Source organism: Streptomyces sp. NPDC000404, assembly GCF_040300365.1.
Lineage (GTDB): Bacteria > Actinomycetota > Actinomycetes > Streptomycetales > Streptomycetaceae > Streptomyces > Streptomyces ramulosus.
In genome coordinates this window covers 1-224,963 of the sequence record NZ_JBEPDN010000003.1, presented here as the reverse complement: position 1 = coordinate 224,963, position 224,963 = coordinate 1, and the positions used below count along the sequence as shown (strand labels likewise).

Sequence of the window (224,963 nt, the reverse complement as noted above, 5' to 3'; positions counted from 1 at the left end):
GGTGACCTCGGCGTACCCGGCGGGCGGCGCGTCCTTCCCGCCGTCCTCGCCCTTGTCCTTGCCCTTGCCGTCGTCGCCGGCGCCGTCGTCCTTCGTGCCGCCGCCACCGGTGCCGGGCGCCGGCGGGGACTGCTCGGACGGGGTGGACTTCCCGCCGTCGGCCTTGCCGCCGCCCGGCGAGGCGTGCGTCTGCGCCGCCGTCGCCTCGATGTCCCGGCCCGCCGCGGCGCCGTTGCCGCTGTCGCCGCCGGACAGCGCGAACCCGAGGATCGCGGCCACGACGGCGAGCGCCACGACGACCGCGATGATGACCAGCGTGCGGCGCGGCACCACATCGGTGACCGACGCCCGCGGCGGCCGCCCGCCGCCCGAGCCGCCCGAGCCGGAGCGCGCCGCGGACGCCGCGGCCGACGCCGAGGAGGCGGCCGACGCGGCCGCCGCCCGCACCGTCTTCAGGGCGTCGCGCATCCGCTCCTTGGCCGCCTCGCTGTCGAAGCCCGGCCGCGCGGCGCCCGCCGCCTTCGCGGACCCGCCGCCCGCGGCACCGGACGGCTTCGCCGGCGCCGGAGCCGTGGCCGGCGCCGCCTTCGCGGCCGGCGCCCCGGAGGCGGCGGCCGCCGCACCCGCGCCCGCCTTCGGTGCCGTCTTCGGCTTCCGCTGCTTGGGCCTGGCCGCGGGCTTCGGCTTCGCCGCCGGACGCGGTGCGGCCGCCTCCTCGGGCACCACCGGCAGCGCCATCGCGCGCGTCGCGTCGAGCGGCGGCTCCTCCTTCTCGGGCGCGCTCAGCACCTTCTCCAGCAGCACCCGCGCCCCGGCGTCGTCCAACCGCGCGTCCGGGTCCTTGACCAGCAGCCCGCAGATGACGTCGGCCAGCGGCCCGGCGTGCTTCGGCGGCTCCAGCGGCTCGGTCATCACCGCCGTCAGCGTCGCGATCGCCGAGCCCTTGTCGTACGGCGGCACGCCCTCGACGCAGGCGTACAGCAGACCGCCCAGGGACCACAGGTCGGCGGGCGGGCCCGGCTTGTGGCCGCGGGCGCGCTCCGGCGAGATGTACGAGGGGGCGCCGACGAGCATGCCGGTGGACGTCACCGACGGGTCGCCCTCGACCTGGGCGATGCCGAAGTCGGTCAGCACGACCCGGCCGTCGTCCGACATCAGGACGTTCGACGGCTTCACGTCGCGGTGCAGGATGCCCTCGCGGTGCGCGGCGCGCAGCACGTCGAGGACGGCGAGGCCCACCTCGGCGGCCCGGTGCGGGGTCAGCGGACCGTCGTCGCGCACCAGTTCGGCGAGGGATCCGCCCTCGACCAGCTCCATGACGATCCACGGCCGGTCGTCCTCGTCGACCACGTCGTAGACCGTCACCGCGCCGTTGTTGCGGATCCGGGCGATCGCCTTGGCCTCCCGCAGCGTGCGGGTGATCAGGCGGCGCTTCTCGTCCTCCTCCACGCCGCCGGGGAAGCGCAGCTCCTTGACCGCGACCGTACGGCCCAGCACCTCGTCGCGCGCCCGCCAGACGGTGCCCATGCCGCCGCGGCCGAGGACTCCGGCGAGCCGGTACCGGCCGGCGAGCAGCCTGCCCTCCTTGCCGTCCATCTCGACCTCGTCGCCCACTGAATCCCCTCTGCAATCCAGCCGAGTTGGCGGCCCCGATTTCCATCGGCGCCAAACTGGCCCAACTCGGACAACCCACCCTGGCAGAGCCTTCATTCTCTCTCATCCGCGAGGGTGCGGAAGGCCCGGGGCCGTGACGTACAGTGCCGCGCGCACCCGCCGAGACGGCCCGAAGGACGGGATCCCCGATGACGACGCAACGGCCGCACCCCGCGCCCGCGGGCGTGCCCCGGCGCCCGCCCGCGCCTCCCGAGCGCCGCCGCCCGCCCGCCGCGCGCCCCCTCCTGGCGGCGCTGCTCGCGCTCTCCTGCCTGCTGCTGACCGCCTGCACCGGACGCCACTATCACCTGCTGGGGCCGTCCCCGGTGCCCCGGCCGCCCGACACCACGACACCGGCGCTGCGCGGCATGGTCGCCGCGGGCGCCCCGGGTGCCGCCGCCCTGGTCACCCGGGGCGGGCGGTACGCCGCGTCCCGCTACTCCGCCGCCGGCGTCGCCGATCTGCGCACCCGCCGCCCCATGGAGCGCGGCGACCACTTCCGCGCGGGCAGCCTGACCAAGACGCTGGTCGCCACCGTGGTCCTCCAGCTCGCCGCCGAGCGGCGGCTCACCCTGGACGGCTCCGCGGGCCGGCTCCTGACCACCGGCCACCACAGGCCGCCGGTCCTGTCCCGCGAGGACCTGGCCCCGCTCTCCCGGGTGACGGTCCGCCAGCTCCTCGACCACACCAGCGGCCTGTTCAACTACACCGACGACCCGGCCCTCCGCCTGACCGGCGCGGGCTTCGCCGCCCACCGCTACGACACCCACACCCCCGCCGAACTGCTGCGCCGCGCGCTGCGCCATCCGCCGGGCGCCGCCCCCGGCGCGCGCTACGCCTACTCCAACACCAACTACGTCGTCCTCGGCCTGATCGTCGAGGCGGTCACCGGCCGCCGCTACGCCGAGGAGATACGCCGCCGGATACTCGCCCCCGTCGGCCTGAATCAGACCAGCTTCCCCGGAACCCGCACCGCCCTGCCCCGCCCGCACGGCCGCGCGTACCTCCGCACCGGCGACCGGCGGATCGACGTCACCGACCTCAACCCCAGCTGGGCGGGGGCCGCCGGGGAGATGATCACCACCCTCGACGACCTCAACAGCTTCTTCGGCGCCCTCCTGAGCGGCCGTCTGCTGCCCCCGCGCGAGCTGGCCGAACTCCGCGACGAACGGGCCACCAAGGGCGCCTACGGCCTCGGCGTCTACGCCACCCGGCTGCCCTGCGGGGTGACGGTCTGGGGCCACAACGGCGACATCCACGGCTCGTACGCCCGCACCGCCGCCTCCGCGGACGGCATGCACCTCGTCAGCTACCACGTCAACACCGACGCCCCCGAGGCCCGGCCCGACGACGACGCCGTCCTGACCGCGGAGTTCTGCCCGAAGCCGGACCGGAAACCGGATCCGGGCTCGGGCGCCGGGACCGCGAAACCGGCCACGGCGACGGACGCACCGCGGGCCGCGGCGCCCACGCCCTGAGACCGCAGGACGCCTACAGCGGGACGATGTCCGGCGCGCCCAGCCGTGCCGCATCGGCCGTCAGGTCGTCGGGCTGGCGCTGCGATTCGCGCTCCGCCTCGACCCGCTTCTCGTAGTGCGCGACCTCCTTGTCGACCTGCGCCGCGTCCCAGCCCAGCGCCGGGGCCATCAGCTCCGCCGCCTCGCGGGCGCAGCGGGTGCCGCGGTCGAAGGTCTCGATGGAGATGCGGGTGCGCCGGGTCAGCACGTCGTCGAGGTGGCGGGCGCCCTCGTGGGTGGCGGCGTAGACCACCTCGGCGCGCAGATAGTCCTCCGCGCCGGTCAGCGGCGTGCCCAGCGTCGGATCGGCCACCACCAGCTCCAGCAGCTCCTCGGTCAGCGAGCCGTAACGGTTCAGCAGATGCTCGACGCGGGCGACGTGCAGCCCGGAGCGGGCCGCGATCCGGGCCCGCGCGTTCCACATCGCCTTGTACCCCTCGGCGCCGAGCAGCGGCACGTCCTCGGTGACGCACTCCGCGACCCGCTGGTCGAGCCCGTGCACCGCCTCGTCCACCGCGTCCTTCGCCATCACCCGGTACGTCGTGTACTTGCCGCCGGCCACCACGACCAGCCCCGGCACCGGGTGCGCCACGGTGTGCTCGCGCGAGAGCTTGCTCGTCGCATCCGACTCCCCGGCCAGCAGCGGCCGCAGCCCTGCATAGACGCCCTCGACGTCGTCCCTGCTCAGCGGGGTGGCGAGGACGGAGTTCACATGCTCCAGCAGATAGTCGATGTCGGCGCTGGAGGCCGCCGGATGCGCCTTGTCGAGGTCCCAGTCGGTGTCGGTGGTGCCGATGATCCAGTGCCGGCCCCAGGGGATGACGAAGAGCACGCTCTTCTCGGTGCGCAGGATCAGCCCGGTCGTGGAGTGGATGCGGTCCTTGGGGACGACGAGGTGGATGCCCTTGGAGGCGCGGACGTGGAACTGCCCGCGCTCGTTGATCAGTCCCTGGGTGTCGTCCGTCCACACCCCGGTGGCGTTGACGATCTGCCGGGCCCGGATCTCGTACGTGCCGCCGGACTCGACGTCCTCGACCCGGGCGCCGACCACCCGCTCCCCCTCGCGCAGGAAGGCCACCACCCGCGCGCCGTTGGCGACCTGCGCGCCGTACGAGGCGGCGGTGCGGATCAGCGTCTCGGTGAACCGCGCGTCGTCCATCTGCGCGTCGTAGTACTGCAACGCCCCCACCAGCGCGTCCTTGCGCAGACAGGGCGCGACCCGCAGCGCCCTCCTGTGCGAGAGGTGCCGGTGGACGGGCAGCCCGCGGCCGTGGCCGGAGGAGAGGGACATCGCGTCGTAGAGCGCCACGCCGGAGCCGGCGTAGGCGCGCTCCCAGACGTGGTGCTGGAGCGGGTAGAGGAACGGCACCGGCTTGACCAGGTGCGGGGCCAGCCGCTCCAGCAGCAGCCCGCGCTCCTTCAGCGCCTCCCGTACCAGCGCGAAGTCCAGCATCTCCAGATACCGCAGCCCGCCGTGGATGAGCTTGCTGGAGCGGCTGGAGGTGCCCGCCGCCCAGTCGCGCGCCTCGACGAGCCCGGTGGCGAGCCCCCGGGTCGCCGCGTCCAGGACGGTTCCGGCGCCGACGACGCCGCCGCCGACCACCAGAATGTCGAGTTCCCGTTCCGCCATCCGGGCGAGCGCCTCGGCGCGCTGCACCGGTCCCAGGGTCGCTGTCTTCACCACTGCCTCCCACTGTGATCGGGACCACACCCCCGTCGGTCGATTCTGTCCGCCTCGGCTGCCGTCACTCCCCCTCCGCCACCGGCGGCAACACCCCGCCACCTTGATCCACCAATTCCCATTCTGCGCGAAATGTCGGCTTAGTCTACTTATGCGTCAATCGGAATCGCTCGGGAAGGGCGGCAGCAGCATGCCCGCAGACCTCGCCGTCATCGGCCTCGGCCACCTCGGCCTCCCCCTCGCCCAGGCCGCCACCGCGGCCGGCGTCACCACCGTCGGCTACGCACCCGATCCGCAGGCCACCACCGCCGACGGCCCGCTCTCCGCCACCGAACTGCGGCGGCTGACCGCCGCCGGATTCCGCACCACCGCCGACCCCGCCGCCCTCGGCCGGGTCCGCACCGCCGTCATCTGCGTCCCCACCCCGCTCGGCGCCGACCGCGCCCTCGACCTCACCGCCGTCGCCGACGCGGCCCGCACCCTCGCCGCCCATCTGCGCCCGCACACCACCGTCGTCCTCGAATCCGCCGCCTACCCGGGCACCACCGAGGACTTCCTGCGCCCGCTCCTGGAGGAGGGCTCCGGCCTCATCGCCGGCCGCGACTTCCACCTCGCCTGCTCCCCGCCCCGCCACGACCCCGGCAACCGCACCCACCGCTACGCCAACACCCCCAAGGTCATCGGCGGCCTCACCCCCGCCTGCACGGAGGCCGCCGCCGCCTTCTACGGCCGCCTCACCGACAAGGTCGTCCGCGCCCGCGGCCCCCGCGAGGCCGAGACCACCGGCCTGCTGGAGACCAACTACCGCCACCTCAACATCGCCCTGATGAACGAGATGGCGGTCTTCTGCCACGACATCGGCGTCGACCTCTGGGACGTCATCCGCTGCGCCGAGACCAAACCGTTCGGCTTCCAGGCCTTCCGCCCCGGCCCCGGCGTCGGCGGCCACGCCGCCCCCGTCGACCCCAACTACCTCGCCTACCAGGGCCGTTCCCTCGGCTACCCGCTGCGCATGGTGGAGCTGGCGCAGGAGGTCAACGACCGGATGCCCGGCTACGTCGCCCGGCGCTGCGCCACCCTCCTCAACGAGCACGGCAAGTCCGCCCGCGGCGCCCGCGTCCTCCTCATCGGCGTCACCTACAAGCCCGACATCGGCGACCAGGAGGGCGCCCCCGCCCGCGAGATCGCCGCCCGCCTGATGGAGCTGGGCGCCCACGTCGCGTACCACGACCCGTACGTCCCCCGCTGGAGCGTCCTCGGCCGCCCGGTCCCCCGCGCCGACTCCCTCCACGAGTCCGCCGCCGGCGCCGACCTCACGGTCCTGCTCCAGCCGCATCGCACGTACGACCTCCAGGGCCTGTCGGTCAAGGCCCAACTGCTGCTGGACACCCGCGGGGCGACACCGGCCGGCGCGGCCCACCGGCTCTGACCGGGCCCCGCGGCCGCCCCCGGACACACGAAGGGGCCCGGACCACCGTGCTGGTGATCCGGGCCCCTTCGCGCGTGGTGCGTACGGTCAGCGCCTGCCGCGCTGCGACGGGTCGACCGTCACCTCGACCCGCTGGAACTCCTTCAGCTCGGAGTAGCCGGTCGTCGCCATCGCCCGGCGCAGCGCGCCGAAGAAGTTCATCGAACCGTCGGGCGTGGTCGACGGGCCGAGCAGCACCTCCTCGGTGGTGCCGACCGCACCGAGGTCCACCCGCTTGCCGCGCGGCACGTCCTCGTGGACGGCCTCCATGCCCCAGTGGTGGCCGCGGCCGGGCGCGTCGGTCGCGCGGGCCAGCGGGGAGCCCATCATCACGGCGTCCGCACCGCAGGCGATGGCCTTCGGCAGGTCGCCGGAGAAGCCCACGCCGCCGTCGGCGATGACGTGGACGTACCGGCCGCCGGACTCGTCCATGTAGTCCCGCCGCGCCGCCGCGACATCCGCCACCGCCGTCGCCATCGGCACCTGGATGCCCAGCACGTTACGGGTGGTGTGCGCCGCGCCGCCGCCGAAGCCGACCAGCACACCGGCGGCGCCGGTCCGCATCAGGTGCAGCGCCGCGGTGTACGTGGCGCAGCCGCCGACGATCACCGGGACGTCCAGCTCGTAGATGAACTGCTTGAGGTTGAGCGGCTCGGCCGCCGACGAGACGTGCTCGGCGGAGACCGTCGTGCCGCGGATCACGAAGATGTCGACGCCGGCGTCCACCACGGCCTGCGAGAACTGCGCGGTGCGCTGCGGGGAGAGCGCGGCGGCGGTGACGACACCGGAGTCGCGCACCTCCTTGATGCGCCGGCCGATCAGCTCTTCCTTGATCGGCGCGGCGTAGATCTCCTGCATCCGCTTGGTGGCCGCGTCATCGTCCAGCTCGGCGATCTCGGCGAGCAGCGGCTCCGGGTCCTCGTAGCGGGTCCACAGGCCCTCCAGGTTGAGGACGCCGAGGCCGCCCAGCTCACCGATGCGGATGGCGGTCTGCGGGGAGACCACGGAGTCCATCGGGGCCGCCAGGAAGGGCAGCTCGAAGCGGTAGGCGTCGATCTGCCAGGCGATCGAGACCTCCTTCGGGTCGCGGGTGCGGCGACTCGGTACGACGGCGATGTCGTCGAAGGCGTACGCGCGGCGGCCGCGCTTGCCGCGCCCGATCTCGATCTCAGTCACGTTGTGGGGCCTTTCCCTCTTGGTCTGCGTGTCCCAGTATCTCCGACACGCGTGTGAGGGGCGGCTCCGGCGTACCCGGGGCCGCCCCTCACGGGTGCGGTACTACTTGCGGCTGTAGTTCGGCGCCTCGACCGTCATCTGGATGTCGTGCGGGTGGCTCTCCTTGAGGCCCGCCGAGGTGATCCGGACGAAGCGGCCCTTGGACTCCATCTCGTCGATGGAGGCGGCGCCCACGTAGCCCATCGTCTGGCGCAGACCGCCGACGAGCTGGTGCAGCACGTTGGCCAGCGGGCCGCGGTAGGGCACCTGGCCCTCGATGCCCTCGGGCACGAGCTTGTCGTCGGAGGCGACGTCGGCCTGGAAGTAGCGGTCCTTGGAGTACGAACGGCCCTGGCCACGGGACTGCATCGCCCCGAGGGAACCCATGCCGCGGTACGACTTGAACTGCTTGCCGTTGATGAACAGCAGCTCGCCCGGCGACTCCTCACAGCCGGCGAGCAGGCTGCCCAGCATCACCGTGTCGGCACCGGCGGCGAGCGCCTTGCCGATGTCGCCGGAGTACTGCAGGCCGCCGTCGCCGATGACCGGGACACCGGCCGCGCGGGCCGCGAGCGCCGCCTCGTAGATCGCGGTGACCTGCGGGACGCCGATGCCGGCGACGACGCGGGTGGTGCAGATGGAGCCGGGGCCGACGCCGACCTTGACGCCGTCGACGCCGGCGTCGATCAGGGCCTGCGCGCCGTCGCGCGTCGCGACGTTGCCGCCGATGACGTCGACGTTCACGCTGGACTTGATCTTCGCCATCCAGTTCAGCGCATTGCTGTTGTGGCCGTGCGAGGTGTCGACGATCAGGAAGTCCGCACCCGCCTCGGCCAGCGCCTGCGCGCGCTCCAGCGCCTCGGGGCTCGCACCGACGGCGGCGCCGACCAGGAGACGGCCCTCGGCGTCCTTCGCCGCGTTCGGGTACTGCTCGGCCTTGACGAAGTCCTTGACCGTGATCAGGCCCTTGAGGACGCCCGCGTCGTCGACCAGCGGAAGCTTCTCGATCTTGTGGCGGCGCAGCAGCTGCATGGCGTCGACACCGGAGATGCCGACCTTGCCGGTGACCAGCGGCATCGGCGTCATGACCTCGCGCACCTGACGGCTGCGGTCGGGCTCGAAGGCCATGTCGCGGTTGGTGACGATGCCGAGCAGCTTGCCGGCCGCGTCGGTCACCGGGACACCGCTGATGCGGAACTTCGCACACAGCGCGTCGGCCTCACCGAGCGTCGCGTCCGGGTGCACGGTGATCGGGTCGGTCACCATGCCGGACTCGGAACGCTTGACGAGGTCGACCTGGTTGACCTGGTCCTCGACCGACAGGTTGCGGTGCAGCACACCGACGCCGCCCTGCCGCGCCATGGCGATGGCCATCCGGGCCTCGGTGACCTTGTCCATCGCGGCGGAGAGCAGCGGGATGTTCACCCGGACGTTGCGGGAGATGCGGGACGAGATGTCGACCGCGTTGGGCAGCACCTCGGATGCGCCCGGCAGCAGCAGCACGTCGTCGTAGGTCAGCCCGAGTGTCGCGAATTTCTCAGGTACTCCATCGACGTTGTCGCTCATGACACCTTCCCCAATGCTCTTGCCTCGGCGCGGACGTCCATGCTAACGGCCTGAAGTCGTGTCTCATTCCACGAGGAATGAGGGCCTCATCACCCGTGCCTTCGTACGGCCACATCCGGCCATCGACGCATGGTTCACGCCACTGTGTTCATGGCGGGCCTACTGCTCGGCGAGCGCCCGCAAGCGGCTCAGCGCCCGGTGCTGCGCGACCCGCACCGCACCCGGCGACATCCCGAGCATCTGCCCGGTCTCCTCCGCCGTCAGCCCGACGGCGACCCGCAGCAACACCAGCTCCCGCTGGTTCTCCGGCAGGTTGGCCAGCAGCTTCTTCGCCCACGCGGCATCGCTGTTCAGCAGCGCCCGCTCCTCGGGCCCCAGCGAGTCGTCCGGCTGCTCGGGCATCTCGTCGGACGGCACCGCCGTGCTGCCGGGCCCGCGCATCGCGGCGCGCTGGAGATCGGCGACCTTGTGCCCGGCGATGGCGAAGACGAACGCCTCGAACGGCTTCCCGGTGTCGCGGTAGCGCGGCAGCGCGCAGAGCACCGCGACGCAGACCTCCTGCGCCAGATCCTCGACGAAGTGCCGGGCGTCCCCGGGGAGCCGGGAGAGACGGGTCCGGCAGTAGCGCAGCGCCAGCGGGTGCACATGGGCCAGGAGATCGTGCGTGGCCCGCTGATCCCCCTCGACTGCGCGTGCAACGAGATCGCCGATCTCCTGCTTGCCGTCATCGCGCATCGGTCCATGGTGCCTTGGCGCGGCACCGCTCTTGGCACCGCCCTCGTCGTTGTGCACTGAACCGTTACGAGCCGCCGCGTTAGCACGCACGTCCCACGCCTCCCCCGATCGGGTTGTGCCCATGCCGACGTCGAGTCCTCGCCGGTAGCGTGTATCCGTGCCGTGAGGCATCGGGTAAGGCTTGTCCGTCATGAGGTCTCTTCTTGGCCGAGTGAGAAGCCCCGGCCTCCGCCGGGGAGGAGTCACACGTCAAGGATGCGGCATCCCGTGACGTTTCGACGCCTAAGGGTTGCCCACACCGCCCACGGACCACCCCGGGGCGCACCACGGACCGCCGCCCGGCCCCCGGAGCCCGACGCGGCCCGCCGTCCGGAGGGCGGCGCTCCCCCGCGCGATCCGCGCCGCTCCGCCCGTCGCACCACGCGGCAAGGGGCCACAACGCTCGCCCCTCCTGCCGGAGGGAGCCGCCGTGACCCCGTTGACCCGCAGGTCAGCGCACCAGACCCCAGCGGAAGCCCAGGGCGACCGCATGGGCGCGGTCCGAGGCGCCGAGCTTCTTGAACAGCCGCCGGGCGTGGGTCTTGACCGTGTCCTCGGAGAGGAACAGCTCCCGGCCGATCTCGGCGTTGGAACGGCCGTGGCTCATCCCCTCCAGCACCTGGATCTCGCGGGCGGTGAGCGTCGGGGCGGCACCCATCTCGGCGGACCGCAGCCGGCGCGGGGCGAGCCGCCACGTCGGGTCGGCGAGCGCCTGGGTGACCGTGGCCCGCAGCTCGGCGCGCGAGGCGTCCTTGTGCAGATAGCCGCGGGCGCCGGCGGCGACCGCGAGGGCCACGCCGTCCAGATCCTCGGCCACCGTCAGCATGATGATCCGGGCGCCCGGATCGGCGGACAGCAGCCGGCGCACCGTCTCCACACCGCCCAGACCGGGCATCCGCACATCCATCAAAATCAGATCCGAGCGATCGGCACCCCAGCGGCGGAGGACTTCCTCGCCGTTGGCTGCCGTCGTCACACGCTCGACGCCGGGAACGGTCGCAACCGCGCGGCGGAGCGCCTCTCGGGCAAGCGGGGAGTCGTCGCAGACGAGGACGGAAGTCATGACTGTCCCCCGCGGCTCTCACAGCTGCTGCGCGTCACCTTGAGCCTCCAGGCTGGTACGTATCGTCACCTGTGCGCTTGACGGGCTCGGACACCTGCCCGATCACTAACTCCGCCAACCGCTTTCGCACACTCAACGACGGTCACTCGAAAGAGTTACGGGTTCGAGCATCGAATTCGGCACGCTGCGTAAGGGCCCGGATACGCAGGCGAACGGGTCCGCCGCGGGCGGCCACTCGCCCCCGAATGAACCTTATGCCCTATTTGGCTCTCTTCCTTCCATTTTCCGGCGATCTGACGCTAGATTCGCAATGAGTCATATTTACATCTACTTACACAGTAGATGTACCGTCGTCACCACCGAGCCCGATACAGCAATCGCTTCGAGGGGACACGCAATGGCAGATTTCTCCCGCCTCCCGGGCCCGAACGCAGACCTCTGGGACTGGCAGCTGCTGGCAGCCTGCCGCGGTGTGGACAGTTCGCTGTTCTTCCACCCCGAAGGGGAACGCGGCGCCGCCCGCAGCGCGCGTGAGACATCGGCGAAGGAGGTCTGCATGCGCTGCCCCGTACGGGCCGAATGCGCGGCGCATGCGCTGGCCGTCCGCGAGCCCTACGGGGTCTGGGGCGGCCTGACCGAGGACGAACGCGAGGAGCTGATGGGCCGGGCCCGGCACCGGATGGTCCCCGCGACCACGCTGGTCGGCCCCGCGGGCGCGCAGAGCGGCTGACACCGGACAGCCGGTCCGCTCAGCAGAAACGTTCCTCCATGGGCGTGGCCGCACCTCGGCAGGGGTGTGGTCATACCTCGCGACGCCCTGCACCGGCGGCGGACCGGACGCACCGGCCGCCCGCCGCAGGCCGGAGCCCGGCGTGCGCGCAGCGCGCCATCGGGTCAGCGTGCCGCGGCGCTCTCCAGCTGATCGAGCATCGCGCCGACGGCCGGGACCCGGGCGAGGTCCGGCAGGGTCAGGGCGACGATCTCGCGGTGCACCGCGGGCTCCAGCCGTACCGTCCGTGCGCCCTTGGGCCGTACCGACGCGAGGGTCAGCTCGGGGAGGGCGGCGACGCCCAGACCCGCACCGACCAGGCCGATCACGGCCGGGTAGTCGTCGGTGGCGAAGTCGATGCGCGGGGTGAACCCGGCGCGCTCGCACACCTCGACCAGATGCGTACGGCAGCGGGGACACCCGGCGATCCACGGTTCTCCGGCGAGGTCGCCGAAGGCGGCGGAGCCGGCGGTGGCCAGGCGGTGGCCCTCCGGGACCAGGCCCACCAGGCGGTCGGCGAGGACCGGGCGGACGACCAGGTCGTCCCAGTCGGAGCAGGCTTCCGGGGCGGCGGCGCGCACTTCCGGGTAGCGGAAGGCCAGCGCGATCTCGCAGTCGCCGTTGCGCAGCATCTCGATCGAGCGGGGCGGCTCGGCCTCGTCCAGGGAGACGCGGGTGCGCGGATGGGCGGCGCGCATGGCGGCCAGCGCGGCGGGCACCAGCGTCGAGCTGCCGGAGGGGAAGGACACCAGGCGTACGCGACCGGCGCGCAGCCCCGCGATGGCGGCGACCTCCTCCTCCGCGGCGGTGAGCCCGGCAAGGATGCCGACGGCGTGCCGGACCAGCGCCTCACCCGCCTGGGTGAGCCGCATCTCGCGGCCGGTGCGGATCAGCAGCGGGGTGCCCGCCGACTGCTCCAGCGCCTTCATCTGCTGACTGACGGCCGGCTGGGTGCAGCCCAGTTCCCGGGCGGCGGCGGAGAACGAGCCGGTACGGGCGACCTCGCGCAGCACGCGGAGATGGCGAGCCTCGATCATGCCTCCAGCATAAGTCAGGCTTGGGGGTATGAGGGAAATGAGGCTTTCGACTTTGATCATATTGGTGTTCACCTGTGTCCGGTTTCTGCTCGGGGTGCCGTACGGGACGACGGGCGGGTGGGTGCGCCGCGCGTCGGCCGGGTGAGGCCGGACGGGTGCGTTCATGTCATCCGGGCCGGATAGCGTGCCCGCATGACGACTGCATTGATCACGGGAGCGACCTCGGGCATCGGGGCGGCGTTCGCCCGGCGCCTCGCGCACGACGGCCACAACCTCGTCCTGGTGGCGCGCGACGAGAAGCGGCTGCACCGGCAGGCGACCGAACTGCACGACCTGCACGGCATCGAGGCGAGCGTGCTGAGCGCCGACCTGGCCACGGAGGAGGGCATCGCCGCGGTCGAGGAGCGGCTCGGCGACCGGAAGCACCCGGTGGACCTGCTGGTCAACAACGCGGGCTTCGGCAACAAGGGCGAGTACCTGGACGTGCCGATGGCCGATGAGCTGGCGATGCTGAAGGTGCACTGCGAGGCGGTGCTGCGGCTGACCACGGCGGCGGTGCGCGGGATGCGGGAGCGGCGGCGCGGCGGGGTCGTCAACGTCGCCTCCGTCGCGGCGTTCGTGCCGCGCGGCACCTACGGGGCGAGCAAGGCGTGGGTCGTGCAGTTCACGCAGGGCGCGGCGCGGGACCTGTCGGGCAGCGGGGTGCGGCTGATGGCGCTGTGCCCCGGTTTCGTGCGGACGGAGTTCCACCAGCGGGCCGGGATGGGCACGGACAACATCCCCAGCTGGCTGTGGCTGGACGCGGACAAGCTGGTCGACGCGGCGATGAAGGACCTGGCCCGCGGCCGCTCCCTCTCCATCCCCGACCCGCGCTACAAGGCCCTGATGGGCGCCGCGAAGCTGGCTCCGCGCGGGATGCTGGGGGGCTTGACGTCGCGTACGGGGCGGAAGTTCGGGCCGAAGTAACGGGCGACCGGAGCCGCCGGGTCCCGTACGGGCCGCCCGTACGGGACCTGTGAGGGCGAGGCCCGTACCCGTAGGGGCCGGGGCCGGGGCGCGGTGGCTTGCGCTCCGGCTCGGCGGGGCGGGCGCCCCGGTCCGGCCCGGCGGGTGCGTTGGCGGGCGCCCCGGTTCGGCCGGGCGGGCGCGGCGAGATGCGCCCTGGTCGGGGCCGCGCTCAAGGCATCTGCCCCGTCATGGCGTGACGAAGGCCGGTGGTCGGGAAAGTCTCAGGCGGAGAACCCGCCCCGCTTGACGGTGGAGACGAACGACGACCAGCCGTCGGCCGGGAAGACCAACGCGGGACCCTGCGGAGCCTTGGAGTCTCGGACCGGGACCAGCCCGGACACCGCGAAGGTACGAGAGATCTCGACGCACTGGCCTCCGTTGGAGCCGCTGTAGCTGGACTTGAACCAGGTCGCCCCGCTCAGATCCCCGGCTTTCCTCGCTGCCTCACCGTTCACGTGGCTCTCCCCTCGCGTACTGCTTGCCCGATACCGGCCGGGCGCATAAAGGCATCGGCCCCCGCCACGGTAGGACGAGGGCCGGTGATCGGGATCAACTCAGGCCGACAACTCACCGCGCCTGACGATGGAGACGAACGACAGTCAGCCGCCAGCAGGAAGGGCCAGAGCAGGGCCCTGCAGAGCCCCGGGGTCCCGGAGTCCCGGACGGCGACCGCCGCGTACGCGGTGCCGGTCAGGTCGGCGCCCTCCACGCACTACGACTCACCGCCTCCGCTGCAATGGGACTAAGCCCGGCCGCCGCTACGCCTCGATGTCGTATTCGAGGACGTACGCGGACGAGTCCAGGATCATCTCGTTGACCTCGACGGGACGGCCGCCGTCCGCGAAGGCGGTGCGGACGATGACGATCACGGGCGTACCGGCGCCGAGGCGCAGCCGGTCCGCCTCGTCCCGGGAGGGCATCCGGCTGCGGCTCTCCTCTCGGAAGCGCACCGGCTTGTACCCCAGTTCGGCCAGGCGGGCATAGATGCCGCCGGGGCCTGTGTCCTGCTGGACGATCGCCGAGCCAGCCACCAGAGCGGCGGGCAGATAGCTCGTGGCCAGCAGTACCGGCTTGCCATCGAGGCTGAACCGGCGGCTGCGCACGCACACCGCCTCGCGCGGAGCGATCCTGAGCACGTCGGCGACGGCCATGGGCGCGGGCTCCTCGCTGACGACAACCTGGTCGACGACCAGCTCCCGCTCCCCGGCGTCGGCCGACCTGATGGAGCGCCCCTCTCCCCACTGCTCCCGTGCGAGTCGCTGAACACCACGTCGCCGCAACGGCCGGAAGTCGCGGACGAAGACACCCACCCCCTTGCGTGCTTCCGCGACTCCTTCGTTCTGCAGGACGCCCAGTGCCTGACGTGCAGTCATTCGGGCGACTTGATGCGTGGCCATGAGGTCGTTCTCGCCCGGAAGCCGATCACCGGGACCGTACTCGCCGGCTTTGACCGCCTCCTTCAGCTCCTCAGCTATGCGCTGGTACTTCGGCTGACGGCCGTTGCCCTTGGCGGTCATACGCCCCTCCCTGATCTCCGGCCACCCTAGACCGCCTGTTCGCCCACACAGCAGGTACTCACCCTCACGGATGACATCCCTAGAGAAGCATTGTCATCTCTAGAGATCGATCGCTTCACTTGGACGCAGATGGCACCCGGCATCGGACCGACGCACCGAATCAAAACGTTCACCACTACCCAAAAAGCCCCATCGGGCGCTGTCCCGAGCCAAGGGCCTTCCACTGCACGGAGGTTGACGACATGCTTCGCATCATCCGAACGATCTTCGAATCGCTGCTGATCCGGCTGCTGCCCGCCCAGGGCTGCCACCGGGCCGCAGGCCCACGCCCCGTTGAACGCCAGGCCGGGGCGCCGACCGCGCGTCCGGCGTTTGTGTCCGTCCCCGCACCGCAAGGCGAGGACGTCCCCCTCGTACGTCCCTATGTCCTCACGCCCTCGGAACGACGGCCGGAGCACCGCGTACGGCGGCGCCAGCTCTGGTCGGCCGCGTGTGGTGCCGTCGGGGCCGACCTGCTCAGCGGGATGGCGGTGACGGCGCGATGAATGCCATGGATCACGCGCGGCTGCTGCCGTGGGCCAGCCCCGACGGGAAGCCGTGCTACCTGATCGGCGGCACCGGGACCGGGTACGTCTCGCGGCTGGCCGACCGGATGGAGGCGGAGCAGATGGAGTCGGCGGCCGTTCTCATCGGGGAGGCCCGGCGCGTTCTCGCCGCCTGTGCGTGGACGCCCGGCGAGATCCACCTGCTGGCCTACGACTTGAACGCCGCCCTGACCGAAGTGCACCGGGTGTCGGAGAGCCGGGGCGCCCGGTTGCAGCAGAGGACAGAGGGCGAGGACGACGGCGGCGGGGACGGCGCTCCGTCCGCGGCCTGACGCCGGGCACGGGCGGCGCTCCGTCCGCCGCCTGACACCGGGCACGGCCGGACACGGCCCCGGACAGGCCCCCGCACACGCCACGAGGCCCGGCCCCCCATCGGGGACCGGGCCTCGTACAGCGCGCTACCGGCGCGGCCTGCTGAAAGGCCGGGTCAGTGGGCGTGGCCGTGGCCGTGGCCGGCCTCGGCGGGCTCCTCCTCGGCGGGCTTCTCGACGACCAGGGTCTCGGTCGTGAGGAGCAGCGAGGCGATGGAGGCGGCGTTCTCCAGGGCGGAGCGGGTGACCTTCACCGGGTCGATGACGCCGGCCTTGACCAGGTCGCCGTACTCGCCGGTGGCGGCGTTGAAGCCCTGGCCCTTGTCCTGCTCGGCGACCTTCGAGGTGATGACGTAGCCCTCGAGGCCGGCGTTCTCCGCGATCCAGCGCAGCGGCTCGACGGCGGCGCGGCGGACGACGGCGACACCGGTGGCCTCGTCGCCCTCCTTGCCCAGGCCGCCCTCCAGCACCTTGGCGGCGTGGACGAGCGCGGAGCCACCACCGGAGACGATGCCCTCCTCGACCGCGGCGCGGGTCGCGGAGATGGCGTCCTCCAGGCGGTGCTTCTTCTCCTTGAGCTCGACCTCGGTGGCCGCGCCCACGCGGATGACGCAGACGCCGCCGGCGAGCTTGGCGAGGCGCTCCTGGAGCTTCTCGCGGTCCCAGTCCGAGTCGGTGGTCTCGATCTCGGCCTTGATCTGGTTGACGCGGCCGACGACGTCCTCGGAGTTGCCGCCACCGTCGACGATGGTGGTGTCGTCCTTGGTGACGGTCACGCGGCGGGCGGTGCCCAGCACGTCCAGACCGGCCTGGTCGAGCTTGAGGCCGACCTCCTCGGCGATGACGGTGGCACCGGTGAGGGTGGCCATGTCGCCGAGCATCGCCTTGCGGCGGTCGCCGAAGCCGGGCGCCTTGACGGCGACGGCGTTGAAGGTGCCGCGGATCTTGTTCACGACCAGGGTCGACAGGGCCTCGCCCTCGACGTCCTCGGCGATGATCAGCAGCGGCTTGGAGCCACCCGCCTGGATGACCTTCTCCAGCAGCGGGAGCAGGTCCTGGATCGAGGCGATCTTGCCCTGGTGGATGAGGATGTACGGGTCCTCCAGGACCGCTTCCATCCGCTCCTGGTCGGTGACCATGTAGGGCGAGAGGTAGCCCTTGTCGAAGGCCATGCCCTCGGTGAAGTCCAGCTCCAGGCCGAAGGTGTTGGACTCCTCGACGGTGATGACACCGTCCTTGCCGACCTTGTCCATCGCCTCGGCGATCAGCTCGCCGACCTGCTTGTCCTGGGCGGACAGGGCCGCGACGGCGGCGATGTCGGTCTTGTCCTCGATCGGACGCGCGGTCGCGAGCAGGTCGTCGGAGACGGCCTTGACGGCGGCGTCGATGCCCTTCTTCAGGGCGGCGGGGGAGGCGCCGGCGGCGACGTTGCGCAGACCCTCGCGGACCAGCGCCTGGGCCAGCACGGTGGCGGTGGTGGTGCCGTCACCAGCGATGTCGTTGGTCTTGGTCGCCACCTCCTTCACCAGCTGGGCGCCGAGGTTCTCGTAGGGGTCGTCGACCTCGACCTCACGCGCGATGGTGACACCGTCGTTGGTGATGGTCGGCGCGCCGAACTTCTTGTCGATGACGACGTTGCGGCCCTTGGGGCCGATCGTCACCTTGACCGTGTCGGCGAGCTTGTTGACGCCGCGCTCCAGGGCGCGACGGGCGTCCTCGTCGAACTTCAGGATCTTCGCCATGAGTTACGTGTCCTTAACGTCGTGCTCTCAACGAACTGCGCCCCTGCCCCGGTGCTTGGACGCGGGAACCAGGGGCGCAGATCACAGCAGAATGCTGGGTGACTTACTTCTCGACGATCGCGAGAACGTCGCGAGCCGAGAGGACGAGGTACTCCTCGCCGTTGTACTTCACCTCGGTGCCGCCGTACTTGCTGTAGAGCACGACGTCGCCGACGGAAACGTCGAGCGGAAGACGGTTGCCCTCCTCGAAGCGACCCGGACCGACGGCCAGGACGACGCCCTCCTGGGGCTTCTCCTTGGCAGTGTCCGGGATGACCAGGCCAGAGGCCGTGGTCTGCTCGGCGTCGAGCGGCTGGACCACAATGCGGTCCTCAAGCGGCTTGATGGCAACCTTGGTGCTGGCGGTCGTCACGATCCGACCTCCCCCTTCGGAGATCTCACGGGGTTAACTGTCTGAGGTGGCGAGCAGTTGGATCCGTCGTCGCGGGTGCCGGACCAGCCCATCGCCGTGCTTAGCACTCCCCTTCGGAGAGTGCCAACGCCGACACTATGACGCGGTTAGCACTCGGTCAAGTGGAGTGCCAGTCGAGCCGTGAACGGGTCGCCGGACACGGGCGGCCCGCGGGTGGAGACTCCGGCGGAGCCATACCCTGCACCGTCCCGGCCGGATACCGTGCCGAACCGGACACATCAGGGGCCGTCGTCGCAACCCGGCGCCCCGGGCCTCGGTCTTCCCTCAAGGTTGCCGGGCCGGCCACCGGGGCGGGCAGCTTGCGGACGACGGAGGAGACAGGTGCGAGGAGCGAGGAGTGCGGCGCGTGCCGCGCGGGAGGAGAGCGACGTCGAGCGGACGATGACGTTCGCCGCGCTCGCCCAGGCGCCGGACCGACGCCGGACCGAGGCCTGGATGCTCGCCCTCGCCGTCCTGATCACCGTCGGCGGCTACGCCTACACCGGGCTGTCGATGGAGGGGCGGCTGCCCGACGGGATGCCGTGGTTCACCGCCGCGATGGCACTGATCGCGCTCGTGCCGCATCTGGTCGTGCGCCGCGTCGCCGAGCGCGCCGACCCGCTGATCCTCCCGCTGGCCACCCTGCTCACCGGCATCGGCCTCGTCCTGCTCAACCGCCTCGACATCACCTACGAACGGCTGCCGCGGCTGCAGACCGCGCAGGCGGCCACCGGGCAGCTGGTGTGGACGGGGCTGGGGGTGACGGTCTGCGTGGGGATCCTGCTGCTGCTCCGCGACCACCGGGTGCTGCAGCGCTACGTGTATCTGACGATGGCGGTCGGGCTGGTGCTGCTGATGGCGCCGGCGTTCTTCGGCGCGGACCAGTTCGGCGCCAAGCGGTGGATTCTGCTCGGGCCGCTGTCGTTGCAGCCCGGCGAGTTCGTGAAGCTGATGATCGTGGTGTTCTTCGCCGGGTATCTGACGGTGAACCGCAATGCGCTGGCGCTGGCCGGGCGGCGGGTGATGGGCGTGCAGCTGCCGCCCGGACGCCAGCTCGGGCCGATCTTCACGATCTGGATCATCAGCCTGCTGGTGCTGGTCTTCGAACGCGATCTGGGGACGTCGCTGATCTTCTTCGGCGTCTTCGTGATCATGCTGTACATGGCCACCGAGCGGACCGGCTGGGTGGTGTGCGGCCTGCTGATGGCGGCGGTCGGCGCGGCGGTCGTGGGGTCGGCGGAGCCGCACGTCAAGGGCCGGGTGATGGCCTGGCTGCACCCGATGGACATCTTCCTGCCGCTGGAGAAGCGGCCGCCGGGGCTGATCTCGGCGCAGTCGGCGGAGTCGCTGTTCAGCTTCGGCAGCGGCGGCGTCGGCGGCACCGGTCTCGGCCAGGGCCACCCCGAACTGGTCGGGTTCGCGGGCAACAGCGACTTCATCCTCACCACCGTCGGCGAGGAGCTGGGCATGGCCGGGGTGATGGCCGTTCTGCTGCTCTACACGCTGCTCGCCCAGCGCGGATTCCGGGTCGGGGTGAGCGCCCGCGACCCGTTCGGCAAGCTGCTCGCCGTGGGGCTGTCGGGCGCGCTGGTGCTCCAGGTCTTCGTGGTCGCCGGCGGTGTGACGGGGCTGATCCCGCTGACCGGCAAGGCGCTGCCGTTCCTTGCCAAGGGCGGATCGTCGCTGGTGGCGAACTGGATGATGGTCGCCGTGCTGCTGCGGATCAGCGATGCGGCGCAGCGCCGCCGGGAGCCGGTGGGCGCCTTCGCGCGGCGCACCCGGCGGCGCGCGGCGCGGCGCGCACTGCCCGCGCCGCGCGCCGGTTCACCGAGGAGCTGACGGCCGGCGCCGGCGCGCCCCGGCCACGCCGCTGACGGATGCCCGTACGCAGCGGGCGGGCGGCGGCTCAGACGTAGTCCTCCAGACGGGCGACGGCGAAGCCCTGCTCGGTGGCGGTGCGCAGGACGTTGCGGAGCAGGTCGGGCATGGTCGCCCGCCAGTCGTCGCGGCCGCGGAAGTGGCTGAGGATGATGTCGCCGGGGTGCAGCTTCCCGTCGCCGCGGCTGTAGTCGACGCGGTCGGGGAAGAACTCCTCGGCCCACAGCGGGACGACGGAGATGCCGCAGGACGCGGCGATCTTCAGGGTCTCGTGGGTGTAGTCGCCGTAGGGCGGCCGGAAGAGCCGCGGGGTGCGGCCCATCTCGCGGGTGAGGTTCTCCTGTTGCCCGCAGATCTCCTTGCGCTGCTCGGCGTCGCTCAGGCCCGGCAGGTAGGGGTGGTGGAGCGTGTGGTTGTGCACGCCGTTGCCCTGCTGCTGGACGGTGCGGAAGAAGCCGTAGCCCTTGCCCGCCTTGGCGAGGTAGTCGCTGAGGAAGGCGCTGTAGGGGACGTTCAGCTCCTTGGCCATCCGGAGGAACTCGGGGTCCTTGTCGTAGCCGTCGTCCAGCGTCAGGAAGACGATCTTCCGGTCGGTCGGGACGCGGGAGAGGGCGACGGGGAGGTCCGGTCCGTCGCCGCGGGCGAAGACCGGCTCGGTGGCGATGCGGGGTTTGGCGGCGGGCGGCTCGGGGGGCTCCAGCGGTGCCTCGTCGAGGCCCCAGCGGGCGGCCACGGCGTCGCGGCGGGCCTGGGCCCGCTCGATCAGCTTGGCCTGGGTGAGCAGGGCTCGGGCGGCGGGGGCCACGGCGGGGCGGCCGTGGGCGGGGGCGTTGTCCTGGGGCGAGGGCGTCGCGGCGGCGGAGCAGCCGACGGCGAGCAGGCTCAGGGCGCCGAAGGCGGCCAGGGTGCGTGTCCGGCGCGCCGTCGGGCGGCCCGGTCCGGGACACCCGGAGTGCGAGAAAAGTCTGATTAGCTGCATAACGCCGGATAGTGGCAGCGCCTTCCGACGTGCCGCCGCCCGCCACGCGGCAGCGTCAACCGACCGGCCCACGCAGCCCGGCGCGCCGTCCGCCCAACGGTCCCGTCCGCCCTACGCCGAGCGGGTCAGGGCAGGTCAGGGGCTTGTCGCCGGGGCAGTGCGGGCGGCGGGTGAGCGACGTTCGGTCGGCCGCGCGTACGGCCCGGAGCCCGGAGCCCGCGGCGCGGCTCCCCGTGCCGGCTCCCCGTAGGGCCCGTACCTCGCTCCCGGCGGCCGCGAGGAATGATGGGACCGTGACCCATCCCGACTCCTTCGCCGCGCTGCTCTCCCCCGAGGGGCAGGCGCTGCTGGACGCCCTGCACGACCACGACCCGGCCGATGAACTGGCCACCGCGACCCGGCTGCGCCGTGACCATCCGGCGGAGCTGGTCTCCGCCGCGCTGGGGCAGGCGCGGCTGCGCCAGCGCGCCGCGGCGAAGTTCGGGGCGGACGCCCGGCGGATGTACTTCACGCCGAACGGCGTCGAGCAGTCCACCCGTACCGCCGTCGCGGAGCACCGCGCCGCCCGCCTCGCCGCGCTGGGCGTGCGGTCCGTCGCCGATCTGTGCGCGGGCATCGGCGGCGACGCGCTGGCGCTGGCCCGCGCCGGGATCCGGGTGCTCGCCGTCGACCGGGACCCGCTGGCCTGCGCCGCGGCGCGCGCCAACGCCGAGGCGCTCGGGCTCGCCGGGCTGATCGAGGTGCGCTGCGCCGACGTCACCGAGACGGACACCGCCGGCTACGACGCGGTCTTCGTCGACCCGGCGCGGCGCACCAAGGCGCGCGGCGGCCGGATCTTCGACCCCGAGGCGTACTCCCCGCCGCTGTCCTGGGCGATCGGCGCGGCCCGCGACGCCCGGTACGCGGCGCTGAAGATCGCGCCGGGCGTGCCGCACGAGGCGCTGCCCGCGGACGCCGAGACCGAGTGGATCTCCGACGGCGGCGACGTGAAGGAGGCGGTGCTGTGGTTCGGGCCCGCCGGTGACGCCGCGCCCGGGGCCGTCCGGCCGGGCGGCCGCCGGGCGACGCTGCTGCCCGCCGGGGACTCGTTGCTCGGCGCGGACCTGCCCGATCCGGAGCCGGGACCGGTCGGCGGCTGGCTCTACGAGCCGGACGGCGCGGTGATCCGCGCGCACCTCGTCGCGGACGTCGCCCGGCAGGTCGGCGGGCGGCTCATCGACCCGACGATCGCCTACGTCACCGCGGACGCCCTGACCCCGACGCCGTACGCCACCGCCTACGCGATCACCGACGTACTGCCCTTCAACGTCAAGAAGCTGCGGGCGCTGCTGCGGGAGCGGGAGGTGGGCGTCGCCGTGATCAAGAAGCGCGGGTCGGCGGTGGAGCCGGAGGAGCTGCGCAAGAAGCTGAAGCTCAGCGGCGCGAACAGCTGCACGGTCTTCCTCACCCGGGTCGCCGGGGCGCCCGCGATGCTGCTCGGGCACCCGGCGTCCGCGCAGGTCACGCCCGGTCGGTGAGGTCCTCGGCGTAGATCTGGGCGAGCGGCTGCGGGCCGACGTACTGCTGGCAGGCGCAGGGGCCGGCCTCGTAGCGCACCGGCCGGTGGTCGGCGTCCCAGGCGACCGGCCGCTCCACCGGCTCGTGGCACTTCCCGCTCTTGTCGTGCTTGGCGAGATGGTGGGTGCAGCCGCACACCGGCTTGGGCGGCTCCTGGGCCGCGGCCAGCTCGGCGCGCTGGGCGCGGTCGGTCTCCAGGCGCTCCATGCGGCGTTCGTGGCGGGTGCGCAGCGCGCCGCGCGCGGTGTCGGCCACCTTCGCGAACCCGCCCGCCATGAAGAAGATGAAGACCCACCAGAACCAGTCCATGCCCGCCTCCCCGCGCGCCGCCGGCCGTTCCGCCGTTGCCAGGGTAGCGAGCGGGCCGGGCGGGCCGGTCAGCCGTAGAGGTTCTCCTTGCTCAGCTCGTGGACGTGGTCGTGGTCGTGCGCGTGGGCGTGTGCGCCGGGGACGTGGGGTTCGGTCACCGGGAGGGAGGAGTCGGCGGGCAGGTCCCAGTCGGAGGCGGCGCGGCCGCGGGCCACCATCTCCGCGCCGAGCGCCGCGACCATCGCGCCGTTGTCGGTGCACAGCTTGGGGCGCGGCACCCGCAAGGTGATCCCGGCGTCCTCGCAGCGGCGGGCGGCCATCGCCCGCAGCCGGGAGTTGGCCGCGACGCCGCCGCCGATCATCAGGTGGTCGACGCCGTTGTCCTTGCAGGCACGGACGGCCTTACGGGTCAGCACGTCCACCACCGCCTCCTGGAAGGACGCCGCGACGTCCGCCACCGGCACCTCCTCGCCGGCCGCCCGCTTCGCCTCGATCCAGCGGGCCACGGCGGTCTTGAGGCCGGAGAACGAGAAGTCGTACGCGGCATCGCGCGGGCCCGTCAGGCCGCGCGGGAAGCGGATCGCCTCGGGGTCGCCCTCGCGCGCGTAGCGGTCGATGACCGGGCCGCCGGGGAAGCCGAGCTGCAGCACCCGCGCGACCTTGTCGAACGCCTCGCCCGCCGCGTCGTCGATGGTCGCGCCGAGCGGCCGGACGTCGGAGGTGATGTCGGGCGCCAGCAGCAGCGAGGAGTGGCCGCCGGAGACCAGCAGCGCCATCGTCGGCTCCGGCAGCGCGCCGTGCTCCAGCTGGTCGACGCAGATGTGGGAGGCGAGGTGGTTGACGCCGTAGAGCGGCTTGCCGAGCGCGTAGGCGTACGCCTTGGCCGCCGAGACGCCGACGAGCAGGGCGCCGGCGAGGCCGGGCCCCGCGGTGACGGCGATGCCGTCGAGGTCGCTCGCCGCGACGCCGGCGTCCTTCAGGGCGCGCTGGATGGTGGGGACCATCGCCTCCAGATGGGCGCGCGAGGCGACCTCGGGGACGACGCCGCCGAAGCGGGCGTGTTCGTCGACGCTGGAGGCGACGGCGTCGGCGAGCAGGGTGTGGCCCTGGACGATGCCGACACCGGTCTCGTCGCAGGAGGTCTCGATGCCGAGGACCAGCGGTCCACCGCGAGAGTCAGCCATGGTGATCGGATTCCTTGGAACGAGGGGCGTCGGGGGCGGGGACGGACGCAGCCGCGTCCGGATCGGGGTCCGGGGCCTCGGCGTCCGGGTCGGTCGCGGTGCGGCGCATGACCAGGGCGTCGACGTTGCCGGGCTGGTAGTAGCCGCGGCGGAAGCCGAGCGGGACGAAGCCGAAGCGTTCGTACAGGCGCTGGGCGCGGAGGTTGTCGACGCGGACCTCCAGCAGCACCTCGTGGCACTCGAAGTCGGTGGCGGCGCCCAGCAGCGCGGTCAGCAGCCGGGAGCCGAGGCCGCTGCCCCAGCACTCGCGGGCGGTCGCGATGGTCTGGATGTCACCGGTGCCGTCGACGGCGGCGAGACCGCCGTAGCCGACGATCCGCCCGCCGCTCTCGGCGACGAGGTAGCGGCGGTTGGCGGCCGGGCCGCGGGCGTACGCCAGCTCGGACCAGAACATCCCGGCCGACCAGGCGTCCTCCGGGAACAGCTCCCGCTCCAGTTCGAGCACCGCGGCCAGGTCCCACCAGCGCATCTCGCGCAGGACGGGGGCGTCCGCCGTGCCCAAGGCGGTCCGGCTCACCGGGGTGTGACCACCTTGTAGTTGGCCGGGACCTGGGCGTCGGGGCGGCGCAGGTAGAGCGGCCGGGGCTCCGGCAGCTCCTCGCCGGCGGCGAGCCGCGCGGCGGCGGCGGAGGCGAGCGCGGCGCCGGACTGGTGCTCGGGGCCGTCGCGCCGGACGCCGGTGAAGACCGTGTCGTAGAGCAGCGCGCCGGCGCCGACCGCGGGGACGCCGGCGACCTGCTCGGCGATGTCGGCGGGGCGGTCGACGGCCGGTTCGGTCAGGCGGCGGCCGTCGGCGTCGTAGCGGGCCCAGTAGACCTCCTTGCGGCGGGCGTCGGTCGCCACGAGGAAGGGGGTGTCCAGGCCGGCGGCGTGGGCGAGGCCGTCCAGGGAGCACAGGCCGTGCACCGGGATGCCGAGCGCGGCGCCGAAGGAGGCGGCGGTGACCAGGCCGACCCGCAGGCCGGTGTAGGGGCCGGGGCCGATGCCGACCACCAGATCGGTGACCGCGTCGAGCTTCACGCCCGCCTCGGCCAGCACCCGGTCGACGGCGGGCAGCAGCAGCTCGCCGTGGCGGCGCGCGTCCACCTGGCGGGACTCGGCGAGGACCCGCTCACCGTCGTGGAGGGCGACGGTGACGGCGGGCGTGGCGGTGTCTAGGGCTAGGAGCAGCACGCCCTCAAGCGTACGGCGCGCCGGACGGTGCCCTTTCCGGTGCTACGGTCGGCGTCCAGTACGTCTATCGGACCGCGAGAACGGCTCGCCCCCGCGGCGGGCACAACGGAAGCGCGCACAGCGGAAGGTGGCACAGCGATGCCGGCCAGGAGCAGCACGATCGTCACCGCGCTCACCGCGGCGGCCCTGGTCGCGGTCGGTTTCCTGGGCTACCAGGCGTCCGCGTCCGCCCCGGCCGATCTGCATCCGCCCCACAAGGGCGGCGGCGACAGCGCCGGCAAGCACCCCGCGCAGCCCGGCGCCGGCAAGAAGGAGCACCGCCCGGCGGCGCCGAAGGTCCCCGACGCGTCCGGCACCGGCAAGCGGATCGTCTACGCGCTGGGCGCCAAGCGGGTCTGGCTGGTCGGCGAGAACGACACCGCCGTGCGCACCTTCGCCGTCGCACCGAGCACGGTCTCCCCGCCGATGGGCACCTACGCGGTGACCTCGCGGTCGGTGAGCGTGACGGGGTCGGACGGCATCGCCATCGAGCACGTGGTGCGGTTCGCGAGCGTGAACGGCGTCGTCATCGGCTTCAGCGCGGCGGTCGACGGCTCGTCCCCCAACCCCGACGCCTCACAGCGGACCGGCGGCATCCGCGAGTCGCGCGCCGACGGCGCCGCGATGTGGAACTTCGCGATCAACGGCACCAAGGTGGTCGTGGTCGCCTGACGGTTCCGGCCGCCGGAACGGCGGCCGCCCGCAGGTCTTGCCGAGGCGGGCGCAGCGTTTTCCGGGGCCCGTGGATCTTGCCGGGTGTCCGTACGTCCCCGGCTGCCCGCGTCCCTCCGGTCCCCGTACGTCTCCGCGTATCTCCCCCTCCGCACCCGCACGCGACGGCCGGGCCGCGTCCCGCGCCCGGCCGGGTGCCCTTCGCCCGTACGGGCTATGCCGCGTCCCGCTCCGTGGTGGACGGCGCCGGGAGGTCCGGCTCGGCCGGGGGCACGGCGGGGGTGGCCGGGGCCTCGGGGGGTGTGGAGACGGCGGTGGCGGCGGCGCAGGACGCGAGGAGCTGGCGCATGGTGGGCGGCGCGTCGCACTCCTCGGGGTCGTGCGGTGCGGCGGAGGGCTCGTGGGCTGTCATGGTCGCCTCCCGGGCTCCTGGGGCAAGCGGCGGTCGCGAGGGAAGTTAGGCAGACCTAACCTCTTCTCCCCTCCCATGTGACCACGGCGGGTACCACGGACGCAACACGTTACCGACGGCCTGTCGGAAAAGATCGGCGCACGTCGCCCCGGGTACCGCCCGCTCGTGGCGCCGCCGGTCAGCCCGCGGTCAGCTCCGCGACGCCCGCGTCCGCCCAGCGGGCGCCGATGCCGGTGACCGTCACCGTGCGGACGTCCGCGGCGTCGCTCTCCCACCCGGCGTCCGCCGGGGCGTCCGCGCCCACCGCGCGCTCGATCACCACGTGCAGCCGGTCCTCGGACAGCTCCTCGACCTTGCCGTCGCCCCACTCCACGACCACCACCGACTCCGGCAGCGACACGTCCAGGTCCAGGTCCTCCATCTCGTCGAGACCGCCGCCGAGGCGGTAGGCGTCGACGTGGACCAGCGCGGGGCCGCCGGTCAGCGGCGGGTGCACCCGGGCGATCACGAAGGTCGGGGAGGTGACGGCGCCGCGCACGCCCAGGCCCTCGCCCAGGCCGCGGGTGAGCGTCGTCTTGCCGGCGCCCAGCTCACCGGTGAGCAGCACCAGGTCGCCGGGGCGCAGCAGCGCGGCCAGCCGGCGTCCCAACTCCTGCATCCGCTCGGGCGTTTCGACGGTGACACGGGTCTGTGTGGCGGTGGCACTCATGCCGCAAATGGTACGGGCGCGGCGGTCAGGCCCGCGCCGAGCGGCCCCTGCCACGGCCCGCCGCGGCCCGCTCGATCAACGTCACCAGCTCCTCGGTGACCAGCTCGGGCCGCTCCAGCATCACCAGGTGCCCGGAGCCGGCCACCTTCAGCAGGCGGGCGGCGGGCAGCAGTTCGGCGATGGCCTCGCTGTGGTCGGCCGGGGTGATCAGATCGCGTTCCCCGGCGAGCACCAGCGCCGCGACCGTGTCGTACGCCACCAGCGCCGCCGCCTTGTCGTGGGTGGCGAAGGCCGGGTAGAACTCCGCGACGACGTCGATGGGGGTGGCCTCGATGAGGCGCTCGGCGAAGCGGGCGACGCCCGGGTCGACGTCCTGCGGGGTGCCGAAGGAGTACCGCTTGATGATCCCGGCGAAGAGGTCGGCGGTGGCGCGGCGGCCCCGCTCGACGACGTCGCTCTGCGCGCCCAGCACCTTCAGCAGCCCGGGGGCGAGCCGGTGGAACGCCTTGACGCCGAACGACGGCAGGCCGAACGCCACCTCGCTCAGCCGCCCGGCGGACGTCCCGATCAGCGCCACGCCCGCGACCCGCTCGGCCACGAACTCCGGGTACTGGTCGGCGAGCGCCATCACCGTCATCCCGCCCATCGAGTGCCCGACCAGCACCAGCGGCCCCTCGGGCACCGCCGCGTCCAGCACCGCCTTCAGATCGCGGCCCAGCAGATCGATGGTGACCGGCTCGCCGCCGTCGCCGACCGCGCGGGAGCGGCCCGAGCGGCCGTGGCTGCGCTGGTCCCAGTGGACGGTGCGGACCGCGCCGCGCAGCGCGGCGCGCTGGAAGTGCCAGGAGTCCTGGTTGAGGCAGTAGCCGTGGCAGAAGACGACGGTGGGCGCGGGCGAGCGGCGGCGCGGCCCGGCGAGCCGTCTGCGGACCTCCGCGGCCTGCTCGGCCGCGGCCCGCTCGGCGCGGCCGGACCCGGCGGGTGCGCCCTTGGCCGCCCGGTGCCGCGGCGCCGCGGCGCCGGCCTCGTCGATCTCGAAGTACAGCGGGGTGCCGTCCTCGGCGACGGCGGTGCCCGGGGCGCCGCGCAGCGTGCCGTAGGGGCCGACGGCGTCCAGCGCGGTGCGGGCGCGGCGGCGCATCCCGCGGCCGACCGTCATCCGCTCCATCGCCACCCCGGCGGCGGCGCCCGCGGCGACGATGCCGATGGCGGCGCCGGCCAGGCCCGCGTGGCGGCCGGCCTTGGCCCAGCTGCCCGCGGCCCCGGCCGCCGCCTCGACCGCGTCCGGGCCGTCCGTCATCCGGCGCCGCCCCCTTCGCGGCTGCCCGCCGCCGCGGGCACCGTGGGCTCCTCGGGCGCGCTGTCGCGGTGGATCCGCGCCACCCGGCCGCCGACCCGGGTGACGACCTCGTACGCGATGGTGCCGGTGGCCGCGGCCCAGTCCTCGGCGGTCGGCTCGCCGTCGTCGCCGGGGCCGAAGAGCACCGCGCGGTCGCCGGGCAGCGCGGTGTCGCCCTGCAGATCGACGACGAACTGGTCCATCGCGACCCGCCCGGCGACCGTCCGCCGCTTCCCGGCGACGAGCACCGGGCCGCTGCCGGAGGCGGCCCGCGGGATGCCGTCCGCGTAGCCGAGCGGCACCAGCGCGAGCGTGGTGTCGTCCGCCGTCGTGTAGTGGTGGCCGTACGAGATGCCGTGGCCGGCCGGGGCGCTCTTGACCGAGGCGAGCGACGCCTCCAGCGTCATCGCGGGGCGCAGCCCCAGCTCCCGGGCGGTGCCGATCTCGGGGGCAGGCGAGATGCCGTAGATCCCGATGCCCGTGCGGACCAGGTCGAAGTGGGCCTCGGGGAGGGTCAGCAGCGCCGGGGTGTTGGCGATGTGGCGGACCTCGGGCCGCAGCCCCGCGGCGTCGGCGACGGCCAGCGCCGTGCGGTAGGCGGTCAGCTGGGCGGCGATCGAGGGGTGGCCCGGCTCGTCGGCGCAGGCGAAGTGGGACCAGACGCCGGTGACGGTGAGCAGCCCGGCGCGCTCGGCGTCGCGGGCGGCGGCGGTCAGCTCCGGCCAGTCGGCGGGCTGGCAGCCGCTGCGGCCCAGGCCGGTGTCGGCCTTGAGCTGGACGCGGGCGGGGCGGCCGGCGGCGCGGGCCGCATCGGTCACCTCGCGCAGCGCCCACAGTGCGCTGACGGAGACGTCGATGTCCTGCTCGACGGCGGTGCGCCAGGGGCCGCCCGGCGTCCACAGCCAGCACATCAGCCGCCCGGTGTCACCGGCCGCACGGAGCGCGAACGCCTCCTCGGGGAGGGCGGTGCCCAGCCAGCTCGCGCCGGCCGCGCGGGCAGCGCGCCCGCAGGGCACCGCGCCGTGTCCGTAACCGTCGGCCTTGAGGACGGCCATCAGCTCTGCCCCGGGCGCACGATCGCACAGCGCTCGCACATTCGACCGCACGGCGGCGAGGTCGATGACGGCGCGGGCCCGCGTTGCTGTCTCGTTCATGCCCCTCAGTGTCTCAGGCGCCGCCCGGCGGGCCCCGGGTGTGCCCGGACCGACGGGGCGCGCGGGGCCCGGCCGGGCGGCGCGGGGCGGCCCGGGGACAGCGAGGGGTGCGGGGCCCGGCCCGCCGATGCCGCTCAGCGCGCCGCTCCGGCCGGCCGCGGCTCGCGCCGTCCGACGTCCCGCCAGGCCGCCGCGAGCCGCCCGGCGACCTGCATCGCGGTGACCGGCGCCCCGTCCGGACCGGCCGCGAAGCGGGCCGCGAGGCCGTGCAGATAGGCGCCGGCCGACGCCGCGTCACGCGGTGTGAGCCCGGCGGCGAGCAGCGATCCGGTCACGCCCGACAGCACATCGCCGCTGCCCGCGGTCGCCAGCCAGCCGGTCCCGGTGGGGTTGGTCCGTACGGGACCCGTGGCGTCCGCGACCAGCGTCGTCGAGCCCTTGAGCAGCGCCGTCGCGCCGAAGCGGGCGGCCAGCTCACGGACCGCGCGCAGCCGGCCCGCCTCCACCTCGGCGCGGTCGGTGCCGAGCAGCGCGGCGGCCTCGCCCGCGTGCGGGGTCAGCAGGGTGCCCGCGGTCCGGGCCCGTACCCGCTCGGGCGTCAGGAACCGCAGCCCGTCGGCGTCCACCAGCACCGGCACCTCGGCGGCGAGGACGTCGTCCACCGCGTCCGCCTCGTCGCCGATGCCGGGGCCGATCACCCAGGCCTGGACGCGGCCCGCGCGGTGCGGCGGCCCGGCGTGCACCAGCGTCTCCGGGAAGCGGGCGAGGACCTCACCCGCGGCCGGGCCGACGTACCGGACGGCGCCCGCGCCGCCGCGCAGCGCGCCGGCGACCGCCAGCACCGCCGCACCCGGGTAGCGCGCGGAGCCGGCGACCACGCCGACCACCCCGCGCCGGTACTTGTCGCTCTCTGCCGACGGCACCGGCAGCAGCCGGGCCACCTCCGCGTGCTGGAGCGCCTCGGCGGCGGGCTCCGCGGCCGGCGCGAGGCCGATGTCGACGTGGTGCACCACCCCGGCCCGCTCCCGCGCCGGATCGATCAGCAGCCCCGGTTTGTACGCCCCGAACGTCACCGTCACATCGGCCCGGACCGCCTCGCCCGCGACCTCGCCGGTGTCCGCGTCCACGCCGCTCGGCAGGTCGACGGCGACGACGGGGGCCGACTCGGCGGCCAGCGCGGCGAGTTGGGCGGCGCGGGGCCGCAGGCCGCCGCGGCCGCCGATGCCGACGATGCCGTCGACCACCAGATCGGCGCGGGCCACGGCGCGCTCCGCACCGTCGACGACGGTGCCGCCGGCCGCCCGCAGCGCCGCGAGTCCCCGGGCGTGCGCCCGCTCCGGGCTGAGCAGCACCGCGCCGACCGCGGCGCCCCGGCGGGCCAGCCGCGCCCCGGCGTACAGCGCGTCACCGCCGTTGTCCCCGCTGCCGACCAGCAGCACCACCCGGGAGCCGTACACCCCGCGCGCCGCGCTCAGCAGCCGGACGCAGACCGCCGCGAGCCCGGCCGCGGCCCGCTGCATCAGCGCCCCTTCGGGCAGGTGCGCCATCAACTCCCGCTCCGCCGCCCGCACGTCCGCCACGCTGTACGCAGTCCTCATGGGGTCAGTCTCACACCGGGGCGGCGCGGCGGCACGGGCGGCGGAGCGGACGGGGTGGGGCCGGGGCCCGGGGGACGCGCCCCGGGCCCTGGGCCTCAGCCCTCCGCCACCACCACCGCCGACGCCACGCCCGCGTCATGGCTGAGCGAGACGTGCCAGGCGCGGACGCCCAGTTCGGCGGCGCGGGCGGCGACGGTGCCGCGGACCCGCAGCCGGGGCTGGCCGCTCGCCTCCACGTACACCTCGGCGTCCGTCCAGTGCAGCCCGCCGGGCGCACCGAGCGCCTTGGCGACCGCCTCCTTCGCAGCGAAACGGACCGCCAGCGAGGCGGTGCCGCGCCGCTCCCCGCTCGGCAGCACCAGCTCCGCGTCGATGAACAGCCGCCGCGCCAGCTCCGGCGTGCGCTCCAGCGCGGCCCCGAACCGGTCGATCTCGGCGACGTCGATCCCCACCCCGATGATCACCGGCGCACCCCGTCCCGACGGCGCGCCGGACGGCATCGCTGACGGCTGCTCACTCCACCGTCACCGACTTGGCGAGGTTGCGCGGCTGGTCGACCTCGTTGCCGCGGGCGGTCGCCAGCTCGCAGGCGAAGACCTGGAGCGGGACGGCCGAGACCAGCGGCTGGAGCAGCACCGGGGTCCGCGGGATCCGCACGAGGTGGTCGGCGTAGGGCACCACCGCCTCGTCGCCCTCCTCCGCGATGACGATGGTGCGGGCGCCGCGGGCCCGGATCTCCTGGATGTTGGAGACGATCTTGTCGTGCAGCACGGAGCGGCCGCGCGGCGACGGCACGACCACCACGACCGGCACGTCCTGCTCGATCAGCGCGATCGGACCGTGCTTCAGCTCGCCCGCCGCGAAGCCCTCGGCGTGCATGTACGCCAGCTCCTTGAGCTTGAGCGCGCCCTCCAGCGCCACCGGGTAGCCGACGTGCCGCCCCAGGAACAGCACGGTGTTCTTGTCGGCCAGGCTCCGCGCCAGCTCCCGCACCGGCTCCATCGTGCCGAGCACCTGCTCGACCTGCGTCCCGATCGCGGCCAGCTCACGGACCACGCCCTGGATCTCGTCGCCCCACTTCGTGCCGCGGACCTGGCCGAGGTAGAGCGCCACCAGGTAGCAGGCGACCAGCTGGGTCAAGAACGCCTTGGTCGAGGCGACCGCGACCTCGGGACCGGCGTGCGTGTAGAGCACCGCGTCCGACTCGCGCGGGATGGTCGAGCCGTTGGTGTTGCAGATGGCGAGGACCTTGGCGCCCTGCTCACGGGCGTGCCGCAGCGCCATCAGCGTGTCCATCGTCTCGCCGGACTGGCTGATCGCGATGACCAGCGTGCGCGGGTCCATGATCGGGTCGCGGTAGCGGAACTCGCTGGCCAGCTCGGTCTCGCAGGGGATCCGCGTCCAGTGCTCGATCGCGTACTTGGCGATCATGCCCGCGTGGTACGCCGTGCCGCAGGCGACGATGACGACCTTGTCGACCTCGCGCAGCACCTCCGGCGGGATGCGCACCTCGTCCAGCGACAGCACACCGGACGCGTCGACCCGGCCCAGCAGGGTGTCGGCGACCGCCTTGGGCTGCTCGGCGATCTCCTTGAGCATGAAGTAGTCGTAGCCGTCCTTCTCGGCGGCGGAGGCGTCCCAGTCGACGTGGTACGCGCGCACCTGCGCCGCCGCCCCGTCGAAGTCGGTGACGGTCACCCCGTCCCGGCGCACCTCCACGACCTGGTCCTGGCCCAGCTCGATCGCCTCGCGGGTGTGCGCGATGAACGCCGCCACATCGGACGCGAGGAACGCCTCGTCCTCGCCGACGCCGACCACCAGCGGGGAGTTGCGGCGCGCGCCGACGACCACGTCCGGCGCGTCCGCGTGCACCGCGACGAGGGTGAACGCGCCCTCCAGCCGGCGGCACACCTGACGCATCGCCTCGGCCAGGTCGCCGCAGGACGAGTACGCCTCGGCCAGCAGATGGGCGACGGCCTCGGTGTCCGTCTCGGACGTCAGCTCGTGGCCGCGGTCGGTCAGTTCGGCGCGGAGCGCGGCGAAGTTCTCGATGATGCCGTTGTGGACGACCGAGACCCGCCCGGCGTTGTCCAGATGGGGATGGGCGTTGGCGTCCGTGGGCCCGCCGTGGGTGGCCCACCGGGTGTGCCCGATGCCGGTCGTCCCGGCCGGCAGCGGCCGCGCCGCCAGCTCCTTCTCCAGATTGGCGAGCTTGCCGGCCTTCTTCGCCGAGGCCAGCCCGCCGTCGGCCAGCACCGCGACACCCGCCGAGTCGTACCCGCGGTACTCCAGTCGGCGCAGTCCGGCAAGCACGACGTCCAGGGCGCTCTGTCCGCCCACATAACCCACGATTCCGCACATGGGGGCAGCGTACGCGCCGGTCCCGCGCGCCCCCGCGCCCGGCAGCCGCCCGGCCGCACCGGGCGCGCCGACGGGTCCCCGCCGCACGCGCCCCGGCCTCATCCGGCGCTCAGTACCCCCGCTCCGACCGCTCCGCCGCCTGCCGGACCGTGTCCAGGAACTCCTCCTCGGCCTCCGTGTCCGTGCACGCCGGGGACTCGTACCGCTCCAGGAACCCGGCGAGGTCCTCGTCCAGGTCCAGCAGGTCCAGATCCACGTCGGGCAGCTCCTCGGCCAGCTCGGCGTGGACATGGGCGGCGAACCGCTCCCGGTCCGCCACCGCCGTCGCGCCCCGGCGCCGCCGCAGCACTCCCCTGCCCTGCCGTCCACCCATCCCGACCACCCCTCCTCGGCCCGCTCCGGGCCCTGCACCGTTCCGGGCAACCCGGTCCACGCTCGAAGACGGCGAGCGGCGGCCAACCGTTCCCACCGCGCGCGCCCTCTTCCGCGCGCCCCCTGCGGGCGCCCCGGGCGACCCGGAGGTCGCCGCCCCGGCCCGCCCGCGCACAATGAACCCGTGGCCCCGACGACCGATCCGCAGCAACGACGCCGCGCCGAGCGCTCCCCGTACGTCGATCTGACGCGTACGGAGTGGAGCGCGCTGCGGGAGAAGACCCCGTTGCCGCTCACCGCCGAAGAGGTCGAGCGGCTACGCGGTCTGGGGGACGTCATCGACCTCGACGAGGTCCGCGACGTCTACCTCCCGCTCTCCCGGCTGCTCAACCTCTACGTCGGCGCCACCAGCAATCTGCGCGGCGCGCTCAACACCTTCCTCGGCGACGCCGGCGGCGGCCACGGCGCGCAGCCGGGCACCCCGTTCGTCATAGGCGTGGCGGGCAGCGTCGCGGTCGGCAAGTCGACCACCGCGCGGCTGCTCCAGGCGCTGCTGGCGCGCTGGCCCGAGCACCCGCGCGTGGAGCTGGTCACCACCGACGGCTTCCTCCACCCCAACGCCGAGCTGCACCGCCGCGGGCTGATGTCCCGTAAGGGCTTCCCCGAGTCCTTCGACCGGCGGGCGCTGACCCGCTTCGTCGCCGATGTGAAGTCCGGCCGCGCCGAGGTCACCGCGCCCGTCTACTCGCATCTGATCTACGACATCGTCCCGGGCGAGCGGCTCACCGTGCACCGCCCGGACATCCTCATCGTGGAGGGCCTGAACGTCCTCCAGCCCGCGCTGCCCGGCAAGGACGGCCGCACCCGCCTCGGTCTCGCCGACTTCTTCGACTTCTCCGTCTACGTCGACGCGCGGACCGAGGACATCGAGAAGTGGTACCTCGGCCGCTTCCGCAAGCTGCGCCGGACCGCGTTCCAGGACCCGTCCTCGTACTTCCGCAAGTACACCCAGGTCTCCGAGGAGGAGGCGCTGGAGTACGCCCGGAAGATGTGGCGGACCATCAACAGGCCCAACCTGGAGCAGAACGTCGCCCCCACCCGCGGCCGCGCCAACCTCGTGCTGCGCAAGGGCCCCGACCACAAGGTCCAGCGGCTGTCGCTGCGGAAGCTCTGACCGGGCGCCTCCGGACGGCCCCGCCCCGCCGGCGGTCCACCGCGGCGAGCCGCCACCCTGACGGGACGCCCCCGGACGATCCCCGGCACTCCGCACACGGACGCCCCACCAGCCGGAGAGCCCTCGCCCGGCCGCTCAACTCCCGCCCCGCGCCCGTCAATTGACCGCGTCCCACGCCTTGTCGCCGACGCCGTACCCGCCCTACCGTCAGGTAACACGGTCCGTGCACGGATCTTTCCGGGCCGTGGCCCCGCACGACGTGAACCCGACGGCGCCCCGGCTCCGTACCCGCACCGCGGCTACGCCGTCCGGCGGCCGTCGCATGCCCTTGAGCGCTCCCCCTCGTTGACAGTCCGCCGGTCGCTCCGGTCCGCCGGAGCCGGTCAGCCTCTCACCAGGAGCCCCCATGACCCGTGCACCCTCCCGCCACCGGACCGCCCGCCGCCGCCCCGCGCGCCTGGCCGCGGCCGCCGCCGCGCTCGCCCTCGCCGCGGCCGCGCTCACCCTCGCCGCCCCCGCCCGCGCCACGCCCGCCCCGGCGCCGCAGGCCCCCGCGAGGACCGCCGCCCTGCCCATCGGCGACCTCTCCACCGCCGTCCACAACTTCCTCTTCAGCCCGGGCGCCGTCGCCGGCGCCAACGACTGGAACTGCAAACCGACCGCGGCCCACCCCTACCCGGTCGTCCTCGCCCACGGCACCCTCGCCAACGCCGGCGCCAACTGGGTCGCCCTCGCCCCCACCCTCGCCAACCAGGGCTACTGCGTCTACGCGTTCAACTACGGCATGAACCACCTGTCGGCGGGCCGGGTCGGCGGCCTCACCGACATCGGCGACTCCGCGAAGCAGCTCGGCGCCTTCGTCGACAAGGTGCTCGCCGCCACCGGCGCGCGGAAGGCCGACATCGTCGGCCACTCCCAGGGCGGCATGATGCCGAACTTCTACCTCAAGCGGCTGGGCGGCGCCGCGAAGGTCCGCACCCTCGTCGGCATCGCCCCCAGCAACCACGGCACCACGCTGAGCGGCCTGCTCACCCTCGGCAAGCAGATGAACGCCCTCGGCTTCACCAACGACATCCTCGACGCCACCGGGCTCACCGGCCTCAAGCAGCAGGAGGCCGGCTCCGACTTCCAGAAGGAGCTGTGGAAGGACGGCGACACCGTGCCCGGCGTCCGCTACGTCGTCATCGCCACCCGCAAGGACACGGTCATCACGCCGTACACCAACGGCTTCCTGCACGGACCCGGCGTCACCAACATCACGCTCCAGGACCAGTGCCCCGACGACGCCACCGGCCACGCCGGCCTCTTCCTCGACGGCCCCACCCTCCAGAACGTCGTCAACGCCCTCGGCCCGCAGGACCCGCACTTCACCCCGGAGTGCCGCGACTACGGCCCGGCCCTCTGACACCGGCCCGCGAAACGCCCGTGCCCCCGACCGCAGCGAGCGACCGGGGGCACGGCATGCGTGGGGGGCGGGCTCAGCCCAGCGCCGACTTCACCGCATCGGCCAGCCGCTCCGCGACCGCCCGCGCCTGCTCGATGTCGGCCGCCTCGACCATCACCCGGACCAGCGGCTCCGTACCGGACGGCCGCAGCAGCACCCGGCCGGTCCCGCCCAGCTCCTGCTCCGCCTCGGCGACCGCCGCGGTCAGCGCCGGGGAGGTCTTGACCTTCGACTTGTCGACGTCGGGGACGTTGATCAGCACCTGCGGCAGCCGCTCCATCACGGCGGCCAGCTCGTCCAGGCCCCGGCCCGTCGCGGCGACCCGCGCGGCCAGCATCAGACCGGTGAGCGTGCCGTCGCCGGTGGTCGCGTGGTCCAGCACGATGACGTGCCCGGACTGCTCACCGCCGAGCGCGAAGCCCTGGCCCTTCATCTCCTCCAGGACGTACCGGTCGCCGACCGCGGTCGCCACCATGTCGATCCCGGCCCGCTCCATCGCCAGCTTGAAGCCGAGGTTGGACATGACGGTGGCGACGACGGTGTTCTTCCGCAGCGTCCCCGCCTCGCGCATCCCGAGCGCGAGGACGGCGAGGATCTGGTCGCCGTCGATCTCGTTGCCCGCGCGGTCCACGGCCAGGCAGCGGTCCGCGTCGCCGTCGTGCGCCACACCCAGATCGGCGCCGTGCTCGACGACCGCGGCGCGCAGCAGCCCCAGATGCGTCGAGCCGCAGCCGTCGTTGATGTTGAGGCCGTCCGGGTCCGCACCGATGGTGACGACGTCCGCACCGGCGCGCGCGAACGCCTCCGGCGAGACCCGCGCCGCCGCGCCGTGCGCCCCGTCGATGACGATCTTCAGGCCGTCGAGGCGGTTGGGCAGCACGCCGACGAGGTGCGCGACGTAGTTGTCGAAGCCCTCGTCGTAGACGGTGACCCGGCCCACCCCGGCGCCGGTCGGCCGCTCCCACGGCTCACCGGAGGCGTGCGCCCGGTACGTCCGCTCGATGCGGTCCTCCAGCTCGTCGGCGAGCTTGTGGCCGCCGCGGGCGAAGAACTTGATGCCGTTGTCGGGCATCGGGTTGTGGCTCGCGGAGAGCATCACGCCGAGATCCGCGCCGAGCGAACCGGTCAGATACGCCACCGCCGGCGTCGGCAGCACGCCCACCCGCAGCACGTCCACCCCGGCGCTCGCCAGCCCGGCGACGACCGCCGCCTCCAGGAACTCACCCGAGGCCCGCGGGTCCCGCCCGACGACGGCCACCGGCCTGCGCCCCTCCAGTGGGCGACCGCTGCCCGACTCCTCCTCTGCGAGTACGTGCGCCGCAGCGACCGACAGACCGAGCGCCAGCTCCGCCGTCAGATCCGCATTGGCGACACCGCGCACCCCGTCCGTCCCGAAGAGTCGTCCCACTGGTGTCCTCCGCATAGATGAGCTTGAACCAGAGCGTTGCGTCCAGGTATACGCCCCCCGGACGCCCGAATAACGCACCGGTCCCGGATAGCCGAACGCCCCGGCTGCACGGAGAGTGCCACCGGGGCGTACGGGAAAGTGCTGCGAGCGCAGCGCGCGATTAGCGCTTGCTGTACTGCGGCGCCTTGCGGGCCTTCTTGAGACCGGCCTTCTTGCGCTCGACCGCACGGTCGTCACGCTTGAGGAACCCGGCCTTCTTCAGGGTGCCGCGGTTGTTCTCGACGTCCGCCTCGTTCAGCGCACGGGCGACGCCCAGACGCAGCGCACCGGCCTGGCCGGAGATGCCGCCGCCGGAGATGCGGGCGACCACGTCGTAGCGGTTGTCGAGCTCGAGCACCTTGAAGGGCTCGTTGACTTCCTGCTGGTGCACCTTGTTGGGGAAGTAGCCCTCAAGGGTGCGACCGTTGATCTTCCACTGACCGGTGCCCGGAACGATCCGGACGCGGGCGATGGCGTTCTTGCGACGGCCCAGGCCCGCAGCCGGCTGCGGGTCGCCGAAGCGGGAGGCGAGGGACTCGGAGGTGTACTCGCCCTCCAGCGGAACCTCGGTCTCGCTGGTGTACTGCTCGACCTCGACCTCGTCCAGCGGGGTCTCGGGGGTGGTCTCAGCCACGATGCTCCTCAGATTCTCTGTCGTCTTAGGGGGTGGCCGGACTTACTGCGCGACCTGGGTGATCTCGAACGGGACCGGCTGCTGAGCAGCGTGCGGGTGCTCGGCGCCCGCGTAGACCTTCAGCTTCGAGAGCATCTGACGGCCGAGGGTGTTCTTGGGGAGCATGCCCTTGATGGCCTTCTCGACGGCCTTCTCGGGGTTCTTGTCGAGCAGCTCGTCGTACCGGACGGAGCGCAGACCACCGGGGAAACCGGAGTGGCGGTAGGCCAGCTTCTGGCTGCGCTTGTTGCCGGACAGGTGCACCTTGTCGGCGTTGACGATGATGACGAAGTCACCCATGTCAACGTGCGGCGCGTACACCGGCTTGTGCTTGCCCCTCAGAAGGGACGCGGCCTGAGAGGCCAGACGGCCCAGGACAACGTCCTGCGCGTCAATGACGTGCCACTGGCGCTGGACATCGCCGGGCTTGGGGCTGAACGTACGCACGGTCGTAGCCTTCGCTTCTTCAGTGATGGGGTCGCCCGTGCCTCCGGAGAGGCTCAGGAGACGGGGTCCTGTACTGGCACCTCGGTCGATCGGACCGGCAGTGCGGCGCTACGGGTGACGCAACCCGATCGTCCGCCGCCGGTTCATCGGCCCGGTGGCCGGCGTAAGGGCCCCTCACGTGAGATAGAGCAAGCCAATACGCATAACGAACTGGCAGAATACCGGCCCGCCCCCGGCCGGGTCAAAACGCGGCTCGAACCGGTGGACGACTCCGGGAGCCCCGGACCGGCACCCCTACGGGCACGGGCCCGGACCCGCCGGGCGTCCGCCGGCCCCCCCTCACCGCTCCCGCGCCACCCGGCCCTCGTCCCACACCGGCTCCGTCGTCTCCCGGACCACGCCGTCCGCGCCGAAGACCAGGAAGCGGTCGAAGGCGCGGGCGAACCAGCGGTCGTGCGTCACCGCCAGCACCGTCCCGCTGTACGCCTCCAGGCCCTCCTGCAGCGCCTCGGCGCTCTCCAGGTCGAGGTTGTCGGTCGGCTCGTCCAGCAGCAGCGCCGTCGCGCCCGCCAGCTCCAGGAGCAGGATCTGCAGCCGCGCCTGCTGCCCGCCCGACAGCCGCTCGAACCGCTGCTCCGCCTGGCGCTCCAGCTCGTAGCGGCGCAGCGCGCTCATCGCGGCGCCGCGGTCCTTGGCGTGCTCCGTCCAGAGGATGTCGAGCAGCGTGCGGCCGGTCAGCTCCGGGTGGGCGTGGGTCTGCGCGAAGTACCCGGGCTCCACCCGGGCGCCCAGCTTGACCTGCCCGGAGTGTTCGACCGGCCGCTCCGCGTCCTGGGCCAGCAGCCGCAGGAAGTGCGACTTGCCGGAGCCGTTCGAGCCCAGCACCGCGACCCGCTCGCCGTAGAAGACCTCCAGCGAGAACGGCTTCATCAGCCCCGTCAGCTCCAGATCCGTGCAGGTCACGGCCCGCACGCCGGTGCGGCCGCCGCGCAGCCGCATGGTGATCTCCTGCTCCCGCGGCGGCTCCGGCGGCGGCCCGGCCTCCTCGAACTTCCGCAGCCGGGTCTGCGCCGCGTGGTAGCGCGAGGCCATGTCGTGGCTGTTCTCCGCCGCCTGCCGCAGGTTCCGCACCAGCTTCTTCAGCTGCTCGTGCTTCTCGTCCCAGCGCCGCCGCAGCTCCTCGAAGCGCGCGAACCGCTCCTTGCGCGCCGCGTGGTACGTCGCGAAGCCGCCGCCGTGCACCCAGACGTCCGACCCGGCGGGCCCCGGCTCCACGCTGACGATCTTGTCGGCGGCGCGCGCCAGCAGCTCCCGGTCGTGGCTGACGAAGAGCACCGTCTTCTTCGTCTGCCGCAGCTGCTCCTCCAGCCACCGCTTGCCCGGCACGTCCAGATAGTTGTCCGGCTCGTCCAGCAGCAGCACCTCGTCGGTGCCGCGCAGCAGCGACTCCAGCACCAGCCGCTTCTGCTCACCGCCGGAGAGCGTCCGCACCAGCCGCCACTGCGCCTTCTCGTACGGCATCCCCAGCGCGGCGGTGGTGCACATGTCCCAGACCGTCTCGGCCTCGTAGCCGCGCGCCTCCGCCCAGTCGCTGAGCGCCTGCGCGTACGCCATCTGCGCGGCCTCGTCGTCGACCGTCATCACGGCCTCCTCGGCCGCGTCCACCGCCCGCGCGGCCGTCCGCAGCCGCGGCGACGCGACGGAGACCAGCAGGTCACGCACGGTCCGCTCGTCCCGCACCGACCCCACGAACTGCGGCATCACGCCGAGGCCGCCACCGACCGTGACCGATCCGCCGTGCGGCGTCAGCTCCCCGGCGAGCAGCCGCAGCAGCGTCGTCTTGCCCGCGCCGTTGGCCCCCACCAGCGCCACCGACGAGCCCTCACCGACCCGGAACGAGACGTCCCCGAGCAGCACCCTCCCGTCCGGCAGGTAGTACTCCAGATGCCCGGCCTCCACATGTCCCATGGACCGGATTGTCGCCGCCCGGCCCCGCATTCCCCAACCGGATTACGGGCGGCAGCCGTGGCCGCGGGCACGGTCCGGGTCGTTAGGATGCGCGGCATGAGCTTTGGGCATGGGGGGCCGTTCGACGGCCCAGGGGGATCCGGTTCCACCCCGGACTGGGAGGCACTCGCCGAGCGGAGCGAGGCGGGCGCCCGGCGCAAGCGCTGGCTGATGATCGGCGGCGGCGCGCTGGCCGCCCTCGCCGTCGCGGGCATCGTCGCGACCGCCATGGTCCTCAGCGGCGGCTCCGACAACAAGCCGCCCAAGGACATCGCCGCCTCCGGCTCCACCGCCCCCGAACCGCACCCGTCCTTCTCCGACGTCTCGGTCCCCCCGCCGCCCAACCCGCGGGACTACATCACCGACCGCACGAAGGACCGCGCCCCGCTGACCACGGCCACCCTCTTCCCCGACAAGGCCATGGTCATCGGCGAGCACACCTACCCGCGCACCGCGCAGTCCGCGACGAAGGACTGCACCGCCGGTACGCAGGGCGCGCTCGGCTCCCTGCTGAAGCACAACGGCTGCGAGGCGCTGCTGCGCGCCACCTACGCCAAGGGCGGCGTCGCCGTCACCATCGGCATCGCCGCCCTGGACTCCGCCGACGCCGCCGAACGCGTCAAGGCGAAGGCCTCCGGCAACCTCGCCCCGCTCGCCGGCGGCCACGTCGGCGAGGCGTTCTGCCGCGGCACCGCCTGCCGGATGACCGCCAACGCCACCGGCCGCTACGCGTACTTCACCATCGCCGGATACCTCGACGGCAGGCGCGTCACCGAGAAGTCCGCCCCCGCCCTCCAGATCGGCCGCGACGGCGAGTCCTACGCCTTCGCCCGCATCATCCAGCGCGGCAAGGACCAGGCCGCGAAGGCCGCCCAGGCCCAGCAGCAGGGCTGACGGCACAAAGACGGAGGGCCGGGCAGCAGCCGCCCGGCCCGTCCGCCCGATCCGGCCGGGCGCCTCAGCAGCACCCCGCCCCCGGCAGCGTCCGCCGGTTGCGCGCCTCCAGATTCCGCGCCATCAGCCGGTCGTCGGCCGGATAGCCGACCTCCTCCAGCGTCAGGCCGTGCGGCCGCACCACGTGCACCGCGGAGTCCCGCACGCCCGCGGCCAGCACCTTCCCCGGCCAGTCGACCGGCCGGTGCCCGTCCCCGACGAACAGCAGCGCGCCGACCAGCGAGCGCACCATGTTGTGGCAGAACGCGTCCGCCCGCACCGTCGCCGTGACGATCCCGTCCGCGTCCCGCACCCAGCTCAGCTCCTGGAGCGTACGGATCGTCGTCGCCCCCTCGCGCCGCTTGCAGTACGCCGCGAAGTCGTGCTCGCCCAGCAGCGCCCGCGACGCCGCGTTCATCGCGTCCACGTCGAGCGCCCAGTCGTGCCACAGCACATGGCCGCGCAGCAGCGGGTCCACTCCCCCGGGGTGATCGGTGACCCGGTACGCGTACCGCCGCCAGATCGCCGAGAACCGCGCGTTGAAGCCGTACGGCGCCTCGGCCACCCGCCACACCCGGACGTCCTTCGGCAGCCGCCCGGCCAGCCGCCGCAGCAGCCGGTCGCCGTGCTCGGCCCACAGCTCCTCGGGCAGATCCACATGCGCCACCTGCCCGCGCGCGTGCACCCCGGCATCCGTCCGCCCGGCCACCGTCAGCTCGTACGTCTCGCCGGAACGGGTCACCGTCCGCAGCGCCGCCTCCAGCTCGCCCTGGACGGTGCGCCGCTCGCGCTGCTTCGCCCAGCCGGAGAACTCCGCGCCGTCGTACGAAAGATCCAGCCGCACCCGGACGAACCCGGGCTCCACCTCATCGCTCACCCGTCGATCCTCTCAGAGCACGGCAAACGGAACGGGCCCGCTCCCCGAAGGGAACGGGCCCGCCCGCGGGACTCAGCGGCCTCAGGCGTCCTTGGACTCCTCGGCCGGCGCCTCGGTCGCCTCGGCGGCGTCCTTCTTCAGCGCGTCTTCCTTGACCGCACGCTTGGTGGCGGCCTCGGCCTCACCGGTGGCCTGCTGGGCCACGGTCAGCGCCTCCACCAGCTCGATGACGGCCATGGGGGCGTTGTCGCCACGGCGCGCACCGATCTTGGTGATGCGGGTGTAACCACCCGGGCGGTTCTCGAACCGCGGGGCGATCTCGGTGAACAGCGTGTGCACGATGCTCTTGTCCGAGATCAGCTGCATGACCTGACGACGGTTGTGCAGGTCACCCTTCTTCGCCTTGGTCACGAGACGCTCGGCGTACGGGCGCAGACGGCGGGCCTTGGCCTCGGTCGTCGTGATGCGGCCGTGCTCGAAGAGCGCGGTGGCCAGGTTGCGCAGCATGAGACGCTCGTGCGCCGCGCTACCGCCCAGACGGGCACCCTTGGTGGGCTTCGGCATGGTGTTTCTCCTAGGTGTCTGCCCCGGCCGTATCAGGTACCGAGGTCAGTATCCGAGCAGACGGTCGTCTGTCGGAGATCCGGGCGCGCCCCGCGAGGGACGCGCCCGGAAGGGGCGCGGGGAACTACGCGATCAAGCGCAGCGCCCCGTACCCAAGATCCAGCAGCGAGCACCGGGCTCAGTACTGCTCGGTCTCCACGAAGCCCTGGTCCGCGTCGTCGTCCGCGCCGAAGGCGTCGGCGGCGGCGGTCGGGTCGAACCCGGGGGGCGAGTCCTTGAGCGCCAGGCCCATGCCCGCGAGCTTGGCCTTGACCTCGTCGATCGACTTCGCACCGAAGTTGCGGATGTCGAGCAGGTCCGCCTCGGAGCGGGCCACCAGCTCGCCCACCGAGTGGATGCCCTCACGCTTGAGGCAGTTGTACGACCGAACGGTGAGCTCCAGCTCCTCGATCGGCAGCGCCAGGTCGGCGGCGAGGGCGGCGTCCGTCGGGGACGGGCCCATGTCGATGCCCTCGGCGTCGATGTTCAGCTCGCGGGCGAGACCGAACAGCTCGACCAGGGTCTTACCGGCCGACGCCATGGCGTCGCGCGGGCGCATGGCCTGCTTGGTCTCGACGTCGACGATCAGCTTGTCGAAGTCGGTCCGCTGCTCGACACGGGTCGCCTCGACCTTGTAGGTGACCTTGAGGACCGGCGAGTAGATCGAGTCGACCGGAATCCGGCCGATCTCCTGGCCGACCTGCTTGTTCTGCACGGCGGAGACATAGCCGCGACCGCGCTCGACGGTCAGCTCCATCTCCAGCTTGCCCTTGGCGTTCAGGGTCGCCAGGACCAGGTCCGGGTTGTGGACCTCGACACCGGCCGGGGGCGCGATGTCGGCGGCGGTGACCAGGCCCGGGCCCTGCTTGCGCAGGTACATCACGACCGGCTCGTCGTGCTCCGAGGAGACGACCAGCTGCTTGATGTTGAGGATGAGGTCGGTGACGTCCTCCTTGACGCCCGGCACGGTGGTGAACTCGTGCAGGACACCGTCGATGCGGATCGACGTGACCGCCGCACCCGGAATCGAGGAGAGGAGCGTACGGCGGAGGGAGTTGCCGAGGGTGTAACCGAAGCCCGGCTCCAGGGGCTCGATCACGAACCGGGAGCGGTACTCGTCGACGACCTCTTCGGTCAGCGACGGACGCTGAGCGATAAGCATGTGTGTTCCTTCAGTCGTGGGCGCCCGCTATTTGACGCCCTCTGCTGACAAGGGTACGGGCGGCACGCGGTTCCGAAGAACCTGTGCCGCCCGAGCCCTGCGCCCTACTTACTTGGAGTAGAGCTCAACGATCAGCTGCTCCTGCACCTGGGTGTCGATCACCTGGCGCTCGGGCAGGCTGTGCACGAGGATCCGGAGGTTCGACGGGATCGCTTCCAGCCACGCCGGAACGGTCTTCTCGCCGGCCTCGGCCTTGGCCACCTCGAAGGGGGTCAGGTTCCGGGAGCCCTCGCGGACCTCGATGATGTCGTTCACGGAGACGCGCGCCGACGGGATGTCGGTCTTGCGGCCGTTCACGTTGATGTGTCCGTGACGCACCAGCTGACGGGCGTGGTCGCGGGACTTGGCGAAGCCGGCCCGGTAGACCACGTTGTCGAGGCGGGTCTCAAGGATGCGCAGAAGGTTCTCACCGGTCTTGCCGGTCTTCTGGTTCGCTTCCTTGTAGTAGTTCACGAACTGCTTCTCAAGGACACCGTAGATACGGCTGCACTTCTGCTTCTCACGAAGCTGGAGCAGGTACTCGCTGTCCTTGGTGCGCCCGCGACCGTGCTCACCCGGGGGGTAAGGACGGATCTCGATCGGGCACTTCGCGCTCTCGCACTTGCTCCCCTTGAGGAAGAGCTTCTGCTTCTCCCGACGGCAACGCTTGCAGTCGGCCCCGGTGTAACGCGCCATTGTCTAGTTGTCTCCTACTTCAGTGGGTCAGACGCGGCGGCGCTTGGGAGGGCGGCAGCCGTTGTGCGGGGTCGGGGTGACGTCCTGGATCGAACCCACCTCGAGGCCGGTGGCCTGGAGGGAGCGGATCGCGGTCTCACGGCCGGAGCCGGGGCCCTTGACGAACACGTCGACCTTGCGCATGCCGTGCTCCTGCGCGCGACGGGCGGCCGACTCGGCAGCCATCTGCGCGGCGAACGGAGTCGACTTACGCGAACCCTTGAAGCCCACGTGACCGGCCGAGGCCCAGGAAATCACGTTGCCGGTCGGGTCGGTGATCGAAACGATCGTGTTGTTGAACGTGCTCTTGATGTGAGCGTGCCCGTGGGCGACGTTCTTCTTCTCCTTGCGGCGCACCTTCTTGGCGCCGGCCGTACGGCCCTTCGGAGGCATGAAATTCTCCTAATGGAGGTGGTCGGTCCTACAGCGAAGACCGCTGACTTCCGCGGCCCGGGAAAACGGAACCGCAGTGCGTCCTGCTGAGGACTACTTCTTGCCCGGCTTCTTCTTGCCGGCGATCGCGCGACGCGGGCCCTTGCGGGTACGGGCGTTCGTGCTGGTGCGCTGGCCGTGGACCGGAAGGCCGCGGCGGTGACGCAGACCCTGGTAGCAGCCGATCTCGACCTTGCGGCGGATGTCGGCCTGGATCTCGCGACGGAGGTCACCCTCGGTCTTGAGGTTGTTGTCCACGTACTCGCGGATCTTGATCAGGTCTTCCTCGGCCAGGTCGCGAACCCGGGTGTTGGGGTTCACGCCGGTGGCGGCGAGGGTCTGCTGCGACAGCGTGCGCCCAATGCCGAAGACATAGGTGAGGGCGACCTCGACGCGCTTTTCGCGCGGGAGATCAACGCCTGCGAGGCGTGCCATTGATGTGGCTCCTGATGGCTATTCGGAGGTCTTCCGCAGCACCGTTCCCGTAAGACTCAGCTGAATTACGAGCCGGGCCCCGGCCTCCGAGCCGGGGGTTTCGTCCCACGCGAAAGACGCGGGGGTCGGGTGTCTGCGTATGTACGAATTACGTGCGTCGCGCGAACTGCGAAATGCAGGTGGTCGGCGTGCGTCAGCCCTGGCGCTGCTTGTGGCGCAGGTTGTCGCAGATGACCATGACCCGGCCGTGGCGGCGGATCACCTTGCACTTGTCGCAGATCTTCTTGACGCTCGGCTTGACCTTCATGGGTGTGAGGTTCTCCGGGTCAGTGCCGTCACCCCGGCGGAGCGGGGCGTCGACAAGATCTACTTGTAGCGGTAGACGATCCGGCCACGCGTCAGGTCGTACGGAGAGAGCTCCACCACGACCCGGTCATCCGGGAGGATACGGATGTAGTGCATCCGCATCTTGCCGCTGATGTGCGCGAGGACCTTGTGACCGTTCTGGAGCTCCACCTTGAACATCGCGTTCGGCAGAGACTCGATCACGGTGCCCTCGATCTCGATGGCACCTTGCTTCTTGGCCACGCTTCGCCTTTCGAATCGGCTACCTTGATCGGCTCTCCCGCGAGAGCCACCACGCCAAGGGCAGGCGGATGCACGAGAGCCGACGCGTCAGTCTACGTCAGCGCCCCCGAAAAGACGAATCCACGATTATTGCCCACCCGGGGAGATCCTTACGCCACCGGCCCGCGGGCCGTCGCACTTCCTTCGCACGGACCCCACGCGGAGCCCGCCGTCAGGCGCCGGCGAGCGGGTCCGGCGCCGCCGTGACACCCAGCTCGGCCAGCTTGGCCTTGCCGCCGTCGACCGCGGTCAGCACCAGCGGACCTTCCTCGGTCAGCGCCACCGAGTGCTCCCAGTGCGAGGACCAGCCGCCGTCGTTCGTCTTGACCGTCCAGTCGTCGTCCAGGACGTGCGTCTTGTGCGTGCCGAGGTTGACCATCGGCTCGATCGCGATGCAGAAGCCGGGCACCAGCTTCGGGCCGCGGCCGCGCTTGCGGTCGACGTAGTTCAGCAGGTGCGGGTCCATGTGCATCTGCGAGCCGATGCCGTGGCCGCCGTACTCCTCGACGATGCCGTACTTCCCGCACGCCGGGCGCGGCTGCCGCCGGATGTAGCCCTCGATCGCCTTGGAGATGTCGATCAGCCGGTTGCCCTTGGCGACCGCGGCGATCCCGGCCCACATGGACTCCTCGGTCACCCGGCTCAGCTCGACCAGCTCGGCGGAGTGCCCGGAGCCGACGAACGCGGTGTACGCGGCGTCGCCGTGCCAGCCGTCGATGATCGCGCCGCAGTCGATGGAGATGATGTCGCCGTCGGCGAGAACCGTTTCGTCGTCCGGGATGCCGTGGACGACGACGTCGTTCACCGACGTGCAGATCGTCGCGGGGAAGCCGCCGTACCCGAGGAAGTTCGACTTCGCGCCGTGCTCGGCGAGGACCTTGCGGGCCACCTCGTCCAGATCGCGGGTGGTCGCGCCCGGCACCGCCGCCTCACGGGTCGCGGCATGGATGGCGGCGACCACCAGCCCCGCCTCGCGCATCTTCGCGATCTGCTGAGGGGTCTTGATCTCCACCATGGCGGGTAACGCCTTCCTGAACCGACTGTGCCGACAACCGCGTCATTCGCACGGCCGACCGCCGCGCGGGCGCGCCCGCCCCTCCATACGATACGGCCGCGGCGCCCTGGGCAGGGCACCGCGGCCGTATCGAAGCGTACGCGGAGGTTACTCGCCGCGTCCGAGCGCGGACATCGCCCGCTGCGTGACCTCTTCGACCTTGCCGAGGGCGGGAATCGTCACGACGAGTTCCTGCGCCTTGTAGTAGTCGATGATCGGCTCGGTCTCCGAGTGGTAGACCTCCAGGCGCTTACGCACCGTGTCCTCGTGGTCGTCGTCGCGCTGGTAGAGCTCGCCGCCGCAGACGTCGCAGACGCCCTCGGTCTTCGGCTTGCTGTACTCGGCGTGGAAGACGTGCGCGGAGTTCTTCCGGCAGATCCGGCGGCCGGCGATCCGCTTGACGACCTCGTCCTCGGGGACCTCCAGGTCGAGCACCGCGTCCAGCGCGATGCCCTTGCCCTTGAGGTACGCATCGAGCGCCTCGGCCTGGCCGAGGTTGCGCGGGAACCCGTCCAGCAGGAAGCCCCCGGCCGCGTCGGCCTGCTCCATGCGGTCCTCGGCCATCCGGATGGTGACCGAGTCCGGGACGAGGTTGCCGGCGTCCATGTAGGACTTGGCCTCGACGCCGAGGGGCGTGCCCTGGCTGATGTTGGCGCGGAACAGGTCACCCGTGGAGATGTGCGGGATCTCAAGGTTCCGGGCGAGGTACGCGGCCTGCGTACCCTTACCGGCTCCCGGGGGTCCGACGAGGACGATTCGCATCAGCGGAGGAACCCTTCGTAGTTGCGCTGCTGAAGCTGGCTCTCGATCTGCTTCACGGTCTCCAGACCCACACCCACGATGATCAGGATGCTCGTCCCGCCGAACGGGAAGTTCTGGTTCGCGTTGAACAGCACCAACGCCACTGTTGGTACGAGTGCGATCAGCCCCAGGTACAGCGAGCCCGGCCACGTGATCCGGTTGAGCACGTAGCTGAGGTACTCGGCCGTCGGGCGACCAGCCCGGATACCCGGGATGAAGCCACCATACTTCTTCATGTTGTCGGCAACTTCTTCGGGGTTGAAGGAGATCGCCACGTAGAAGAAGGCGAAGAACACGATCAACAAGAAGTACGTAACGATGTAAACCGGGTGGTTTCCCTTGGTGAAGTTCGTGGAAATCCACCGGGCCCACTCCGCGTCCGAGCCGCTGAACTGCGCGATCAGGGCCGGAATGTAGAGCAACGACGACGCGAAGATGACGGGAATCACACCCGCCTGGTTCACCTTGAGCGGGATGTACGTGGACGTACCGCCATAGGAACGGCGCCCGATCATGCGCTTCGCGTACTGCACCGGAATCCGGCGCTGCGCCTGCTCGACGAAGACCACCAGGGCCACCATCGCGAGGCCGACGGCGATCACCGCGAAGAACTCGATCCAGCCGTCGGCGAGCTTGCCCGTGGTCTTGATCTGCCAGAGCGCGCCCGGGAAGCCGGCGGCGATCGAGATGAACATCAGGATCGACATGCCGTTGCCGATGCCACGGTCGGTGACCAGCTCACCGAGCCACATGACCACCGCGGTACCCGCGGTCATCGTGATGACCATGGTGATGGTGGTGAAGATCGAGTCGCTCGGCACGATCTCGCTGGCGACCGGGCAGCCGTTGAAGAGGGCGCCGCTGCGGGCCGTGGCCACCAGGCCGGTGCCCTGCAGGATCGCCAGCGCGACGGTCAGATAGCGGGTGTACTGGGTGATCTTCGCCTGGCCGGTCTGCCCCTCCTTCTTGAGGGCCTCCAGCCGGGGAATGACCACGGTCAGCAGCTGGAGGATGATGCTCGCCGTGATGTACGGCATGATCCCCAGCGCGAAGATCGTGATCTGCAGCAGCGCACCACCGCTGAACATGTTCACCAGGGCGAACAATCCGCTGTTGCCGCCGGCCTGCTTCATGCAGGTCACGACGTTCGCGTAGTTCACCCCGGGGATCGGGACATGGGCACCGATCCGGTAGAGCACCACGATGCCCAACGTGAACAGCAGCTTTTTGCGCAGGTCGGGCGTCTTGAACGCTCGGGCGAACGCGGTGAGCACGGTGCCTCCTGCGCCCCCCGCCGGACGGGCGAGAGGTGACGGTCTTGAGGATCGACGAATAAAAGCGGCCTATAAACGCCGCACGGCGGGCCGTGCGGCGGGGGTCCGGTGCTTCCCCCGTAAAAGTTGCACCGGCAGGCCACCTTACCGGCGACCGTACCCCCGTGGAACGACCAACCGGGGATGCCCCAAACGATGGGCATCCCCGGTCAGTTGAACCAACGAACTCAGAGGAGTTCGGTGACGGTGCCGCCGGCAGCGGCAATCTTCTCCTTGGCGGAGCCGGAGACGGAGTCCACCGTCACCTGCAGCGCCACGGAGATCTCGCCCTGGCCCAGGACCTTGACGAGCTCGTTCTTGCGCACCGCGCCCTTGGCGACCAGGTCGGCCACCGTGACCTCGCCACCCTGCGGGTAGAGCGCGGCCAGCTTCTCCAGGTTCACGACCTGGAACTGCTTGTGGGCGGGGTTCTTGAAGCCCTTCAGCTTCGGGAGGCGCATGTGGAGGGGCATCTGCCCACCCTCGAAGCGCTCCGGAACCTGGTAACGGGCCTTGGTGCCCTTGGTACCACGACCAGCGGTCTTACCCTTGGACGCCTCACCACGACCGACACGGGTCTTGGCGGTCTTGGCACCCGGGGCAGGACGGAGGTTGTGGACCTTCAGCGGGTTCTGCTCCGCCATGTCAGTCGACCTCCTCAACCGTCACGAGGTGACGGACGGTGTGCACCATGCCGACGACCTCGGGACGGGCCTCCCGGACGACGCTGTCGTTCAGCCGCTTGAGGCCGAGCGTACGGAGCGTGTCGCGGTGGTTCTGCTTGCTACCGATGTAGGACTTGGTCTGGGTGATCTTGATGCGCATTACGCAGTCACCCCGGCACGCGCACGCAGCAGGGCTGCGGGAGCAACGTCCTCCAGCGGCAGGCCACGACGGGCCGCGATCTCCTCGGGGCGCTGCAGGCCCTGAAGCGCGGTCACCGTGGCGTGCACGATGTTGATCGGGTTCGACGAACCGAGCGACTTGCTCAGGACGTCGTGGATGCCCGCGCACTCCAGGACGGCGCGCACCGGGCCACCGGCGATCACACCGGTACCGGGGGAAGCCGGCTTGAGCAGGACGACGCCTGCAGCCTTCTCGCCCTGGATGGGGTGCGGGATGGTGCCCTGGATACGGGGGACCTTGAAGAAGTTCTTCTTGGCCTCTTCCACGCCCTTGGCGATGGCAGCCGGAACTTCCTTGGCCTTGCCGTAACCGACACCTACGGTGCCGTCACCGTCGCCCACCACGACCAGCGCGGTGAAGCTGAAACGACGACCACCCTTGACAACCTTGGCGACACGGTTGATCGCGACAACGCGCTCAACGTATGCGGTCTTCTCGGCGGCAGCGCCACCGTCGCGACCCTTCCGGTCCCGCCGCTCGCCGCCACCGGCACCGCTGCCGCGGCGCTGGGGTCCAGCCATTGGATTTACCTCTCTCTGTTACGTCCGCTAGCTCCGGAACCGGGGCTTAGAACTTCAGCCCGGCTTCGCGGGCGGCGTCCGCCAGAGCGGCAATGCGCCCGGCGTACTGGTTGCCACCGCGGTCGAACACGACGGCCTCGACGCCGGCGGCCTTGGCGCGCTCGGCGACCAGGGAACCGACCTGCTTGGCCTGGTCGCCCTTGCTGCCCTCGCCGCCACGGATCGACGCGTCCAGGTGCGACGCCGACGCGAGCGTGTGGCCCGCGATGTCGTCGATGACCTGGGCGGTGATGCCGCGGTTGGAGCGCGTCACGACCAGACGCGGACGCTCCGGCGTACCCGAAATCCGCTTACGGATGCGGATGTGGCGCCGCTTGAGGGCGGCACCCTTGCGGGCGTTGCCCTTCGCGATCTTCACACCGTATGCCATGGCTTACTTACCAGCCTTTCCGACCTTGCGGCGGATGACCTCGCCGGCGTACTTGACGCCCTTGGCCTTGTACGGGTCAGGCTTGCGCAGCTTGCGGATGTTCGCCGCAACCTCGCCGACCTTCTGCTTGTCGATGCCCTCGACGCTGAGCTTCGTCGGGGACTCGACCTTGAAGGAGATACCTTCGGGCGCCTCGACGAGGATCGGGTGGCTGTAGCCCAGGGAGAACTCCAGGTTGGAGCCCTTGGCCTGGACGCGGTAGCCGACACCGCTGATTTCGAGCGCCTTGCTGTAGCCCGCGGTCACGCCGGTGATCATGTTCGCCACCAGCGTGCGGGACAGGCCGTGAAGGGCCTTGTTCTGACGCTCGTCGTTCGGGCGGGAGACGTTGATGACGCCGTCCTCACCCTTGGCGACCTCGATGGGCGCGGCGACGGTGTGCGAAAGGGAGCCCTTGGGACCCTTCACGTTGACCGTGCGGCCATCGATGGTGACGTCCACACCAGCGGGAACCTGGATGGGCAGCTTGCCAATGCGCGACATTAGCTCTTCCTCCGTTCCCTGATTACCAGACGTAGGCGAGGACTTCCCCACCCACGCCCTTCTTGCTGGCCTGCTGGCCGGTCAGGAGACCGTGGGACGTGGAGATGATCGCCACGCCCAGGCCGCCGAGGACCTTCGGCAGGTTGGTGGACTTTGCGTAGACCCGCAGGCCCGGCTTCGAGATGCGCTTGATGCCGGCGATCGAGCGCTCGCGGTTCGGGCCGAACTTCAGCTCGAGGATGAGGTTCTTGCCGACCTCGGCGTCCTCAACCTTCCAGCCGGTGATGTAGCCCTCCTGCTGGAGGATCTCCGCGATGTGAGACTTGATCTTGCTGTGCGGCATCACGACGGTGTCGTGGTACGCCGAGTTCGCGTTCCGCAGACGGGTCAGCATGTCTGCGATGGGATCAGTCATGGTCATGAATTGGCCTTCGGCCTCTCTCGCCGGGGTTTCCTATATGTGCCATCCCTCTCCCCGATCAGAGTCGGGACGGGTGCGGCACGGGGACCTACGGCGTAGTAAGCGACGTTATGCGGGCGAGATGCCCGCGGTCGGTCTCGGGCGGCGGGGCGCCCAACCCTTCTACCCTACGGGACGAAGGGCGGGGCGCCAGCCGACCGGATGCTTACCGAGAGCTTCCGGGTCATCCCAACTAGGGGATTACCAGGAGCTCTTGGTCACGCCCGGCAGCTCGCCGCGGTGAGCCATCTCACGAAGGCACACGCGGCAGAGGCCGAACTTGCGGTACACGGAGTGCGGGCGGCCACAGCGCTGGCAGCGGGTGTAGGCGCGCACACCGAACTTGGGCTTGCGAGCAGCCTTCGCGATCAGAGCCTTCTTCGCCATCTCGCTCACGCCTCCTTGAACGGGAAGCCGAGGTGACGCAGAAGGGCGCGGCCCTCGTCGTCGTTGGTCGCCGTGGTGACCACGGTGATGTCCATACCCCGGGTACGGTCGATCTTGTCCTGGTCGATCTCGTGGAACATGACCTGCTCCGTGAGACCGAAGGTGTAGTTACCGCGGCCGTCGAACTGCTTCGGCGACAGACCACGGAAGTCGCGGATGCGCGGCAGCGCGAGCGACAGCAGGCGGTCCAGGAACTCCCACATGCGGTCACCGCGGAGGGTGACGTGGGCACCGATCGGCTGACCCTCACGCAGCTTGAACTGCGCGATGGACTTCCGGGCCTTGGTGACGGCCGGCTTCTGGCCGGTGATCGTGGTGAGGTCCTTGATGGCACCGTCGATCAGCTTGGAGTCGCGGGCGGCGTCGCCCACACCCATGTTGACCACGATCTTGGTCAGACCGGGGATCTGCATGACGTTCTCGTACGAGAACTCGTCCTTCAGCTTCCCGGCGATCTCTTCGCGGTAGCGCTGCTTGAGACGCGGCGCGTTGGTGGTGGCAGTCATCAGATGTCCTCACCGGTCCGCTTGGCAACGCGGATCTTGTTGCCTTCGTCGTCGAAGCGGTAGCCGACGCGGGTGACGACCTTCTTGCCGTCCTTCTCCACGACGAGCTGCACGTTGCTCACGTGCACCGGGGCCTCGGTGGTGACGATGCCGCCGGTCTGCGAGCCGCGCGCGGTCTGGCCGGCCTTGGTGTGCTTCTTGACCCGGTTGACACCCTCGACCAGGACACGGTCCTCGCGGGGGAAGGCCGCGATGACCTTGCCCTGCTTGCCCTTGTCCTTACCGGTGATGACCTGGACCAGGTCGCCCTTCTTGATCTTCATCGGTTACAGCACCTCCGGCGCGAGCGAGATGATCTTCATGAACTTCTTCTCGCGCAGCTCACGGCCCACGGGGCCGAAGATACGGGTGCCGCGGGGGTCGCCATCGTTCTTGAGGATGACGGCCGCGTTCTCGTCGAAGCGGATGTACGAGCCGTCCGGACGGCGGCGCTCCTTGACGGTGCGAACGATGACGGCCTTGACGACGTCACCCTTCTTCACGTTGCCACCGGGGATCGCGTCCTTCACGGTGGCGACGATGACGTCACCGATGCCCGCGTAGCGCCGGCCCGAGCCACCGAGAACACGGATGGTGAGAATTTCCTTCGCACCCGTGTTGTCGGCGACGCGAAGCCGAGACTCCTGCTGGATCACGTCTATCTCCTGATCGTCTGCCGGTTCCCGGCGGGTCCCCGCGGTGAGGCGGGGACCCGCCGAGCCTGGCGGAACTGACCTGAGGGGGAACCCTCAGGCGGTATTTCGTGGCGTTCCCTTACGGGAACTGCCTACTTGGCCTTCTCGAGGATCTCGACGATGCGCCAGCGCTTCGAGGCGGACAGCGGCCGGGTCTCCATGAGGAGGACGCGGTCGCCGACACCCGCGGCGTTCTGCTCGTCGTGCGCCTTGAGCTTGTTGGTACGGCGGATGACCTTGCCGTACAGCGCGTGCTTGACGCGGTCCTCGACGGCGACGACGACGGTCTTGTCCATCTTGTCGCTGACGACGAGACCCTCACGGGTCTTGCGGAAGCCGCGGTCGTTCGTCTCAGTCACATTCTTCTCGCTCATCAGGCGCTCTCCACCGTCTCGATGCCCAGCTCACGCTCACGCATCAGGGTGTAGATCCGGGCGATGTCCTTACGGACGGACTTGAGCCGACCGTGGTTCTCAAGCTGTCCGGTCGCCGCCTGGAAGCGGAGGTTGAACAGCTCCTCCTTGGCCTCACGAAGCTTGGCAACGAGGTCCTCGTTGTTCAGCTCGCGCAGCTCGGTCGCCTTGGTACCGGCCGCCATCACGACTCACCTGCCTCGCGCCGCACGATGCGGCACTTCATCGGAAGCTTGTGGGCGGCGCGGGTCAGCGCCTCCTTGGCAACCTTTTCGTTCGGGAAGGACAGCTCGAACATCACCCGACCGGGCTTGACGTTCGCGACCCACCACTCGGGAGAACCCTTACCGGAACCCATGCGGGTCTCGGCCGGCTTCTTCGTGAGCGGGCGGTCCGGGTAAATGTTGATCCAGACCTTGCCGCCACGCTTGATGTGACGGGTCATGGCGATACGAGCCGACTCGATCTGACGGTTCGTCACGTACGCCGGGGTGACGGCCTGGATGCCGTACTCACCGAAGGCCAGCTCGGTGCCACCCTTGGCCATGCCGTTGCGCTTCGGGTGGTGCTGCTTACGGTGCTTGACCCTGCGAGGGATCAGCATGTCGGTCAGGCCTCCTGTCCGGTGCTCTCAGCCGGAGCAGCGGCTGCGGCCTCGGCCTTGGGGGCCTCGGCAGCGGCGTTCTGCTGCTGCGGCTTGCGGCCGCGGCCGCCACGCTCGCCACCGCGGCGCGGGCGGTCGTTGCCACCGCGGGCCGGGCGGTTACCCGCACGGGCGGCGGCGTTCTCCGCACGGACCTCGGCGATGTTCTTGACGTCGCCCTTGTAGATCCAGACCTTCACGCCGATGCGGCCGAAGGTGGTCTTGGCCTCGAAGAAGCCGTAGTCGACGTTGGCCCGGAGGGTGTGCAGGGGCACACGGCCCTCGCGGTAGAACTCCGAGCGGGACATCTCGGCACCGCCGAGACGGCCACCGCACTGGATCTTGATGCCCTTGGCGCCGGCCTTCATCGTCGACTGCATGCTCTTGCGCATGGCGCGACGGAAGGAGACGCGGGAGGACAGCTGCTCGGCGACGGCCTGGGCCACGAGCTGAGCATCGGTCTCGGGGTTCTTGACCTCGAGGATGTTCAGCTGGACCTGCTTGCCGGTCAGCTTCTCCAGTTCGCCGCGGATGCGGTCGGCCTCGGCGCCACGGCGGCCGATGACGATGCCCGGACGAGCGGTGTGGATGTCAACGCGGACGCGCTCACGGGTGCGCTCGATCTCCACCTTGGAGATACCGGCGCGCTCCATGCCCTTCGTCATCATGCGACGAATGGCGACGTCTTCCTTGACGTAGTCCTTGTACAGCTTGTCGGCGTACCAGCGGGACTTGAAGTCCGTCGTGACGCCGAGCCGGAACCCGTGCGGGTTTACCTTCTGGCCCATTACCGGGTTCCTTCCTTGCTGCTGACGACCACGGTGATGTGGCTGGTCCGCTTGCGGATCCGGTAGGCGCGGCCCTGGGCACGCGGACGGAACCGCTTCAGGGTCGGGCCTTCGTCGACATATGCCTCGGAGATGTAGAGGCTGTCGGCGTCGGTGTGGTCGTAGTTGTGCGCGGCGTTGGCAATGGCGCTGTCCAGCACCTTGCCCACCGGCACGCTCGCGGCCTGCGGGGCGAAACGCAGGACCGCCTGAGCCTCCGTGGCATCCATGCCACGGATAAGGTCCACCACGCGGCGGGCCTTCATGGGCGTGACGCGGATGTACCGCGCCTGGGCCCTGGCTTCCATGGTTGTCCCTTCGGTGTCAGTCATAGTCTTCGCACTCCGCCGATCAACGACGCCGCGACTTGCGGTCGTCCTTCTCGTGGCCGCGGAAGGTGCGGGTCGGCGCAAACTCGCCGAGCTTGTGGCCAACCATCGACTCGGTGACGAACACCGGGACGTGCTTGCGGCCGTCGTGCACCGCGATCGTGTGGCCGAGCATGGCCGGGACGATCATGGAGCGGCGGGACCAGGTCTTGATGACGTTCTTGGTGCCGGCTTCGTTCTGAACATCCACCTTCTTGGCGAGGTGGTCGTCGACGAAGGGCCCCTTCTTGAGACTGCGCGGCATCTAAACCCGCTCCTAGCGCTTCTTGTTCGTCTTGCGGCGGCGGACGATGTACTTGTTCGAAGCCTTCTTCGGCGAACGCGTACGACCCTCCTTCTGACCCCACGGCGAGACCGGGTGGCGACCACCGGAAGTCTTGCCTTCACCACCACCGTGCGGGTGGTCGACCGGGTTCATCACGACACCACGCACGGTCGGGCGGACGCCCTTCCAGCGCATGCGGCCGGCCTTGCCCCAGTTGATGTTCGACTGCTCGGCGTTGCCGACCTCGCCGACGGTGGCGCGGCAGCGGACGTCGACCAGGCGGATCTCACCGGACGGCATACGCAGGTGGGCCATCGAGCCCTCCCGCGCCAGCAGCTGCACGGAGGCACCGGCCGAGCGGGCGAACTTCGCACCGCCGCCCGGACGCAGCTCGATCGCGTGGATCGTCGTACCCACGGGGATGTGGCGCAGCGGCAGGTTGTTGCCGGGCTTGATGTCGGCGCCGGGGCCGTTCTCAATCCGGTCACCCTGCGACAGGCCACGGGGCGCGATGATGTAGCGCTTCTCGCCGTCTGCGTAGTGCAGCAGCGCGATGCGCGCGGTGCGGTTGGGGTCGTACTCGATGTGCGCGACCTTGGCCGGCACGCCGTCCTTGTCGTGACGACGGAAGTCGATCACGCGGTAGGCGCGCTTGTGGCCACCACCCTGGTGGCGAACGGTCACACGACCGGCGTTGTTACGGCCGCCCTTGCTGTGCAGCGGGCGGACCAGCGACTTCTCCGGCGTGGACCGCGTGATCTCGACAAAGTCGGCGACGCTGGAGCCACGACGGCCCGGGGTCGTCGGCTTGTACTTGCGGATACCCATTTCTCAGTCCTCGTCCGATTCCGGACGACACGACCTCCGTCAGGAGGTCGGGCCGCCGAAGATGTCGATACGGTCGCCCTCGGCGAGGGTCACGATGGCGCGCTTGGTGTCGGCACGCTTGCCGAAACCGGTGCGGGTGCGCTTGCGCTTGCCCTGGCGGTTGATCGTGTTGACCCCGGAGACCTTGACCGAGAAGACCGCCTCGACGGCCTGCTTGATCTGGGTCTTGTTGGCACGCGGGTCGACGATGAACGTGTACTTGTTCTCGTCCAGCAGCGCGTAGCTCTTCTCGGAGACCACCGGCTTGACAAGAATGTCGCGCGGGTCCGAGAAGGTCTTGCTGGTGACGACGGCCTCAGTCATCAGGCGTCGCTCCCTTCGGTCTCAGCGTTCCGGCCGGACACGAAGGACTCCAGAGCGGCCGTGGTGAAGACCACGTCGTCGGAGACGAGCACGTCGTACGTGTTCAGCTGGCCCGGCTCCAGGATGTGCACCTGGGGCAGGTTGCGGGCGGACAGCCACGCGGCCTCGTCGGAGCGCTCGGCGACCAGGAGCAGGTTCTTCCGCTCGCTGACCTTGCCGAGGAGACCCTTGGCGGCCTTGGTGGAGATCGCGCCGTCGACCACGCCGGAGACGACGTGGATACGGCTGTTGCGCGCCCGGTCGGTGAGGGCACCGCGCAGGGCGGCGGCCTTCATCTTCTTGGGCGTCCGCTGCGAGTAGTCACGCGGCACGGGACCGTGCACGACGCCACCGCCGGCGAACTGCGGCGCACGGGTCGAACCCTGGCGCGCGCGGCCGGTGCCCTTCTGGCGGTACGGCTTCTTGCCACCGCCGCGGACCTCGCCACGGGTCTTGGTCTTGTGCGTGCCCTGACGGGCCGCGGCCAGCTGCGCGACAACGACCTGGTGGATCAGCGGAACGCTGACCTTCGCGTCGAAGATCTCCGCGGGGAGCTCGACGGTCCCGGCCTTGTCGCCTGCCGGCGAAAGGATGTCAATGGTGCTCATCGGTTACCTCAGGCCCCCTTGGCCGCGGTACGGACCAGGACGAGGCCGCCGTTCGGACCAGGAACTGCGCCCTTGATGAGCAGCAGACCCTTCTCCGCGTCAACGGCATGGACGGTCAGGTTCTGGGTGGTGACCCGCTCGTTGCCCATACGACCGGCCATCCGCATGCCCTTGAACACGCGGCCCGGGGTGGCGCAGCCACCGATGGAGCCCGGCTTGCGGTGCACGCGGTGGGCACCGTGGGAAGCCTTGCCGCCGTGGAAGCCGTGACGCTTCATGACGCCGGCGAAGCCCTTGCCCTTGCTCTTGCCGGTCACGTCCACCTTGACGCCGGACTCGAAGGTCTCAGCGGTCAGCTCCTGGCCGAGGGTGTACTCACCGGCGTCGGTGGTACGGACCTCGACGAGGTGACGGCGGGGGGTGACGTCGGCCTTCGCGAAGTGGCCCTTGAGGGGCTTGTTCACCTTGCGCGGGTCGATCTCGCCGAAGGCGATCTGGACGGAGTCGTAGCCGTCCTGGTCATTGGTGCGCACCTGGGTAACGACACAGGGGCCGGCCTTCACCACGGTCACCGGAACGACACGGTTGTTGTCGTCCCAGACCTGGGTCATGCCGAGCTTCTCGCCCAGGATGCCCTTGATCTGCTTAGCCATCTCTTCCGCGCCTCTCAGAGCTTGATCTCGATGTCAACGCCGGCCGGAAGGTCCAGGCGCATCAGCGAGTCAACGGTCTTGGGCGTCGGGTCGAGGATGTCGATCAGGCGCTTGTGCGTGCGCATCTCGAAGTGCTCGCGCGAGTCCTTGTACTTGTGCGGCGACTTGATGACGCAGTACACGTTCTTCTCAGTGGGCAGCGGCACCGGGCCCGCGACCGACGCACCAGTGCGGGTCACCGTCTCGACGATCTTCTTCGCCGAGCTGTCGATGACCTCGTGGTCGTAGGCCTTGAGCCGGATGCGGATCTTCTGTCCCGCCATGGCTACTTCGTAGTCCTGTCTCTCGTAACGCTCTGGGACTCGGTGCGTACGCGTCCCGCCTCCGACCCACGCGGTCGGGCGTGTCGCACTCCCACCGGAGAAATTTCCATACGGAAATCCTTCGAGAAGGAGACGTGGGGGCGGAACACCCACCGAGCGCCTGGCTGAGGCACCCCGCTGACGCTTCCCGGAAGATTCCCGTACTTCCGCCCCTGATAAGAGACGACGAATACCTAGGACTCGCTTCCGGTCCCCCCGGCGGGAGGCGCGCAACATCGGCACTCAACCGAGCAACCTGGACAGTGTGCCACACGGCCGAGGGCCGAGGCCAATCGAGCCTTAGAGGCTATCCCACACAGCGATCACTTACACCTGCCGCCGCGCGGTCGGGCGCGTCATCCGCCCGCCGGCCGACCCGATTCCGGGCAGCGGAAAGCGCCCGCACGACCGAAGCCGTACGGGCGCTTCCGTGAGCCGAGGCTCGAATGCTCGCAGGAGCTACCGGGTTACCCCGATCAACGACTTACTTGTTGATCTTGGTGACCTGGCCGGCGCCGACGGTCCGGCCACCCTCACGGATGGCGAACTTCAGGCCCTCCTCCATGGCGACGGGCTGGATGAGCTCGACGCTCATCTCGGTGTTGTCGCCCGGCATGACCATCTCGGTGCCCTCGGGGAGGGTCACGACGCCGGTCACGTCCGTGGTGCGGAAGTAGAACTGCGGGCGGTAGTTGTTGAAGAACGGGGTGTGGCGGCCACCCTCGTCCTTCGACAGGATGTACGCCTGCGCCTCGAAGGAGGTGTGCGGCGTGACCGAGCCCGGCTTGATGATGACCTGGCCGCGCTCGACGTCCTCGCGCTTGATGCCGCGGAGCAGCAGACCGACGTTCTCACCGGCCTGGCCCTCGTCGAGCAGCTTGCGGAACATCTCGATGCCGGTGACCGTGGTGGTGGTCTTCTCCGGCTTGATGCCGATGATGTCGACGGTCTCGTTGACCTTGAGGACACCACGCTCGATACGACCGGTGACAACGGTGCCACGGCCGGTGATGGTGAAGACGTCCTCGATCGGCATCAGGAACGGCTTGTCGACGTCACGGTCCGGGGCGGGGATCGCCTCGTCGACGGCCTTCATCAGGTCCACGACGGACTTGCCCCACTCGGCGTCGCCCTCGAGCGCCTTCAGCGCCGAGACCTTGACGACCGGGACGTCGTCGCCCGGGAACTCGTACTCGGAGAGGAGCTCACGGACCTCGAGCTCGACGAGCTCCAGGATCTCCTCGTCGTCCACCATGTCGGCCTTGTTCAGGGCGACAACGATGTAGGGAACGCCGACCTGGCGGGCCAGGAGCACGTGCTCCTTGGTCTGCGGCATCGGGCCGTCGGTGGCGGCGACCACGAGGATGGCGCCGTCCATCTGCGCCGCACCCGTGATCATGTTCTTGATGTAGTCCGCGTGACCGGGGCAGTCGACGTGGGCGTAGTGACGGTTCTCCGTCTGGTACTCGACGTGCGCGATCGAGATCGTGATACCGCGCTGACGCTCCTCGGGAGCCTTGTCGATCTGGTCGAAGGCCGAGGCCTCGTTCAGGTCGGGGTACTCGTCGTGCAGCACCTTGGTAATGGCGGCCGTGAGGGTCGTCTTACCGTGGTCAATGTGACCGATGGTGCCGATGTTGACGTGCGGCTTAGTCCGCTCGAACTTCGCCTTCGCCACTGGGTCCTCCTGAAGTGGTTCTGTACGCCTTACTCATCGGCGCCAGGTGATCTTTGCTGGGATGCCGACCGCCGGGGCATTCCTCACGGATGCGGGGTTTGCCCCGGCAGACGGTGTCAAGCCTAAAGCGTGTTCCGGCTAACGGAGCTACTCGCCCTTGGCCTTCGCGATGATCTCCTCGGCGACGTTCCGGGGAACCTCGGCGTAGGAGTCGAACTGCATCGAGTAGCTTGCGCGACCCGAGGTCTTGCTGCGGAGGTCTCCGACGTAGCCGAACATCTCCGAAAGCGGAACCAGGCCCGTGACGAGCTTGGCGCCGGCGCGGTCCTCCATGGACTGGATCTGACCACGACGCGAGTTGATGTCGCCGATGACGTCACCCATGTAGTCCTCGGGCGTCGTCACCTCGACCTTCATCATCGGCTCCAGCAGGGCCGGGCTGGCCTTGCGGGCGGCCTCCTTGAAGGCCATCGAACCGGCGATCTTGAAGGCCATCTCGGAGGAGTCGACCTCGTGGAAGGCACCGTCGAGAAGGGTGACCTTGACGCCGGTCAGCGGGTAGCCGGCGAGCACGCCGAACTCCATGGCCTCCTGGCAGCCCGCGTCCACGGACGGGATGTACTCCCGCGGGATGCGGCCACCGGTGACCTTGTTCTCGAACTCGTACCCGTCGCCCTCGAGCGGGGCGATGGCGATCTGGACCTTCGCGAACTGACCGGAACCACCGGTCTGCTTCTTGTGCGTGTAGTCCAGCCGCTCCACCGGCTTGCGCAGCGTCTCGCGGTACGCGACCTGCGGCTTGCCGACGTTGGCCTCGACCCGGAACTCACGCTTCATACGGTCGACCAGCACGTCGAGGTGCAGCTCGCCCATACCCGCGATGATGGTCTGGCCGGTCTCCTCGTCGGTGTGCACCTGGAACGAGGGGTCTTCCTCGGCGAGACGCTGGATGGCGACACCCAGCTTCTCCTGGTCACCCTTGGACTTGGGCTCAATGGCGACCTGGATGACCGGAGCCGGGAACTCCATCGACTCGAGGATCACCGGGTTGGCCGCGTCGCAGAGGGTCTCACCGGTGGTGGTCTGCTTCAGACCCATGACGGCGACGATGTCACCGGCACCCACCGAGTCGATCTCCTCACGCTTGTTCGCGTGCATCCGGTAGATCTTGCCGATGCGTTCCTTCTTGCCCTTCACCGAGTTCTGCACCTGCGAGCCGGCCTCAAGGCGGCCCGAGTACACACGGATGAAGGTGAGCTTGCCCAGGTGCGGGTCGCTGGCGATCTTGAACGCCAGCGCCGCGAGCGGCTCGTCCTCGGAGGGCTTGCGGGCGACGACCGTCTCCGGGTCGTTGACCGCGTGGCCCTCGATGGCCTCGACGTCCAGCGGCGACGGCAGGTAACGGACCACGGCGTCGAGCAGGGGCTGCACGCCCTTGTTCTTGAACGCGGTACCGCAGAACACCGGGGTGACGGTGGTGTTCTCGGCCTTGCCGGCGGCGATGGTGATACGACGGATCGCGGCGTACAGCTGCTCCTCGGTGGGCTCCTGGCCCTCCAGGTACAGCTCCATGACCTCTTCGTCGTTCTCCGCGACGGCCTCGACGAGCTTGCCGCGGTACTCCTCGGCCAGCTCCAGCTTGTCGGCGGGGATGTCGAGGACGTCGTACATCTCGCCCTTGGCAGCCTCGGCGGAGTACACCAGGGCCTTCATGCGGACCAGGTCGATGACGCCCTGGAAGTCCGCCTCGGCACCGATCGGCAGCTGCATGACGATCGGCACCGCGCCCAGGCGGTCCACGATCATGTCGACGCAGCGCAGGAAGTCGGCGCCGGTGCGGTCGAGCTTGTTGACGAAGCAGATACGCGGCACGCCGTAGCGGTCCGCCTGACGCCAAACGGTCTCGGACTGGGGCTCAACGCCGGCCACACCGTCGAACACGGTCACAGCACCGTCGAGGACACGCAGGGAGCGCTCCACCTCGACGGTGAAGTCGACGTGACCCGGGGTGTCGATGATGTTGATCGTGTGGTCGACGTTTTCGAGCGGCCAGTGACAGGTGGTGGCAGCGGAGGTGATGGTGATACCACGCTCCTGCTCCTGCTCCATCCAGTCCATCGTGGCGGCGCCGTCGTGGACCTCACCGATCTTGTACGAGACACCGGTGTAGAACAGGATCCGCTCGGTGGTGGTCGTCTTGCCCGCGTCGATGTGGGCCATGATGCCGATGTTGCGCACCTTGGCCAGGTCAAGCGAAGTGGTAGCCATATCGGCTCAGTCTTCTCTCGGTCTCGATGGGGGTTGCGACTACCAGCGGTAGTGCGCGAAGGCCTTGTTGGACTCGGCCATCTTGTGCGTGTCCTCACGCTTCTTGACCGAAGCGCCGAGGCCGTTGGAGGCGTCGAGCAGTTCGTTCATGAGGCGCTCGGTCATGGTCTTCTCGCGACGGGCGCGGGAGTAGCCCACGAGCCAGCGGAGCGAGAGGGTGGCGGCGCGGCCGGGCTTGACCTCGACCGGGACCTGGTAGGTCGCGCCACCGACGCGGCGGGACTTGACCTCAAGGGTCGGCTTGATGTTCTCGAGCGCGCGCTTGAGCGTGATGACCGGGTCATTACCGGTCTTCTCGCGCAGACCCTCCATGGCGCCGTAAACGATGCGCTCAGCGGTGGAGCGCTTGCCGTTCAGCAGAACCTTGTTGATGAGGGAGGTCACCAGAGGAGAGCCGTAGACCGGGTCGATGATGACCGGGCGCTTCGGGGCGGGGCCCTTACGAGGCATTCTTACTTCTCCTTCTTGGCGCCGTAGCGGCTGCGAGCCTGCTTGCGGTTCTTGACGCCCTGCGTGTCGAGGGAGCCGCGGATGATCTTGTACCGAACACCCGGCAGGTCCTTCACACGGCCGCCACGCACGAGCACGATCGAGTGCTCCTGCAGGTTGTGGCCCTCACCCGGAATGTAAGCGGTGACCTCGATCCCGCTGGTCAGACGCACACGCGCGACCTTACGCAGGGCCGAGTTCGGCTTCTTCGGGGTGGTCGTGAACACACGCGTGCAGACGCCGCGGCGCTGGGGCGAACCCTCCAGTGCGGGCGTCTTGTTCTTCTCGACCTTGTCCTGCCGGCCCTTACGGACCAGCTGCTGGATCGTAGGCACTACTTCTCCGGTTTCTGTGTGCCGATCACGGTAAAGCTAACCTGGAACACGCACCGACCCACGAGGTCGGGTGTGTCGAACACTGCAGCACTTTCCGCGAGGCGGAAGACGGGCGCAGATTGCGGCGCGGCCGGTAGTGGCTTGCCCTACGGTTGAAGACACGCATGGCAGCCAGGGCACACCCCAGGCACAAGGTCTGAGCGTACCTACCTCACCGACTCCGGTCAAAACAAATGCCCCGCGCCCGACACGCCGGGTGCAACCGGACGGAGTGCTCATGCATCGTCACCCGAACGGTCGAATGGACGTCACCCGGACGTCACCCCGGCGGCCCACACGGACCGCCGCGACGGGTCAGCCGCCGTGGGAGACCAGCGCCACCATCATCATCAGGATGAACAGCGCCCAGCCGCCGATGCCCAGCCAGCCCAGGACCACGCCGGTCAGTGCCTGGCCCTCACCGCGCTCGCCGGTGCGGCGGATCTCCGCGCGCGCCTTGTGGCCGAGGATCACCGCGGGGATCGCGGTCACGCCCCACGTCACCGGCGTCAGGATGCCGCAGACCAGCGCGGCGGTGGCGGAGCTGTTGGTCTGCGGGATCACCGGCATCGGTGCGACCGGCATGAACGTCGCCGGCACCGGCCGCGGCTCGAACTGCGACTGCGCCACCGGGCCGGTCGGCAGATCGGCCACCAGCATCTGCAGCTCGGCATGGGTCTGCGCCTGGTAGGCCCGGCCGATCCGCTGCTCGTACTCCCCCTGCGCGAGCCGCCCCTCGGCGAACCCGGCCTTCAGCACGTCGACCGTACGCTCACGGTCGGCGTGCGAGGCGCGCATCGCCGGTGTCTGATGCGGCTGAGCGGGTTGCCCACCCTGCCAGGGCTGGAATGCCATGTGCGATCCTCCCCCGCTCGACAGTTGATCCCCATCTTCTCATCACAGACGCAGCAATGGGAGCGCGAGTTCCCCGGTCGGCGGCGTATCCGCCGGCAACGCCGCAGGGCGGCCACCCCTTACGGGATGACCGCCCTGCCGACGTCGTGCGAACCGGACCCTTACTGGTTGTACGGGCCGTAGTCGTAGTCCTCCAGCGGGACCGCCTGGCCGGAGCCGGTGCCGAAGGGCGAGTAGTCGATGTCGTCGTAACCGACGGCCGAGTACATCGCGGCCTTGGCCTCCTCGGTGGGCTCCACCCGGATGTTGCGGTAGCGGGACAGGCCCGTACCGGCCGGGATGAGCTTACCGATGATGACGTTCTCCTTGAGGCCGATGAGGCTGTCGGACTTGGCGTTGATCGCCGCATCCGTCAGGACTCGGGTCGTCTCCTGGAAGGAGGCGGCCGACAGCCAGGACTCCGTCGCCAGCGAGGCCTTGGTGATACCCATCAGCTGGGGACGGCCGGAGGCCGGGTGGCCGCCTTCCTTCACCACGCGACGGTTCTCGCCCTCGAACTTCGAGCGCTCCACCAGCTCGCCCGGCAGCAGCTCCGCGTCGCCGGACTCGATGATCGTCACGCGGCGCAGCATCTGCCGGATGATGATCTCGATGTGCTTGTCGTGGATCGCCACGCCCTGGCTGTTGTAGACCTTCTGGACCTCGCCGACGAGGTGGACCTGGACGGCACGCTGGCCGAGGATCCGCAGCACGTCATGCGGGTTGATCGCACCCAGGGTCAGCGGCTGGCCGACCTCGACGTGGTCGCCCTCGCCCACCAGCAGACGGGCGCGCTTGGAGACGCCGTACGCCGTCTCGTCGCTGCCGTCGTCCGGGGTGACGACAACCTTCTTGGTCTTCTCGGTCTCCTCGATGCGGACGCGGCCGGCCGCCTCCGAGATCGGGGCGACACCCTTGGGCGTACGGGCCTCGAAGAGCTCGACGACTCGCGGCAGACCCAGGGTGATGTCGTCACCGGCCACACCACCGGTGTGGAAGGTACGCATCGTCAGCTGGGTGCCGGGCTCACCGATGGACTGGGCGGCGATGATGCCGACCGCCTCACCGATGTCGACCAGCTTGCCGGTGGCCAGCGAACGGCCGTAGCAGTAGGCGCAGGTGCCGACCGCCGACTCACAGGTCAGGACCGAGCGGGTCTTGACCTCCTCGACGCCGTGCGCGACCAGCTGGTCGATGAGCACGTCGCCGAGGTCGACGTTGGCGGAGGCGATGACCTTGCCGTCGACGACGACGTCCTCGGCCAGCATCCGGGCGTAGACGCTCGACTCGACGTCGTCCGTCTTGCGCAGGCTGCCGTCGGCGCCGCGGGTCGCGATCTTCAGCTTGAGGCCGCGCTCGGTGCCGCAGTCCTCCTCGCGGATGATCACGTCCTGCGAGACGTCCACCAGACGACGGGTGAGGTAACCCGAGTCGGCGGTACGCAGGGCGGTGTCCGCCAGACCCTTACGGGCACCGTGCGTGGAGATGAAGTACTCCAGCACGGACAGACCCTCGCGGAACGAGGCCTTGATGGGACGCGGGATGGTCTCGTTCTTCGCGTTCGACACCAGACCACGCATACCGGCGATCTGCCGCATCTGCATCATGTTTCCTCGGGCACCCGAGTCAACCATCATGAAGATGGGGTTCGTCTTGGGGAAGTTCTCGTTCATCGCCTCGGCGACCTCGTTGGTCGCCTTAGTCCAGATGTTGATCAGTTCCTGAGTGCGCTCGTCCTTGGTGATCAGACCGCGCTCGTACTGCTTCTGGACCTTCTCGTCCTGGGCCTCGTAGCCCGCGACGATGCCCTTCTTGGCCTCCGGGACGACGATGTCCGAGACGGCGACGGTGACGCCGGAACGGGTCGCCCAGTGGAAGCCGGCCGCCTTCAGGTTGTCGAGCGTCGCCGCCACGATGACCTTGGGGTAGCGCTCGGCGAGGTCGTTGACGATCGCGGAGAGCTGCTTCTTGCCCACCGAGTAGTCGACGAACGGGTAGTCCTCGGGCAGCAGCTCGTTGAAGAGCGCGCGGCCCAGGGTCGTCCGCAGACGGAACGAGTCACCCTGCTGCCACTCCGGCTCGCCCTCCTCGGCGACCGGCGGGACGAAGCCCCGCGGCGGGATGGTGCCGATCGGGAAGCGGATGTCGACCTTCGCCTGGAGCGACAGCTCCTTGGCGTCGAACGCCATGATCGCCTCGGCGACCGAACCGAACGCCCGGCCCTCACCGATGACCTTGCGCTCCTCCTCGTCGGTGGTGAGGAAGAACAGGCCCAGCACCATGTCCTGGGTCGGCATGGTGACCGGACGGCCGTCGGCCGGCTTGAGGATGTTGTTCGAGGACAGCATCAGGATGCGGGCCTCGGCCTGCGCCTCCGCGGAGAGCGGCAGGTGGACGGCCATCTGGTCACCGTCGAAGTCCGCGTTGAACGCGGTGCAGACGAGCGGGTGGATCTGAATGGCCTTGCCCTCGACCAGCTGCGGCTCGAAGGCCTGGATGCCGAGGCGGTGCAGGGTGGGCGCACGGTTCAGCAGCACCGGGTGCTCGGCGATGACCTCTTCGAGGACGTCGTACACGACCGTGCGGCCGCGCTCGACCATCCGCTTCGCCGACTTGATGTTCTGCGCGTGGTTCAGGTCGACCAGGCGCTTCATCACGAACGGCTTGAAGAGCTCCAGCGCCATGGCCTTCGGCAGACCGCACTGGTGCAGCTTGAGCTGCGGGCCGACGACGATGACGGAACGCGCGGAGTAGTCCACGCGCTTACCGAGCAGGTTCTGACGGAAGCGGCCCTGCTTGCCCTTGAGCATGTCGGACAGCGACTTCAGCGGGCGGTTGCCGGGGCCCGTGACCGGGCGACCACGACGGCCGTTGTCGAAGAGCGCGTCGACGGCCTCCTGGAGCATGCGCTTCTCGTTGTTCACGATGATCTCGGGCGCACCGAGGTCGAGAAGCCGCTTCAGGCGGTTGTTGCGGTTGATCACACGGCGGTACAGGTCGTTGAGGTCGGAGGTCGCGAAGCGGCCACCGTCCAGCTGCACCATCGGACGCAGGTCCGGCGGGATGACCGGGATGCAGTCCAGCACCATGCCCTTGGGGCTGTTGCGGGTCTGCAGGAAGGCGGAGACGACCTTGAGGCGCTTGAGCGCACGGGTCTTCTTCTGGCCCTTGCCGGTACGGATGATCTCGCGGAGGCGCTCGGCCTCCTCGTCGAGGTCGAAGGTCTCCAGGCGCTTCTGCAGCGAGGCGGCGCCCATGGAACCGTCGAAGTACGTGCCGAAGCGGTCACGCAGCTCGCGGTAGAGCAGCTCGTCGCCCTCCAGGTCCTGGACCTTGAGGTTCTTGAAGCGGTTCCAGACCTCGTCGAGACGGTCGATCTCGCGCTGCGCACGGTCGCGCAGCTGCTTCATCTCACGCTCGGCGCCCTCGCGCACCTTGCGGCGCACGTCGGCCTTGGCGCCCTCGGCCTCCAGCTCGGCCAGGTCGGTCTCGAGCTTCTTGGCGCGGGCCTCCAGGTCGGAGTCGCGGCGCTGCTCGATCTGCTGACGCTCGACGGAGACGTGCGCCTCCAGCGAGGGCAGGTCGCGCGTACGGCGCTCCTCGTCGACCCAGGTGATCATGTAGGCGGCGAAGTAGATGACCTTTTCGAGGTCCTTCGGCGCGAGGTCCAGCAGGTAGCCCAGCCGGCTCGGCACGCCCTTGAAGTACCAGATGTGGGTCACGGGGGCGGCCAGCTCGATGTGGCCCATCCGCTCACGACGCACCTTGGCGCGAGTGACCTCGACGCCGCAGCGCTCGCAGATGATGCCCTTGAAGCGGACGCGCTTGTACTTACCGCAGTAGCACTCCCAGTCCCGGGTCGGACCGAAGATCTTCTCGCAGAAGAGTCCGTCCTTTTCGGGCTTGAGGGTGCGGTAGTTGATGGTCTCCGGCTTCTTGACCTCACCGTGCGACCACTGACGGATGTCGTCAGCGGTGGCGAGGCCGATCCGCAGCTCGTCGAAGAAGTTGACGTCGAGCACTGTCGTCAATCCCACCTTCGGGGGTTGCCCCGACAATTGTTGCTGTCAGGGACGAGTCTCAATCTTGGTCTGACGGGGTCCGGGGTTGGCCGGGGCCTCGCAGGGAGGCCCCGGCCAGACCCGTCAGACCTCTTCGACGCTGCTCGGCTCGCGCCGGGACAGGTCGATACCGAGCTCTTCCGCCGCGCGGAAGACGTCCTCGTCGGTGTCGCGCATCTCGATGGACATACCGTCCGAGGACAGCACCTCCACGTTCAGGCAGAGCGACTGCATTTCCTTGATGAGCACCTTGAAGGACTCGGGAATGCCGGGCTCGGGGATGTTCTCGCCCTTGACGATGGCCTCGTAGACCTTCACGCGGCCGGTGACGTCGTCGGACTTGATCGTGAGCAGCTCCTGGAGGGCGTATGCGGCGCCGTAAGCCTCCAGCGCCCACACCTCCATCTCACCGAAGCGCTGGCCACCGAACTGGGCCTTACCACCGAGCGGCTGCTGGGTGATCATCGAGTACGGACCGGTCGACCGGGCGTGCAGCTTGTCGTCGACCAGGTGGTGGAGCTTGAGGATGTACATGTACCCGACCGAGATCGGGTCCGGGAACGGCTCGCCGGAGCGGCCGTCGAACAGCTGGGCCTTGCCGGAGGACTTGACCATCCGCTCGCCGTCGCGGTTGGGGAGCGTCGAGTCGAAGAGACCCGCCAGCTCGTCCTCGCGCGCACCGTCGAAGACCGGGGTGGCGACGTTGGTGCGCGGCGCGACGTCGTCGGCGCCGATCGCCTGCAGCCGCTGCTGCCAGTCCTCGGAACCCTCGACCTTCCAGCCCTGGCTGGCGAGCCAGCCGAGGTGGATCTCCAGGACCTGTCCCGGGTTCATTCGGGACGGGACACCCAGCGGGTTGAGGATGATGTCGACCGGGGTGCCGTCCTCCAGGAACGGCATGTCCTCGACCGGCAGGATCTTCGAGATGACGCCCTTGTTGCCGTGACGGCCGGCGAGCTTGTCACCGTCGGTGATCTTGCGCTTCTGCGCGACGTAGACGCGGACCAGCTGGTTCACGCCCGGGGGCAGCTCGTCGCCCTCTTCGCGGTCGAAGACGCGGACGCCGATGACCTTGCCGATCTCACCGTGGGGCACCTTCAGCGAGGTGTCACGGACCTCGCGCGCCTTCTCACCGAAGATCGCGCGGAGCAGACGCTCCTCGGGGGTCAGCTCGGTCTCACCCTTGGGCGTGACCTTGCCGACGAGGATGTCGCCGGCGACGACCTCGGCACCGATGCGGATGATGCCGCGCTCGTCGAGGTCGGAGAGGACCTCTTCGGAGACGTTCGGGATGTCCCGGGTGATCTCCTCCGGGCCGAGCTTGGTGTCACGGGCGTCGACCTCGTGCTCCTCGATGTGGATCGAGGAGAGGACGTCGTCCTGCACGAGGCGCTGCGACAGGATGATCGCGTCCTCGTAGTTGTGACCCTCCCACGGCATGAACGCCACGAGCAGGTTCTTGCCGAGGGCCATCTCGCCCTCTTCGGTGGACGGACCGTCGGCGAGGACCTGGCCCTCGATCACCCGCGCGCCCTCGTCCACGACGACCTTCTGGTTGAAGGAGGTGCCCTGGTTGGAGCGGGTGAACTTGGCGACGCGGTACGTGGTGTACGTGCCGTCGTCGTTGGCGACGGTGATGTAGTCCGCGGAGACCTCCTGGACCACACCGTCCTTCTCCGCCTTGATGACGTCGCCGGCGTCGACCGCGCAGCGGTACTCCATGCCGGTGCCGACCAGCGGCGACTCCGCCTTGATCAGCGGAACGGCCTGGCGCATCATGTTCGATCCCATGAGCGCGCGGTTGGCGTCGTCGTGCTCCAGGAACGGAATCATGGCGGTCGCGGCCGACACCATCTGGCGCGGCGAGACGTCCATGAAGTCCACCTCGTCGGCGGGGACGAGGTCGACCTCGCCGCCACGGCGGCGGACCAGGACACGCTGCTCGGCGAAGCGCATGTCGTCGGTCAGCTTCGCGTTGGCCTGGGCGATCAGGAAGCGGTCCTCCTCATCCGCGGTGAGGTAGTCCACCTCCTCCGTGACCTGGCCGTCGACGACCTTGCGGTACGGCGTCTCGATGAAGCCGAAGACGTTGACCCGGCCGTACGAGGCGAGCGAACCGATCAGACCGATGTTCGGGCCTTCGGGCGTCTCGATCGGGCACATGCGGCCGTAGTGCGAGGGGTGCACGTCACGGACGTCCAGACCGGCCCGCTCACGGGAGAGACCGCCGGGGCCCAGCGCGGACAGACGGCGCTTGTGGGTCAGGCCCGACAGCGGGTTCGTCTGGTCCATGAACTGCGACAGCTGGCTGGTGCCGAAGAACTCCTTGATGGAGGCGACGACCGGCCGGATGTTGATCAGGGTCTGCGGCGTGATCGCCTCGACGTCCTGGGTGGTCATGCGCTCACGCACGACGCGCTCCATACGGGCGAGACCCGTACGGACCTGGTTCTGGATCAGCTCGCCGACGTTGCGCAGACGGCGGTTGCCGAAGTGGTCGATGTCGTCGGTCTCGACGACGATCGTCCGGCCCGACTCGCCCATCGTCTCGGTCTCACCGGCGTGCAGCTTCACCAGGTACTTGATCGTGGCGATGATGTCGTCGGTGGTCAGCACGCCGGCGTCGAGCGGCTCGTCGCCACCGAGCTTCTTGTTGACCTTGTAGCGGCCGACCTTCGCGAGGTCGTAGCGCTTGGGGTTGAAGTAGAGGTTCTCCAGCAGCGTCTGCGCGGCCTCACGGGTCGGCGGCTCGCCCGGACGCAGCTTGCGGTAGATGTCGAGCAGCGCGTCGTCCTGGCCCTGGGTGTGGTCCTTCTCCAGGGTGGCGCGCATGGACTCGTACTCGCCGAACTCCTCAAGGATCTGCTCGGTCGTCCAACCGAGGGCCTTGAGCAGCACGGTCACGGACTGCTTGCGCTTGCGGTCGATGCGCACACCGACCATGTCGCGCTTGTCGATCTCCAGCTCCAGCCAGGCACCACGGGAGGGGATGACCTTGGCGGAGAAGATGTCCTTGTCGGACGTCTTGTCGATGGAGCTGTCGAAGTAGACGCCCGGCGAGCGGACCAGCTGCGAGACGACGACACGCTCGGTGCCGTTGATGCAGAAGGTGCCCTTGTTGGTCATGAGCGGGAAGTCGCCCATGAAGACCGTCTGGGACTTGATCTCGCCGGTCTCGTTGTTGGTGAACTCGGCGGTGACGAAGAGCGGAGCCGCGTACGTGAAGTCGCGCTCCTTGCACTCGTCGATGCTGTTCTTCGGGGGCTCGAAGCGGTGGTCGCGGAACGTCAGCGACATCGACCCGGAGAAGTCCTCGATCGGGGAGATCTCTTCGAAGATCTCTTCCAGACCGGACTTGGTGGGAACTTCCTGCCCACTCTCCAGCGCAGCCTCGACGCGACCCTTCCATGCGGCGTTGCCGAGCAGCCAGTCGAAGCTTTCGGTCTGCAGCGCAAGGAGGTTCGGAACCCCGAGGGGCTCCTTGATCTTCGCAAAGGAGATGCGCAGCGGGGCGGTGCTGTCGCCGTTGTTCGTATTGGCAGTCGAGGCGTTGCGCGAGGCGGCCAAGAGGGGGTCCTTCCGAGGGCTCGGACTCACTACGCGCGTACCGGCCCCGAGAGGAACAGACTGAGGGAAAGCCCAGGTCAGGGCCGCTCAATCAGTGATGTTCGACTTCGGGTATGCCCCTGGTGACGGGCAGGGAGCAGCTAACAGGCAGCGCAAAGGGTCAGTGTAGCCACTTGGCCCACTGATGTCCAGAGCGAGTTTCCGGAAGACCGGTTCAACGCCGTGATACCGCTCTTCTCCCTCCGGGAGGTGGCACCTCCGCACCGGAGGAGCTCCTCGTTGTTCTGCTGTGCGTTCAATGCCCTGCGCCTGCCGAAAGCCCCGCGCCTGTGGCGCACCTCGATGCTTCCCTCTTCGCCTGCGATCCATGCCTCGGAGCCAGGACCGCTTCTGCATCGCGTCCCGAGAATTGCGCGCCGCGTGCGGTTCGTCAAGGCCCCCCGCCCCGGCGGGAACGTCACACGGCCGACGTCCGGACAACGAAGATCACCATACTCGCACGTCGCGCGGGGCGCCGCAGCCGTGGCGAGCACGCCGAAGGGCGACCACCCGCTTGGGTGATCGCCCTTCGCTGGTCCAGCTACGCCGCAGGGGCGCTCAGGACGTGAGTCGGAGACTCAGTGAGGTCACTTGACCTCGACCGAGGCGCCGGCGCCCTTGAGGGCCTCGGCGGCCTTGTCGGCGGCAGCCTTGTCGACCTTCTCCAGGACCGGCTTCGGGGTGCCGTCCACGAGGTCCTTGGCCTCCTTCAGACCCAGGGAGGTCAGCTCACGCACGACCTTGATGACCTGGATCTTCTTGTCGCCGGCACCGGTGAGGATGACGTCGAACTCGTCCTGCTCCTCGGCGGCGGCAGCGTCGCCACCGGCGGCGGCGCCACCGGCAACGACGACCGGCGCGGCAGCGGCGGCGGTGACGTCGAACTTCTCCTCGAACGCCTTCACGAACTCGGAGAGCTCGATGAGGGTCATCTCCTCGAACTGCGCGAGCAGGTCTTCCTGGCTGAGCTTCGCCATGGTGGCGGTCCTTCCACTAATTCGGCTGGTGCCGGATGTACATGTGAGGCGGGCGTACGTCGGGCCCGCTGTGGCCGCTTCGCCTAGGCACGCCTAGACGGAAGCCGCCAATGTGCGAGCCGAATTACTCGGCACCGCCCTGCTCGGCCTGCTGGGCACGGAGCGCGTCCACGGTGCGGACGAGCTTCGACGGCAGCGCCTGGAAGACAGAGGCAGCCTGCGACTGCTTGCCCTTCATGGCACCGGCCAGCTTGCTGAGCAGAACCTCGCGGGACTCGAGGTCCGCAAGCTTCTTGATGTCATCGGCGGACAGTGCCTTCCCTTCGAAGACACCACCCTTGATGACGAGGTTCTGGTTCTCCTTGGCGAAGTCACGAAGACCCTTCGCCGCCTCGACCGGGTCACCGGTGACGAAGGCGACGGCCGTCGAGCCCTGAAGGTGCTCGTCCAGCACGGAGATCCCGGCCTCGTGGGCCGCGATCTTGGTCAGCGTGTTCTTCACCACACGGTACTGAGCGTTGTCACCGAGCGAACGGCGCAGATCCTTGATCTGCGCGACGGTAAGTCCGGTGTACGCGGTGACGACAGCAGCGTTGGAGTTGCGGAACTTGTCCGTGATCTCCTCGACAGCTACGACCTTGTCGGGACTTGCCATGAGCCTCGGCCTCCTTCCGGGTGATGAGGACCGCGCAGAAGGGGCTGGGCAAAACAAACGCCCCGGCGCAGGCGCACGGGGCGTGACTCGACCGGACGACGGAGCGTTCGGGAGTTCATCCACACATACCTGCGCAGGCCGTCCGCAGCTAGCGGATCCTTCGGCCACCACGCGCCCCGGAAAGGACGCGCAGAGACAACCAGCGGTCTTTGGCTTCCTGGGTACGGTACGCGAACGGCCCACGCTCAGGCAAATCCGCCGCGAGGGGCGCCGCAACGCCCCTCGCCTGCGGTTCCGCTCCTCGGTCAGACGCCGGGAGCGGTCATCGTCTGGCTCGCCGGCGGCGGCTCGACGGAGACCTTGGTGCCGTAGTCGGAGTAGAACGCCGTCGCGTCGGTGGGCATCTTGCCGGCGACGTGCTCCTCCTTCTTCACCAGGAGGTTGTCGCCGTCGATCCAGAGGTCGAGCTTCTCGCTCTTCGCGCCGCCCTGCTCCAGCTGCTTCTGGACGGCGTCGCGGATCTCCTTGCCGAGGTTCTTGCTCAGGTCGGCCATGGAGACGGTGCCGGTGTAGTGCGTCGCCTCGACGCCGTTGATCTTCTCCTTGCCGACGACCTTGGCCGTGCCGGAGGCGATCAGGACCTCGATCGGCTGGCTCGGGTTGGCGTTGTCGAGGACGTCCTTGACCGCCGTGCCGGACGCGCCCATCTGCTTCGACAGCGCCTCGTAGGAGTACTTGACCCAGGGCTTGCCGCCGGCGCCGGGCATCGCGGAGCCCATGTTCATGTAGACGGCGTCCTGGGTGTAGAGCGCCTTTACCGGCTTGCCGCCGGCGGGGCTCTTGGCGCCGGTCAGGGTGTTCTCGACGTTCATCTGCATGCCCTGCGACCAGTCGAGACCGCCCTTGGTGGTCTGCTTGAACCGGCCGCTGGCGGTGGTGGTCTCCGTCGAGCCGTCGAACTTCGCGGAGTTCTTGGCCGCGGTGGCCTCCTTGGCCGCCTTCAGGGCGTCCATCGGGCTCTGGGCCGCCTTGTCACCGCCCGCCGCGTCACCGCCTCCGCCGCCGCTGGACGCCTTCGAGCCGTCGTTACAGGCGCTGAGACCGCCCACCAGCAGAACAACCCCCGCCACCGCGGCGGTGATTCGCGTGCTACGCATCTGAGGCTCCCCCTTGGATCGCTGTGCGAGTGCGGTGGTGACTCTAATGCAGCCCACCGACACCCGACGCAACAGGCCCCGTCGTCCGGATTCCGGACGACGGGGCCTGCGTCATGCTGCGCGCGCTAGAGCACGTCGATCACCGAGATCAGACGGCCTCTTCCTCGACGAGGAGGTTGCGGGTGCGGTTGGCGTCCAGCGGGATGCCGGGGCCCATCGTGGTGGTGATGGTCGCCTTCTTGATGTAGCGGCCCTTCGCGGCGGACGGCTTGAGACGGTTGATCTCCTCAAGCGCCGCGGCGTAGTTCTCCACCAGCTTGGTCTCGTCGAAGGAGACCTTGCCGATGATGAAGTGGAGGTTCGCGTGCTTGTCCACGCGGAACTCGATCTTGCCGCCCTTGATGTCGGTGACAGCCTTGGCGACGTCCGGGGTGACGGTGCCGGTCTTCGGGTTCGGCATCAGACCACGGGGACCGAGCACACGGCCGAGGCGGCCGACCTTGCCCATGAGGTCCGGGGTGGCGACGACGGCGTCGAAGTCCAGACGGCCCTTGGAGACCTCGTCGATCAGTTCGTCGGAGCCGACGATGTCGGCGCCCGCGGCTTCCGCGGCCGCAGCACGGTCGCCGGTCGCGAAGACCAGGACCCGGGCGGTCTTACCGGTGCCGTGCGGAAGGTTCACGGTGCCGCGGACCATCTGGTCGGCCTTGCGCGGGTCAACGCCCAGACGCATGGCGACCTCGACGGTCGCGTCGAACTTGGCGGACGAGGTGTCCTTGGCGAGACGGACGGCCTCGAGCGGGGCGTACAGACGCTCCCGGTCGATCTTCGCGTCCGCGTTGCGAAGAGTCTTGCTGCGCTTCACTGCTGCTCCTGAACAGGTGCGACCGTGCGGCTTTCACCGCGCGGAGGATGGAGTCGTGGTGCGGGCCAGCGCCTGGCCCTGCCACGGGTGGCGACTACGCCGGTACGAGCTGGTCAGCCCTCGACGGTGACGCCCATGGACCGGGCGGTGCCCGCGATGATCTTCGCGGCGGCGTCCAGGTCGTTGGCGTTGAGGTCGGGCATCTTGGTCGTGGCGATCTCGCGCACCTGGGCGTCGGTGATCTTCGCGACCTTCTTGGTGTGGGGCTCGCCGGAGCCCTTGTCCACACCGGCGGCCTTGAGGATCAGCTTCGCGGCCGGCGGGGTCTTGGTCACGAAGGTGAAGGAACGGTCTTCGTAGACCGTGATCTCCACCGGCACGACCATGCCGCGCTGCGACTCGGTCGCGGCGTTGTAGGCCTTGCAGAACTCCATGATGTTCACGCCGTGCTGACCCAGCGCGGGGCCGACCGGCGGAGCCGGGTTCGCGGCACCGGCCTGGATCTGGAGCTTGATGAGCCCCGTGACCTTCTTCTTCTTGGGAGGCATGCTCTCTCCGGGTCCTAGTGAGAGGTTTCGCCATGCCATCCGGTCATCCGGATGGAGGCATACCGCACCACGATAACGGGTAGGGTCGTGCGGCCAAAAACCGAGCAGGTCAGACCGGCTGCGACAGCCGGCCTGACCTGTTCGGAAGCGTGTGTCCGGAAGAGTGTCAGTTCTTCTGGATCTGGTCGAAGCTCAGCTCGACCGGGGTCTCGCGACCGAAGATCTCGACGAGGCCCTTGACCTTCTTCGAGTCGGCGTTGATCTCGTTGATCGTCGCCTGGAGCGTCGCGAACGGGCCGTCGGTGACGGTGACGGAGTCGCCCACCTCGAAGTCCAGCACCTGGACCTCGACCTTGCGCTGCGGCGCGGGCTTGCCCTCGGCCGCGGCGGCCTCCTTGGCGGCCTTCTCCTCGGCCTCCGGGGCGAGCATCTTGACGATCTCGTCCAGCGTCAGCGGGTACGGGTCGTAGGCGTTGCCGACGAAGCCGGTGACACCGGGGGTGTTGCGGACGACGCCCCAGGACTCGTTCGTCAGATCCATGCGCACGAGCACGTAGCCCGGGAGCTTGTTCTGGCGGACGTTCTTGCGCTCGCCGTTCTTGATCTGGACGATCTCTTCCTCGGGGACCTCGGCCTGGTAGATGAAGTCCTCGACGTTGAGCGAGACGGCGCGCTGCTCCAGGTTGGCCTTCACGCGCTTCTCGTAGCCCGCGTAGGTGTGGATGACGTACCACTCACCGGGCAGACCGCGCAGCTCGTCGCGGAGGGCGGCGATCGGGTCGACCGGCTCCTCGTCGGCCTCGGCCTCCTCGGCGTCGGACTCCTCGGCCTCGTCCTCGACGTGCACGGCGGCGGCCTCGGCGGGCTCGCCGGCCTCGGTGTCCTCGGCGTCGATCTCGTCGGCGCCGTCGGCGTTCTCGACGATGTCGACGGCGCCCTCGCCATCGGAGACGGCGGCAGCGTCGCCCTCGACCTCGGCCGGGACGGCCGCGTCCACGTCGGCCTCAGCGGCCGTGACGGGCTCGGCGGCGTCGTTCAGGTTCGGGTCAGACACGTGGCTGCTTCTTCCTGGCTTCAAGGGGTTGAACATGCGAAAGGGCACCCCGCTGAGGTGCCCTCCGCGGGATCAGCCGAAGACGTACCCGACGACTCGGTTGATTCCCAAGTCAATCACGGTTACGAGACCGATGATGATGACGACGAAGACGATCACCACGGTGGTGTACGTCGACAGCTGGCTGCGGGTGGGCCAGACGACCTTGCGGAGCTCCGCGACGACCTGGCGGTAGAAGAGCGCCATACGCGCGAGCGGGCCCTTCTTGCCGCGCTTACCGCCGCGACGGGGCTTCTTCTTGGATTCCGCGGTGTCGTCCTCGGAACGACCACGCTCAGGCATGTCGATGGAGCCCAGGGCGTCCGTCACTCGTCCTCACCTGAATCCGGGTCGTGGCCGTACAGCGTCCGGCCCGGCCGCACGGCGGTGCATTTCAGTACGTACGCGTGCACGCACTGCGGTGAAGAAGTGCGTGTAGCAGGGCCGGAGGGACTTGAACCCCCAACCGCTGGTTTTGGAGACCAGTGCTCTACCAATTGAGCTACGACCCTTTGTGCGTCCCCCAACCTACCTCATGTGTCCGGCGCACCAAGTGCGTGGAACGCGCTGCCCGGTTGGGAGCCAACGGTCAGCGAGTGTACGTGTTCCGAGGCCGGGCGTCGAACAGAAACGTCCCGAGCGGCGCCGACGGAGTCCCGCGCCGGGCCGCCGGAGGTCTGCGACGATGCCGTCATGAGCGCGCTCTCCCCCTCAGAACCGACCGGCGCCGCGGGCGGAATCCGCCGCGTGTCCGCCCGTGTCGGGGCCATCTCCGAGTCCGCCACGCTCGCCGTCGACGCCAAGGCCAAGGCCCTGCGGGCCGCCGGCCGCCCGGTGATCGGGTTCGGCGCCGGGGAGCCCGATTTCCCCACGCCCGACTACATCGTGGAGGCGGCCGTCGCCGCCTGCCGCACGCCGAAGTACCACCGCTACAGCCCGGCCGGCGGGCTGCCCGAGCTGAAGTCGGCGATCATCGCGAAGACCCGCCGCGACTCCGGATACGAGGTGGAACCGTCCGAGGTCCTGGTCACCAACGGCGGCAAGCAGGCGATCTATGAGGCGTTCGCCGCGCTGCTGGACCCGGGCGACGAGGTGATCGTCCCGGCGCCGTACTGGACGACGTACCCGGAGTCGATCCGGCTGGCCGGGGGCGTGCCCGTACCGGTGGTCGCCGATGAGACGACCGGGTACCGGGTGGGCGTCGAGCAGTTGGAAGCCGCGGTGACCGGGCGGACCAAGGTGCTGGTGTTCGTCTCGCCGTCGAACCCGACCGGTGCGGTCTACCCGCGCGAGCAGGTCGAGGCGATCGGCCGGTGGGCGGCGCGGCGCGGGCTGTGGGTGCTGACGGACGAGATCTACGAGCATCTGGTCTACGGCGACGCGGAGTTCTGCTCGCTGCCGGTGGCCGTGCCGGAGCTGCGGGACCGGTGCGTCGTGGTCAACGGCGTGGCGAAGACGTACGCCATGACCGGCTGGCGGGTGGGGTGGATGCTCGGGCCGAAGGACGTCGTCAAGGCGGCGACCAACCTCCAGTCGCACGCCACGTCCAACGTCGCGAACGTCTCGCAGGCGGCGGCGGTGGCCGCGCTGAGCGGCGATCTGACGGCCGTCGACGCGATGCGGACCGCCTTCGACCGGCGGCGCCGCACCATCGTGCGGATGCTGAACGAGATCGACGGCGTGGTCTGCCCGGAGCCGGAGGGGGCCTTCTACGCGTATCCGTCGGTGAAGGGGCTGCTGGGCAAAGAGATCCGCGGGCGGCGGCCGGGCAGCAGCACGGAGCTGGCGGAGCTGATCCTGGAGGAGGCAGAGGTCGCCGTCGTCCCTGGTGAGGCGTTCGGTACGCCCGGCTATCTGCGGCTTTCGTACGCGCTCGGCGACGACGAGCTGGCCGAGGGCGTGGCCCGGATCCAGCGGCTGCTGGCCGAGGCCCGGTAGCCGCGCGCGGACCGCCCGTACGGGCCATCGGGGCTTCCCGGTGGCCCGTACGCGTTTTCCCCGGTCAGCTCGTTCGGGGACCGGGCTACCGGCGTGGCGGGTGTGTGCGGCAAGATCGGTGAATGGAGAGCGTTCGTGACGTGCGTCAGCTGCCGAAGGCCCATCTGCACCTGCACTTCACGGGGTCGATGCGGAGCACGACCCTGCTGGAGCTGGCCGACAAGTACGGCGTCCATCTGCCCGAGGCGCTGCGCGGCGGGGAGCCGCCCAGGCTGCGGGCGACGGACGAACGCGGCTGGTTCCGCTTCCAGCGGCTGTACGACATCGCCCGGTCGTGTCTGCGGGCCCCCGAGGACATCCAGCGGCTGGTCCGGGAGGCGGCGCAGGAGGACGTCGCCGACGGCTCGGGCTGGCTGGAGATCCAGGTCGACCCGACGTCGTACGCGCCCCGGCTGGGCGGGCTGATCCCGGCGCTGGAGATCATCCTGGACGCGGTGCGCGCCGCCTCGCAGGAGACCGGTCTGGGAATGCGGGTGGTGATCGCGGCCAACCGCATGAAGCATCCGCTGGACGCCCGCACGCTGGCCCGGCTCGCGGTGCGCTACGCCGATCGGGGCGTCATCGGGTTCGGGCTGTCCAACGACGAACGCCGGGGCTTCGCGCGGGACTTCGACCGGGCCTTCGCCATCGCGCGCGAGGGCGGGCTGCTGGCGGCGCCGCACGGCGGGGAGCTGGCGGGCCCGGCGAGCGTGCGGGACTGCCTGGACGATCTGCACGCCGGGCGGGTCGGCCACGGGGTGCGCGCCGCGGAGGACCCGGCGCTGCTGCGGCGGCTGGCGGAGCGCGGGGTGACGTGCGAGGTGTGCCCGGCGTCCAATGTGGCGCTCGGGGTGTACGAGAAGCAGGAGGACGTGCCGCTGCGGACGCTCTTCGCGGCCGGGGTGCCGGTGGCGCTGGGCGCCGACGACCCGCTGCTGTTCGGCTCGCGGCTGGCGGCGCAGTACGACATCGCGCGGCGCGCGCACGGCTTCTCGGACGCGGAGCTGGCGGAGCTGGCCCGGCAGTCGGTCCGCGGCTCGCGGGCGCCGCAGCCGGAGCGGGAGCGGCTGCTGGCGGGGATCGACGCCTGGCTGGCGGGCCCGGGCGACGGCTCGGCCCCGGGGCGCGGCTGAGTCGGGGCGGGCGCCCGAGGTCCGGCGGCCCCGGGTGCCCGGGGCCGCCGGCGGCCGGCTCAGAGGCTGACGCCGACCGTCACCGGCTCGTTGACGAGGGTGACGCCGAAGGCCGCGTGGACGCCGTCGCGGACCTCGCGGGCGAGGGCGAGCAGGTCCTCGGTGGTGGCCTCGCCGCGGTTGGTGAGGGCGAGGGTGTGCTTGGTGGAGATGCGGGCGGGGCCGGTGCCGTAGCCCTTGGGGAAGCCGGCCTTGTCGATCAGCCAGGCCGCGGAGGTCTTCACCAGGCCGTCGCCGGCGGGGAAGGCGGGCGGGGCGGTGTCCGGGCCGAGGCGGTCGTGGACGCGGGCGACGAACGCGGCGTGCTCGGCCTCGGTCAGGACGGGGTTGGTGAAGAAGGAACCGGCGGACCAGGTGTCGTGGTCGTCCGCGTCCAGGACCATGCCCTTGCCGGCGCGCAGGGCGAGGACGGTGGCCCGGGCGGTGGCCGCGGGCACGCGCTGACCGGCCTCGACGCCGAGGACCCGGGCCGTCTCGGGGTACTTCAGCGGCGCGGAGAGCCCGCCCGCGTCCTCCAGGGCGAAGCGGACGCGCAGGACGACGTAGCGGTCCGGCTCCGCCTTGAAGCGGCTGTGGCGGTAGGAGAAGGCGCACTCGGCGCCGGTGAGGGTGACCGTCTCCTCGGCGCGCCGGTCGTAGGCGACGACCTCGGTGATCGTCGCCGAGACCTCCTGGCCGTACGCGCCGACGTTCTGGATCGGGGTGGCGCCGGCCGAGCCGGGGATGCCGGCGAGGCATTCGATCCCGGCGAGTCCGGCCTCGACGGTGCGGGCGACGGCGTCGGACCAGTTCTCACCGGCGGCCAGCTCCAGGCGGGTGCCGTCGAGGGCGAAGCCGCGGGTGGCGATGCGCAGGGCGGTGCCGTCGAAGCCCTTGTCGCCGATGACGAGGTTGGAGCCGCCGCCGATGATCAGCAGCGGGGTCCCGGTGGCGTCGGCCTCCCGGACGGCGGCGATCACCTCGTCGTCCGTGACGGCCGTGATCAGTCGGTTCGCCGGGCCGCCGAGCCGGAAGGTGGTCAGCGGGGCGAGCGGGGCTTGGTGTTCCTCGTGGCGTTCCTGCACGCGCCCAAGGGTACGGGGGCGGCCCGGCGGCGGCCGCCCCCGGAGGTGTCCGCTCAGGCCAGGCGGACCACGGCGCGGGACATGCCCAGCACCTTCTGGCCGCCGCTGGTGGCGGTGAGGTCGACGCGGACGGTGCGGGCCTCGTCGTCGAGCTTGGCCGCGACCTTGCCGCTGACCTCGATGACCGCGCCGGTGTCGTCGTTGGGGACGACGACGGGCTTGGTGAAGCGGACGCCGTACTCGGCGACGGCCGCCGGGTCACCTGCCCAGTCGGTGACGACGCGGGCGGCCTCGGCCATGGTGAACATGCCGTGCGCGATGACGTCCGGCAGCCCGACCTCCTTGGCGAACTTCTCGTTCCAGTGGATCGGGTTGAAGTCGCCGGAGGCGCCCGCGTAGCGGACGAGGGTGGCGCGGGTCACCGGGAAGGACTGCGCCGGCAGTTCGGTGCCGACCTCGACGTCGTCGTAGGAGATCTTCGCGGTCATGTCAGGCCTCCTCGACGGCGCGGGCGACGAGCTTGGTGGTGGCGGTCACGACGAGCGCGCCGGTCTCGTCGCGGACGTCGCCGCGGATGTCGATGATGTCGTTCCCGGCCATCGACTTGATCGCCTCGATGGTGGAGGTGACGGTGAGGCGGTCGCCGGCGCGCACGGGGCGGGTGTAGGCGAATTTCTGGTCGCCGTGCACCACGCGGCTGTAGTCCAGACCGAGTTGCGGATCCTCGACCACTTGCCCCGCGGCCTGGAAAGTGATCGCGAACACAAAGGTCGGCGGGGCGATCACCTCGGGGTGGCCGAGCGCCTTGGCCGCTTCGGTGTCGGTGTACACGGGATTCGGATCACCGATCGCCTCGGCGAATTCCCGGATCTTTTCCCGGCCGACCTCATACGGGTCGGTGGGCGGGTACGTACGACCGATGAATGACGGATCGAGCGCCATTGGCTCGCAACCTCCCTGACTACTGGGGTGATAACGCCGTAAGGCCGCCCCCATTATCTGGGGACGGCCTCACGTACGAGCCTGAGTTATCGCGTCTCGCGGTGCGCGGTGTGCGAGTTGCAACGGGGGCAGTGCTTCTTCATCTCAAGACGGTCCGGGTCGTTACGCCGGTTCTTCTTGGTGATGTAGTTCCGCTCCTTGCACTCCACGCAGGCCAGCGTGATCTTCGGGCGGACGTCGGTGGCAGCCACGTGAGTGCTCCTTGACGGACGGACGGACGGACGGATGAACGCATAAAAGAGTAGCCGATCGAAGGACCGACCCCACAATCGGCTACTGTCAGTAGCGGTGACCGGACTTGAACCGGTGACACAGCGATTATGAGCCGCTTGCTCTACCGACTGAGCTACACCGCTGCGATGCGAAGGGAACCTCGCCCGAAGGCGAGGAAACCTCACACCAGAGCCCCAATACGGAATCGAACCGTAGACCTTCTCCTTACCATGGAGACGCTCTGCCGACTGAGCTATTGGGGCGAGCGATGAAGACATTACACGGCCCGCCGCCAAACGTGAAATCCGTATCCGGGTGATGCCCGCCGTGGCGGTTCCGCACCACGCCGGTACGACTATTCCGCGCCTGCGCGGGCCGCCCCGGGCCGCGGCCTAGGCTCGGGGCAGGCTGCGTGATCTTGCACGCCCGTGGCTTCGAGGAGCGCGATGTCCGACAGCAGTTCACCGCAGCCGTCCCCGCGGCCGGGCAAGCCGGACGGCGGCTCCGATGCGGGCTCCCTGGCGCTGTGCGGCGCGCGGCTGGCCGACGGCCGCGCGGTGGACGTACGGCTCGGCGGTGGCCGGATCGAGGCGGTCGGGACGGCCGGGGCGCTGGCCCCGCAGGGCGCCCGGGTCGACCTCTCCGGCTATCTGCTGCTCCCGGCGCCCGCCGAACCGCACGCGCACTGCGACACGGCGCTCACCGCGGACGCCGCGGGCCCGGCGTCCGACTCCCCCGACGACGTCCAGCGGCGCACCACGGAGGCGGCGTTGCTCCAGCTCGGGCACGGTGCGACCGCCTCGCGCACCCATGTGCGGGTCGGCGGGGTGCGGGGGCTGCGGGCGCTGGAGGCGGTGCTCAAGGCGCGGCGGTCGCTGCGGGGGCTGGCGGATCTGTCGGCGGTGGCGGTGCCGCGGGTGCTGACCGGGGTGGCGGGCGCGGACGGGCTGGCGATGCTGCGGGACGCGGTGGCGATGGGCGCGTCGGTGGTCGGCGGCTGTCCGGATCTGGACCCGGACCCGGCCGGCCACGTCGAGGCGGTGCTGGCGGTGGCGGCGGAGCACGGCGCTCCGGTGGACCTGCACACGGACGGGGACGATCCGGCGCGGCTGGCCCGGCTGGCGGCGATGGCCGGCGGGCTGCGGCCCGGGGTGGCGATCGGGCCGTGCGCCGGGATGGCCCGGATGCCGCGGAGCGTGGCGGGCCGGGTCGCCGAGCAGCTCGCGGCGGCGGAGGTCACCGTCGTCTGCCTGCCGCAGGGCGACTGCGCGGCGCTGGAGCGGTACGGGTCCCGGGTGGCCCGGCCCGCGCCGGTACGGCTGCTGCGGGCCGCGGGCGTACGGGTGGCGGCGGGCAGCGGCGCGCTGCGGGACGCGGCGAACCCGGTGGGCCGCGGCGATCCCCTGGAGGCGGCGTATCTGCTGGCGTCCCTGGGCGAGGCCACACCGGAGGCCGCGTACGAGGCGGTGAGCGGCGCTGCGCGGGCGGTGCAGGGGCTGCCGGAGGTCCGCGTCGAGGCGGGCTTCCCGGCGGAGCTGCTGGCGGTGCGGGGCGAGCGGATCGCGGGGGTGCTGTCGCTGGCGTACAGCCGGGTGGTGATCCACCGGGGCCGGGTGGTGGCGCGGACCAGCGCGGTGCGCGAGTACTGCGACGCGGCGGTCGCGGTTGCGCTGGAACTGCCGCGGCAGTCGCAGCGGTGAGGGGCTTGGGGGGAAAGCCTTCCTGACGGTTGGGGGAGCCCGTCCTGGCGGTTGGGGGGAGGCCTTCCTGACGGGTGCTCAGCCGAGGCACATGCTCAGGAAGCCTCGCTGATGGCTGCCGGGTCGGGGCGGGCGTTCAGGAAGGCTTCCTGAGGGATGCCTGGCCGGGGCGGGCGTTCAGGAAGGCTCCCTGAAGGTTGCCGGCGGGCTGTACGGCAGCGGTGTCGGCCGTGCGGGCCCGGGATGGGCATGGGGGCGTCGCGGCGGGCGGGTTTCGGGGCGGGGTCGTCTACGGTCGGCGGCATGCGCATTGTCATCGCAGGTGGACATGGTCAGATCGCGCTGCGGCTGGAGCGGTTGCTCGCCGGGCGCGGGGACGAGGTTGCCGGGATCATCCGGCGGCCGGAGCAGGCGGGCGACCTGCTGGCGGCGGGTGCCGAGCCGGTGGTGTGCGATCTGGAGTCGGCGACGGTGGGGGATCTGGCGCGGCATCTGGAGGACGCGGACGCCGCGGTGTTCGCCGCCGGCGCGGGGCCCGGCAGCGGCGCGGCCCGTAAGGACACCGTGGACCGCGGTGCGGCGGCGCTGTTCGCCGATGCGGCGGAGGCGGCGGGCGTCCAGCGGTTCGTGGTGGTGTCGTCGATGGGCGCGGACCGGGAGCCTCCGGAGGGCACCGATCCGGTGTTCGCCGCGTATCTGCGGGCCAAGGGCGCCGCCGACGCGGACGTACGGGCGCGGGCCGGGCTCGACTGGACGATCCTGCGCCCCGGACGGCTGACGGACGACGCGGGGACGGGTCTGGTGACGCTGGCGGAGTCGACGGGCCGGGCGGAGGTGACCCGTGACGATGTCGCGGCGACGCTGCTGGCCCTGCTGGACACGCCGGGCACCGCACACCGCACGCTGGAACTGATCAACGGCGGGACGCCGGTCGTGGAGGCGGTTCGGGCGGTGGCCGGGGACTGATCCGGTCGCCTCCGGCGGGCCCGGCCGACGCCCGGGGCCCCGCCGGGCGCGCCGGACCGCCTCGGGGGCGTTCCACCGGGGCCGGCCCTCGGTCCGGGCGTCTCCGGGGGACCGTCCTGGCCGGTCAGGACGCCTGTCTGTCGCACCGATGGCCTGGGCCGAGCGCCGCCGGGGCCTCGCCGGGACCTGTCCGTCGTACCGGCAGCCTGGCCCGAGCGCCCCTGTGGCCCAGCCGGGCCCTGGCCGTCGTACCGGCAGCCCGGGCCGGAATCCAATCGGCCCCGGCCCCGGCCGAGGCCCCTCCCCCGCCGGGTCAGGCCCCCGGGTGGATCTGTATCTTCCGGCCCGTTCCGGACCGGAAGGTGGCCAGGGCGGTGGCGAAGTCGGCGAGGCCGAAGCGGTGGGTGAGCATCGTGTCGGCGTCGATGACGCCCTTGGCCATGAGGTCGACGGCGCGGCCGAAGCTGTGCAGGACGGCCATCGAGCCGACGATGGTGATCTCGTCGTTGTAGACCTGGAAGGGCGAGAACGACGCCTTGGCCGCCGATGGTGCGACCCCGAACTGCTGGAACGTGCCGCCGCGGCGCACCCGGGTGAGGCCGTCCTCGATGGCGGGGACCGCGCCGGTGCAGTCGATGACCGTCTCCCAGCCACCGGGGCGCTCCAGCGCGGCGGCGTCGGTGGCGGTGGCGTCGGCGCCGAGGCGGGCGGCGACGGCGAGCCGGCCCTCGTTGACGTCGACCACCGAGAGGGAGGCGGCTCCGGCGGCGCGGGCGAGTTGGAGCATCATCAGGCCCATCGTCCCGGCGCCGTAGATGAGGTAGTGATCGCCGAGGCGGCGCGGCAGGACGTCGAAGCCGCGGACCGCGCAGGACAGCGGCTCGATGAGGGTGCCCTGGACGGTGTCGACGTTCTCGGGGAGCCGGTAGCAGTTGGCGGCGGGCACCGTGACGTACTCGGCCATCGCGCCGTCGACGGTGTCGCCGATGGCGCCCCAGCGCTCGCAGAGGTTGCCGCGGCCGATCGCGCAGAAGCGGCAGGCGCCGCAGAACAGCGAGGGGTCGACGGCGACCCGGGTGCCCGGGGGCAGTCCCGTCACCCCCTCCCCCAGGGCGACGACCTCGCCGGTGAACTCGTGGCCGGGGATGATCGGGTACGGCGTGGGTGCGAACTCGCCCTCGACGATGTGCACATCGGTCCCGCAGATGCCGACGGCCGCGGGCGCCACGACGACCTCGCCGGGCCCGGGCGTCGGGTCGTCGACGGTGGCGAGGGTGTGGGTACCGGGCGTTTCGACGACGACGGCGCGCATGGGTCGGCCTCTCTGGTGACGGGTGCGGTGGTGCAGCGGTGGCGGGTGCGGCGCGGCCCTTTCAGCTCGGCGCGGGCCTTTCAGCTCGGCGCGGGCCTTTCAGCTCGGTGCGGGCCTTTCAGCTCGGTGCGGGCCTCTCAGGTCGGTGGGGCGGCGGGGGTGACGGTGCGGACCTCGACGCCGAGGTCGCGGACGGCGCGCAGCTCGTCGGCGGGCGCGCGGTCGTCGGTGACCAGCAGGTCGTACCCGCCGACGTCGCCGTAGCCGTAGGTGGCGGTGCGGCCGAACTTGCGGTGGCCGACGGCGAGTACGGCCCGGTCGGCGGCGTGGAGGTAGGCGCGCTTGTTGTCGGCGTACTCCCGGACCGGGTGGTAGAGCCGTCCGGCGCTGATCGAGGTGGCGGTGACGAAGGCGACGGCGGCGCGCAGACCGCGCAGCTCGCGCCGGCAGCGGGGGCCCGCGCAGGACTCGAAGTCCTCGTGGAACCGGCCGCCCAGCAGGGTGACTTCGGTGGACGAGCCGGTCAAGAGGTGGGCGATGCGCAGGGAGTTGGTGATGACGTGCAGGCCCTCGACGGCGGCCAGGCGACGGGCGAGCGGGAAGAGCGTGGAGCCGCAGTCGACGAGGACCGTGCTGCCCGGGGCGACCTCCTCGACCAGCGCGTCGGCGAGCGCCGTCTTGGTGTCGAGATCGGCGTGCTCACGGAAGCGGACGGCGCTCTCCATGGTGACGACGGGGAAGGCGGTGGCCACCCCGCGGCCCTTGTGGAGGAGTTGGCGTTCGGTGAGGTTGTCGAGATCGCGGTGCATCGTCATCACGCTGACGCCGAGGCGCTCGGCGAGATCGGCTATCCGTATCTCGCCCTCATCGGCGACCTGGCGCAGCACCGTCCGGCGGCGCTCTTCCACCTCTGCCTCTGACCCACGGCTCGGTCGCATGGCCGGCCGCCCCCCTTCGCTGGCTCGACGCGTTCCCCCGGAACGTCGCTCACGGCTGCCTTCGACGATAAGGCGCTGCCCGCGAAAGTCACACACTTTATGTGAAGTTCAGGGAAGTCTCGGGGTTCTCCCCGAAGGGTTGCGGCCTGCTGGTGAGGGGCTCGTCCGGGGCGGGCGGCGGGGCTCGGCCATCGGTGGTGTGATGGAAGGGAAAGACGGCACGAGAGGGGCGGAGGGGAGCCGCTCCGGGAGCGCCGCCGGGGATTGTCGCGGTGCTCCGCCACCCGGAAGGAGACTGTCATGCCCGGCACACGCGACGCGGCCGGTCCGCTGCGCGCCCAGGACATCATGACCGGCGGGGCGCACTGCGTCGGCGCCCACGAGACGCTGCGCGACGCGGCACGGATGATGCGCGACATGAACGTCGGCTGCCTGCCCATCTGCGGCGACAACAACCGCCTCACCGGCATGATCACCGACCGCGACATCGTCATACAGTGCTGCGCCGACGGCATCGACCCGGCGACGGTACAAGCCGGGTCGATGGCGGGTCCGGTCCACTGGATCGACGCGGCGGCGAGCGCCAGGGAAGTCCTCGACAGCATGGAGAAGCACCAGGTCAAGCGCCTCCCGGTGATCGACGTCCGGGCAGGTCACCAGCTGGTCGGCATGATCACCGAGGCGGACCTCGCCAAGAAGCTCAGCAAGACCCAGGTGGGCGAGTTCGCGGAGCAGGTGTACGCGACCGCGTGAGGCGCGGGCGCCGGCCGCGGTGCCCGCGCGGCCGCCCTGATCTGCGCGGCGCGGGCGGGATGCGACCCGGGTCCGGGACGACGCCGGGACGGCTCGGGGCCTTGCGCGCCTGCGCCCGGGTCCCGCAGCCCCCAGGAATGCCCGCCCGGGCACCGCTCCGGACCCCCACCACCCCGCCCCGGAATCGCATGGCGGCGCCCTCCGGCCCGCCGTACCATCCGGCCATGAGCACACCGGACTTCACCCGCCGATGCGCCGAAATCGCCCGGCAGACCACGCAGTTGAGGCAGCTCGTCGAGACCGCCGACGCGCTCACCCCCGTCCCCACCTGCCCCGGCTGGCACCTGGGGCAGCTGGTACGGCACGTCGGGGGCGCGCACCGCTGGGCCGAGGAGATCGTCCGGACCACCCGAGAGGTCCCGGACGACCTGGTGAACGCGGTCGCGCCGCGCCGGGCCGAGGACATGGCCGCCCTGGGCGCCTGGCTGGACGAGGGCGCCGAACGCCTGGTGGAGCAGCTGCACACGGCCGGTCCCCATGCCCGGGTGTGGACGGTGCTGCCCGATGAGACTTCCCCGGAGTTCTGGGCCCGGCGGATGGCGGGCGAGACGCTCGTCCACCGCGCGGACGCGGCGCTCGCCGTCGGCGCGGAGTTCACCGCCACCGACGAGGCGGCCCGCGACGCGATCGACGAGTGGCTGTCCTTCTGCGACCACCCGGAGGCCTACGCTCCGCTCCCGGACGCCCCCGCCGTCCTCGGCCCGGGCCGCCTCCTCGCGTTCGACACGACCGCGGACGCACCGGGCACGCCGGGCGACGGCCCCGCCACCGGCAGCGGGCCCCCGGCCGACGCGCCCACGGCCGGCAGCGCGGCCGCACCGGCCGTCCCCGCCCGCTGGCTGATCGACCTGACCGGCGACACACCCGTCCTCCACCGCACCGCGGCACCGGCCGCCGTCACCGTCCGCGCCGCCCCGGCCGCCCTCCTGCTCTTCCTCTACGGGCGCCCGGTCCCCGACGGCGCCCTGGAGATCACCGGCGACCGGGACCTGCTCGCCCTGTGGCGGGAGCGGGCGGCGTTCTGGCTGACCTGACGGGCCCGCCGGGTGCGGCTCAAGCCGGCCGCGGCAGGTAGGCCATTCCGTGGGCGCCGGCCTCTCCGTGGCGCGGCAGGTCGAGCCGGGCCAGCCGCTCCAGCGACGCCAGATCGACGAGGTCGACGGTGGAGGAGCCGGTGGCCGCCACGTAGCCGATCCGGCCGTCGGGCGAGGAGGTGATGGTCAGCGGCAGCCGCCCCACCTCCAGCCCGCCCAGCCGGCGGTGGTCACCGGCGGCGAAGACGGTGAGGCGGCCCGGTGCCTGCCCTCCCCCGGCCCCGGGCTCCCGGCGGGTCTCCCCGACGAGCAGCGTCCCGTCCGCCGTGGTGTGCACCGGCAGGACGACGTCCTCGGTCGGCAGGGTGCCGGTCACCCGCAGCGTACGGGTGTCGATCACCCGGATCCCGGGCTCCGGCCGCGCCGCCCCGGGCGCAGGGGGCGCGCCGAACGAGCCGTAGGGCGCGGCGACGTAGAGAAGCGCCCCATCGGGCGAGAGCGCCAGCCCCTCGCTCCCCGGCACCTCGATCCGGGCGGTGAGCGCACCGGCGGAGAGGTCGACGACGGAGACGAACGGCGCCTCCTTGTTGGTCGCGTAACCGGTCGTGCCGTCCGGGGAGAGGACGAACCAGTGCGGGCCGGGCGCGCCGGTGTCGATGCGCCCGAGGGGGCGCCGGGTCGCGGTGTCGATCACCACGACGCCGCCCGGCCGGTCCGCGGCGCCCTCGACGCTGACGTAGAGCCGCCCGCGCGCCGCGTCCAGCGCCAGGCCGTGCGGCCCGTGCTCCGGCGCGAGGTCGACGGTCTCGACGACGCGGCGGGTGTCGGCGTCGAGGACGATCACCTCGGTCCGCCGGCCGGTGTGGGCGTGGTAGGCGCCGGAGAGGTACGGGGTGGTGCACCACAGCAGGCGCTGTACGGGGTCGAAGCACAGTTCGTGCGGTTCGGCGGCGAGTTCGGTCGTCCCGAGGTGCCGGTCGGTGGCGGCGTCGTGGAACGAGACGGTGGGGCCGGTCTGGCTGACGACGGCCAGGACGTCGCCTTCACGACCGGCACGGGCGGGCTGCGGCACGGCGCGCTCCTTGGTGGCGGGGTGTCCCCGCGGACGCGGCGACGTCCTCACTCTCGGCGCGGGCCGCCTTGCCCGGCAATGCAAAGATGGGCACACAATCCTTGCCGGAAGCGGCAAAAATGCAGGTCAGTAAGGTTCTGGGGAAGGAAATCCGGGGGGATGGACCTCAATCTGCTGCACACGCTCCACGCGCTGCTCCAGGAGAACAGCGTGACCCGGGCCGCCGAACGGCTCGGCACCTCGCCCGCCGCGGTCAGCCGCACCCTGGCGCGGTTGCGGCGGACCGTCGGCGATCCGCTGCTGGTCCGCGCCGGGCAGACGATGGTGCCGACGCCGCGCGCCCTGGAGCTGCGGGACCAGGTCGGCGGCGTGCTGGCCGACTGCGAGCGGCTGTTCCGTCCGTCGGCGCCGTTCCGCGCCGCCGCCCTGGAGCGCACCTTCACGCTGCAGGCGAGCGACATCCTGCTGGCGGGGCTGGCCGGCCCGCTGACCGACCGGCTGCGCGCGGCCGCCCCGCGCGTCGACCTCGTCTTCCTGCCCGAGGCGGTGGAGGACGGCCCGGCACTCCGCCAGGGCCGGGTCGACGTGGAGCTGGGCGTCCTCGACCATCTGGACCCGGAGACCCGTACGGAGCAGCTCGCCCGGGTGTCGCTGGTCGGCGTCGCCCGCGTCGGCCATCCGCTCTTCGACGGGCCGCTCGACACTCGCCGGTTCGCCGCCGCGGACCACATCGGCATCTCCCGGCGCGGCAGACGCCTCGGCCCCATCGACCGGGCGCTGTCGGAGCTGGGGCTGCGGCGCCGCGTCGCCGCCGTCGTCCCCAGCCACCTGAGCGCGATGCAACTGGCCCGCGGCACCGACCTCGTCGCCCTCACGCTCCCCGGCTGGCTCCCGGACACCACCAAGGCCCTGGGCCTGCGGACGTTCCCCGTCCCGCTCGACCTGCCGCCGCTCGACCTCGGCATGGCCTGGCATCCGCGCCACTCCGCCGACCCGGCGCACCGCTGGTTCCGCGCCCAGGTGAAGGCGGTGGGGCCACAGCCGTCGGCCGGGTGAGGGGACCCCCTTCGGGTGGCACCGCGGGCACGAGCGCGACAGCGGTCCGCTTCAGACAACGAAAACGGCCCGTGATCGCGTTTCCGCTGATCACGGGCCGTTCCCCAACTGTGGCGGCGCCAGGATTCGAACCTGGGAAGGCGAAGCCGGCAGATTTACAGTCTGCTCCCTTTGGCCGCTCGGGCACACCGCCAGGGTTTGCTGCCGGGAGATCCGCTTTCCGCGGCGCTCGGTGGCAACGACGTAAACCATACCTGATGGCAGGGGGTGCTCCGCCACTCGGTTCCCGCGGCCGGGGTCGTGGGCGGCGCGGTCGCCTCCTCTAGGCTGGCGGGGCGGTCCGGGACGGGCCGTTTCCCTGACGGACCTATCCACGAGGAGCCAACTCACCATGGCCGACTCCAGTTTCGACATCGTCTCGAAGGTCGAGCGGGTGGAGGTCGACAACGCCCTCACCCAGACCGCCAAGGAGATCTCGCAGCGCTACGACTTCAAGGGCGTGGGCGCGTCGATCGAGTGGTCGGGCGAGAAGATCGAGATGCGCGCCGACTCCGAAGGCCGGGCGGCGGCCGTCCTCGACATCTTCCAGACCAAGCTGGTCAAGCGCGGGGTCTCGCTGAAGGCGCTGGACGCGGGCGAGCCGCAGCTCTCCGGCAAGATGTACAAGATCTTCGCCTCCATCCAGGAGGGCATCTCGCAGGAGAACGCCAAGAAGGTCGCCAAGATGATCCGCGACGAGGGCCCGAAGGGCGTCAAGGCGCAGGTCCAGGGCGACGAGCTGCGGGTCAGCTCGAAGAGCCGCGACGACCTCCAGGCCGTCCAGGCGCTGCTGAAGGGCAAGGACCTGGACTTCGCGATCCAGTTCGTGAACTACCGGTAGTCACCCGCGTACGACGGCACGGGCCCGCGGGCCGGGGCGTTCCGTCGGCGGAGAGATGCAGCAACCGGGTGGGGCGGCGGGCCGTGGGCGCGCCGCCCCACCGGTGTGATCAGCGGGCGGCGAACGGCTCGTCCGTGGGGACGATCTCGCGGCCGAGGGGCATCAGGGAGATCGGGATCATCTTGAAGTTGGCGATGCCGAACGGGATGCCGATGATCGTGACGCAGAGCGCGATGCCCGTGCAGATGTGGCCCAGCGCCAGCCACCAGCCCGCGAAGATGATCCAGATGACGTTGCCGATCGTGGATCCGGCGCCCGCGTCCCGCCGTTCGACGGTGGTGCGGCCGAAGGGCCAGAGCGCGTAGCCCGCGATGCGGAAGGACGCTATGCCGAACGGGATCGTGACGATCAGGACGCAGCAGATGATGCCCGCGAGGACATAACCGAGCGCCAGCCAGAAGCCGCTGAGGACCAACCAGATGACGTTGAGGATGAGCTTCATGATCGACAGCCTTCCACGGCGGGGCGACAGGGGTACGCCCAGGTAGACGCGGCGGCCGGTGGGGAACGTTGCGACGCGGGCCCGGTGTGCGGCCCGGCCGCGGCGTCATATGTGGGGCCCGGCCATCCGCTCCAGACGGTCGATGCGCTCGCGCATCGGCGGGTGGGTGGCGAAGAAGCGGGACATGCCCTCCCCCGCGCGGAACGGGTTGGCGATCATCATGTGTCCCGCGGTCTCCAGCCGGGGCTCCGGGGGCAGCGGCAGCTGCTGGGTGCCTCTCTCCAGCTTACGGAGCGCGGAGGCCAGGGCGAGGGGATCACCGGTGAGCCGGGCGCCCGACGCATCGGCCTGGTACTCCCGGGAGCGGCTGACGGCGAGCTGGATCAGGGAGGCGGCGAGCGGTCCCAGAATCATGATCAGCAGCATGCCGAGCACTCCGGGGCGGTCGTCGTCGTCCGAGCGGCCGACCGGGATCAGCCAGGCGAAATTCACCAGGAACATCACCACGGAGGCCAGCGCCCCGGCCACCGAGGAGATGAGGATGTCGCGGTTGTGGACATGGCTCAGCTCATGGCCGATCACCCCGCGCAGCTCCCGTTCGTCCAGCAGCTGGAGGATGCCGTCGGTGCAGCAGACCGCGGCGTTACGGGGATTGCGGCCCGTGGCGAAGGCGTTGGGCGCCTGGGTCGGGGAGAGGTAGAGGCGCGGCATCGGCTGGCGGGCGGCGGTCGACAGCTCACGGACCATGCGGTACAGGCCGGGCGCCTCGAATTCGCTCACCGGGCGGGCGCGCATGGCCCGCAGCGCGAGCTTGTCGCTGTTCCAGTACGCGTAGGCGTTCGTCCCCACCGCGACGAGCACGGCGACGAGCAGGCCCGTGCGGCCGAAGAAGCCGCCGATGACGATGATGAGGGCGGACAGACCACCGAGGAGTACGGCGGTTCTGAGCCCGTTGTGCCGGCGGTGCACCGTACGCCCTCCAAGCGATCCGGCAGGGGAACCCGCTGCTGCGACGTCCACTCTTCAGTGGACCCTTACTCACTGGTCAACGCGAGATGAGCAGGGCAGGTTCCCTCACCCTCCGCACCCGGGGAGGGCCGGTTACGGCGTCCGGGCGTCCGCGGGCGACGACGGCGGAGCGCCGCGTTCCGGCGCGGGGCGCCGCCCCGCGCCGGACCTACAGGAGGGCGCCCGCGGCGAAGCGCAGGACCAGCTGCGGGGCGCCGGAGAGGGCCACGCCGAGGACGGTGGCCAGGGTGAGCGCGGCGGCGAGCGGGACGGGGATCCGGGCGGCGGCCGCGCCCCCGGCGGTCACCGCCGTCACGTCCGCGGATCCCGCGTCGGGCGCGTCCTGCGGGGCGCGCTGGAAGAGCACGGCCGTCCAGCGGAGGTAGTAGTAGAGCGCGATCACCACGTTGATCGCCATGACCACGGCGAGCCAGCCCAGGCCCACGTCGACGGCCGAGGCGAAGACCGTGACCTTGGCGAACAGGCCGATGACGCCCGGCGGCAGCCCGGCCAGGCAGAGCAGGAAGAAGCCGAGGACCGGCGCCACCAGGGGGCGGCGGGTGACGAGACCGCGGTAGTCGGTGAGGCGGTTGGCCGGGCTGGTACGGGCCACCAGGGCGGCGACCGCGAAGGCGCCGAGGTTCACCGCGGCGTACATCAGGGCGTACGCGACGGTGGAGCCGATGGCGCGCCCCGGGACGTCGGCGTACGCGGCGGCGGCGATCGGCACCAGGAGGTACCCGGCCTGGCCGACGGAGGACCACGCCAGCAGCCGGACGGCGCTGTGGGCGCGGCCGGGGTCCTGGCGCAGCGCCGCGACGTTGCCGACGGTCATGGTCAGCGCGGCCAGCACCGCCAGCACCGGGCCCCAGACGTGCGCATACGCGGGGAAGCCCTTGACCGTGACGAGGATCAGGCCGGAGAAGCCGACGGCCTTGCCGATGACGGAGAGGTACGCGGCGATGGGCAGCGGGGCGCCGACGTAGGTGTCGGGCACCCAGAAGTGGAACGGCGCGGCGGCGGTCTTGAAGGCGAAGCCGACGAGGGTGAGGGCGACGCCGGCGCTCGCGAGGGTGGCCAGCCGCGGGTCCGGGAGATGGGCGAGCCCATGGGCGACGCGGGTCAGGTGGAGGCTCCCGGTGGCGGCGTACAGGAAGCTCACGCCCAGGAGCATCACGGCCGTGGCGGCCACCGAGGAGAGGAAGAACTTCAGGGCCGCCTCGGAGGAGAGCCGGTCGCCGCGGCGCAGGCCGACCAGCGCGAAGGCGGGCAGCGAGGCCACCTCCAGGGCGAGGACCAGGGTCGCCAGGTCGCGGGAGGCGGGCAGCAGGGCGGCGCCGGAGGCCGAGGAGAGCAGCAGGAACCAGTACTCGCCCGCGGGCAGGCCGCCGTCCTTGACGGTGTCGATGGACAGCAGCGCGGTCAGCAGCGCGCCGGCCAGCACCAGGAACTGGATGACCAGGGCGAACGGGTCCGCGACATAGCTGCAGACGTCCCCGCCGCCGACGCAGAAGGTGCGGCGGTCGCCGCCCAGCAGGGGCAGCAGGGAGAGCCCGGCCAGGGCGAGGCCCCCGGTGGCGAGCCATCCCAGGAGCGGCTTGCGGGCCACCGGGAGGAACAGGTCCGCGACGAGCACCACGAGGGCCACGACGGCGGTGAGGAGGGGCGGCGCCAGGGCGATCCAGTCGACGGACTGCACCAGGGAGGCCGCTCCGCTCGCGGCCGTCGGGATCATCGGGCTGGTCACTTGCCGCCTCCGAGGAGCTGCTGGACGGCCGGGTCGGTGAGGCCGAGGAGGGCCGCGGGCCACAGTCCGGCGAGGACGGTGAGGGCGGCCAGGGGGGTCCAGGCCGCGTATTCGTGGCGCGCGATGTCGGGGAGGACGGGCGCCGCCGGGCCCCCGGTGGCGGGCCGGTTCCGCGGCGCCTTCGGGGCGATGTCGTGCGCGGCCTCGTCCGGGGAGGCGGTGCCCTCCTCGACCGCGGCGGCGGGCTCGGGGGCCTCGGGGGTGGCGCCCATGCAGACCCGGCGGACGACGAGCAGCAGATACGCCGCGGTCAGCAGGGTGCCGAGGCCGGCCAGCGCCATGAAGGTGAGGAAGGCGGCACGGCTGAGGCCCGGGGCCGGGTGGAACGCGCCGAACATCGCGAGCATCTCGCCCCAGAAACCGGCGAGCCCGGGGATGCCCAGGGAGGCGACGGCGGCGAAGGCGAGGAGGGCGCCGAAGCGGGGCGCGCGGCCGTAGAGCGCGGCGCCGGTGGTACCGGCGAGGGTGTCGAGGTCCGTGGTACCGGTGCGGTCCTTGAGGGCGCCGACCAGGAAGAAGAGCAGGCCGGTGATGAGGCCGTGGGCGATGTTGGCGAAGAGCGCGCCGTTGACGCCGGTGGGCGTCATGGAGGCGATGCCGAGCAGCACGAAGCCCATGTGCCCGACGGAGCTGTACGCGATCAGCCGCTTCAGATCGCCCTTGGCGCCCTCGCGGACCAGCGCGAGGCAGGCGAGCGAGCCGTAGACGATGCCGATGGCGGCGAGGGCGGCGAGGTAGGGCGCGAAGGTGTGCATGCCCTCGGGCGCGATCGGCAGCGCGATCCGCACGAAGCCGTACGTGCCCATCTTCAGCAGGACACCGGCGAGCAGCACCGAGCCGACGGTGGGGGCGGCGGTGTGGGCGTCCGGCAGCCAGCTGTGCAGCGGCCACAGCGGCGACTTGATGGCCAGTCCGATGCCGATCGCCACTACGGCGACGAGCTGAACGGTGTGGCTGAGCTGGGACTTCGGACCGTTGTCGGCGGCGAGTGCAACCATGTCGAACGTGCCGGTTTTTACTCCTACGAGAAGGAGGCCGAGCAGCATGACGACGGAGCCGAGCAGCGTGTAGAGGATGAACTTCCAGGCGGCCGCCTGCCGGCCGCCCGGCTCCCGGCCGGACGGGGCGCCGGACGCCGCGCCGCCGGAATCGCCGCCCCAGCGGGCGATGAGGAAGTACATCGGGATGAGCACCATCTCGAACGCGAGGAAGAACAGCACGAGATCGAGGACGGCGAAGGTGGCGAGGGTGCCGGATTCCAGCAGGAGCAGCAGGGCGACGAAGGCCTTCGGGGACGGCCCCTTGGGCATCGAGAAGTAGCTGTAGAGCGCGCAGAGGAAGGTCAGCAGCGCGGTCAGGACGACGAGGGGGAGCGAAATGCCGTCGATGCCGAGGTGGACGCGGATGTCCAGCGCGGGGATCCAGCTGAGGTCGGTGGTGGCCTGCATCCGGGCCGGGTGGCCGTGGTCGAAGCCGATGGCGAGGGCCACGGTCGCCGCGAGGACGACGCCGGTGACGGTCACGCCGTGGCGCAGTACGGCCTGGTCGGGACCGCGGCCGCGGAGACCGGGCGGGGCCGGGAGCAGCGCGCCGGCGGCGCCCAGCAGCGGGAGCACGACGACGGCCGCGAGGAGCAGCTGCATAGCGGTGTGATTCATGGTCAGGCTCCGGTGCCCGTGGCGACGAGGACGGCGGCGACGGCCAGGACGAGTGCGCCCGCGAGCAGCGCGCCGAGGTAGGTCTGCACGTTGCCGGTCTGGGCGCGGCGGACGGCGGCGCCCAGCCAGCGGGGGCCGGTTCCGGCGGCGCGGACGTAGGTGTCGACGACCTCACGGTCGAGGAAGCGGACGAGGACCGCGGCGGCGCGGACGGGCCGGACGAACAGCGCGGTGTAGACGGCGTCGAGGTGGAAGCCGGCGGCCGCGGGGCGGTACAGCGGTCCGAGCAGCACCCGGCCGGGGTCGGTGGCGGCGCCGTCCGCCACGGTGCGGGTGGCCGGGGCGGTGGTGTGGCGCCAGGTCGCGTAGGTGACGAGGCCGCCGACGAGGGCGATGCCGGTGCCCAGGACGGAGGTGGTGAGGGTCGGGGTGAGGGAGCGTCCGTCGAACCAGTCGGCCAGGAAGGGAGCGGTCAGGCCGAAGGCGGCGGTGGGGACGAAGAGGACCCACAGCACGGCCTTCATGGAGAGCGGCTGCGGGCCGTGGTCGGGGGCCTCGGGGCCGCTGCCGCGGAAGGCGAGCAGCCACAGCCGGGCGGCGTACCCGGCGGTGAGGAGGGCGGCGATCAGCCCGGAGATCAGGACGGTCCAGCCGGCCGCGCCGGGGACGCCCGCGGCCCCGCCGGTGGCGGCGTGCTCGGCGGCGCTGAGGACGGCTTCCTTGGAGAAGAAGCCGGAGAACGGCGGGATGGCGGCGAGCACGAGGAGCGCGACGGTGACGGTCCAGAAGGCGTCGGGGACGCGCCGGGCGAGCCCGCTCATCCGGGACATGGCGGAGAGCGAGTTGGTGCCGGCGGCGTGGATGAGCGCCCCGGCGCCCAGGAAGAGGAGGGCCTTGAAGGCACCGTGGGAGAGGAGGTGGAAGACGGCCGCGCCGCGGTCGCCGACGGCCAGCGCGCCGGTCATGTAGCCGAGCTGACCGATGGTCGAGTACGCGAGGACGCGTTTGACGTCGTCCTGGGCGAGCGCGGCCAGACCGGATCCGATCATGGTGACCGCGGCCATGACGGCGAGGACGACCAGCGCCGCGGCGGAGGCGGCGAAGACGGGGAGGAGCCGGGCGACGACATAGACACCGGCGGCGACCATCGTCGCGGCGTGGATGAGCGCCGAGACGGGGGTGGGGCCGGCCATGGCGTCGGGGAGCCAGGTGTGCAGCGGGAACTGCGCGGACTTGCCGGCCACACCGGCGAGCAGCAGCAGCGCGATCAGCGTCGGGTGGTCGAGACCGTCGCGGGCGATCGAGCCGAGGATGCCGGTGATGCGGAAGGTGCCGGTGTCGGCGGCCAGCGCGAAGATGCCGAAGAGAAAGGGGACGTCGCCGAGCTTGGTGACGAGGAACGCCTTGAGGGAGGCGGCGCGGGCGGCCTCGGTCTCCCAGTAGTGGCCGACGAGGAAGTACGAGCAGATGCCCATGACTTCCCAGCCGACGAGCAGCACCATCAGGTCACCGGTGTAGACGACGAGCAGCATCGCGGAGGTGAAGAGCGAGACCAGCGCGGCGTACGAGGGGTAGCGCGGGTCGTCGCGCAGATAGCCGGTGGAGTAGATCTGCACGCAGGTCGCGACCACGCCGACCAGCACGGCGATCAGCACGGCGAAGCCGTCGAGGTGCAGGGCCAGGTCGATGGGGACGGAGCCGGTCGGGGTGAGCCGGGTGGCGACGTCGGTGGCGGGCCCGGTGCCCACTCCGGCGGCGGTGACGACGGCGAGCACGGCGGCGGCGAACGTGGGCAGCACGGCGAGCGGCCGGACGAAGCCGGGGGCACGGCGGCCCAGGAGGAATCCCGCGACCGCGCCGAGGAACGGCAGGAGGGGGACGAGGACGGCGGTGGTCGTGGGTGTCACGCGGTGGCCTCCGCCTTGGTGTCCGGCTGCAGGTCCGTGGTGTCGGCGTCCGGGGTGCCCGGCGTGTCGGCGAGGTCGCGCAGCCGGTCGATGTGGGAGGTGCCGCGGTGGCGGTGGACGAGCAGCACGATCGCCAGACCGATACCGATCTCGGCGGCGGCGACGGCGATGGTGAAGAGGGTCAGTGCCTGCCCGGCGTGGAGGGTGTCGCGCAGCCAGGCGTCGAAGGCGACGAGGTTGAGGTTGACGGCGTTGAGCATCAGCTCGACGGACATCAGCACCAGGATCACGTTGCGGCGGGCGAGCACGCCGTACAGACCGGTGCAGAAGAGGAGGGCGGCGAGGACGGCCGGATAGACGAGATGCATCAGCGCTGTTCCTCCCGCGAGGCGGGGCCGGGGGCGTTCGCCGCGCCGGAGGGGGCCGCCGGGGCCGTGCCGGCCGGGGCACCCGCCGGGCCGGGTGCCGGGATGCGGGCCGTGCCGCCCCCGTCGGACCCGGCCGCCGTGTCGGTGCCCTTGCGGGAGAGGACGATCGCGCCGACCAGGGCGGCGAGCAGCAGGACGGAGAGGGCTTCGAAGGGGAGGACCCAGTACTGGAAGAGGCTGCGGCCGGTGGTTTCGGTGGTGCCCTGCGGGGTGCCGAGTTCGATCCAGGTGGCGCGGAAGGCGTCGACGACGACCCACACCAGGGCGGCGGCGGAGGCTGCGGCCACGGCGACGGCGGCCCAGCGGTTGCCGGAGTCGGCGTCGGGTGACCGGCCGATGGGCGCCTTGGTGAGCATCAGCCCGAAGAGCAGGAGGACGACGACGGAGCCGACGTAGATCAGGACCTGCACCCAGGCGATGAATTCCGCGGTCAGCAGCAGGTATTCGACGGCGGTGCCGCCGAGGGCGACGACCAGCCAGAGCGCGGCGTGGACCAGCTGCCGGGTGGTGACGGTGACGATCGCCGCGCCGAGGGTGACGAGGCCGACGAGGAGAAAGGCGATCTCGACGCCGGAGGGGGTGAGGAAGCCGTGGCTTGCGGCGGCGAGCGTCACGCGTCCTCCCCGGAGTTCTCGGCGTCGGCGGCGGCCTGCTGGGCGGCGAGTTTGTCGGCCGTCCTACGGGCGGCGGCGATCTCCTTGGGTTCCTCGGCGGCGGGGTCGAGGGCGGGCGGTTCGGGCACGGTCCACATCCACTCGCGGAGTTTGTCGCGCTCGTGGGTCAGCTCGCGGATGTCGGTCTCGGCGTACTCGAACTCCGGCGACCAGAAGAGCGCGTCGAAGGGACAGACCTCGATGCAGATACCGCAGTACATGCAGAGGGAGAAGTCGATGGCGAAGCGGTCGAGGACGTTACGGCTGCGCTCGCGGCCGCCGGGGGCGGCGGGCGGCACCGTCTCCTTGTGGGAGTCGATGTAGATGCACCAGTCGGGGCATTCACGGGCGCAGAGCATGCAGACCGTGCAGTTCTCCTCGAACAGCCCGATGACGCCGCGGGTGCGCGGCGCCAGATCGGGCTGGACGTCGGGGTACTGCGCGGTGGTGCTGCGCTTCGTCATCGTCCGGAGGGTGACGGCGAGGCCCTTGGCGAGCCCGGAGCCGGGGAAGCCGGACGGCTTGGACTTCTTGTCCGTGGCCATCTCAGGAGGTCACCACCTTGACGACGCCGGTGAGGGCGATCTGGACGAGGGCGAGCGGGATGAGGACGGTCCAGGCGAGCTTCTGCAGCTGGTCCTCGCGCAGCCGCGGATAGGTGACCCGCAGCCAGATGATGACGAAGGCGAGGACGGCGGTCTTCAGCAGCGTCCACAGCCAGCCGAGGCCGTCGGCGCCGAACGGTCCGTGCCAGCCGCCCAGGAAGAGGACGGAGGTCAGCGCGCAGAGCACGACGATGCCCGCGTACTCGGCGAGCAGGAAGAGCGCGAAGCGCAGACCGGTGTACTCGGTGTACGCGCCGAAGATGATCTCGGAGTCGGCGACCGGCATGTCGAACGGCGGCCGTTGCAGCTCGGCGAGGCCGGCCACGAAGAAGACCACCGCGCCGATGAGCTGCCACGGCACCCACCACCAGTGGAAGGAGTCGAGGATCCCGGGCAGCGAGAGGGTGCCGGCGGCCATCGCGACGGAGGCGGCGGCGAGCAGCATCGGCAGCTCGTAGGCGAGCAGCTGGGCGGCCGTGCGCAAGCCGCCGAGCAGCGAGAACTTGTTGGCCGACGCCCAGCCCGCCATGATCGAACCGAGGACGCCGACGCCCATCACCGCGAGGACGAAGAAGAGCCCCGCGTCCAGGCTCTGGCCGACCGCGTTGCGCGGGCCGATCGGGATGGCGGCGAGGACCAGCAGATACGGCAGCAGTCCTACGGCGGGCGCGAGCTGGAAGACCCGCCGGTCGGCTCCGGCCGGGACGATGTCCTCCTTCTGCGCGAACTTCACCCCGTCCGCGACGAGCTGCGCCCAGCCATGGAAACCGCCCGCGTACATCGGTCCGAGGCGGCCCTGCATATGGGCCATGACCTTGTGTTCGGTCTGCCCGACGACCAGCGGGAGGACGAGGAAGGCGACGAAGACGGCGAGCAGGCGCACCACGATGTCGAGAGCGTCGCTCATGGGGTGTCGCCTCCTGCCGGGTCCTGGTGGGGAGTGGCCTTGCCGGTGCCGGCGTCCTGGCCGGGGCCGGATTCGTCGCCGGTGCCGGTGGTCTTGCCGGGGCCGGGTTTCTCGTCCGGGCCGGATTCCTTACCGGGGTCGGTGCCCTTACCGGGGTCGGTCCCGTCGTCCGTACCGGTGCCGGTGCCGGTGGGAGCCTCATCCGCCGGGGCGGGCTCGGGTTCCTCGAAGGCCGGGCGGGCGTGGTGCCAGGGGGCGTCCGAGGAGGTGGCGGCGGGCCTGGCCGGGCGGGAAGCCGCGCCTCGGTCCGACGCCGCGGGCCCGGCCGGCGCTTCCGGCTCCGCCGTCTCCTCAGACTTGGCGGACGCATCCGGCTTGGCGGACGCACCCGGTCCGGTCGGCGCCTCGGGCTTCGCCACCGCCTCGGGCTTCGTCGACGCTTCGGGCTCGTCAGCCTTCTCGGGCTTCGCCGCGGTCTCAGGCTTAGCGGCCGCCTCGGGCTTCGCCGCGTTCTCGGGCTTGGCGGCGGGCCCAGACTTGGCGGCCGTCTCAGGCTTGGCGGAGGCCTCCGGCTTGGCGGCCGCCTCCGGCGTGGCCGAAGCCGCAGATGCGGCAGGTCCGGCCGGTGCGGCCGGGATCTCGGCCCCCGTGGACGCCGCATCCGCGGTCGAGGCCGGGCGCTGGCTGGCTGAGCCCGCGCCGGCCGAGCGGGTGCGGCGGGCCGGGCGTTCGCCCGCGGCCGGGCGCTCCGCTGCGGCTCCGGCACCGGCCGTCCGTCCGGCGCCGGCGGCCCGGGCGCCGCCGGCCGCGCGGGCGCCGCGTGCCGGGCGGGCCGGGGCCGGGGGCAACTGGCCCTTGAGCGGGCCCCATTCGTTCGGGTCGGGGACGCCGGGCGGCAGCATCTGGCGGCGCTTCGGTCCGCCGTGCTCGGACTCGCCCGGTTCCTTGGCGCCCGGCCACGCCTTGGCGACCCGCGCGGCGAGGACGAAGTCCTTGCGCAGCGGGTGGCCCTCGAAGTTCTCCGGGAGCAGCAGCGGCACGAGGTGCGGGTGGCCGGTGAAGTCCACGCCGAACATCTCGTACGTCTCGCGCTCGTGCCAGGCGGCGCCCGCGTAGACGCCGGTGGCGGTGGGCAGCGCCGGTGCGTCGTGCGGCACGGTCGTGCGCACGAGCAACCGCCGGACGGTGCCGGGGCGGGAGACGTCGGCGAGGTGAGCGCAGATCCGGAAGCCGGTGCCGGGCTCGTCGACGGCGCTCAGCCAGTCGAAGAAGGTGCAGTTCAGGGCGGTGCGGGCGGCGGTCAGCGCCTCGATCCAGCGGTCGGCCGGTACGTCGACGGTCAGCAGGTCGTAGGCGGCTTCCGCGGTGGCACCCGCGCCGAAGAGGGCGCTCGCCGGGCCGGGCAGCCAGCCGACGACGGGCTCGGCCGCCTCGTCCGCAACCTCCGCGGCGCCGTCCACCGGCTGCTTCGTCGGCTCGTCCACGGGCTCGTTCGTGGGCTCGTTCGTCGGCTCGCTCATCGGGGCTCCTCCCCCGGGCCGCCGGGCTCCGCCGTGCTGGACGTACCGGGCTGCGGGGGCGCCACCAGGCCGCTGCGCAGCGCGTTCGCCGAGGGGCCGGCGGCCGGGCCGGTCGCGTACCGCTCGCCCAGCGACTCGCGGGCGATCTTCTCCTGGAGCTTGAGGATGCCCTGCAGCAGCGCCTCCGGGCGGGGCGGGCAGCCCGGTACGTACACGTCCACCGGAATGATCTGGTCGACGCCCTTGGTCACGGAGTACGAGTCCCAGTAGGGGCCGCCGCAGTTGGAGCAGGCGCCGAAGGAGATGACGTACTTCGGCTCGGGCATCTGCTCGTAGAGGCGCTTGACGGCCGGGGCCATCTTGTCGGTGACCGTGCCGGAGACGATCATCAGGTCGGCCTGGCGCGGGCCCGGCGCGAACGGGATGACGCCGAGCCGGATGAAGTCGTGGCGCGCCATGGACGCGGCGATGAACTCGATGGCGCAGCAGGCGAGGCCGAAGTTGAAGACCCACAGGCTGTAGCGGCGACCCCAGTTGAGGATCACCTTCATCGGTTCGGGCGCGAGCCGGGAGAGCGTGCCCAGGCGGCGCGGCATCGGCAGATCGGTGCGGCCGGAGCCCTCGGCCGCTGCCGACGCGCCGTCGGGGGCGGGGGTCACGTCCATTCCAGGACGCCCTTCTTCCATGCGTAGAGCAGGCCGACGGTGAGGAAGCCGAGGAAGACGAACATCTCCACCAGCGTGACGCCGCCGAAGCCGGGGGCGGCGAAGACCGTCGCCCAGGGGAACAGGAAGATCGAGTCGACGGCGAAGATCACGTAGAGGAACGCGTAGACGTAGTAGCGGACCTGGGTGTGCGCCCAGCCCTCGCCGACCGGGTCCACGCCGCATTCGTACGTCAGCAGCTTCTCGGGCGTCGGCACCACGGGCCGCAGCAACCGCCCGGCGCCGAAGGCCACGGCCACGAAGAGGACACCGACGACGGCGACCAGGCCGACGAACGAATACCCCTGGAAGTACTCCGCGGCGCTGGTGATGGTGCGCACGGTCGTGTCGTCCGGCACGTCCGCCCCTCGCTCCCTGACTGCGCTTGTTCAACGACTTCGACGATCTGTACCCACGGAGTCTAGGCCCTGCCCTCCCCCCGCTGAGCAGCCGCGTCTCGCAGACGGTGGCGTTGACCCCACTTCGTCCCGGCTCTGCAACCGGCTGCCGGACGGTGCTGCCCGGCATGCGGACGGGCCGGGGCCGCGCCGGAGGTCAGGTTCCGGCGCCGTCCGGGCGGGGCAGCGGGCCGCCGTCGAAGGGGCTGCGGTCGTCCGGCGGGGCATCGAACGGGCTCCGCTCCACGCCCGGAGGCGGTGCCTGGGGATGCCGGGTGGCCCGCAGGGGCTCCGGGGCCTGGGGAGGAGCGGGGGTGGGCTGGGGCTGGTGTGCCGGCTGCCTGTACGGATTCGTCTGGGTGTGCTGTGCCGGGAGCGTCTGCTTGGTGGCGTACGGCGGGTGGGGCTGCATGTACGGGTTGGTGTGTGGGGACACGGGTGCCTGAGGAGATGGAGGAGATGTGGGAGGCGTGGCGGATATCTGCGGAGACAGGTGCTGCGGCGGAAGGTGATGTGGCTGCGCTGCCTGGCCTGGCTGTGCCGTCTGCCCTGGCTGAGGTACCTGGGGTACCTGAAGTGTCTGGGATGCCTGGGGTGCCTGCGGTGCCTGGGGTTGATACGGCGACTGGTTCTGCTGCGGAGGTAGGGGCTGCTGGTGGGACTGGCTCGGGTGGTTGATCTGCTGTGAGAGCTGTCCTTGGTGCGGGGACTGTCCTTGGTGCGGGGGCTGCCCCTGGGGCTGTTGCGGCGACTGCGGGCCCAGCGGTGCGTGGGGCTGCATCTGCTGCTGAGGCTGCATCTGCTGCTGGGGCTGTGGCTGGGGCTGTGCCTGCGGGGCGAGCGGTGGTTGCGGTCCGGACGGTGGGTGGGGCTGCGGCCCTGCGGCGGGGAGCGGTCCGGCGCCGGGGGCGGTCGGCCCGGCGCCGGGGGCGGCGGCCGGCCCCGCAGGGATGACCGTGGCCGGTCCGGGGGCGGGCGTGGCCGGCCCGGCTGCGGGTGCGGCCGGACCCGCGGCCCCGGGGACGACCGTCGGGGCCGCATCCGGGGTCGGCCGCGGGTGCGCGGTCGTGGCTGCGGCGGGGCGGACGACGCCATGGGCGACGTATCGTTCGCCGCCGCGTGCGGTGTGGTCGGACGGGCGGCGGCCGGGTTCCCGGGAGACCGCGCGGTCCATCACCTCGGCGGCGATCCGGGCGGCGGCCGCCAGCGTCCGCTCGCCCAGCAGATCGGTACGGATCGCGCCGCCCGCGGCCAGATGCCGGTCGTAGGGCAGCGGCAGCACCGCCGCGCCGCCCGCGCCGAGGTGGGCGACGGCCGTGCGGGCGTCGACGCCGGTGTCGGGCGCCAGGTGGGTGAGGACCACGACGGTGGTCGGCAGCAGCCCGGGGTGCAGGCCGCCGACCCAGTCCAGTACGGAGCGGGTGGCCGCGACGCCTTCCGGGGTGGCCGGGGTGACCAGCACCCGGGCCTGCGTGGTGACCAGCGCGGTGCGGGCCACCTCGGCGGGCAGGGTCTCGCAGTCGACGACGGTGGCGGCGAAGTGACGGCGCAGCGAGGTCATGACGATGCGGTACGTGTCGAGGTCCAGCCGGGTGCCGATCGCGCCCTGGCTGCCGGGGAGCAGCCAGCCGCCGCCCGCGAACGGCAGCAGATAGCCGGTCAGGTCGGTGATCAGCATCGACGGGTCGACGATCTCCGCCAGATCGCTGCCCGACCAGCGCACCTCACGCGCGCCCAGCCGGTGCGGGAGGGTGCCGAGCGCCGGGTCGGCCTCGACGGCGAGCACCGGATCGGGCCGGTAGTGGGCGTAGGTCAGGGCGAGCAGCGCCGCGACGGTGGACTTGCCCGCGCCGCCCCGGATGCTGGAGACCGCGATCTGCCGCCCGGTGACGACCGGCTGCTGAATGGCGCGCGCCGCCTCCGTGACCGCCGCCGTCTCGGTGGCGGGCGACGAGGCGAACACCTTCCGCAACGCCCGCCCGGCCCGCCGCCCCAGCGGGTCACCGCGCCGCGGCTTGGGCTGCCCGTCGGCCAGCTCGGGCGGCAGCAGCGGTACGGACACGGGCGTACGCGCCGGAAGCCCGGGACGGTTGTACCGGGCGGGAACGGCCTGTGCCGGGCCGGGGGCGGCGGGGGCGGCCGGGTGCGTAACTGCGGGTGCGACCGGGCCCGTAGCCGTGGGTGCAGTCGCGCCCTGAACCGTGGGTGCGGCCGATCCCTGAGCCGGGCCGGGACCGGCGGAGACAGCCGGACCCTGAGCCCCACCCGAAGCCCCAGGCCCGGCCGGAGCCGAACCCGTAGCCGCGGGCGCGACCGCCCCCTGAACCGGACTGGAAACAGCGGCAGCGGCCGGAGCCGAGCGCAGGTCACCGGGCACGGCCGCCCCCGCCCCCTGAGACGCAGACACAGGCGCAGGCGCAGGCAGCGCCCCGCCCGGTACCGGCGCCGACGGAGCGCCTGCCGACGTGCCCGGCCCCGGCACCGGCGACGTGCCCGGCCCCGCTCCCGGCTGAGGACCCGTCCCCGCCACCGGCATCGGCCCCGCCGGAGCGCCCGGCCCCGGCCCCGTACCCGACACCGCGTCCGCCACGGTCCCCGGCTCGCCCGTCGCGCCCCCGGCGCGCGCCGCCTGCTCGGGCGCCCCCGGTGTCGTCGCGGGCGCCCCTGAGACACCCCCTCCGGGTATCCCCGGGACACCGGCCCCGGGCGTCCCGGGCGCGCCGCCCGCTCCGTCCTGTGTCTGCTTCCGCTGCTGCGCCTCCACGGCCCGCCGCCCCTCTTCCCCGAGTGCTAGTGCTCCCGGTGCCTCCGGCCGGACCGGCCGCTCCGTTGCCCCCGGCCGTTTCTCCGGCCCCGTCCGCTGCGACCGCTCGGGAACCGCCATTGGTTCCGACCCCTCGGGGACCGCCGCTGGTTCCGACCGCTCGGAAACCGCCGTTGGTTCCGACCGCTCGGGCGCCGCCGGCGGTTCCGAGCCGCCGGGTGCCGCCGGGGCCGCCGCCCCCGTGACCGCCGGCCGCGGGTCCGGGGCTGCCCGTTCCGTACCGTTCATCCGCTCGTCCGTCTCCCCGCCGCTCCGCGTCAGAACGCGTCCCGCAGCAGGGCGCAGACGCCGAAGACGCCCGCCGTCACCGGGATCAGGGCCACGACCGCCGCCTGCTCGGCGCGGGCGGCGGCGCGTCGCACGGCGGGCGACGGCGGGCGCGTGGTGCGCAGGGCGAGGAGGGCGGCCGGGAGGGCGGCCAGGAGGCAGAGGAGCGTGCCCGCGGCGGCGGGGGCCGGGCCGTGTGCGGCCCAGCGCAGCACCGGGTGCAGGCAGGCCGCGCACCCGGCGGCGGCGACCGCGGCGACCTGCACGGCCAGCGGATAGGCGCGGGCCCGGGCGCACAGCACCAGGCCCAGCAGCAGCGCGGCGGCGACCGCCCAGCCGTCTCCCTGGCCCGCCGCGAGCCAGCCACCGGCGCCCGTCGAGACGGCGACGGCCACGGTGGCCGGGGCGAGCGTCCGGTGGGTGGCGCCGAGGGCCGCGGCCACCCGGTGGCGGCTGACCGGGGTGGCGCCCGCGCGCCGGTCGTCGAGGCCGGTCAGTCCGGCCGACGTCAGGGCGTGGCGGGGCAGTTGGCCCAGGACGAGGACGCCCACGAGGCCGAGGACCGCGCCCGTCCGGGCGGGCGTCGTCAGCGCCAGTCCGGCCTCCCACACACCCAGGCAGACGAGGACCGCGGCGGCCCCCAGGTGCGCCGCGCGCCGCCAGGGGGCGCACAGCCCGAAGAGGCCGAGGAGGGCGGCGGCGGTCCCGCCCAGGGCGGCGAGGCGGGCCGCGCCGCCCGGTGTCGCGTACCAGGCGGCGTACGCCCCGAGGGTGCCGCCGAGGAGCAACAGGGCGGCACCGGGCGCGCGTTGCGCGGCCCGCGTCGCGGCCAGGGCGGCGCCGGCGCCGGCGAGCAGGACCGCGGCGACGCCGAGCCACAGCGCGGCCGCGCCGCCGTACCAGCGGTCGGCCCCGGTGCCCGCGACGGCGCCGAGCAGGACGCCCGCCGCGCCCGCGGCCGGTGCGGCGGCCCGCGCGCCCCAGCCCCGGCCGCGTATCTCCAGCGGCGCGGCGGCCACGGCGTCGAGGCCGCCGCCGGGGCGGGTGCCGGGCGTGAACGGGCCCTGGACTAGGTGGAGTTCGGCGCCGTCCGGCAGGCGGGCGGCGGCGAGGGAGTCGTGCGGCGCGAGGACCGTGCCGTCGGCGGTGACCAGCTGTTGCGCGCCCGGCCCGGACGGTCGCTCGCCGCGCAGCCGCAGCAGCTCCGGCAGGAGCGCCCCTACGGGTTCCCCGGACGGGACGACGAGTTCGGTTCGGCTCCCCGCCCCGGTGACGAGGGTGACCCGGCTCAGGGTGGTGCGCCGCTCCTCGGGGGCGCCCACGGTCGCGCTCACGCCGGTGCCCCCGTCCGGCGGAAGCTTTCTGCCCAACGGCTGCCGTACGCCGGGTTTTTGACCCCGTACGCAGGGGTGTGCCGGGTTTGCCGTCGCCGCGTGGGGTCCGCCCCCGGCGACCGGCCTCCGTCGTCCCGTGCCATCGCCCCTCGCCCCTCCCCTGTACGCACGGCGACACCCTACGGCGATTTTCGCTCCCGCGGTCCACCCAAAGCGCCGAGGGAACCGGCAAAAGGGCAGGTCAGAGCAGGTACCGGGGCGAGCACCCCCGCACAGGGGCAAGTCGGCCCGAGGGGTGCGCCGGTGGCCTCCCCGGGGGCGTACGGGAGCAGCAGCGCCCGGGGGACGGCCGGGGTGGGGACAACCCCACCCCCACCCGGCCCGTGCACCCCATGGCAGACGGCGAGGCGTCCGGGCAGGCTTGCCGTATGACGCAGACAGTGACCCCGGCCGGCGCGCACGAGGACGAGGGGGCGCCACCGCCCCGCCCGCGCGCCGCCCTCTCCCCCGAGACCTGGCGGGAGATCGGGTACCTGCTGGCCAGTCTGCCGCTGGGGGTGCTCGCCTTCGAGGTGACGCTGATGTGGCTGTCGCTGGGGCTGGGGCTGTCGATCACGGTGATCGGGCTGCCGCTGCTGGCGGTGGGCATGGCGGCGTTCCGGTGGTACGGGCGGCTGGAGCGGGCGCGGGCCCGTGCGCTGCTGGGCCTGCGGGTGCCGGAGCCGTCGCCGCTGCGCACCCGCGAGCCGGGGCTCTTCCCCCGGCTGTGGGCGCGGCTGACGGACCCGGTGGGGTGGCGGCACGCGCTGTTCGCGCTGGTCCGGCTGCCGTGGGTGGTGGTGACCTTCGGCCTCACCCTCGTCCTGCTCGTCGTGGGCTGGCCGCTGCTGCCCTGGGCGGCGCGGTGGCTGACCGACGTCGACCGGGCCATGGTGCGCGGGCTGCTGTCGCCGTCGGACGCGCTGGAGCGGCGGATCGCCGAACTGGAGGCGGACCGCGAGAAGGTGACCGACACCGCCGCGGCGGATCTGCGCCGTATCGAGCGGGATCTGCACGACGGCGCGCAGGCCCGTCTGGTGGCGCTCGCGATGGGGCTCGGGCTGGCGAAGGAGAAGCTGACGGAGGATCCGCGGGCGGCCGCCGCGATGGTGGACGAGGCGCACGGCGAGGTGAAGCTGGCCCTCCAGGAGCTGCGGGACCTGGCCCGCGGCATCCATCCGGCGATCCTCACCGACCGCGGCCTCGGCCCGGCCCTGACGTCGCTGGCGGGGCGCTGCACGGCCCCGGTGTCGGTCTCCGTGGAGCTGGCGGAGCGCCCGGTGCCGGCGATCGAGGGCATCGTCTACTTCACCGTCTCCGAGCTGCTGCAGAACGTCTCCAAGCACGCCGGGGCGCGGTCCGCCGCCGTCGCGGTGCGGCGGCACGGCGGGCGGCTGCTGGTGACGGTCACGGACGACGGCCGCGGCGGCGCCCGGAAGGTGCCGGGCGGCGGCATGGCGGGGCTCGCCGACCGGCTGGCGTCGGTGGACGGCGCCTTCACCCTGGACTCGCCGGCGGGCGGCCCCACCCGGATCACCGCCGCCCTGCCCTGGCGCGGCCGCACCGCGGACTGACCCCGCCGCGGCCGGCGGACCCGCGCCACCACTCCTTCTCCGGACGCCCGGACCGCCCCCCCGGGGCGCGTCCGGCGGATCAGCCATCCCGAAAACCGGCGCCCCCCGCCACCACGACTCCCGGCACCACACCTCCCGGCACCACGACTTCAGCCACACCAACAGGCAACAGGACGGACGGCATGACGATGGCCACGGCTTCCGAGCGGCGGGCGGGCGCCCCCCGCGTACTTCTGGCGCTGTGCGCCCCCTTCTCGGGGCGTACCTGGCGCGCGTTCCTCTACCTCCTCAGCAGCCTCCCGGTGGCCGTCGCGCTGTTCGCGTACGCGACGACGATGACCTCCCTGAGCGCGGGACTGCTGGTCACGATCGCGGGCGTCCCGCTCTTCGCGGCGACGCTGGCGGGGGCGCGGGGGCTGGGCGCCCTGGAGCGGGCGCGGGCCCGCGCGCTCCTGGGGACGGCGGTGGCGGCGCCGCCTCCGGTGAAGCCCACTGGGAACGGCGTGGTCCGGTGGACCGCCGCGCTGCTGCGCAACGGCGCGGCCTGGCGGCAGCTGCTCTTCTGCGCCCTGCGCTTCCCCTGGGCGATCGCCGCCTTCGTCTGCGCGGTGACGTACTGGCTGCTCGCCTGGTCGCTGCTGACGTACCCGCTGTGGCGGTGGACTTTCCCGCGCTATCTGGACCGGCCGGGCATCCAGCTGTGGAAGCCGGGCGCGGTCCCCGGCGACGTCTCCGGATACGTCGACACCCCGGCCGAGATCGCCGTCGCCGCCGCCCTGGGCCTGCTGCTCGTCCTCGCCCTGCCCCATGTGACGTACGCGCTGACCGCGCCGGACCGGGCCCTGGTCCGCGTGCTGCTCGGCCCCTGGCCGGGGACCGCGCCGGAGTCCGGGACGGGCGCTTGGCCCGGTGCGGCGGGCGCCCCGTACGGCGGCGCCCCGGAGGGCGCACGGGACGCGGCGCTCCGGGACGGCCCGGCGCCCCGGGAGAGCTGACCGCCCCGGGAGCCCCACACTCCTCTTCCGCCCCGCTCACCCGTTTCTGCCCCGCCGCGTCCGGATGCTGGGATGCTGAGGTGGTGCGCCGGGTGGGCGGGGCGGCGGTGCGTGGCGGCCGCGGGAAGAGACGGGTGACGTGGAGGACAGGGTGCGGGTGGTCATCGCCGAGGATTCGGTGCTGCTGCGGGAGGGGCTGACGCGGCTGCTGACCGACCGCGGGCACGACGTGGTGGCCGGCGTCGGCGACGGCGACGCGCTGGTCGCGGCGGTCGGCGAACTGGCCGCCGCCGGCACCCCGCCCGATGTGGTGGTGGCCGACGTACGGATGCCGCCGACCCACACCGACGAGGGCGTACGGGCCGCCCTTGCGCTGCGGCGGGCGCATCCGGAGGTCGGGGTGCTGGTGCTGTCGCAGTACGTCGAGGAGCAGTACGCGACCGAGCTGCTGGCCGGCTCGACCCGCGGCATCGGCTATCTGCTCAAGGACCGGGTCGCCGAGGTGCGGGAGTTCGTCGACGCGGTGGTGCGGGTCGCGGGCGGCGGCACCGCGCTCGACCCCGAGGTGGTGGCCCAACTGCTGGGCCGCAGCCGCCGCCAGGAGGCGCTGGACCGGCTGACACCGCGGGAGCGGGAGGTGCTGGCCCTGATGGCGGAGGGCCGGACCAACGCGGCCGTCGCCCGGGAGCTGGTGATCAGCCACGGCGCGGTGGAGAAGCACATCGGCAACATCTTCCTGAAGCTGGGCCTGACCCCGAGTGACGGGGATCACCGCCGGGTGCTCGCCGTCCTCACCCACCTCCGCGCATGACGTCCCCGCCGCCCGGCCCGGACCAGGCACGCTCCGCGCGCCCCCGGCGCCGTAGGTCCGGGGTCCTACCACCATTGTCGGAGCGTCACCGCGGCCCGGAGCGCCCTCGGCGAGGGGGGACGGAACCAGTGTTTTCATGACAATTCACCAGCAGCCGCCATCTCACGGCCACGTCCACCATGTGATCGACCCAGGGAAGGCGACCCTTACCCCCGTACGATGGTGAGGGGACCGTCCGGTCGGCACGACACGTCCCGAGCCCGCCCTCCGGCGGGGAGCCGTACCCCTCTAGGGAGGTCCGAAGCAGTGACCAGCCAGGTCAGCAGCACAGCCGAACAGGCCGACGGAGCGCACGTCGGGGAGCAGCGCTCCCTGGGTGACGGGGGCACAGACAAGGAGATCCGGCGTCTGGACCGGGTGATCATCCGCTTCGCGGGTGACTCCGGTGACGGCATGCAGCTCACGGGGGACCGGTTCACCTCGGAGACCGCGTCCTTCGGCAACGACCTGTCGACGCTGCCGAATTTCCCCGCCGAGATCCGCGCCCCCGCCGGCACCCTGCCCGGTGTTTCCAGTTTCCAGCTGCATTTCGCCGATCACGACATCCTCACGCCCGGGGACGCCCCCGACGTCCTGGTGGCGATGAATCCGGCGGCCCTCAAGGCGAATCTGGCGGATGTCCCGCACGGCGCGGAGATCATCGTCAACACCGATGAATTCACCAAGCGCCCGATGGCCAAGGTCGGCTATGCCACCAGCCCGCTGGAGGACGGCTCGCTGGAGGCGTACCGCGTCCATCCGGTGCCGCTGACGACGCTGACGATCGAGGCGCTGAAGGACTTCGGGCTCTCCCGCAAGGAGGCCGAGCGCAGCAAGAACATGTTCGCGCTGGGCCTGCTGTCGTGGATGTACCACCGGCCGACGGAGGGCACGGAGAAGTTCCTGGCGGCGAAGTTCGCCAAGAAGCCGGATATCGCGAAGGCGAATGTCGCGGCCTTCCGGGCGGGCTGGAATTTCGGCGAGACGACGGAGGATTTCGCCGTCTCGTACGAGGTCGCCCCCGCGACGAAGGCATTTCCGACGGGCACCTACCGCAATATCTCCGGAAATCTTGCGCTGTCCTACGGACTGGTCGCCGCGGGCCGCCAGGCGGATCTGCCGGTCTATCTCGGCTCGTATCCGATCACCCCGGCCTCCGACATCCTGCACGAATTGTCCAAGCACAAGAATTTCGGGGTGCGGACGTTCCAGGCGGAGGACGAGATCGCCGGTATCGGTGCCGCGCTCGGCGCCGCCTTCGGCGGTTCGCTCGCGGTGACGACGACCTCCGGCCCGGGTGTGGCGCTGAAGTCCGAGACCATCGGTCTGGCCGTCAGCCTCGAACTCCCGCTGCTGATCGTGGACATCCAGCGCGGCGGCCCCTCCACGGGCCTGCCGACCAAGACCGAGCAGGCCGATCTGCTCCAGGCGATGTACGGCCGCAACGGCGAGGCGCCGGTGCCGATCGTGGCGCCGAAGACCCCCGCGGACTGCTTCGACGCGGCCCTGGACGCCGCCCGGATCGCGCTGACCTACCGCACCCCGGTCTTCCTGCTCTCCGACGGCTACCTCGCCAACGGCTCCGAGCCCTGGCGCATCCCCGAGGTCGGGGAACTGCCCGACCTGCGCGTGCAGTTCGCCACCGGCCCCAACCACACCCTGGCCGACGGCACCGAGGTGTTCTGGCCCTACAAGCGCGACGAGCAGACCCTCGCGCGCCCGTGGGCGGTGCCGGGCACGCCGGGCCTGGAGCACCGGATCGGCGGCATCGAGAAGCAGGACGGCACGGGCAACATCTCCTACGACCCGGCCAACCACGACTTCATGGTCCGCACCCGCCAGGCCAAGGTGGCCGGCATCGAGGTCCCGGACCTGGAGGTCGACGACCCGGCCGGCGCGGACACCCTGGTCCTGGGCTGGGGTTCGACGTACGGCCCGATCACCGCCGCGGTGCGGCGCGTCCGCGGGGCGGGGCAGCGCATCGCCCAGGCCCATCTGCGCCACCTCAACCCCTTCCCGAAGAACCTGGGCGAGGTCCTGGCGCGCTACGACAAGGTGATCGTGCCGGAGATGAACCTCGGCCAGCTCGCCACCTTGCTGCGCGCCGAGTTCCTGGTCGACGCGCGCTCGTACAACCAGGTCAGCGGAATGCCGTTCAAGGCCGAGCAGCTCGCCGAGGTCTTCAAGGAGGCCATCAATGACTGAGACGATCGCGGGGCCGGCGGCCGGACCGCAGGCGCTGGCGCTGGTGCCCAAGGCCGAGGCCAAGCAGTCCATGAAGGACTTCAAGTCGGACCAGGAGGTCCGCTGGTGCCCCGGCTGCGGTGACTACGCCGTCCTCGCCGCCGTCCAGGGCTTCATGCCCGATCTGGGGCTGGCGAAGGAGAACATCGTCTTCGTCTCCGGCATCGGCTGCTCCTCCCGCTTCCCGTACTACATGAACACCTACGGGATGCACTCGATCCACGGCCGCGCCCCGTCGATCGCCACGGGCCTGGCCTCCTCCCGCCGCGATCTGTCCGTCTGGGTCGTCACCGGCGACGGCGACGCGCTCTCCATCGGCGGCAACCACCTCATCCACGCGCTGCGCCGCAACGTCAACCTCAAGATCCTGCTGTTCAACAACCGGATCTACGGTCTGACCAAGGGCCAGTACTCCCCCACCTCCGAGGTCGGCAAGATCACCAAGTCGACGCCGATGGGGTCGCTGGACGCGCCGTTCAACCCGGTCTCGCTGGCGCTCGGCGCGGAGGCGTCGTTCGTCGCCCGCACCGTCGACTCCGACCGCAAGCACCTCACCTCGGTGCTGCGCGCCGCCGCCGACCACCCGGGCACCGCGCTGGTGGAGATCTACCAGAACTGCAACATCTTCAACGACGGCGCCTTCGAGGTCCTCAAGGACAAGGACCAGGCCCAGGAGGCCGTGATCCGGCTGGAGCACGGGCAGCCGATCCGCTTCGGCGCCCCGGCCGAGGACGGCCTCGGCTCCAAGGGCGTCGTCCGCGATGTGGCCACCGGCGATCTGAAGGTCGTCGACGTGGCGGAGGCGGGCACCGACGCCGTCCTGGTGCACGACGCGCACAGCCCGTCGCCCACCACCGCGTTCGCCCTCTCCCGCCTCGCCGACCCGGACACCCTGCACCACACCCCCATCGGTGTGCTGCGCGACGTCGAGCGTCCGGTCTACGACACCCTGATGGCCGAACAGCTCGACGCCGCCGTCGAGCGGCAGGGCAAGGGCGACCTCGGCGCCCTGCTCGCCGGCAACGACACCTGGACGGTAGTCGGCTGACCCCCGCGCGTGCGCACGGTGCCCCCATCCGGCTCGTCCGGTGGGGGCACCGGCGCGTTCCGGGCCCGCGACCAGGGCGTTTCGGCAGCGGCGGGCGGAGGACCGGCACGCGCCCATGGTCATGACCGTATGTCGATACGCACATGACAGGCGGGCGGTGCGGCGTTACCGTCAAGGGTCGGCGCCGCACGTCCGGGGCGGCCGAGCAGCCTCGGGAGGGTCCTTTGGAGTCCGGTAACACGCAGCGCACGGGGCTCGCCTACGGCCTCACCGCGTACGGCATGTGGGGGCTGCTGCCGCTCTACTGGCATCTGCTGGACGCCGCGTCGCCGGCCGAGATCCTCGCGCACCGCATGGCGTGGTCGCTGCCGGTCGCCGTGCTCATCCTGGCGGCGCTGCGCCGCTGGTCATGGGTGCGCCCGCTGCTGCGGCAGCCGCGCCGGCTGGCGCTGGTCGCGGCGTGCGCGGCGGTCATCTCCGTCAACTGGTTCCTGTACATCTGGGCGGTGAACGCCGGGCACGTCCTGGAGGCGTCGCTCGGATACTTCATCAATCCGCTGGTCAGCATCGCCTTCGGGGTGCTGGTGCTGCGGGAGCGGCTGCGGCCGATGCAGTGGACGGCGGTGGGCGTGGGCACCCTCGCGGTGCTGGTGATGGCCGTCGCCTACGGCCGGGTGCCGTGGATCTCGCTGGTGCTGGCCTTCTCGTTCGCGACGTACGGCCTGCTGAAGAAGGGCATCAAGCTCGACGGCGTGGACGGCTTCGCCGCGGAGACGGCGATGCAGTTCGTGCCGGCGGTGGGCTTCCTGGTCTACCTCGGCGTGCGCGGCGACTCGGTGTTCGTGAGCGGCGGCACCGGCACGGCGCTGCTGCTCGCGGGGTGCGGGGTGGCGACGGCGCTGCCGCTGATCTGCTTCGGCGCCGCGGCGGTCCGGCTGCCGCTGACGACGATCGGGATGCTGCAGTATCTGGCGCCGACGTTCCAGTTCGCGCTGGGCCTGCTGGTCTTCCACGAGTCGATGCCGCCGGAGCGGTGGGCCGGCTTCGCGCTGGTGTGGCTGGCGCTGGCGCTGCTGACCTGGGACGCGCTGCGGACCGCCCGCACCGCGCGGGCAGCGGTGGCGGCCGCCGGGCGACGCGCCGGAACGGCGGTCGCCAAGGGCGCCGCCTCGGTGGCCGCGGACGGCGCCGACCGGAAGACCGGGGCGACGCTCCCGGCAGCGGCGGAGGAGCCGTCGGCCTAGGGCCGCCCGTACGGGCACGGGCCGCGGCGCCCAGGGTTTCTCGCGGCCCCCTACAGGCGCCCCGTACGGCCTCGGGGACGCGCCGCGCCGCGCGCCCCCGAGGCCGAAGGATCTACTTGGCGGCCTTGGCGCCGTGAGCCGCGTTCGCCGTCCTCACGAGGGTCTGCTGGTCGACGGCGCCGGCGTAGACCGTGCCGTCGTCGGTCAGCAGGGCGTTGACCAGGCGGGTACGGAAGACATGGCCGGAGCCGAAGTCGCCGTGGACCTTCTCGCCGAGGGTGTCGAAGAGGGCGGCCGCACCGCCCTTGCCGGTCGGCAGGGAGCCGTCGCCCTTGAGCACGGCGACGCCCGTCCAGCCCTTGCCGAGGACCGTGACCCCGTGCGGGCCCGCGGCGTTCCGCCCGCCCTGCTCGCCCCGGAACTCCTTGAAGCCCTCGAAGCCCTTGCCGCCGTGCGGCCCCTGGATTCCGCGCGCGCCGTCGACGATCTTCGCGCCGCTGGGCGGGGCGAACGACGAGGCGGCCGGGCGGGCGAAGTCGACGGTGGTGAAGCCCGCGTCGACCACCGCGTCGCCCCCGCTCCGGGGCAGCAGCGAGAACTTCAGCGGCACGCCGTTGGCGGCGTCCACCGCGATCCGGACCGACCCGACCGTCGAGCCGGCCTGCTTGGGCGTCAGGACCAGCTGGTACGCGTCCCGCCCGGCGACCTTCGCGGTGTCGCCGACGGTGACGGAGGTGGTGTCGCCCGCGGCCTTCAGCGCCTGCCGGGCCAGCTCCTGCGGGGTGGCCCCGGCCAGATCCCGCGGCAGCCCCGCCCCGGCCCGCGGGCCGTGCGCCGCGCCCTTGGGCTGCTGGGAGCGGACGGCGGTGTTGCTGCCGCCGTCGTACGCCCAGCTGCGGTCGCCGTCGTGGATCAGGCTGTACTCGGCACGGCCGTCGACGAAGGTGACGGCCTGCCTGCCGGGCCCGTCGGCCGCGACGCGCAGGGTGTGGGCGCCGGATGCCAGCTCCATCAGCTTGTTCCGCGGCGACCGCGGGGCGCCGCCGTCGCCCGCACCGGAGCCGCCCGCGTCGCCGAGGCCCGGCAGCGCACCGCCCGCGCCCGGCAGCGACGGCAGGCCCAGGTCCGTGGTGACCCGGACGGTGCCGGACAGCTGCTGGGTGTCGGAGGCGGCCATCTTCGCGAGGAGCTGCTGCGCCGTGATCTTCGGCAGGTCGGGCGAGCCGGATCCGGCGAACGCGGGGACCAGCCCGACCGTCGCCGCCACCACCCCCGCCACCGCGACGGGGACGCCGTACCGGACGGCCTTGCGGCGCTTCACCGGGATGTCGCCCTCCGGGGCCGGGCGGCCCGCGGTGGCGTCTGTCGGTTCGTTCCGTGGCATGTGCCTACCTCCGGTCATGAGCGGCGGGCCCGCGCTGCGCACCGGTCCCCCGGGCTCCTTCGTGGCCGCGTTGCCGCGTTGTGGTGATCTCATCCCACCAAAACGACCGGAACACCGCGTCAACCCACGGAGCCAACCGTCCTCCTGCTGGGGTATGACATCCGGTCAGCGCACGGCGGCTCACCTACACCGGGAGGGTGACACGGCCCCTGAGACCGGGGCAACGGGAGGTGGACCGTCCGGTCCCGGGGACCGGCCCCGGCCCACCCGATCCGGTCAGCCGGCCCGGTGCACCACGGCGTCGCAGAGGCTCTCCAGCGCCGTCTTCGCCGTGCACTGCGGCAGCGGCGCCAGCACGGCGCGGGCCTCCTGGGCGTGGCGGACGGTGTCGCGGCGGGCCTGCTCCAGCGCGGGGTGGGCGCGGAGCGCGGCGAGCGCCTCGGCGTGCCGGGCGTCGTCGGTGAGGTCACCGGCGAGCAGCTCGCACAGGGCGCGGTCCTCGGCGGTGCCGGACGGGCCCTCGGCGCGCGACCGCAGATGCAGCACCGGCAGCGTGGCGACGCCTTCCCGCAGGTCGGTGCCGGGCGTCTTGCCGGACTCGTGGGAGTCGCTGGCGATGTCGAGCACGTCGTCGGCGAGCTGGAAGGCGGTGCCCAGCCGCTCGCCGTACTGGGTGAGGATGTCGACCGTGCTCTCGTCGGCGCCGGACATCATCGCGCCGAAGCGGCAGGCCACGGCGACCAGCGAACCGGTCTTCCCGGCGAGGACGTCGAGGTAGTGGTCGACCGGGTCCCGCCCGTCGCGCGGCCCCGCGGTCTCCAGGATCTGGCCGGTCACCAGCCGCTCGAACGCCTCGGCCTGGATCCGGACCGCCTCGGGCCCGAGGTCGGCGAGGATGTGCGAGGCCCGCGCGAAGAGGAAGTCGCCGGTCAGGACGGCGAGGGAGTTGCCCCAGCGGGCGTTGGCGCTGGCCACGCCGCGGCGCACGTCCGCCTCGTCCATCACGTCGTCGTGGTACAGCGTCGCCAGATGCGTCAGCTCCACGACGACGGCCGAGGGCACCACCCCGGGCGCGTACGGATCGCCGAACTGCGCGGCGAGCGTGACGAGCAGCGGCCGGAACCGCTTGCCGCCCGCGCGGACGAGATGCTGTGCGGACTCGGTGATGAACGGCACGTCGCTTTTGGTGGCCTCCAGCAGGCCCTCCTCGACAGCCGCCAACCCGGCCTGGACATCGGCCTCAAGAGCCTGGTCCCGCACGCTCAGCCCGAAGGGCCCGACGACGGTCACGAGGGGTACTCCTGTCTGCTGACGATCAAACGGAATGTCGATCTGTCGCTGTCTCCACCGCCTGCCAGCGTATCCGGTCCCAGTTCGATCACCGTGAGCGCCCGCCCCCCGAACCCCATCGGCAGCCGACCAGCCCTGTGCCCGGTATGTTCCAGGGCCCCTTTTTCCCCTGTATGACGCGAATGGTGCGGGCTGTGACCACCCGGCGGACGGGCCCGGGGCAGACGGGACGCCCGGGCCCGGCGGAAGTGCGGAACCGCACATCCGCCCAGCTCCGGACCGGTGCGGGCAGCGCGCCTGCGGACCCGACCGCCCACCGTCCGCCCCCGCCCCGCTTCCCCCGCCCGGCCGGGCGTCCGGGGAGTTGTCCACAGGGCCCACGGCGGGCGCGGGGCGGGCCGTAGTCTGCTGATCGACCCCACGGCCACCGGCCGGGCGGGCCAGGCCACCGCGCCGCGCCCGCCGGTGACGACGAACGCGAGGAGCTGTCATGTCCGAGCAGAGCCCGTTCGACCTCCCCGAAGGCGATCCCTTCGGCCCGCACACCCTGCCCTACGGCGTGTTCAGCACCGCCCAGGCACCCGCGGTGCGCCGCCTCGGCGTCCGCTTCGGCCGGTACGTCCTCGATCTGAGCGCGCTGCCCGAGCCGCTGCGCCCCGCCCACGCCGAGGTGCTGGCCGCGCCGACCCTCAACCCCCTGCTGGCCGCCGGCCGCCCGGTGTGGGCGCAGGTCCGGGCCGCCGTCCGCACCGCGCTGACCGACCCCGCGCACCGCTCCGCCGTCGCCCCCCTGCTGCACCCCCTCGACGACGTCACCCTCCACCTCCCCTTCGACGTCGCCGACTACGTCGACTTCTACGCCAGCGAGCACCACGCCACCAACGTCGGCAAGATCTTCCGCCCGGACGGCGCCGCCCTCCCGCCGAACTGGAAGCATCTGCCGATCGGCTACCACGGCCGGGCCGGCACGGTCGTGGTGTCGGGCACCCCCGTCGTCCGCCCCCGCGGCCAGCGCAAGGCGCCCGCCGACACGGCGCCGACGTTCGGCCCCTCCGGCCGTCTCGACATAGAGGCAGAGGTCGGCTTCGTCGTCGGCGCCCCCTCCACGCTCCACGAGCCGGTCGCCCTGGAGTCCTTCCGCGAGCACGTCTTCGGCGTCTGCCTCGTCAACGACTGGTCCGCCCGCGACATCCAGGCCTGGGAGTACGTCCCGCTCGGCCCGTTCCTGGGCAAGTCCTTCGCCACCTCCGTCTCCGCGTGGATCACCCCGCTCGACGCCTTCGACGACGCCCGCACCGCCCCGCCCGCCCGCGACTTCCCGCTGCTGCCCTATCTCGACGACGCGGACGCCGAGCCGGGCGGCATCGATCTGCGCATCGAGGTGCGGATCAACGGCGAGACGGTCTCCCGGCCGCCGTTCGCCTCGATGTACTGGACGGCCGCCCAGCAGCTGGCCCATATGACCGTCAACGGCGCCTCGCTGCGCACCGGCGATCTCTACGCCTCCGGTACGGTCTCCGGCCCCGAGCCGGACCAGCGCGGCTGCCTCCTCGAACTCACCGAGGGCAAGGGCCCGTTCCTCCAGGACGGCGACGAGGTCACCCTGACCGCCTGGGCCCCCGGCCCGAACGGCGCCCGCATCGGCCTGGGCGAGGTCACCGGCCGCATCCTCCCCGCACCGGCCACGCCCTGACCCCGCGTCGCCCTCCGCGCAGGCGACGACAGCGGGAGAGCGGTGGCGGGTACACGATCGTCACCTCGCCTCCACACCCCTCCTGCTAGCCTCGCGGCTTCCCAACTCACCACCGAACGAGGAGACGTAGGTGCGCAAGGCAGCGCAGATCGCCGGAGCGGCCGCCCTCGCCGCGATGCTGCTCAGCGGCTGCGGCAGCAGCGGCAGCAGCTCCGAGGACAAGCCGGCCAAGGAGACGGCCTCGCCGTCGGCGCCCGACGCGGGCGGCAAGCCCGCCGAGGGCGCGGCGGTGGAGGGCGCCTGGGAGGCGAAGGAGGGCGGCGAGCCGCTCATCCTGGTGTTCAAGAACGGCACGGCCGCCCTCAGCCGGGGCCACAAGGCCGGGTGCCTGGGCAAGGTCCAGCAAATGGCCGGGGTGTCGATGGTCGCGCTGAAGTGCACCGACGGCGACGACAGCCGCACGATGGGCCGACTCAAGCCCGGTGCGGACGGCAAGAGCCTGACCGTCAGCTGGGAGGGCGGTCCCACGGAGAAGTACCAGCGCTCCGAGGACGGCAAGGTGAAGATCCCCGAGCTGCCGGAGCTGCCCAGCGGCGCCCCGAACGGCGGCTGAGCCCGGTCCGTACGAACGGCCGCCGCCCGGCCCCTGCGGAAGGGACCGGGCGGCGGCCGGGTGCGTGACGGGAGCGGTCGCGGCGCCGGGCCGCGGCCGGCGGATCAGCGGACGAAGGTGCCCGCCTGCCCCGCGAGATCGAGGAAGTACTGCGGCGCCAGGCCGAGCACCAGCGTGACCACGACGCCGAGCGCGATGGCGGTCGTGGTGAGCGGGCTGGGCACCGCGACGGTCGGGCCGTCCGCCTTCGGCTCGTGGAAGAACATCAGCACGATCACCCGGATGTAGAAGAACGCGGCGATGGCCGACGACAGCACACCGATGACGACGAGCCAGCCCGCGCCGCTCTGCGCCGCCGCCTTGAAGACGGCGAACTTCCCGGCGAACCCGGAGGTCAGCGGGATACCGGCGAAGGCCAGCAGGAACACCGCGAAGACCGCCGCGACCAGCGGCGAACGGCGGCCGAGCCCGGCCCACTTGGACAGCTGCGTCGCCTCTCCCCCGGCGTCGCGGACGAGCGTGACGACGGCGAACGCGCCGAGCGTCACGAACGAGTACGCGGCGAGGTAGAAGAGGACGGACGAGATGCCGTCCCGGCTGGTCGCGAGGACACCGGCCAGGATGAACCCGGCGTGGGCGATCGAGGAGTACGCCAGCAGCCGCTTGATGTCGGTCTGGGTGATGGCGACGATCGCACCGCCCAGCATCGTGACGATGGCGACGCCCCACATCACCGGCCGCCAGTCCCACCGCATCCCGGGCAGCACGACGTACAGCAGCCGCAGCAGCGCGCCGAAGGCGGCGACCTTGGTGGCGGCGGCCATGAAGCCGGTGACCGGGGTCGGGGCGCCCTGGTAGACGTCCGGCGTCCACATGTGGAAGGGGACGGCGCCGACCTTGAAGAGCAGCCCCATCAAGGCGAGCGCGCCGCCGATGAGCAGCAGCGCGTCGTTGCCCATCGTGCCGGCGAGGGCCGGGTCGATCTGCTTGGTGCCGTCCGCGACGACCTCGGCGATGCCCGCGTAGGTGACGGTGCCGGCGTAGCCGTAGAGCAGGGCGATGCCGAAGAGCAGGAACGCCGAGGAGAACGCGCCGAGGAGGAAGTACTTGAGGGCGGCTTCCTGGGAGAGCAGGCGCTGGCGGCGGGCGAGCGCGCAGAGGATGTAGAGCGGGAGGGAGAAGACCTCCAGCGCGACGAAGAGGGTCAGCAGGTCGTTGGCGGCGGGGAAGATCAGCATGCCGCCGACGGCGAACAGCAGGATCGGGAAGACCTCGGTGGTGGTGAACCCGGCCTTGACCGCCGCCTGTTCGGCCGCGCCGCCCGGGACGGCGGCCGGCTGCGCGGCGAACGAGTCGACGCGATTGCCGTGCGCCGCCGGGTCGAGGCGGCGCTCCGCGAAGGTGAAGACCGCGACCAGCGAGACCAGCAGGATGGTGCCCTGGAGGAAGAGCGCGGGGCCGTCGACCGCGAGGGCGCCCATCGCCGCGAGATGCGCCTTGGTGGTGGCGAAGCCGCCCGCGGCGAGGCCGATGACCGCGGCGAAGCCGGCGGCCAGCGCCAGCACGGAGAGCAGCAGCTGCGCGGTGTAGCGGTTGCGGCGGGGCAGGAACGCCTCGATGAGGACGCCGACGATCGCCGCGCCGAAGACGATCAGTGACGGGGAGAGCTGGGCGTACTCGATGTGCGGCGCCGGGATCCTCCCGGGCGCCTCGGCCGCCGTTGTCCACAGGGTGTGGATGTCTGTCACGGGGTTCACTTCGCGGCCTCCGCATCGTGGTGGTGCGCGGGCTGACCTGCCCCGTGGCGCCCGGGCACCGCGTCCACCCGCACCGCGGGCTCGGGGTCCTGCTTGTCCACGACGGAGAGGGTGTGGTCGACCGCGGGGTTGACGAGATCGGTCAGCGGCTTGGGGTACACGCCGAGGAAGAGCAGCAGGGCGATCAGCGGGCCGACGACGACCAGCTCACGGACGCGCAGGTCCGGGAGGGCGCGGACCGTGTCGTCCTTCGGCGGGCCCGTCATCGTCCGTTGGTAGAGGACGAGGACGTAGAGCGCGGCGAGGACGATGCCGGCGGTGGCGATGATGCCGATGACCGGATAGCGGCTGAACGTGCCGACGAGGACGAGGAATTCGCTGACGAACGGGGCGAGGCCCGGCAGCGACAGGGTGGCCAGGCCGCCGACGAGGAAGGTCCCGGCGAGCAGCGGCGCGGCCTTCTGCACCCCGCCGTAGTCCGCGATCAGGCGCGAGCCGCGGCGGCTGATGAGGAAGCCGGCGACCAGCATCAGCGCGGCGGTGGAGATGCCGTGGTTGACCATGTAGAGGGTGGCGCCGCCCTGGCCCTGGGAGGTCATGGCGAAGATGCCCAGGATGATGAAGCCGAAGTGGGAGATCGAGGCGTACGCGATCAGGCGCTTGATGTCCCGCTGGGCGACGGCGAGCAGCGCGCCGTAGAGGATGCTGATCAGGGCCAGGACGAGGATGACCGGGGTGGCCCAGCTGCTGGCCTCGGGGAAGAGCTGGAGGCAGAAGCGGAGCATCGCGAAGGTGCCGACCTTGTCGACCACCGCGGTGATCAGCACGGCGACGGGTGACGTCGACTCGCCCATCGCGCCCGGCAGCCAGGTGTGCAGCGGCCACAGCGGCGCCTTGACCGCGAAGGCGAAGAAGAAGCCGAGGAAGAGCAGGCGTTCGGTGCCGGTGCCGAGGGTGAGATGGCCCGAGGCGCGCGCCTCGACGATCTGCTGGAGCGAGAAGGTACCGGCGCCGAGCTGATCGGCGGTGACGGCGTAGAGGCCGATGACCGCGGCGAGCATGATGAGGCCGCCGGCGAGGTTGTAGAGCAGGAACTTCACCGCGGCGCCCGCCCGCCGGGCCGCCGCCTCGCCCTCGTCCGCGCCGCTCGCGCCGTCGCCGAAGCCGCCGATGAGGAAGTACATCGGGATGAGCATGGCTTCGAAGAAGAGGTAGAAGAGGAAGACGTCGGTGGCCTCGAAGGAGAGGATCACCATCGCCTCGACGGCGAGGATCAGCGCGAAGAAGCCCTGGGTGGGGCGCCAGCGGCGGTTGGGCCGGGCCTCCTCCAGCGTGTCGGCGTCGTGCCAGCCCGCGAGGATGACGAACGGGATGAGCAGCGCCGTCAGGGCGATCAGGGCGACGGCGATGCCGTCCACGCCGAGTTCGTAGCGGACGCCGAAGTCGGCGATCCAGGCATGGGACTCGGTGAGCTGGAACGGGCCCTTGGCGCCGGGGTCGAAGCGGAACGCGATGACCAGGGCCAGCGCGAAGGTGGCGAGGGAGAAGAGCAGCGCGACCCATTTGGCGGCGGTGCGCCTGGCCGCGGGGATCGCGGCGGTGGCGACGGCGCCGACCGCCGGGAGCGCCGCGGCGCAGGTCAGCAGTGGGAACGAGAGATCTGCCACGGTTCAGACACCCCTCATCAGCAGGGTCACGGCGACGAGGACGGCGGCCCCGCCGACCATTTGGGCGGCGTAGGAACGGACGAAGCCGTTCTGCAGACGGCGCAGGAGCCCGGAGAGTCCGCCCATGGCGACGGCCGTGCCGGTGACGGCGCCGTCGACGAGGGTGTGGTCGAGGCGGACGAGGGTGTCGGTCAGGTGGGTGCCGCCGCGGACCAGGACGACGTGGTTGAAGTCGTCCTGGAGGAGGTCGCGGCGGGCGGCGCGGGTGAGCACCGAGCCGCGGGGCGCGGTGACCGGCACGGTCTTGCGGCCGTACATCAGCCAGGCGGTGGCGACGCCGAGGAGGAGGACGACGACGGTGGCGGTGGTGGTGACCGTCGCGCCGAACGGCGGGTGGCCGTGGGCGAGGGAGGTGACCGGCTCCAGCCAGGTGACGAAGGTTTCGTTGATGCTGAACAGGCCGCCGGCGAAGACCGATCCGAAGGCGAGGACGATCATCGGGATGGTCATGGTCTTCGGGGATTCGTGCGGATGGACCTCGTTCGGATCCCAGCGCTTCTCGCCGAAGAAGGTCATCAGCATCACGCGGGTCATGTAGAACGCGGTGATCGCGGCGCCGAGGAGGGCCGCGCCGCCGAGGATCCAGCCCTCGGTGCCGCCCTTGGCGAACGCCGCCTCGATGATCTTGTCCTTGGAGAAGAAGCCGGAGAGGCCGGGGAAGCCGATGATGGCGAGATAGCCCAGGCCGAAGGTGATGAAGGTGACCGGCATGTGCTTGCGCAGTCCGCCGTAGCGCCGCATGTCGACCTCGTCGTTCATGCCGTGCATCACGGAACCGGCGCCGAGGAAGAGCCCGGCCTTGAAGAAGCCGTGGGTGACCAGGTGCATGATCGCGAAGGCGTAGCCGATCGGGCCGAGCCCGGCGGCCAGGATCATGTAGCCGATCTGCGACATCGTGGACCCGGCGAGGGCCTTCTTGATGTCGTCCTTGGCGCAACCGACGATCGCACCGAAGAGGAGCGTGACGGCGCCGACCGCGACGACGGCGGTCTGGGCCGCGGGCGCGGCGTCGAAGAGCGCCCCGGAGCGGGTGATGAGGTAGACGCCCGCGGTGACCATGGTGGCGGCGTGGATCAGGGCGGAGACCGGGGTCGGGCCCTCCATCGCGTCCCCGAGCCAGGACTGCAGCGGCACCTGGGCCGACTTGCCGCAGGCGGCCAGCAGCAGCATCAGGGCGATGGCGGTGACCTTGCCCTCGCCCGCCGAGCCCGCCGTGCCCGCGGCGTCGAGAACCGGGGCGAACGCGAAGGTGCCGAAGGTGGTGAACAGCAGCATGATCGCGATGGAGAGGCCGACGTCGCCGACGCGGTTGACGATGAAGGCCTTCTTGGCGGCGGTGGCCGCGCTGGGCTTGTGCTGCCAGAAGCCGATGAGGAGGTACGAGGCGAGGCCGACGCCCTCCCAGCCGACGTAGAGCAACAGGTAGTTGTCGGCGAGGACGAGCAGCAGCATCGCCGCGAGGAAGAGATTGAGATAGCCGAAGAAGCGGCGGCGCCGTTCGTCGTGCGCCATGTAGCCGACCGAGTAGAGGTGGATCAGCGAACCGACCCCGGTGATCAGCAGGACGAAGGTCATCGACAACTGGTCGAGCTGGAAGGCGACATCGGCGCGGAATCCGCCGACCGGGATCCAGGTGAACAGGTGCTGGTGCAGGGCGCGGTCATCGGCCGCCTTGCCGAGCATGCCGGTGAAGAGGACGGCGGCGACGGCGAACGAGGCGACCGCGAGAAGCGTGCCGATCCAGTGGCCGGCGCGGTCGAGGCGTTTTCCGCCGCACAGCAGCAGGGCCGCACCGACCAGCGGTGCCGCGATGAGCAGCGCGATCAAGTTCTCCACTTTGTGCGACCCCTTACAGCTTCATCAGGCTGGCGTCGTCGACCGAGGCCGTATGACGGGTGCGGAAGATCGTCACGATGATCGCCAGCCCGACGACGACCTCGGCTGCGGCGACGACCATCGTGAAGAAGGCGATGATCTGGCCGTCGAGATTGCCGTGCAGGCGGGAGAAGGTGACGAAGGCGAGGTTGCAGGCGTTGAGCATCAGCTCGATGCACATGAACACCACGATGGCGTTCCGCCTGATCAGCACGCCGGCCGCGCCGATGGTGAACAGCAGGGCGGCGAGGTAGAGGTAGTGGACCGGGTTCATTTTCCGGCTTCCTCCTTCGGTGCCGCCGGTGTGGTGGCCGGGGCGGCCGGGGGCTCGGAGCCGCCGCGGCCGAGCCACTCCTGCGACCGCTGTTCCAGGGCCTTCAGCTCGGCGAGGGATTCCTGGGAGACGTCACGGATCTGCCCGCGCTCGCGGAGCGTCGGATTGACGGTCAGCTCGGACGGGGTGCCGTCGGGCAGCAGGCCCGGGATGTCGACGGCGTTGTGGCGGGCATAGACACCGGGGGCCGGCAGCGGCGTGACCTGCTTGCCCTCGCGGATACGGGCCAGCGACTGCTCCCGCTGGGACGGCGTGCGCTCGGTGCGCTCGCGGTGGGTGAGGACCATCGCGCCGACGGCCGCGGTGATGAGCAGGGCGCCGGTGACCTCGAAGGCGAAGACGTACTTGGTGAAGATCAGGGCGGCCAGCCCCTGGATGTTCCCGCCGGCGTTGGCGTCGCCGAGGCCGTTGAACTCCTTCAGGGAGGCGTTGCCGATGCCGGCGATCAGGAGGATGCCGAAGCCGAGCCCCAGCGCGGCGGCGAGCCAGCGCTGGCCCTTGAGCGTCTCCTTGAGCGAGTCGGCGGCGGTGACACCGACGAGCATCACGACGAAGAGGAAGAGCATCATGATCGCGCCGGTGTAGACGACGATCTGGACGACGCCGAGGAAGTAGGCGCCGTTGGCGAGGTAGAACACCGCCAGGACGATCATGGTGCCGGCGAGCGAGAGGGCGCTGTGGACGGCGCGCTTCATCAAGATCGTGCAGAGCGCGCCGACGACGGCGACGGTGCCCAGGATCCAGAATTGCACGGCCTCGCCGGTGGAGGCCGCGGCGGCGAGGGAGTTCATCGTTCGATCACCTCCGGGGCGGCCGGTTCGTTCTCCCCGGTGGTGTGGGCCGCTTCCTGCGGCATCTCGCCCTTGCTGTGGGCGGTCTGACGGACCGTGCCGGGGGCGGCCTCGGTGACGAGGCCCCTGTAGTAGTCCTTCTCCGTCATGCCGGGGAAGATCGCGTGCGGGGTGTCGACCATGGTGTCCTCCAGGCCCGCGAGCAGCTCCTCCTTGGTGTAGATGAGCGATTCGCGGGACCTGTCGGCCAGCTCGTACTCATTCGTCATGGTCAGCGCGCGGGTCGGGCACGCCTCCACGCACAGGCCGCACAGGATGCAGCGCAGGTAGTTGATCTGATAGACGCGGCCGTAGCGCTCACCCGGGGAGTAGCGCTCCTCGTCGGTGTTGTCGGCGCCCTCGACGTAGATGGCGTCGGCGGGGCAGGCCCAGGCGCACAGCTCGCAGCCGATGCACTTCTCCAGGCCGTCCGGGTGGCGGTTGAGCTGATGGCGGCCGTGGAAGCGGGGCGCCGTCGGCTTCTTCTCCTCCGGGTACTGCTCGGTCAGCCGCTTCTTGAACATGGCCTTGAAGGTCACGCCGAAGCCGGCCACAGGATTCTGGAACTCAGGCACCGTCGCCCCCCTTTCCGTCCGCTCCCTCAACGTCACTGACAGTGTCCACCCGACCACTGACAATCAACTCGCGCTCATGGCGCGGCCGTCGGCGCGGCACCGGCGGCACCTCCTGTCCGGGCAGCGGCGGGACGGGGAAACCGCCCGCCATCGGGTCGAAGGCGCCGTCCTCCGCGCCGTCCGGCTCCTTGCCGTCCGGCTCGGCGCCGCGCCGGAAGAAGTCGGCGACCAGGGAGATCAGCAGCAGGGCGACCGCGGCTCCGGCGACGTACAGGACGATCTGCTGGAAGTCGTGGCCCTCGTTCTTCAGGGCGCGGACGGTGGCGACGAGCATCAGCCACAGCAGCGAGACCGGGATGAGGACCTTCCAGCCCAGCTTCATGAACTGGTCGTAGCGGACCCGGGGCAGCGTGCCGCGCAGCCAGATGAAGAAGAACAGCAGCAGCTGCACCTTGAGGGTGAACCACAGCAGCGGCCACCAGCCGTGGTTGGCGCCCTCCCAGAACGTGGAGATCGGCCACGGGGCGCGCCAGCCGCCGAGGAAGAGGGTGATGGCCACGGCGGAGACGGTGACCATGTTGATGTACTCGGCGAGCATGAACATCGCGAACTTGATGGACGAGTACTCGGTGTTGAAGCCGCCGACGAGGTCGCCCTCGGACTCCGGCATGTCGAACGGCGCGCGGTTGGTCTCGCCGACCATCGCGACGATGTAGATGATGAAGGAGACCGGCAGCAGCAGCACGTACCAGCGGCTCTGCTGCGCCTCCACGATCGTCGACGTCGACATCGAGCCGGAGTAGAGGAAGACCGCCGCGAACGACATGCCCATCGCGATCTCGTACGAGATCATCTGCGCGCACGAGCGGAGCCCGCCGAGCAGCGGATACGTCGAGCCGGACGACCAGCCGGCGAGGACGATGCCGTAGATGCCGACCGAGGCGGTGGCGAGGATGTAGAGGATGCCGATCGGCAGGTCGGTCAGCTGCATCGGGGTGCGGTGGCCGAAGATCGAGATCTCGTTGCCCGCGGGGCCGAAGGGGATCACCGCGATGGCCATGAAGGCGGGGATCGCGGCGACCACGGGCGCGAGGACGTAGACCGCCTTGTCGGCGCGCTTGACGACCAGATCCTCCTTGAGCATCAGCTTGATGCCGTCGGCGAGGGACTGGAGCATGCCCCACGGACCGTGGCGGTTGGGGCCGATGCGCAGCTGCATCCAGGCGACGACCTTGCGCTCCCAGACGATGGAGAACAGCACGGTCAGCATCAGGAAGGCGAAGCAGAAGACCGCCTTGAGGAGGATCAGCCACCACGGGTCGCGGCCGAACATCGACAGGTCTTCCTGGGCCAGCGCCGTGCTGCCGAGGGCGAGTTGCGGCATCATGCGTCCACCTCCTCGGCCGTCGCCGGGGTACCGGGGACGGCGGCGATCGTGACCAGTTCACCGGGGCGCGCGCCGGTGTCGGCCGCCACGCCGCCACCGGTGGAGTTCAGCGGCAGCCAGACGACCCGGTCGGGCATCGGCGTGATGTGCAGCGGCAGTTCGACGGTGCCCGATGGGCCGGTGACGGCCAGCAGTTCGCCGTCGGCGACGCCGGTCTCCCGGGCGGTGGCGGCGGAGAGCCGCGCCTCGGCCGGATGGCGGGTGCCGGTCAGCGCCTCGTCGCCGTCCTGGAGTTTGCCCTGGTCGAGCAGGAGACGGTGCCCGGCGAGCACCGCCTCGCCCGGCTCGGGGCGCGGCACCGGGCGGCCGGTCGCCAGCGGGTCGGCGGCGTACGGGCCGCGGCGCCCGCCGAAGCGGTCCAGCTCCCGGCGGACGGCGTGCACATCGGGCAGCCCCAGCGGCGTGCCGAGGGCATCGGCGAGCATGTGCAGGACCCGGGCGTCGGCCTGGAGGTGGCGCCGGGTCATCTGGTCCGGTTTGAGCGCCGCCTCGAACATCCGGGCCCGGCCCTCCCAGTTGAGGAAGGTGCCGGGCTTCTCGACGACGGCGGCCACGGGGAGGACGACGTCGGCGCGGTCGGTGACGGCGGACGGCCGCAGCTCCAGGCTGACCAGGAAGCCGACGGCGTCGAGGGCGGCGGTGGCGCGGGCCGGGTCCGGCAGGTCGGCGATCTCGACGCCGCCGACGAGCAGGGCGCCCAGCTCGCCGGCGGCGGCGGCCTCGACGATCTCGCCGGTGGCGCGGCCGTGGCCGGCCGGCAGCTCGTCGACGCCCCAGATCGCGGCGGTCTCCTCGCGGGCCCGCGGGTCGGTGGCGGGGCGGCCGCCGGGCAGCAGCCCGGGCAGGGCGCCCGCCTCGACGGCGCCGCGCTCCCCGGCGCGCCGCGGGATCCACACCAGGCGGGCGCCGGTGGCGGTGGCCAGCCGGATCGCGGCGGTCAGGGCGCCGGGCACGGTGGCCAGGCGTTCGCCGACGACGAGGACGGCGCCCGCGGCCCGCAGCGCCTCGGCCGCCTCCCGCCCGTCGCCGTCGAGGCCGACGCCGCCGGCGAGCGCGTCCAGCCATTCGGTCTCGGTGCCGGGGGCGGCGGGCAGCAGCGTCCCGCCGGTCTTGATCAGCCCGCGGGTGGCGTACGGGGCGAGGCCGTAGGTGCGCCCGCCGCGTTTGCGGTTGGCCTTGCGCAGCCTCAGGAAGACGCCGGGCGCCTCCTCCTCCGCCTCGATCCCGGCGAGGAGGACGGCGGGCGCCTGCTCCAGCGCGGTGTACGTGACGCCGCTGCCGTCGAGGTCCAGGCCGCGCCCCGCGACGCGAGCGGCGAGGAAGTCGGCCTCCTCGGCGCTGTGCGGGCGGGCCCGGAAGTCGACGTCGTGGGTGCCGAGGACGGTCCGGGCGAACTTGGCGTAGGCGTAGGCGTCCTCGACGGTGAGGCGGCCGCCGGTCAGCACGCCGGTGCGGCCATGGGCCGCGGCGAGTCCGCGGGCGGCGGCGGCCAGCGCCTCCGGCCAGCTCGCCGGCTCCAGCTCACCGGTGTCGGCGTTGCGGACGAAGGGGCTCTCCAGCCGGTCGCGCTGCTGCGCGTAGCGGAAGGCGAAGCGGCCCTTGTCGCAGATCCACTCCTCGTTGACCTCGGGGTCGTCGGCGGCCAGCCGGCGCATGACCTTGCCGCGGCGGTGGTCGGTGCGGGTGGCGCAGCCCCCGGCGCAGTGCTCGCAGACGCTCGGCGACGACACCAGGTCGAAGGGGCGGGAGCGGAAGCGGTAGGCGGCGGAGGTGAGGGCGCCGACCGGGCAGATCTGGATGGTGTTGCCGGAGAAGTAGGAGACGAACGGGTCGCCGTCGCCGGTGCCGACCTGCTGGAGGGCGCCGCGGTCGATCAGCTCGATCATCGGGTCGCCGGCGATCTGGTTGCTGAAGCGGGTGCAGCGGGCGCACAGCACGCAGCGTTCCCGGTCGAGCAGGACCTGCGTGGAGATGGCGACGGGCTTCTCGTACGTCCGCTTGCGGCCCTCGAAGCGGCTCTCCGGGTCGCCGACCTGCATCGCCTGGTTCTGCAGCGGGCACTCGCCGCCCTTGTCGCAGACCGGGCAGTCCAGCGGGTGGTTGATGAGCAGCAGCTCCATGACGCCGCGCTGGGCCTTCTCGGCGACCGGCGAGGTCAGCTGCGTCTTGACGACCATGCCCTCGGTGCAGGTGATGGTGCAGGAGGCCATCGGCTTGCGCTGGCCCTCGACCTCGACGATGCACTGGCGGCAGGCGCCCGCCGGGTCGAGCAGCGGGTGGTCACAGAAGCGCGGGATCTCGATGCCGAGGAGTTCGGCGGCGCGGATGACCAGGGTCCCCTTGGGGACGGAGAGCTGCACGCCGTCGATCGTCAGCGTGACGAGGTCCTCGGGCGGCTTCGCCGCCTCGCCGCCCCCGTCGTGGGGGGCGTTCGTGGTGACGGTCATGCGTTCACCCCCAGGTGAGCGTCGTTGTCGGCCCAGGCGGTCGACCTGGCGGGATCGAAGGGGCAGCCCCTGCCGTTCAGGTGCTGCTCGTACTCCTCGCGGAAGTACTTGAGGGAGGAGAAGATCGGCGAGGCGGCGCCGTCGCCGAGGGCGCAGAACGACTTGCCGTTGATGTTGTCGGCGATGTCGTTCAGCTTGTCGAGGTCGCCGGGGCGGCCCTTGCCCGCCTCGATGTCGCGGAGCAGCTGGACGAGCCAGTAGGTGCCCTCGCGGCAGGGGGTGCACTTGCCGCAGGACTCGTGGGCGTAGAACTCCGTCCAGCGGGTGACGGCGCGGACCACGCAGGTGGTCTCGTCGAAGCACTGGAGGGCCTTGGTGCCGAGCATCGATCCGGCGGCGCCGACGCCCTCGTAGTCGAGGGGGACGTCGAGGTGTTCCTCGGTGAACATCGGGGTGGAGGAGCCGCCCGGGGTCCAGAACTTCAGGCGGTGGCCCGGGCGCATCCCGCCGCTCATGTCGAGGAGCTGACGCAGCGTGATGCCGAGCGGCGCCTCGTACTGGCCGGGGCTCGCGACGTGGCCGCTGAGGGAGTAGAGCGTGAAGCCGGGCGACTTCTCGCTGCCCATGGAGCGGAACCAGTCCTTGCCGCGGTGCAGGATGGCGGGAACCGACGCGATGGACTCGACGTTGTTCACCACGGTGGGGCAGGCGTAGAGGCCTTCCACCGCGGGGAAGGGCGGGCGCAGCCGGGGCTGTCCGCGGCGGCCCTCCAGCGAGTCGAGCAGCGCGGTCTCCTCACCGCAGATGTACGCGCCGGCGCCGGCGTGCACGGTGACGTCCAGGTCGAGGCCGGAGCCGAGGATGTTCTTCCCGAGGAAGCCCGCCGCGTACGCCTCGCGCACCGCCTCGTGCAGCCGGCGCAGGACGGGGACGACCTCGCCGCGCAGATAGATGAAGGCGCGGTCCGAGCGGATCGCGTGGCAGGCGATCACGATGCCCTCGATGAGGGAGTGCGGGTTGGCGAAGAGGAGGGGGATGTCCTTGCAGGTGCCGGGCTCGGATTCGTCGGCGTTGACGACGAGGTAGTGCGGTTTGCCGTCGCCCTGCGGGATGAACTGCCATTTCATGCCGGTGGGGAAGCCGGCGCCGCCGCGTCCGCGCAGCCCGGCGTCCTTGACGTACGCGATGACGTCGTCGGGGGCCATGGCGAGGGCCTTGCGGAGGCCTTCGTAGCCGTCGTGGCGGCGGTAGGTGTCCAGGGTCCAGGAGCCGGGCTGGTCCCAGAAGGCGGAGAGCACCGGCGCGAGGAGTTTCTGCGGGCTGGTTTCGTCGACCTCGGCTGCCACCGTCATCACTTCCCCTCCTCGGCTTCGGGCCCGGCCGGGTGCTGCTCGTCGGAGGCCGAGGTCTTCCGGGGCGCGTCGTGGGAGCTGGGGTGCACCGGGGAGGCCTGCTCGCCCGGGTCGCCCGACGGCGGTTCGCCCGGCGGGGGTTCGGCGGTGGCGCGCGGGGCGATGACGTGGTCGGCGCCGCGGCCCGGTGCGGCCTCGCCCTTCGCGAGGCGGAGGCCGACGAGGGAGGCGTGTCCGGCGCCGCCGGTGGCCTCGACGGCGCCGGGGCGCGCGTCGGGGAAGCCGGCGAGGATCCGGGAGGTCTCCTTGAAGGTGCACAGCGGGGCGCCGCGGGTGGGTTCGACGGTGCGTCCGGCGCGCAGGTCGTCGACGAGGCGCTTGGCGGACTGCGGGGTCTGGTTGTCGAAGAACTCCCAGTTCACCATCACGACGGGCGCGTAGTCGCAGGCGGCGTTGCACTCGATGTGTTCGAGGGTGACGGCGCCGTCCTCGGTGGTCTCGCCGTTGCCGATGCCGAGGTGTTCCTGGAGCTGCTCGAAGATGGCGTCGCCGCCCATCACCGCGCAGAGCGTGTTGGTGCAGACGCCGACCTGGTAGTCGCCGCCGTCCGTGCGCCGGTACATGGAGTAGAAGGTGGCGACGGCGGTGACCTCGGCGGTGGTCAGGCCGAGGCGGTCGGCGCAGAAGCGGATGCCGGTGCGGGTGATGTGCCCTTCCTCGGCCTGGACGAGGTGGAGCAGCGGCAGCAGCGCGGAGCGGGAGCCGGGGTAGCGGGCGATCACCTCGGCGGCGTCGGCCTCCAGCCGGGCGCGGACGTCGTCCGGGTAGTCGGGGGCGGGGAGCGAGGGCATGCCCAGGCTCGTCGCAGTGTTCTCGGTCACCGGTCGACGCCTCCCATCACGGGGTCGATGGATGCGACGGCGACGATGACGTCGGCGACCTGGCCGCCTTCGCACATGGCCGCCATGGCCTGCAGGTTGGTGAAGGACGGATCGCGGAAGTGCACGCGGTAGGGGCGGGTGCCGCCGTCGCTGACGGCGTGCACGCCCAGTTCGCCCTTGGGGGACTCCACGGCGGTGTACGCCTGGCCCGGGGGGACCCGGAAGCCCTCGGTGACCAGCTTGAAGTGGTGGATGAGGGCTTCCATCGAGGTGCCCATGATCTTCTTGATGTGGTCGAGGCTGTTGCCGAGGCCGTCCGGTCCGAGGGCGAGCTGCGCGGGCCAGGCGATCTTCTTGTCGGCGACCATCACCGGTCCGGGCTCCAGCCGGTCCAGGCACTGCTCGACGATCCGCAGCGACTGGCGCATCTCCTCCAGCCGGATCAGGAAGCGGCCGTAGGCGTCGCAGGTGTCGGCGGTCGGCACCTCGAAGTCGTAGGTCTCGTAGCCGCAGTACGGCTGGGTCTTGCGCAGGTCGTGCGGGAGGCCGGCGGCGCGGAGGATGGGGCCGGTGGCGCCGGTGGCGAGGCAGCCGGCCAGATCGAGGTAGCCGATGCCCTCCATGCGGCCCTTGAACACCGGGTTGCCGCTGGCGAGCTTGTCGTACTCGGGGAGGTTCTTCCGCATCTTCTTGACGAACTCGCGGACCTGGTCGACGGCGCCGGGCGGGAGGTCCTGGGCGAGGCCGCCGGGGCGGATGTACGCGTGGTTCATCCGCAGGCCGGTGATCAGCTCGTAGAGGTCGAGGACGAGTTCCCGGTCGCGGAAGCCGTAGATCATGATGGTGGTGGCGCCCAGCTCCATGCCGCCGGTGGCGATGGCCACGAGGTGGGAGGAGAGGCGGTTCAGCTCCATCAGCATGACGCGGATGACGGTGGCCCGGTCGGGGATCTGGTCGGTGATGCCGAGGAGTTTCTCCACCGCCAGGCAGTACGCCGTCTCGTTGAAGAACGGCGTCAGGTAGTCCATGCGCGTGACGAACGTCGTGCCCTGGGTCCAGGTCCGGTATTCGAGGTTCTTCTCGATGCCGGTGTGGAGGTAGCCGATGCCGCAGCGGGCCTCGGTGACGGTCTCGCCGTCGATCTCCAGGATGAGCCGCAGCACGCCGTGCGTGGAGGGGTGCTGGGGGCCCATGTTGACGATGAGGCGTTCGTCGTCGGACTTCGCGGCGGCCGCCGCGATCTCGTCCCAGTCGCCGCCGGTGACGGTGTAGACGGCGCCCTCGGTCGTCTCGCGCGGCCCGGGGGCGGCGGACGCTTCTGCGGGGGAAGGGGAAGGAGTCATCAGCTGTACGACCTCCGCTGGTCGGGAGCCGGGATCTGGGCGCCCTTGTACTCGACGGGGATGCCGCCGAGCGGGTAGTCCTTGCGCTGCGGGAAGCCCTGCCAGTCGTCGGGCATCATGATCCGGGTGAGCGCCGGGTGGCCGTCGAAGATGAGGCCGAAGAAGTCGTACGCCTCGCGCTCGTGCCAGTCGTTGGTCGGGTAGACGTCGACGACCGACGGGAGGTGCGGGTCGGCGTCGGGGACCGAGACCTCCACCCGGATCAGCCGGTTGTGGGTGAGCGAGCGCAGGTGGTAGACGGCGTGCAGCTCGCGGCCCTTGTCGTCGGGGAAGTGGACGGCGCTGACGCCGGTGCACAGTTCGAAGCGGAGCGCGGGGTCGTCGCGGAGGGTGCGGGCGACGGCCGGGAGGTATTCCCGCTCGATGTGGAAGGTCAGCTCGTCGCGGTCGACGACGGTCTTGTCGATGACGTTCTCGGGGACCAGGCCCTGTTCCTCCAGGGCGCCCTCCAGCTCGTCGGCGACCTCGTCGAACCAGCCGCCGTAGGGCCGGGCGCTCGCGCCGGGCAGCCGTACGGTGCGCACGAGGCCGCCGTAGCCGGAGGTGTCGCCGCCGTTCGCGGCGCCGAACATGCCGCGGCGGGTGGCGATGAGGTCGCCGGTGTCGTCGCGCTGGGCCGGGACGTTCTGGCCGGGTGCGTTGGGGTCGTCCTGCTCGCTCACCGCAGCAGTCCCTTCATCTCGATCGTCGGGAGTGCCTGGAGCGCGGCTTCCTCCGCCTCGCGGGCCGCCTGCCGCTGATTGACGCCGAGCTTGGACTCCTGGATCTTCTGGTGGAGCTTGAGGATGGAATCCATCAGCATCTCGGGGCGCGGCGGGCATCCCGGCAAATAGATGTCAACGGGGACGATGTGGTCGACACCCTGAACGATGGCGTAGTTGTTGAACATCCCGCCCGACGATGCGCAAACCCCCATGGAGATCACCCACTTCGGGTTCGGCATCTGGTCGTAGACCTGCCGCAGCACCGGCGCCATCTTCTGGCTGACCCGCCCGGCCACGATCATCAGATCGGCCTGGCGCGGGGAGCCGCGGAAGACCTCCATGCCGAAGCGGGCCAGGTCGTAGCGGCCGGCGCCGGTCGTCATCATCTCGATGGCGCAGCAGGCGAGCCCGAAGGTGGCGGGGAAGACGGAGGATTTGCGTACCCAGCCCGCGGCCTGTTCGACGGTGGTCAGCAGAAAGCCGCTGGGCAGCTTCTCTTCAAGTCCCATGGGTGACCCCTAGTCCCATTCCAGGCCGCCGCGACGCCACACATAGGCGTAGGCGACGAAGACGGTGAGCGCGAAGAGGAGCATCTCGACGAGCCCGAACAGCCCCAGGGCGTCGAAGGTGACGGCCCAGGGGTAGAGGAAGACGATCTCGATGTCGAAGACGATGAAGAGCATCGCCGTCAGGTAGTACTTGATCGGGAAGCGACCGCCGCCGGCCGGCTGCGGAGTCGGCTCGATCCCGCATTCGTACGCTTCGAGCTTGGCCCGGTTGTAGCGCCTGGGTCCCACGAGCGTGGCCATCACGACGGAGAAGATCGCAAAGCCTGCCCCGAGGGCTCCCAGTACGAGGATGGGCGCATAGGCGTTCACCGTCCTCGCTCCCTTCAGTCGACGATGACTGGATGGCGGTCCGCCCGGGCTCGCCCCACAGAGATCGTGCGCATGTGAGGCAGTTCACAAGCCCGGACCGCCTGCATCCTATGCCCGTCCTCCTGTGATCTGCGACACGGGGTACGCCAACGCCTTTGTGATCTCCACCACCTGACGAAGGATCATGAAGTCGGATGAGCGGTGATCTACGCACGTGAAGCGTGCGAGTGATCACGAGAGGTGACATTCATACGGGTTACCGCTGGTCAAAGCGGCTGCGTCACTATCAAGACATGGGCCGCACAAGCAAATTGGCGCTGGACGCGGCCAACTGCTATAGGGCGTCCGGCCGGTGACGTGGACACCCCGTGAAGCTCCCGTGATCACTCGCGCGTGCACGCCTTCACGAGCGCCGGGCGCGCGGGCGGATCACGGGAACATAACGGGCACTCACGAGTGACCTATCCCACGCGCTTTCGCGCCATAACTCCTTGACTGCCGGGAAGCCTTGGCGTGGCGCCCGCAGAGGTGATAGGCGCCCTGGCGCGCCCGGATCGGCCGTAAAAGCCGTGCGTAGGTGCATGATCGCGATTTTCGGACACCGTTCGAGCGATCTTGCGCGCGGCGATAAGTCCGCTTTGTTCACCATGAACGCGTCAAGTGTGGCGCAGGCCACCTTTGTTGGCAGCAACCTGTGACTCTTGATAGCCGTGGTGCCATGTCCCCGAACGCACTCATACCCAGCCACCGGAAGCCCCGCCGTTCCGCGTCCTCGCGGGCCCTGCGTGCGGGCGTGACCGGTGGCTTCCTCACCCTCGCGGTGACCGGCGCCGCCGTTCCGGCCAACGCCGCCGACAAGCCGGTGGCCGAGACGCAGGAGCTGCCGACCATCACGACGGCGCTCACCGTCGACCTCGCCGAGAGCGCCGACGCGACCCAGCAGGTCGCCGAGGTGTACGAGCGTCAGGCCGCGCAGGACAAGGCGGCGTCCACCGCCGCCAAGGCCGCGAAGAAGGACAAGGCCGAGGCCGAGCAGAAGGCCGCCGAGGCCAAGAAGAAGGCGGCCGAGGCCAAGAAGAAGGCCGCCGAGGCCCTGGAGACGCGGGCCTCCCGCTCCGCCGACCGCACCGACCTGACGGGCGGCGGCTCCGCGGACTCCGGCTCCGACGCCTCCACGCCGTCCACCGGCGCCACCGGCTCCACCGCCACGCTGCTCTCCTTCCTCCGCGCCCAGGTCGGCAAGGCGTACGTCATGGGCGCCACCGGCCCCTCCGCGTACGACTGCTCCGGCCTCACCCAGGCCGCGTTCCGGCAGATCGGCATCGAGCTGCCGCGCGTCTCGCAGTCGCAGTCGACCGCCGGTACCCAGGTCGGCCTGAGCAACCTCCAGGTCGGCGACATCCTCTACTGGGGCGGCGCGGGCAGCGCCTACCACGTGGGCGTCTACGTCGGTAACGGCAACTTCATCGGCGCGCAGAACTCCAGCACCGGCGTGGTCGAGCGCCCGCTCAGCTACGACATGCCGACCGGCGCCGTCCGCGTCCTCTGAGACCGGCACCCGCAACGGAGCACGCCCCGTCCGCGACCCGCACCGGCATCCCCTCCCGCCGGTGCGCCCCCGTCGCCCTTCCTGACGGGCCGGCCGCTCCGTAGCGCGCCTTTTCGGGCCGCTCCTCCCACCGCTCGGGAGGGGCGGCCCTTCGGCGTTCGGCGGCCGGCGTCCCCGCTCGTACGGCGCCCTCCCCTCGTACGGGCCGCCGGATTCCGGCCGTGTTCCGCCGCATCAGGTGATGCGGCGTCGGCGGCGCGCCGCCCGTTCGGCCCACCGGCGCCCCTCCCCCGCACCGCTCCGCGTGCGCACCGGACGCACCTCGGCTGACATGGCTACGGAAGCGGGCCCGGCGCACCGATGGTGTGCGGGGCCCGGGCGCCCGACCGGGCGCTCCCCGACGCCGTCCCAGGAGGACCCGCATGTCCCGCGCCGCGCGCACCCTGGCCGCCTCCGCGCTCGGCGCGGCCGCCGTCGCCCTCACCGCCCCGGCGGCCCCGGCCGCGCCCGCGCGGCCCATAGCCGCCGGCGCCGCCATATCCCTGGCGGCCGCCTCCGCCGACGGGCCGTCCGCCTCCGTCAGCCCGGCGACCGTGCACCGCGGCCGGTCCGTCACCCTGGCGGTGACCTGCGCGGTACGCGACGAGGAGCGGATGCCGCGGAACATCAGCGGCGAGGGGCGGGTGCTGCGGGACGGCACCGTCACCCTGGAGCGCCAGGGATCCACCGGCACCTACCGGGGCACGGCGCAGACCGCTCCCCGGGTGCCGCTGGGTCTCGGGCCGATCGACGAGGCCGCCGCCGCGCGGGCCGACGCCCGGGCGGCCTGGGCGATCGAGGGCGTCTGCCCGGACAGCGCGCCCTGGAGCGTCACCGTACGGACCACCGTCGCGGACCCCGCCCCGTCCGCCGCGCCGCACACCGCCCCGTCCGGTCCGCCCGCCGGGAACGCCCCGGCGCCCGGCCGCCCGCACCGTGAACTCCCGCGCCCCGAGGGCCCGCACGCGAAGAAGCCGGGCCCGGACGGCCCGGCCTCCGAGGGCCCGCGCACGGCGCGCCCCGGCACCTCACGCCCCGGCGCCCCGCACGGACCGGTGGCCGCCGGTGGCGGCGGCGCGGCGCAGCACCGCCCCACGACCGAGGTCCGGTTCGCGGAGCTGGCGCGGATCACCGCCGGGGACCGGAGCGCCGCCACGCTGCTCGCGGCGGGCGGCGCCGTCCTCGCGGCGACCGCGGCCGGCGGATATCTGCTGACCCGCCGCCGGGAGCGCGGCACGGCCGGACACCCCGAGGGCGGGGCCGCGCGGCCCTGACGGACCGTCCCCGGACGCCACGTTCCGGCTCACGGGGCGCTCCCGGGGGCGACGGCCCGGCTCACCGAGCGTTCCCGGCGACGGCCCGGCTCACCGGGCGCCGTCCCGCACCGCGCCCCGGCTCACCGGGCGCTCCCCCGGAGCCGCGGCCGGGCACGCCGGCACCGCGCCCGCGTTCACGGGGCGCTGCCCGCGCCCTGCCGGTTCCGCTCGTACGTGCTGTGCATCGCGCAGCGGCGGAGGACGGCGGCGAGCTGCCGTGCCACGTCCGGGGCGCAGCGCCCCAGCTCCACCAGCGGCCGGGGGTCCTCGCCGGCGACCGACGCGGCGTCGAGCCGCAGGGTGGGCAGGACGACACCGACCCCCAGCAGCGCGGCCCGCAGCTCGTCGCGCGCTCCCTCGGCATCCCTGATCATCGCGTCCAACTCATGACCTCACACTCCACGGGCGAATGAATCCCCTCCGTACTCCCCCCGCCCCGTGCGGACCATGCGTGACCTGCTCGGAAGAGGACGCTCTCGGGGTGACGCGTACCCGGTGAGGTGACGCGGGTGCCGGGCGACGCCCGGTGGTTCACGCCTTCGGGGCGGGCTTGGTTCCACCGAGGTGACCATCGGAAGAGAAACTTCCTACCACCGGTGGTACGTCTTAGGTATGAGCAGTCACGTGGCACCCCAGGCCGTCGAGCGGGCCGGCAAGAGATCCGTGTCGCTCGCCCAGTCGTTGATCAAGGAAGTCGAGGAACGCGCCGGCAAGAGCGGGTTCTCCTCCGTCGTGGCCGAAGCCCTGGAGGAATGGCTCGCCGCGCAGAAGCTCCGCGAGGTCGTGGCCGCCGACCGCAAGGCGTTCGGCCCCGTTTCCGCCGAAGCACGGCGACAGGCGGAGCAGGAGTGGTAAGCAAGCGCCTCAAGATCAAGGCGAAGAGCGAGGGCACTCTCGTCCTGGACGCCCAAGGACTTTCCCTGCACGTCGACGGTGACGAGGGGATGCGCGCGCATCGAGGTCGCTCAGCAGAGCGGCCGACGTGTGGCGCTGTCCGCGCTGACACCCTTGGAGGTGCGTCGAACAGGGGAAGCCGCCAAGCGGCTCCAGTTCCTGCTGTCCCGATTCGATGTGAAACCGGTCAACGACGCCGTGACGGACGCCGCAACAAAGCTGCTGGACGCCTCGGGCCTTGACGGACACGAGTGCCTCGTGGACGCCCTGGTCGTCGCCACGGCCGCGCTCTGCACTCCCCCCGTACTACTCGTCACTTCTGACAGGTCGCACATCCCAGCGCTGTGCAAGGCCGCCGAGGAGCTTCCCGGCTCGCCAAAGGTGAAGATCGTCAACGTGTGACGGCCGAACACCAGGAGCCGGGCCGCTCGTTCCCACGAGCGGCCCGGCGTTGAACCATCAAGCTTTCGGGGCCACCTTGCTCAACCCGTTGATGATGCGGTCCATCGCGTCGCCGCCCGTGGGGTCGGTGAGGTTGGCGAGCATCTTGAGGGTGAAGCGCATCAGCAGCGGGTGGGTCAGGCCGCGCTGGGTGGCGATCTGCATGACCTTCGGGTTGCCGATGAGCTTCACGAACGCGCGGCCCATCGAGTAGTAGCCGCCGTAGGTCTCCTTGAGGACCTTCGGGTAGCGCTCCAGGGCGCGTTCGCGCTGGAGGTAGGTGGCGCGGGCGTGGGCCTGCACGATGACCTCGGCGGCCAGCGCGCCGGACTCCATGGCGTACGCGATGCCCTCGCCGTTGAACGGGTTGACCAGCCCGCCCGCATCGCCGACCAGCAGCAGGCCGCGGGTGTAGTGCGGCTGGCGGTTGAAGGCCATCGGCAGGGCCGCGCCGCGGATCGTCGTCGTCATGTTCTCGGGGGTGTAGCCCCACTCCTCGGGCATGGAGGCGCACCACGCCTTGAGGATCTCGCGCCAGTCCAGCTCCTTGAAGGCGGAGGAGGAGTTGAGGATGCCGAGGCCGACGTTGCTGGTGCCGTCGCCCATGCCGAAGATCCAGCCGTAGCCGGGCAGCAGCCGGTCCTGGGCGCCGCGGCGGTCCCACAGCTCCAGCCAGGACTCCAGGTAGTCGTCGTCGTGGCGCGGCGAAGTGAAGTACGTGCGGACCGCGACGCCCATCGGGCGGTCGTCGCGGCGGTGCAGGCCCATCGCGACGGAGAGGCGGGTGGAGTTGCCGTCCGCGGCGACGACCAGCGGGGCGTGGAAGGTGACCGGCGTCTTCTCCTCGCCGAGCTTGGCGTGCACGCCGGTGATGCGGCCGGTCAGTTCGTGGACGATCGGGGCGCCGACGTTGCAGCGCTCGTACAGCCGGGCGCCGGCCTTCTGCGCCTGGCGGGCGAGCTGCTCGTCGAAGTCGTCGCGCTTGCGGACGAGGCCGTAGTCGGGGAAGGAGGCGAGGTCGGGCCAGTCGAGCTGGAGGCGGGAGCCGCCGCCGATGATCCGCAGGCCCTTGTTGCGCAGCCAGCCCGCCTCCTCGGAGATGTCGATGCCCATCGCGACGAGCTGCTTGACGGCGCGCGGCGTCAGACCGTCGCCGCAGACCTTCTCGCGGGGGAACGCCGTCTTCTCCAGGAGGAGGACGTCGAGCCCGGCCTGGGCGAGGTGGTAGGCGGTCGCGGAGCCGGCCGGACCGGCGCCGACGACGATCACATCCGCGCTGTGCTCTGAGCGCCGCTCGGCGGCGGGCGCGGACTCGGTCACGGGCGCGGACTCGGTCACGGGGGATCTCCAGGGAAGTCGATATCTGGATTTCTGCATATCCGGGTGCCGAACGGCACCGGGCATGGGCAGTCTATGGGGGCCTTGGTGATCAGAACCTGAAGGGTTGGCCATGCAGCCGATGACGAAGACGAGCACGGACGGCGCGCCCCCCGCCGTCGAACTGCGGGTACCCACCGAGGAGGACGCCTGGAACTGGCACCACGTCTTCGCCCACCCCGACGTCATGGAGTTCTTCGGCGGTGAGCCCTACGAACTCTCCGTCTACGACGAGCTGACCGCCCGCCAGCGCCGCCACCACGCCGAACGCGGCTACTGCCTCTACACCCTGCTCGACCCGGACGGCACGGTCCTCGGCTTCGCCGGCGCCCAGCCGTGGCCGCAGTCGTGGGGCCCGGCCGGTGAGATCGAGATCGGCTGGCGGCTGGGGCGCGAGCACTGGGGCAAGGGGTATGCGACGGCCGCGGCGCGCGCGGCGCTGGCGGACGTCCGGGCGGCCGGCGTCCCCGAGGTCGTCGCAATGATCAACTCCCGCAACGCCCGGTCGATCGCGGTCGCCGAACGGCTCGGCATGCGGCGGGCGGAGACGTACAAGAAGCCGGGGGACGAGGGCGTCACGGCGTACTGCTACCGGCTGACGCCGTGAGGCGGCGGGGATGAGCCGTGGCCGGGGCGGTGCGCCGCCCCGGCCACACCGCGTCAGTGCGCGGGTCGGATGCCGCGGTGCAGGGCGACGATGCCGCCGGTGAGGTTGCGCCAGGCCACCTTCGACCAGCCGACGCCCTGGAGTCGGGCGGCGAGCGCGGGCTGGTTGGGCCAGCTGCGGATCGACTCGGCGAGGTAGACGTACGCGTCCGGGTTGCTGCTGACCGCGCGGGCGACCGGCGGCAGCGCCCGCATCAGGTACTCGGTGTAGACGGTGCGGAACGGGCCCCACGTCGGCTCGCTGAACTCGCAGATCACCACGCGGCCGCCGGGCTTGGTGACGCGGTACAGCTCGGCGAGGGCGGCGTCGGTGTCCTGGATGTTGCGCAGGCCGAAGGAGATGGTGACGGCGTCGAACACCTCGTCCGCGAAGGGCAGCTTCGTGCCGTCACCGGCGGTGAACGGCAGCCACGGGTGGCGCTTCTTGCCCTCGCGGAGCATGCCGACGGAGAAGTCGCACGGCACGACGTGGGCGCCGGTGCGGGCGAAGGGCAGCGAGGACGTACCGGTGCCGGCGGCGAGGTCGAGGATGCGCTCGGCGGGCCGGGCGGCGACCGCCCGGTCCACCTCCTTGCGCCACAGCCGGGCCTGGCCCAGGGAGAGCACGTCGTTGGTGAGGTCGTAGCGCGCCGCCACGTCGTCGAACATCGCGGCGACTTCGTGCGGCTGCTTGTCCAGGGATGCTCGGGTCACCCGGCCATTGTCCACCGTCGCCCGGCCGCCCCCGGCACCGGGCACGCATCGGGACGGAAGGGGCGCCGGGCCGGGCGCCGCGGCGGTCAGCGGCGGCGGTGGACCAGCCGGCCGCCGACGACCGTGGCGACGCAGGTGGCGGCCCCGAGCCTGACCAGGGCGGCCCGGTCCGGCACGTCGAACACGGCGAACCGGGCGGGCCCGCCCGCCGTCAGCGGCGGCAGCAGGATCAGCGGGGACGGCGAGAAGGACGCCGGGCCCGGCAGGTTCTCCGAGCGCTGCCCGACCGCGAGCTGGGCCCGGCGCACCGCGTCCACGACGGCCCGGTGCCGCAGCTCACCGGCGATCGCGACGGTGCCGTGCGCCAGCATCCGCTGGATCCCGCGCCGGGCACTGGCGCCGCGCCGCGCCGGATCGGCGCGGAAGAGGGCCTGCGCCCGCTCCCCGGTGATCGGTTCGGTGCCGAACTCGTCGGCCTCGCGCGGGTCCGGGTGGTAGGCGCCTTCGAGCAGCTCGGGCCCGTAGGGGTTGAGCAGCCCCGGGGTGAGGATGCCCGGCCACCGCCGCACCCGCGCGGCGGGGCGGGCGGCGGCCAGCTCCTCGTACGGGCCGACGGCGGCGAGCGACGCGCCCTCGACCAGGACCGCGGCCTCGGGGGAGGACTCGGCGACGTGAAGCGTCAGCACCGCGGGCTCAGTTGGTCTCGACGAGCTTCAGCTCGGGGTGGGCCGTGCCGCCCTCGATCGCCGTGGACGAGATGTGCGACATGACGCGCTCGTCGACCGGGTCGTTCGCCGGGTCGTCGTGCACGGCGAGGTGCTCGTAGGTGGTGGCGCGCTGCGCGGGGACGCGGCCGGCCTTGCGGATCAGGTCGATGATCTCCTGGCGGTTGGAGCGGTGCTTGGCACCGGCGGAGGAGACGACGTTCTCCTCCAGCATGATCGAACCGAGGTCGTCGGCGCCGTAGTGCAGCGACAGCTGGCCGATCTCCTTGCCGGTGGTCAGCCAGGAGCCCTGGATGTGCGCGACGTTGTCGAGGAAGATCCGCGCGATGGCGATCATCCGCAGGTACTCGAAGAGCGTCGCCTGCGTCCGGCCCTTCAGGTGGTTGTTCTCCGGCTGGTAGGTGTACGGGATGAAGGCGCGGAAGCCGCCCGTACGGTCCTGGACGTCCCGGATCATCCGCAGGTGCTCGATCCGCTCGGCGTTGGTCTCGCCGGTGCCCATCAGCATGGTGGAGGTGGACTCCACGCCGAGGTTGTGGGCGATCTCCATGATCTCCAGCCAGCGCTCGCCGGACTCCTTCAGCGGCGCGATGGCCTTACGGGGCCGCTCGGGCAGCAGCTCGGCGCCGGCGCCGGCGAACGAGTCGAGGCCGGCGGCGTGGATCCGGCGGATCGCCTCCTCGACCGGCACCTGGGAGATCCGGGCCATGTGCTCGATCTCGGAGGCGCCCAGGGAGTGGATGACCAGCTGCGGGAACGCCTTCTTGATCGCCGAGAAGTGCTCCTCGTAGTACTCGACGCCGTAGTCCGGGTGGTGGCCGCCCTGGAACATGATCTGGGTGCCGCCCAGCTCGACGGTCTCCGCGCAGCGGCGCAGGATGTCGTCGAGGTCGCGGCTCCAGCCCTTCTTCGTGTCCTTCGGCGCCGCGTAGAACGCGCAGAACTTGCAGGCCGTCACGCAGACGTTGGTGTAGTTGATGTTCCGCTCGATGATGTACGTCGCGATGTGCTCGGTGCCGGCGTAGCGGCGGCGGCGTACGGCGTCGGCGGCCCGGCCGAGGGCGTGCAGCGGCGCGGAACGGTAGAGGTCGAGCGCCTCCTCCGGCGTGATGCGGCCGCCCTCGGCGGCGCGGTCGAGTACGGACTGGAGGTCGGCGTTCTCGGTCACCGGAGCGTCCCTTTCGGAGGGGTATTGACGGACCGGCCCAGCCTACGCCAGCGCTTCCGGGCGGCCCGGGGGCCTCCCGCCGGGGCGGCGGCGGGAGGCGGGCCGGGCGCGGACGGCCGGGCGGACGTCAGGGTCGCGTGCCGCGGGCGTCAGGGGCGCGCCGCGGTGATGTCAGGGGCGCGCGGCGGTGCGGCGCGCGCCGGCGGGCCGGGCGGTCAGCGGCCCAGCAGGTCCACCGCCACATCGGCGGGGAAGCCGGTGGTCGGGCCGACCCGGCGGGCGAACTCGGTGACGCCGCGCAACTGGTCGGGGCCGAAGCGGAAGTCCAGCGTCGTGAAGTACTTCTCCAGCACCGTCTCGTCGAACGACTCCCAGCGGGCGGCCTGCTCGGCGACCTTGGTGACCTCCTCCAGCGACACGTCCCGGGAGGCGAGGAACGCCTCGTGGACCTTCTCCACGACCTCCGGCTCACGCGCCAGGTAGTCGCGGCGGGTGGCCCAGACGGCGAAGACGAACGGCAGGCCCGTCCAGTCCTTCCACATCTGCCCCAGGTCGTGGACCTGGAGGCCGAGCCGGGGACCGTCGTGGAGGTTGGCGCGGAGCGCGGCGTCCCCGATCAGGACGGCGGCGTCCGCCTCCTGCATCATCAGGCCCAGGTCCGGCGGGCAGGTGAAGTAGTCCGGCTTGACGCCGATCCGCTCGGCGAGGAGCAGCTGCGCCAGCCGCACCGAGGTGCGCGACGTCGACCCGAGGGCGACGCGGGCGCCGTCCAGCTGCTCCAGCGGCTTCTGCGAGACGATCACGCAGGACATCACCGGGCCGTCGCAGCCGACCGCGAGGTCCGGGAAGGCCACGAGGTCGTCGGCGGCGCGCAGGAACTCGACCAGGGTGACCGGCGCGATGTCCAGCTCCCCCCGGACCAGCTGTTCGCTGAGCTTCTCCGGGGTGTCCTTGGTCAGCTCCAGATCGAGCAGGGTGCCCGTACGGGCGAGGCCCCAATAAAGGGGCAGGCAGTTCAGGAACTGGATGTGGCCCACCCGCGGCCGGCTGCGACGGGCCTCGGCGTCGGCTTCGGCGGGGGCGTCTCCAAAGGTTGAATTGTCCACATGCGGAGGCTAGACCCGTCGGTCGGGAACCGGCACGGCGGGGGCGCATATGGCTCGCCGGGCGCCGGATGGGCGGCCCTGACCCCTTCGGGTAAACGTGATCTTTGGCTCTTCCACCGCACGAGCGCACCATGCTACGCTCAGCGCAAGTTGCAGTTTGGTTTCCCTTGCAGTACAGAGCCTGCGGAGCATGTAACCCGCAGGCTTTTGTCGTTTTCAGACTTGTTTGCAGGTTCTGGAGCAGGGCAACCCTTTGGCCCAAGGAGGGCTTATGGCTACCGGAACCGTCAAGTGGTTCAACGCTGAAAAGGGCTTCGGCTTCATCGCCCAGGACGGCGGCGGCCCGGATGTCTTCGTCCACTACTCCGCGATCAACGCCTCTGGTTTCCGCTCCCTGGAGGAGAACCAGCAGGTGACCTTCGACGTCACGCAGGGCCCGAAGGGCCCGCAGGCGGAGAACGTCACCCCGGCCTAAGTTGCCCGGGTCGGCCGGTAACGGCCATTGGTAGGAGTTCTCAAGAGCAGTACCCAAGGAGCCCCGCTCCGCCACTTCGGCGAGTGGGGCTCCTGCTTTTTTCGGTTTTTCCGCCGGCCGGGACGGGATTTCCGATTCCCCGCACCGAAGCATCGACATACGGCACACAAACCGGGCATGTACCGGACGGAAACAGCCGGGGAATCGGGCGCGGAAACGGATCTGCGGCCGGCGGACGGACGGCGGAGGATTTCCTGACTCGCGAGTCAGCCGACGCCCGCGTCCACCGGAATTCCCGGGAGTTCCCGGGATCTGTTCCGCGTTCCGCGGAATCCTGCGGGCGGGCCGCTCCGCCGCAGTTCTTCCGCCGGGCCTTTCCGCCAGGGTTCCGTCACGCTGTCAGGGTTCCGTCATGATTCCCGGCGCCCCGCGCCACCGGCCGGGCGCCCGCGGGCGGGCCGCGCGGACCACGCCGGGCGGACGCCCCGGGGCGGAGCCGTCACGCGGCCCGGGGCGGAGCCGTCACGCGCCTCCGGCCGGGGTCCGCGCCCCGCTCACGCCGTCACACCGTCACGCCGGCTGCTGCTGCACGGCCGGCTTGCGCGTCGCCAGGATGAGGGCGATCACCCAGCCCACCAGAGAGCCGCCGAGCAGCACATTGATCGCCAGCACCAGCCAGCGGTTCTCCGACTTGCGGTGGAAGGCCACATACGTCGGCAGCAGGTAGACCACCAACGCCAGCACCGCGAGCACGATGGCCACGACGGGCGTCAGAGCCTGCAGATAATCGGTCACTTGCCTCACACTTCCTGGTCGTTCCGTCCGCCCTGGGCGGGGGCGCACCGTACCGGGTCGGCGTCCGCAACGGCTGCCGCACCGTACGCAGTTTCCTCACGCGCCTGGGGGGTCATGCGGTTCCCGTCGCCCGGCGCCCGTTCCCCCAGCTCCGGTCTCCGCGCCGTCAAAGGCCTCTCCGGAAAGGGCCGTTGGCCGCCGGGTCCGGGATGCGTGCGGAGCGCGGGCCGGCGCCCGCGCACGCGGTCACGCCGTCAGACCGTCACGCCGCCTGCTGCTGCGCGGCCGGCTTGCGCGTCGCCAGGATGAGGGCGATCACCCAGCCCAGGACCGTGCCGCCGAACACCACGTTGATCGCCAGCACCAGCCAGCGGTTCTCCACCTTGCGGGAGAACGCCACATACGTCGGTATGAAGAAGACCGCCAGCGCCACCAGCACGACCAGCACTTCCACAACCGAGAGTCCGAACACCTGCACCGCTGCACCACACTTCCTGATCGTTCTTTACCCGCTCTTGACGGGCCCGCACCGTACCCGACCTGTATTAACACCGGCTTCCCCGCCGCCCGGAGATCCCCCGCGCGCCGGCCCGTCAGCGATCCGCAAGGGCCGGGCCGCCCGCCGTCAAGGACGCGTCAGGACAGGGACGTTGGGCGCCGCGCCCGGGGATACGTTCGATGCGCCCCGGCGACCTCCCCGCGTCCGGGGCCACCCGACTCCCCGGAGGACCGACGCATGTGCCTGCACTCGTACGACGACGACGCCGAGCCGCACGAACCGTCCCCGGCCGGACTGCTCTGCGTACCCGTCCGGCCGGGAGAAACCGGGCCCGCGCTCCGCCTGTTCCGCACCCCGCTGGGCGCCCGGACCGCCGTCGGCTTCACCAGCCCCGCCCGGCTGGCCGCCACCCTCGGCGCGGCCCAGCCCTGGATCCGGCTGTCCGAGGCCGCGCTGCGCGCCCTCGCCGCCCCGTCGGGCGCCCCGCGGCTGACCGTCGACCCGACGTTCACCGCGCCCCGCGCCCTCCCGCGCGCCCGCGCGAGCGTCCCGCCGCAGCCCGCCCGCCGCGCCGCCCGGACCGTCTGAGAGCCGCCGCCATGACCACCGCGGTCCGCCCCCTCCTCCCCGCCGACGCCGACGATCTGTCCGTCTGGCCGTCCTCCACCACCCGCCTGCCCGACGGCGACCTCGCCGTCGGCGGCGTCCCCCTCACCGAGGCGGCCCGCCGCTTCGGCACCCCCGTCTACCTCCTCGACGAGGCGGAGGTCCGGGCCCGCTGCCGCGCCTACCGCGACGCGTTCCCCGACGCCGACGTCCACTACGCCGCCAAGGCGTTCCTCTGCCGCGCCCTGGTCCGCTGGATCGACGAGGAAGGGCTCGGCCTGGACGTCTGCTCGGCCGGTGAGCTGGAACTCGCCGTCGCCGCCGGCTTCGACCCGCGCCGCATCCTGCTGCACGGCAACGCCAAATCGCCCCGCGACCTCGACAGCGCGCTGCGGCTCGGCGTCGGCCGGATCGTCATCGACAGCCCGTCCGAGATCGCCCGCCTCGCCGCCCTCGTCGGCCCTCACGGACGCCAGAAGGTGATGGTGCGGGTCGTCCCCGGTGTCTCCGCCGGCGGCCACGAGAAGATCCGTACGGGAACCGACGGCCAGAAGTTCGGCCTCTCCCTCACCGACGGCTCCGCCCAGCACGCCATCGCCCGCATCCTCGGCCAGCCGCAGCTCGAACTGACCGGCCTGCACTGCCACATCGGCTCCCAGATCACCGGCGTCCGGCCCTACCTCGCGGCGCTGCGCCGCGTCGTCGGGCTGATGGCCAGGGTCCGCGACGCGCACGGCGTGGCCCTGCCGGAGCTGGACATGGGCGGCGGCCACGGCATCGCCTACCGCCCCGGCGACCCGGCGCTCGACCTCACCACGCTGGCCCGGCGGCTGCGCGCCGAACTCGTCGAGAGCTGCGCCGTCGCCGGACTGACCGTGCCCCGCCTGCTCATCGAGCCGGGCCGGGCCGTCGCCGGGCCCGCGGGCGTCGCGCTCTACCGGGTCCTCGCCGTCAAGGACACCGGCGGCCGGACCTTCGTCGCCGTCGACGGCGGCATGAGCGACAACCCGCGCCCGGCGCTGTACGGGGTGCGGTACGCGCCGCGCCTGGTGGGCCGCCGCCCCGACGCCGCCGTACGCCCCACCACCGTCGTCGGACGGCACTGCGAGGCGGGCGACATCCTCGCCGACGGCGTTCCGCTGCCCGCCGACATCCGCCCCGGCGACCTGCTGGCCGTGCCCGTCGCCGGCGCGTACCAGCTGTCGATGGCCTCCGGGTACAACCTGGTGGGACGGCCCCCGGTGGCCGCGGTGCGCGAAGGCGAGGCCCGGCTGCTGGTGCGGCGGGAGTCCCTGGAGGACGTGCAGCGGAGGGATGTGGGGGTGTAGTCGCGAACGCCGGGAGCGGCTTCCCCGCGGCACGAGGGCGGCTCCCCCACGCCCGGGGGAGCCGCCGTTCGCCGTTCGTCTCCTTGGTCCGGCCGGACTCAGGAGCAGTACCGGACGCAGAAGGTCGTACCGGACTCAGGAGTAGTAGATGACCATGCTGCCGGGGCCGGCGTCCTCGCAGTGGTCGATGGTGACGTGGTGCCCCACCGCCCGGTCCAGTTCCTGCTGGGTCTGGTCGGTGTGGCAGTCCGTCTGGTAGTTGCCCTGCGTTTCCATGGTCTGGAGATCGGCGGCCTGCGCGGCTCCCGCGGCGAAGCCGGACAGGGCCAGGAGACCGGCGGCGACGACTGCGGTGCGCTGGAACTTGCGCATGTCTTCTCTCCTCGTGTGCATATGCGTTGCGTGCACGCTCGACGGCGTGTGGATCCACGCTCCGGGACGCGTCTCTCGTTCCCGGACGGCAGCCAGCTTCGAAGATCAAGGTGACGTTCCACTAACAGGTGACTAATGCGCCGGTCCGGCGCCGCTCCCGTTGGGTCGCCAGGCCCCCGGCCTCCCCTAATCGCTGTCCCGGATCTCCCGCACCCACCCCGTCAGCCCCGCCAGGAATCCGGCGCGCTCCTCGGGGGTGAGGGCGTCGAGGGCGCGTAGGAGGGGTTCGGAGCGGCGGGCGACGAACGTTTCGAGGGGCGGGCGGTAGGCGTCGGCGAGGGACACGAGGATGCGGCGGCGGTTGGCCGGGTCCTCGGTGCGGGTGACCATTCCGGCGCGGTTGAGGGCGCCGACCAGTTCGCTGGCGGTCGGCAGGGAGACATGCAGCCGCCGGGCGATCTCGCCGACGGTCAGCGGGCCGCCGGACAGCAGCTGCGGCAGCACCGCGCCGTGCCGGGCGGTCAGCCCGTTCGCCTCCATCGCCTCGCGCATCTTCTCCGGCATCTGGCCGCGCACCGCCCCGACTCGGAAGAACGGCTCCAACAGGGGGACGAGGCCGATGACTTCGAGTTCCGCGGGGGTCGGCACCCGGGGGCTCTTCCCCGGCTCGTGCGTATGAGGCATACTCCGATCCTAGACGCTTCGGATATCCAAACTGTTCGCTGATCCGAAGCGTATAGGAACGTCCACGCGCACCCCACCACCCAGAACGGGGAGACCATGCCGTCGATCGGATACCACGACGCCCTCAACGACGCCCTGGAGCGGATGGACGACCTCGGCTACGAACGCGGGCAGGGCGTCGACCTCGCCTCCCACGGCCCGATGGGCGCCGAGGCGCTGGCCGCGCTCGGCCACGAGGACGACGTCGCCCGCTGGGTCGGCCGCTACCGCAGCGCCCTCGACCACCACGCCCCGCCCGCCGCCCGCTTCCCCCTCGACCCCGCCGACCCGTCGTCCTGGCGCCCCGCCCTCGGCGCCTTCGACCGGGCCGGCGACTGGGAGGCCCTCTTCGCCCGGGAACTCGCCGACGCCCCCTGGCGCGACGTCCTCGTCCGCTGGTGGCCGCGGCTGCTCCCCGGCCTGTTCGCGGGCCTGACCCACGGCCTGATCCGCACCGCCCACGCCGTCCGCGGCCTGCACGCGGCCGGCACCGGCGCCACCGGCCTCCAGCGCACCGAACTCGCCCGCGGCCTCGCCTACTGGGCTGCCCGCTACACCGAACTCCCCGGCACGCCCCGCCTGCGCGGCGCCCACACCCTGCCGTCCGCCGTCGCCGCGCTCCCCCGCGACCCGCAGGACGGCGGCCTCACCCCGGGCACGGTCCTGCGCCGCCTCGACGCGCTCACCGACCACCCCGGCTACCACGAGAGCCTGGGCCGCCTCGCCCCCGAGCACGCGCCGCGCCTGCTCGGCGACATGACGCTCCAGTTCACCGACGTCTACCTCGGCCACCCCGAGGTCCCGCCGGTCCCCCTCATCCACGGCGTCACCGCCCCCGCCGCCGTCCGCCTCGTCCTGCCCCACCTCCCGTACGAGCTGTACGAACCGACGCTGGCCCGGCTGTGGCAGATCCACACCGCGTTCCTGCTCGCGTTCACCACCGACCGGCGCGGCGAGGGCACCGACGCCTGGCGCGACGAGGTCCCCGACCTGCCGCCCCTCGCCGACCAGGCCGGCCGCGCCGCCGACCACGGCGACGAACACGTCATCAAGTTCACCGAGGCCTGCCTGCGCGAGTACGCGCTCCGCCCCGACCCCCGCTACCGGGCCGCGGCGCACGCCGCCCAGCAGCGCATCCCCCGGCTCGACGCGGGGGGCGCGGTCGGCGCCATCGTCCGGCGGGCCGGCTGAGGCGACGGCCCGGCCGTCACAGCTCCCCGGCCACCAGCACATCCACCACGTACCGCTCCTCCACCACCCCATCGGGGAAATCCGCACGCAACCGCTCGCGCTCCGCGTCGAGGAAGGCGCGGCGCGCGGCCGGTTCGAGGACGAGGAGGGCCGAGCGGCTGCCGACGTTGGCGAGATGGGTGCCCAGGGGGACGGCCCGCCCCCAGGGGAGCAGCCGCCGGGCGACGCGCAGCCCGGTAAGGCCCGCCAGCCGGATCGCCTGTGCGTCGTCCGGGCGGGTCACGGGCCGCGGCGCCACCCCGCAGTGGCGTGCGATCCGCTCGTGCTGCGCGCGCAACCACGGCACGCCGAAGGCAGTGGTGTTCCACCACACCGCCAGTGCCCCGCCCGCCCGCACCACCCGCCGCGCCTCCGGCACGGAGCGCGCGGTGTCGGTCCACTGCCAGGACTGCGCATACGTAACGAGGTCGCAGGAGGCGTCGGCGAGCGGCAGCGCATTGCCGTCGCCCCGAACCAGCGGTACGTCCGGAAGCGCCCGGCGCAGCTGCGCCGCCATCGCCGCCCCGGGCTCCACCGCGATCACCTCGGCGCCGTGCTCCCGCAGCAGCGCGGTCGCGATCCCGGTGCCCGCCCCGACATCGGCGACGCGGGCGCCCGCCAAAGGACGCCCCAGACACGCGGCCACGAAGTCGAGAAGCGCAGGTGGGTAGGAGGGCCGGCTCTCCGCATAGTGGGCGGCAGCCGCATCGAACGCCTGGGAACGCACACCGTCGGTCACGTCGTTCATCGCCCCAGCATCACCCGCCGCCCGGCGACGCGGGCCCGAAACGCCCACACGGCGCACCCGCCCGTCCCGCGCCCCGTCCGCTCACGCCCCCGCCGCGGCCGCCTCCCGGCACCGCGCGCACCGGTCCGTACCGTCCCACCGGCCCCAGCCGAAGTCGGCGGGCGCGAGCGGCTGCCCCTCCAGCTCCTCGCGTACGGCGACGCGGTAGGCCCACACCGCGCCGATGTAGGGGTGGTGGGCGTCGTGGAAGGCGGCCGAGTCCGTCCCCGCGCCGCCCGCCACCGCGCGCTGCAGCGCCCGCAACCGCTCGAACATCGCCTGCCCGGCACCGGCCACCCCGGTGGTCGCCTCCAAAAACAGCCGCTCCCGCGCCTCGTAGATCCCCGCCTCGCTCAGCGCCGCCCGGCCGGCCGCCTCCCGATCGGCGGCGCTGGCATCCTTGGCGAGCGCCCGCAACCGCGTATGGCACGCCTCCGCCGCCGTGATGAACTCCAGATACACGATCCGTCGCCGCTCCCCGGTCCCGCGATCGGCCTCGTACCGATGCCGCAACCGATCGGCGAGCACGGTCCCCGCCATCGCCAACGCCCCACCACTGACCGCCCCTGCGAGCGTGCCCCAGTCCATACCGCCCCCCGTGATCATCAGATGCCCGGCCGAATCTACTGAGGGCCGCCCGGCCCCGGAAGGCCCGCGGTGACGGAGCGGCTGCGCAGCGGGCAGGCCAGCTCACTCCGCGCCCGGTTCGGTCCGGTCCTGCACCGAGGCGAACCGCGGTGCGTACGAGGCGAGTTGCCCGGCCGGCCAGGCCGCCGTTTTCCGTGGCGGGACGTGTGGCCGGGCCTGTGAGCAGCAGCTTTACCTGTGAAGGTGCCGTTTCTGCGGGAGTAGGACCGGAGCCCGGAAACCCGGGCCCCGGTGGGCCGGGCGGCGGTGCAACCGGCGGCAAAAGAGCAAAGAACTCTAGGAAAGAACCTTCCAAAACCAACTAAACCCCGTGTACGTCACTCATGGGGGTGAACGGAATCAACTCAGCTGGCGCGAGGGCAGGTTGGGCGGGCAGTCTCGCCCATGCCAACAACCGTAGAAATGCGTTGGCCCCCGCCGGGACTGCCATCCCAGTGCGAGGGCCTGACCGCCGAGGAAGCTAGAACCTTCCCGGTGGCTGACCACAAGGAAGCAAGACCTTCCCGATGGCTGAACAGAAGACTAGCGCCGCCGCGCGCCCGCAGCACCGTGTTCGACTAACCACCACCCGCACCGGTGTCACTCACATCAGGGCGCACCAGCCCGACCGGTACACGATCATCGGCAATCACCTCGCTCAGCACCGTGAGTTGTCGCTCGTTGCGATCGGGGTGGCCACGCACATTCTGTCGCTGCCCGAGGGCGCGGCGGTCGACATCCGCACCCTTGCGGAACGCTTTCCCGAGGGGCGGGACCGGATCGCCTTCGCCCTGCGGGAGTTGGAGGCCCACGGTTACGTCGAGCGGGTACGGGAGCGTGTGCCGGGTGGCCGCTTCGTCACGAGGACGTATGCCTTTCATGCGCCTGACCTGGGAGGGGACGCTGACGGCGAGCCGGACCGCGTAGGGGAGTCCCCGGAGGAGAAGCATTCGCCGCCCGCCCTGGCCGAGCCTCGCCCCGTACGGCCCGCGCCTCCCGCCCCGCAGGTGCCGTCCCCCGCAGCGGAGGCGTCCGGCGGCGAGCGGCACGGTCCCGGCGGCGCGCGCCACGCCGCCGCCACCGCTCTCCTAGTGGGTCTGCGGCGGGCCGATGACCGGCTCACGCTGCCCGGGCGGGAGGTGCGGCGGCTCGTTCCGGCGGTTCTTGCCTGGCTCGACAACGGCGCCACCGCCGCAGCCGTCCACCGCGCCCTGACCGCGGATCTTCCGGCGGAGCTGACGTATCCGGCCGGGCTGCTCGCGCATCGGTTGCGGGAGCTGTTGCCGCCGCCCCTTCCGGTGGTGTCCGGGTCCGGCGCGGGTGAGCCTCCCGATGCCGGCCCACCGCCGTTCCAGACCTGTGACGGCTGTGAGCGGGCCTTCCGCGGGCGGGCGCCGGGGCTCTGCCGGGACTGCCGCGAGGAGCGGGACCGCGGGGGCGGGCCCGTGGTTCGGGGCGCTGCATGAGGGGCGGCCGCGGCCCGACGTCGCGTCGGCAAAGGCAGTGGTGGGGCGGGCGTAGCGTGGACGGTATGACGAAGTACGGAACCTTCCCCGGCGCGCGGCCCCGGCGGCTGCGGACCACCCCCGCCATGCGGCGGATGGTTGCCGAACACCGTTTGCACCCGGCCGATCTGATCCTCCCGGCGTTCGTCCGCGAGGGGATCTCGGAGCCGGTGCCGATCTCGGCGATGCCCGGGGTCGTCCAGCACACCCGGGACACGCTCCGTAAGGCGGCGGTCGAGGCGGCGGAGGCGGGTGTCTCCGGGATCATGCTGTTCGGCGTGCCCGAGGAGGCGAAGAAGGACGCGGCGGGCACCGTCGGCACCGACCCGGACGGCATCCTCCAGGTCGCGCTGCGGGACGTGCGCGCCGAGGTCGGGGACGACCTGGTGGTCATGTCGGACCTGTGCCTGGACGAGTTCACCGACCACGGCCACTGTGGGGTGCTGGACGGCGCCGGGCGGGTCGACAACGACGCGACGCTGGAGCGGTACGCCGAGATGGCGCAGGTCCAAGCGGACGCGGGCGCCCATGTGGTGGCGCCCAGCGGCATGATGGACGGCCAGGTCGGCGTCATCCGGGACGCGCTGGACCAGACCGGCCACGAGGACGTGTCGGTCCTCGCGTACACCGCGAAGTACTCGTCGGCGTTCTACGGGCCGTTCCGCGAGGCGGTCGGCTCGTCGCTGCAGGGCGACCGCAAGACCTACCAGCAGGACCCGGCGAACCTCCGCGAGTCGATGCGGGAGCTGGCGCTCGACCTGGAGGAGGGCGCCGACATGGTGATGGTCAAGCCGGCGCTGCCCTATCTGGACGTGCTGGCGAAGGTCGCGGACGCGGTGGACGTGCCGGTCGCGGCGTACCAGATCTCCGGTGAGCTGGCGATGATCGAGGCGGCGGCGGAGAAGGGCTGGATCGACCGGGACAAGGCGATCCTGGAGACGCTGACCGGCATCAAGAGGGCGGGCGCCGACCTGATCCTCACGTACTGGGCGACGGAGGTCGCGCGCGGCCTGTGAGCGGGGCGCGCTCCGTTGCGGGTGTACGGCGTCCGGTGACCGTGGAGACGGTCACCGGACGCCGTCGTCGTTCCCGGCGGCGGTGGCGGCGTCCAGGAACTCCCGGAGCAGCGGGCGGCGGCCGCCGGCGGTGAGGTGGGCGAGGCGGACGGGGAGGACGGGGGCGCCGGTGAGGGGGACGAAGCGGAGGCCGGAGTGGGTGACGCGGCGGGCGGCCAGCGCCGGGACGACGCCGACCCCGCGGTCGGCGGCCACGGTCTCCAGCCATTCGTCGTAATTGGCGCACGGAATGACGGTTTTCGGGGCGGCGTCGGGGGGCCAGGAATCGGGGGTGGTGGTGCCGGTGACGGTATTCACCACGAGCGGCCACCGGTGGAATTCCGACCAGTCGATGCTTTCGCGGTCGGCGAGAAAGGAAGAGGCCGCCACCGCGGCGATGCGTTCCTCGTCGAAGAGCGGATGGACGGTCAGCCCGCCAGGCGCGGCGGGGCCGCGGAAGACGGCGATGTCGACCGTGGCCGAGGCGAGGGCGGTGGCCGGATCGTCGACGCGGACGAGGTCGACCGTCGCGCCGGTGGCCCGCTCGAAACGGGCGAGGGTGCGCTGCGCCCACGGGTCGGGCAGCAGCCAGCTGAAGCCGAGGCGGAGCGTGCGGTGGACCCGCAGGTCGCGGACGGCCCGGTCGAGGTCGCCGAGGACGCGGCGGGCGGGGCCGAGGAATTCCCGGCCCGCGGGGGTGAGGGCGACATGCCGGGACGAGCGGTCGACGAGGCGGACGCCGACCACCGCCTCCAGCTGCTGGATCGTGCGGGAGAGCGCGGGCTGGGTGAGGTGGGAGGCGGCCGCGGCACGGGTGTAGGAGCCGTGGTCCGCGAGCGCGGTGAAGGCCCGCAGATGCCGCAGTTCCAGATCCATGTCCGCGAAGCATAGTTCAGCGGCGAGAAGCATTTCCCGGCGCTTCGGCGGCTCCGTAAGGTGGCGGGCGGACGGGTTTTCCGGCGGATTTCCGCTCGCGGGCCGTTCCCGCATTCCGGCGGGCGCGTTCCGCATGGCCCGCGCATTTCCGGGCCGCCCGGCCGCGCCAGCTCTGCTACCGCACCGAAGGAGCCACCGTGTTCGACCTGTCCCAGTTGCGCATTCCGCTCGTGCAGGCGCCGATGGCCGGCGGGCCGGGCTCCGTGGCGCTGGCGGTCGCCGTCAGCCGGGCCGGTGGCCTCGGCACCCTCGCGGCCGGCTACAAGACGCCCGCGCAGCTCGCCGAGCAGATCGCCGGGGTGCGGGCCAAGGCCGACGCCGCGTTCGGGGTGAACGTCTTCGTCCCGCAGGAGGTCCCGGCCCCGGACGCCGTCGCCCCGTACCGCGCGGAGCTGGCCGCGGAGGCGGAGCGGTGGGGCGTGACGCTGCCCGAGCCCGACCGGGGCGACACCGACTTCTGGGACGAGAAGATCGCGCTGCTGACGGCGGACCCGGTGCCGGTGGTGTCGTTCACCTTCGGCGCGCCGCCCGCCGAGACCGTCGAGGCGCTGCGGCGGGCGGGTAGCCGGGTGATCGTGACGGTCACCACGGTCGCCGAGGCGCGGGAGGCGGAGGCGCTGGGTGTCGATGCGCTCTGTGTGCAGGGCCCGGAGGCGGGCGGGCACCGCGGCACCTTCGACCCGTACGCCGAGCCGGACCCGACGCCGCTGGCCGAGCTGCTGCCGGCCGTCGCGGCCGCCACCCGGCTGCCGCTGATCGCCACCGGCGGCCTGGCGAGCGGCGCGGACATCGCGGGCGTGCTGCGCGCCGGGGCGACGGCCGCGCAGCTGGGCACCGCCTATCTGCGCACCCCGGAGGCCGGTACCGCCGCGGCGTACCGGGAGGCGCTGACCCGGCCGGAGTTCGAGGCCACGGTCGTCACCCGGGCGTTCTCCGGCCGCTACGCGCGCGGGCTGCGCAACCGCTTCATCGAGGAGCACGACGCCTCCGCGCCGGTCGGCTACCCCCTCGTCAACCAGCTCACCAAGCCGCTGCGGGCCGCCGCCGCGGCGGCGGGCGACGCCCACGGTCTGAGCCTGTGGGCGGGCGTCAACCACCGGAAGGCGGAGCGCGTTCCGGCGGGGGAGCTGACGGAGCGGCTGTGGGCGGAGGCGGCTGCGGCGCTGCACCGGGCTTCCTGAGGGCGGGCCCGGTGCGGCAACGGCCCGCGCCCCGGCCGGAACGGCGTCACGGCCGGGACGCGGGCCGCGGGGGGTCACGTAAACACCAAAATCCCTCCCAACGACAGTGCCCCCGCCAACACCGTGGACGCGGCCCCCAGCGCGACCGGCCGGGCTCCCGTCCGGATCAGCGACATCAGGTGTACCGAGGTGCCGAGTCCGAAGAGCGCGCCCGCCAGCAGCAGGGTGGTCAGGGTCTGGGCGGCCGTCAGGACGGGCGCGGGCAGTACGCCGGAGCTGCGGACGGCGACCATCGCGATGAAGCCGAGGACGAAGAGCGGGACCAGCGGCGGGCGCTTGCCGGTGGCGTCGGCGGTGCCCTTGCGGCGGCGGACGATGCTGTAGCCGGCGATGAGCGGGGCGAGCAGCACGACGCGGGTCAGCTTGACGACGGTGGCGACGGCGAGCGCGGCGGGACCGGCGACCGAGGCGGTGGCGACGACCTGCGCCACCTCGTGGACGCTCGCGCCGGACCAGACGCCGAAGGCGGTGTCGGACAGGCCCAGCGGGTGCTGGAGCAGCGGGAGCAGGACGATCGCCAGGCTGCCGAAGATCGTCACCAGTGCGACGCCGGTGGCGAGGTCCTCCTCGTCGCTGTCGCTGACCGCGTCCATCGCGGCGGCGGCCGAGGCGCCGCAGATGGAGAAGCCGGTCGAGACGAGGAGGGTGGTGCCGGGTCGGATGCCCATCAGGCGGCCGAGCCACATCGTCCCGGCGAACGTCCCGGCGACGGTCACCGCGACCACCAGCAGGACGCCGGGGTCGAGCTGGAGCACCTGGGAGAGCGCGAGCTGGAGTCCCAGCAGGACGACGCCGGTGCGCAGCAGCTTCTTCGTGGCAAGCTTCGCGCCGGGCAGCACGCGGTCGCCGAGCAGCCCGGTGTTCCGGGCCAGCGCGCCCAGCAGCACCGCGATCGTCAGGGCGCTGACCGCCGGGACGAGACGGTTGAGGCCGTACGAGACGGCGACGCCGACGACGACCACGGCGAGACCGGGGCCGTGGTGGGCCAGCCAGCCCGGGCCGCTGCCGCCGTCACCGGGCGCGGGCGGACCGGCGGAGGGCGGCGCGGCGCTCTCCGCGGGGGCGTCCCCGGTGGTGCTGGGGAGGGCGGTGGCGGCCGGTTCCGGGTCGCTTCGGCGGTCGGGGCGGGCGGTCCCGTCAAGTGAGGGCATGTCCCGATCGTCCGATCGAGGGACAGTTCGCGGTAGCCACCAACCCCCTATGCACCCATAGACTTGTGCTATGGACGGCCAATACGCTATGAGGACGGACCTGCGGTCGCTGGAGATGCTGCTCGCGGTCGTCGACCAGGGCAGCATCGGCGGCGCGGCGCGGGCCCTGCAGGTCGCGCAGCCCTCGGTCACCAACCGCATCAAACGGCTGGAGCGGCATCTCGGGCTGACCCTGGTCGTCCGCTCGCCGCGCGGCTGCCGGCTCACCGACGAAGGTGTCGCGGTCGCCGACTGGGCGCGCGAAGTCCTCGGCGCCTCGGACCAGTTGGAGACCGGCGTCGCCGCACTGCGCCGCAGCCACGACTCCCAGCTCAGCGTGTCCGCGAGCCTGACCGTCGCGGAGTACCTGCTGCCGCGCTGGCTCGCCGATCTGCGGCTGCGCTCGCCGGAGACGGGCGTGGCGCTGCGGATGTGCAACTCCGAGCAGGCGGCCCAGGACGTGCTGCACGGCGCCGCCGACCTCGGCTTCATCGAGGGCCCGCGCACCACCAGCGGGCTGCACGCCCGGGTCGTCGCCGTCGACGACCTGGTCATCGTCGTGGCGCCCGGCCACCCCTGGTCGCGGCGACGCCGCCCGCTGACCGTCACGGAGCTGGCCGCCACCGCGCTCATCGCCCGCGAGAAGGGCTCCGGCACCCGCGACACCCTCGACCACGCGCTCGCCCGCGCCGGTGCGGAGGGCGCCGCCGCGCCCCGCCTCGAACTGGCCTCGACCGCCGCGATCCGCACGGCGGTGCTGACCGGGCAGGGCGTCGGCGTCCTCAGCCGGTTCGCGATCAGCGACGACATCCGGGGCGGGCGGCTGCGCGAGGTCGCCGTCGCGGACGTCGATCTGCGCCGCCGGCTGCGGGCCATCTGGCGCGCCGGCTCCCAGCTCTCCGGCCCCGCCGCCGACCTCACCAACTGCGCCCTGCAGTCGAGTTGGGGCCGCCCGGCCCAGGGACGTACGCACCGCCCGGCCCGTAAGAAGACGGAGACGGCGGCCGGCTGAGCCCGGCCCCGGACACGGGAACGGCCCGGACACGCGAACGGCCCCGGCGGGAGAGCCGGGGCCGTTCGGTGCGCCGGGGCGGGCGCGGGGCGGATCAGAGGCGCTCGGGGGTGCGGATGCCCAGCAGCGCCATGCCCTGGTGGAGGGTGCGGGCGGTCAGGTCGCAGAGGAAGAGGCGGTTCTCGACCTGCTCGGGCGTCTCGGCCTTCAGGACCGGGCACTGGTCGTAGAAGGTCGTGTAGAGCGACGCGAGCTGGTAGAGGTACGCGGTCACCTTGTGCGGCGCGTACTCGGCGGCGGCGTCCGCGACCGTCTCCGCGAACTGGTCCAGGTGCAGACCGAGCGCCCGCTCCGCCGGGGCCAGCGCCAGCTCCGGGTGGGCGACCGGCCGCGCCTCGCCCGCCTTGCGCAGGATCGACTTGATCCGGGCGTGCGCGTACTGGATGTAGACCGAGGTGTCGCCGTGCAGCGAGACCATCTGGTCCAGATCGAACTTGTAGTCGCGGCTGGCGGACGTGGAGAGGTCCGCGTACTTCACCGCGCCGATGCCGACCTGGCCGCCGCGCTCGGTGATCTCCGCCTCGGTGAGGTCCTGGGCCTTCTCCCGGACCACGGACGCCGCCCGGTCGATCGCCTCGTCGAGGAGGTCGACCAGCCGCACCGTCTCGCCCGCGCGGGTCTTGAACGGCTTGCCGTCCGCGCCGAGCACCGTGCCGAACGCCAGCTGCTGGGCGGTGGTGCCGTCCGTCAGCCAGCCCGCCCGGCGCGCCGTCTCGAAGACCATCTTGAAGTGCAGCGACTGCCGGGCGTCGACGACGTACAGCAGGGTGTCGGCGCCGAGGTTGCCGACGCGGTCGCGGATGGCGGAGAGGTCGGTGGCGGCGTAGCCGAAGCCGCCGTCGGACTTCTGGACGATCAGCGGGGTCGGGTTGCCGTCCGGGCCCTTGATGTCGTCGAAGAAGACGCAGAGCGCGCCGTTGGAGCGGACCGCGACGCCCGACTCCTCCAGCAGGCGGCAGGTCTCGGTGAGCATGTCGTTGTAGCCCGACTCACCGACCACATCGGCGTCGTGGATCTCCATGTCGAGCTTGTTGAAGACGGAGTAGAAGTAGATCTTCGACTCGTCCACGAACTTCTGCCACAGCGCGAGGGTCTCCGCGTCGCCCGCCTGGAGGTCGACGACCCGGCGGCGGGCCCGGTCCTTGAACTCCTCGTCGGAGTCGAAGAGCGCCCGGGACGCCTTGTAGAGGCGGTTGAGGTTGGACATCGCCGCCTCACCGGCCTGCTGCGACACCTCCTCGGGCGCCGCGCCCGCCTGGTGGTCCAGCTCCTGCGGGTGCTCGATGAGGTACTGGATGAGCATGCCGAACTGGGTGCCCCAGTCGCCGATGTGGTGGCGGCGGATCACCTTCTCGCCGGTGAACTCCAGGATCTGCACGACGGCGTCGCCGATCACCGCGGACCGCAGGTGGCCGACGTGCATCTCCTTGGCGACGTTCGGCTGCGCGTAGTCGATCACCGTCGTGCCGGGCCGCTCGGCGTACGGGACGCCCAGCCGGTCGTCGGCGGCGCGGGCGGCCAGCGTCGTCACGATCGCCTCGTCGCTGAGCGTGATGTTGAGGAAGCCGGGGCCGGAGACCTCGATGTCCTTGATCACCTCGGGCGCGGAGATCTCCCCGACGACCTTCTGGGCCAGCTCCCGCGGGTTGCCCTTCAGCTTCTTCGCGAGCGCCAGCATGCCGTTGGCCTGGAAGTCGGCCCGGTCGCTACGTCGCAGCAGCGGGTCGGCGGCGCCGGCCTCCGGCAGGGCTGCCGAGAGGGCGTCCGCGACGCGCTGGTGGACCGTAGCTGCGAGGGAAGGGACCGAAGCCATGGGGTGCTGCCGTTCCGTTGGAGGCGATCAGGGAAGTTGATCTGACGGTAAAGGGTTTGCCGGTCAGTATCCCACGGCGGTTCCATCGGTTTTCCGTCTGGGAGAATGGGAGCGCCGGGGTGTGCCCGGCAGAGCAACCGTGAGCGATCAAGCGCAGTGCCTGCGCGAAGAGCGCCGTGAGCGCAGAAAAGGAAGGGCCGACCGTGGCTCAGAGCACCGAGACAGCCGACTGGGTCTCCCGTTACGCGGATGAGGTCATCGCCGAGTCGGAGCGTCGCGCGCCTGGCAAACCGGTCGTCGTCGCCTCCGGCCTCTCGCCCTCCGGCCCGATCCACCTCGGCAACCTCCGCGAGGTCATGACCCCGCACCTGGTCGCCGACGAGATCCGCCGCCGCGGCCACCAGGTGCGGCACCTGATCTCCTGGGACGACTACGACCGCTACCGCAAGGTCCCCGCGGGCGTCGACGGCGTCGACGAGTCCTGGGCCGAGCACATCGGCAAGCCGCTGACCTCCGTCCCGGCGCCGAAGGGCTCCACGTACCCGAACTGGGCCGAGCACTTCAAGGCCGCGATGACCGCCGCCCTCGCCGAGCTGGGTGTGGAGTACGACGGCATCAGCCAGACCGCGCAGTACACCTCGGGCGTCTACCGCGAGCAGATCCTGCACGCGATGAAGCACCGCGGCGACATCGACGCGATCCTCGCGCAGTACCGCACCAAGAAGGCGCCCGCCAAGAAGTCGCAGAAGCCCGTCGACGAGGCGGAGCTGGAGGCGGCCGAGGGCTCCGGCGCCGCCGGTGAGGACGACGGCAGCGCCGGCAGCGCCGGCTACTTCCCGTACAAGCCGTACTGCGGCGCGTGCGGCAAGGACCTCACCACCGTCACCGCCTACGACGACGCCACCACCGAGCTGACGTACGGCTGCGTCTGCGGCCACGGCGAAACGGTCAAGCTCAGCGAGTTCAACCGCGGCAAGCTGGTCTGGAAGGTCGACTGGCCGATGCGCTGGGCCTACGAGGGCGTGATCTTCGAGCCGAGCGGCGTCGATCACTCCTCGCCGGGCTCGTCGTTCCAGGTCGGCGGCCAGATCGTCGGGATCTTCGACGGTGCGCAGCCGATCGGCCCGATGTACGCCTTCGTCGGCATCAGCGGCATGGCCAAGATGTCGTCGTCGAAGGGCGGCGTGCCGACCCCGGGCGACGCGCTGAAGATCATGGAGCCGCAGCTGCTGCGCTGGCTCTACGCCCGCCGCCGTCCCAACCAGTCCTTCAAGATCGCCTTCGACCAGGAGATCCAGCGGCTGTACGACGAGTGGGACCGCCTCGGCGCCAAGGTCGCCGACGGCTCCGTGCTTCCCGCGGACGCCGCCGCCTACGCCCGCGCCGTCGGCACCGCCGCCGGTGAGCTGCCGAAGACGCCGCGCCCGCTGCCGTACCGCACGCTCGCCTCGGTCGCCGACATCACCGCCGGCCACGACGAGCAGACCCGCCGCATCCTCAGCGACCTGGACCCGGCCAACCCGGTCACCTCGCTCGACGAGGTCCGGCCCCGTCTGGACCGCGCCGAGCACTGGATCACCAGCCAGGTCCCGGCCGATCAGCGCACCGTCGTCCGCGCCGAGCCGGACGCCGAGCTGCTGGGCTCGCTGGACGACGCGGCGCGCGCCTCGCTGCGGCTGCTGCTCGACGGGCTCGACGATCACTGGTCGCTGGACGGCCTGACGCACCTGGTGTACGGCGTGCCGAAGGTGCAGGCCGGGTTCGCGGCGGACGCCACGCCGAAGGAGCTGCCGCCGGAGATCAAGGTCGCCCAGCGGACGTTCTTCGCGCTTCTGTACCACCTGCTGGTCGGCAAGGACACCGGCCCGCGGCTGCCCACCCTGCTGCTCGCGGTCGGCGCCGACCGCGTCCGGGCGCTGCTGGGCGGCTGACGCCGGACCGTCCGCGGTACGCACACGACTGCGCCCGCCGTCCCCGAGGGGGCGGCGGGCGCAGTCGCGTACCGGACCGGTACCGGATCAGCTCTTGGCGTCCTTGGAATCCTTGGAGTCCTTGCCGTCCTTCGCGTCGGACGCGCCGTCCTTCTTGTCGTCCTTCTTGGCCTCGTCGGTCGCCTTGCCGGTGGCGCTCTGCGAGGCGTCCGGGGCGGCCGCCTCGACGGCTTCCTTCACGGCCTTCTCGGCGTCCTTCAGCAGATCGCTGCTGTCGGGGGTGTCGCCGCCCGCGAGACCCGCGCCGTTGTAGTTCAGCGTCACCACGATGTTGTCGGCGCGGACCACGACCGTCTGGTTGCGGTAGTCGTTGCCCTTGCTCTTCAGGTTGTACGTGACCCAGGTCGCGGCATCGCCCACGCCGTCGACCGCGCCGGACTTCACCTTCGTGGCGTCCTTGGTGGCCTTCGCCAGGTCGACCTGCTTCGCGTAGAACTGCTCGGCGCGCTTCTCGCCGGTGGCGTTCACCGCCGCCTCGGAGTCGTACCGCTTGAAGCTGACGTCCAGCCAGCGGAACTGGCTGCCGTCCACGCCCTCGGACTTCGAGCTGTACCAGGAGCAGGTGGCGCTGGCGTTCGGGTCGGAGGTCTTGCCCTTCTCGCCGGCGTCGTTCTTCGGCTTGGGCAGCAGCTGCTTGAGGGTGCCGTTGGCGAACACCGTGCACGGGTCGGGCAGCTTCGCGTACTTCGCCGGGGCCAGGCTCGGCGACGGCTTCGCGGCGGAGGAGGCGGGCGCCGCGGAGTCCGAGGCGTCGGCGGCGTCCTTCGAGCCGGATTCGGAGCAACCGGCGACGAGCATCACCGGTACGGCCGCGCAGGCGAGAATGCTGGCGAGTCGCTTGGATGAACGGTGCATGGTTCCTTCGCTGTTCGTCGTTGTTCCGGCACATCAGGGCCGTTCCGGTGCGCCGGAACGTACGGCACCGGCGCTGTCCGGACCAGGGCGTACGGCGACAGACCCTACGCGGCGCGCGGAGGGTTCGTCCCGGAGATCACCGGCAGAAACGGACTGTTCGGTGACAATCCGACAGAAGGATCATTAACCGTAAAAGGCGCATTACTCGCTGAGGGAGTCGGCCAGCTCCTCGGCCAGCGCATGCGCCTTGTCCTGCAGTTCCTGGCTTTCCGGCACCCGCGTCTTGTCGGTCGACCACTGGTCGTAGGTGACCGTCACGACCACGTTCGACGTGCGAAACACCACAGTGATGTCGCGGTGCACACCGGAGTCCGCGGTGGCCAGCGCGTCCCGGAGGAAACCGGCGTCGCCGAGGTCGTCCAAGATGTGCGCGGTGGTGCCGGCCGACGGCGCATCGCTCGGGGTGCCGGCCCTGCCGCCCTTGCCGCCGTCCTTGCCCTTCCCGCCGGCCCCGCCGTCCGTCACCGCGGCGTCCGCGCCGTCGCCCGCCGCCTTCCGCGCCTCGGTCTCCCCGGCGCCGTCCGCCTTCTTGCCCTTGGCGTCCTTGCCGGACGTGCCGCCCTTCCCGGGCTTCGCGGACGGGCTCGGCGCCTCGCTCGGCGGCGCGGACTCCGTGCCCTCCTGCGGCACGCCCGCGGCCTGCGCCTTCTCCCCGTAGATCTCCCGCGCCCGGTCCTCGTCGCTGACCTTCGTGTCGTACGAGACGACCCGCTGGATGTCGAGGGTCAGATGCCGGGTGCCGGCGGTGGTCTCGCGCTTCCAGCGGCAGCCGACGCGGCGGTCGGTGTCGTAGGTGACATCGGCCTGCCCGCCGTAGACCTGCGACGCCTCCTCGCCCGAGAGGCGCTTGCCGTCACCGGGGAGCATGCCGCGCACGGTCGACCTGGCGGGCAGCCGGCACGCGTCCGGGAGCGAGGAGTAGCGGCCCGGCTCGCCGGACTGCGACAGCGCCGCCGGGTCGCCGCCCTTCGCGTCACCGGCGCCCGTGGCGGAGGAGCCGCCCGAGCAGCCGGCGAGGCCGACGGTCAGCGCCGCGGCGGCCGCCAAGGCGGCCGTGGGGACGAACGACCTGCGCTGCATCGTCGGGGTTCCTTCCTGCGAATGCCCGGGAAATCCGGTTGCCGCCGGGAGGCGGGCGATGGACACAATGTCTACCGCACGTTCTGCCGCACACGCCGGTCGACCGTCCAGCATCACATGGATGGTCCGCGTTTTGCGTTCTATGTCTTTTCGGGGGAATGAGGAAGGTATGTCGTACACCGAGCTGCCCGGTGCGCAGGTCCCGATCCGGATGTGGGCGGATCCGTCCACCGTCGAGGACGTCGCGATGCGGCAGCTCCGCAACGTCGCCACCCTGCCGTGGATCAAGGGCCTGGCCGTGATGCCCGACGTCCACTACGGCAAGGGCGCCACCGTCGGCTCCGTGATCGCCATGCACGGCGCGGTCTGCCCCGCCGCCGTCGGCGTCGACATCGGCTGCGGCATGTCCGCCGTCAAGACCTCCCTCACCGCCGCCGACCTGCCCGAGGACCTCTCCCGCCTGCGCTCCCGGATCGAGCAGGCCATCCCCGTCGGCCGCGGGATGCACGACGACCCGGTCGACCCCGGCGCCCTGCACGGCTACCCCACGGCGGGCTGGGACGACTTCTGGTCCCGCTTCGACGGCGTCGCCGAGGCCGTCCACTTCCGCCAGGACCGCGCCACCAAGCAGATGGGCTCCCTCGGCTCCGGCAACCACTTCATCGAGTGCTGCCTCGACGAGGACGGCGCCGTCTGGCTGATGCTCCACTCCGGCTCCCGCAACATCGGCAAGGAGCTGGCCGACTTCCACATCGGCCAGGCCCAGAAGCTCCCGCACAACCAGGGCCTTGTCGACCGCGACCTCGCCGTCTTCATCGCCGAGACCCCGCAGATGGCCGCCTACCGCCACGACCTCTTCTGGGCCCAGGAGTACGCCAAGCACAACCGCGCCGTGATGATGGCCCTCTTCCAGGACGTCATCCGCAAGGAGTTCCGCAAGGCCCGCCCGGTCTTCGAGCCGGTGATCAGCTGCCACCACAACTACGTCAGCGAGGAGCGCTACGAGGGGATGGACCTGCTCGTGACCCGTAAGGGCGCGATCAGTGCCCGTGGCGGCGAGTACGGCATCATCCCCGGCTCCATGGGCACCGAGTCCTACATCGTCCGTGGCCTGGGCAACGAGAAGTCCTTCAACTCCGCCTCGCACGGCGCCGGCCGCCGGATGAGCCGGAACGCCGCGAAGAAGCGCTTCTCGACGAAGGATCTTGAGCAGCAGACGGCTGGTGTCGAGTGCCGCAAGGACTCCGGCGTCGTGGACGAGATCCCGGGCGCGTACAAGCCGATCGGCCAGGTCATCGAGCAGCAGCGGGATCTGGTGGAGGTCGTCGCCAAGCTGAAGCAGGTTGTCTGCGTGAAGGGGTGAGGGGGCCGCTTCGCGCGGCGAACAGCCCCTGACCTGGGGAAATTCAGGTCGGGGGCCTTCGGTGTTCCTGGTTTCGGTGTGCCCGTGAGTGACCGTTCTCGGCCGCGTTTCACCGCTCCATCCGGCACGGATCTGGCACGCGGAGGGGCTGCCTTTGGGTCCGTTCGAACCTGAAGCCAGGCAGTCACGAAGCGCAACGGCCCCGCCCGGTGGCCGCGTGGGCACTCGGGCGGGGCCGCAGTGGTGCTACTTACCGCACACGAGGCACGGGCTCATGTGCTGGGCCATGCAGTTGCCGTCGTCGTCGTACACGTAGAGGACGGGCTTTCGCCCCGGGCATCCCGGGGTCTCAGTGCAGCCGATGGCTCCGTCTTCCTGATGGCCCATAGCGAAACTCCTCCAGTTGTTCGCCGGCCGGTTTCCATGTGCGCTTGCAGGACCCGCACCACCAGAACCAGTGGTCTTCACCGCTGGCGGTGGTGCTGGTGTCCTTCCACAACACCGCGCCGTTACAGCGGGGGTCGGGGCATGAGGGAGGCTGCCGCACGCCATTACTCCTCGTGTTCTCTTGAATGCAGACAGGCATCGTGGCGTGCGGTGCTGGTCGGCACAACTGGTGCTGGTCAGCGCGCCTGCGGGTGACCGGGCAAGGGATGCGGACCGCCTTCCATGACGGCGGAGGGCGCTCTCCGGCAGGCTCACCGGTCGGTTTGCTACGGGGCCGCCCCACCTATTGCCCTGTGGGCGGGGCGGCCCCGCTCCCGCCGGGATGACCCGGCCCGGCGGCCTTTCCGTGCCGTCAATTCGGGGGCGACGGCCGGAAAGGGGATGGGGGCGTCAGGCAGTCCGGGCAGTTGACCGCCCGCAGCCATTCGGTGATGCGCTCGCCGTCGCCGGCGCCGCACCGGGGGCGCGGGGTTTCGGTGTCGGTGAGTTCGTGAACGCTGGTGTCGTCTTCGCCGACGGTTCCGGCGCGGGGCGTCGTCTCGGGGGCGAGGTGGGGGTGCATGGATACCTCCATGGGGTGGTCATCCGCCGAGGGCGGTGGTCCCCCTGCCCGGACTCGAACCGGGGTCTCCCGCTAGGCACGGTCCTGTCATCAATACGTGCGTCGCCGGGTGCTCTTCCTGACTGAGCTACCAGGGGTGGGGTCCGCCCCCACCGTGGCGGGGGAGCCGGATTGATGACCGGCGGGGGCGGAGTCTTCGGGGCTACGCCCCGTCGGGCCGACGGTGGCGTCCGGCACGGGGTGTCGGCGCGAACGGGGCTCGTTCTGGACGCGGCGGCAGATCAGGGGCGGGGTCGGTCGCGTGCAGAATCAGCGTCACCCCGTGCTCGTCGCACCGGTAGACGGTCTCGCTTTGCTGCTTCAGGTCGTGCGACGACATGGGGCACAGGATGCCTGGGTCGTCGGTCTCGACCACGGGTGCGGAAGGCTCGCCGTCGTGGGCGTCGGCGAGGAGCCGCAGCATCACCCTCAGCACGGCCGTCCCTGTCCGTCGCTCTTCTTCCCGCCGTTGCTGCCGTGCGACCGCTTGTTCCGCTCGGCGTTCTTGTCGCTCAGATCCTCGGTGCTACCGCTCATCGCCGTGCCGCCTCCCTGGCTCTCCGTAACCGTTCCGCTACCGGGGTGCCTCAGCGTGGACTAGAGTCGGAGCGCCCATCAACTAGGGAATCCCGATTGATGAGTTGAGGTTGACCATGGTGAATCGCAAGGAATTGAACCCCGAAGCCTCACTCGCAGCCCGCTTCGGAGATCGTTTACGCAGGCTACGAGACGAACGGGGGTGGAATCAGGATGAGTTGGGTGAGCGCATCGGGTGCACCGGATCGCACGTCTCCGCCGTCGAAACTGGCCGGAGACCACCAACTCGACCGTTCGCGATGAGTGCCGACCGGGCCCTTGGAACCGGAGACCTGTTCGCACGCGAGTGGCACGAGATCAAACACGGCAACCTGCTGGAGGGATTCCCGGAGTACGTCAAACACGAAAAGACGGCCGCAGAGATCCGGCTGTTTGAATCTGGCCTGGTGCCTGGCCCGCTCCAGACACAGGCGTATGCACAAGCGCTGGCCGATAGCTCCGTCAAGCGAGGAGTCATCACGCGCGAACAGGCCGAGGAACGCGTCTCGTCCCTCATGAAGCGGCAGGCTGCACTAGCACGCCGTGAACCGCCTTTGGTGATAGTGGTGCTAGACGAAAGCTGCGTCCGTCGCCCTATCGGCGGCGCGGCCGTGATGGCCGAGCAGCTACAGAGCCTGGTGCAGTTCGCAGAGCAACCGAACACCATGCTCCAGGTCGCGCCCTACGCCATCGGTGAGGACCGCACCCTTGACCGGTTGGTAAACCTGCTGACGCTGCCAGACCGGTCAGTGATCTCCTACGTAGAGTCCCAAACGCAAGGGCAGTTGGACCGGGTACTCACTTCCGTACTGCCGCTGGTGAAGGCCTACCATCAACTACAGGCCGTCTCTCTGTCGCAGGCAGAGTCTGTAGACATGATCAACCAGCTATGAAGAGGTACGCCGTGATGACTGATCCCGTGACCCTACGTTGGGTCAAATCCTCCTACAGCAACAACGGCGGTTCCTGCGTCGAGTGGGCCCCGGAGTATGCGGCCGCCACCGGTGAGGTCCTGGTCCGGGACAGCAAGGTGCCGGACGGACCGAACCTCACTCTGACTGCCGATGCGTGGGCCGGTCTGGTAGCTGTCGCCAAGTCCCACAGCTGACAGGCGCCCAAGAGCACGTACGGAAGCCCCGCCCACTTCTTCCCCTGCGGAGTGGCGGGGCTTCTGCGTAGGAAGGGCGGGCTACGAAGCGGTGCAGGGTGAGGGCCGTGGTGCGGAGTGCCCTGCGTCGGATGGGTGTGCTGATCGGAGGGGCCGGCTGAAGCCGCTTCGGTCCACCACCAGGCGCCAACCGTCGGCCCGGAGGGCCTTGGCCTCCTCCAGGCCCGGGGCGTTGTCCGGGGCGAGGCCCGCGGCCTCACCCCGCCCGTTTGACCCACTGCTGTTCCTGGTCTCCGAAGGCGCAGTCGACCAGGCCCGCCGGTGCGTCGAGCCGGGTGGCCGCGAGGCATTTGTGCTGGGCGGAGCTGCGGTAGACCCACCGGTTGTCGCCCACCTGGATCTCCTGCCAGTGCGATACGCCGCCACTGCTCTCGCAGTCCTGCATGGAGACGTCGGCGATGCCGTTGAACACGGTGGCGGCGCACAGCTCCCGCCCGCCGATCCGCTGTCTGAGCTGAACGGGGTTGCCCTTCTCGGGGCTCACGTCCCAGAGCTGGTTGGGTCCGCCGTTGCGCCGGTAGGTCAGGACGGCCGAGTCCGCCCCGCCGCCGGCGTCGTTGTCGAGGACGTATCCCGGGTTGGCGACGTTCTCCAGCACTTGCCCGGACTGCGCCGCCGCCTGGCCCGGCAGGGTGCTCGCGAGGACGAACCCGGCGGAGACCAGGACGGCGGCCCTGGCTCTCGTGTTCTTCTTCATGGTTGGCTCCCGCACTCTCTTCGGCCGGGGACCGGGACCGACGGCCGGACGCCCGTGCCCTCCGGATGCGTGCGCCAGTCTCGCTGCGGAACGGGCCGATACCGGCGATTTGGCCGCTGCTGTCGCTGGAGCGGATCAACACGTCCACCGGTCCGCGGGCCTGCTCGCTCCTGCGAAGCGGCGCAGGCCCCGTTCCCGTACGTCTGCACGGAAACAGGGCCTGGTCCTGAGCGTCGTTCAGGGCGAGACCGCCCGGGAGGGCGCGTCCGCCGCCCGGTCACCGTCGTGGTGCTCCGCCGCGGACTCGGAGGTGTCCGGCCCGGGCCGGGTGCGCCCGGTGCGGAGCAGGGTGGCGATGAGGACGGCCGCCCCGGCCATCAGGACGGCGCTGACCACCGAGGCGATCCGGGCCTCCTGGGCGAAGGCGTCGAAGGCCGCGTTCCGCAGGGACTCGGCGGTGCCCTCCGGGAGGGCGGAGGCGGTCTCGACCGCGCCGCCGAGGGTGCTCTGCGCGGCCTCCAGTTCCTTGGGCGTGAGGGCGCCGGGAGCCGTGGTGGCCAGTTCCGAGCGGTAGACGGTGGTGCCGATGCTGCCCAGGATCGCGATGCCCAGCGCGCCGCCGAATTCGGCCGAGGTCTCGGCCATGGCGGAGGCCGCCCCGGCCCGCTCCGGTGGTGCGGCGGACAGGATCACCTCGGTGACGACGGCGGAGACGGCGCCGATGCCGATCGAGACGACGGCCATTCCGACGACGAGGTGGACGATGCCCGAATCGGCCTGGAGCAGGGTCAGCAGGACGTAGCCGGCGGTCGCCACGAGCAGCCCGGCGGCGATCACGTTCCGCTTGCCGATCCGGGGCGCGAGCGCGGTGGCCAGCGCGATCCCCAGGGGCATCACGAGGAAGGTCGGCAGGGACCACAGGGCCGACTCCAGCGGGCCCATCCCCAGGACGAGCTGCATGAACTGCCAGTTGAACAGGGAGAAGCCGACCAGCCCGAACGTCGCCAGCGCGTCGATGAACAGCGGCACGGTGAACCGGCGGGTGCGGAACAGCTTCATGTCGATCATCGGGTGCGCGGCCCTGTGCTGGCGGCGGAGGAACGCCGCCCCCACGGCGAGCCCGGCGACGCAGCACGCCACGGGAAGCCACCCGGGGCCGTGCTCGGCCATCGCCTTGATGCCGTAGATGATGCTGAGCACGGAGACGAGGGACAGGGCGGCGCCGAGCAGGTCGAAACGGCCGGGCTCGGGGTCGCGGTGCTCGGTGAGCAGCAGCGGGCCGAGGACCAGCAGCAGGACCATCACCGGCACGTTGATCAGAAAGACCGATCCCCACCAGAAGTGCTCCAGGAGCAGGCCGCCGATGATCGGGCCGAGCACGGCGCCGCCGGCGAATCCGGCCGTCCAGATGCCGACCGCGGTGGCCCGCTGCGCGGCGTGGTGGAACATGCTCCGGATCAGGGAGAGCGTGGACGGCGCCAGCGTGGCTCCGGCGACGCCGAGGAGCATGCGGGCCGCGATGAGCGTCCCGGGGCTGGTCGAGAAGGCCGCCAGGACGGAGGCGACGCCGAAGGCCGCGGCGCCTGCGAGCAGCACCCGCCGCCGTCCGAAGCGGTCACCGAGCGTGCCCATGGTGATGAGCAGTCCGGCCAGGAGGAACCCGTACGAGTCCATGATCCACAGCTGCTCGGAACCGCTCGGGCCGAGGTCGGCCGCCAGGGACGGGAGTGTGATGAACATGACGGACATGTCCATGGACGCCAGCAGGCAGGGCAGTACCAGGACGGCGAGACCGGCCCACTCCCTCGCGCCGGCTCGTGCTTCCTGTTCGGTCATGCCCTCTCCCGATTCACGCAAGATTCCGGCTGGTCGTGATGACCAAGATGGATGCGTACGTCGTACGCGTCGATGATGCCAGGCAGCGTACGAAGGTGCGCGCGGGCAGGGCAATCGTTTTTTGACCTGCTGATTTGGGGTGAGTGGATGCGCGCACGCCGCTGGCGGGCTAGGATTTCGTCACACGTTCGAGTGTGACGAAAAGGGGAGTGATGATGTCCGTGCAGCCGACATGCGCGTCGTGCGGAGAGGCGCTGGAGCCCGCGGGGCGGGGGCGGCCGAGGACCTACTGCTCCCGTGCGTGCCAGGCGAGGGCCTACCGGACGCGCAAGGAGGAGGCGCCGTCTCGCGTGCCGGAGGGCGACGACGGCGGACGGCATCTGACCGTCGAGCGCATCGTGCGGGCCGGGATCGCCGTCGCGGACGCGGAGGGGCTCGACGCGCTGTCGATGCGCCGGGTCGCCATGGAGCTGGGCACCGGCACGATGTCCCTGTACCGGCATGTGGCGTCCAAGGACGATCTGGTGGCCTTGATGGTGGAAGCCGCGATGGCCGAAGTGCCGTTGCCCGACTCGCCACCGCGCAACTGGCGTCACGGCCTCGAACGCGCCGCCCATCGCGACTGGGACCTGTACCACCGCCACCCGTGGATCCTGCCGAGAGTCATGGTGACGACCCGCGCGTACTTCAGCCCGGCGCTCGCGGCGGACAGCGAAAGCGCCCTCTCCGCGTTCGACGGGCTCGACCTCGAACCGGCCGATGCCTTCCGGTACATGTTCCTGTTCGCCTCCTACGTACAAGGTGTGGCGCTGACCCTCGTGGGCGACGCGGAGGCGGAGCGGCAGTCGAAGGCGGCCACGGGAGAGGGTGCGAAGGACCTGGACCACGCACAGGACCCGCTGTACGAACCGGGGGCGTATCCCCGGCTGGCCCGCGCCATGCGCGCCGGCGCCGATCCCTGGGATCTCGACGCCCTGTTCGTCTCGGGTCTCGCCGGTGTCCTGGACGGCATCGCCGCCGATCTGGCGCGACGGGGGAAAGGCGCCTGAGCCTTCGGCCGCCCGCCCCGGCCGGTGCGCTCCGCGCGATACCGGAGGCGTTCCTCTACATCTCTGTAGTAAAAAGTGACGAGAGCATCTGGCGCCGCGTCAGCCCACCGGGCATTCCGTACGGCTGACGCGGCGTCGCGCTGCTCGCAACGAGGGAACGCACCACTACAGGGGAGAAGTCATGACAGACCGGATGCGGCGTACGCGGTTCGCGGCGAGCGCCATGGTGGGCTGTGTGTCGCTGCTGGCGCTGGCCACCTCGCCGGCCGCCGCTTCGGCGAAGGGGTGCACCGGCAATCCCGGTTCCACCGACGGTTCGGGTTCCGTCTGCCTCGACGTCACGGGGACCAAGCTCAAGGTCAACAAATTCACCCTCGACAAGAAGTCGAACAACCGCGCCTGGAAGGACAAGCCGGTCGTCACCGCGGGGAAATGGAAGTGGACGGGTGCCACCGTCAGCGCCCGCCGCGTCGAGAACAAGACGGTCACCAAAACCATCAACAAGAGCTTCCCGAACAACACCGTGATGTGCGGTTACTGGAGCAAGTACCCGGGCACCAAGGCGTGCATCAAGATTCACAAATGAGCACGATTCGCGGATGAGCCGGCGCTTCTGAGCCGGTGCTTCTGACCGGAATGTGATCCGGTAGTCTTGCCCGGCGGTGGGTGGGCCGCATCCACCGCCGGGCGGCTTCCGCCCATGCGCCGCCAGGCGCCCGGAGCAGGTGACACGAGGAGGGCAGATGCTGACAGCCCGGAAGAGCGCGACGCCGACGACGCAGCCCCGGGAGGCCAAGCGAAAAAGCAGCCGTCTCCTCCTCCCGCTCGGTCTCGCCCTGTTCGCGGCGTGGATCGCCGTCGTGGTCGTCGGCATCGCGAAGGAGCCCGACCCCGGCGCGGAATCGCCGCAGCGGCTCGCCTCCGGCGTCGCGGAATATCTGCACAAGGGCGATGCGGAAAGCCTGGCCCGTTATGTCAATGGCGACGGCGCCGATGCTTATGCGAAATCCCTGGTCGAAAAGGTGAAGGACGCCGGGCGCGCCCGGGACGTCTCCGTTTCCCGGCTGGGTGAAAAGCAGGTGCAGCTGCACGCCCCGCATCTCTGTATGACCTGGGATATCGCAAAGAGCGACGGGCGGCTTTTCCTGGATCCCGTTCCGCCGCTGACCCCGGCCGCGTGCCCCGCATCGTGAGACGCTGAACGGAATTTCCGCACAGCGCGCCACACAAGGAATTCCGCCGCCCGTTCCGCCCCTCCCCGCCCCGATATCGGCTCCTCCCGGTCCGGTAGCGGCTCCTCGCCAAGCGCGGGCGCCGGGCCCGGGCACACAATGGAGGGGAGGCGTGCGGCAGGCGCGTCTCGGGGCAGCAGCGACGTCGAGGCGGCCCGAACGGGGGCGGGCGGCGGGGAGTGTGCCGATGCGGTACGTCACCGTGACCGCGCTGAGCCACACGGGGCTGGTCCGTGAGCAGAACGAGGACTCTCTGGTCGCCGGCCCGTGGACGCTCTGCGGAACCGTCACCGAGAACCCGCAGACCCTGGTCTTCCCGCTCGGCCATCCGCTGGTCGTGGCGGTCGCCGACGGCATCGGCGGCCAACCGGGCGGCGAGGTCGCCAGCGAGCTGACCGTCCGCCAACTCTCCCTGGCCTGCGCCTCGCTGACCTCCGAAGAGGCGCTGCGCGACGCACTCGCCGTCTGCAACCGCGCGGTCTACGACGCCGCCGACCGCAACCGCGCACTGGCCACCATGGGCACCACCGTCGCCGGCGTGGTCGCCCTGGCGGACTCCGTCCTCGCCTTCAACGTCGGCGACAGCCGGGTGATCGACGCCGGACCGGACGGGCCGCGGCGGCTCAGCGTCGACGACAACCCGCCGCTGTCCCACGGGCGCCGCACCACCTCGCTCCTCACCCAGTCCCTGGGCGGCGGCCTGCGCTTCACCCCCGTCGTCCCGCATGTCACCGCCATCCCCCACACCCCGGACGCCCGCTACCTGATCTGCACCGACGGCCTCACCGACCCCGTACCGGAGGACGAGATCGACGAGGTGCTGCGCCGGTACGCGGACGACAACAGCAAGGCCGCGTTCACGCTGTGGAAGGCCGCGATCGAGGCGGGCGGCCCCGACAACATCACCCTGGCGTTGGTCGGCATCGGCGGGCTGGACTGAAAGCGGCCCCGGACAGCCGTAAGGGCCGTCCGAGGACGGCCCTTACGGGGTGGGACGGGAGAGATCAGCCGGCGGCGACGGTACCGGCGTGGTACAGCGCGTTCCAGGTCTCGGGGGTCACGGCGCCGTCCGGCACCAGACCGTAGTTCCGCTGGAAGTTGACGATGGCCACGAGGGTGGGCGCGTCGAAGGTGCCGCTGAGGCGGTTCCAGCCCAGGTACTTGCGGTTGGCCAGCAGGCACTGGATCTGCGAGACGCGGTCGCCCTGATCACCGAAGGAGGTGGTCTGGCGGCCCTCGTAGAACGCGCAGGCGGCGGGGGTGTCGACGAGGTTGTCGCCCATGGCGGCGAAGGCCGGGCCGGCGGAGAGGCCGGTGGTCAGCGCGCCCGCGGCGACGGTCAGTACGGCGGCCCGCTTGAGCGCGCGGCCGGAGCGGCGGATACGGGGGAGGGGGATACGGAAGGTACTCACGCCTGTCCCCGTTCCCCGCGACGCGCATTCCATGTGGCCTGGTGGGCCCCGATGTTGATCTTCATGGTGATCTTTCTGTGGGTGGGATGTGCGGACGTTGTGAGCGGCCGCCGGGGTAGCCCGAACCGCCCTCCCGGCGGCCGCGCGGCGGCGTGCCGGGAGGGCGTGCCGGTGACTTCAGGAGGTGCGGTGGACCTTGGAGTTGGACGCCTGGGCGCGCGGGCGGACCACCAGCAGATCGATGTTGACGTGGGACGGGCGGGCGACGGCCCAGGCGATCGTCTCGGCGATGTCGTCGGCGTCGAGCGGCTCGGCCACGCCCTCGTAGACCTTCGCCGCCTTCGCGGTGTCACCGCGGAACCGGGTGGTGGCGAACTCCTCGGTCTTCACCATGCCCGGCGCGATCTCGATGACGCGGACCGGCTGACCGCACAGCTCCAGCCGGAGCGTCTCGGCGAGGACGTGTTCGCCGTGCTTGGCGGCGACGTACCCGCCGCCGCCCTCGTACGTGCCGTGCCCGGCGGTGGACGACACGACCACGACGGTGCCGTCGCCGGACGCGGTGAGCGCGGGCAGCAGCGCCTGGGTGATGTGGAGCGTGCCGAGGACGTTGACCTCGTACATGGCGCGCCAGTCGGCCGGGTCGCCGGTGGCCACCGGGTCGGCGCCGAGCGCGCCCCCGGCGTTGTTGACGAGGACGTCGCAGCGGTCGAGGGAGGCGGCGAACGCCTCGACGGCGGTCCGGTCGGTGACGTCGAGGACGTACGCCTCGGCGTTCGGCAGCGCGGCGGCCAGCTTCTCGATGCGGTCCCGGCGGCGCGCGGTGAGCACCACGCGGTACCCGGCGTCGGCCAGCTGCCGCGCGGTGGCGGCGCCGATACCGCTGCTGGCTCCGGTGACGACGGCGGTACGGGCGACGGCGCGCTCCTCGGCGGTCATGCGCACTCCTTGGGACGGGACGGCTGCACCCGATGCGACGACGGGCGCACGGTGGGTAGTCCAGGATATGCGCGGCGATCTTGCGCGCGGAGCGCGAGGCCGAGGGGTGAGACGCGGCCCACGGGCGGTCAGCGGGCTTGCCGGGGTGGGGTGTTGGGCGCCGGCCCGGGGCGGTCTTGAGGACGGGGGCGGGGTCCCGGGCCGGGCTACGTCCCCGGGACGCGCGGCGCTCCGGCTCCGAGGTCAGCGGCCCCGGGGCGCGTACATGATCACGGCCATGCCGGCCAGGCAGATGAGGGCGCCGACGACGTCCCAGCGGTCGGGGCGGTAGCCGTCGGCGACCATGCCCCAGGCGAGGGAGCCCGCGACGAAGACCCCGCCGTACGCGGCCAGGATCCGGCCGAACTCGGCGTCCGGCTGCAGGGTGGCGGCGAAACCGTAGACGCCCAGCGCGATGACACCCGCCCCGATCCACAGCCAGCCCTTGTGCTCCCGCACGCCCTGCCAGACGAGCCAGGCACCGCCGATCTCGAAGAGCGCGGCGAGGACGAACAGCAGCACGGAACGGGCGATCAGCATGCGCCCCAGCGTAGAAGGCGTCCCGCACCGGCCCGCACGGGCGGGCCTCGGGTGGGCGCGCCCGCCTGGGGCGCCGGTCCTACGGACGCAGCGGGATCACGGCCACACCAGGCAGTACGCCTGGTGGCCCGCCTCGTGGAGGCGGTGGCTGAAGTCCTGCCACTCGTGCAGCAGCTGGTAGACGGTGTAGGCGTCGCGCGGGCCACCGCGGTCGGGGACGGTGGACCAGATGAACGCGGCGGCGCCCACGGACTCCTCGCCGATGCCGCGCAGCGGGTCGACGACCGTCATCGGCAGCTTGACCACCGCGTAGTCGGGGTGGAGGACGACGAGTTCGAGCGGCGGGACCTTGTGCAGCGGGACGCCCTCGATGCCGGTGAGGACCATGGCGGCCATGGTCTCCGGCTTGATCTTGGTGAACATGCCGCCCATGCCCAGCTCGTCGCCGCCGAGCTCCTCGGGACGCATCGAGATCGGGACGCGGGCAGCGGTGGCGCCGTTGGGCGCCCCGAAGTACTTGTACGTCACCCCCATGCGGCCGCCTCTGCTGTCCCCACCCTGGATCCCGTCGCGCCGGTGGCGGCCGCGCTGGGCGCGCTCAGGGCCCCGGTCATCGGTCCCCTCGCCCAGTCCGCCACCGCGATGCATATCTCCCACCCGACCACTCGCAGCCTCAGCCGCGCAACCCGATCATCGTCTCAGAATCTCCCCCGTCACGGGCGCACGAAACCGCCCCGCCGCACGCCCCCGCGCGCCTCTGAGACCATGGGTGGCGTGACCCATTCGTACGATGCCCCAGTTTCGCAGACGCGCGGGGGCTGACGCCCGGCCCGGAGCGGGAGGATTTCCGGGGTACGGATAAGGGACGGCGTGGGCCGGACCGGTCGTGCGCCAGGGTCTCCCGCACCGCTGTCAGCCGGGCCGTGTCCGTGTGGCGCCGCCCTTTCCCCCGTATATGCAGGTCAGGATCGCTGTGACTTTTCCTTATGAAGCCCCTGTTTCGCAGTCGCTGTTCGACCGTGCGTCCCAGGTGACGCCCGGTGGCGTGAATTCGCCGGTGCGGGCCTTCCGGGCCGTGGGCGGTACGCCCCGGTTCATGGTGTCCGGTACCGGCCCGTACCTGACGGACGCCGACGGTCGCGAGTATGTCGACCTCGTGTGCTCGTGGGGACCGATGATCCTCGGACATTCCCATCCCGAGGTGATCGCGGCGGTCCAGGAGGCGGTCGCGCGCGGTACGTCGTTCGGCACGCCCGGTGCCGGCGAGGTGGAGCTGGCGGAGGAGATCGTCGCGCGGATCGCGCCGGTCGAGCAGGTGCGGCTGGTGTCGTCCGGCACCGAGGCGACGATGTCCGCGATCCGGCTGGCGCGCGGCTACACGGGCCGGGCCAAGGTCGTGAAGTTCGCCGGCTGCTACCACGGCCATGTGGACGCGCTGCTGGCCGCGGCAGGTTCGGGCGTGGCGACCTTCGGGCTGCCGGACACCCCGGGCGTGACCGGCGCGCAGGCGGGCGACACGCTCGTGCTGCCGTACAACGACATCGAGGCGGTCCGGGCGGCGTTCGCGGCGCACCCGGGCGAGATCGCCTGTGTGATCACCGAGGCGTCCGCGGGCAACATGGGCGTCGTCCCGCCGCTGCCCGGCTTCAACCAGGGCCTGAAGGATCTCTGCGCGGCCAACGGCGCGCTGTACATCTCCGACGAGGTGATGACCGGCTTCCGCGTCTCCAAGGCCGGCTGGTACGGCATCGACGGGGTCACCCCGGACCTGATGACGTTCGGCAAGGTGATGGGCGGCGGCTTCCCGGCGGCGGCGTTCGGCGGCCGCGCCGACGTGATGGCGCACCTGGCGCCGGTCGGCCCGGTCTATCAGGCGGGCACCCTGTCCGGTAACCCGATCGCGACCGCGGCGGGCGTCGCGCAGCTGCGGCTGCTGGACGACGCGGCGTACGAGAAGGTCGACGCGGTCTCCGCCGAGGTGCGGGCGCTGGTCGGCGAGGCGCTGACCAAGGAGGGCGTGGCCCACCGCGTCTCGGTGGCGGGCAACATGTTCTCGGTGTTCTTCACCGACGCCGAGGTGACGAACTACGACGAGGCGAAGGCGCAGGAGTCGTTCCGCTTCACCGCGTTCTTCCACTCGATGCTCTCCCAGGGCGTATACCTCCCGCCGTCCGCGTTCGAGTCGTGGTTCGTGTCGACCGCGCACGACGCCGCCGCGGTGGAGCGGATCGCCGCCGCGCTGCCCGCCGCCGCGCGGGCCGCCGCCGAGGCGACCGCCTGAGCCGGCGCGCGAGGTGCGGCCGGCCGGCGCGTACCGGTCGGCCGCACGCCCCCGGCGGGGCGGCGCGTCCTGGGACCGACGACTGAATGAATGGGTGACATGAGCAGCGAAGACTTCACCGTCGTGCATCTGATGCGGCACGGCGAGGTGCACAACCCCGAGGGCGTGCTCTACGGGCGGCGCCCCGGGTACCACCTCTCGGAGCTGGGCCGGAAGATGGCCGACCGGGTCGCCGAGCACCTCGCGGACCGCGACATCACGCATGTCGTCGCCTCGCCGCTGGAGCGTGCGCAGGAGACGGCGGCGCCGATCTCGGCGGCGCTGGGGCTGACCACGGCGACCGATGAGCGGCTGATCGAGGCGGCCAACGTCTTCGAGGGGAAGACGTTCGGCGTCGGCGACGGCGCGCTGAAGAAGCCGGGCAACTGGAAGTACCTGACGAACCCGTTCCGCCCGTCCTGGGGCGAGCCGTACATCGAGCAGGTCGTCCGGATGATGGCGGCGCTCGGCGCGGCGCGGGACGCGGCGCGCGGGCACGAGGCGGTGGCGGTCAGCCACCAGCTGCCGATCTGGATCGTGCGGAGCTTCGCGGAGCGGCGGCGACTGTGGCACGACCCGCGGCGGCGGCAGTGCACGCTGGCGTCCCTGACGTCCTTCACGTTCCAGGGCGACAAGATTGTTTCCGTCGGTTACAGCGAACCGGCACGGGACCTCGTCCCGTCTCATCTGCTGGCGGGTGCCAAGCCGGTCAAGGGGAAGGCCAAGGCGTTCGGCGCGTGACCGGAGCGGATCTGCTCGGGGCGGCCCCGCCGGGGGCCGCCCCGTTGCCGTTCGCGGGGCCGCCGCCGCCACGGGCGGGCTGACGGCTTGTCAAGGATGACTCGCCAGATGTGTCGAAAGTCATGAGAAATAACCGAATAGCACGGAACCCCCTTGTTCGTCGGGCCATCTAACCGATTGTCCATTTATATGGATATTGAAATCGGCGAGCACGGATGGGGACGACGCTATGCGCGCAATCAGTCGGCGGAACCTGCTGGGAATGGGCATCGGGGCGGCCGCGGCGCTGGGCGTCGCCGGCTGCTCGGCCGGTTCGGACACCGCCTCCGACAAACAACGGGTGAAGAACGCGATCCAGGCGCGGCCCAAGCTCATCGGCGACGGCTCGACCGCCGACTACGGACGCCAGCCGAACCAGCCCAAGGCGCCCGAGCGGCTGGAACCGGGCCAGACGCCACCGCAGTTCGTGATCTTCTCCTGGGACGGCGCCGGCGAGGTCGGCAACGGCCTCTTCCCGCGCTTCCTGCAACTGGCCCGGGACCACGGCGCGGCCATGACCTTCTTCCTCTCCGGGCTCTACCTCCTGCCGGAGAGCAAGAAGCACCTCTACCTCCCGCCCAACAACGCCCCCGGCGCCTCCGACATCGGCTACCTCAGCGACGAGCACATCAAGGTGACGCTCAAGAACGTCCGGCAGGCGTGGCTCGACGGGCACGAGATCGGCACCCACTTCAACGGCCACTTCTGCGCCGGCTCCGGCACGGTGAAGAACTGGACGCCCGACCAGTGGCGCTCCGAGATCGACCAGGCCGTCGACTTCGTCACCAAGTGGCGGACGAACACCGGCTTCACCGACCTGGAGCCGCTCCCCTTCGACTACCGCAAGGAGCTGACCGGCGGCCGCACCCCCTGCCTCCTCGGGCAGGAGAACCTGCTGCCCACCGCCGAGAAGCTCGGCTGGCGCTACGACGCCAGCTCGCCCGGCGGCCTCCAGATGTGGCCCCGTAAGAAGGGGAACATCTGGGACTACCCGCTCCAGCAGATCCCGTTCCCCGGCCACACCTTCGAGGTGCTGTCGATGGACTACAACATCCTCGCCAACCAGTCGAAGAACTCCACCCGTGCGCCGTCCGCCAACTACCCCGCCTGGCGCCGCCAGGCCACCGACTCGTACATCTCCGGCTTCCAGCGGGCGTACGAGACCAACCGCGCGCCGTTCTTCATCGGCAACCACTTCGAGGAGTGGAACGGCGGCGTCTACATGGACGCCGTCGAGGAGGCGCTCAAGCACATCGCCAACGAGCAGAACAAGGACGTGCGGATGGTCTCCTTCCGGCAGTTCACCGACTGGCTCGACGCCCAGGACCCCGCGATCCTCGCCAAGCTCCAGGCGCTCCAGGTCGGCCAGCAGCCGACCGGCGGCTGGAAGAGCTACCTCGGCGCTGCCTGACGCGGTGCGTGCGCGGCCCGTCCGGCGGGTCGCGCACGGCCGTGACATGGCCTTTCGTGGCCGGATCGGTCGGGTGAGGGGGGCGCCAAAGATCCGGAATCCGCCCATGCGAAACTTTTCACATGAGTGCCTGCCGTGCCCCACGCCGCCTCACCGGCCGCCGTCGCCTCACCCTGCTCGCCGCAGGGACGGTGCTCGCGTCGCTGACGCTGAGCGCCTGTGGTGAAGGCACCTCGGGCGGCTCCTCGCAGACCCGGTTCGTCCAGGGCAAGAACGGCATCGCCCGGGTCGCCGCGGCCGACCGCCAGAAGGTGCCGGACATCTCGGGCGAGACCACCGACGGCAAGCAGCTCGGCCTCTCCGAATACAAGGGCAAGGTCGTCGTCCTCAACGTCTGGGGCTCGTGGTGCGGCCCGTGCATCGCGGAGGCGCCGAACTTCGCGAAGGTCGCCAAGGACACCGAGAAGCAGGGCGTCCAGTTCGTCGGGATCAACACCCGCGACAACAAGACGCAGGCGACCAGCTTCGAGGACCAGCACAAGATGCCGTACCCGAGTCTGTTCGACCCGACCGGCAAGCTGATGCTCCGCTTCCCCAAGGGCAGCCTCAACCCGCAGTCGATCCCGTCGACCATCGTCATCGACCGGCACGGAAAGATCGCCGCGCGCTCCCTCGGCCCGCTCGCCGAGGACGATCTGCGCGCGATGATCAAGCCGCTGATCGCCGAGAAGTGATCTTGTGACCACGCTCGCCGCCGCCGCGTACAACGACACCGTCATGTCCGGCGCCCTGCTGGCGGCGGTGCCCCTCGCGCTCCTCGGCGGCCTCGTCTCCTTCTTCTCGCCCTGCGTGCTGCCGCTCGTACCGGGCTACATGTCCTACGTCACCGGCGTCACCGGCACCGACCTCGCGGAGGCCAAGCGCGGCCGGATGTTCGCCGGCGCGCTCCTCTTCGTCCTCGGCTTCACCGCCGTCTTCGTCTCCGGCGGCGCGCTCTTCGGCTACTTCGGGCAGCGGCTCCAGGAGAACAAGGAGATCATCTCCCGGGTCCTCGGCGCCTTGATGATCCTGCTCGGGCTGGCCTTCGCCGGTGTCCTCAAGCGGTTCGGCCAGCGCGAGGTGCGCTTCCACAAGAAGCCCGCGATGGGCCTGGCCGGCGCGCCGCTGCTCGGCGCGCTCTTCGGCGTCGGCTGGACGCCGTGCCTGGGCCCCACCCTCACCGCCGTCAACACCCTCGCCTTCAGCCAGGCGAGCGCCCCGCGCGGCGCGCTGCTCACCGTCGTCTACTGCCTGGGCCTGGGCCTGCCGTTCATCGCCGTGGCGCTGGCGTTCCGCCGGGTGCTCGGCGCGTTCGGCTGGGTCAAGCGCCACTACGTGTGGGTGATGCGGATCGGCGGCGGCATGATGGTCGCGCTCGGCATCCTCCTGGTCACCGGCGTCTGGGACGGAATGATGTCCGGGCTGCAGAGCTGGACGCAAAGCTCCACCGTTGGGATCTGAACCGATGTCCACCACGACCGACACCTCTCGCGACGCGGAGTCCGGCGCCCCGCGCGACGGCGACGCGGGCTCCGATCTCGGCGCGGCCGGATCGCAGCTCTCCACCGCCCCCAAGGAGGAGATCAGCTTCCCCTCGCTCGGCCCGATCGGCTGGGCGCGGTGGTTCTGGCGCCAGCTCACCTCGATGCGGGTGGCGCTGCTGCTGCTCTTCCTGCTGTCGATCGGCGCCATCCCCGGCTCGCTGATCCCGCAGACCAGCATCGACCCCGTCAAGGTCGACGCGTTCAAGGCCGACCACCCCTCGCTCGCGGGCATCTACGACAAGCTCGGGATGTTCCACGTCTACAGCTCGGTGTGGTTCTCCGCGATCTACCTGCTGCTCTTCATCTCCCTCATCGGCTGCATCGTGCCGCGCACCTGGCAGTTCGTCGGCCAGCTCCGCGGCCGCCCGCCGGGCGCCCCGCGCCGCCTGACCCGGCTGCCCGCGTACGCGACCTGGCGTACGGCGGCGGAGCCGGAGGCGGTGCTGGAGGCGGCGCAGCGGCTGCTGAAGAAGCGGCGCTTCCGCGTCCACCGGGCCGGTACGGCGGTGGCGTCCGAGAAGGGGTACCTGCGGGAGCTGGGCAACCTCGTCTTCCATGTCGCGCTGATCGTGATGCTGGTGGCGTTCGCCGTCGGCAGCCTGTGGAAGTCCGAGGGCGGCAAGCTCGTCACCGAGGGCGACGGCTTCGCCAACAACCTCACGCAGTACGACGACTTCAAGTCCGGCCCGTTCTACGACCCGGACCGGATGGAGCCGTTCGGCTTCACCCTCAACAGCTTCGACGCGACGTACGAGCGCACCGGCCCGGAGCGCGGCACGCCGCGGACCTTCCGCGCCAACGTCACGTACTACACCGGCGCGGACGGCAAGGAACACCGCACCAAGATCGAGGTCAACGAACCGCTCGACATCGCCGGCTCGCGCGTCTACCTCCTCAGCCACGGCTACGCGCCGCAGGTCAAGGTGAAGGACGGCCGCGGCCGGGTCGTCTACGACGGTGCGGTGCCGTTCCTGACGCAGGATCCGAAGAACTTCACCTCCACCGGTGTGGTGAAGGTGCCCGCCGCGCAGACCAAGGACGGCAAGCGCAACCAGCTGGGCTTCCAGGGCTTCTTCGTGCCGACCTTCGGCGGCAAGGGCTCCGGCTCGATGTTCTCGACGTTCCCCGCGCTCGACTACCCGGTCCTCACGCTCACCGCGTACCACGGTGACCTCGGGCTGGACTCCGGGCTCTCGCAGAGCGTCTACCAGCTCGACCAGAAGCACCTGAAGCAGTACAAGGTCAAGGACCGCAAGCTCGCGCAGATGATGCTGCCGGGCGAGACGATGAAGCTGCCGAACGGCGACGGCTCCATCACCTTCACCGGCGTCAAGACCTGGGCCAGCTTCAAGATCACCCACCAGCCGGGCAACGGTCTCGCGCTGGCCGGCGCGGTGGCGGCGCTGCTGGGCCTGGCCGCCTCGCTCTTCGTCCAGCGCCGCCGGGTGTGGGTCCGCGCCGAGCCGGGCCCGGACGGCACCACCGTCGTCGAGATCGCCGGTCTGGGCCGCAGCGAATCGGCCCGGCTGCCGGAGGAACTCGCCGATCTGGCCGCCGCGCTGACGCCCGCCGCGCCGGTCGCGCCGGACGCGGAGCCGGCCGCCGGCCCCGGCCCGGACGGCGCGGCCCCGGCCGCGGACGAGGCGCCCGCCGCGGACAAGGCCCCCGGCGCGGCCCCGGCGTCCCCCGACGAGGAGGCCCCCGAAGGCCCCGAAGACTCGGCGCAGCCCACCGACTCCGCCGACCCCGCTGATCCCTCCGAAGGAGCGCGCGCGTGAACATCGCGGCCGCAGCCAACGAGACACTGGCGCACAACAGCAATCTGCTGGTCTACGGCGCGATGGCCGTCTACACCCTGGCCTTCCTCGCGCACATGGCCGAGTGGGTGTTCGGCAGCCGCAGCAAGGTCGGCCGCACGGCCGCCGCGCTCACCGCCGAGGTGGCCGAGCCCGCCACCGTCACCGTCCGCGCGTCGGCCAAGGGCGGCACCACCGTGCTGGACCGGCCCGTGGTCCACGCCCGCTCCGCGCCCGGCAGCCGGGACGTCGCCGACGGCCCCGGCGCGGCCGGCGGCACCGAGAAGGGCGACCTCTACGGCCGGATCGCCATCTCCCTGACGGTGCTGGCCTGGGCGCTGCACGTCGGCGGCGTGATCACCCGCGCCCTGTCCGTGCAGCGTGCCCCCTGGGGCAACATGTACGAGTTCTCGACGACGTTCGCCGCCGTCGCGGTCACCGTGTACCTGATCCTGCTGGGCCTCAAGAAGAACGTCCGCTGGATCGGTCTGCCGCTGGTCACCACCGTCCTGCTCGACCTCGGCCTCGCGGTCTCCGTCCTCTACACCGCCAGCGACCAGCTCGTCCCGGCGCTCCACTCGTACTGGCTGTGGATCCACGTCAGCTGCGCGATCATCTCCGGCGCCGTCCTCTACATGGGCGCCGTCGCCACCCTGCTCTTCCTCTTCCGCGACCGCTACGAGGACCGGCTCGGCGACGGCCGGGTCGCCGCCCTGCACGAGCGTCTGGACACCCTGCGCCGCTCCGGGAAGGACAAGCAGGAGCCGACGTTCTGGCTGCGGGTGCGCATCGCCGGCAACGACGTGCTCTCCCGGCTGCCCGCCGCCGCCTCGCTCGACAAGTTCGCCTACCGGGTCAACGCCACGGTCTTCCCGCTGTGGACGTTCACCATCATCGCGGGCGCCATCTGGGCCGAGGCCGCGTGGGGCCGCTACTGGGGCTGGGACCCCAAGGAGGTCTGGTCCTTCATCACGTGGGTCGCGTACGCCACCTACCTGCACGCCCGCGCCACCGCCGGCTGGAAGGGCCGCAAGGCCGCCTGGCTGGGCCTGATCGCCTTCCTCTGCTACCTCTTCAACTACTACGGCGTGAACATCTTCGTCACCGGTCTGCACTCCTACGCCGGCGTCTGACGCACCCGTACGAACTTTCGGAGGCGGTCCCGTCACAGGGGCCGCCTCCGGCCGTTTCCGGGTGGGCCGCCGGACGGAAAACGGCCCCCCGGACCGGGCGCCCGGCATACGGTGAGCGCATGGAGCAGCGCATCACCCTGATCACGCTGGGCGTCACCGACCTGGCCCGCGCCAAGCAGTTCTACGAGTCCCTGGGCTGGCGCGGCCAGGAGGTCGAGGAGACCGTCTTCTTCCAGGCCGGGGGCCTGGGGCTGGTCCTGTGGGGCCGGGAGAAGCTGGCGGCGGACGCCGGGATGGCGCCCGGGACGCCGGGCGGCTTCGGCGGCATCGCCCTGGCCCACAACGTCCGCTCCGACGCCGAGGTCGACGCCCTGCTGACGGCGGCGGAACGGGCCGGCGCCACGGTCACCAGGCCCGCGGCCGTCAACCCCATCGGCTTCTACTCCGGCGTCTTCACCGACCCGGACGGCCACGTCTGGGAGGTCGCGCACAACCCGGGCTTCCCGCTGGCGGCGGACGGCTCGGTGACGCTGCCGGACTTCGGCGCCTGAGCCGGCGGCTCCCCGGTGTGCGTCACGCCGGGGAGAGCGCGGGCGTCTCCGGCGGCGCCGGGTACGGCCGCTCCTCGGGCAGCAGCGCGGTGGCGGCGGCGGTGTCGCCCGCGCGCACCAGGGCGCGGATCTCGCGGACCAGCGGCGTGACGTCGGTGATGGCGACCGTCCACTCGTCGGCGTAGCGCCGGGCCGCCTCGCCGGACAGCCCCAGCTGGAGCGAGCGGTACGGCAGCGGGCGCAGCGCGAGGTCGCGCTCCGGATCCCACTGGAGCCGCACGGGCGACGCCGCCAACTGCTGCCGCCAGGCGTCGCGGTCGGCGTGGACGCGCGGGTCGTGGTGGGAGAGGCAGGCGGTGCGCAGCGCGTCGTCGAAGCCGGCCCGGTCGATCTCGACGGCGAGCACCGTCTCCTGACCGGGCTTGGTGGCCCAGCCTCAGCGGTACATCATCCACAGGAACGACGGCTTGATCCACGTCATCCGGTCCCGCTTCCAGGCCGCCGGGAACCGTCCGTCGCGGGCGGCCGGTACGCCGAGCGAGGGGTCGTACGCCTGGTAAACGGTGACGGTACGTGCGGTGTGCCGGGCGCGGACGCGGCGCGCGGGCTCCTCGGCGGCGGGCCGCCGGTCGGGGACGTTCATGGGGCCAGGGTGGACCGGCGGGGACGGCGGGGTCCATCGAGTTTCGGGGCGGGCGGCGCCGTCCCGCCGCCGTGCCGACGCCGCCCGCGGTGCTCCGGGGCGGCCCGCCCGGCCCACGGCTTTCCGGGGCGGCCCGCCCGGCGCGGCTTTCCGGGGCGGCCCGCCCGGCCCGGGGCCGCCCGGGGCGCCTACGCTGCGCGCCATGACGATCAGCTACGAGTGGCGCGGCCCGCTCGACAACGAGGCCGTCGACGCCCTGCACGCCGAGGCGTTCGGCCACGCACCGACGGCCACCGACTGGCACACCCGGCTGCACCGCCACAGCCTCGGCTGGGTCTGCGCGCACCGGGGCGGCCGGCTGGTCGGCTTCGTCAACGTGGCTTGGGACGGCGGCGTCCACGCCTTCCTCCTCGACACGGCGGTCGCCCGGGACGTGCGCGGGGCCGGCGTCGGCAGCGCACTGGTGGCGGCCGCCGCCCGGGGCGCCCGGGCCGCGCACTGCGACTGGCTCCATGTCGACTTCGAGGAGCGGCTGCGCCCCTTCTACGTCGATGCCTGCGGCTTCCGGCCGACGGACGCGGCACTCCTCGCACTGCGCTGACCGCACCCGCGCGCCGCACCGTGCCGACCGCCTCGCGCGCACGTCATGCCGCTCGCCGGAGCGGGCCGCCGCACGGACCGCCGGGCGCCCGGGTCGCCCCGCACCGGCCTCACTCCGCCCCCAGCCCCCCGATGTCCTCCCGCCACAGCTCCGGCCGGGCCGCGGTGAACTCCCGCATCAGCGCCAGGCACTCCGGATCGTCCAGCACCACGATGCGGACGCCGTGGCGGGCCAGCCAGTCGTGGCCGCCGTGGAAGGTGCGGGCCTCGCCGACGACCAGCCGGGAGATGCCGAACTGCCGCACCAGACCGCTGCAGTACCAGCACGGCGAGAGGGTGGTGACCATCGTGGTGCCGCGGTAGCCGGGGCGGCGGCCGGCCGCGCGGAAGGCGGTGGTCTCGGCGTGGGCGGACGGATCGCCGTCCTGGACGCGGCGGTTGCGGCCGCGTCCCCAGAGCGTGCCGTCGGGGCCGTAGAGCGCCGCGCCGATCGGCACGCCGCCCTCGTCGAGCCCGGCGCGCGCCTCGGCCAGCGCGGTCGCCAGCATCGTCCGGGCCTGTTCCTGGAGGTGGCGCGGGTCGCCGGGCAGCTCGGGCGCGGGGTGGTCGTCCGTGCCGTCGCGCATCAGCGCGTCGCGGTCGCGCGCCCATTCCCGGCGGCCGGACTCCGAAGGGTCGTCCATGCCGCCCAGCCTGTCAGTCCTTCGACGGCGGCGGGTTCTGGCCGGGGCCGTTCGGAGTGCCGTCGTCGCCGCGGCGGCGCAGCTCCTCCTCGCGGCGGCGCAGATCGGCCTCCCAGTCCTTGAGCAGCGCCTCGTCCTTCTTGTTCTCCTCCTTGAGGGACCGGAGGAATTCGGGGTTGTCGTCGGGCGCCACCCAGGTGGCCCGGCCGCGCGGCGCGCCGCCGGCGGGCTCGCGGACCTTGCCCGCGACGAGCCAGACGATCGGCCCGACGAGCACCTCGCCGAAGAGCAGGATGATGAGCACCCAGACGACCTTGGGCAGGCCGCGGATCTGCGACTCGGGGGTGTTCACGCAGTCGATGAACGCGTAGATCCACAGGGCCAGGACCAGAAGGAACGGCAGATACCTGAGCATTGCGGAAGTGGCCCCCCGGACGCGGCGGCGGGCCCGCTGCGGGGCCCGGTGACCCGTCCAGGGTAGTGCGTACCCGATACTGGGACGTATGGCTTATGACGATCTTCGCTCGTTTCTGCGCGCGCTCGACCGGGAGGGCGACCTCAAGCGCATCAAGGCCGAGGTCGACCCCCATCTGGAGGTCGGCGAGATCGTTGACCGGGTCCAGAAGGCGGGCGGCCCCGCGCTCCTCTTCGAGAACGTCAAGGGCTCGGCGATGCCGCTGGCCATGAACGTCTACGGCACCGACCGCCGCCTGCTGAAGGCCCTCGGCCTGAAGTCGTACGGCGACATCAGCGACAAGATCGGCGGGCTGCTGCGGCCCGAGCTGCCGCAGGGCTTCGTCGGGATGCGCGAGGCGTTCGGCAAGCTCGCCGGGATGACGCATGTGCCGCCGAAGAAGGTCAAGGGCGACGACGCGCCCGTGCAGGAGGTCGTGCTCCGCGGCGACGACGTCGACCTGGACGCGCTCCCGGCGCTCTTCACCTGGCCGAAGGACGGCGGTTCCTTCTTCAACCTGGGCCTGACGCACACCAAGGACCCCGAGACCGGCATCCGCAACCTCGGTCTCTACCGCCTCCAGCGCCACGACAAGCGCACCATCGGGATGCACTGGCAGATCCACAAGGACAGCCGGAACCACTACCAGGTCGCCGCCCGCCGCGGCGAGAAGCTGCCGGTCGCCATCGCCTTCGGCTGCCCCCCGGCCGTCACGTACGCCTCGACCGCGCCGCTGCCCGGCGACATCGACGAGTACCTCTTCGCCGGGTTCCTCCAGGGCAAGCGGATCGAGATGGTCGACTGCAAGACCGTCCCGCTCCAGGTCCCGGCGCAGGCGGAGGTCGTCATCGAGGGCTGGCTGGAGCCCGGCGAGATGCTGCCGGAGGGCCCGTTCGGCGACCACACCGGCTTCTACACGCCGCAGGAGCCGTTCCCGGCGCTGACGATCGACTGCGTGACGATGCGCAAGCGGCCGATCCTCCAGTCGATCGTGGTGGGCCGCCCGCCGACGGAGGACGGGCCGCTGGGCCGCGCGACGGAACGCTTCTTCCTGCCGCTGCTGAAGATCATCGTCCCGGACATCGTGGACTACCACCTGCCCGAGTCCGGCGGCTTCCACAACTGCGCGATCGTCTCGATCGACAAGAAGTACCCCAAGCACGCGCAGAAGGTCATGCACGCCATCTGGGGCGCCCACATGATGTCGCTGACCAAGCTGATCGTCGTCGTCGACGCCGACTGCGACGTCCACAACCTCCACGAGGTCTCCTGGCGGGCGCTCGGCAACACCGACTACGCCCGCGACCTGACCGTCGTGGAGGGCCCGGTCGACCACCTCGACCACGCCTCCTACCAGCAGTTCTGGGGCGGCAAGGCGGGTATCGACGCGACGCGGAAGTGGCCCGAGGAGGGCTACACCCGAGACGGCGGCTGGCCGGACATGGTCGAGTCGGACCCGCGCACGGCGGCGCTGGTCGACCGCCGCTGGAAGGAGTACGGGCTGTGAGCAGCGAAGCCCTCCCCGGCGGCGCGCAGGCGCCCGCCGCGCCCCCGAGCCCCGGCCGGACCAAGGCATTTTTGCGCCTGGTCATGATCGAGCACTCGGTCTTCGCGCTGCCCTTCGCCTACATCGCGGCGCTGACCGCGATGTACGAGGGGGACAAGAACGTCCACTGGATCCGGCTGCTGCTGGTGACGGTGGCGATGGTCGGGCTGCGGACGTTCGCGATGGCGGCCAACCGCATCATCGACCGCGAGATCGACGCCCGGAACCCGCGCACCGCCGGCCGTGAGCTGGTGACCGGCGCGGTCTCGGTCCGCTCGGCGTGGACCGGCGCGCTGATCGCCGTCGTCGTCTTCCTGGGCGCGGCGGCGCTGCTCAACCCGCTCTGCCTGGCGCTGGCGCCGGTCGCGGTGGTGCCGATGGTGGTCTATCCGTACGGCAAGCGGTTCACCAACTTCCCGCAGGCGATCCTCGGTCTGGCCCAGGCGATAGGGCCGGTCGGGGCGTGGCTCGCGGTGACCGGGTCGTGGAACTGGGACGCGGTGATCCTCGGCCTCGCCGTCGGCATCTGGATCGGCGGTTTCGACCTGATCTACGCCTGCCAGGACGTGGAGACGGACCGCGAGGTCGGGGTGAAGTCGGTGCCGGCGCGGTTCGGCATCCCGGCGGCGATTTGGGGCGCCCGGGGCTGCCACCTCGTGACGACGGCCCTGCTGGTGTGGTTCGCCCTGTCCACCGGCGCCGGGGTGTTCTTCTGGATCGGCCTGGTGATCGTCGCGGGCGCGTTCCTCTACGAGCACACGATCGTCCGGCCGCACGACCTGTCGCGGCTGAACCGGGCGTTCTTCAGCGTCAACGGCTTCATCGGCATCGCGCTCTTCGTCTGCGCCCTGGCCGATCTGGTGGTCCGCGGCCTGACGGTGTGACGGACGCCTGCCGCTACGGCGACGGCCCGGGGCTCTCGGCTCCGGGCCGTTCGTGTGTCCGCGACCGGCGCGCGGGCGGCCGCCCCTCCGTCACACCGTCAGGCCCCGGCGCTCACGGCTTGAGCATCGGCCAGGCGACCAGGCGGGGGTAGGACCACCACTCGCCGCGGTTGGCCTTCGTCGTGGCGATGATCGCGCAGATGACGCTGCTGAGGCCGTAGCCGCCCATCATCACGACCACCGTCAGCATCGGGATCGCGAGCCCGGAGGACTGGAGCTGCTCCGGGGTGGCGACCATCCCGTAGATGATCATCGTGCTGAAGTAGAGGACGGTGCCGATGGCCGCCATGATCGCCTGGGTGAGCCCGAAGTTCAGCGCCTCGGTGGTGTGGTGGCGCAGGTAGGGGTCCTGCTTGTTGCGGGAGTCGTTGCGCATCGACATCGGGCCGATCCAGCCGAGGAACGCGCCGATCCCGCAGCAGAGCATCGATCCGGCGGTGACCGTCAGCAGCGCGCTCAGATGCGCCCACATCGCGGTGGAGTGGGACGACCGCGACGGGGGCGGCGGGGCGTATCCGGGGGTCGGGTACGGCCCGGCGGACGGATAGCCGTAGCCGCCGGGCGGGGCGGGCTGCTGCCATCCCTGGGCGCCGTAGGGCTGCTGCGGCTGGCCCTGCGGGCCGTAGCCGTAACCGGGCTGCTGGTCGGACATCTCTGCTCACCCCGTCGAACTGCGGCCGGGCGGTCGGCCCCGCCCGGCGCTCTGCCGTTACCGAGAGATTACGGGACAGGTCTGACAGCGGGCCGGGTGGTGCCGCGCGGCAGTGCACGGAGCAGGAACGCGGCGAGCACCCCGCCGATGAGGCCGAAGAGATGGCCCTGCCAGCTGACGTCGCCGGCGCCGGGCAGCACGCCCCACAGCAGCGAGCCGTAGACCACCAGGACGCCCAGTCCGATGAGGACGTCGGGCAGCGAGCGGTCGGTGAAGCCGCGGACGAGGAGGAAGCCGAGGATGCCGAAGACGACGCCGGAGGCGCCCGCGGTGTTGCTGTGCGGGAAGGCCGTCAGCCAGACGCCGAGCCCGCTGACGACGGTGATCAGCGCGGCCACGGCGAGGAAGCGGCGGACGCCGATGCGCAGCGCGGCGAGGAAGCCGAGGACGAAGAGCGGCAGGGTGTTGGCGGCGAGGTGGTCGAAGCCGAAGTGGAGGAAGGCGGCGGGCACGATGTCGGCCAGCTCGGACAGCTCCCGTGGCCGGATCCCGAAGGTGTCGAGGGCGTGGCCGCTCGCGGTGTCGGCGATCTCCAGCACCCACAGGAGGGCGGTCCAGCCCAGCATCAGGAAGAGCGCGGGCTTCGCTCGGCTCATCGTCCGGCCTCCTCGGTGCGGTGGCCCGCCCGGGCGGCGGGGGTTCTGCGGGGAGAACGGCCGTGACGGGGTCGCCGGTTCCGCCGGATAGGGTCGATGTCGTGGAGTTCACGCCCAGCGACACCAGTTCATCCGGCGCCCCGGAGCCGGCTGCCGGCCCGCGCCGCCCGTGGGTCGTCGGGGTCTCCGGCGCCTCCGGCACGCCGTTCGCCGCCTCGGTGCTACGCGCATTGCTCGCCGCGGGCGAGGCGGTGGATCTGGTGGTGAGCCGGGCGTCCCGGCTGACGCTGCTGGACGAGACCGGCATCGCCTTCCGCGACGCCCACTGGCGGGCGGACCTGCGGCAGTGGCTGGCGCGCGGCGCCGACGGGAAGCCGGAGACGTTCCGGGTGACCGACGAGGAGCTGGCGCGGGTGCGGCACTGGCCGGCCGGGGATCTGGCGGCGGGCCCGTCGTCGGGCTCGTATCCGGCGAAGGGGATGGTGATCGTCCCGGCGAGCACGGCGTGCGTCGCCGGGGTGGCGCTCGGACTCTCGAAGGATCTGCTCCAGCGGACGGCGAGCGTGACGCTCAAGGAGCGGCGGCCGCTGGTGGTCGCGGTGCGGGAGACCCCGCTGAGCGGACCGACGCTGAAGCAGCTGGTGGCGCTGGACGAGGCGGGCGCCGTGGTGCTGCCCGCCTCTCCGGCGTTCTACGCGGGGGCGACGCACATCCAGGATCTGGTGGACTTCGTCGCCGGCCGGGTGCTCGATGCGGCGGGTGTGCCGCACGGCCTGTACCGGCGCTGGGAGGGGGAACTGGGGCGGGCCTCCCGCGAGGAGGAGGGCCCCGGTGCCCGTCGGTGAGTGGGCCGCGGGTGTCCGGCCGGCCGGCGCGGCGCCCGCGGGGCGCGGATCAGCGCTTCTTGGCGGCGCGCAGCGTACGGCGCCGGGCCCGCGGGGCGGCGGGCTGGTGAGCACGGGAACGATTGGCCCGGTCCTGCAGCTCGCGCATGCGGGCGTAGGCCATCTCGATCGAGTACACGGTGACAACTCCTGTGAAGATCGTCCTTGATCATTTACGAGAATCGCAGGGCATCCGGCCCTGTATGCCTTAGATTCTACATGCAGGACTCGAAAATCCATAAAGATTGGAAGGCTAGAGGGCATGGACGCGGTGGATAGGCAGCTCATCCAGGCACTTCGCGAGAACGGGCGGGCCTCGTACGCGGAGCTGGGCCGGCTCGTCGGCCTCTCCGGGCCCAGCGTCACGGACCGCATCAACCGCCTGGAGGCGGCCGGAGTGATCACCGGCTACCGCGCGACGATCGACGCCAAGTCCCTCGGGCTCGGCGTCACCGCGCTGGTCGGCATCTCCCTCTCGGACGCCGCCGACCACGAGGACGTCGCCCAGCGGCTGCGCGATCTGGCGGAGATCGAGGACTGCTGGTTCATCGCCGGGGACGACTCCTACATGCTCAAGGTCCGCGTCGGTGACGTCGACGGCCTGGAGGAGACCATCCGGCGCCTCTCCGGCACCAAGGGCGTCTCCCGTACGCGCACCACGATCGTGCTCTCCACCAAGTGGGAGAACCGCGTCGGCGAGCTGCCCGAGGAGACCGCATAGCGGACACCGGCGGGGCGGAGGGCCGTCAGGGTTCTCCGCCCTCCCGGGGGAGTAGGCTCGGTCCGGCCCGTTCGCCGGGCCGGAACGGGACAGACACGGACACCACAGAGACTGGAGGCGACCGGATGGCTGCGTCGATGGATGCGGGCCTCAAGCGCGAGCTGGAGGCGAAGGTCCATGCCGGCGAGCGGCTGACCCGCGAGGACGGCATCGCCCTCTACGAGTCCGACGATCTGGCGTGGCTGGGCTCCCTCGCCCACGAGGTGCGCACCCGTAAGAACGGCGACGTCGTCCACTTCAACGTCAACCGCCACCTCAACATGACGAACGTGTGCACCGCGTCGTGCGCCTACTGCTCGTTCCAGCGCAAGCCGGGCGAGAAGGACGCGTACACGATGCGCATCGAGGAGGCCGTCCGCCTCGCCAAGGCGATGGAGAACGACAATCTCACCGAGCTGCACATCGTCAACGGCCTGCACCCCAACCTGCCGTGGCGCTACTACCCGCGCTCCCTCAGCGAGCTGAAGAAGGCGCTGCCGAACGTCTCGCTGAAGGCGTTCACCGCCACCGAGATCCACCACTTCGAGACCATCTCCGGGCTCTCCGCCTCCGAGATCCTCGACGAGCTGATCGAGGCGGGCCTGGAGTCGCTGACCGGCGGCGGCGCCGAGATCTTCGACTGGGAGGTCCGGCAGCACATCGTCGACCACGCCACCCACTGGGAGGACTGGTCGCGCATCCACCGCCTCGCGCACGAGAAGGGTCTCAAGACCCCGTGCACGATGCTCTACGGCCACATCGAGGAGCCGCGCCACCGCGTCGACCACGTGCTGCGGCTGCGGGAGCTGCAGGACGAGACCGGCGGCTTCCAGGTCTTCATCCCGCTGCGCTACCAGCACGACTTCGTCGACATGCAGGACGGCAAGGTCCGCAACAGGCTCCAGGCGCGCACGACGATGGCCACCGGCGCCGAGGCGCTGAAGACCTTCGCCGTCTCCCGGCTGCTCTTCGACAACATCCAGCACGTCAAGTGCTTCTGGGTGATGCACGGCCTGCAGACCACGCAGCTCGCGCTCCAGCACGGCGCCGACGACATGGACGGCTCGGTCGTCGAGTACAAGATCACGCACGACGCGGACAACTACGGCACGCCCAACAAGCTGACCCGTGAGGACCTCCTCGACCTGATCCGCGACGCCGGCTTCCGCCCCGTCGAGCGCAACACCCGCTACGAGGCGATCCGCGAGTACCCGGGCCCGGACCCGGACCGCCGCGAGTCGCCCCAGGCGATGCGCGTCTGACGCCGTTCACCGACAACGCCCCCTGGCTCCGGCCGGGGGGCGTTCTCCGTGGTCAACGGTGTCCGCCGGGGGGCCGGGCAACGGCCGCCGGGGCCACGGAAGATCGCCCCTGGCGCTGTGCTTGACTGGTTGGCGACCCTTTGGTTGCCGTTGAGAAGAAGGTTCCGCACCGTGAGCAGCCCCAAGTACGCCACACTCCGCTACACCGCGCTTCGCCTCGGCCTCTTCCTCGCCTGCTTCGTGGTGGCGTGGGGGCTCGCCTGGCTCGGGGTCATCCCGCTGGCGATCAAGGGCTCCAACATGGTCTGGCTGCTGCTGGTCGCCATCGTGGTCTCCGCACCGCTCAGCCTGGTGCTGCTGCGCAAGCAGCGCGATCAGATGTCCGTGCAGATCGTCGACAAGGTCGACCGGCAGCGGGAGCGGCTGGCCGCCAACCGCAGCCAGGAGGACGGCCTCCTCTGAAGCCGCCGGGCCGCGCGCCGGCCCGTCCGCCGCGGGTGTCGGACACCTCACACCCGCACCGCACCGCCTGGGACGCCCCGCCTCGGAATTTCCTTTCCGTGGCGGGGCGTTCGGCTTGTGTGACCGGTTCCGTGGGCGGCGAGATCAAAGATTTTCTTTGGGTTCCTCAAAGCTTGAGTGTTAACGTAATCGACATGAAGACAGCAGCCGCGCACACGTCCCCGCCGGGCCTCCGGCTCGTGGCGCGCCTGCACGTCGATCTTTGCCGCTGTGTCTCCGCGGCCTGTTGCCGCCGCTGACCTTCCGAGCGGCCGGAGATCCGCGTACGGACCTCCGGGCGGCCTGACGCCCCTTCACCTTCACTTTCGCCGACGCCTGACCTGTCCCAGGAGTGTGTCCGTTGTCCACGCCTTCCCCGTCTTCCGAGGCCGCCGCGCCCGCGAGATCCCGCATACCCAAGGTCCCGTTCTGGGCCCAGATCCTGGGCGGTCTGGTCCTCGGCGTCCTGCTCGGCTGGGTCGCCAAGAGCGGTGACGTCGACTGGCTGAAGTCCACGCTGGAGCACGTCGGCGACCTCTTCGTGCAGCTGCTGAAGCTCGCCGTCGCCCCGCTGGTCTTCTTCGCGATCCTGGTGTCGATCACCAACCTGCGGCAGGTCAACAACGCCGCCCGGCTCGCCACCCGCACCCTGCTGTGGTTCATGGCCACCTCGCTGATCGCGGTCGCCATCGGCCTCGCGATCGGCCTGGTGACCAACCCCGGCGCCGGCACCGGCCTCACGCCGAAGGACGGGCAGGCGCCCGACCACGCCGGTTCCTGGATCGACTTCCTGACCGGCATCATCCCCACCGACGTCATCACGCCGTTCACCGAGCTGAACGTCATGCAGATCGTCTTCCTGGCCGCCGTCGCCGGTATCGCCGCCCTCCAGCTCGGCGAGAAGGCCGAACCGGTCCTCAAGATCAGCCGCTCCGCCCTGGAGCTGCTGCAGAAGGCCCTGTGGTGGGTCATCCGCCTCGCCCCGCTCGGCACCATCGGCCTCATCGGCAACGCCATCGCGACGTACGGCTGGAACCTCATCGGCAAGTACGCGACGTTCACCGTCGACATCTACATCGGCTGCGCGCTCGTCCTCTTCGGCGTCTACCCGCTGCTGCTCTCGACGGTCGCCAAGGTCAACCCGATCCAGTTCTTCAAGGGCGCCTGGCCCGCGATCCAGCTGGCCTTCGTCTCCCGCTCCTCGGTCGGCACCATGCCGGTCACCCAGAAGGTCACCGAGCGGCTCGGCGTGCCCAAGGAGTACGCGTCCTTCGCGGTGCCGTTCGGCTCGACGACCAAGATGGACGGCTGCGCCTCCATCTACCCGGCCATCGCCGCGATCTTCATCGCCCAGATCTTCGATGTGCCGCTGGGTATCGGCGACTACATCCTGATCGTGTTCGTCTCCGTCATCGGCTCGGCGGCCACCGCCGGTCTGACCGGCGCGACGGTCATGCTGACCCTGACGCTGTCCACCCTGGGCCTGCCCCTGGAGGGCGTCGGCCTGCTGGTGGCGATCGACCCGATCCTCGACATGATGCGCACCGCCACCAACGTCGCGGGCCAGTCGGCGATCCCGATCATCGTCGCCGCCAAGGAGAAGATCCTCGACCGCGAGGCCTACGCGACCGCCCACGGCAGCACCCTGGAGGCGGACGCGGAGAGCGTCACCGAGCAGCCCGCCCCGGTGTCCTCCGCCGCAGCCGCGAGCTGACCCGCCCGCGCGGGCCGTCCGTCCCCCGGCCCCGCGCGACCTGCGCCCCCGGAACTCCCCTGTGGTTCCGGGGGCGCCGCCGTGTTCAGGACACGGCCCCCGTGTGCGCCAGGATCGCCGAGACCAGCGGGCCCTGGACGGCCGGCGGCAGCGCATGCCCCATCCCCGCGATCTCCGTGACGCGTACCGCGTTCAGGCACTGCGCGAGGTGCTGCGGATGCGGCGGCGGGAACACCGGCTCGGTGGGCGCGACGATGGCCTGCACCGGAACGCGGTTGGCGGCCAGCGCCTCGGTGCGCAGCAGCCCGTCGGGGTTCGCGCGCGAGTGCGCGCTCGGCGGGGTGTACGTCCCGGTGTGCGCGATGATCCGCCGCTCCAGCTCCCGGTACCACGCCGGGTCGAACGGCAGCTGCCCGCCGGCGAGCAGCCGCCAGTGTTCGGTGCGCCGGTCCAGTTCGGCCTCCTCGCCGTTGTCCTCGACCGGCCGAGCCCAGAACTCCAGGACCTCCGGCGCGATGCCCGGCAGCTCCTCGGCGGGCACCTCGGTGCCGTCCGGTGCGGTGTACGGGCGGGTGCTGAGCGCGTTGGTGCCCATCAAGGTGGCCGAGGCGACCCGGTCCGGGTGGTCGGCGAGGACCAGCTGGCTCAGCATGCCGCCGAGGGAGAGCCCGACGAGGTGGGCGCGGGCGATGCCCAGCTTGTCGAGGAGGGTGACGATGTCCTCGGCGAGGGTGGAGATCGGATACGGATCGGTGTCGTACGCCCAGGTGGAGCGGCCGGTGTCGCGATGGTCGTAGCGGATCACGCGGTGGTGTTCGGCGAGCGCGTCGACGAACTCCTCGGGCCAGCCGATGCCGGACGCCTGCGCGCCCATGACCAGCAGCAGCGGAGGCGCGTCGGCCGGACCGCGCTGCTCGGTCCACAGGCGGATGCCGGGGGCGGCTTGGATGAACTGCTGCATGGGGGGACCTCCGGGGTCGGGTACGGGAAAAGGGTGTGCGGGCCCGTCCGCGGGCATGGCACGGCGACACCAAGCGAGACGTAGCGTCTCGCTTTGCAACGAGACGTATCGTCTCGTTAGGCGGAGATGGCGTCAAGTGGAAATGGCGTCAAGGGAATGGGTGTGCGAGCCGAAGATCGTAAACTTCGGTGCGGTCGAGGGGTGGGACGGAAGGGCGTTCGACGTGGGTGCGGTGAAGGGGAAGCGGGTGCCGCGTGCGGTCCGCGAGCAGCAGATGTTGGACGCGGCGGTGATCACCTTCGCCCGGCACGGCTACCGCGCCGCCTCGATGGACGGCATCGCGGAGCTGGCCGGCGTCTCCAAGCCGCTCGTCTATCTCTATCTGCACTCCAAGGAAGAGCTGTTCAGCGCCGTCATCCGGCGGGAGGCGGCGGCGCTGGTCGCCGCGGTGACGGCGGCGGTGGAGCCGCACGCCCCCGCCGACCGGCAGCTGTGGAGCGGCCTGACCGGCTTCTTCGCGCACACCGCGGCGCACCCCGACAGCTGGGCGGTGCTGCACCAGCAGGCACGGACGCAGGGTGAGCCGTTCGCGCGCGAGGTGGCCGCGATGCGCGCCGGGCTGGTCGACTTCGTGACCGAACTGATCGGCGCCGCCGCCCGCGAGTCGCACTGCGCCGCCGAACTGCCCGCGCGCGAGGTGGCGGGCCTCGCCCACGCCCTGGTCGGCGCGGCGGAATCGCTGGCCGAATGGGCCAACGTTCCGACGGGGCCCGACGGTTCGGACGCCGCGGCCCCGGCGGACCCGCGGGAGGCGGCGGAGCGGACGGCCGCCACGCTGATGAACTTCGCCTGGACGGGGCTGAACCGGCTGATGGCGGGGGAACGGTGGGGAGCTGGGGGCGGGGGCGGGGCGGAGCCCGGCGTCGAGCCCGGGGCCGGGGTCGGGTCCGGGGTCGGTGTTGAGCCCGGGTCCGGCATCGAATCCGGGGCCGAGTCGGGGGCCGGGGCCGAGGTCGCGGAGCGGTCGGGCGCTTCCGGCTGAGGGGCGCCCGTGGGAGGCGTACGGCGGCGGGGTCGCCGGCGGTCCGACTCCCCTGCGTGCGGGCGAGGTTGAAGAATCGCCCTGCTCCCGGAATCCGTGCAGGAAGGCGGTCGCCAGGCATTGGCCGGCGCGTCGACCTCGCGTAAATTTACCGAGAAGTAAGGTTACCGGCCGGTCGGGACGAGCGGTCGGTGGAACGCTGCCGCGCCCCGGCGGCGCACCCACGAACTCCCTTGAAGCGAGAGCTTGAAGCAAAAGCTTGAAGCAAGAGGGAGTTGAGCAATCCGAGTAAGCGAACCCGCCCCGCTCCCCGGCACACCCCCACACCCCTGCACCTCATCCCCCACCCCTCCCCACGCAGCGCACCCGGCCACGTCCCGCGCGCGTCCCCGCGCGTGCGGTGGTGGCCGCCGCCCGTCGGGTTCGTCCGTGCCCGGCGGCGACTCCACCACCGACGAGGAGCCGCTCGTGTTCAGCCAGGATTCCGCACCGCCCCCGCCCGTCGACCCCGTGACGACGGTCCACGACGGCACCGTCCGCGAGGCCGCGCTGCCGCCGCTGGTGGCGCCGCCCGCCCGCGGCTCCCTGGGTGACCTGCCGTTCGTCAACGCCGCCGAGGCGCCCGCGGCGGTCGCGCTGGCCCGGCGGCAGGCCGACGGCGGCTGGTCCGACGTGACCTGCGCGGCGTTCGCGGACGAGGTCCGGGCCGTCGCCAAGGGCCTGATCGCCCACGGACTGCGCCGCGGAGACCGGCTGGCCCTCATGGCCCGCACCACCTACGAGTGGACCCTCATCGACTGCGCCGCCTGGGCCGCCGGCCTGATCACCGTCCCCGTGCACCCCACCGCCTCCGCCCACCAGGCGGCGTGGATCCTGTACGACTCCGGGGCCGCCGCCTGCGTCGTGGAGAGCGTCGCGGAGACCCGGCTGATCACCGGCGTCCGCGGCGGACTGCCCGGCCTCGTCCACCTGTGGCAGTTCGACACCGGAGCCGTCGCCCAACTCGTTGCCGCCGGACGGGAGTTGCCCGACACGGTGGTCGACGAGCGGCGCGCCGCCGCCGGCCCGTCCGATCTCGCCACCCTCGTCTACACCTCCGGCACCACCGGTCGCCCCAAGGGCTGCGCGCTGACCCACGGCAACGTCCACGCCGAGATCGACAACGCGGTGGCGCTGCTGGGCCCCGTCCTCCGCCCGGACGGCGACGGCCCGGCGTCCACCCTCCTCTTCCTCCCCCTCTCCCATGTCTTCGGCCGGATGGCCGCGCTCGTCTGCCTGCGCGCCCGGGTGCGCCTCGGCCACGCGCCCAGCCTGCGGACCGACGACCTCCGCGCCGACCTGGCACGCCTCCGCCCGACCTTCCTCTACGCCATCCCGTACGTCCTGGAGAAGATCTGCCACGCCGGACGGGCCGCCGCCGAGACCGCGGGCCGGGCCGCCGCCTTCGACCGCGCGGTCCGCGTCGCCCGCGCCTACGGGGAGGCCGTCGCCGCCCGCGACCGGGGCGCCGGGAGAGGGCCGGGCGCCGGCCTGAAAGCGGCCCGCCGCCTCTACGACCCGCTGGCCTACCGCCCCCTGCGCGACGCCCTGGGCGGCCGCGTCCGGCATGTGATCTGCGGCGGCTCCCCGCTGGACCGCGGCCTCGCGGGCTTCTGCGCCGGCGCCGGCATCGAGATCCTGGAGGGCTACGGCCTGGCCGAGACCTGCGGCGCCGCGACCGCCACCCCGCCGCTGCGGCCGCGCCCCGGCACCGTCGGCCGGCCGCTGCCCGGCGGCGCCGTACGGATCGCGGACGACGGCGAGGTGCTGCTGCGCGGTGGCCAGATCTTCGCCGGTTACTGGGACGCCGCCCGGGGCACGGCCGTCCCCGCCACCACCGACGGCTGGTTCCCCACCGGCGACCTCGGCGCCCTCGACCCGGACGGCTACCTCACCCTCACCGGCCGCAAGAACGACATGATCGTGACCACCGGCGGCAAGCGGGTCGCCCCCGCGCCCCTGGAGGACCGCCTCCGGGCGCACCCGCTGATCGCCCACGCCCTGGTCACCGGCGACAACCGCCCCTACGTCACCGCACTGCTCACCCTCGACCCCGAAGCCCTGACCCACTGGCGCCGCACCGCGCGGAAGCCGGACGTCCCGCTCGACGCCCTCGTCGACGACCCGGACCTGCGCTCCGCCCTCCAACGCGCCGTCGACGACGCCAACCGCCTGGTCTCCCGCCCGGAGTCGATCCGCCGCTTCGCGGTCCTCCCGCTGGAGTTCACGGAACGCGCCGGCCATCTGACCCCGTCCCGCAAGCTCCGGCGGGCAGCGGTGACCCAGCAATTCGCGTCCTGGATCGAGGAGTTGTATGAGCCGGAGCCGGGGGCGGGGTGACCCTGGTGACCCTTACGGGTGTGGGGCGACCCCGGTGCCCCGGTGATCCTTACGGGTGTGGGGTGGCCCCTTGGGGTGCGCGGCGCGGCCTGTGGGGGGAGGGCTCGGCCGACCGGTGGGGGCGATGTGGCGCGGCCCCGTACCGGGTGCCCGGGGGCGTCCCGTAAGGGCCCCGACGTGCCCCGTACCGGGTGCCCCGGGCCGTCCCGCAAGGGAACCGGCACGGCCCGTGCGGCCCGGGCGCGCCCCGCACGCTCCGCTCGGGCGACCCGCACGAGCCACCCGGAGTGACCCACGCGACCTGACTCCTCCGTAAGAAACCCGCTACCCCCTATGGAGCCATTCCGCGCGGCGCGTCAGACTGGAACCCCCGTGTCACCTCTGTGGGGGAGGTGGCACGGGGTCTTCGTTGGGCCGGTGCGGATGCCGGGGCCCGGGTTGACGCCCACGCCGGAGCCGGAGCCGGAGCCGGCTCGGGCCCGATCCCGGGGTCCGAAGATCAGGGAAATCCCCAGGGCGAACCTCAGGGGAAACCCCAGGGAAAACCCGGGGCCCTCCCGCCGTACCCCGCTCCCCTCACCGGGTAGGGGCAAATCCGGGGGCCCACCCACCCCCTACGGGACATCCCCCACAAGCCCGCCCCCACGGCCCGCCCCCTCACTCCCGCGGCAGCTCGCACCACACCGTCTTGATCCCGTCGCCCCGCCGCACACCCCAGCGCACCGCCACCGTCTCCAGCAGCGCCGGCCCCGCCCGCGCTCCTCGTCCCGGCACGCGGTCCGCCGTACGGGCAGCGCGTACGGCTCCGGATCGGTGACCGCCAGCCACATCCGCCCATCGCTCCCGCCTGTGACCTGCACCGTCACCGGCGCCCCCGCCCCGACGTGCAGGATCACATTGCTCAGCAGCTCACCGGCGCACAGCTGCGCGTCCCCGCACCCGTCCCCCAGATGGCGCCGCAACTCCCGCCGCACGCTGCGGACCGCCCCCGGCACGGCCAGCAGCTCCGGCTACCGCCTGGGCCCCGTTCGTCGCCGCCGTCAAGGACCGGCAGCTCACCGCCTGAGCGTCGCGACGACGGATACCCACAAGAAGAACGGCCCCCGCCAAGCGGCGAGGGCCGTTCTCTTCACAACGGTACGAGACCGGGCTACGGCGTAGCCCTCCGCCGCCGAGACCCCGGCCGCCGCTCGCTCGGCCGGGTCACCGGGTCCCCCGCCTCAACGGCCGCATCGCGACGCGCCGCGCCGAAGTCCGCCAGGGCCTCGGCCAGCTTGTGGACCGACGGCTCGGGCGAGAGGACGTCGACGCGCAGGCCGTGTTCCTCCGCGGTCTTCGCGGTCGCCGGGCCGATGCAGGCGATGACCGTGACGTTGTGCGGCTTGCCGGCGATGCCGACGAGGTTGCGGACGGTCGAGGACGAGGTGAAGAGCACCGCGTCGAAACCGCCGCCCTTGATCGCCTCGCGGGTCTCGGCCGGCGGCGGCGACGCCCGCACCGTGCGGTACGCGGTGACGTCGTCGACCTCCCAGCCCAGCTCGATCAGGCCCGCCACCAGCGTCTCGGTGGCGATGTCGGCGCGCGGCAGGAAGACCCGGTCGATCGGGTCGAAGACCGCGTCGTAGGGCGGCCAGTCCTCCAGCAGCCCGGCCGCCGACTGCTCGCCGGACGGCACCAGATCGGGCTTCACGCCGAAGGCGATCAGCGCCTTGGCGGTCTGCTCGCCGACCGCCGCGACCTTGATCCCGGCGAACGCCCGGGCGTCGAGCCCGTACTCCTCGAACTTCTCCCGGACCGCCTTGACGGCGTTGACCGAGGTGAAGGCGATCCACTCGTACCGGCCGGTGACCAGGCCCTTGACCGCCCGCTCCATCTGCTGCGGGGTGCGCGGCGGCTCGACGGCGATCGTCGGGACCTCGTGCGGCACCGCGCCGTACGAGACGAGCTGGTCGGAGAGCGACGCGGCCTGCTCCTTCGTCCGCGGTACGAGGACCTTCCAGCCGAACAGCGGCTTGGACTCGAACCACGACAGCTGGTCGCGCTGCGCCACGGCGCCCCGCTCACCGACCACGGCTATGACCGGCTGCCCGCCGTCCGGCGACGGCAGCACCTTGGCGGCCTTCAGCACCTGCGCGACCGACCCGAGGGTGGCGTTCCAGGTGCGCTGGCGGGTGGTCGTACCGGCGACGGTGACCGTCATCGGGGTGTCGGGCTTGCGGCCCGCCGAGACCAGCTCACCGGCGGCCGCGGCCACCGAGTCGAGGCTGGTGGAGACGACGGCGGTCGCGTCGGAGCCGCCCAGCTCGGCCCAGCAGCGGTCGGTCGCGGTGCGCGCGTCGACGAACCGGACGTCGGTGCCCTCGGCGTCGCGCAGCGGCACACCGGCGTAGGCGGGGACGCCCACGGCGGCGGCGATGCCCGGCACGACCTCGAAGACGATGCCCTCGGCCGCGCAGGCCAGCATCTCCTCGGCGACGTTGCCGTCCAGACCGGGGTCGCCGGCCACGGCACGCACGACCCGCTTGCCGGTGCGCGCGGCCGCCATGACAAGATTGGCGGTGTCACGCAGCGAAGAAACTTCTGCGGGCATGACGGGCTTTGACGCCTCGTCAGCTGACGCCTGCAGCGGTGTGTCCACCTGTGCGCGGGCGTGCACGCGCACGACATCCAGCACCTGCGGGTCGGCGATCAGCACGTCCGCCTGGGCCAGTGCCTCCACGGCACGCAGCGTCAGCAGACCCGGGTCTCCCGGCCCGGCACCGAGGAAGGTGACCTGACCGGAGGCGGAGTGATTCGGGGCGGTGGGGTTCAAAGTGCTCGCTCCCCCATAAGACCGGCCGCACCCTTTGCGAGCATCTCGGCGGCGAGTTCACGGCCCATGCGCAGCGGCGTCGTGGCGTCGTCGGGAGAGGCGGGTACGTGCCCGGTGGTGGACAGCTGCACCAGCGCGCTGCCGTCGGTCGTGCCGACGACGCCGCGCAGGCGCATTTCGGTGACAGCCTGTTCGCCGGCCTGCAGATCGGCCAGCGCACCCACGGGTGCGGAGCAGCCGGCCTCCAGGGCGGCGAGCAGGGAACGCTCGGCGGTCACGGCGGCCCGGGTCACGGGGTCGTCGAGTCCGGCGAGCAGGGCGGCGAGGTCTGCGTTGACCGCAGCACACTCGACCGCCAGTGCCCCCTGGCCGGGGGCGGGCAGAACCATGTCGGGCGACAGCAGCTGCGTCGCCTCGTCGATACGGCCGAGGCGGGTGAGCCCGGCGGCCGCCAGTACGACGCCGTCCAGCTCGCCCTTCTCGACGAAGGCGATGCGGGTGTCGACGTTGCCGCGTATCGGGACCGCCTCGATGCGGCGGCCCAGCTGCCGCGCCCAGGCGTTGAGCTGCGCCATCCGCCGCGGCGAGCCCGTCCCCACCCGGGCGCCGTCCGGCAGCTCCTCGAAGGTGAGCCCGTCCCTGGCTATGAGCGCATCCCGCGGATCCGCCCGCCGCGGCACCGCCGCCAGCGTCAGGTCATCGGGCTGCGTCGTCGGCAGGTCCTTGAGCGAGTGGACCGCGAAGTCGATGTCCCCGGCGAGCAGCGCGTCGCGCAGCGCGGAGACGAAGACGCCGGTGCCGCCGATCCGCGCGAGCTGCTCGCGGGAGGTGTCGCCGTACGTGGTGATCTCCACCAGCTCGACGGGGCGGCCCGTCAGCTCGCGGACCGCGTCGGCGACCTGTCCGGACTGGGCCACGGCGAGCTTGCTCCGCCGTGTGCCCAGCCGAAGGGGCGTGCCCCTCGTTGTGCTGTCAGTCATGCCCGCTCCCGTGCTGCATCGTGCCTGTCGGCGCGCGTATCGGCCCTGCTGACGGCGGCGACCGTCTCGGGGTCGAGATCGAAGAGTTCCCGCAGCGCGTCCGCGTACCCGGCGCCGCCGGGCTCGCTGGCGAGCTGCTTGACCCGCACGGTGGGCGCGTGCAGGAGTTTGTCGACGACCCGGCGCACGGTCTGGGTGATCTCCGCGCGCTCCTTGTCGTCCAGATCGGGCAGGCGGCCGTCGAGCCGGGCCATCTCGCCCGCCACGACACCGGCGGCCATGGTGCGCAGCGCGACCACGGTCGGCGTGATGTGCGCCGCCCGCTGGGCCGCGCCGAAGGCGGCGACCTCGTCCGCGACCAGCGAGCGCACCTTGTCCACATCGGCCGCCATCGGCGCGTCCGCGGAGGCGTCGGCCAGCGACTCGATGTCGACGAGGTGCGCGCCCTCGACGCGGTGGACGGCGGCGTCGATGTCCCGCGGCATCGCCAGGTCGAGCAGCGCCAGGTCCGCGGTGCGTCCGGCGCGGGCGGCGGCGACCGCCTCGGCGCCGAGCACCAGACCGGTCGCCCCGGTACAGGAGACGACCACGTCGGCGGCGGCCAGCTCCGCGGCCACCGCGGACATCGCGACGGCGCGGGCCTGCAGGCCGGTAGCGGCGCCGGGGCCGCCCGGCTCGGTGAGGATCTGCGCGAGCCGCTCGGCGCGCTCCACGGTGCGGTTGGCGACGGCCAGCTCACCGATCCCGGCGCGCGCCAGCGTGGTCGCGGCCAGCGACGACATGGAACCCGCGCCGATCACCAGCGCCCGCTTGCCGCGCGCCCACCCGGCGACGTCCGCGCCGCCCGCCAGCTGCTCCAGACCGAAGGTGACGAGCGACTGCCCGGCCTTGTCGATCCCGGTCTCGCTGTGGGCGCGCTTGCCGACGCGCAGCGCCTGCTGGAAGAGGTCGTTCTGCAGGCGGCCCGCGGTGTGCTGCTCCTGCGCGACGGCGAGCGCGTCCTTGATCTGGCCGAGGATCTGCCCCTCGCCGACGACCATCGAGTCCAGGCCGCAGGCCACCGAGAAGAGGTGGTGGACGGCGCGGTCCTCGTAGTGGACGTAGAGGTAGGGCGTCAGCTCGTCCAGCTCGGCGGCGCCGTGGCGGGCCAGCAGCGAGGACAGCTCGGCGACGCCGGCGTGGAACTTGTCCACGTCCGCGTACAGCTCGATGCGGTTGCAGGTGGAGAGCACGGCGGCCTCGCTCACCGGCTCGGCCGCGACGGCCTCCTGGAGCAGCTTCCCGCGCGCCTCGGGCGCGATGGCGGCCCGCTCCAGCGCGCTGACCGGGGCGGTGCGGTGACTCAGTCCTACGACAAGAAGGCTCATGCCGGCATCACGGCGGGGACGTCCCCGTCCGGTCCCTTGCGGTCGTCGGCCGGTGCCGCGGGGGTGTCCGCGGCGGCGCGGGCCGCGGCGGCCGGGGCCACCGCGCCCTCGTCGCCGGCCTTGCGCTGCTCGTGGAAGGCGAGGATCTGCAGCTCTATGGAGAGGTCGACCTTACGGACGTCCACCCCGTCCGGCACGGTCAGCACGGTCGGCGCGAAGTTGAGGATCGAGGTGACACCGGCGGCGACGAGGCGGTCGCAGACCTGCTGGGCGGCGCCCGCGGGCGTCGCGATCACGCCGATCGAGACGCCGTTGTCCTCGATGATGTGCTCCAGCTCGTCGGTGTGCTGCACCGCGATACCGGCGACGGGCTTTCCGGCCATGGCGGGATCGGCGTCGATCAGCGCGGCCACCCGGAAACCACGCGAGGCGAAGCCGCCGTAGTTGGCGAGCGCGGCGCCGAGATTACCGATGCCGACGATGACAACCGGCCAATCCTGGGTGAGGCCGAGTTCGCGCGAGATCTGGTAGACGAGATACTCCACGTCGTAACCGACACCGCGCGTCCCGTAGGAGCCGAGGTACGAGAAGTCCTTGCGCAGCTTGGCGGAATTGACCCCCGCCGCGGCGGCCAGTTCCTCGGAGGAGACCGTGGGGACCGAGCGCTCGGAGAGCGCGGTCAGTGCACGCAGATACAGCGGAAGCCGGGCGACGGTGGCCTCGGGAATCCCTCGGCTTCGGGTCGCCGGTCGGTGAGTTCGGCCAGTTGCCACGGTGCTCCTGCGGGTAGAGCGGGGCTGCGGGCGGCCATACGTCACCCGACCGCCCTGTCCTGTGCAGGCTATGTCTTTGTGAACGCGTGCACAAAGATGATGTCCGCTTTGTCTGGCCAAAGTGATCGGTGTCACGCGGCTTTTGACGCGGTCCGTGGAACCAACTTCCCCACCACGCCGTTCGCACGCTACCCGCAGGTCACACGGGGTAGCCGACGGGAGCACGGGTCCTCACTCCTCTACCGCTATGCCCCCGGAAACCTACAAATCGCCCACCGATGGTAGTCGACCTCCGGGCCGCCGCGCGCCGCCGCGCTCTGGGCACAATGGCCCCATGGCCCCCTCGTTCGGCATGTTCAGCCGCGCCCCCCGCAAGAGCCCCGCAGAGCGCACCGTCACCCTCGTCGGCAAGCCCGGCTGCCACCTCTGCGACGACGCCCAGGCCGTGATCGAGCGGATCTGCGCCGAGACCGGCGCCTCCTGGGAGAAGAAGGACATCACCGAGGACGCCGAGCTGCACCGCAAATACTGGGAGCAGATTCCGGTCATCCTCGTCGACGGCGCCCAGCACGACTTCTGGCGCGTCGACCCCAAGCGCCTCCGGGCGGCACTGGGCGCCTGACCGCGGCCGGCGCCCCGCCCCCGCCCGCAACCCACTCTTCGCCGTCCCACCCGTCGCGCGACACCGGGCCGTCACCGGAACAACGGAACCGACTGGCTACGCTGTCCGTATGGCCCGCCCGTCGCCCGACCACCGCCCCGGTAGGAGCCCCTTCGGGACGCCCCGCACGCCGTCGCCCGAAGCGCCTCAGCCCGGCACCCCCTCGCCCGAGGACCGGCCCGGCACGGCCGCGTCCGGCACATCCGCCGACGCCCCCGAAGCCCCCGCCCGCCGCCTCGGTGCCGCGTTCGCCGGGATGCGGGCGCCCGCCTGGCTCGGCCGGCGCCGCCGCCCCGCCACCGCCCGCAGCGTGCTGGCCGGCGAGGCCGCCGCCGAGGCCGCCCGCAAGACCTCCCAGGAGGCCGAGGAGGCGGAGGCGGAGCAGGCCGAGGGCGCGGCCGAGGAGCCGGAGTTCCCGGTCGTCGGCGACGACCGCGCCGCGGCCTTCTTCGACCTCGACAACACCGTCATGCAGGGCGCCGCCCTCTTCCACTTCGGCCGCGGCCTCTACAAGCGCCAGTTCTTCCACAAGCGCGAACTGGCCCGCTTCGCCTGGCAGCAGATCTACTTCCGGCTGGCCGGCTCGGAGAACCCCGAGCACATGGCCGACGTCCGCAACAGCGCCCTCTCCATCGTCCAGGGCCACCGCGTCTCCGAGCTGATGTCCATCGGCGAGGAGATCTACGACGAGTACATGGCCGAACGCGTCTGGCCCGGCACCCGCGCCCTCGCCCAGGCCCACCTCGACGCCGGGCAGAAGGTCTGGCTGGTCACCGCCGCGCCGGTCGAGACGGCCACGATCATCGCCCGGCGGCTCGGCCTGACCGGCGCGCTCGGCACCGTCGCGGAGTCCGTCGGCGGCGTCTACACCGGCAAGCTCGTCGGCGAACCGCTGCACGGCCCCGCCAAGGCCGAGGCCGTCCGCGCGCTCGCCGCCGCCGAGGGCCTCCAGCTCGCCCGCTGCGCCGCGTACAGCGACTCCGCCAACGACATCCCGATGCTCTCGCTCGTCGGCCACCCCTACGCCATCAACCCCGACGGACGACTGCGCAAGCACGCCCGGGAGCACGGCTGGCGGCTGCGCGACTACCGCACGGGCCGCAAGGCCGTCCGCATCGGCATCCCGGCCGCCGCCGGGGTCGGCGCGCTCGCGGGCGGCGCGGCGGCCGCCGCCGCTCTCCAGCGCCGCCGCCGCTGACCGGCCGCCGCTCCTGACCAGGATTGATCACCGGCAGGCGGGCGCGTCCGTTCACTCCGGAGCCCCGCCCCGCCCCACCAGCGGTCCGGTTGCTGGCGCTCCACCACAACACGCCCTCCAACCTGGCAGATTGCGTCACCTTTCGATCAAAAGCTGCTCAATAATCGATACTACTTCCGCCACCAACCAGGCACGGATCGTAAGTAATCGATGATTTGAACAACTGGGTGTAGCGCTGCCTATACGAAGCGTTATTCTCCTCAGACGCATTCCGGAACCCACACGTCCCTACGACGAGTGAACGGTCCCGCACTGCACGTGATGGAAGCTCTGCCTCTGGGAGTCCCGTGTACCCACACGTCGGGGTTGACGCCTCGGGCCTGGCTACGCTGCGTACGACACTCGTCGACCACCTGCGCAGTTTTGTCCCCACCGCGTACGCCGTCCCCGCATTCGCCACAGCCGTCCCCGCCGGCCCCTGCTACGCCCTGGCCGACGGGAGCGCGGCGGTCGGCAAGCCCGCGACCGCCGGCAGATCCCGCCGCTCCGGCGCCGGCACGACCACCGCCCGACGCCCCGTCGACAGCGACAGCCGTCGCATGATGGACCTCGTCGAACGCGCCCAGTCCGGAGAGGCCGAAGCCTTCGGCCGGCTCTACGACCAGTACGCCGACACCGTCTACCGCTACATCTACTACCGCGTCGGCGGCCGGGCCACCGCCGAGGACCTCACCAGCGAGACGTTCCTGCGGGCCCTGCGCCGCATCGGCACCTTCACCTGGCAGGGCCGCGACTTCGGCGCCTGGCTGGTCACGATCGCCCGCAATCTCGTCGCCGACCACTTCAAGTCCTCCCGGTTCCGCCTGGAGGTCACCACCGGCGAGATGCTCGACGCCAACGAGGTCGAGCGCAGCCCCGAGGACTCCGTCCTCGAATCGCTCTCCAACGCCGCCCTGCTGGAGGCGGTCCGCAAGCTCAACCCCCAGCAGCAGGAGTGCGTGACCCTGCGCTTCCTGCAAGGTCTCTCGGTCGCCGAGACCGCCCGCGTGATGGGCAAGAACGAAGGCGCGATCAAGACCCTCCAGTACCGCGCGGTGCGCACCCTCGCCCGGCTGCTGCCCGAAGACGCCCGCTGACCGACCGCCCGCCCCCGCCCCCTCGTTCGTCTTCCGGTCACCCGTACGCCCGCATCCGGTGACGTACGGTGAGCGGTCGTGCCCCCTCGGTCAGATCATCGTGTGTGCGTAACCCGTGTGCCGCGCCACTCGTTGTCCGGGGTGCAGGCTCCATGCGGTCACGCCCTGTCCGCTGCCTCTCACTCCTACGAGTGGCCGCGGAGGGCGGCGTGCAACCGTCCGGCCCGTCTGGATGGTCCAAGCCAGTCAGGGGAGTCGAGCGGGATGACGAGAGGAGGTGCCGCCCGTGATCGCGAATATCTCGGTGCACCGGCGGGCCAACGCCTTCGCCCAGGCCCTGGAGGACCAGACCTCCCGGGGCGCGGCCGAGGACCAGGACGACACCGCGGCCCAGACGCCGGGTGAAGCACGACTGTTGGCGGTGGCGGACGGCCTCGGGGAACTCCCGAAGCCGGAGATGGCCACCGAGGTCAAAACCGTCCAGCGCGCCCAGCTGATGGCCGCGATGGAGGCCGCCTTCACCGAAGGCAGCCCCTCCGACGGCGCCCGGGTGCCCGAACAGCGCACCCACCGCGCCGCCGAACAGCTCGGGAAGCTGCGCCCACGCTCCCGGCTGACGAAGCGGCTGGCGGCCGGCGGGCTGACCGTCGGCGTCGCCGCCGGGGCGCTCAGCGGCGTCGCCGCCGCCAGCTCCGACGCGCTCCCCGGCGACTCCCTCTACGGCCTCAAGCGGGGCATGGAGGACCTCAAGCTCGGCCTGAGCGACGACGACGCCGACCGCGGCCGGCTCTACCTCGACCAGGCCGCCACCCGGATGCTGGAGGCCCGCCGCCTGATGGAGCGCGGTCGCGTCGCCGACCTCGACCACGAATCGCTCGCCGAGGTCCGCCGCACGCTCGCCGGGATCACCCACGACGCCGGCGAGGGCCACCGCCTGCTGTACGCCGCGTACGAGCGGGACGGCTCCCTCGGCCCCATCGAGGCGCTGGACTCCTTCACCACGTCCCACCGCGCCACCTGGACGCAGCTGCGCGACCGGCTCCCGGCGCAGCTCACCGATGCGCGAGACGAGGTCAGCTCGGTCTTCGACGCGATGGACAAGCAGGTCAAGCCGTTGCGCGGGCTGCTGCCCACCCCGGAGAAGGCGGGACGGCAGGGCGCCTCACCGTCCTCACCGGACCGCGCCTCCGGGCAGCCGCACCCGTCGCCGACCGCGCGGCGCGCCCCGTCCGGCACGCCCGGCGAGGACGGCCGTCCGGCCCGGCCCTCGTCCAGCCCCTCCGAGGAGCAGGGGCTGCTCGGCGGCGACACCGGCGGACTGCTCGGCGGCCCCGACCGCGACACCCCGACACCGTCGCACGGCGGCAAGGGCCTCACCGACCACCCCGACATCACCGTGCCGCCGCTCATCCCGGGCCTGCTGCCCGGTCTGGGCATCGACGGCGAGAACACCCACGGCTGACGGGCACCCGGCCCGCTCCCCCTAAGGCCTGCCGTCAAACTCCCGTCTGCCTCGCGATGCCTGGGACGACGGGAGTTCGACGACGGGCCCTAAGTCCGGGGAGCGGGCCGCGCCGCGTTCAGAAGAAGACCGACCGGCGCTGCACCAGCAGCTTGTACAGCGTGTGCTGAATCGTTTCCCGGACCTGGTCGGTGAGGTTGAACATCAGCATCGGGTCGTCGGCCGCCTCCGGCGGATAGCCGTCCGTCGCGATCGGCTCGCCGAACTGGATCGTCCACTTCGTCGGCAGCGGCAGCGCGCCCACCGGCCCGAGCCACGGGAACGTCGGCGTCACCGGGAAGTACGGCAGCCCCAGCACCCGCGCCAGCGTCCGGGCGTTGCCGATCATCGGGTAGATCTCCTCGGCGCCCACGATCGAGCACGGCACGATCGGCACCCCGGCCCGCAGCGCCGTCGAGACGAAACCGCCCCGCCCGAAGCGCTGGAGCTTGTAGCGGTCCGCGAACGGCTTGCCGATGCCCTTGAACCCCTCCGGCATCACCCCGACGATCTCGCCGCGCTCCAGCAGCCGCTGGGCGTCCTCCGCGCACGCCAGGGTGTGCCCGGCCTTCCGCGCCAGCGCGCTGACCACCGGCAGCACGAAGACCAGATCGGCCGCGAGGAGCCGCAGATGCCGGTCGGCCGGGTGGTGGTCGTGCACCGCCGCCTGGAGCATCAGGCCGTCCAGCGGCAGCGTCCCGGAGTGGTTCGCGACGACCAGCGCGCCGCCGTCCGCCGGGATGTTCTCCACGCCCCGGACGTCGACCCGGAAGTACTTCTCGGCCAGCGGGCGCAGCAGCGACATCAGGACCTGGTCGGTCAGCTCCTCGTCGTAGCCGAAGTCGTCGACCTCGTACTCGCCGGTCAGGCGCCGCCGCAGGAAGCGCAGGCCCCCGGCGATCCGCTCGTCCAGCGAGCGGCCGCCGCGCGCCACCGGGGGCGCCGGGTCCGGCCGGTCGCCCGTGCGGGCCTCCGGTACGGGCGTGAGCGGGACCGTGGTGCCGTTCACCGGCCGCCGGGCCGTGCGGCGCGCCCGCGGCTCCTCGCCGAACGGAATGACCTTGGCGTCCGCCATCTCGCGTGCACTCCTCACTGGGCCGGACGCGCGGACAGCGCGTCGGCGAGCCGGTCGACGGTACGGGCGAGGGCCTCGGGTGGCAGCAGCCCCGGGCCACGGCTGCGGGCGAACTCCGCGAACGTCTCCGCCGTCGTGTACCGCGGCTCGAACCCCAGCGTCTCGCGCATCTGCGTGGTGCGGACCACCCGGCCGTGGGTGAGCAGCCGGATCTGCTCCGGCGAGAAGTCCGTGACGCCGACGGCGCGGAGCGCGGCGCCCGCCCAGGTGACGGTGGGCAGCAGCAGCGGCAGGGTCGGCCGCCCGAGCCGGCGGGCGGTCTGCGACAGCAGCAGCACGCCGTCGCCCGCGATGTTGAACGTGCCGCTGTTGAGCGTCCCGGGACGCGGTGCGGACGCCGCGATCAGCAGCGCCGCCAGCGCGTCCTCCTCGTGCACGAACTGCAGCCGCGGGTCGTACCCGAGGACCGTCGGCAGCACCGGCAGCGAGAAGTACTCGGCGAGCGGGGAGTCGGCGCACGGCCCCAGGACGTTGGCGAAGCGCAGCACGCACACCGCGACGTCCGGGCGCCGCCGGGCGAAGCCCCGGACGTACCCCTCGACCTCGACGACGTCCTTGGCGAACCCGCCGGACGGCAGCGACTTCGGCGGGGTGTCCTCCCCGAAGACCGCCGGGTCGCGGGGGGCCGAACCGTAGACGCCGGTACTGGACTTGACGACCAGCCGCTGCACCCGGGGCGCCTTCTGGCACGCGCCGAGCAGCTGCATGGTGCCGATGACGTTGGTCTCCTTGACCCCGGCGCGGCCACCGCGGCGGCCCGGCGGGGTGCTGTTGACGTCCATGTGGACGACGGTGTCGACGCCGGTCTCGGCCAGGACGCGGGCGATGGCCGGCTGCCGGATGTCGGCCTGGAGGAACTCCGCGCCGGCCGGCAGGCGCGCGGGGACCACCGCGTCGACGCCGATCACCCGCTCCACGGACGGATCGCGCAGGATGCGCCGGACCAACCGGCCGGCGAGCTGCCGGGCGGCTCCCGTGACGAGCACGACCCTGCCCAAGACGGCCCTCCTTCCGCCCTCGGCCGCCTGGGCCGAGCTGTGCGCTCCACGCTATCGGGTCGCCCTCGCACCACGACGACCTCACACTGCCCGCGGTCACGTTTCCGCCCCACCGGCCCCTGACGCGCCCTCGGCGACGGGCCGGGCAGGCCCCCGAACGCACCGTGGCCCCCCACCGCACAAGGCGGTGGGGGGCCACGAAAACGCGATCCGCGTCGCTTACTTCTTGTTGCGACGCTGCACGCGGGTGCGCTTGAGCAGCTTGCGGTGCTTCTTCTTGGCCATCCGCTTGCGCCGCTTCTTGATAACAGAGCCCACGACTACCCTCGCTCACTTCGAATCACTCGGTGCGGGGCGTCCGAGCCCACACTACCTACATCGGGCCAGCCTACCCGGCGCCGGGCGTACGACGTAATCGAGGGCGCGGAAGCCTCCGTCAGGCCGATTCGACGCCTACGTAGGACTCCCGAAGGTAGTCGTGAACCGCCTGCTCCGGGACGCGGAACGACCGGCCCACCCGGATCGCGGGCAGATGACCGCTGTGCACCAGGCGGTACACGGTCATCTTCGACACTCGCATCACGGTGGCGACCTCCGCCACCGTCAGAAAGACAACCTCGTTCAGAGGCTTCTGGTCCGCAGCCATGCCACACCTGCACCTTCCGCATATGACGGGTACCGGCTTCCCCTCCGGTCACTCTTCGTCGCTATGCGCTCACTCCCCAATCTAGGGGCGGGTGATGCGAGTGGGGAAGAGGAGCCACCGGGACCGCAAAAGCGCCCGCTACCAGGGCAGTTCAGCTCGATTAAGGACATAACGCCACAGCGGCCGGTAGTGCACCTCGGCCACCGCGTCATCCAGGGGCACCACGGCGCACACCCGGCCCTCGGCCTCCCCGACGAACGGCCCCGGATCGTCCGCATCCGCCAGCCCGATCGCCTCAAACCCCAGCTGACCTGCACCGCAGATCCAACCGTGATCACCGACGACAAGTTCCGGCAACGGCCCGCCGCACTCCGCCGCGGCCGCCAGGGCCCGCCGCACCGGGAGGGGCGAATGGGTATGCACGCGCCCCTTCCCGGATGCGCCCCCCACGCCGGTCCCGCGCACCAGCGCGACTCCCCGTACGTAGTCGAGTACGTACGTGCGTACGCCGCACCGCGTCGTCATCCGCACCGGAACACCCCGCCCAGGGGTGACGACGGCACACCCCGCCGCCGCCAGAGCGCCCGCGAGCGCGGCGTAGAACTCCAGCAGGCGATCCGGGTGGCCGGTGCCGAGCAGCACCGGGGCGCGCCGCGCCGCCGCCGCGGCGATCCGGTCGGCGAAGCGGTCCAGGGCGGCGAGCGTGCGGTCCGGGTCGATCACGTTCGGGCCCCGGGTGCGCGCCGGGTCCGCCGGCCCCCCGCAGCGCCGCGCCATCAGCCGCGACACCTCCGCGACCGGCCACCGCCCCGCCGGCTCCAGCCCCAGCAGCGCCCGGGGATCGCGCGCCGCGAAGAGGCGGTAGCGCGCCAGGCTTTTCTCCCGCGGCGTCGCGAGGGTCCCCGCCAGCCGCGCCTCGATCAGATGGGCGCGCAGCGCACCGGTCCCCGACACGGCGCCCATGCTGGACCGCCGCCCCCGCCCACGGGCCGAAACCGCCCGGTAGTCACACATCCGGACGCACCCCCGGCGTGTCCCACGCGAACCGCCGGGCCCCGCCCGTCCGCGGGCGTCCCCCGCCCGCACTCACCTCACGGCAGCAGCCCGTGCGCCGGGAAGACCGCCCGGCGGGTGGCGAGAATCGCCTGGTCGAGCCGGTCGGCCGGGTCGTAGCCGCCCTCGGTGAAATCACGCCAGTGCGGTACGACGCCATCGGTCATCCGGTGCGGCGCCGGCTGCCGGGTGCGGCGGAACGCCTCCTGCCGCCACTCCTCCGGCACCCGCGTCTCCGGGTCGAGCGGCCGTCCGGCGGCGATGGCCGTCAGATGCGTCCAGGCCCGCGGCACGACGTCCACCACCGCGTACCCGCCGCCGCCCAGCGCGATCCACCGCCCGTCCGCGTGCTCATGGGCCAGCGTGTGGCAGGCGAGCGCCACCGCCCGCTGCGCGTCCAGGCTCACCCCCAGATGCGCCAGCGGATCCTCGATATGGGTGTCCGCGCCGTGCTGCGTCACCAGGACCTGCGGCCGGAACGCGCCGAGCAGTTCGGGCACCACCGCGTGGAACGCCCGCAGCCAGCCCGCGTCGCCGGTCCCCGCGGGCAGCGCCAGATTGGCCGCGCTGCCCTCCGCGCCGGGCCCGCCGGTCTCCTGCGGCCAGCCGGTCCCCGGGAACAGCGTCCGCGGATGCTCGTGCAGCGAGACCGTCAGCACCCGCGGGTCCTCCCAGAACGCCGCCTGGACGCCGTCCCCGTGGTGCACGTCCGTGTCGACGTACGCGACCCGCTCCACGCCCAGCTCCAGCAGCCGGGCGATGGCCAGCGCCGCGTCGTTGTAGACACAGAAGCCCGCCGCCCCGCCCGGCATCGCATGGTGCAGCCCGCCCGCGAAGTTCACCGCGTGCAGCACGTCCCCGCGCGCCACCGCCTCCGCTGCGCCCACCGACTGACCGGCGATCAGCGCCGACGCCTCGTGCATCCCGCGGAACGCCGGATCGTCCTCGGTGCCCAGCCCGTACCTGGCGTCCGCGGCCGCCGGATCGGCGGAGGCGGCCCGTACCGCGTCCAGGTAGTCGGCGCGGTGCACCAGCCGCAGCGTCGACTCGCCCGCCGGCCGCGCCGCGACCACCTCCACGGGCGCCCGGTCCAGCCCGAACGCCTCCACCAACCGCATGGTCAGTGCCAGCCGTACGGGGTCCATGGGGTGCCCGCGGCCGAAGTCGTAACCCGTTACTGCCTCATCCCACATCAGCTGTGCGCGGCCGCTCATGGACGTCACCGTATCGGGCACCGGACGGCCCGAACGAGCGGGCGTACACCAGCGTCACCAGCACCAGCAGCATCGGTACGAGCATCGCGCCCCGATAGCTCCACGCGTCCCCGAGCGCCCCGACCAGCGGCGAACCCACCAGAAAACCCACATAGTTGAAGATGTTCAGCCGCGCGACGGCACCGTCCGACGCCCCGCCACCGTCCCGCTCGTACGCCAGCCGCCCGGCCGCCGCGAACGTCTGCGGCACGATCACGCAGAGCCCGAGGCCCAGCAGGGTGAAACCGGCCATCCCGGCCCACGCACCCGGCGCCGCCGCGACCACCGCGAAACCCCCGGCCGCGACGACCGCCCCGCCACGCACCACCGCGACCGCCCCGAACCGCCGCACCCCCAGATCCCCGACGGCCCGCCCGAGCAGCGTGGTGACCATGTAGACGTTGTACGGCACGGTCGCCAGCTGCTCCGAGCTGCCCAGCACGTCCTGGAGATACTTCGCGCTCCAGTTGGAGACCGTCGAGTCCCCGATGTACGCACACGCCATCACCAGGCACAGCGGCAACAGCAGCCGCATCGATACGGCGGCCGCACCGCTCGCCGGCTCGGCACCGCCCTGCCCGGTGGCCGTCGTCCGCCCGTCGACGAACCACCGCCCGGCGACCACCGCCACCGGCACGAGCACCGCCACCACCGGCCCGTAGAGCACCGCGAGCGACAGTTCCCAGTGCGCCCCGGCCCACGCCAGCGACGCCCCGACGATGCCGCCCAGGCTGTACGCGGCGTGGAAGCCGAGCATGATGCTCCGGCCGTACGCCCGCTGGAGGCTGACCCCGAGCATGTTCATGGCGGCGTCCAGCGCGCCCACCGCCAGCCCGAACACGGCCAGCGCCACCGCCGCCTGCCCCATCGAACGGACCGATCCGGCCGCCAGCAGCGCCAGACAGACCACCGGCTGCACCGCACGCAACACCCGGCTCGGCCGGACCCGCCGCACCACCCGCTCGGTCAGCACACTGCCGACGCCGGCCAGCACCGGCACCGCGGCGAGGAAGGCGGGCAGCAGGGCATCGGAGATCCCGTACCGGTCCTGGATGGCCGGAATCCGCGTCACCAGCAGCGCGAACACCGTGCCCTGGACGAAGAAGCTGAGGGCCAACGCGACCCTGCCGTACCGCGCTTGCGTGCCTGGAACCCGGGGCGCCGTCATGGCCGCACAGCCTAGAACTCGCCGCTACCGAGGGGTAGATGGATCACCGCAGCAATTCCGCGACCGCCGACCGGTGCCGCGCGGACGCCGGGCCGGCGCTACGCGGGCGGCGTCCGGCAGGCGGCTCGTGGCCGCGCGGGCGCCGCCCGATGTCCGTGTGGGCTATGCCGACAGCAGCGCGGGCAGCTCCGCCATCTCCGCGAAGAGCGCGGTGGCGTCGCCCAGGCGCGCGGCGGGCGTCATCGCCGTGTATCCGTACACATCCATCCCCGCGGCCCGCGCAGCCGCCACTCCCAGCGGGCTGTCCTCGACGACGGCACATCGCTCCGGCGCCACGCCCATCCGCTCCGCCGCGTGCAAAAAGAGATCCGGCGCCGGCTTTCCCCGCCCGACATCCTGCGCGGAGAAGATCCGTTCCTCGACGAAGCGCCCGAAAAGCCCGGTGGTCCGCAGCGCCACCCGAATCCGCTCATGGCTACCGGACGACCCGACGCAGTACGGCACACAAGCCGCGGCCAGCCCGTCCAGAACGGACCCGACGCCCCGCACCGGCTCCAGTTCGGTACGGAACGCGGCGAAGACCCGCGCATGGAATTCCTCGTCAAACCCCTCGGGCAGCCGCTTCCCGGACCGCTCCCACACGATGTCATGAATACGGGACATGGCCGATCCCATGTAATCCCGTATCGATTCCTCGTACGTGGTGGGGTGGCCCAGCTCGGTGAGGTGGCCGGCGAGAATCCGATTCGAGATCGGCTCGCTGTCCACCAGCACCCCGTCATTATCAAAAATGATCAGGTCGTAGCGCATCACCCGAGCGTAACGGGCCAGAACGCAAAAAAGCTCCGGTCCCCAGGAACCATCACTGATTCCCGGAGACCGGAGCTGAAAAATTGTTCGGCGGCGTCCTACTCTCCCACAGAGTCCCCTCTGCAGTACCATCGGCGCTG

The 224,963-nt window shown here is 71.7% G+C and carries 223 protein-coding genes, 5 tRNA genes and 2 pseudogenes (1 of these 230 running past the window's edge); 70 read left to right on the top strand and 160 right to left on the bottom strand.

What is annotated here, in order from left to right; translation table 11 throughout:
• A protein-coding gene (locus ABT345_RS06935; RefSeq protein ID WP_345088227.1) for a serine/threonine-protein kinase crosses the window boundary here: on the bottom strand, nt 1–1,614 show its 5' portion. 432 nt of this gene lie to the left of the window's left edge; the window shows 1,614 of its 2,046 coding nt (coding positions 1–1,614); the start codon lies at nt 1,612–1,614; the stop codon falls past the left edge of the window.
• A 188-nt stretch (nt 1,615–1,802) separates the two neighbouring features.
• On the opposite strand from ABT345_RS06935, the gene ABT345_RS06930 reads away from it, so the two are divergent.
• The gene (locus ABT345_RS06930) at nt 1,803–3,131 is read left to right on the top strand and encodes a serine hydrolase domain-containing protein (RefSeq protein ID WP_345088229.1); all 1,329 of its coding nucleotides are present in this window, start codon (nt 1,803–1,805) and stop codon (nt 3,129–3,131) included.
• A 13-nt stretch (nt 3,132–3,144) separates the two neighbouring features.
• On the opposite strand, the gene ABT345_RS06925 is transcribed toward ABT345_RS06930, so the two are convergent.
• On the bottom strand, nt 3,145–4,851 hold the full coding sequence (locus tag ABT345_RS06925) for a glycerol-3-phosphate dehydrogenase/oxidase (protein ID WP_345088231.1): 1,707 nt from the start codon (nt 4,849–4,851) through the stop codon (nt 3,145–3,147).
• 190 nt (nt 4,852–5,041) lie between these two features.
• Here ABT345_RS06925 and ABT345_RS06920 point away from each other — a divergent pair, with 190 nt between their 5' ends.
• Entirely contained in the window at nt 5,042–6,280 is a 1,239-nt protein-coding gene (locus ABT345_RS06920; RefSeq protein WP_345088233.1) for a nucleotide sugar dehydrogenase, read from the top strand.
• 87 nt (nt 6,281–6,367) lie between these two features.
• Here the strand turns inward: ABT345_RS06920 and ABT345_RS06915 are convergent, their stop codons facing one another.
• The 4 genes from ABT345_RS06915 to ABT345_RS06900 all read right to left on the bottom strand — a co-directional run bounded on the left by ABT345_RS06915 (nt 6,368) and on the right by ABT345_RS06900 (nt 10,937).
• Nucleotides 6,368–7,495: a GuaB3 family IMP dehydrogenase-related protein gene (locus ABT345_RS06915; RefSeq protein ID WP_345088235.1), complete on the bottom strand. Its 1,128-nt coding sequence runs from the start codon at nt 7,493–7,495 to the stop codon at nt 6,368–6,370.
• 102 nt (nt 7,496–7,597) lie between these two features.
• Complete coding sequence (gene guaB, locus ABT345_RS06910; protein WP_345088237.1) at nt 7,598–9,100, bottom strand: IMP dehydrogenase; 1,503 nt, start codon at nt 9,098–9,100, stop codon at nt 7,598–7,600.
• 159 nt (nt 9,101–9,259) lie between these two features.
• Nucleotides 9,260–9,835 carry a sigma-70 family RNA polymerase sigma factor gene (locus ABT345_RS06905; RefSeq protein ID WP_345088239.1) on the bottom strand — a complete coding sequence of 192 codons (576 nt, stop codon included), beginning with the start codon at nt 9,833–9,835 and terminating at the stop codon, nt 9,260–9,262.
• A gap of 490 nt (nt 9,836–10,325) precedes the next feature.
• Entirely contained in the window at nt 10,326–10,937 is a 612-nt protein-coding gene (locus ABT345_RS06900) for a response regulator transcription factor (RefSeq protein ID WP_003948568.1), read from the bottom strand.
• Between the two features lie 397 nt (nt 10,938–11,334).
• Between ABT345_RS06900 and ABT345_RS06895 the strand changes: the two genes are divergently transcribed.
• Nucleotides 11,335–11,667 (top strand): WhiB family transcriptional regulator, encoded by a 333-nt coding sequence (locus ABT345_RS06895; RefSeq protein ID WP_030287465.1) that lies wholly within the window; start codon nt 11,335–11,337, stop codon nt 11,665–11,667.
• A gap of 164 nt (nt 11,668–11,831) precedes the next feature.
• Here the strand turns inward: ABT345_RS06895 and ABT345_RS06890 are convergent, their stop codons facing one another.
• Entirely contained in the window at nt 11,832–12,743 is a 912-nt protein-coding gene (locus ABT345_RS06890; protein ID WP_345088242.1) for a LysR family transcriptional regulator, read from the bottom strand.
• A gap of 192 nt (nt 12,744–12,935) precedes the next feature.
• Between ABT345_RS06890 and ABT345_RS06885 the strand changes: the two genes are divergently transcribed.
• Nucleotides 12,936–13,709, top strand: a complete 774-nt coding sequence (locus tag ABT345_RS06885) for an SDR family NAD(P)-dependent oxidoreductase (protein ID WP_345088244.1) — start codon at nt 12,936–12,938, stop codon at nt 13,707–13,709.
• Between the two features lie 263 nt (nt 13,710–13,972).
• Here ABT345_RS06885 and ABT345_RS06880 read toward each other — a convergent pair whose 3' ends face one another.
• Both ABT345_RS06880 and ABT345_RS06875 read right to left on the bottom strand, forming a co-directional pair.
• Entirely contained in the window at nt 13,973–14,206 is a 234-nt protein-coding gene (locus ABT345_RS06880; RefSeq protein WP_345088246.1) for a DUF397 domain-containing protein, read from the bottom strand.
• Between the two features lie 303 nt (nt 14,207–14,509).
• Nucleotides 14,510–15,268 (bottom strand): GntR family transcriptional regulator, encoded by a 759-nt coding sequence (locus tag ABT345_RS06875; RefSeq protein ID WP_345088249.1) that lies wholly within the window; start codon nt 15,266–15,268, stop codon nt 14,510–14,512.
• Between the two features lie 541 nt (nt 15,269–15,809).
• Between ABT345_RS06875 and ABT345_RS06870 the strand changes: the two genes are divergently transcribed.
• Nucleotides 15,810–16,145, top strand: coding sequence for a hypothetical protein (locus ABT345_RS06870; RefSeq protein ID WP_345088251.1), 336 nt, complete (start codon nt 15,810–15,812; stop codon nt 16,143–16,145).
• A gap of 155 nt (nt 16,146–16,300) precedes the next feature.
• Here the strand turns inward: ABT345_RS06870 and groL are convergent, their stop codons facing one another.
• Nucleotides 16,301–17,926 (bottom strand): chaperonin GroEL, encoded by a 1,626-nt coding sequence (gene groL / locus ABT345_RS06865; protein ID WP_345088253.1) that lies wholly within the window; start codon nt 17,924–17,926, stop codon nt 16,301–16,303.
• 103 nt (nt 17,927–18,029) lie between these two features.
• Entirely contained in the window at nt 18,030–18,338 is a 309-nt protein-coding gene (groES, locus tag ABT345_RS06860; protein WP_030287454.1) for a co-chaperone GroES, read from the bottom strand.
• Nucleotides 18,339–18,779: 441 nt separating this feature from the next.
• Between groES and ABT345_RS06855 the strand changes: the two genes are divergently transcribed.
• Nucleotides 18,780–20,216: an FtsW/RodA/SpoVE family cell cycle protein gene (locus ABT345_RS06855; RefSeq protein ID WP_345088621.1), complete on the top strand. Its 1,437-nt coding sequence runs from the start codon at nt 18,780–18,782 to the stop codon at nt 20,214–20,216.
• 67 nt (nt 20,217–20,283) lie between these two features.
• Here ABT345_RS06855 and ABT345_RS06850 read toward each other — a convergent pair whose 3' ends face one another.
• A complete protein-coding gene (locus ABT345_RS06850) occupies nt 20,284–21,234 on the bottom strand; it encodes a polysaccharide deacetylase family protein (RefSeq protein ID WP_345088256.1) in 951 nt (316 codons plus the stop codon).
• A gap of 293 nt (nt 21,235–21,527) precedes the next feature.
• Between ABT345_RS06850 and ABT345_RS06845 the strand changes: the two genes are divergently transcribed.
• Entirely contained in the window at nt 21,528–22,751 is a 1,224-nt protein-coding gene (locus ABT345_RS06845; RefSeq protein ID WP_345088258.1) for a THUMP-like domain-containing protein, read from the top strand.
• On the opposite strand, the gene ABT345_RS06840 is transcribed toward ABT345_RS06845, so the two are convergent.
• The 4 genes from ABT345_RS06840 to tsaB form a co-directional block, all read right to left on the bottom strand.
• Entirely contained in the window at nt 22,735–23,100 is a 366-nt protein-coding gene (locus ABT345_RS06840) for a hypothetical protein (RefSeq protein ID WP_345088260.1), read from the bottom strand. The genes ABT345_RS06845 and ABT345_RS06840 overlap by 17 nt on opposite strands.
• Before the next feature lie 68 nt (nt 23,101–23,168).
• Nucleotides 23,169–24,284, bottom strand: coding sequence for a tRNA (adenosine(37)-N6)-threonylcarbamoyltransferase complex transferase subunit TsaD (tsaD, locus tag ABT345_RS06835; protein WP_345088262.1), 1,116 nt, complete (start codon nt 24,282–24,284; stop codon nt 23,169–23,171).
• Nucleotides 24,277–24,861 carry a ribosomal protein S18-alanine N-acetyltransferase gene (gene rimI, locus ABT345_RS06830; RefSeq protein ID WP_386460916.1) on the bottom strand — a complete coding sequence of 195 codons (585 nt, stop codon included), beginning with the start codon at nt 24,859–24,861 and terminating at the stop codon, nt 24,277–24,279. Before rimI ends, tsaD begins: the two co-directional genes overlap by 8 nt.
• On the bottom strand, nt 24,858–25,517 hold the full coding sequence (gene tsaB / locus ABT345_RS06825; RefSeq protein ID WP_345088264.1) for a tRNA (adenosine(37)-N6)-threonylcarbamoyltransferase complex dimerization subunit type 1 TsaB: 660 nt from the start codon (nt 25,515–25,517) through the stop codon (nt 24,858–24,860). The genes rimI and tsaB overlap by 4 nt, the downstream gene beginning before the upstream one ends.
• Before the next feature lie 138 nt (nt 25,518–25,655).
• Between tsaB and ABT345_RS06820 the strand changes: the two genes are divergently transcribed.
• The gene (locus ABT345_RS06820) at nt 25,656–26,228 is read left to right on the top strand and encodes a hypothetical protein (protein ID WP_345088266.1); all 573 of its coding nucleotides are present in this window, start codon (nt 25,656–25,658) and stop codon (nt 26,226–26,228) included.
• A gap of 214 nt (nt 26,229–26,442) precedes the next feature.
• Here ABT345_RS06820 and ABT345_RS06815 read toward each other — a convergent pair whose 3' ends face one another.
• The 8 genes from ABT345_RS06815 to ABT345_RS06780 form a co-directional block, all read right to left on the bottom strand.
• Nucleotides 26,443–26,640 carry a hypothetical protein gene (locus ABT345_RS06815; RefSeq protein WP_345088268.1) on the bottom strand — a complete coding sequence of 66 codons (198 nt, stop codon included), beginning with the start codon at nt 26,638–26,640 and terminating at the stop codon, nt 26,443–26,445.
• A 178-nt stretch (nt 26,641–26,818) separates the two neighbouring features.
• Nucleotides 26,819–27,349: a tRNA (adenosine(37)-N6)-threonylcarbamoyltransferase complex ATPase subunit type 1 TsaE gene (tsaE, locus tag ABT345_RS06810; RefSeq protein ID WP_345088270.1), complete on the bottom strand. Its 531-nt coding sequence runs from the start codon at nt 27,347–27,349 to the stop codon at nt 26,819–26,821.
• Nucleotides 27,350–27,374: 25 nt separating this feature from the next.
• Nucleotides 27,375–28,649 carry an alpha/beta fold hydrolase gene (locus ABT345_RS06805; protein WP_345088272.1) on the bottom strand — a complete coding sequence of 425 codons (1,275 nt, stop codon included), beginning with the start codon at nt 28,647–28,649 and terminating at the stop codon, nt 27,375–27,377.
• The gene (gene alr, locus ABT345_RS06800; protein ID WP_345088274.1) at nt 28,646–29,842 is read right to left on the bottom strand and encodes an alanine racemase; all 1,197 of its coding nucleotides are present in this window, start codon (nt 29,840–29,842) and stop codon (nt 28,646–28,648) included. The genes ABT345_RS06805 and alr overlap by 4 nt, the downstream gene beginning before the upstream one ends.
• A 134-nt stretch (nt 29,843–29,976) precedes the next feature.
• The gene (locus tag ABT345_RS06795) at nt 29,977–31,440 is read right to left on the bottom strand and encodes an NAD(P)H-hydrate dehydratase (RefSeq protein WP_345088276.1); all 1,464 of its coding nucleotides are present in this window, start codon (nt 31,438–31,440) and stop codon (nt 29,977–29,979) included.
• Nucleotides 31,441–31,535: 95 nt separating this feature from the next.
• On the bottom strand, nt 31,536–31,904 hold the full coding sequence (locus ABT345_RS06790; RefSeq protein ID WP_345088278.1) for a holo-ACP synthase: 369 nt from the start codon (nt 31,902–31,904) through the stop codon (nt 31,536–31,538).
• A 49-nt stretch (nt 31,905–31,953) separates the two neighbouring features.
• Entirely contained in the window at nt 31,954–33,801 is a 1,848-nt protein-coding gene (gene glmS / locus ABT345_RS06785; protein WP_345088280.1) for a glutamine--fructose-6-phosphate transaminase (isomerizing), read from the bottom strand.
• Between the two features lie 109 nt (nt 33,802–33,910).
• On the bottom strand, nt 33,911–34,174 hold the full coding sequence (locus ABT345_RS06780; RefSeq protein WP_345088282.1) for a hypothetical protein: 264 nt from the start codon (nt 34,172–34,174) through the stop codon (nt 33,911–33,913).
• Between the two features lie 183 nt (nt 34,175–34,357).
• Here ABT345_RS06780 and coaA point away from each other — a divergent pair, with 183 nt between their 5' ends.
• Both coaA and ABT345_RS06770 read left to right on the top strand, forming a co-directional pair.
• Nucleotides 34,358–35,347, top strand: coding sequence for a type I pantothenate kinase (gene coaA, locus ABT345_RS06775; RefSeq protein ID WP_345088284.1), 990 nt, complete (start codon nt 34,358–34,360; stop codon nt 35,345–35,347).
• A gap of 406 nt (nt 35,348–35,753) precedes the next feature.
• Nucleotides 35,754–36,752, top strand: coding sequence for an esterase/lipase family protein (locus ABT345_RS06770; RefSeq protein WP_345088286.1), 999 nt, complete (start codon nt 35,754–35,756; stop codon nt 36,750–36,752).
• A gap of 73 nt (nt 36,753–36,825) precedes the next feature.
• Here ABT345_RS06770 and glmM read toward each other — a convergent pair whose 3' ends face one another.
• From glmM to ABT345_RS06750, 4 genes are all read right to left on the bottom strand, one after another.
• Entirely contained in the window at nt 36,826–38,199 is a 1,374-nt protein-coding gene (glmM, locus tag ABT345_RS06765) for a phosphoglucosamine mutase (RefSeq protein ID WP_345088288.1), read from the bottom strand.
• A gap of 160 nt (nt 38,200–38,359) precedes the next feature.
• Nucleotides 38,360–38,872 carry a 30S ribosomal protein S9 gene (gene rpsI, locus ABT345_RS06760; RefSeq protein ID WP_345088290.1) on the bottom strand — a complete coding sequence of 171 codons (513 nt, stop codon included), beginning with the start codon at nt 38,870–38,872 and terminating at the stop codon, nt 38,360–38,362.
• A gap of 42 nt (nt 38,873–38,914) precedes the next feature.
• Nucleotides 38,915–39,358, bottom strand: coding sequence for a 50S ribosomal protein L13 (gene rplM, locus ABT345_RS06755; protein ID WP_345088292.1), 444 nt, complete (start codon nt 39,356–39,358; stop codon nt 38,915–38,917).
• Nucleotides 39,359–39,697: 339 nt separating this feature from the next.
• Complete coding sequence (locus tag ABT345_RS06750; protein ID WP_345088294.1) at nt 39,698–41,326, bottom strand: ABC-F family ATP-binding cassette domain-containing protein; 1,629 nt, start codon at nt 41,324–41,326, stop codon at nt 39,698–39,700.
• Between the two features lie 96 nt (nt 41,327–41,422).
• Here ABT345_RS06750 and ABT345_RS06745 point away from each other — a divergent pair, with 96 nt between their 5' ends.
• On the top strand, nt 41,423–42,259 hold the full coding sequence (locus ABT345_RS06745; RefSeq protein WP_345088297.1) for a hypothetical protein: 837 nt from the start codon (nt 41,423–41,425) through the stop codon (nt 42,257–42,259).
• A 64-nt stretch (nt 42,260–42,323) separates the two neighbouring features.
• Here the strand turns inward: ABT345_RS06745 and truA are convergent, their stop codons facing one another.
• The 47 genes from truA to ABT345_RS06510 form a co-directional block, all read right to left on the bottom strand.
• Nucleotides 42,324–43,175, bottom strand: coding sequence for a tRNA pseudouridine(38-40) synthase TruA (truA, locus tag ABT345_RS06740; protein ID WP_345088299.1), 852 nt, complete (start codon nt 43,173–43,175; stop codon nt 42,324–42,326).
• A gap of 81 nt (nt 43,176–43,256) precedes the next feature.
• Nucleotides 43,257–43,739: a 50S ribosomal protein L17 gene (gene rplQ / locus ABT345_RS06735; RefSeq protein WP_345088301.1), complete on the bottom strand. Its 483-nt coding sequence runs from the start codon at nt 43,737–43,739 to the stop codon at nt 43,257–43,259.
• A gap of 178 nt (nt 43,740–43,917) precedes the next feature.
• Entirely contained in the window at nt 43,918–44,940 is a 1,023-nt protein-coding gene (locus ABT345_RS06730; protein WP_345088303.1) for a DNA-directed RNA polymerase subunit alpha, read from the bottom strand.
• A gap of 108 nt (nt 44,941–45,048) precedes the next feature.
• The gene (rpsD, locus tag ABT345_RS06725) at nt 45,049–45,675 is read right to left on the bottom strand and encodes a 30S ribosomal protein S4 (protein WP_136741304.1); all 627 of its coding nucleotides are present in this window, start codon (nt 45,673–45,675) and stop codon (nt 45,049–45,051) included.
• A gap of 27 nt (nt 45,676–45,702) precedes the next feature.
• Nucleotides 45,703–46,107, bottom strand: a complete 405-nt coding sequence (gene rpsK / locus ABT345_RS06720) for a 30S ribosomal protein S11 (protein ID WP_004571845.1) — start codon at nt 46,105–46,107, stop codon at nt 45,703–45,705.
• 93 nt (nt 46,108–46,200) lie between these two features.
• Nucleotides 46,201–46,581, bottom strand: a complete 381-nt coding sequence (gene rpsM, locus ABT345_RS06715; RefSeq protein WP_030074809.1) for a 30S ribosomal protein S13 — start codon at nt 46,579–46,581, stop codon at nt 46,201–46,203.
• Between the two features lie 193 nt (nt 46,582–46,774).
• Nucleotides 46,775–46,888 (bottom strand): 50S ribosomal protein L36, encoded by a 114-nt coding sequence (gene rpmJ, locus ABT345_RS06710; RefSeq protein WP_003956441.1) that lies wholly within the window; start codon nt 46,886–46,888, stop codon nt 46,775–46,777.
• 59 nt (nt 46,889–46,947) lie between these two features.
• On the bottom strand, nt 46,948–47,169 hold the full coding sequence (gene infA / locus ABT345_RS06705; RefSeq protein ID WP_003956442.1) for a translation initiation factor IF-1: 222 nt from the start codon (nt 47,167–47,169) through the stop codon (nt 46,948–46,950).
• Between the two features lie 211 nt (nt 47,170–47,380).
• On the bottom strand, nt 47,381–48,223 hold the full coding sequence (map, locus tag ABT345_RS06700) for a type I methionyl aminopeptidase (protein WP_345088310.1): 843 nt from the start codon (nt 48,221–48,223) through the stop codon (nt 47,381–47,383).
• Between the two features lie 147 nt (nt 48,224–48,370).
• Nucleotides 48,371–49,024 carry an adenylate kinase gene (locus ABT345_RS06695; RefSeq protein ID WP_345088312.1) on the bottom strand — a complete coding sequence of 218 codons (654 nt, stop codon included), beginning with the start codon at nt 49,022–49,024 and terminating at the stop codon, nt 48,371–48,373.
• A complete protein-coding gene (secY, locus tag ABT345_RS06690) occupies nt 49,024–50,337 on the bottom strand; it encodes a preprotein translocase subunit SecY (protein WP_345088314.1) in 1,314 nt (437 codons plus the stop codon). The genes ABT345_RS06695 and secY overlap by 1 nt, the downstream gene beginning before the upstream one ends.
• A gap of 227 nt (nt 50,338–50,564) precedes the next feature.
• Entirely contained in the window at nt 50,565–51,020 is a 456-nt protein-coding gene (gene rplO, locus ABT345_RS06685) for a 50S ribosomal protein L15 (RefSeq protein ID WP_030283439.1), read from the bottom strand.
• A 1-nt stretch (nt 51,021) separates the two neighbouring features.
• A complete protein-coding gene (gene rpmD / locus ABT345_RS06680) occupies nt 51,022–51,201 on the bottom strand; it encodes a 50S ribosomal protein L30 (RefSeq protein WP_030283440.1) in 180 nt (59 codons plus the stop codon).
• Complete coding sequence (gene rpsE, locus ABT345_RS06675) at nt 51,201–51,803, bottom strand: 30S ribosomal protein S5 (protein ID WP_006604888.1); 603 nt, start codon at nt 51,801–51,803, stop codon at nt 51,201–51,203. Before rpsE ends, rpmD begins: the two co-directional genes overlap by 1 nt.
• A 46-nt stretch (nt 51,804–51,849) precedes the next feature.
• A complete protein-coding gene (gene rplR, locus ABT345_RS06670) occupies nt 51,850–52,233 on the bottom strand; it encodes a 50S ribosomal protein L18 (RefSeq protein ID WP_030283441.1) in 384 nt (127 codons plus the stop codon).
• Between the two features lie 3 nt (nt 52,234–52,236).
• Nucleotides 52,237–52,776, bottom strand: coding sequence for a 50S ribosomal protein L6 (gene rplF, locus ABT345_RS06665; RefSeq protein WP_030283443.1), 540 nt, complete (start codon nt 52,774–52,776; stop codon nt 52,237–52,239).
• A 22-nt stretch (nt 52,777–52,798) separates the two neighbouring features.
• Nucleotides 52,799–53,197: a 30S ribosomal protein S8 gene (gene rpsH / locus ABT345_RS06660; RefSeq protein ID WP_004571835.1), complete on the bottom strand. Its 399-nt coding sequence runs from the start codon at nt 53,195–53,197 to the stop codon at nt 52,799–52,801.
• Between the two features lie 240 nt (nt 53,198–53,437).
• A complete protein-coding gene (locus ABT345_RS06655; protein WP_003956452.1) occupies nt 53,438–53,623 on the bottom strand; it encodes a type Z 30S ribosomal protein S14 in 186 nt (61 codons plus the stop codon).
• A 5-nt stretch (nt 53,624–53,628) separates the two neighbouring features.
• Entirely contained in the window at nt 53,629–54,189 is a 561-nt protein-coding gene (gene rplE, locus ABT345_RS06650; protein ID WP_143940040.1) for a 50S ribosomal protein L5, read from the bottom strand.
• The gene (gene rplX / locus ABT345_RS06645; RefSeq protein WP_018847498.1) at nt 54,189–54,512 is read right to left on the bottom strand and encodes a 50S ribosomal protein L24; all 324 of its coding nucleotides are present in this window, start codon (nt 54,510–54,512) and stop codon (nt 54,189–54,191) included. The genes rplE and rplX overlap by 1 nt, the downstream gene beginning before the upstream one ends.
• 3 nt (nt 54,513–54,515) lie before the next feature.
• A complete protein-coding gene (gene rplN / locus ABT345_RS06640) occupies nt 54,516–54,884 on the bottom strand; it encodes a 50S ribosomal protein L14 (RefSeq protein ID WP_003974257.1) in 369 nt (122 codons plus the stop codon).
• Between the two features lie 131 nt (nt 54,885–55,015).
• Nucleotides 55,016–55,297 (bottom strand): 30S ribosomal protein S17, encoded by a 282-nt coding sequence (gene rpsQ, locus ABT345_RS06635; protein WP_030283447.1) that lies wholly within the window; start codon nt 55,295–55,297, stop codon nt 55,016–55,018.
• The gene (gene rpmC, locus ABT345_RS06630) at nt 55,297–55,521 is read right to left on the bottom strand and encodes a 50S ribosomal protein L29 (protein WP_030283449.1); all 225 of its coding nucleotides are present in this window, start codon (nt 55,519–55,521) and stop codon (nt 55,297–55,299) included. Before rpmC ends, rpsQ begins: the two co-directional genes overlap by 1 nt.
• Complete coding sequence (gene rplP / locus ABT345_RS06625) at nt 55,521–55,940, bottom strand: 50S ribosomal protein L16 (RefSeq protein WP_004571829.1); 420 nt, start codon at nt 55,938–55,940, stop codon at nt 55,521–55,523. Before rplP ends, rpmC begins: the two co-directional genes overlap by 1 nt.
• Before the next feature lie 5 nt (nt 55,941–55,945).
• Nucleotides 55,946–56,767, bottom strand: a complete 822-nt coding sequence (gene rpsC / locus ABT345_RS06620) for a 30S ribosomal protein S3 (RefSeq protein ID WP_030283450.1) — start codon at nt 56,765–56,767, stop codon at nt 55,946–55,948.
• The gene (gene rplV / locus ABT345_RS06615) at nt 56,767–57,114 is read right to left on the bottom strand and encodes a 50S ribosomal protein L22 (RefSeq protein WP_019329637.1); all 348 of its coding nucleotides are present in this window, start codon (nt 57,112–57,114) and stop codon (nt 56,767–56,769) included. The genes rpsC and rplV overlap by 1 nt, the downstream gene beginning before the upstream one ends.
• 43 nt (nt 57,115–57,157) lie before the next feature.
• Nucleotides 57,158–57,439, bottom strand: a complete 282-nt coding sequence (rpsS, locus tag ABT345_RS06610) for a 30S ribosomal protein S19 (protein ID WP_004571826.1) — start codon at nt 57,437–57,439, stop codon at nt 57,158–57,160.
• Between the two features lie 12 nt (nt 57,440–57,451).
• Nucleotides 57,452–58,288: a 50S ribosomal protein L2 gene (gene rplB, locus ABT345_RS06605; protein WP_030283452.1), complete on the bottom strand. Its 837-nt coding sequence runs from the start codon at nt 58,286–58,288 to the stop codon at nt 57,452–57,454.
• A gap of 39 nt (nt 58,289–58,327) precedes the next feature.
• Entirely contained in the window at nt 58,328–58,651 is a 324-nt protein-coding gene (gene rplW / locus ABT345_RS06600) for a 50S ribosomal protein L23 (RefSeq protein ID WP_345088327.1), read from the bottom strand.
• Nucleotides 58,651–59,298, bottom strand: a complete 648-nt coding sequence (rplD, locus tag ABT345_RS06595) for a 50S ribosomal protein L4 (RefSeq protein WP_345088329.1) — start codon at nt 59,296–59,298, stop codon at nt 58,651–58,653. The genes rplW and rplD overlap by 1 nt, the downstream gene beginning before the upstream one ends.
• Nucleotides 59,299–59,306: 8 nt before the next feature.
• Nucleotides 59,307–59,951: a 50S ribosomal protein L3 gene (gene rplC, locus ABT345_RS06590; protein ID WP_030283457.1), complete on the bottom strand. Its 645-nt coding sequence runs from the start codon at nt 59,949–59,951 to the stop codon at nt 59,307–59,309.
• 14 nt (nt 59,952–59,965) lie between these two features.
• Entirely contained in the window at nt 59,966–60,274 is a 309-nt protein-coding gene (gene rpsJ, locus ABT345_RS06585) for a 30S ribosomal protein S10 (RefSeq protein WP_003948644.1), read from the bottom strand.
• A gap of 523 nt (nt 60,275–60,797) precedes the next feature.
• The gene (gene tuf, locus ABT345_RS06580; RefSeq protein ID WP_030283459.1) at nt 60,798–61,991 is read right to left on the bottom strand and encodes an elongation factor Tu; all 1,194 of its coding nucleotides are present in this window, start codon (nt 61,989–61,991) and stop codon (nt 60,798–60,800) included.
• 147 nt (nt 61,992–62,138) lie between these two features.
• Complete coding sequence (gene fusA / locus ABT345_RS06575) at nt 62,139–64,259, bottom strand: elongation factor G (protein WP_345088333.1); 2,121 nt, start codon at nt 64,257–64,259, stop codon at nt 62,139–62,141.
• A gap of 39 nt (nt 64,260–64,298) precedes the next feature.
• Nucleotides 64,299–64,769 carry a 30S ribosomal protein S7 gene (rpsG, locus tag ABT345_RS06570; RefSeq protein WP_004571813.1) on the bottom strand — a complete coding sequence of 157 codons (471 nt, stop codon included), beginning with the start codon at nt 64,767–64,769 and terminating at the stop codon, nt 64,299–64,301.
• A 2-nt stretch (nt 64,770–64,771) separates the two neighbouring features.
• Entirely contained in the window at nt 64,772–65,143 is a 372-nt protein-coding gene (gene rpsL, locus ABT345_RS06565) for a 30S ribosomal protein S12 (RefSeq protein WP_003948652.1), read from the bottom strand.
• Nucleotides 65,144–65,497: 354 nt separating this feature from the next.
• Entirely contained in the window at nt 65,498–66,037 is a 540-nt protein-coding gene (locus tag ABT345_RS06560; RefSeq protein ID WP_386460884.1) for a DUF1707 and DUF4190 domain-containing protein, read from the bottom strand.
• A 161-nt stretch (nt 66,038–66,198) separates the two neighbouring features.
• On the bottom strand, nt 66,199–70,098 hold the full coding sequence (locus ABT345_RS06555; RefSeq protein WP_345088627.1) for a DNA-directed RNA polymerase subunit beta': 3,900 nt from the start codon (nt 70,096–70,098) through the stop codon (nt 66,199–66,201).
• 123 nt (nt 70,099–70,221) lie between these two features.
• The gene (rpoB, locus tag ABT345_RS06550) at nt 70,222–73,704 is read right to left on the bottom strand and encodes a DNA-directed RNA polymerase subunit beta (protein ID WP_345088336.1); all 3,483 of its coding nucleotides are present in this window, start codon (nt 73,702–73,704) and stop codon (nt 70,222–70,224) included.
• Nucleotides 73,705–74,330: 626 nt separating this feature from the next.
• Nucleotides 74,331–74,720: a 50S ribosomal protein L7/L12 gene (gene rplL, locus ABT345_RS06545; protein ID WP_030283468.1), complete on the bottom strand. Its 390-nt coding sequence runs from the start codon at nt 74,718–74,720 to the stop codon at nt 74,331–74,333.
• A 124-nt stretch (nt 74,721–74,844) separates the two neighbouring features.
• Nucleotides 74,845–75,375, bottom strand: a complete 531-nt coding sequence (gene rplJ / locus ABT345_RS06540; RefSeq protein ID WP_030283469.1) for a 50S ribosomal protein L10 — start codon at nt 75,373–75,375, stop codon at nt 74,845–74,847.
• 305 nt (nt 75,376–75,680) lie between these two features.
• Entirely contained in the window at nt 75,681–76,532 is an 852-nt protein-coding gene (locus ABT345_RS06535) for an SCO4651 family lipoprotein (protein ID WP_345088340.1), read from the bottom strand.
• 148 nt (nt 76,533–76,680) lie between these two features.
• The gene (gene rplA / locus ABT345_RS06530; protein WP_345088342.1) at nt 76,681–77,397 is read right to left on the bottom strand and encodes a 50S ribosomal protein L1; all 717 of its coding nucleotides are present in this window, start codon (nt 77,395–77,397) and stop codon (nt 76,681–76,683) included.
• Between the two features lie 113 nt (nt 77,398–77,510).
• Complete coding sequence (rplK, locus tag ABT345_RS06525; protein ID WP_030283474.1) at nt 77,511–77,945, bottom strand: 50S ribosomal protein L11; 435 nt, start codon at nt 77,943–77,945, stop codon at nt 77,511–77,513.
• A gap of 166 nt (nt 77,946–78,111) precedes the next feature.
• Nucleotides 78,112–78,999, bottom strand: a complete 888-nt coding sequence (nusG, locus tag ABT345_RS06520; protein ID WP_345088345.1) for a transcription termination/antitermination protein NusG — start codon at nt 78,997–78,999, stop codon at nt 78,112–78,114.
• Nucleotides 79,000–79,071: 72 nt separating this feature from the next.
• Nucleotides 79,072–79,368, bottom strand: a complete 297-nt coding sequence (secE, locus tag ABT345_RS06515; protein ID WP_345088347.1) for a preprotein translocase subunit SecE — start codon at nt 79,366–79,368, stop codon at nt 79,072–79,074.
• Between the two features lie 109 nt (nt 79,369–79,477).
• Nucleotides 79,478–79,550 (bottom strand) — tRNA-Trp (locus tag ABT345_RS06510).
• Nucleotides 79,551–79,731: 181 nt separating this feature from the next.
• On the opposite strand from ABT345_RS06510, the gene ABT345_RS06505 reads away from it, so the two are divergent.
• On the top strand, nt 79,732–80,976 hold the full coding sequence (locus ABT345_RS06505) for a pyridoxal phosphate-dependent aminotransferase (protein ID WP_345088350.1): 1,245 nt from the start codon (nt 79,732–79,734) through the stop codon (nt 80,974–80,976).
• A gap of 122 nt (nt 80,977–81,098) precedes the next feature.
• Entirely contained in the window at nt 81,099–82,148 is a 1,050-nt protein-coding gene (locus tag ABT345_RS06500) for an adenosine deaminase (RefSeq protein ID WP_345088352.1), read from the top strand.
• A gap of 59 nt (nt 82,149–82,207) precedes the next feature.
• Here the strand turns inward: ABT345_RS06500 and ABT345_RS06495 are convergent, their stop codons facing one another.
• The 6 genes from ABT345_RS06495 to ABT345_RS06470 all read right to left on the bottom strand — a co-directional run bounded on the left by ABT345_RS06495 (nt 82,208) and on the right by ABT345_RS06470 (nt 84,750).
• On the bottom strand, nt 82,208–83,272 hold the full coding sequence (locus ABT345_RS06495) for a UDP-N-acetylmuramate dehydrogenase (RefSeq protein ID WP_345088354.1): 1,065 nt from the start codon (nt 83,270–83,272) through the stop codon (nt 82,208–82,210).
• A gap of 53 nt (nt 83,273–83,325) precedes the next feature.
• Entirely contained in the window at nt 83,326–83,760 is a 435-nt protein-coding gene (locus tag ABT345_RS06490) for a MaoC family dehydratase (RefSeq protein WP_345088356.1), read from the bottom strand.
• 1 nt (nt 83,761) lies between these two features.
• Nucleotides 83,762–84,214, bottom strand: coding sequence for an FAS1-like dehydratase domain-containing protein (locus ABT345_RS06485; protein ID WP_345088359.1), 453 nt, complete (start codon nt 84,212–84,214; stop codon nt 83,762–83,764).
• A gap of 86 nt (nt 84,215–84,300) precedes the next feature.
• Complete coding sequence (rpmG, locus tag ABT345_RS06480) at nt 84,301–84,465, bottom strand: 50S ribosomal protein L33 (RefSeq protein ID WP_006604855.1); 165 nt, start codon at nt 84,463–84,465, stop codon at nt 84,301–84,303.
• Between the two features lie 92 nt (nt 84,466–84,557).
• Nucleotides 84,558–84,630 (bottom strand) — tRNA-Met (locus ABT345_RS06475).
• 47 nt (nt 84,631–84,677) lie between these two features.
• Nucleotides 84,678–84,750, bottom strand: a tRNA-Thr gene (locus ABT345_RS06470).
• A gap of 183 nt (nt 84,751–84,933) precedes the next feature.
• Here ABT345_RS06470 and ABT345_RS06465 point away from each other — a divergent pair.
• Together ABT345_RS06465 and ABT345_RS06460 are read left to right on the top strand one after the other, a co-directional pair.
• Nucleotides 84,934–86,187 carry an amidohydrolase family protein gene (locus ABT345_RS06465; RefSeq protein WP_345088362.1) on the top strand — a complete coding sequence of 418 codons (1,254 nt, stop codon included), beginning with the start codon at nt 84,934–84,936 and terminating at the stop codon, nt 86,185–86,187.
• 303 nt (nt 86,188–86,490) lie between these two features.
• Nucleotides 86,491–87,153 carry an NAD(P)H-binding protein gene (locus ABT345_RS06460; RefSeq protein WP_345088364.1) on the top strand — a complete coding sequence of 221 codons (663 nt, stop codon included), beginning with the start codon at nt 86,491–86,493 and terminating at the stop codon, nt 87,151–87,153.
• Nucleotides 87,154–87,466: 313 nt separating this feature from the next.
• Here the strand turns inward: ABT345_RS06460 and ABT345_RS06455 are convergent, their stop codons facing one another.
• Complete coding sequence (locus ABT345_RS06455; protein WP_345088366.1) at nt 87,467–88,465, bottom strand: zinc-dependent alcohol dehydrogenase family protein; 999 nt, start codon at nt 88,463–88,465, stop codon at nt 87,467–87,469.
• 137 nt (nt 88,466–88,602) lie between these two features.
• On the bottom strand, nt 88,603–89,373 hold the full coding sequence (locus ABT345_RS06450; RefSeq protein ID WP_345088368.1) for a DeoR/GlpR family DNA-binding transcription regulator: 771 nt from the start codon (nt 89,371–89,373) through the stop codon (nt 88,603–88,605).
• Nucleotides 89,374–89,703: 330 nt separating this feature from the next.
• Between ABT345_RS06450 and ABT345_RS06445 the strand changes: the two genes are divergently transcribed.
• Together ABT345_RS06445 and ABT345_RS06440 are read left to right on the top strand one after the other, a co-directional pair.
• The gene (locus ABT345_RS06445; protein ID WP_345088370.1) at nt 89,704–90,156 is read left to right on the top strand and encodes a CBS domain-containing protein; all 453 of its coding nucleotides are present in this window, start codon (nt 89,704–89,706) and stop codon (nt 90,154–90,156) included.
• Nucleotides 90,157–90,380: 224 nt separating this feature from the next.
• Nucleotides 90,381–91,250 (top strand): maleylpyruvate isomerase family mycothiol-dependent enzyme, encoded by an 870-nt coding sequence (locus ABT345_RS06440; protein ID WP_345088372.1) that lies wholly within the window; start codon nt 90,381–90,383, stop codon nt 91,248–91,250.
• A gap of 19 nt (nt 91,251–91,269) precedes the next feature.
• Here ABT345_RS06440 and ABT345_RS06435 read toward each other — a convergent pair whose 3' ends face one another.
• Nucleotides 91,270–92,322 carry a YncE family protein gene (locus ABT345_RS06435; RefSeq protein WP_345088374.1) on the bottom strand — a complete coding sequence of 351 codons (1,053 nt, stop codon included), beginning with the start codon at nt 92,320–92,322 and terminating at the stop codon, nt 91,270–91,272.
• Nucleotides 92,323–92,481: 159 nt separating this feature from the next.
• Here ABT345_RS06435 and ABT345_RS06430 point away from each other — a divergent pair, with 159 nt between their 5' ends.
• Complete coding sequence (locus tag ABT345_RS06430; protein ID WP_345088376.1) at nt 92,482–93,378, top strand: LysR family transcriptional regulator; 897 nt, start codon at nt 92,482–92,484, stop codon at nt 93,376–93,378.
• Between the two features lie 111 nt (nt 93,379–93,489).
• Here the strand turns inward: ABT345_RS06430 and ABT345_RS06425 are convergent.
• Nucleotides 93,490–93,571 (bottom strand) — tRNA-Tyr (locus tag ABT345_RS06425).
• A gap of 198 nt (nt 93,572–93,769) precedes the next feature.
• On the opposite strand from ABT345_RS06425, the gene ABT345_RS06420 reads away from it, so the two are divergent.
• On the top strand, nt 93,770–94,258 hold the full coding sequence (locus ABT345_RS06420; RefSeq protein WP_345088378.1) for a YajQ family cyclic di-GMP-binding protein: 489 nt from the start codon (nt 93,770–93,772) through the stop codon (nt 94,256–94,258).
• Between the two features lie 109 nt (nt 94,259–94,367).
• Here ABT345_RS06420 and ABT345_RS06415 read toward each other — a convergent pair whose 3' ends face one another.
• The 14 genes from ABT345_RS06415 to ABT345_RS06350 all read right to left on the bottom strand — a co-directional run bounded on the left by ABT345_RS06415 (nt 94,368) and on the right by ABT345_RS06350 (nt 110,780).
• The gene (locus ABT345_RS06415; protein WP_345088380.1) at nt 94,368–94,760 is read right to left on the bottom strand and encodes a YccF domain-containing protein; all 393 of its coding nucleotides are present in this window, start codon (nt 94,758–94,760) and stop codon (nt 94,368–94,370) included.
• A gap of 105 nt (nt 94,761–94,865) precedes the next feature.
• Complete coding sequence (gene htpX, locus ABT345_RS06410) at nt 94,866–95,729, bottom strand: zinc metalloprotease HtpX (RefSeq protein WP_345088382.1); 864 nt, start codon at nt 95,727–95,729, stop codon at nt 94,866–94,868.
• A gap of 208 nt (nt 95,730–95,937) precedes the next feature.
• Complete coding sequence (locus ABT345_RS06405) at nt 95,938–97,503, bottom strand: NADH-quinone oxidoreductase subunit N (RefSeq protein ID WP_345088629.1); 1,566 nt, start codon at nt 97,501–97,503, stop codon at nt 95,938–95,940.
• Nucleotides 97,504–97,511: 8 nt separating this feature from the next.
• Nucleotides 97,512–99,233 (bottom strand): complex I subunit 4 family protein, encoded by a 1,722-nt coding sequence (locus tag ABT345_RS06400; protein WP_345088385.1) that lies wholly within the window; start codon nt 99,231–99,233, stop codon nt 97,512–97,514.
• A gap of 2 nt (nt 99,234–99,235) precedes the next feature.
• Nucleotides 99,236–101,140 carry an NADH-quinone oxidoreductase subunit 5 family protein gene (locus ABT345_RS06395; protein ID WP_345088387.1) on the bottom strand — a complete coding sequence of 635 codons (1,905 nt, stop codon included), beginning with the start codon at nt 101,138–101,140 and terminating at the stop codon, nt 99,236–99,238.
• Entirely contained in the window at nt 101,137–101,508 is a 372-nt protein-coding gene (nuoK, locus tag ABT345_RS06390) for an NADH-quinone oxidoreductase subunit NuoK (RefSeq protein WP_345088389.1), read from the bottom strand. The genes ABT345_RS06395 and nuoK (ABT345_RS06390) overlap by 4 nt, the downstream gene beginning before the upstream one ends.
• Nucleotides 101,508–102,182 (bottom strand): NADH-quinone oxidoreductase subunit J family protein, encoded by a 675-nt coding sequence (locus tag ABT345_RS06385; RefSeq protein ID WP_345088391.1) that lies wholly within the window; start codon nt 102,180–102,182, stop codon nt 101,508–101,510. The genes nuoK (ABT345_RS06390) and ABT345_RS06385 overlap by 1 nt, the downstream gene beginning before the upstream one ends.
• On the bottom strand, nt 102,179–102,766 hold the full coding sequence (locus ABT345_RS06380; RefSeq protein ID WP_345088393.1) for a NuoI/complex I 23 kDa subunit family protein: 588 nt from the start codon (nt 102,764–102,766) through the stop codon (nt 102,179–102,181). The genes ABT345_RS06385 and ABT345_RS06380 overlap by 4 nt, the downstream gene beginning before the upstream one ends.
• Before the next feature lies 1 nt (nt 102,767).
• Nucleotides 102,768–103,733 carry an NADH-quinone oxidoreductase subunit NuoH gene (nuoH, locus tag ABT345_RS06375; protein ID WP_345088395.1) on the bottom strand — a complete coding sequence of 322 codons (966 nt, stop codon included), beginning with the start codon at nt 103,731–103,733 and terminating at the stop codon, nt 102,768–102,770.
• Nucleotides 103,730–105,253: an NADH-quinone oxidoreductase subunit C gene (locus ABT345_RS06370; RefSeq protein WP_345088397.1), complete on the bottom strand. Its 1,524-nt coding sequence runs from the start codon at nt 105,251–105,253 to the stop codon at nt 103,730–103,732. The genes nuoH (ABT345_RS06375) and ABT345_RS06370 overlap by 4 nt, the downstream gene beginning before the upstream one ends.
• Entirely contained in the window at nt 105,250–105,918 is a 669-nt protein-coding gene (locus ABT345_RS06365) for an NADH-quinone oxidoreductase subunit B (RefSeq protein WP_345088399.1), read from the bottom strand. Before ABT345_RS06365 ends, ABT345_RS06370 begins: the two co-directional genes overlap by 4 nt.
• Nucleotides 105,909–106,316 carry an NADH-quinone oxidoreductase subunit A gene (locus tag ABT345_RS06360; protein ID WP_345088401.1) on the bottom strand — a complete coding sequence of 136 codons (408 nt, stop codon included), beginning with the start codon at nt 106,314–106,316 and terminating at the stop codon, nt 105,909–105,911. Before ABT345_RS06360 ends, ABT345_RS06365 begins: the two co-directional genes overlap by 10 nt.
• A gap of 196 nt (nt 106,317–106,512) precedes the next feature.
• Complete coding sequence (locus tag ABT345_RS06355; protein ID WP_345088403.1) at nt 106,513–108,417, bottom strand: CpaE/TadZ family protein; 1,905 nt, start codon at nt 108,415–108,417, stop codon at nt 106,513–106,515.
• A gap of 1,019 nt (nt 108,418–109,436) precedes the next feature.
• Nucleotides 109,437–110,780: an EsaB/YukD family protein gene (locus ABT345_RS06350; protein WP_345088405.1), complete on the bottom strand. Its 1,344-nt coding sequence runs from the start codon at nt 110,778–110,780 to the stop codon at nt 109,437–109,439.
• Between the two features lie 428 nt (nt 110,781–111,208).
• Between ABT345_RS06350 and ABT345_RS06345 the strand changes: the two genes are divergently transcribed.
• The 6 genes from ABT345_RS06345 (at nt 111,209) to rarD (ending at nt 118,774) form a co-directional block, all read left to right on the top strand.
• Nucleotides 111,209–112,393 carry a sensor histidine kinase gene (locus ABT345_RS06345; RefSeq protein ID WP_345088407.1) on the top strand — a complete coding sequence of 395 codons (1,185 nt, stop codon included), beginning with the start codon at nt 111,209–111,211 and terminating at the stop codon, nt 112,391–112,393.
• Nucleotides 112,394–112,575: 182 nt separating this feature from the next.
• Complete coding sequence (locus ABT345_RS06340; RefSeq protein WP_345088409.1) at nt 112,576–113,388, top strand: sensor domain-containing protein; 813 nt, start codon at nt 112,576–112,578, stop codon at nt 113,386–113,388.
• 151 nt (nt 113,389–113,539) lie between these two features.
• On the top strand, nt 113,540–114,199 hold the full coding sequence (locus ABT345_RS06335) for a response regulator transcription factor (protein ID WP_345088631.1): 660 nt from the start codon (nt 113,540–113,542) through the stop codon (nt 114,197–114,199).
• Nucleotides 114,200–114,505: 306 nt separating this feature from the next.
• Nucleotides 114,506–116,443, top strand: a complete 1,938-nt coding sequence (locus ABT345_RS06330) for a 2-oxoacid:acceptor oxidoreductase subunit alpha (protein WP_345088411.1) — start codon at nt 114,506–114,508, stop codon at nt 116,441–116,443.
• A complete protein-coding gene (locus tag ABT345_RS06325) occupies nt 116,436–117,530 on the top strand; it encodes a 2-oxoacid:ferredoxin oxidoreductase subunit beta (RefSeq protein ID WP_345088413.1) in 1,095 nt (364 codons plus the stop codon). Before ABT345_RS06330 ends, ABT345_RS06325 begins: the two co-directional genes overlap by 8 nt.
• 224 nt (nt 117,531–117,754) lie before the next feature.
• On the top strand, nt 117,755–118,774 hold the full coding sequence (gene rarD, locus ABT345_RS06320) for an EamA family transporter RarD (RefSeq protein WP_345088415.1): 1,020 nt from the start codon (nt 117,755–117,757) through the stop codon (nt 118,772–118,774).
• Nucleotides 118,775–118,886: 112 nt separating this feature from the next.
• Here rarD and ABT345_RS06315 read toward each other — a convergent pair whose 3' ends face one another.
• The gene (locus tag ABT345_RS06315; RefSeq protein WP_345088417.1) at nt 118,887–120,158 is read right to left on the bottom strand and encodes a LolA family protein; all 1,272 of its coding nucleotides are present in this window, start codon (nt 120,156–120,158) and stop codon (nt 118,887–118,889) included.
• Nucleotides 120,159–120,434: 276 nt separating this feature from the next.
• The gene (locus ABT345_RS06310; RefSeq protein WP_345088419.1) at nt 120,435–121,448 is read right to left on the bottom strand and encodes a polyprenyl synthetase family protein; all 1,014 of its coding nucleotides are present in this window, start codon (nt 121,446–121,448) and stop codon (nt 120,435–120,437) included.
• A 490-nt stretch (nt 121,449–121,938) separates the two neighbouring features.
• On the opposite strand from ABT345_RS06310, the gene fahA reads away from it, so the two are divergent.
• The gene (fahA, locus tag ABT345_RS06305) at nt 121,939–123,141 is read left to right on the top strand and encodes a fumarylacetoacetase (protein ID WP_345088421.1); all 1,203 of its coding nucleotides are present in this window, start codon (nt 121,939–121,941) and stop codon (nt 123,139–123,141) included.
• A 130-nt stretch (nt 123,142–123,271) separates the two neighbouring features.
• Nucleotides 123,272–123,754, top strand: coding sequence for a hypothetical protein (locus tag ABT345_RS06300; RefSeq protein ID WP_345088423.1), 483 nt, complete (start codon nt 123,272–123,274; stop codon nt 123,752–123,754).
• A 104-nt stretch (nt 123,755–123,858) separates the two neighbouring features.
• On the opposite strand, the gene nuoN is transcribed toward ABT345_RS06300, so the two are convergent.
• The 14 genes from nuoN to ABT345_RS06230 are packed head-to-tail and all read right to left on the bottom strand — an operon-like array spanning nt 123,859 to nt 139,964.
• A complete protein-coding gene (gene nuoN / locus ABT345_RS06295; RefSeq protein ID WP_345088425.1) occupies nt 123,859–125,511 on the bottom strand; it encodes an NADH-quinone oxidoreductase subunit NuoN in 1,653 nt (550 codons plus the stop codon).
• Nucleotides 125,508–127,178 (bottom strand): NADH-quinone oxidoreductase subunit M, encoded by a 1,671-nt coding sequence (locus tag ABT345_RS06290; RefSeq protein ID WP_345088427.1) that lies wholly within the window; start codon nt 127,176–127,178, stop codon nt 125,508–125,510. Before ABT345_RS06290 ends, nuoN begins: the two co-directional genes overlap by 4 nt.
• Nucleotides 127,179–127,181: 3 nt before the next feature.
• Entirely contained in the window at nt 127,182–129,074 is a 1,893-nt protein-coding gene (gene nuoL / locus ABT345_RS06285) for an NADH-quinone oxidoreductase subunit L (protein WP_345088429.1), read from the bottom strand.
• Between the two features lie 13 nt (nt 129,075–129,087).
• Nucleotides 129,088–129,387: an NADH-quinone oxidoreductase subunit NuoK gene (nuoK, locus tag ABT345_RS06280; protein ID WP_143940879.1), complete on the bottom strand. Its 300-nt coding sequence runs from the start codon at nt 129,385–129,387 to the stop codon at nt 129,088–129,090.
• Complete coding sequence (locus tag ABT345_RS06275; RefSeq protein ID WP_345088432.1) at nt 129,384–130,238, bottom strand: NADH-quinone oxidoreductase subunit J; 855 nt, start codon at nt 130,236–130,238, stop codon at nt 129,384–129,386. The genes nuoK (ABT345_RS06280) and ABT345_RS06275 overlap by 4 nt, the downstream gene beginning before the upstream one ends.
• Nucleotides 130,235–130,852 carry an NADH-quinone oxidoreductase subunit NuoI gene (gene nuoI, locus ABT345_RS06270; protein ID WP_345088435.1) on the bottom strand — a complete coding sequence of 206 codons (618 nt, stop codon included), beginning with the start codon at nt 130,850–130,852 and terminating at the stop codon, nt 130,235–130,237. Before nuoI ends, ABT345_RS06275 begins: the two co-directional genes overlap by 4 nt.
• Complete coding sequence (gene nuoH / locus ABT345_RS06265) at nt 130,845–132,239, bottom strand: NADH-quinone oxidoreductase subunit NuoH (protein ID WP_345088437.1); 1,395 nt, start codon at nt 132,237–132,239, stop codon at nt 130,845–130,847. The genes nuoI and nuoH (ABT345_RS06265) overlap by 8 nt, the downstream gene beginning before the upstream one ends.
• The gene (locus ABT345_RS06260; protein WP_345088439.1) at nt 132,236–134,746 is read right to left on the bottom strand and encodes an NADH-quinone oxidoreductase subunit G; all 2,511 of its coding nucleotides are present in this window, start codon (nt 134,744–134,746) and stop codon (nt 132,236–132,238) included. The genes nuoH (ABT345_RS06265) and ABT345_RS06260 overlap by 4 nt, the downstream gene beginning before the upstream one ends.
• On the bottom strand, nt 134,743–136,098 hold the full coding sequence (gene nuoF, locus ABT345_RS06255; RefSeq protein ID WP_345088441.1) for an NADH-quinone oxidoreductase subunit NuoF: 1,356 nt from the start codon (nt 136,096–136,098) through the stop codon (nt 134,743–134,745). The genes ABT345_RS06260 and nuoF overlap by 4 nt, the downstream gene beginning before the upstream one ends.
• Entirely contained in the window at nt 136,098–136,949 is an 852-nt protein-coding gene (nuoE, locus tag ABT345_RS06250) for an NADH-quinone oxidoreductase subunit NuoE (RefSeq protein WP_345088633.1), read from the bottom strand. Before nuoE ends, nuoF begins: the two co-directional genes overlap by 1 nt.
• A gap of 26 nt (nt 136,950–136,975) precedes the next feature.
• The gene (locus ABT345_RS06245; protein WP_345088443.1) at nt 136,976–138,322 is read right to left on the bottom strand and encodes an NADH-quinone oxidoreductase subunit D; all 1,347 of its coding nucleotides are present in this window, start codon (nt 138,320–138,322) and stop codon (nt 136,976–136,978) included.
• Nucleotides 138,322–139,044, bottom strand: a complete 723-nt coding sequence (locus ABT345_RS06240) for an NADH-quinone oxidoreductase subunit C (protein WP_345088446.1) — start codon at nt 139,042–139,044, stop codon at nt 138,322–138,324. Before ABT345_RS06240 ends, ABT345_RS06245 begins: the two co-directional genes overlap by 1 nt.
• Nucleotides 139,041–139,595, bottom strand: coding sequence for a NuoB/complex I 20 kDa subunit family protein (locus ABT345_RS06235; RefSeq protein WP_345088448.1), 555 nt, complete (start codon nt 139,593–139,595; stop codon nt 139,041–139,043). The genes ABT345_RS06240 and ABT345_RS06235 overlap by 4 nt, the downstream gene beginning before the upstream one ends.
• 9 nt (nt 139,596–139,604) lie before the next feature.
• A complete protein-coding gene (locus tag ABT345_RS06230; RefSeq protein WP_345088450.1) occupies nt 139,605–139,964 on the bottom strand; it encodes an NADH-quinone oxidoreductase subunit A in 360 nt (119 codons plus the stop codon).
• 718 nt (nt 139,965–140,682) lie between these two features.
• Between ABT345_RS06230 and ABT345_RS06225 the strand changes: the two genes are divergently transcribed.
• Nucleotides 140,683–141,513: a C40 family peptidase gene (locus tag ABT345_RS06225; protein WP_345088452.1), complete on the top strand. Its 831-nt coding sequence runs from the start codon at nt 140,683–140,685 to the stop codon at nt 141,511–141,513.
• 422 nt (nt 141,514–141,935) lie between these two features.
• Entirely contained in the window at nt 141,936–142,826 is an 891-nt protein-coding gene (locus tag ABT345_RS06220) for an NADH-quinone oxidoreductase subunit E (RefSeq protein ID WP_345088454.1), read from the top strand.
• Nucleotides 142,827–143,002: 176 nt separating this feature from the next.
• On the opposite strand, the gene ABT345_RS06215 is transcribed toward ABT345_RS06220, so the two are convergent.
• Entirely contained in the window at nt 143,003–143,242 is a 240-nt protein-coding gene (locus ABT345_RS06215; protein ID WP_345088456.1) for a hypothetical protein, read from the bottom strand.
• Nucleotides 143,243–143,480: 238 nt separating this feature from the next.
• Here ABT345_RS06215 and ABT345_RS06210 point away from each other — a divergent pair, with 238 nt between their 5' ends.
• Together ABT345_RS06210 and ABT345_RS06205 are read left to right on the top strand one after the other, a co-directional pair.
• Entirely contained in the window at nt 143,481–143,723 is a 243-nt protein-coding gene (locus ABT345_RS06210; RefSeq protein WP_345088458.1) for a hypothetical protein, read from the top strand.
• 159 nt (nt 143,724–143,882) lie between these two features.
• Nucleotides 143,883–144,164, top strand: a complete 282-nt coding sequence (locus tag ABT345_RS06205) for a hypothetical protein (RefSeq protein WP_345088460.1) — start codon at nt 143,883–143,885, stop codon at nt 144,162–144,164.
• 57 nt (nt 144,165–144,221) lie between these two features.
• On the opposite strand, the gene ABT345_RS06200 is transcribed toward ABT345_RS06205, so the two are convergent.
• Nucleotides 144,222–145,541 (bottom strand): geranylgeranyl reductase family protein, encoded by a 1,320-nt coding sequence (locus ABT345_RS06200; RefSeq protein WP_345088462.1) that lies wholly within the window; start codon nt 145,539–145,541, stop codon nt 144,222–144,224.
• 121 nt (nt 145,542–145,662) lie between these two features.
• On the opposite strand from ABT345_RS06200, the gene ABT345_RS06195 reads away from it, so the two are divergent.
• Nucleotides 145,663–146,187, top strand: coding sequence for a GNAT family N-acetyltransferase (locus ABT345_RS06195; RefSeq protein ID WP_345088464.1), 525 nt, complete (start codon nt 145,663–145,665; stop codon nt 146,185–146,187).
• Nucleotides 146,188–146,240: 53 nt separating this feature from the next.
• On the opposite strand, the gene ABT345_RS06190 is transcribed toward ABT345_RS06195, so the two are convergent.
• The 4 genes from ABT345_RS06190 to ABT345_RS06175 form a co-directional block, all read right to left on the bottom strand.
• Entirely contained in the window at nt 146,241–146,939 is a 699-nt protein-coding gene (locus ABT345_RS06190; RefSeq protein WP_345088466.1) for a demethylmenaquinone methyltransferase, read from the bottom strand.
• An 86-nt stretch (nt 146,940–147,025) separates the two neighbouring features.
• A complete protein-coding gene (locus ABT345_RS06185; protein ID WP_345088468.1) occupies nt 147,026–147,625 on the bottom strand; it encodes a hypothetical protein in 600 nt (199 codons plus the stop codon).
• Nucleotides 147,626–147,632: 7 nt separating this feature from the next.
• The gene (mqnC, locus tag ABT345_RS06180) at nt 147,633–148,832 is read right to left on the bottom strand and encodes a cyclic dehypoxanthinyl futalosine synthase (RefSeq protein ID WP_345088470.1); all 1,200 of its coding nucleotides are present in this window, start codon (nt 148,830–148,832) and stop codon (nt 147,633–147,635) included.
• A 215-nt stretch (nt 148,833–149,047) separates the two neighbouring features.
• Nucleotides 149,048–149,938, bottom strand: a complete 891-nt coding sequence (locus ABT345_RS06175) for a menaquinone biosynthetic enzyme MqnA/MqnD family protein (RefSeq protein WP_345088472.1) — start codon at nt 149,936–149,938, stop codon at nt 149,048–149,050.
• Nucleotides 149,939–150,209: 271 nt separating this feature from the next.
• Between ABT345_RS06175 and ABT345_RS06170 the strand changes: the two genes are divergently transcribed.
• Complete coding sequence (locus ABT345_RS06170; RefSeq protein WP_030667277.1) at nt 150,210–150,413, top strand: cold-shock protein; 204 nt, start codon at nt 150,210–150,212, stop codon at nt 150,411–150,413.
• A 570-nt stretch (nt 150,414–150,983) separates the two neighbouring features.
• On the opposite strand, the gene ABT345_RS06165 is transcribed toward ABT345_RS06170, so the two are convergent.
• Complete coding sequence (locus tag ABT345_RS06165; protein WP_345088476.1) at nt 150,984–151,208, bottom strand: superinfection immunity protein; 225 nt, start codon at nt 151,206–151,208, stop codon at nt 150,984–150,986.
• A 262-nt stretch (nt 151,209–151,470) separates the two neighbouring features.
• Complete coding sequence (locus ABT345_RS06160; protein WP_345088477.1) at nt 151,471–151,686, bottom strand: superinfection immunity protein; 216 nt, start codon at nt 151,684–151,686, stop codon at nt 151,471–151,473.
• Between the two features lie 258 nt (nt 151,687–151,944).
• Between ABT345_RS06160 and ABT345_RS06155 the strand changes: the two genes are divergently transcribed.
• Together ABT345_RS06155 and lysA are read left to right on the top strand one after the other, a co-directional pair.
• The gene (locus tag ABT345_RS06155) at nt 151,945–152,295 is read left to right on the top strand and encodes an SAV_915 family protein (protein WP_345088479.1); all 351 of its coding nucleotides are present in this window, start codon (nt 151,945–151,947) and stop codon (nt 152,293–152,295) included.
• An 11-nt stretch (nt 152,296–152,306) separates the two neighbouring features.
• Entirely contained in the window at nt 152,307–153,641 is a 1,335-nt protein-coding gene (gene lysA / locus ABT345_RS06150; protein ID WP_345088481.1) for a diaminopimelate decarboxylase, read from the top strand.
• Nucleotides 153,642–153,776: 135 nt separating this feature from the next.
• Here the strand turns inward: lysA and ABT345_RS06145 are convergent, their stop codons facing one another.
• Entirely contained in the window at nt 153,777–154,013 is a 237-nt protein-coding gene (locus tag ABT345_RS06145) for a hypothetical protein (RefSeq protein ID WP_345088483.1), read from the bottom strand.
• Nucleotides 154,014–154,199: 186 nt separating this feature from the next.
• The gene (locus ABT345_RS06140; RefSeq protein ID WP_345088485.1) at nt 154,200–154,697 is read right to left on the bottom strand and encodes a MarR family winged helix-turn-helix transcriptional regulator; all 498 of its coding nucleotides are present in this window, start codon (nt 154,695–154,697) and stop codon (nt 154,200–154,202) included.
• A gap of 96 nt (nt 154,698–154,793) precedes the next feature.
• Here ABT345_RS06140 and ABT345_RS06135 point away from each other — a divergent pair, with 96 nt between their 5' ends.
• Nucleotides 154,794–155,927: a hypothetical protein gene (locus tag ABT345_RS06135; RefSeq protein ID WP_345088488.1), complete on the top strand. Its 1,134-nt coding sequence runs from the start codon at nt 154,794–154,796 to the stop codon at nt 155,925–155,927.
• A 16-nt stretch (nt 155,928–155,943) separates the two neighbouring features.
• Here the strand turns inward: ABT345_RS06135 and ABT345_RS06130 are convergent, their stop codons facing one another.
• Together ABT345_RS06130 and ABT345_RS06125 are read right to left on the bottom strand one after the other, a co-directional pair.
• A complete protein-coding gene (locus tag ABT345_RS06130; RefSeq protein ID WP_386460839.1) occupies nt 155,944–156,714 on the bottom strand; it encodes a class I SAM-dependent methyltransferase in 771 nt (256 codons plus the stop codon).
• An 81-nt stretch (nt 156,715–156,795) separates the two neighbouring features.
• Complete coding sequence (locus ABT345_RS06125; RefSeq protein ID WP_345088490.1) at nt 156,796–157,341, bottom strand: CchlQ; 546 nt, start codon at nt 157,339–157,341, stop codon at nt 156,796–156,798.
• A gap of 566 nt (nt 157,342–157,907) precedes the next feature.
• On the opposite strand from ABT345_RS06125, the gene ABT345_RS06120 reads away from it, so the two are divergent.
• Both ABT345_RS06120 and hemB read left to right on the top strand, forming a co-directional pair.
• Nucleotides 157,908–158,846 carry a helix-turn-helix domain-containing protein gene (locus ABT345_RS06120; RefSeq protein ID WP_345088492.1) on the top strand — a complete coding sequence of 313 codons (939 nt, stop codon included), beginning with the start codon at nt 157,908–157,910 and terminating at the stop codon, nt 158,844–158,846.
• Nucleotides 158,847–158,911: 65 nt separating this feature from the next.
• A complete protein-coding gene (gene hemB, locus ABT345_RS06115; protein WP_345088494.1) occupies nt 158,912–159,901 on the top strand; it encodes a porphobilinogen synthase in 990 nt (329 codons plus the stop codon).
• 51 nt (nt 159,902–159,952) lie between these two features.
• Here the strand turns inward: hemB and ABT345_RS06110 are convergent, their stop codons facing one another.
• Complete coding sequence (locus ABT345_RS06110; RefSeq protein WP_345088496.1) at nt 159,953–160,816, bottom strand: LysR family transcriptional regulator; 864 nt, start codon at nt 160,814–160,816, stop codon at nt 159,953–159,955.
• Nucleotides 160,817–161,013: 197 nt separating this feature from the next.
• Here ABT345_RS06110 and ABT345_RS06105 point away from each other — a divergent pair, with 197 nt between their 5' ends.
• Nucleotides 161,014–162,057, top strand: a complete 1,044-nt coding sequence (locus ABT345_RS06105) for an NAD(P)H-dependent flavin oxidoreductase (protein ID WP_345088498.1) — start codon at nt 161,014–161,016, stop codon at nt 162,055–162,057.
• A gap of 74 nt (nt 162,058–162,131) precedes the next feature.
• On the opposite strand, the gene ABT345_RS06100 is transcribed toward ABT345_RS06105, so the two are convergent.
• On the bottom strand, nt 162,132–163,268 hold the full coding sequence (locus ABT345_RS06100; RefSeq protein ID WP_345088501.1) for a YeiH family protein: 1,137 nt from the start codon (nt 163,266–163,268) through the stop codon (nt 162,132–162,134).
• Between the two features lie 70 nt (nt 163,269–163,338).
• Between ABT345_RS06100 and ABT345_RS06095 the strand changes: the two genes are divergently transcribed.
• Nucleotides 163,339–164,319: a LysR substrate-binding domain-containing protein gene (locus ABT345_RS06095; RefSeq protein ID WP_345088503.1), complete on the top strand. Its 981-nt coding sequence runs from the start codon at nt 163,339–163,341 to the stop codon at nt 164,317–164,319.
• 94 nt (nt 164,320–164,413) lie between these two features.
• On the opposite strand, the gene argS is transcribed toward ABT345_RS06095, so the two are convergent.
• On the bottom strand, nt 164,414–166,192 hold the full coding sequence (gene argS / locus ABT345_RS06090; protein ID WP_345088505.1) for an arginine--tRNA ligase: 1,779 nt from the start codon (nt 166,190–166,192) through the stop codon (nt 164,414–164,416).
• A gap of 176 nt (nt 166,193–166,368) precedes the next feature.
• On the opposite strand from argS, the gene lysS reads away from it, so the two are divergent.
• Nucleotides 166,369–168,123 (top strand): lysine--tRNA ligase, encoded by a 1,755-nt coding sequence (lysS, locus tag ABT345_RS06085; protein ID WP_386460833.1) that lies wholly within the window; start codon nt 166,369–166,371, stop codon nt 168,121–168,123.
• Between the two features lie 87 nt (nt 168,124–168,210).
• Here the strand turns inward: lysS and ABT345_RS06080 are convergent, their stop codons facing one another.
• Together ABT345_RS06080 and ABT345_RS06075 are read right to left on the bottom strand one after the other, a co-directional pair.
• Nucleotides 168,211–169,038: a DUF3558 family protein gene (locus ABT345_RS06080; protein ID WP_345088509.1), complete on the bottom strand. Its 828-nt coding sequence runs from the start codon at nt 169,036–169,038 to the stop codon at nt 168,211–168,213.
• 201 nt (nt 169,039–169,239) lie between these two features.
• Nucleotides 169,240–170,178 (bottom strand): hypothetical protein, encoded by a 939-nt coding sequence (locus ABT345_RS06075; RefSeq protein ID WP_345088511.1) that lies wholly within the window; start codon nt 170,176–170,178, stop codon nt 169,240–169,242.
• Between the two features lie 169 nt (nt 170,179–170,347).
• On the opposite strand from ABT345_RS06075, the gene ABT345_RS06070 reads away from it, so the two are divergent.
• Nucleotides 170,348–171,541, top strand: coding sequence for an RtcB family protein (locus ABT345_RS06070; protein WP_345088513.1), 1,194 nt, complete (start codon nt 170,348–170,350; stop codon nt 171,539–171,541).
• 799 nt (nt 171,542–172,340) lie between these two features.
• Here ABT345_RS06070 and ABT345_RS06065 read toward each other — a convergent pair.
• The 3 genes from ABT345_RS06065 to ABT345_RS06055 all read right to left on the bottom strand — a co-directional run bounded on the left by ABT345_RS06065 (nt 172,341) and on the right by ABT345_RS06055 (nt 173,025).
• Nucleotides 172,341–172,550, bottom strand: a complete 210-nt coding sequence (locus tag ABT345_RS06065; protein WP_345088515.1) for a hypothetical protein — start codon at nt 172,548–172,550, stop codon at nt 172,341–172,343.
• 36 nt (nt 172,551–172,586) lie between these two features.
• Nucleotides 172,587–172,687: transfer RNA gene (locus ABT345_RS06060), tRNA-OTHER, on the bottom strand.
• A 65-nt stretch (nt 172,688–172,752) separates the two neighbouring features.
• Nucleotides 172,753–173,025 (bottom strand): hypothetical protein, encoded by a 273-nt coding sequence (locus ABT345_RS06055; protein WP_345088517.1) that lies wholly within the window; start codon nt 173,023–173,025, stop codon nt 172,753–172,755.
• 217 nt (nt 173,026–173,242) lie between these two features.
• Between ABT345_RS06055 and ABT345_RS06050 the strand changes: the two genes are divergently transcribed.
• On the top strand, nt 173,243–174,058 hold the full coding sequence (locus ABT345_RS06050; protein ID WP_351320998.1) for a helix-turn-helix domain-containing protein: 816 nt from the start codon (nt 173,243–173,245) through the stop codon (nt 174,056–174,058).
• A 14-nt stretch (nt 174,059–174,072) separates the two neighbouring features.
• Nucleotides 174,073–174,273, top strand: a complete 201-nt coding sequence (locus ABT345_RS06045) for a DUF397 domain-containing protein (RefSeq protein ID WP_345088521.1) — start codon at nt 174,073–174,075, stop codon at nt 174,271–174,273.
• A gap of 256 nt (nt 174,274–174,529) precedes the next feature.
• Here the strand turns inward: ABT345_RS06045 and ABT345_RS06040 are convergent, their stop codons facing one another.
• Together ABT345_RS06040 and ABT345_RS06035 are read right to left on the bottom strand one after the other, a co-directional pair.
• A complete protein-coding gene (locus ABT345_RS06040) occupies nt 174,530–175,030 on the bottom strand; it encodes a ricin-type beta-trefoil lectin domain protein (RefSeq protein WP_345088523.1) in 501 nt (166 codons plus the stop codon).
• A gap of 237 nt (nt 175,031–175,267) precedes the next feature.
• Nucleotides 175,268–176,866: an MFS transporter gene (locus tag ABT345_RS06035; protein ID WP_345088525.1), complete on the bottom strand. Its 1,599-nt coding sequence runs from the start codon at nt 176,864–176,866 to the stop codon at nt 175,268–175,270.
• A gap of 350 nt (nt 176,867–177,216) precedes the next feature.
• On the opposite strand from ABT345_RS06035, the gene ABT345_RS06030 reads away from it, so the two are divergent.
• The 4 genes from ABT345_RS06030 (at nt 177,217) to ABT345_RS06015 (ending at nt 180,087) form a co-directional block, all read left to right on the top strand.
• Nucleotides 177,217–177,915 carry a TetR/AcrR family transcriptional regulator gene (locus tag ABT345_RS06030; RefSeq protein ID WP_345088527.1) on the top strand — a complete coding sequence of 233 codons (699 nt, stop codon included), beginning with the start codon at nt 177,217–177,219 and terminating at the stop codon, nt 177,913–177,915.
• A gap of 181 nt (nt 177,916–178,096) precedes the next feature.
• On the top strand, nt 178,097–178,501 hold the full coding sequence (locus ABT345_RS06025; protein WP_345088529.1) for a hypothetical protein: 405 nt from the start codon (nt 178,097–178,099) through the stop codon (nt 178,499–178,501).
• A 157-nt stretch (nt 178,502–178,658) separates the two neighbouring features.
• Nucleotides 178,659–179,108, top strand: coding sequence for a hypothetical protein (locus ABT345_RS06020; RefSeq protein ID WP_345088531.1), 450 nt, complete (start codon nt 178,659–178,661; stop codon nt 179,106–179,108).
• 226 nt (nt 179,109–179,334) lie between these two features.
• Nucleotides 179,335–180,087 (top strand): PP2C family protein-serine/threonine phosphatase, encoded by a 753-nt coding sequence (locus tag ABT345_RS06015; RefSeq protein ID WP_345088532.1) that lies wholly within the window; start codon nt 179,335–179,337, stop codon nt 180,085–180,087.
• Between the two features lie 64 nt (nt 180,088–180,151).
• Here the strand turns inward: ABT345_RS06015 and ABT345_RS06010 are convergent, their stop codons facing one another.
• From ABT345_RS06010 to ABT345_RS05995, 4 genes are all read right to left on the bottom strand, one after another.
• Nucleotides 180,152–180,559 (bottom strand): peptidoglycan-binding domain-containing protein, encoded by a 408-nt coding sequence (locus ABT345_RS06010; RefSeq protein WP_345088534.1) that lies wholly within the window; start codon nt 180,557–180,559, stop codon nt 180,152–180,154.
• Nucleotides 180,560–180,736: 177 nt separating this feature from the next.
• Nucleotides 180,737–181,498 (bottom strand): SDR family NAD(P)-dependent oxidoreductase, encoded by a 762-nt coding sequence (locus ABT345_RS06005; protein ID WP_345088536.1) that lies wholly within the window; start codon nt 181,496–181,498, stop codon nt 180,737–180,739.
• Nucleotides 181,499–181,741: 243 nt separating this feature from the next.
• Nucleotides 181,742–182,077, bottom strand: a complete 336-nt coding sequence (locus tag ABT345_RS06000) for a YnfA family protein (RefSeq protein WP_345088538.1) — start codon at nt 182,075–182,077, stop codon at nt 181,742–181,744.
• Nucleotides 182,078–182,173: 96 nt separating this feature from the next.
• Entirely contained in the window at nt 182,174–182,725 is a 552-nt protein-coding gene (locus tag ABT345_RS05995) for a hypothetical protein (protein WP_345088540.1), read from the bottom strand.
• A 325-nt stretch (nt 182,726–183,050) separates the two neighbouring features.
• Between ABT345_RS05995 and hemL the strand changes: the two genes are divergently transcribed.
• The 8 genes from hemL to ABT345_RS05955 all read left to right on the top strand — a co-directional run bounded on the left by hemL (nt 183,051) and on the right by ABT345_RS05955 (nt 191,651).
• Nucleotides 183,051–184,358 carry a glutamate-1-semialdehyde 2,1-aminomutase gene (gene hemL, locus ABT345_RS05990; RefSeq protein ID WP_345088542.1) on the top strand — a complete coding sequence of 436 codons (1,308 nt, stop codon included), beginning with the start codon at nt 183,051–183,053 and terminating at the stop codon, nt 184,356–184,358.
• 99 nt (nt 184,359–184,457) lie between these two features.
• Nucleotides 184,458–185,138 carry a histidine phosphatase family protein gene (locus ABT345_RS05985; RefSeq protein WP_345088544.1) on the top strand — a complete coding sequence of 227 codons (681 nt, stop codon included), beginning with the start codon at nt 184,458–184,460 and terminating at the stop codon, nt 185,136–185,138.
• Between the two features lie 229 nt (nt 185,139–185,367).
• Entirely contained in the window at nt 185,368–186,588 is a 1,221-nt protein-coding gene (locus ABT345_RS05980; protein ID WP_345088546.1) for a polysaccharide deacetylase family protein, read from the top strand.
• A 122-nt stretch (nt 186,589–186,710) separates the two neighbouring features.
• Complete coding sequence (locus ABT345_RS05975; protein WP_345088548.1) at nt 186,711–187,322, top strand: TlpA family protein disulfide reductase; 612 nt, start codon at nt 186,711–186,713, stop codon at nt 187,320–187,322.
• A 4-nt stretch (nt 187,323–187,326) separates the two neighbouring features.
• On the top strand, nt 187,327–188,088 hold the full coding sequence (locus ABT345_RS05970; protein WP_345088550.1) for a cytochrome c biogenesis CcdA family protein: 762 nt from the start codon (nt 187,327–187,329) through the stop codon (nt 188,086–188,088).
• Between the two features lie 4 nt (nt 188,089–188,092).
• A complete protein-coding gene (resB, locus tag ABT345_RS05965; RefSeq protein WP_345088552.1) occupies nt 188,093–189,949 on the top strand; it encodes a cytochrome c biogenesis protein ResB in 1,857 nt (618 codons plus the stop codon).
• Complete coding sequence (ccsB, locus tag ABT345_RS05960) at nt 189,946–191,100, top strand: c-type cytochrome biogenesis protein CcsB (RefSeq protein WP_345088554.1); 1,155 nt, start codon at nt 189,946–189,948, stop codon at nt 191,098–191,100. The genes resB and ccsB overlap by 4 nt, the downstream gene beginning before the upstream one ends.
• A 119-nt stretch (nt 191,101–191,219) precedes the next feature.
• Entirely contained in the window at nt 191,220–191,651 is a 432-nt protein-coding gene (locus tag ABT345_RS05955; RefSeq protein ID WP_345088556.1) for a VOC family protein, read from the top strand.
• A gap of 22 nt (nt 191,652–191,673) precedes the next feature.
• Here ABT345_RS05955 and ABT345_RS05950 read toward each other — a convergent pair.
• Nucleotides 191,674–192,294: pseudogene (locus ABT345_RS05950) on the bottom strand (DUF4291 domain-containing protein).
• Nucleotides 192,295–192,496: 202 nt separating this feature from the next.
• Here ABT345_RS05950 and ABT345_RS05945 point away from each other — a divergent pair.
• Nucleotides 192,497–192,895 (top strand): GNAT family N-acetyltransferase, encoded by a 399-nt coding sequence (locus ABT345_RS05945; RefSeq protein ID WP_345088558.1) that lies wholly within the window; start codon nt 192,497–192,499, stop codon nt 192,893–192,895.
• A gap of 109 nt (nt 192,896–193,004) precedes the next feature.
• Here ABT345_RS05945 and ABT345_RS05940 read toward each other — a convergent pair whose 3' ends face one another.
• A complete protein-coding gene (locus tag ABT345_RS05940) occupies nt 193,005–193,442 on the bottom strand; it encodes a nucleoside deaminase (RefSeq protein WP_345088637.1) in 438 nt (145 codons plus the stop codon).
• Between the two features lie 148 nt (nt 193,443–193,590).
• Nucleotides 193,591–193,992 (bottom strand): PLD nuclease N-terminal domain-containing protein, encoded by a 402-nt coding sequence (locus tag ABT345_RS05935; RefSeq protein WP_345088560.1) that lies wholly within the window; start codon nt 193,990–193,992, stop codon nt 193,591–193,593.
• An 88-nt stretch (nt 193,993–194,080) separates the two neighbouring features.
• Here ABT345_RS05935 and ABT345_RS05930 point away from each other — a divergent pair, with 88 nt between their 5' ends.
• Nucleotides 194,081–195,538 (top strand): menaquinone biosynthesis decarboxylase, encoded by a 1,458-nt coding sequence (locus ABT345_RS05930; protein ID WP_345088562.1) that lies wholly within the window; start codon nt 194,081–194,083, stop codon nt 195,536–195,538.
• Nucleotides 195,535–196,461 carry a menaquinone biosynthesis prenyltransferase MqnP gene (mqnP, locus tag ABT345_RS05925; RefSeq protein WP_345088564.1) on the top strand — a complete coding sequence of 309 codons (927 nt, stop codon included), beginning with the start codon at nt 195,535–195,537 and terminating at the stop codon, nt 196,459–196,461. The genes ABT345_RS05930 and mqnP overlap by 4 nt, the downstream gene beginning before the upstream one ends.
• 112 nt (nt 196,462–196,573) lie before the next feature.
• Here the strand turns inward: mqnP and ABT345_RS05920 are convergent, their stop codons facing one another.
• A complete protein-coding gene (locus ABT345_RS05920; RefSeq protein ID WP_345088566.1) occupies nt 196,574–197,173 on the bottom strand; it encodes a DUF4870 domain-containing protein in 600 nt (199 codons plus the stop codon).
• 68 nt (nt 197,174–197,241) lie between these two features.
• Complete coding sequence (locus ABT345_RS05915; protein WP_345088568.1) at nt 197,242–197,829, bottom strand: rhomboid family intramembrane serine protease; 588 nt, start codon at nt 197,827–197,829, stop codon at nt 197,242–197,244.
• 101 nt (nt 197,830–197,930) lie between these two features.
• On the opposite strand from ABT345_RS05915, the gene ABT345_RS05910 reads away from it, so the two are divergent.
• A complete protein-coding gene (locus tag ABT345_RS05910; RefSeq protein ID WP_345088570.1) occupies nt 197,931–198,674 on the top strand; it encodes a UbiX family flavin prenyltransferase in 744 nt (247 codons plus the stop codon).
• A 49-nt stretch (nt 198,675–198,723) separates the two neighbouring features.
• Here ABT345_RS05910 and ABT345_RS05905 read toward each other — a convergent pair whose 3' ends face one another.
• Nucleotides 198,724–198,852 carry a hypothetical protein gene (locus ABT345_RS05905; protein ID WP_281180012.1) on the bottom strand — a complete coding sequence of 43 codons (129 nt, stop codon included), beginning with the start codon at nt 198,850–198,852 and terminating at the stop codon, nt 198,724–198,726.
• 123 nt (nt 198,853–198,975) lie between these two features.
• On the opposite strand from ABT345_RS05905, the gene ABT345_RS05900 reads away from it, so the two are divergent.
• The 4 genes from ABT345_RS05900 (at nt 198,976) to ABT345_RS05885 (ending at nt 202,950) form a co-directional block, all read left to right on the top strand.
• Nucleotides 198,976–199,434: an Lrp/AsnC family transcriptional regulator gene (locus ABT345_RS05900; RefSeq protein ID WP_345088574.1), complete on the top strand. Its 459-nt coding sequence runs from the start codon at nt 198,976–198,978 to the stop codon at nt 199,432–199,434.
• Between the two features lie 137 nt (nt 199,435–199,571).
• Complete coding sequence (mqnE, locus tag ABT345_RS05895) at nt 199,572–200,735, top strand: aminofutalosine synthase MqnE (RefSeq protein WP_345088639.1); 1,164 nt, start codon at nt 199,572–199,574, stop codon at nt 200,733–200,735.
• Between the two features lie 171 nt (nt 200,736–200,906).
• Nucleotides 200,907–201,197, top strand: coding sequence for a DUF4229 domain-containing protein (locus ABT345_RS05890; RefSeq protein WP_345088576.1), 291 nt, complete (start codon nt 200,907–200,909; stop codon nt 201,195–201,197).
• Between the two features lie 400 nt (nt 201,198–201,597).
• Complete coding sequence (locus ABT345_RS05885) at nt 201,598–202,950, top strand: dicarboxylate/amino acid:cation symporter (protein WP_345088578.1); 1,353 nt, start codon at nt 201,598–201,600, stop codon at nt 202,948–202,950.
• 85 nt (nt 202,951–203,035) lie between these two features.
• Here the strand turns inward: ABT345_RS05885 and ABT345_RS05880 are convergent, their stop codons facing one another.
• The gene (locus tag ABT345_RS05880) at nt 203,036–203,911 is read right to left on the bottom strand and encodes an alpha/beta fold hydrolase (protein WP_345088580.1); all 876 of its coding nucleotides are present in this window, start codon (nt 203,909–203,911) and stop codon (nt 203,036–203,038) included.
• Nucleotides 203,912–204,185: 274 nt separating this feature from the next.
• Between ABT345_RS05880 and ABT345_RS05875 the strand changes: the two are divergent.
• Together ABT345_RS05875 and ABT345_RS05870 are read left to right on the top strand one after the other, a co-directional pair.
• Nucleotides 204,186–204,800 (top strand): annotated as a pseudogene (locus ABT345_RS05875) (TetR/AcrR family transcriptional regulator); the annotation flags it as partial.
• A 621-nt stretch (nt 204,801–205,421) separates the two neighbouring features.
• The gene (locus ABT345_RS05870; RefSeq protein WP_345088582.1) at nt 205,422–207,332 is read left to right on the top strand and encodes an AMP-dependent synthetase/ligase; all 1,911 of its coding nucleotides are present in this window, start codon (nt 205,422–205,424) and stop codon (nt 207,330–207,332) included.
• A gap of 1,150 nt (nt 207,333–208,482) precedes the next feature.
• On the opposite strand, the gene ABT345_RS05865 is transcribed toward ABT345_RS05870, so the two are convergent.
• The 4 genes from ABT345_RS05865 to ABT345_RS05850 are packed head-to-tail and all read right to left on the bottom strand — an operon-like array spanning nt 208,483 to nt 213,264.
• Nucleotides 208,483–210,144, bottom strand: coding sequence for a bifunctional uroporphyrinogen-III C-methyltransferase/uroporphyrinogen-III synthase (locus tag ABT345_RS05865; protein WP_345088584.1), 1,662 nt, complete (start codon nt 210,142–210,144; stop codon nt 208,483–208,485).
• A complete protein-coding gene (gene hemC, locus ABT345_RS05860; protein WP_345088586.1) occupies nt 210,141–211,124 on the bottom strand; it encodes a hydroxymethylbilane synthase in 984 nt (327 codons plus the stop codon). Before hemC ends, ABT345_RS05865 begins: the two co-directional genes overlap by 4 nt.
• The gene (locus ABT345_RS05855; protein WP_345088588.1) at nt 211,121–212,491 is read right to left on the bottom strand and encodes a glutamyl-tRNA reductase; all 1,371 of its coding nucleotides are present in this window, start codon (nt 212,489–212,491) and stop codon (nt 211,121–211,123) included. Before ABT345_RS05855 ends, hemC begins: the two co-directional genes overlap by 4 nt.
• Complete coding sequence (locus ABT345_RS05850) at nt 212,488–213,264, bottom strand: redox-sensing transcriptional repressor Rex (protein WP_345088590.1); 777 nt, start codon at nt 213,262–213,264, stop codon at nt 212,488–212,490. The genes ABT345_RS05855 and ABT345_RS05850 overlap by 4 nt, the downstream gene beginning before the upstream one ends.
• A gap of 334 nt (nt 213,265–213,598) precedes the next feature.
• Here ABT345_RS05850 and ABT345_RS05845 point away from each other — a divergent pair, with 334 nt between their 5' ends.
• From ABT345_RS05845 to ABT345_RS05830, 4 genes are all read left to right on the top strand, one after another.
• Complete coding sequence (locus ABT345_RS05845) at nt 213,599–213,886, top strand: glutaredoxin family protein (RefSeq protein WP_345088593.1); 288 nt, start codon at nt 213,599–213,601, stop codon at nt 213,884–213,886.
• A 295-nt stretch (nt 213,887–214,181) separates the two neighbouring features.
• A complete protein-coding gene (locus ABT345_RS05840; protein ID WP_345088643.1) occupies nt 214,182–215,123 on the top strand; it encodes an HAD family hydrolase in 942 nt (313 codons plus the stop codon).
• Between the two features lie 347 nt (nt 215,124–215,470).
• Nucleotides 215,471–216,259 (top strand): ECF subfamily RNA polymerase sigma factor, BldN family, encoded by a 789-nt coding sequence (locus tag ABT345_RS05835; RefSeq protein ID WP_345088595.1) that lies wholly within the window; start codon nt 215,471–215,473, stop codon nt 216,257–216,259.
• Nucleotides 216,260–216,545: 286 nt separating this feature from the next.
• Nucleotides 216,546–217,721: a DUF5667 domain-containing protein gene (locus tag ABT345_RS05830; protein ID WP_345088597.1), complete on the top strand. Its 1,176-nt coding sequence runs from the start codon at nt 216,546–216,548 to the stop codon at nt 217,719–217,721.
• 118 nt (nt 217,722–217,839) lie between these two features.
• On the opposite strand, the gene ABT345_RS05825 is transcribed toward ABT345_RS05830, so the two are convergent.
• The 8 genes from ABT345_RS05825 to ABT345_RS05790 form a co-directional block, all read right to left on the bottom strand.
• Nucleotides 217,840–218,835, bottom strand: coding sequence for a lysophospholipid acyltransferase family protein (locus tag ABT345_RS05825; RefSeq protein WP_345088599.1), 996 nt, complete (start codon nt 218,833–218,835; stop codon nt 217,840–217,842).
• Nucleotides 218,836–218,849: 14 nt separating this feature from the next.
• Nucleotides 218,850–219,893, bottom strand: a complete 1,044-nt coding sequence (locus tag ABT345_RS05820) for an NAD-dependent epimerase/dehydratase family protein (protein ID WP_345088601.1) — start codon at nt 219,891–219,893, stop codon at nt 218,850–218,852.
• A 219-nt stretch (nt 219,894–220,112) separates the two neighbouring features.
• Nucleotides 220,113–220,211, bottom strand: coding sequence for a 30S ribosomal protein bS22 (locus tag ABT345_RS05815; protein ID WP_003948845.1), 99 nt, complete (start codon nt 220,209–220,211; stop codon nt 220,113–220,115).
• A 118-nt stretch (nt 220,212–220,329) separates the two neighbouring features.
• Complete coding sequence (locus ABT345_RS05810) at nt 220,330–220,539, bottom strand: helix-turn-helix domain-containing protein (protein ID WP_157848084.1); 210 nt, start codon at nt 220,537–220,539, stop codon at nt 220,330–220,332.
• 138 nt (nt 220,540–220,677) lie between these two features.
• Entirely contained in the window at nt 220,678–221,502 is an 825-nt protein-coding gene (locus ABT345_RS05805; protein ID WP_386460807.1) for a phosphatase, read from the bottom strand.
• Between the two features lie 128 nt (nt 221,503–221,630).
• Nucleotides 221,631–222,806, bottom strand: coding sequence for an acetoin utilization protein AcuC (locus ABT345_RS05800; protein ID WP_345088606.1), 1,176 nt, complete (start codon nt 222,804–222,806; stop codon nt 221,631–221,633).
• Complete coding sequence (locus ABT345_RS05795) at nt 222,775–224,013, bottom strand: MFS transporter (protein ID WP_345088608.1); 1,239 nt, start codon at nt 224,011–224,013, stop codon at nt 222,775–222,777. The genes ABT345_RS05800 and ABT345_RS05795 overlap by 32 nt, the downstream gene beginning before the upstream one ends.
• 162 nt (nt 224,014–224,175) lie before the next feature.
• Nucleotides 224,176–224,823 (bottom strand): HAD family hydrolase, encoded by a 648-nt coding sequence (locus ABT345_RS05790; protein ID WP_345088610.1) that lies wholly within the window; start codon nt 224,821–224,823, stop codon nt 224,176–224,178.
• Nucleotides 224,824–224,963 lie beyond the last annotated feature (140 nt).

Coding starts and splice junctions, on each gene's coding strand:
- ABT345_RS06930 (WP_345088229.1), top strand. CDS start 1,803: ATGACGACGCAACGGCCGCACCCCGCGCCCGCGGGCGTGCCCCGGCGC.
- ABT345_RS06920 (WP_345088233.1), top strand. CDS start 5,042: ATGCCCGCAGACCTCGCCGTCATCGGCCTCGGCCACCTCGGCCTCCCC.
- guaB (WP_345088237.1), bottom strand. CDS start 9,100: ATGAGCGACAACGTCGATGGAGTACCTGAGAAATTCGCGACACTCGGG.
- ABT345_RS06905 (WP_345088239.1), bottom strand. CDS start 9,835: ATGCGCGATGACGGCAAGCAGGAGATCGGCGATCTCGTTGCACGCGCA.
- ABT345_RS06900 (WP_003948568.1), bottom strand. CDS start 10,937: ATGACTTCCGTCCTCGTCTGCGACGACTCCCCGCTTGCCCGAGAGGCG.
- ABT345_RS06895 (WP_030287465.1), top strand. CDS start 11,335: ATGGCAGATTTCTCCCGCCTCCCGGGCCCGAACGCAGACCTCTGGGAC.
- ABT345_RS06890 (WP_345088242.1), bottom strand. CDS start 12,743: ATGATCGAGGCTCGCCATCTCCGCGTGCTGCGCGAGGTCGCCCGTACC.
- ABT345_RS06885 (WP_345088244.1), top strand. CDS start 12,936: ATGACGACTGCATTGATCACGGGAGCGACCTCGGGCATCGGGGCGGCG.
- ABT345_RS06875 (WP_345088249.1), bottom strand. CDS start 15,268: ATGACCGCCAAGGGCAACGGCCGTCAGCCGAAGTACCAGCGCATAGCT.
- ABT345_RS06870 (WP_345088251.1), top strand. CDS start 15,810: ATGAATGCCATGGATCACGCGCGGCTGCTGCCGTGGGCCAGCCCCGAC.
- groL (WP_345088253.1), bottom strand. CDS start 17,926: ATGGCGAAGATCCTGAAGTTCGACGAGGACGCCCGTCGCGCCCTGGAG.
- ABT345_RS06855 (WP_345088621.1), top strand. CDS start 18,780: ATGACGTTCGCCGCGCTCGCCCAGGCGCCGGACCGACGCCGGACCGAG.
- ABT345_RS06850 (WP_345088256.1), bottom strand. CDS start 21,234: ATGCAGCTAATCAGACTTTTCTCGCACTCCGGGTGTCCCGGACCGGGC.
- ABT345_RS06840 (WP_345088260.1), bottom strand. CDS start 23,100: ATGGACTGGTTCTGGTGGGTCTTCATCTTCTTCATGGCGGGCGGGTTC.
- tsaD (WP_345088262.1), bottom strand. CDS start 24,284: ATGGCTGACTCTCGCGGTGGACCGCTGGTCCTCGGCATCGAGACCTCC.
- ABT345_RS06820 (WP_345088266.1), top strand. CDS start 25,656: ATGCCGGCCAGGAGCAGCACGATCGTCACCGCGCTCACCGCGGCGGCC.
- ABT345_RS06815 (WP_345088268.1), bottom strand. CDS start 26,640: ATGACAGCCCACGAGCCCTCCGCCGCACCGCACGACCCCGAGGAGTGC.
- tsaE (WP_345088270.1), bottom strand. CDS start 27,349: ATGAGTGCCACCGCCACACAGACCCGTGTCACCGTCGAAACGCCCGAG.
- ABT345_RS06805 (WP_345088272.1), bottom strand. CDS start 28,649: ATGACGGACGGCCCGGACGCGGTCGAGGCGGCGGCCGGGGCCGCGGGC.
- alr (WP_345088274.1), bottom strand. CDS start 29,842: ATGAACGAGACAGCAACGCGGGCCCGCGCCGTCATCGACCTCGCCGCC.
- ABT345_RS06795 (WP_345088276.1), bottom strand. CDS start 31,440: ATGAGGACTGCGTACAGCGTGGCGGACGTGCGGGCGGCGGAGCGGGAG.
- glmS (WP_345088280.1), bottom strand. CDS start 33,801: ATGTGCGGAATCGTGGGTTATGTGGGCGGACAGAGCGCCCTGGACGTC.
- ABT345_RS06780 (WP_345088282.1), bottom strand. CDS start 34,174: ATGGGTGGACGGCAGGGCAGGGGAGTGCTGCGGCGGCGCCGGGGCGCG.
- ABT345_RS06770 (WP_345088286.1), top strand. CDS start 35,754: ATGACCCGTGCACCCTCCCGCCACCGGACCGCCCGCCGCCGCCCCGCG.
- ABT345_RS06750 (WP_345088294.1), bottom strand. CDS start 41,326: ATGGGACATGTGGAGGCCGGGCATCTGGAGTACTACCTGCCGGACGGG.
- ABT345_RS06745 (WP_345088297.1), top strand. CDS start 41,423: ATGAGCTTTGGGCATGGGGGGCCGTTCGACGGCCCAGGGGGATCCGGT.
- rplQ (WP_345088301.1), bottom strand. CDS start 43,739: ATGCCGAAGCCCACCAAGGGTGCCCGTCTGGGCGGTAGCGCGGCGCAC.
- ABT345_RS06730 (WP_345088303.1), bottom strand. CDS start 44,940: ATGCTTATCGCTCAGCGTCCGTCGCTGACCGAAGAGGTCGTCGACGAG.
- rpsD (WP_136741304.1), bottom strand. CDS start 45,675: ATGGCGCGTTACACCGGGGCCGACTGCAAGCGTTGCCGTCGGGAGAAG.
- rpsK (WP_004571845.1), bottom strand. CDS start 46,107: ATGCCTCCGAAGGGCCGTACGGCCGGCGCCAAGAAGGTGCGCCGCAAG.
- rpsM (WP_030074809.1), bottom strand. CDS start 46,581: ATGGCACGCCTCGCAGGCGTTGATCTCCCGCGCGAAAAGCGCGTCGAG.
- rpmJ (WP_003956441.1), bottom strand. CDS start 46,888: ATGAAGGTCAAGCCGAGCGTCAAGAAGATCTGCGACAAGTGCAAGGTG.
- map (WP_345088310.1), bottom strand. CDS start 48,223: ATGGTGGAGATCAAGACCCCTCAGCAGATCGCGAAGATGCGCGAGGCG.
- ABT345_RS06695 (WP_345088312.1), bottom strand. CDS start 49,024: ATGCGAATCGTCCTCGTCGGACCCCCGGGAGCCGGTAAGGGTACGCAG.
- rplO (WP_030283439.1), bottom strand. CDS start 51,020: ATGGCGGAGCAGAACCCGCTGAAGGTCCACAACCTCCGTCCTGCCCCG.
- rpmD (WP_030283440.1), bottom strand. CDS start 51,201: ATGCGCATCAAGATCACCCAGACCAAGTCCTACATCGGTAGCAAGCAG.
- rpsE (WP_006604888.1), bottom strand. CDS start 51,803: ATGGCTGGACCCCAGCGCCGCGGCAGCGGTGCCGGTGGCGGCGAGCGG.
- rplR (WP_030283441.1), bottom strand. CDS start 52,233: ATGGCATACGGTGTGAAGATCGCGAAGGGCAACGCCCGCAAGGGTGCC.
- rplF (WP_030283443.1), bottom strand. CDS start 52,776: ATGTCGCGCATTGGCAAGCTGCCCATCCAGGTTCCCGCTGGTGTGGAC.
- rpsH (WP_004571835.1), bottom strand. CDS start 53,197: ATGACCATGACTGATCCCATCGCAGACATGCTGACCCGTCTGCGGAAC.
- ABT345_RS06655 (WP_003956452.1), bottom strand. CDS start 53,623: ATGGCGAAGAAGGCTCTGATCGCGAAGGCTGCTCGCAAGCCCAAGTTC.
- rplE (WP_143940040.1), bottom strand. CDS start 54,189: ATGACTGCCACCACCAACGCGCCGCGTCTCAAGCAGCGCTACCGCGAA.
- rplX (WP_018847498.1), bottom strand. CDS start 54,512: ATGAAGATCAAGAAGGGCGACCTGGTCCAGGTCATCACCGGTAAGGAC.
- rpsQ (WP_030283447.1), bottom strand. CDS start 55,297: ATGAGCGAGAAGAATGTGACTGAGACGAACGACCGCGGCTTCCGCAAG.
- rpmC (WP_030283449.1), bottom strand. CDS start 55,521: ATGGCGGCCGGTACCAAGGCGACCGAGCTGCGCGAGCTGAACAACGAG.
- rplP (WP_004571829.1), bottom strand. CDS start 55,940: ATGCTGATCCCTCGCAGGGTCAAGCACCGTAAGCAGCACCACCCGAAG.
- rpsC (WP_030283450.1), bottom strand. CDS start 56,767: ATGGGCCAGAAGGTAAACCCGCACGGGTTCCGGCTCGGCGTCACGACG.
- rplV (WP_019329637.1), bottom strand. CDS start 57,114: ATGGAAGCCAGGGCCCAGGCGCGGTACATCCGCGTCACGCCCATGAAG.
- rpsS (WP_004571826.1), bottom strand. CDS start 57,439: ATGCCGCGCAGTCTCAAGAAGGGGCCCTTCGTCGACGACCACCTCGCC.
- rplB (WP_030283452.1), bottom strand. CDS start 58,288: ATGGGTATCCGCAAGTACAAGCCGACGACCCCGGGCCGTCGTGGCTCC.
- rplW (WP_345088327.1), bottom strand. CDS start 58,651: ATGACTGAGGCCGTCGTCACCAGCAAGACCTTCTCGGACCCGCGCGAC.
- rplD (WP_345088329.1), bottom strand. CDS start 59,298: ATGAGCACCATTGACATCCTTTCGCCGGCAGGCGACAAGGCCGGGACC.
- rplC (WP_030283457.1), bottom strand. CDS start 59,951: ATGGCTAAGCAGATCAAGGGCATCCTGGGCGAGAAGCTCGGCATGACC.
- rpsJ (WP_003948644.1), bottom strand. CDS start 60,274: ATGGCGGGACAGAAGATCCGCATCCGGCTCAAGGCCTACGACCACGAG.
- fusA (WP_345088333.1), bottom strand. CDS start 64,259: ATGGCTACCACTTCGCTTGACCTGGCCAAGGTGCGCAACATCGGCATC.
- rpsG (WP_004571813.1), bottom strand. CDS start 64,769: ATGCCTCGTAAGGGCCCCGCCCCGAAGCGCCCGGTCATCATCGACCCG.
- ABT345_RS06560 (WP_386460884.1), bottom strand. CDS start 66,037: ATGGCATTCCAGCCCTGGCAGGGTGGGCAACCCGCTCAGCCGCATCAG.
- rplL (WP_030283468.1), bottom strand. CDS start 74,720: ATGGCGAAGCTCAGCCAGGAAGACCTGCTCGCGCAGTTCGAGGAGATG.
- rplJ (WP_030283469.1), bottom strand. CDS start 75,375: ATGGCAAGTCCCGACAAGGTCGTAGCTGTCGAGGAGATCACGGACAAG.
- ABT345_RS06535 (WP_345088340.1), bottom strand. CDS start 76,532: ATGCGTAGCACGCGAATCACCGCCGCGGTGGCGGGGGTTGTTCTGCTG.
- rplK (WP_030283474.1), bottom strand. CDS start 77,945: ATGCCTCCCAAGAAGAAGAAGGTCACGGGGCTCATCAAGCTCCAGATC.
- ABT345_RS06505 (WP_345088350.1), top strand. CDS start 79,732: ATGAGCGCGCTCTCCCCCTCAGAACCGACCGGCGCCGCGGGCGGAATC.
- ABT345_RS06500 (WP_345088352.1), top strand. CDS start 81,099: ATGGAGAGCGTTCGTGACGTGCGTCAGCTGCCGAAGGCCCATCTGCAC.
- ABT345_RS06490 (WP_345088356.1), bottom strand. CDS start 83,760: ATGACCGCGAAGATCTCCTACGACGACGTCGAGGTCGGCACCGAACTG.
- ABT345_RS06485 (WP_345088359.1), bottom strand. CDS start 84,214: ATGGCGCTCGATCCGTCATTCATCGGTCGTACGTACCCGCCCACCGAC.
- ABT345_RS06465 (WP_345088362.1), top strand. CDS start 84,934: ATGTCCGACAGCAGTTCACCGCAGCCGTCCCCGCGGCCGGGCAAGCCG.
- ABT345_RS06460 (WP_345088364.1), top strand. CDS start 86,491: ATGCGCATTGTCATCGCAGGTGGACATGGTCAGATCGCGCTGCGGCTG.
- ABT345_RS06455 (WP_345088366.1), bottom strand. CDS start 88,465: ATGCGCGCCGTCGTCGTCGAAACGCCCGGTACCCACACCCTCGCCACC.
- ABT345_RS06445 (WP_345088370.1), top strand. CDS start 89,704: ATGCCCGGCACACGCGACGCGGCCGGTCCGCTGCGCGCCCAGGACATC.
- ABT345_RS06440 (WP_345088372.1), top strand. CDS start 90,381: ATGAGCACACCGGACTTCACCCGCCGATGCGCCGAAATCGCCCGGCAG.
- ABT345_RS06430 (WP_345088376.1), top strand. CDS start 92,482: ATGGACCTCAATCTGCTGCACACGCTCCACGCGCTGCTCCAGGAGAAC.
- ABT345_RS06420 (WP_345088378.1), top strand. CDS start 93,770: ATGGCCGACTCCAGTTTCGACATCGTCTCGAAGGTCGAGCGGGTGGAG.
- ABT345_RS06415 (WP_345088380.1), bottom strand. CDS start 94,760: ATGAAGCTCATCCTCAACGTCATCTGGTTGGTCCTCAGCGGCTTCTGG.
- ABT345_RS06405 (WP_345088629.1), bottom strand. CDS start 97,503: ATGATCCCGACGGCCGCGAGCGGAGCGGCCTCCCTGGTGCAGTCCGTC.
- ABT345_RS06400 (WP_345088385.1), bottom strand. CDS start 99,233: ATGAATCACACCGCTATGCAGCTGCTCCTCGCGGCCGTCGTCGTGCTC.
- nuoK (WP_345088389.1), bottom strand. CDS start 101,508: ATGCATCTCGTCTATCCGGCCGTCCTCGCCGCCCTCCTCTTCTGCACC.
- ABT345_RS06380 (WP_345088393.1), bottom strand. CDS start 102,766: ATGGCCACGGACAAGAAGTCCAAGCCGTCCGGCTTCCCCGGCTCCGGG.
- nuoH (WP_345088395.1), bottom strand. CDS start 103,733: ATGAGCGACGCTCTCGACATCGTGGTGCGCCTGCTCGCCGTCTTCGTC.
- ABT345_RS06370 (WP_345088397.1), bottom strand. CDS start 105,253: ATGAGCGAGCCGACGAACGAGCCCACGAACGAGCCCGTGGACGAGCCG.
- ABT345_RS06365 (WP_345088399.1), bottom strand. CDS start 105,918: ATGGACGTGACCCCCGCCCCCGACGGCGCGTCGGCAGCGGCCGAGGGC.
- ABT345_RS06345 (WP_345088407.1), top strand. CDS start 111,209: ATGACGCAGACAGTGACCCCGGCCGGCGCGCACGAGGACGAGGGGGCG.
- ABT345_RS06340 (WP_345088409.1), top strand. CDS start 112,576: ATGACGATGGCCACGGCTTCCGAGCGGCGGGCGGGCGCCCCCCGCGTA.
- ABT345_RS06325 (WP_345088413.1), top strand. CDS start 116,436: ATGACTGAGACGATCGCGGGGCCGGCGGCCGGACCGCAGGCGCTGGCG.
- ABT345_RS06315 (WP_345088417.1), bottom strand. CDS start 120,158: ATGCCACGGAACGAACCGACAGACGCCACCGCGGGCCGCCCGGCCCCG.
- fahA (WP_345088421.1), top strand. CDS start 121,939: ATGTCCGAGCAGAGCCCGTTCGACCTCCCCGAAGGCGATCCCTTCGGC.
- nuoK (WP_143940879.1), bottom strand. CDS start 129,387: ATGAACCCGGTCCACTACCTCTACCTCGCCGCCCTGCTGTTCACCATC.
- ABT345_RS06275 (WP_345088432.1), bottom strand. CDS start 130,238: ATGAACTCCCTCGCCGCCGCGGCCTCCACCGGCGAGGCCGTGCAATTC.
- nuoH (WP_345088437.1), bottom strand. CDS start 132,239: ATGATGCCGCAACTCGCCCTCGGCAGCACGGCGCTGGCCCAGGAAGAC.
- ABT345_RS06260 (WP_345088439.1), bottom strand. CDS start 134,746: ATGACCGTCACCACGAACGCCCCCCACGACGGGGGCGGCGAGGCGGCG.
- nuoF (WP_345088441.1), bottom strand. CDS start 136,098: ATGACGGTGGCAGCCGAGGTCGACGAAACCAGCCCGCAGAAACTCCTC.
- nuoE (WP_345088633.1), bottom strand. CDS start 136,949: ATGCCCTCGCTCCCCGCCCCCGACTACCCGGACGACGTCCGCGCCCGG.
- ABT345_RS06245 (WP_345088443.1), bottom strand. CDS start 138,322: ATGACTCCTTCCCCTTCCCCCGCAGAAGCGTCCGCCGCCCCCGGGCCG.
- ABT345_RS06235 (WP_345088448.1), bottom strand. CDS start 139,595: ATGGGACTTGAAGAGAAGCTGCCCAGCGGCTTTCTGCTGACCACCGTC.
- ABT345_RS06225 (WP_345088452.1), top strand. CDS start 140,683: ATGTCCCCGAACGCACTCATACCCAGCCACCGGAAGCCCCGCCGTTCC.
- ABT345_RS06220 (WP_345088454.1), top strand. CDS start 141,936: ATGTCCCGCGCCGCGCGCACCCTGGCCGCCTCCGCGCTCGGCGCGGCC.
- ABT345_RS06215 (WP_345088456.1), bottom strand. CDS start 143,242: ATGATCAGGGATGCCGAGGGAGCGCGCGACGAGCTGCGGGCCGCGCTG.
- ABT345_RS06210 (WP_345088458.1), top strand. CDS start 143,481: ATGAGCAGTCACGTGGCACCCCAGGCCGTCGAGCGGGCCGGCAAGAGA.
- ABT345_RS06195 (WP_345088464.1), top strand. CDS start 145,663: ATGACGAAGACGAGCACGGACGGCGCGCCCCCCGCCGTCGAACTGCGG.
- ABT345_RS06170 (WP_030667277.1), top strand. CDS start 150,210: ATGGCTACCGGAACCGTCAAGTGGTTCAACGCTGAAAAGGGCTTCGGC.
- ABT345_RS06155 (WP_345088479.1), top strand. CDS start 151,945: ATGTGCCTGCACTCGTACGACGACGACGCCGAGCCGCACGAACCGTCC.
- lysA (WP_345088481.1), top strand. CDS start 152,307: ATGACCACCGCGGTCCGCCCCCTCCTCCCCGCCGACGCCGACGATCTG.
- ABT345_RS06145 (WP_345088483.1), bottom strand. CDS start 154,013: ATGCGCAAGTTCCAGCGCACCGCAGTCGTCGCCGCCGGTCTCCTGGCC.
- ABT345_RS06140 (WP_345088485.1), bottom strand. CDS start 154,697: ATGCCTCATACGCACGAGCCGGGGAAGAGCCCCCGGGTGCCGACCCCC.
- ABT345_RS06135 (WP_345088488.1), top strand. CDS start 154,794: ATGCCGTCGATCGGATACCACGACGCCCTCAACGACGCCCTGGAGCGG.
- ABT345_RS06130 (WP_386460839.1), bottom strand. CDS start 156,714: ATGAACGACGTGACCGACGGTGTGCGTTCCCAGGCGTTCGATGCGGCT.
- ABT345_RS06125 (WP_345088490.1), bottom strand. CDS start 157,341: ATGGACTGGGGCACGCTCGCAGGGGCGGTCAGTGGTGGGGCGTTGGCG.
- ABT345_RS06120 (WP_345088492.1), top strand. CDS start 157,908: ATGGCTGAACAGAAGACTAGCGCCGCCGCGCGCCCGCAGCACCGTGTT.
- hemB (WP_345088494.1), top strand. CDS start 158,912: ATGACGAAGTACGGAACCTTCCCCGGCGCGCGGCCCCGGCGGCTGCGG.
- ABT345_RS06110 (WP_345088496.1), bottom strand. CDS start 160,816: ATGGATCTGGAACTGCGGCATCTGCGGGCCTTCACCGCGCTCGCGGAC.
- ABT345_RS06100 (WP_345088501.1), bottom strand. CDS start 163,268: ATGCCCTCACTTGACGGGACCGCCCGCCCCGACCGCCGAAGCGACCCG.
- ABT345_RS06095 (WP_345088503.1), top strand. CDS start 163,339: ATGGACGGCCAATACGCTATGAGGACGGACCTGCGGTCGCTGGAGATG.
- argS (WP_345088505.1), bottom strand. CDS start 166,192: ATGGCTTCGGTCCCTTCCCTCGCAGCTACGGTCCACCAGCGCGTCGCG.
- ABT345_RS06080 (WP_345088509.1), bottom strand. CDS start 169,038: ATGCACCGTTCATCCAAGCGACTCGCCAGCATTCTCGCCTGCGCGGCC.
- ABT345_RS06075 (WP_345088511.1), bottom strand. CDS start 170,178: ATGCAGCGCAGGTCGTTCGTCCCCACGGCCGCCTTGGCGGCCGCCGCG.
- ABT345_RS06070 (WP_345088513.1), top strand. CDS start 170,348: ATGTCGTACACCGAGCTGCCCGGTGCGCAGGTCCCGATCCGGATGTGG.
- ABT345_RS06065 (WP_345088515.1), bottom strand. CDS start 172,550: ATGCACCCCCACCTCGCCCCCGAGACGACGCCCCGCGCCGGAACCGTC.
- ABT345_RS06050 (WP_351320998.1), top strand. CDS start 173,243: ATGGTGAATCGCAAGGAATTGAACCCCGAAGCCTCACTCGCAGCCCGC.
- ABT345_RS06045 (WP_345088521.1), top strand. CDS start 174,073: ATGACTGATCCCGTGACCCTACGTTGGGTCAAATCCTCCTACAGCAAC.
- ABT345_RS06040 (WP_345088523.1), bottom strand. CDS start 175,030: ATGAAGAAGAACACGAGAGCCAGGGCCGCCGTCCTGGTCTCCGCCGGG.
- ABT345_RS06035 (WP_345088525.1), bottom strand. CDS start 176,866: ATGACCGAACAGGAAGCACGAGCCGGCGCGAGGGAGTGGGCCGGTCTC.
- ABT345_RS06025 (WP_345088529.1), top strand. CDS start 178,097: ATGACAGACCGGATGCGGCGTACGCGGTTCGCGGCGAGCGCCATGGTG.
- ABT345_RS06020 (WP_345088531.1), top strand. CDS start 178,659: ATGCTGACAGCCCGGAAGAGCGCGACGCCGACGACGCAGCCCCGGGAG.
- ABT345_RS06015 (WP_345088532.1), top strand. CDS start 179,335: ATGCGGTACGTCACCGTGACCGCGCTGAGCCACACGGGGCTGGTCCGT.
- ABT345_RS06005 (WP_345088536.1), bottom strand. CDS start 181,498: ATGACCGCCGAGGAGCGCGCCGTCGCCCGTACCGCCGTCGTCACCGGA.
- ABT345_RS06000 (WP_345088538.1), bottom strand. CDS start 182,077: ATGCTGATCGCCCGTTCCGTGCTGCTGTTCGTCCTCGCCGCGCTCTTC.
- ABT345_RS05995 (WP_345088540.1), bottom strand. CDS start 182,725: ATGCATCGCGGTGGCGGACTGGGCGAGGGGACCGATGACCGGGGCCCT.
- ABT345_RS05985 (WP_345088544.1), top strand. CDS start 184,458: ATGAGCAGCGAAGACTTCACCGTCGTGCATCTGATGCGGCACGGCGAG.
- ABT345_RS05980 (WP_345088546.1), top strand. CDS start 185,368: ATGCGCGCAATCAGTCGGCGGAACCTGCTGGGAATGGGCATCGGGGCG.
- ABT345_RS05975 (WP_345088548.1), top strand. CDS start 186,711: ATGAGTGCCTGCCGTGCCCCACGCCGCCTCACCGGCCGCCGTCGCCTC.
- resB (WP_345088552.1), top strand. CDS start 188,093: ATGTCCACCACGACCGACACCTCTCGCGACGCGGAGTCCGGCGCCCCG.
- ABT345_RS05955 (WP_345088556.1), top strand. CDS start 191,220: ATGGAGCAGCGCATCACCCTGATCACGCTGGGCGTCACCGACCTGGCC.
- ABT345_RS05945 (WP_345088558.1), top strand. CDS start 192,497: ATGACGATCAGCTACGAGTGGCGCGGCCCGCTCGACAACGAGGCCGTC.
- ABT345_RS05940 (WP_345088637.1), bottom strand. CDS start 193,442: ATGCTGGCGACCGCGCTGGCCGAGGCGCGCGCCGGGCTCGACGAGGGC.
- ABT345_RS05935 (WP_345088560.1), bottom strand. CDS start 193,992: ATGCTCAGGTATCTGCCGTTCCTTCTGGTCCTGGCCCTGTGGATCTAC.
- ABT345_RS05930 (WP_345088562.1), top strand. CDS start 194,081: ATGGCTTATGACGATCTTCGCTCGTTTCTGCGCGCGCTCGACCGGGAG.
- ABT345_RS05920 (WP_345088566.1), bottom strand. CDS start 197,173: ATGTCCGACCAGCAGCCCGGTTACGGCTACGGCCCGCAGGGCCAGCCG.
- ABT345_RS05915 (WP_345088568.1), bottom strand. CDS start 197,829: ATGAGCCGAGCGAAGCCCGCGCTCTTCCTGATGCTGGGCTGGACCGCC.
- ABT345_RS05900 (WP_345088574.1), top strand. CDS start 198,976: ATGGACGCGGTGGATAGGCAGCTCATCCAGGCACTTCGCGAGAACGGG.
- mqnE (WP_345088639.1), top strand. CDS start 199,572: ATGGATGCGGGCCTCAAGCGCGAGCTGGAGGCGAAGGTCCATGCCGGC.
- ABT345_RS05880 (WP_345088580.1), bottom strand. CDS start 203,911: ATGCAGCAGTTCATCCAAGCCGCCCCCGGCATCCGCCTGTGGACCGAG.
- hemC (WP_345088586.1), bottom strand. CDS start 211,124: ATGACTGACAGCACAACGAGGGGCACGCCCCTTCGGCTGGGCACACGG.
- ABT345_RS05855 (WP_345088588.1), bottom strand. CDS start 212,491: ATGAGCCTTCTTGTCGTAGGACTGAGTCACCGCACCGCCCCGGTCAGC.
- ABT345_RS05845 (WP_345088593.1), top strand. CDS start 213,599: ATGGCCCCCTCGTTCGGCATGTTCAGCCGCGCCCCCCGCAAGAGCCCC.
- ABT345_RS05840 (WP_345088643.1), top strand. CDS start 214,182: ATGCGGGCGCCCGCCTGGCTCGGCCGGCGCCGCCGCCCCGCCACCGCC.
- ABT345_RS05825 (WP_345088599.1), bottom strand. CDS start 218,835: ATGGCGGACGCCAAGGTCATTCCGTTCGGCGAGGAGCCGCGGGCGCGC.
- ABT345_RS05810 (WP_157848084.1), bottom strand. CDS start 220,539: ATGGCTGCGGACCAGAAGCCTCTGAACGAGGTTGTCTTTCTGACGGTG.
- ABT345_RS05805 (WP_386460807.1), bottom strand. CDS start 221,502: ATGGGCGCCGTGTCGGGGACCGGTGCGCTGCGCGCCCATCTGATCGAG.
- ABT345_RS05800 (WP_345088606.1), bottom strand. CDS start 222,806: ATGAGCGGCCGCGCACAGCTGATGTGGGATGAGGCAGTAACGGGTTAC.
- ABT345_RS05795 (WP_345088608.1), bottom strand. CDS start 224,013: ATGACGGCGCCCCGGGTTCCAGGCACGCAAGCGCGGTACGGCAGGGTC.
- ABT345_RS05790 (WP_345088610.1), bottom strand. CDS start 224,823: ATGCGCTACGACCTGATCATTTTTGATAATGACGGGGTGCTGGTGGAC.